This is a genomic window from Kosakonia sp. N21 (genome assembly GCF_050587465.1).
In the GTDB taxonomy this organism is placed as follows: domain Bacteria; phylum Pseudomonadota; class Gammaproteobacteria; order Enterobacterales; family Enterobacteriaceae.
Genome location: NZ_JBOBHR010000003.1, coordinates 285,917 through 512,177 on the forward strand (window position 1 = coordinate 285,917; position 226,261 = coordinate 512,177).

Consider the following 226,261-nt stretch of genomic DNA (forward strand, 5'->3'; position numbering starts at 1 on the left):
TGGTTTCGTGAATCCCGATATAGCCCAGCGAGATGGAGGCGCGACCATTTTTGAAAATAGACGCAATGTCGTCATCCGCTTTCAGACGTACGCCACAGGCGCCTTCCATATAGAGGATGGGCGCCACGCGCGCTTTCACGCCTTCCAGGCGGGCGATACGCGTCATCAGCGCTTTGCGCGCCAACTGCAGACGGCTGTCCAGCAGTTTCCAGAACGCCTCTTCATTGCCTTTCGCTTCCAGCGCAATGCGCGGCAGGTTAAGGCTGATTACGCCCAGGTTATTACGCCCGTCGTGGATCTGCTCGCCGTTCTCTTCATACACGCCGAGGAAGCTGCGGCAGCCCATCGGGGTTTTGAACGAGCCCGTGACTTTGACCACCTGATCGTAGTTCAGGATGTCCGGATACATGCGTTTGCTGGCACACTCCAGCGCGAGCTGTTTGATGTCGTAGTTCGGATCGTCAAACTTGTGGTTCAGGCCATCGCGAATCGCAAAAACCAGTTTCGGGAACACAGCGGTTTTGCGGTTTTTACCCAGACCGGCAATACGATTGCGCAGAATTGATTGCTGGATCAGGCGTGACTCCCAACTGGTGCCAAGACCAAAACCGAAGGTCACGAACGGCGTCTGGCCGTTGGCGGTATGCAGCGTGTTGACTTCGTATTCCAGCGACTGGAAGGCATCGTAGCACTCTTTTTCAGTGCGGCTGTGGGCGTAGCCATCGGCATCCGGAATATTCCATTCGGTCGCCACTTTGCGATGTTTTTCGAAACTGGCGGTCACGAACGGCGCCAGTACTTCATCAATACGGTTAATGGTGGTGCCGCCATAAATGTGACTGGCGACCTGCGCGATGATCTGTGCGGTCACGGCGGTGGCGGTGGAAATTGATTTTGGCGGCTCGATTTCAGCGTTACCCATTTTAAACCCGTGCGTCAGCATGCCTTTCAGATCGATCAGCATGCAGTTAAACATCGGGAAGAATGGGGAGTAATCGAGATCGTGATAGTGGATCTCGCCGCGCTCGTGCGCCAGCACCACATCACGCGGCAGCAGATGCTGACGGGCGTAGTGTTTGGCAACGATACCCGCCAGCAGATCGCGCTGGGTGGGGATCACTTTACTGTCTTTGTTGGCGTTCTCGTTGAGCAGTGCCGAGTTGGTCTGCTCAACCAGACCGCGAATATCCTGGTTCAGGCGACCGCGTTTTTCCCGCGCAATATCGCGGTCATGGCGGTATTCAATATAGGCGCGCGCCAGTTGTTTATGCGGCCCGGACATAAGCTGGTTTTCGACGGCGGTCTGAATCTCGCTGATATCAACCTGCGAGCGGCCCTGCATCTGGTTGCTGATAACTTCTGCGACGGTGGCGCAATAGTCTGCGTCATCGACTCCCGCTGCTTTAGCTGCACGCAAAATCGCTTCTTTGATGCGCTCTGATTTGAAAGGCACTTTACAGCCATCTCGTTTCATCACATGCGGTGTCATGATCACTCCATTTTAGAAAACAGGTTATCCACAATAAAGGACGCGCTGACTGGCGGATTATTCATTACCAAAACCAATAGGTTCGTCCCGTTTCGGCCCGCGTTATCCACAGCATGCATTGCTGTTCAGGCGGTATGCTTGTGTAGATCGTAGTCGATCAATACAACATATAGGGCCGGCGTGCATTCTAATTTCTATATATAGTGATTTGCATCAAACATGTTTACGCTTTTATTGACTCAGAACAAAGTAAAAATCTGATAGCGCAGAGGACGGGCGACCTGGCGGAGTGTAAATTTTCCGATTCTCATTTTGACTAAAAATTCAACAAAAACAGCAGGTTTATGCCCTGCTGTTTTTCTGTGCAAAAGGATGAAAATCAGTCTTGCAGCCACCATACGGCTTCAAATGGCCGCAAGGTCATGTCGACGGGGCGGGAAGCGGTTTCGGCATAGTTGCTCAGCAGCACCTGCCAGTCGCCTGGCAAGGCGCCGGGCCGCCATGGCTGGCATTCGTTGCTGAGGTTGGCGATGACCAGCAGCGTCTGCCCTTGCCACTGGCGGCGATAACACCATAAATGCCCGTGCGCAGGCAGGAGATCCTGATAATCTCCCCATGTTAACAACGGCAGGGTTTTGCGCAGACGGATCAGTGTCTGATAGGTATAAAACACCGAATCCGCATCGCCGACGGCGTTTTCCGCATTAATTTCCCGGTAGTTATCACAAAGCCCGATCCACGGATCGCCGGTGGTGAAGCCGGCGTTTTTGCGGGCCGTCCACTGCATCGGCGTGCGGCTGTTGTCGCGGGATTTACTGGCGAGTATCGCCAGCAATTCATCGGGTTCACGCCCGGCGGTGCGCAGCCCGGCAAACATATTCAGGCTTTCCACATCGCGGTAATCGGTAATACGGGAAAAGTGCGGATTGGTCATGCCAATCTCTTCACCCTGGTAGATATATGGTGTGCCTTGCATACCGTGTAACACCATCGCCAGCATTTTTGCTGAGGGCACGCGCAATGCGCCCTCATCACCAAAGCGCGACACAATGCGCGGCTGATCGTGGTTACACCAGAACAGCGCGTTCCACGCAACGTTATGCATTCCTTGTTGCCAGTGGCGGAACAGGGCTTTCAGCGCGCCATAATCGGGGCGCGCCAGCATCCATTTTTCCCCGTTGGGGTAGTCCACTTTCAGATGATGAAAGTTAAAGGTCATCGACAGTTCACTGCCATCCAGCGCCGCATAACGCTGGCAATGTTCCAGCGATGTGGAGGACATTTCCCCGACCGTCATCAGCGCGCGCGGCTGATAGACCTCCCGGCTCATCTCCTGCAAAAAAGCGTGAGCGCGCGGGCCATCGGTATAAAAACGGCGACCATCGCCATTCTCATCGTCGGGGAAATCCTGCGCTTTGGAGATCAGATTCACCACATCCAGACGTAAACCGTCAACACCGCGATCTGCCCAGAAAGTACAGACTTTTTTCAGTTCATCGCGTACTGCCGGGTTTTCCCAGTTGAGATCTGCCTGTTCCGGTGCAAAAAGGTGCAGGTAGTACTGACCACTTTGGCTGTGCCAGCGCCATGCACCGCCGCCGAACTTAGAGCGCCAGTTATTGGGTGGCGTTTGGGGTTCGCCGTCGCGCCAGATGTAAAAAGAGCGGTAAGGGCTCGCGGGATCCTGCGCCGCCTGAAACCAGGCGTGCTGCGTTGAGGTGTGGTTAAACACCATGTCCAGCACCAGACGAATCCCGCGTTGATGAGCCTGCGCCACCAGTTCGTCAAAATCGTCCAGCGTGCCGTACAGAGGGTCAATGGCGGTGTAATTCGCCACGTCATAACCATTATCCACCTGCGGCGAAATATAGAACGGCGTCAGCCAGATGGCGTCCACACCGAGGGTTTGCAGATAGTCGAGCCGGGTGATGACGCCGCGCAAATCACCGGTGCCGTTGCCGGTCGTGTCCTGAAAGCTTTTGGGGTAGATCTGATAGATAACGCCGTTTTGCCACCAGTGGGGAAGGGTATTCATAACAATGTCCTGCGAAAAGGAAGGGGCGCAACGGCGCCCCAAAAAATTACACAATCTGCAATGTGCCGTGACGGAACTTACGCTGATAAACAAAGGAGGTCAGCGCCATGGGGACCACCACTGCGATAGCCATCGCCAGGGCGAAGATCTGCCAGAATGCCGGCTGAATAGAGAGGATCCCCGGCAAGCCGCCGACACCGATGCCATTGGCCATCACGCCGTTCAGGCCGCACAGCAGCCCGGCGAGGCCGGAGCCGATCATCGCGCACAGCATCGGGAAGCGGTATTTCAGGTTGATGCCGTACATTGCCGGTTCCGTGACTCCCAGATAGGCGGAGATGGCGGCAGGAACGGAAATCTCACGTTCATTCTGTTTACGGCTGGAAATAATGATGCCGACCACCGCCGAGGCCTGCGCAATATTGGAGAGGGCGATCAGCGGCCAGACTGGCGTTCCGCCCATGCTCTGGATCATCTGCATATCGATTGCCAGCGTGGTCTGATGCACACCGGTGATCACCAGCGGCGCATACAGGAAGCCGAACAGCGCCGCGCCGATAGGCGCAAAACTGCCGGTCATCAGATGACGCACGGCAAAGGCTACGCCATCGCCAATCAGGCGACCAAACGGGCCAATAAAGGCGTGCGCCAGGAAGACCGCCAGAATCAGCGAACAGACCGGCACCACCACCAGATAGAGGTAATCCGGCACCAGACGTTTTAAGCGGGTTTCAATCACGCCCAGCGCCAGCCCGGCCAGCAATGCCGGGATCACCTGCGCCTGATAACCCACTTTGGCGATGGTAAACAGGCCGAAGTTCCACACTTCCGGCGCTTGTGAACCCAGCAGGTAGGCGTTCATTAACTGCGGGGAAACCAGCGTTACGCCCAGGACGATGCCGAGGATTGGCGTGCCGCCCATTTTGCGTACCGCCGACCAGCAGATGCCCACGGGCAGATAGAAGAAGATGGCCTCGCCAATCAACCACAGGAAGTCATAAATCGTCTTCAGCGCGGGAGACATCTGCGCCAGCGTTTGCCCGTTGCTCATGGGCACATCGCCGATTACGTTGCGGAAGCCAAGGATCAGACCGCCGCTGATCAGTGCAGGCAACAGCGGAAAGAAGATCTCCGCGAAGTGGGAGATCAGGCGTTCGTGCCACTTCATATTCTGCCGCGCCGCCAGTTTGGCCTGCTCTTTATCTGCGTGGGCCAGCCCGGTGGCGATGCGCAGCGCCTGGTAGTAGTCGCCCACGTCGGTGCCGATCACCACCTGGAATTGCCCGGCGTTGGTGAAGCAACCTTTGACCATCGGTAACTGCTCAATGGCCTTCGGATCGGCTGCCGCCGGGTTGTTCAATACAAAGCGCAACCGCGTAATGCAGTGGCTGACGGTGGCGATGTTTTCCCGTCCGCCGACCAGCGCGATCAGCTGCTCGATGTCCGTTTGATTTACTTTGCTCATCATGGTGCCTCTGGGGGAGAAATGATGCGTAATGACCGGAGCAAAGCGTAACCGCAGGCAAAAAAATAGAAAATGGGAACGTTCCCGAAATTGGGCGAGGATCACAATAAACCGTAGGGCGGTGGGATCAAACCAGGTGGGCGGGGATCACAATCTGCCGCGGATCAACGCGGCCATTCACTTGATCGATCAACTGTGCGGCAGCCTTCCGACCGGCTTCGGCATAGCCGGGATCGACGGTGATAATCTCCGGGTGCAGGAATTTCATGAGCGGCGTATTACCGACGCTGGCGAGTTGCAGGTTGCCTATGCGCTGCTCCTGCAAATATTTGCTGGCGCCGAGCGCCAGGGTATCGGTCGCGCAGAGCAGGGCGCTGGTCTGTGCGGTCAGCACTTGCGCCACATGTTCGTAACCCTGCTTCATGGCAAGGCCTGGCAGCACCGACAGCGGCTCAAGCTGATGCGTTTTACAAAACGCCAGGTAAGCATCGTGGCGGCGTTTGCCGGTGGTGATGTCGCTGTGCGGTACGCCGATAAAGCTGATATGGCGATGCCCCTGCGCATAGAGGTTCTCCATCAATAGCTGAATAGCGCCTTCATCGTCATAACAGACAGAGGAAAAACCCTCGGCATCGCGCGCCAGCAACACCAGCGAAGATTGCCAGGAGGCGAGCAGGGACTCTGTGACGCCGGTAAAACCGAACAGCACCACGCCGTCGATATTGCGGCGGCTGAGCATCTGCAAATGCTCTTCCACCAGTTCCGGGGAGAACTGGCTCTCCATCATGATTGGATCGTACCCCTGCTCGTAGAACGCCGGCAGCATGGTCTGTACCGCAAGGTTTTCTGACAGGGAATCCAGGCGGGAGACGATAATCGCCACCACTTTATCGCTCTGTCCGCGCATGGCGCGCGCCGAACGGGAAGGGGAAAAACCATGCTGATTGACGACGGCTTCAACCCGCTCGCGCGTGCGCTGGCTCACGCCGCTTTCATTATTCAGCACGCGGGAGACGGTGGATTTACCCACCCCGCTTAAGCGCGCGATATCTTTAATGGTCAGCCGGTTTTGCATGCGTTAATCCCTCTCCGTTCTCAGGCGGTTTGCAGAATAAAGGAGTTTCGTCCTGGTTCCAACCGATAGGCAATGAGCAAAGTCTGGTTTACAGGCTGCGGCGCTGCCTTTTAGTCATATGGATTGTTGTATGTATACGTTTCGTTTAATTCGGCTGCGCTATGATACCGCACTGTAATCATTCGCTCTTCACTACCTTACCGGAGGCCAGATGGATCCCGATCCCACCCCTCTCCCGCGACGGAGAAACTACCGGTAAGCCTGCTTTTGCTGCCTTACCGGATGCGTAAGGCAGCGACGTCTTTTTTGTCCCTGCCAACCAGATAACGCCTGCAGGCGCGGTTTTTCGTGTCTGCAACATAAGCACCCGCGTGATGCGGGGGCAAGGACACTGTTATGCTGAAAAACATTACCCGGCAGCTTTTTGCTCGCCTGAACCGCCATTTACCCCGCCGCCTGGTACAGCGCGATCCGCTGCCGGGCGCACAACACATTGCGCATGGCGACATCCCCGCCTCGTTGAGCGAACGCTGTCTGAATGTCGCCACCATGGAACAGGCGCTGCTGTGGCAAACGTTCGCCAGCCACCCGGAAGGGCTGAACCCGCAGGAAGTCGAGCTGGCCCGGCAAACGCACGGCGAAAACCTGATCCCGGCGCAGAAACCGTCGCCCTGGTGGGTGCACCTGTGGGTGTGCTATCGCAACCCGTTTAACCTGCTGCTCACCTGCCTGGGGGTGATCTCCTATGCCTCGGAGGATCTGTTTGCCGCTGGCGTGATTGCATTGATGGTGGCGATATCGACGCTGCTGAATTTCCTGCAAGAGGCGCGCTCCACCAAAGCCGCGGATGCGTTGAAAGCGATGGTGAGCAATACCGCAACGGTATTGCGGGTGGTCAATGAGAAGGGCGAAAACGGCTGGTGCGAGATCCCGATCGATCAACTGGTGCCCGGCGATATCGTAAAACTGGCGGCAGGCGACATGATCCCCGCCGATCTGCGTGTGATTCAGGCACGGGATCTGTTTGTCGCGCAGGCTTCGTTGACCGGCGAATCTCTGCCGGTAGAGAAAGTGGCCGCGACCCGTCAGCAAGGGCAACAGAACCCGCTGGAATGCGACACGCTGTGCTTTATGGGCACTAACGTCGTGAGCGGGACGGCGCAGGCGATGGTGATCGCCACCGGCGGTCACACCTGGTTCGGGCAACTGGCCGGGCGGGTGAGTGAGCAGGAGAGCGAGCCGAACGCTTTCCAGAAAGGCATTGGTCGCGTCAGCATGCTGCTGATCCGCTTTATGATGGTGATGACGCCGATTGTGTTGCTGATCAACGGCTTTACCAAAGGCGACTGGTGGGAAGCCGCGCTGTTTGCCTTGTCCGTTGCCGTGGGTCTGACGCCGGAAATGCTGCCGATGATTGTCACCTCAACGCTGGCGCGCGGCGCGGTGAAACTGTCGAAACAGAAAGTGATCGTCAAACATCTGGATGCGATCCAGAACTTCGGCGCGATGGACATCCTCTGTACCGATAAAACCGGCACGCTGACCCAGGATAAAATCGTGCTGGAAAATCATACGGATATCAGCGGTAAAAGCAGCGAACGGGTGCTGCACAGCGCGTGGCTGAACAGCCATTACCAGACCGGGTTGAAAAATCTGCTGGATACCGCCGTGCTGGAAGGTGTGGACGCGGATGCCGCACAAACGCTGGCCGCCAGCTGGCGTAAAGTGGACGAAATCCCCTTTGATTTCGAACGTCGCCGGATGTCGGTGGTGGTGGCGCAGCAGGCCGATGTGCATCAGTTGATTTGCAAAGGTGCGCTGGCTGAGATCCTCAGCGTCTGCTCCCAGGTGCGCTTTAACGGTGAGATCTTCCCGCTGGATGAGACCATGCTGCGGCGTATTGAACGTGTGACCAGCACTCTGAATCGCCAGGGATTGCGTGTGGTGGCGGTGGCGACGAAATACCTTCCGGCGCGCAGCGGTGATTACCAGCGTGCGGATGAGTCGGATCTGATCCTCGAAGGGTATATCGCTTTCCTTGATCCACCGAAAGAGACCACGGCGCCCGCGCTAAAGGCGCTGAAAGCCAGCGGCATCACTGTCAAAATTCTCACCGGCGACAGCGAGCTGGTGGCGGCGAAAGTGTGCCACGAAGTCGGGCTGGAGGTCGGTGATGCGGTGACCGGCAGTGAGATTGAGCACCTGGATGACGATGCTCTGGCGCAACTGGCGAAACGCACGACGCTGTTCGCCCGTCTGACGCCGATGCACAAAGAGCGTATCGTCACGCTGCTGAAGCGTGAAGGGCATGTGGTGGGCTTTATGGGCGACGGTATTAACGACGCCCCGGCGCTGCGCGCGGCGGATATTGGTATTTCCGTAGATGGCGCGGTGGATATCGCCCGTGAAGCGGCCGATATCATCTTGCTGGAAAAGAGCTTGATGGTGCTGGAAGAGGGCGTCATTGAAGGGCGTCGCACCTTCGCCAATATGCTGAAATACATCAAAATGACGGCCAGTTCTAACTTCGGCAACGTCTTCAGCGTGCTGGTGGCGAGCGCTTTCCTGCCGTTTCTGCCGATGCTGCCGTTACACTTGCTGATCCAGAACCTGCTGTACGATGTGTCACAGGTGGCGATCCCGTTTGATAACGTTGACGACGAACAGATCGAGAAACCCCAACGCTGGAATCCCGCCGATCTTGGGCGTTTTATGATCTTCTTTGGCCCGATCAGCTCGATCTTCGACATTCTGACGTTTTGCCTGATGTGGTGGGTCTTTAAAGCCAATGTGCCGGAAGCGCAAACCCTGTTCCAGTCTGGCTGGTTCGTGGTGGGCCTGCTGTCGCAAACGCTGATTGTGCATATGATCCGCACCCGTCGCGTGCCGTTTATTCAGAGCCGTGCGGCCTGGCCGTTAATTGCGATGACGCTGATGGTGATTTGCGTGGGGATTGCGCTGCCGTTTTCGCCGCTGGCGGGTTACCTGCAATTACAGGCGCTGCCGCTCTCCTACTTCCCGTGGCTGGTGGCGATTCTGGCGGGTTACATGACGCTGACGCAGTGGGTGAAAGGGTTCTACAGCCGCCGCTACGGCTGGCAGTAGTCAAACGTTGTGAGCCTGATGGCGAACCGCCATCAGGCATCTTTGCGGCGCTTACCCAGCCTGATGCAGGCGTTTTACCGGGTAAGCGCGAGTCGCTTAGCGACGTACCGCGATCGCTTCGATCTCGATTTTCACATCTTTCGGCAGACGCGCCACTTCCACGCAGGAGCGGGCCGGGAACGTTGCGTTATGCTCGGTAAAGAACGCTTCGTATGTCGCGTTAACCGTTGCGAAATCATTAAGATCTTTCACAAACACGGTGGTCTTGACGATGTCGCCCACTTTCAGACCTGCCGCTTCCACGATAGCTTTCACGTTGTCCAGCGACTGACGCGCTTGCGCGGCAATGTCGTCCGGAACGCTACCGGTTTTCGGGTCGACCGGGATCTGACCGGAGGTAAGGAGCATATTGCCAAGATCAACAGCCTGTACGTAAGGGCCGATAGCTGCTGGTGCATTTTCCGTCGCGATAACTTTGGTCATAATAGTTCCTGAATGACTACGGTGATGAGGTTCCCCCACATTATAGGGAGGGGGAGAGGCTTTACCAACCGCAATTAGTTCGCCAGCACCACGTGGTGCGAGAACTCTTTCTCACAATATTTGCATTTCAGGGCGATATCGTCTTCGCGCTGTTTCACCGCAAAGCTGGATGACACCGGTTCAGCATGGCTGATGCAGTTGCTGTTCGGGCAGACCAGCACGCCAACAATGTGCTCAGGCAAACTGGGACGTGATTTGCCCACCACTTCGTAGTCGTCAATGCGGTTTACCGTGGCATGCGGGGCATACAATGCCAGTTGGTTGACCTGCTCGGCGGTCAGAAAGGTGTTCTCGATCTTGATCAAATCTTTACGCCCCATCTCGCCGGACGGCAGGTTCAGACCGATGGTGATGCGCTGATCGGTTTCCGTCAGCTTGAACAGCGTCAGCAGTTTAAACCCGACGCGTGCCGGAATATGGTCAATCACGGTGCCGCGTTTGATCGCTTCGACCTGCAGTTTATTATCGTGTGTCATTGTCGTGTTCCCCTTACAGAGCCAAATCGCGATTAAGTACCAGCGCCAGCAGCGCCTGGCGGGCGAAAATGCCGTTACCGGCCTGCTGGAAATACCAGGCGTGCGGCGTTTTATCCACATCGGTGGTGATTTCATCAACGCGCGGCAGCGGGTGCAGCACTTTCATATTGCTGCGTGCACGGGTCAGGTCGCTGGCGCGCAGAACGAATTGCGCTTTAACGTTGGCGTATTCCGAGGGATCGAGGCGCTCTTTCTGTACGCGGGTCATGTACAGAATGTCGACCTCCTCCATCACCTCTTCGATGCTGGCGTGTACGCTCCAGGCCATGCCTTTTTCATCAAGCATATCGAGGATGTACTGCGGCATGGCCAGTGCGTCCGGGGCGATAAAGTAGAAACGGTTACCGCTAAACTTCGCCAGCGCCTGCGCCAGCGAGTGCACCGTGCGGCCATATTTCAGGTCGCCGACCATAGCGATATTGATATTTTCCAGTCGGCCCTGGGTTTCCTGAATGGTGAACAGATCGAGCAGCGTTTGCGTCGGATGCTGGTTAGCGCCGTCGCCGGCATTCAGCACCGGCACACCGCCGGAAAACTCCGTGGCCAGTCGCGCGGCGCCCTCCTGCGGGTGACGCATCACAATCGCATCAACATAGGTGCTGATGACCGAAATGGTGTCGGCCAGCGTTTCGCCTTTTTTCCCCAGCGATGTGTTGCTGCTGTCTGAGAAGCCCACCACGCTCGCGCCAAGTCGATGCATGGAGGTTTCAAACGAGAGACGCGTGCGGGTGGAGGCTTCAAAGAAGCAACTGGCGATCACCTTGTGTTTCAGCAGCTCCGGCTGAGGGGTTGCCTTCAGTCGCGCGGCGGTGGCGAGCACCAGTTCAAGTTCTTCCCGGCTGAGATCGTTTATGGAAATGATATGTTTCTGATATAGCGGATTAGCCATGGTTATCTCCTGACGACTGCGCAAAAAAAAGCCCCTCAATAGAGGGGCTGTGAATAGGATTAGCAACGGGAAAGGAAAACGGCAGGCCTGCGCCCTTTTTCAGACGCGGTAAGACAGTCTGTCGTACACACTGGACCATACTTCCTCCCGGCAAATTGTCCCGGATTATACGCAGCTGTTTTTGCGAATCAAGCGATTGATGCACATTTTACCCATGGCAAACGGTTCTATATGAATAATCATGCGATTTAAGCAAATATTTAATCTGTTTATGCACCAGCGCAGTGCGTGCGACCTCACGCGGTGCCACCCAGACAATACTGCTTCCCGCCACCACGCCAAGTACCCCGGATAATTGGTGATAATCCAGAATACGCGCCACCGCGCGGCCGTACCCGGCGGCAGTGTGGATAAGGATAAATTCGCTGTTATGTTCGACGCTGACCACCATTTCAGAAATGGAACGGGCGGCGTCTGGCGCGGGGCGCGATTGCGGATTTACCGAATAAATTTTTTGTCCTTTGGCGTTGCGAATTTTGATGACGCCGAGCAACTTCAGCAGGCGGGAAACGGTAGACTGGCTGATACTGTCAAAGCCGTGATACTGAAGGTCACGGCGAATTTCCTCCTGGGAAAGGTAGCTTTTCTCGCTAATCAGACGCTGGCACACCTCCAGCTGTAGCTGCTCTTTCGCAGAATAATCTCCATATTCGTTCATGTTATTTTTCCCATTGATGTTGCCGAACCTGCTGTAAGCCGGATAAACAACGCGTTATCCGGCATTTATCCACCCTTACAGCAGGGCTCCAAGGCTCAACGCCGCCATGATCAGAACAGTCAGGATCGCCAGCAGCGGCGCCACCCACTTCAGGTAACGCACATATGGAACATGCGCAATCGCCAGACCGCCCATCACCACCGCGGAGGTGGGCGTGACCAGGTTGACGATGCCGGATGCAGATTGATAGGCCGTCACCACCAGGTCGCGGTTGACGTTAGCGAAATCAGCGAGAGGCGCCATGATCGGCATCGTCAGAACCGCCAGCCCGGATGAAGAAGGCACAAGGAACGACAGCACCACTTCCAGCCAGTACATCACGTTGATAAACGCGACGGTGGATAACCCACTGACCATACCCTCGGCACTGTGCAAAATAGTGTGGGTAATCATCCCCTTATCCATGATCACCACAATACCGCGTGCGATGCCGATAATCAGTGCGACACCCAGCAGATCCCGCGCGCCGTTGATAAAGGTGGAGGTCAGTTCCTCTTCGCTCATTCTGGCGATAAGCCCGATGATAATGGCACTGGCGAGAAACACCGCGGAGATTTCCGCCATCCACCAACCACGCACCGACACGCCATAAATCATGACCGCAAAGGCCACCACAAAGATAAGCAAGATCGCTTTGCGCACCGGGGTAAACGCCAGCGTTTCCGCCGATTTATTGCCGAGAAAATACGCACGATCTTCTTGCTGTTTATCTGCGAGGATCGAGAGCGCCGGGTTGGCCCGCACTTTGCGGGCGTAATGCATCACCCACGCCACGCAAATCATCCAGCCCACCACCAGCATAACCGCGCGCAGAATAATACCGTGGGTAAAGGGGATCCCGGCGGCGTTGGCGGCGATCACCGTGGCGAAAGGGTTGATGGTGGAGCCGAGCGTACCGATCCCCGCGCCGAGCAGGATCGTTGATGCGGCGACCAGCGGATCGAACCCGGCGGCCAGCATTACCGGCACCAGCAAGGTGTAAAACGGCAGAGACTCTTCCGCCATGCCATAAATGGTGCCGCCCGCGGCAAACAGCGCCATCAGGATCGGGATCATCCACTCTTCCCGCCCGCGCAGCCGCGTGGTGACGCGCTCAATACCCGCGTCGATCGCCCCGGTTTTGGTGACGATGCCAAGAAAGCCGCCGATGATCAGAATAAACAGCGCCACATCAATGGCGCCCGCCTGGCCGCTCACCGGATCGTACAGGCCGCTGATGGGGGCCATAATCACCGAAATAAGCCCCTGCGGGTGGGCGGCGACGTGGGCATAGGTGCCAGCTATCGGCACCTCTTTGCCTAAGGCCGGGTTGAGCGTCATTTGATACTGCCCGGCAGGGATCACCCAGCTCAGGGCGGCAACCACGGCGATCAGGAAAAAGAGAATGGTGTAAGCGGAAGGAAATTTGAACTTGCCCATGATGTTCTCCGTTGCCCCGGCGCACCCTCGGCACGCCGGGGGAGTCGTTAGTCGCCGAGTGTCGCCACCATAACCGCCTTAATGGTGTGCATACGGTTTTCTGCTTCGTCAAAGACGATAGAGTTGGCGGATTCGAAGACCTCTTCCGTGACTTCCAGTCCTTTCAGGCCATAGGCCATCTCGATTTCGCTACCGACTTTGGTGTGCTCGTTATGGAAGGCGGGCAGGCAGTGCATGAATTTGACGTTCGGGTTGCCCGTGGCTTTCACCACCGCAGCATTAACCTGATAGGGTTTCATCAGGCTGACGCGTTCGGACCAGGCTTCTTTCGGCTCGCCCATCGACACCCACACGTCGGTGTAGAGGAAATCAACGCCGTGTACGCCTTCGTCCACATCATCGGTGAGCGTGATGCGTGCTCCGGTTTGTTTGGCAATGTCGCGACAGCGGGCAACCAGCGCCTCTTCCGGCCAGAATGATTTTGGTGCGACCAGACGGATATCCATCCCCATTTTCGCCGCGCCCACCATTAGCGAGTTGCCCATGTTATTGCGTGCATCGCCCAGGTAGGCAAAGCTCAGGTCCGGCAGGGTTTTCCCCGGCGCATGCTCCAGCATGGTCATCAAATCCGCAAGGATCTGCGTGGGGTGAAACTCGTTGGTCAGCCCGTTCCAGACCGGAACGCCAGCGTACTGGCCCAGCTCCTCGACGATATCCTGCCCATAACCGCGGTATTCGATGCCGTCATACATACGGCCCAGCACGCGCGCGGTGTCTTTCATCGACTCTTTATGACCAATTTGCGAACCGCTTGGCCCGAGGTATGTCACCTGCGCACCCTGGTCGAAAGCGCCGACTTCAAACGCGCAGCGGGTGCGGGTGGAGGTTTTTTCAAAAATCAACGCGATGTTTTTGCCCACCAGCGTTTTCTTCTCGCGCCCGGCTTTTTTGTCGGCTTTCAGCGTGATGGCCAGATCGATCAGGTGCTGGATTTCTGCCGGGGTGTAGTCCAGCAGTTTGAGAAAATTGCGGTTTTTCAGGTTGATAGTCATTTGGTGATCCTTGTTAAATGAAAGCGTTGTTGCCCCTCACCCTAACCCTCTCCCCAGAGGGGAGAGGGGACCGGTCCCGTTTCCTCTTCTCCATGGGGAGGTGAGACGAGCTCTGTTTTCCTCTTCCTTTTGGCGAGGTGAGGCGAGCTGTGTTTTCCCCCTCTCCCTTAGGGAGAGGGCCGGGGTGAGGGGAAAAATCAGTGACGAATCAGCGTGCCCTTGTCCCCACTGAGGATGGACAACCCATCCGCCAGCGCGCCGATCCCGGCAATACCGTTACAGGCTTCAACAAACTGGCTGCAGGCGGCGACTTTCGGCCCCATAGACCCTGCGTCAAACGACAGCCCTTGCAGGACTTCCGGCGATATCTGCGCCAGCGGGCGCTGGGTCGGTTTGCCCCAGTCGAGGTAGACGGCGTCTGCATCGGTGAGGATCAACAAAGCGTCGGCTTCTATCTGACGGGCCAGCAGCGCAGCGGAGAGATCTTTATCGATGACCGCTTCAACGCCGTGATAGCCGTTGGCGTTTTCCACCACCGGTACACCGCCGCCGCCATTGCAAATCACCAGATGCTCGCGCTGGATCAGCGCGGCAATCGCGTCGCTCTCGACAATGCGTTTGGGCTGCGGAGAAGGGACGACGCGGCGGACGTAGTGGCCATCAGCCTTAAAGACCCAGCCTTTTTCCTGTTGCAGAGCGGCAGCCTGCGCGTCGTTGTAGACCGGGCCGATATACTTGGTCGGATGGCGGAAAGCGGGATCGGCCGCGTCCACTTCCACCTGCGTGAGCAGGACGCTGACTTCGCGCTGGGGTAAGCGGTTTTTCAACGCCTGTTGCAGCATGTAGCCGATCATCCCCTGGCTTTCCGCGCCGAGGATGTCGAGCGGGTAGGGGGCGACTTTGTCGTAGGCGCTGTTCTGCAACGCCAGCAGGCCGACCTGCGGCCCGTTGCCGTGGACCAGCACCACGTTCCACTGTTCCGTGAGCGCGGCAATGGTGCGCGCAGCCAGATCGATATTCTGGCGCTGGATATCAGCTTCCAGCGGTTCGCCGCGTTTGAGCAGGGCATTGCCGCCAAGGGCGACAACCAGTGTGGGTTTCCTTTTCATGTTTGCTCCTTTAAATGCCATCTCGTTCCAGCGGGCAGCTCATGCAGCGCGCACCGCCGCGTCCGCGTCCCAGTTCATCGCCGGGGATCGGCAGCACAGTGATGCCGGCTTTGTCATATTTTTCGTTGGTCCAGGTGTTGCGTTCGTAACCCACCACGACGCCAGGGCGCAGGGTCAGCACGTTATTGGCGTCGTTCCACTGCTCGCGTTCGGCTTCGAAAGCGTCTCCACCGGTGGTGATCAGGCGTACCTGGTCAATGCCGAGCGCTTTTTCAATGGCATGCAGCAGATCCTCTTCCTGAAGGCGTTGCAGCCCGCCGCGCCCGTCCGGCGTCAGCGTCCAGCACTGGGCGTCTTTGCGGACGACTTCGGGATAGACAGAGAAGGTGTCGACATCGATGTGTGTCATCACGGTATCGAGGTGCATGCAGGAGCGGTGTTTCGGCAATTCCACGGCGATAACGCGCTCTGCCTGGCGGTGTTTAAACAGGCTGTTGGCAAGAAACTCGACGCCCTGCGGTGTGGTGCGTTCCGACATGCCAATTAATACCGCGCCGCGACCAATCACTAATACGTCGCCGCCTTCGAGGGTGGCGTGGTCATAATTAATATTCTCGTCGCCGAAGTATTTAATAAATTCTCCGTCGGCAAAGGCCGGGTGCCAGCGATATATTGCCCGCAGATTATTGGTCTCACGCTGGCGGGCAGGTTTGGCCATCGGATTAATCGAAACACCGTTATAAATCCAGCATGATGTGTCGCGGGTAAATAAATGGTTGGGCAACGGCTTCATAATAAAATCATTAGCAGTGTGGGTATCCACAACCATATTTTTAATAAATGCCGGAATTTCACCGTAGGTGAGTCCACCGCTCAACCGGCGCGCCAGTTCGCGGTGCTGCATATCCGCCAGCCAGCCACGTACATCGCTGGCGAAGGTAGGCCCAAGGCGGTAATCGGAGATTTGCATCTCCAGCAGCCAGGTTTTTGCTTCAGCAATATCAAGCGTTTGTGTCAGAAGGTCGGTTAACAGCAGGACTTCCACACCCTGTTCACGCAGGGTGTTTGCGAACACATCATGCTCTGCACCCGCACGTTCAACCGATAACACATCATCAAATAACAACTCCTGACAATTAGAAGGGGTTAAGCGTTTCAGACTTAAATTTGGGCGGTGCAGCATAACGCTACGCAATTGACCAATTTCAGAACCGACGTAATGCTTTTCCATAATTATTCCTTTAACTGTTTTTTAAGAATAAAAAGGGGCGTGCCATGAACATGATTTAATTCATGGCTCGATAAGCTCAATTAATTTTCATGGCTCATAGTAGGTGTCGGGAAAATTAAAAATGTGAGCTGGTTCACGTCGAAATTGATATTGTCGGGAGAGTGTTTGAATACATGATTCGCATCAGAGAACTGTTAATCAGCAATATTATCAGGGTGAATGCCTACGCGTTAACGGCTGTAATTATTCATGGTTGTTATAGATTTGTGTGGAATGATTAATTTTGCATATTTTGTAACGTGTTGAATTTAGTGCATTTGTTTTCTGCTGCGGAATGGGTATGCATAAAAGCAATGAAAATATTTCCTGCAACGGTTTAATTTAAAAATAATGCGTGAATTTATGCGCGCAGAGTGGGGGGAATAAAGTGTGAAGCAACCCCATTTTTTTTAATAAACCATGCTTAATCAGTCACACAGCGCTTGCCGGATACCGCCTCTCGCTGGCTTTATGCATAATCTCTGCATAAATGCCGTCAGCGTCTTAACAGCCATTTAACACCCGTTGCGATAACTATGCGTTGTCGCAAATCTCCTGCAAAAAAGGGTGGTATGGCAGTGGGAATTCTCGTATAACCATGGGAAATGAAACGGTGTTTTATATCGAGGATTGAACCATGATCGTTGGCAATATTCATAATGTACAGTCCTGGCTGCCGGAAGAGCTGCGCCAGGCGATTGAACTGATTAAGCAACATGTCACCGACGCAACGCCGACCGGTAAACATGAGATCGACGGCAGCCGCCTGTTTTATCTGGTATCGGAAGATATGACCCAGCCTTTTGCCGAGCGCCGTGCGGAGTATCACGCACGTTATCTGGATATTCAGATCGTTCTCAAAGGCCAGGAAGGCATGACGTTCAGTACGCAACCAGCGGGCGCGCCGGATACCGACTGGCTGGCGGATAAAGACATCGCCTTTTTACCGGAAGGCGTGCAGGAAAAGACGGTGGTGCTGAACGAAGGGGATTTTGTGGTGTTCTACCCGGGCGAAGTGCATAAACCGTTGTGCGCGGTGAATGCCCCGGCGCAGGTGCGTAAAGTGGTGGTTAAACTGCGGGTGGAATAAGAAAAGGCGCCCGGTCGCACAGCGCTGACCGGGCCGTATCGCGTTATTGACTCAGTGTTGCCACCATCACCGCTTTGATGGTGTGCATGCGGTTTTCCGCCTGATCAAACACAATGCTCGCCGGAGATTCAAACACCTCGTCGGTGACTTCCATACCGCCGTGTAAACCAAACTCTTCCGCCATTTTCTTGCCAAGCGTGGTCTGATCATCATGGAACGCGGGCAGGCAGTGCAGGAATTTCACCTGCGGGTTGCCGGTCAGCGACAGCATTTTGCTGTTAACCTGATACGGGCGCAGCAGGGCGATACGTTCGGCCCACTTCTCTTTGGCTTCGCCCATCGACAACCAGACATCGGTATAGATGAAATCAGCCTCTTTTACGCCTGCGGCGATATCTTCCGTCAGCGTAATGTTTCCGCCGTTTTTCACCGCCAGCGCCCGGCATTCCGCCACCAGGCTGGCATTTGGCCAGCAGGCTTTCGGCGCAACCAGACGCAGGTCGAGGCCAGCAAGCGCGGCGGCTTCCAGCATCGAGTTGCCCATGTTGTTGCGCGCATCGCCTGCATACACCAGCGTCATCTGGCTAAAGGCTTTGCCCGGCAGGTGCTCGCGCATGGTCAGCAGGTCCGCCAGCAGTTGCGTGGGGTGGAATTCGTCGGTTAAGCCGTTCCACACCGGTACGCCTGCGTATTGCGCCAGCGTTTCTACAATCTCCTGACCATAGCCGCGATACTGGATCCCGTCGTACATCCGGCCGAGCACGCGCGCGGTGTCTTTAATTGATTCTTTATGCCCGATTTGGCTGCCGCTGGAGCCGAGGTAAGTGACGCGAGCGCCCTGGTCAAATGCGGCAACTTCGAAAGAGCATCGTGTGCGGGTGGAGTCTTTTTCGAAGATGAGCGCGATGTTTTTGCCGGTAAGTTTCTGGACTTCCTGACCTTTTTTCTTGTCTGCCTTCAGTTGCGAGGCGAGCTGCAGCAGGGTATTGATTTCAGCGGGTGTAAAGTCGAGCAACTTCAAGAAATGTTTCTGATAAAACGTAGACATAATTTCCTCACATGGCTAAGGCCACTTATTGAATTAAAATTCAATTTATATGGATGAATATTCATTTGCAACCCCAGGGGAGAAATCTTTTCGGCAGAGAGTGGAGGCATTGGCGGCGGTGTGTGACAATAAGTGTATCTGCCACATTATGAGGAACGAGCCATGGCGAACCCGGAACACCTGGAAGAACAGCGCGAAGAGACGCGTTTGATTATTGAAGAATTGCTGGAAGATGGTAGCGATCCTGACGCGCTGTACACCATTGAGCATCACCTGTCGGCAGATGATTTCGAAACGCTGGAAAAGGTCGCTGTGGAAGCCTTCAAACTGGGTTACGAAGTGACCGAACCGGAAGAGCTGGAGCTGGAAGAGGGCGATGTGGTGATCTGCTGCGACGTGCTGAGCGAAAGCGCGCTGAATGCCGATCTGATTGACGCGCAGGTCGAGCAACTGCTGAACCTGGCTGAAAAATTTGAGGTTGAATACGACGGCTGGGGCACCTACTACGAAGATCCGAATGGCGAAGAGGGTGACGATGACGAAGATGAAGACTACATCGACGAAGACGACGACGGTGTACGTCACTGAGTGACCGTTGCGGCAGCGCCCGCTGCCGCAAGCAAGGAACAGCCATGGATTACCCGCAAATACTCTCCCCGGTTCTCGATTTTCTCCACTGCCCGACCCCGCCATCCTGGATAGACAAAGCCCGTGATCCGGCCATGTTGCCGCTGCTGCTGACCGATCATATGGTGTGCGAGCTGAAAGCGGCGCAAACCGCAATGCTGCTGGTGCGTAAATACGTGGCGGATAAACGCGGTTCCGATGCGCTGCTGGCGTGGCTCAAACCCTATGAAGAGTTCACTTTTCGTGAAGGACCGGAGCCGGACTTTGTTGCTCTGCACAAGCAGATTGGCAAAAGCGCGATGCCGCAAACGGATGATAGCTGGGGCCAGGCGCTGATTAACAGCATGGTGCTGCTGATTAAAGAGGAGCTGCACCATTTCTGGCAGGTGCGGGAAGCGATGCTGGCGCGCAACATCCCATATGTCAAAATCACCGCCAGCCGCTATGCCAAAGGGATGCTGAAAGAGGTCCGCACGCATGAGCCGCTGACGCTGATTGATAAATTAATCTGCGGCGCTTACATCGAAGCGCGTTCCTGCGAGCGGTTTGCCGCGCTGGCGCCATGGCTGGAAGAGGATTTACAGAAGTTCTATCTGTCACTGTTGCGCTCCGAGGCACGTCACTACCAGGATTATCTGGCGCTGGCGCAACAGGTATCACAGGTGGATATCACGCCGCGCGTGCGTCATTTTGGCGAGGTGGAAGCGGCGCTGATCTCAACGCCGGATACGGAGTTTCGTTTTCACAGCGGCGTACCGGCGTAAAAACGCGCTGTAGCATTACAGCGCTTTCAGCATGCGCACTTCACAGTCTACGTGGCCGGTGCAGCCCAGCGGCCCGTCAATGTGCTCAAAGCCCAGATGCTCATACAGACCAATGGCATCGGTAAGAAAGGCGGTGGTTTCCAGATAACAGCGGGTAAAGCCTTGCGCGCGGGCGTGATCGAGCGCCATGTGCGCCAGCTTTTTCGCCAGACCCTGGCCGCGGGCCGCGGGCAGGAAATACATTTTTTGCAGTTCACAGATATCCGGTTCACTGCATTTTAGCGGCGCTACGCCGCCTCCGCCGACCACGGCGCCGTTTTGTTCCACCACCCAATACGCACAACCCGGGCGGCTGTAGAGCTGGTAAAGCTCATCCAGTTCGGGGTCGGCGACGGTGTAGCCTTTATCGGCGGTGAGGCCATACTCCGCCGAAACCTGGCGGATCACCGATGCGATTGCCGCGTTATCTGCAGCAGCAATCCGGCGCATTTTCACCTCTACCGGAGCGGTCACATTCATTTCTGCACTCTGTTTTTGGGGTTATGACGTGATCCTGCTTAATACCACCACAACGGCGTTCTGGCAAGACCAGGAATATTGGTCGCTATTCTTTCGACTTTAAAGTATCTAGACTTAAGAATGGACTTAACTCAACCGCAATATTGTTATGGTTGACTCTGTTTGTCTTGTTTTTTTTACGATAAGGATTGTTATGACTTCCGAAACTCATGGTTCCGTAACGGCTCCCGTTCGCCATTTTCTCTTTCAGGGCAGCGGCAAAGGCTATTTCGCGGTATGGCTGGTGAATATTCTTCTTACCCTAATAACCGCAGGGTTATATTTGCCCTGGGCATTAGTGCGTGCACGTCGTTATTTCTACGAGAATACTGAACTTGGCGGCGCGCGTTTTTCTTATCATGCTACCGGGCGTTCGATTTTTGTTGGCTGGCTCTGTCTGCTGGTGCTGTATGTGATTTTCCTGATTAACGTGGTGCACCAGAACGTTGGTCTGCAACTGTGCATGATTGGCTTATTCCTGATTTTCTTCCCGTGGCTGATTACTCAGGGGCTGCGTTATCAACTACTGATGACGGAAATAAACGGCGTACGCTTCAATTTCTACGCCAGCCCGCTGCGCGCCTGGTGGGTGATGATGGGGTGCCCGTTGCTGATTATTATCGCTTCAGTGGTGATCTTCTCCCTCTTTGCCTCTTCTGCTGTCAGTAGCGGTTCGTACGGCGCTATTTTCGCTATGATTGGTATCGGTACGCTGGTATTAATGCTGGGGATCGCCATTATGCAGGGTGTATATACTGCACAATGGTTTGGCATGCTGGTTAATAATCTGCAATACGGCAAACTGAAATTCGCCGGTGAATTTTCCGCGAAAAAATGCATCACAATTATTGTATTGTCGATGCTGTTGTTTGTGCCGTTTATCGCCGTTGTATTGTATATCGTTATTCCGGCGTTCTTTATGATGACGCAGTATGCCTATGCGGCTGGCGATGACCCGGAACAGTTAGCGCTGCTGATGGGACCGTTCTACGGCAAATTAATGTTCAGCTATCTGCTGTATATTGCCGGTGCGGTGGTTTGCTATATTTTCGCCTTTGTGAAGCTGCGTAATTACCTCTACAGCCAACTGACGCTGGAAGGGGATATTCGTTTTTCGTCTACGGTGACCATCGGGCGCGTGTTCGTGATCTCTGTGACCAACCTGCTGGTGTGCTGCGTGACGCTGTTCCTGGCGTGGCCGTGGGCGAAAGTGCGCTTTACCCGCTACCTGCTGGAAAATACGCACGTACACGGTGATCTGGAAGCGCTGCCGTTGGAAAAACACGACGTTCAACCGGCAAAAGATCCGGCGAACCTGTTGGCGCGTGGTTTGTCGTTCTATCCGGCGGCATTTTAATGTGACCGCTTTTGCCGGACGGCGCTCAATGCCTTATCCGGCAAGCCAATAAAAAACCGGGCATCATAGCCCGGTTTTTTTATGCGACGTGATTACAGTGCGGCGATAACAGCCTGCTGTTCAATCAGCTTCGCTTTCGCTTCTGCATAGCCTTCCAGCTTCTCACGCTCTTTCGCAATCACCGCTTCTGGTGCGCGTGCGACAAAGCCTTCGTTGCCGAGTTTGCTTTCGATACGCCCAATTTCCTGATCCACTTTAGCGACTTCTTTCGCCAGACGCGCCAGTTCGGCGTCTTTGTCGATAAGCCCCGCCATCGGGATCAGCAACTCTGCGGCGTCAACAATCTTGGTGACCGAAACCGGGCCTTTCTCGTCAGCCGGCAGGATCGTAATGCTATCCAGGCGCGCCAGCGTTTTCAGGAAGCTCAGGTTGTCGTTCACACGACGTTTTGCATCGTCGCTTGCGCTACGCAGCAGCAGCTCCAGCGGTTTACCCGGAGAGATGTTCATTTCCGCACGGATGTTACGTACGGCAATGATCGCCTGCTTCAGCCATTCGGTGTCCGCCAGCGCGTTTTCATCCACCTGAGAGGCGTCGAACGCCGGGAACGGTTGCAGCATGATGGTATCGGCGGTGATGCCTTTCAGCACTTTTACGCGCTGCCAGATAGTCTCGGTGATAAACGGAATGATCGGGTGCGCAAGACGCAGCAGACCTTCCAGCACGGTGACCAGCGTATTACGCGTGCCGCGCAGTTCCGCTTCAGAACCGCCGTTCATGACCGGTTTGGTCAGTTCCAGGTACCAGTCGCAGAACTGGTTCCAGGTGAACTCGTACAGGATGCCTGCCGCAATATCAAAGCGGAAGTTATCCAGCGCGTCGCGGTAAGCCTTAATGGTCTGGTTGAACTCGGCGAGGATCCAGCGGTCCGCCAGCGACAGCACTTTTTCGCCGCCGTTGAAGCCACAATCCTGATCTTCGGTGTTCATCAGCACAAAGCGGCTGGCGTTCCACAGCTTGTTACAGAAGTTACGGTAACCTTCCAGGCGCTTCATATCCCAGTTGATGTCGCGGCCGGTAGAGGCCAGCGCCGCCAGGGTAAAGCGCAGGGCGTCGGTGCCGTGCGGCTCGATGCCGTCCGGGAACTGCTTCTCGGTGCGCTTGCGGATTTTTTCCGCCAGCTGCGGCTGCATCATGTTGCCGGTGCGTTTTTCCAGCAGATCCGCCAGTGAAATCCCGTCCACCATATCCAGCGGGTCAATGACGTTACCCTTGGATTTGGACATCTTCTGGCCTTCGTCATCACGAATCAGACCGGTCATATAGACGGTTTTAAACGGTACCTGCGGCTTGCCATCTTCGTCTTTGATAAAGTGCATGGTCATCATGATCATGCGTGCGATCCAGAAGAAGATAATGTCGAAGCCGCTGACCATCACGCTGGTCGGGTGGAACTGACGCAGCGCGTCGGTGTTTTCCGGCCAGCCGAGGGTAGAGAAAGTCCACAGCGCGGAGGAGAACCAGGTGTCCAGCACGTCTTCGTCCTGACGCAGGGCGACATCGGCGGACAGGTTGTTTTCCTGACGCACTTCCTCTTCGCTGCGACCGACAAATACGTTGCCATCGTTGTCGTACCAGGCCGGAATACGGTGGCCCCACCACAACTGTCGGGAGATACACCAGTCCTGAATGTCGCGCATCCAGGAGAAGTACATGTTTTCGTACTGCTTCGGCACGAACTGGATGTCGCCGTTTTCCACCGCTTCGACTGCCGGTTTTGCCAGCACGTCGGCACGGACGTACCACTGGTCGGTCAGCATCGGTTCAATGACCACGCCGCCGCGATCGCCGTACGGTACGGTCAGATCGTGCGGTTTAATCTCTTCCAGCAGGCCGAGCGCGTCTACCGCGGCGACCATCGCTTTACGCGCGGCAAAACGCTCCAGTTTCTGGAACTCCGCCGGAATGTCTGCCGGGTAAACGTCGGATTCGTTGCCGTTGGTGTCGTACACCTGCGCGCTTTCACGGATGTCGCCGTCAAAGGTCAGGATATTGATCATCGGCAGCTTGTGACGACGACCCACTTCGTAGTCGTTAAAGTCGTGCGCCGGGGTGATTTTCACGCAACCGGTGCCTTTTTCCATGTCGGCGTGTTCATCGCCAACGATCGGAATACGGCGGTTCACCAGCGGCAGCACCACAAATTTGCCGATCAGATCTTTATAACGCGGATCTTCCGGGTTTACCGCTACGCCGGTATCGCCGAGCAGCGTTTCCGGACGGGTGGTGGCGACCACCAGGTAATCTTTACCGTCGGCGGTTTTCGCACCATCGGCCAGCGGATAGCGGATATGCCACATGGAGCCTTTCGACTCGCGGTTTTCCACTTCCAGATCGGAGATCGCCGTGCGCAGTTTCGGATCCCAGTTCACCAGGCGTTTGCCACGGTAGATCAGATCTTCTTTATACAGGCGGACGAACACCTCTTTCACCGCGTTGGAGAGGCCTTCATCCATGGTGAAACGTTCACGATCCCAGTCCACGGAGTTGCCGAGACGGCGCATCTGGCGGGTAATGGTGCCGCCGGATTCGGCTTTCCACTGCCAGATTTTGTCGATAAAGGCGTCGCGGCCGTAGTCGTGGCGGGTTTTCCCTTCTTCCGCGGCAATTTTACGTTCAACCACCATCTGGGTGGCGATACCGGCATGGTCAGTCCCCGCCTGCCACAGGGTGTTTTTGCCCTGCATGCGCTGGTAACGGATCATGGTATCCATAATGGTTTGCTGGAAGGCGTGTCCCATATGCAAACTGCCGGTGACGTTCGGCGGCGGGATCATGATGCAGAAGCTTTCCTGGCTTTCATCACCGTTGGGTTTGAAATAGCCCTGCTTTTCCCACTGCTCGTACAGCGGCTGTTCGATATCTTTGGGGTTGTATGTCTTTTCCATTATTTCCAGGTTGCCGTGTTCAGGTTGAAACCGGCCACGCGATAGGCTTTATAGCGTTCGCGCGCCAGTTGTTTCAGAGAGTCTTCGTAAGGGACGAAGTCTATCACTTCTGTGAAAGCGGTGGCAAAATCTGCAAATTCCACCCGCAGGCTGATTAATACATCGCGTGGGCTGCTGCTGCGCTTTTGCGGCCAGGCCAGCTCAACCGGCGCACCGCCGCGCGGACCTTCGCCCGCCAGGTTGTGCGGCACAAAGCTTTCCGGCGGACGCGCCCACAGCGCTTCATCCAGCCGGATAGCCTGTTGCTCATCGGCACAGGCGATCAACACGCGTTTGCCATTGCGCCAACGTTCTGCGGCAATCTCACACACCAGCTGTTCCACGGCGTTTAAGCCATCAACGGTGTTGTCGTTGTCCAGAAGATAGAACGTTGCAGTCTTCATAATATATGGGGTTTCTTGTGGTGGATTTAAATCTCATACCCTCACCCCGGCCCTCTCCCTAAGGGAGAGGGAGCGGTGATTCCCTCGCCCCTTTGGGGAGAGGGTTAGGGTGAGGGGGGCTTTACATTACTCTTCGCCGTTAAACCCGGCGCGGTTCAGCAGGAACTGCGACAGCATCGCCACCGGGCGACCGGTCGCACCTTTGGCTTTACCGGAGCGCCAGGCGGTACCGGCGATGTCCAGATGAGCCCAGTTGTACTTGCGGGTAAAGCGCGACAGGAAGCACCCGGCAGTGATTGCGCCGCCAGGACGGCCGCCAATGTTCGCCATATCCGCAAAGTTGGACTCCAGTTGCTCCTGGTATTCATCGCCCAACGGTAAACGCCATGCACGGTCGCCTGCCTGCTCGGAAGCGCCAATCAGCTCATGGGCCAACGGGTTGTGGTTCGACAGCAGGCCCGTGATGTGATGACCCAGCGCAATCACGCATGCGCCGGTCAGTGTTGCCACGTCAATCACCGCTTCCGGTTCGAAACGTTCCACGTAGGTCAGCACATCGCACAGCACCAGGCGGCCTTCCGCGTCGGTGTTCAATACTTCCACGGTCTGGCCGGACATGGTGGTCAGCACATCGCCAGGGCGATACGCGCGCCCGCCAGGCATGTTTTCACAGCCCGCCAGCACACCAATCACGTTGATCGGCAGTTGCAACTCGGCCACCATGCGCATCACGCCATAGACCGCCGCCGCGCCGCACATGTCGTATTTCATCTCGTCCATGCCTTCGGCAGGCTTGATAGAGATACCGCCGGAGTCGAAGGTCAGGCCCTTGCCGACCAGCACAATCGGGCGCGCATCTTCAGACGGGTTGCCTTTGTATTCGATCACCGACATCAGCGATTCATTCTGTGAGCCCTGACCTACCGCCAGGTAAGAGTGCATGCCCAGCTCGCGCATCTGCTGCTCGCCAATCACGCGGGTGACCACATTTTTACTGTAGGTGTCCGCCAGTTGGCGCGCCTGAGAAGCCAGATAACCGGCATTACAGATGTTGGGCGGCATATTGCCGAGATCTTTCGCGGCTTTGATGCCGGCCGCAATCGCCAGACCGTGCTGGATAGCGCGCTCGCCGCTGGTCAGCTCACGGCGGGTCGGTACGTTGAACACCATTTTACGCAGCGGGCGACGCGGTTCGCTTTTGTTGGTCTTCAGTTGATCGAAGCTGTACAGCGTTTCTTTTGCTGTCTCTACCGCCTGGCGGACTTTCCAGTAGGTGTTGCGGCCTTTAACATGCAGTTCGGTCAGAAAACAGACCGCTTCCATGGAACCTGTATCATTCAGGGTGTTGATGGTTTTCTGGATCACCTGCTTGTACTGGCGCTCATCCAGTTCACGCTCTTTACCGCAGCCAATCAGCAAAATTCGCTCGGAGAGGACATTCGGTACGTGATGAAGCAACAACGTTTGGCCCGGCTTGCCTTCCAGCTCGCCGCGACGCAGCAGCGCGCTGATGTAGCCGTCGCTGATCTTATCGAGTTGTTCGGCAATCGGAGAGAGTCGGCGCGGCTCAAAGACACCGACAACGATGCAGGCACTCCGCTGTTTCTCCGGGCTACCGCTTTTTACACTGAACTCCATGCACTACGCTCCTGAATCTTAAAGACAACAGCGGCGGCTACGGATAGAATTGCAAGCTTTCGTAACTCATGTCCGCTGTTGCGGTGACTTCGTGTTAATCTTAATGTTACTTCGGTTTCGGCACGTCAGAATCGGGTCTTACGCACGTATCCGCTGAGTATATTAATCTTAGCGATCATTTCGACGACTCAAGAGAATAAATGACGTTTAAGCCATGAAACAAGCGATTTTCCAGGAAAAAGACTGGTTTTTACGGGCGTAATTAAAGTGATAATCATAAGATATCTGGCGCGGGAGACGCTAAAAAGCCAGCTTGCGATCCTATTCATCCTGCTTTTGATTTTCTTTTGTCAAAAACTGGTCAGGATTTTAGGCGCAGCGGCAGACGGTGAGATCCCTACCAACCTCGTGCTCTCACTGCTGGGTTTGGGCGTGCCTGAGATGGCGCAGCTTATCCTGCCATTGAGCCTGTTTCTCGGCCTGCTCATGACGCTGGGCAAACTTTATACTGAAAGCGAAATCACGGTCATGCACGCCTGTGGGCTGAGCCGTGGCGTGCTGGTAAAAGCGGCGATGATTCTGGCGCTGTTTACCGGCGCTATTGCGGCGGTGAACGTGATGTGGGCTGGCCCGTGGTCATCCCGCCATCAGGATCAGGTACTGGCGGACGCCAAAGCCAACCCCGGCATGGCCGCGCTGGCGCAGGGGCAGTTCCAGCAAGCGACGGACGGCAACTCGGTGCTGTTTATTGAAGGCGTGGAAGGCAGTACGTTCCATAACGTGTTCCTCGCGCAAATCCGCCCGAAAGGCAATGCCCGCCCGTCGGTCGTAGTGGCGGACTCCGGCCACATTTCACAGCATAAAGACGGCTCGCAGGTCGTCACGCTCAATTCAGGGACGCGCTTTGAAGGCACGGCGATGCTGCGTGACTTCCGCATTACCGATTTCCAGAACTACCAGGCGATTATCGGCCACCAGACCGTTACGCTGGATCCCTCCGATACCGAACAGATGGACATGCGCACCCTGTTCAGCACAGATAACCCCCGCGCCAGCGCGGAGCTGCACTGGCGTTTAACGCTGGTGTTTACGGTCTTTATGATGGCGCTGATGGTGGTTCCGCTTAGCGTGGTCAACCCGCGTCAGGGGCGCGTGCTCTCCATGCTGCCCGCCATGTTGCTGTACCTGGTTTTCTTCCTGCTGCAAACCTCGCTGCGTTCAAATGGCGCGAAAGGCAAACTGGATCCGATGATCTGGATGTGGGGCGTTAACCTTGCTTATCTGGCGCTGGCGGTGGCGTTAAACATGTGGGATACGGTGCCGATGCGCCGGGTTCGCGCCCGTTTTGCCCGTAGAGGAGCGGTATAATGCAGGCTTTTGGCGTACTTGACCGCTATATCGGTAAAACCATTTTTACCACCATCATGATGACGTTATTCATGCTGGTGTCGCTCTCCGGCATCATCAAGTTTGTCGACCAGCTTAAAAAAGCCGGGCAGGGCAGTTACGACGCGCTGGGCGCGGGGTTATATACCATCCTCAGCGTGCCGAAAGATATTCAGGTCTTCTTCCCGATGGCAGCGCTGCTCGGCGCACTGCTGGGGCTTGGCATGCTGGCACAGCGCAGTGAGCTGGTGGTGATGCAGGCCTCCGGCTTCACCCGTATGCAGGTTGCGCTGTCGGTGATGAAAACCGCCATTCCGCTGGTGTTGCTGACGATGGCGATTGGTGAGTGGGTTGCGCCGCAGGGTGAGCAAATGGCGCGTAACCAACGTGCGCAGTCGATGTATGGCGGCTCACTGCTTTCCACCCAGCAAGGTTTGTGGGCAAAAGACGGTAATGACTTTGTTTATATTGAACGAGTGAAAGGTGACGATGAACTGGGCGGCGTGAGTATTTACGCGTTCAATAATCAGCGCCGTTTACAGTCTGTGCGCTATGCGGCATCGGCAAAGTTCGATACAGAACAGAAAATCTGGCGTTTGTCGCAGGTGGATGAGTCCAACCTCACCAATCCGAAGCAGGTGACCGGTACACAGACCGTGAGCAGCACCTGGAAAACCAACCTCACGCCGGACAAACTGGGCGTTGTGGCGCTGGATCCGGATGCACTGTCGATCAGCGGCCTGCACAACTATGTGAAGTACCTGAAGTCGAGCGGCCAGGACTCCGGGCGCTACCAGCTTAATATGTGGAGCAAAATCTTCCAGCCGCTTTCCGTGGCGGTGATGATGCTGATGGCGCTGTCGTTCATCTTCGGCCCGCTGCGCAGCGTGGCGATGGGCGTGCGTGTGGTGACGGGCATCAGTTTCGGCTTTGTATTCTACGTGCTGGACAAGATTTTCGGCCCGCTGACGCTGGTTTACGGCATTCCCCCTGTGGTGGGCGCATTGTTGCCAAGCGCCACGTTCTTCGTGATCAGCTTGTGGCTGATGATGAAAAAAAGTTAATCAGTACATCAAGAGAGGCTGCGGCCTCTCTTTTTTTTGGGTGCAAGGAGCCGCGCATGTTGCAGTGGGTTACCCGTACGGTTGTTCGTTTCTCTTCTATTTTTCTCTGCGGGATGCTGAGTTCGGTTCTTACGGTGGCGGTGATTGGCGCGCAGTGGTTTGCTTCTCTGGTTGGCGACAGTGTGGTGCTGGCAGTGGAAGTGCTGGTCACGCTGCTGGCGTTGGGGCTTGTAAGCTGGCTGACCCGCCGCGCGGATGCGCTGGCGCGCGCCGTCGGTACTGTCCGGCCTGGCTCGCCAGAAGAGGAACAGGCAGACCGCGTGTTATCCCGCTTTGATACCGCTGAAAAAGCGCAGGAGTTCCAGTGCCTTATATTTCTCCCGCCCGCTATCGCCGGTTTTATCCTGCTGGATGAACGCCTCTCGCTCTATGTGCACGGCGGCCTGCTGATTCTGGCCATCGCCGGGGCGTTCTGGCAGAGCCACCGTCTTGAACACCTACGCCAATTACGCGGTTATACCACCGGCTTTGGGCGTACCGTCCCGTAAGTGCTTCTCAGTAAAATCTGTTCTTTGCGCGCTTCTTCGCACCAGAGACTATGCTTTTGCATACCGTTTACCAATTAGTGGAAGACCATGTCCAGATTCTTTTTCAATGACCGCAAACAACTGGTCAATGACGCCATTGAAGGTTTGGTAATCTCAGCTCCGCACGGCAACCTCGTCCGACTTGATATCGATCCTGCCATTCGCATTGTTGCCCGCGCCGACTGGGATAAAAGCCGCGTGGCGGTGATTTCCGGCGGCGGCTCGGGCCATGAACCGGCGCATGCCGGGTTTGTCGGCAAAGGGATGCTAACGGCCGCCGTCTGCGGCGATGTGTTTGCCTCGCCCAGCGTCGACGCCGTACTGAACGCGATTGTCGCCGTCACCGGCGATCGCGGCTGCCTGCTGATTGTGAAGAACTACACCGGCGACCGGCTGAACTTCGGTCTGGCGGCGGAAAAAGCCAAACGCTACGGCCTGAAAGTGGAGATGGTGATTGTCGCGGACGACATCGCTCTGCCGGACAATAAACAACCGCGCGGCATCGCCGGGACGGCACTGGTGCATAAGATTGCGGGCTACGCCGCTGAGCACGGTAAGTCGCTCAGCGAAGTGCGCGATATCGCCCGCCAGGCTTGCGACAGTGTCTACAGTCTTGGCCTGGCGATGGAGACCTGCAACTTGCCGGGAAGCGACAGCGAAGAAGAGGGGCGCATTCAGCGCGGTAAAGTCGAACTGGGGCTGGGCATTCACGGTGAACCGGGTGCCAGCGTGGTCGATACGCATAACAGCAAGGCGCTGATTGAGACGCTGGTGCAACCGCTCAAAGTGGCGGTGGGCGACGATCGCGTGGCGGTGTTGATCAACAACCTTGGCGGCGTGTCGGCGCTGGAGATGGCGTTGCTGACCAAAGAGCTGGCGCACTCGGCGCTGAAAGATCAGATTGCTTATCTGATCGGCCCCGCGCCGCTGGTCAGCTCGCTGGATATGAAAGGCTTTTCACTGTCATTGCTGCGCCTGAACGATGTGTTTGAACAGGCGATTTGCGCCGAGGTGCAGACGGTTGGCTGGCAGAAGCCGGTACCGTTCGCACCGATGAAAACGCAGCCGCATAGCGCCGTCTATACCGGGCTGGAGAGTGAACCGTCAGAGAACCCGCAGGTGAGGGCGCTGGTCAGCAGCGCGGCGCAGACGCTGATTGGCCTTGAGAACCGCCTTAACGCGCTGGATGCAAAAGTCGGAGATGGCGATACCGGCTCAACCTTCGCCGAAGGGGCGCGGGAGATCGTGCGCCTGCTGGAGAGCAATGCGTTGCCGCTAAATAATACGGCGCAGTTGCTGCAACTGGTTGGCGAACGGCTGGCGACGGTGATGGGTGGCTCCAGTGGCGTGCTGATGTCGATTTTCTTCACGGCCGCAGGCCAGGCGGTGCACAACGGAATAGCGTTGTCGGATGCATTATTGCTCGGGCTGAAGCAGATGAAACATTATGGCGGGGCGGATCTCGGCGATCGGACGCTGATCGATGCGCTGCAACCGGCGTTAGAAGCACTGCGTGACAGCGGGCTGGATGCCGCCGTCGCCGCTGCGAAAAACGGCGCAGCCAGCACCGCCACCATGCAAAAAGCGGGTGCCGGGCGCTCGTCGTACGTCAACCGTGAAAATCTCGACGGCGTGAGCGATCCGGGAGCGGTCGCGATTGCCGAAGTGTTTACCGCCATCGCGTAATAACCCATCCGGATGGCGTTACAGGCCCGGTAAGCGTGAACACCACCGGGCCATGTGCCGGATAACGCGAGCGTATCCGGCCTTGTTACTCTGTTAAAAATCTGCTTTTAATACCACGCGATAACGGGCTTTGCCGTCACGCACGTGCTGCAAGGCGTCATTAATTTGCGACATCGGGAACAGTTCGGTGGTCGGCGCCACTTTGGCGCGCCCGGCAAACTTCATCAGCTTACGCAACTCAAAGGGTGTGCCGGTGGCAGAACCGGAGACGCTGCGATCGCCGGCGATCAGGGTAAACGCCGGGACTTCCAGCGGCTTCAGCACCGCGCCGACGGTGTGAAAATGCCCGCCGTGGGTCAACGCTTCGAAGTAAGGTTGCCAGTTCAGATCCACATTAACGGTGTTGATGATCAGATCAAACTGGCCCGCCAGTGCTTTCAGCGCGTCCGGATCGCGGCTGTTGACCACATTGTCCGCACCCATAATGCGCACTTCCGCCTCTTTCGACGGGTTAGAGCTGAACGCGGTCACCTCGCAACCCATGGCGTGCAGCAGTTTGATGGCGATATGCCCCAGACCGCCAATGCCGATCACCCCGACGCGGCTGGTGGCGGTGATGTGATGCATCAGCAGCGGTTTAAACACGGTGATGCCACCGCACAGCAGCGGCCCGGCGGTTTCGATATCAATGCTGTCCGGCAGGGGGATCACCCATTGCCAGTCGGCCCGGAGCTTATCGGCAAAGCCACCACGATTGAGGATCGTCGGCACTGCGCCTTCTTTACAGTTGATGTGATCGCCGTTGATACAGGCATCGCAGTGCCCGCAGCTTCTGGCCGTCCAGCCGATACCCACGCGCTGACCGACTTTTAAGCCTTTGTTTTGCGCAGCGCTGCCCAGTTCCACGACCCGGCCGATCACTTCATGCCCGGCGACCAGCGGGTATTGGGAGAAGCCCCATTCGTTGTTGATCATCGACAAATCGGAATGGCAGATCCCGCAATAATCCACCTGCACTTCCACATCTTCTGCCGCCAGCGGGCCTGCGTCGTATTCCTGTAGCTCCAGCGCAGCGCCGGCGTGTGGCGCGGCATAACTTTTAATGATGCTCATCACGGATTCCTTCGAGTTAGAGGGGGACGCATGAAGTGTAGGGCATCTGGCGATCCCGTGGCAGCCTGCGCGCGCAGATAGCCCGTTTCGCCAAAGCGATGCCCGCTGACGCACCGCCACCGCCCGCTTTTTAGGATTTTCCATAGGACTATTTCGGCCTGTCGGCTGTGCAACAGAATGTGTCCGTACCATCCTCAAAGAGATGCCGTACACACCCTACAGGAGCAATGAAAAATGGCTGAACAACCGCAAAGCACCGGCGATGCCGGCGTGGCTTTAATCAAGTCTTTTGAAGGGCTCAGGCTTGAGAAATACCGGGATGCTGTGGGTAAATGGACCATCGGATATGGTCATTTGATCCTGCCGAACGAGAGTTTCCCCCGCGCGTTGACTGAGGCGGAGGCCGACGAGTTGCTGCGTGACGACCTGGGCGTCACCGAACGCAGTATTCACCGGCTGGTGACAGTGGATTTAAATCAGAACCAGTTTGATGCGCTGGTGGCCTTTACCTTTAACCTTGGCGCCGGGAATTTGCAGACGTCCACGCTGCTCAAACTGCTGAACCAGGGAGAGTATGCTCAGGCCGCCGATCAGTTTCCGCGCTGGAACAAAGCGGGCGGCAAAGTGCTGGCCGGGCTGACCCGGCGACGTGAAGCGGAGCGGGCGCTGTTTTTGAAAGCGTGAACGCGAACGACGTCTCATATATGCATTGTTCATTATGCGGCCTCATACACCTTATGAGGCCGATTGATTTCCCGGCCGGTTGCCAACAGCCTGAGATGGCGCTGTTTTTTTCAGCACTTAGCGGCTTATGACAAGATCGTGACTTGCATAGCCGCCCGCGGCAGGTATAATCCAACACGTTTCCGCATCCCCTTCAGTGCCGAAGTGGCGAAATCGGTAGACGCAGTTGATTCAAAATCAACCGTAGAAATACGTGCCGGTTCGAGTCCGGCCTTCGGCACCAAGATCTCTTCCAAGACCATCCGAGAAAGTCCACCAAACCTTTTAAAATCAAGGCGTGCAGCGGTTTTTGTATCCATGGCGTCCGCCCATTCGCTCTGAGCGTACAGGCCAAACGCTGTCCGGTGTTCTTCCACGTACTTTTCACCGGAGGCGCAGGCGGCCAGCATTGCGCGGGATTTATCAGTTTCCAGCTCCGCAATCAGGGCGGTGAACTCCTCCGCCAGCTCGCGACCGCAGCGGTGGCGTGTCACGTCGCCGGGTTATCCTGCACTTCCCGGAACAGATTGCCCCGGAGGAGCGCGACCCACACCTGAAGGATAAATTCGCCCGCGAGCTGGCCGTCATTGTGCGCCAGCTTATGCAGCGGTTCAGCGACCGATGACCGCCCGCACGCTGCTCCAGTCGCAGCAGAACTCCGGCGAAGCACTGAGCATCAAGCGCGACGCCGACCCGGCATTTGATTTTTGTGGCTACCTTGAGGCGATGCCGGAAGCGAGCGGAATGTTTATGGGAAATGCGAACATCGTTCCGCGCCAGCCGCGACTCTACCTGTATCACGCCTATCTGGTGTATATGGAAGCCCACGGCTACAAAAATACCCTGAGCTTGACCATGTTCGGGAAGGGCTTGCCAACCATGCTGAAAGAGTACGGACTGAATTACGACAAACGGCGCACAAATCAGGGCATGCAGACTAACCTGACGCTGAAAGAGAAAAGCAACAGCGACTGGCTGCCGAAGTGCAATGAGGCAGTAACGAAATGACCTAACCAGACCGGCGATTGCCGGTCTTTCTTTACCCTAAATAGCCAAAAATGAAGAGCTTACTGTTCACTCTCCACTATGTGTTCGTCATTCATCTACCTGAAAATAAAGTAAAATTATCAAGAGTGAACAGTGTGGCCAGTTAATCTGAAAAAAATTCTCTTAATATGACTTAGTGGCTTTTGTTTAATGCAATTATAATGATCGCTCTAGTTGTAAATTCCCGCCGCCAGTATAAGATGCTAGGCTCTCCAAGTATTAATTATACCCCTAAGTATCTGAAAGCTTTTGGCGAGATGTGGACTTTGTAAGCATCTATGCATAAAGAGTAATAGATATTTGAACGCGATAAATAATCGTTAAAATAACAAATTAAAAATCATATCTATTTATTACATTGCATTATCTTCTCTTTAAAAAGTACCAAAATCAAGAATGCTCATCGTTAAGAATAGAGCTAAAATCGTCACGATAGGATTTATGTGCACCCAATAGTGGATTGTATTCATTTAATCTTTTACTCATTGTGTAAATACTCAGGGAGCAGTAAGCAAGCCAACACCACATAGTAAACGCTACAAAAGAAATTACTAAGGTTATAATAAACTGAGTGGAATCATTTTTTGAGCAATTTTTTACAATCTCTGTACCTATTACCAATAATAAATAAAGCATCATACCTGGTATAGCCCAGTACTGATGTCTGTGAGGGGTTATTTTTCCATTGTCAACATCATACAGACCAGGCCAGCGTAATATCGATTTAAGCGCCGGGATATACGATTGAGGTTGACTGGAATGAAATGCAATTAGCTTACATGATAAATCCCTATCTCTATGAAGACCAAATGATTGAAGACGGAACTGTTGTTCAGCTTTAGCTAATGGGTCTAAAGTTTGATCAGTTTCCTGCCTAAGCCACTTAATTGCTTTCACTTGTTCATCTGGTGATCGTGAAAAAAAATCACGACGACTGAAATGAGTATATTTTTTTGAAATCGCAGCCAAGATAGCAAGAATAATACTTGATATTACCGGGATACTCAGAACTTCTTTTAGCATCATTAACATCAACACCCTCTCTTCACAACTCAAATTAAATGTTTTTTTAACAATTCCTATCAAACTCATAAATAAGCACCAAGAAATCATAATGCTTTACAACTTTTGGAACTATACTGCATATAGAAATATCGCGCTTTGTAAAATAGTATTACATTCCATAACATCCTGAAAACGAAGCAATGCAAACTTATGCAGGAAATCATTCAGGTTATTATATTAGAAGTCCCAAAAGATAACACAGGCCCATCATCTTTAATATCATTAGGATATAATTGCCATACTTTCGATGGGGGAGATAGAAAATATATAGTCTCAAATGGAATGGTTAAGGATTCTAAACGATTACGAATGTACCGAAGAACTGGAGGAGGAACAAATAATGTGTCGTGTGTAATGTAAATAAGCAAAATAACCTCATCACCATAGCATTTATTTTTTTTATTGTTAATCAGGGTTAAAAATGAGGCAATCATATCTTCAGCATTCCATGCAGCAGGTATATTCCCATACTTACCACCGAACTTTTCTAACGGGGCAAATTCTGTTAATTCGAGCCATCTTTGACCTTTTTTCTCTGTTGTGACTTGGAAATCCAAGCTGTTCTCGTGTTGAGGTTCAAGTTTGGTGAAACTACCATAACGTGCAATGTGGGGATTTAGCGCAGGTTTTCCCTCGCAGAATGATTCTGCTATCAGTAACTCAATTTCGTCCTTTGCTGGAGGGTAGTCTATTTTTTTAATGTAAGTTCCTGAGGAAGTGATTTGTACTGATGTACTAGTTCCAGATGGCTTCTTTCGCTTTCCCATCGTTTCATCCCCTTTATCGCCGAAATGTTAAATAATATCTAACCTGAAAATATTATAACAAAACGTCACCTGGTTAGAATGCTTTTTAACCAAAACTGATAATCAAGCGACCATACGCTTTATTTTTAACGGCTAAAGTCCGCATTTAAGTGGTAGATTGCATTCCCTCCTCTCATTATGATGCTTATGTTATTGTTATTTAATAATAAAGATAAGGCGCAAAACTCAATAAGTCAGCTTGTGAATGACATATTACATATAAACATTGGTATACGCTTAGGTATACGAATGCAAGTCCAATTCACTAAAAAACATTTTAATTCAATTAATTAGCGAATTTATTCAGACTCTGCCAACGATTGGCTACGAAGTGCGACGAACCCGCAGTGAAATAACCCACTCAGACCGGCTCCTGCCGGTCTTTTTATTGCCAACTGAAAACCACGTCCTGTGGGCGTGGTCATCAACAGGTTTGGTTCTGCCTTATTGTCTTTGGATTTAAATCTTACAGGGCGGGCAGGAGACTTCTTTTTAAAGGTTTTTAATACGCCCCTATGGGGCGAAATCAATGCCGCCTTCTATGAAGGCGGATTTTAACTCCCACCGACACAAAGGTGAACAATGCACTGTTCACTCTTCACCATGTATTCATTAGTCATATTGTTGAAAATAAAGAAAAACTATCGCTGGTGAACAGTGTGATCAGTTAATCGGAAAAAAACTTTTTTTCTCGTATGATCTGAATAACAGCTTTGATGGACAATTTTTTGATGGATAAGACAAGAGATTATATTCTAACGGGGCTATCACGTCTGGGGCTGGCGAATTTACCGGGTAGACCGTATGACTGTGCTTTTGAACTTCTGGCCGCACCACCTTCCAGAAAACGGCTGGTTATGATGGGCTTCAACGGCTCGTCAGCAGATGCCTGTATGACTAATGCTCAGTCGGTTCTACGGGATCACGCTTACCCTCTTATTTCTGGTGTTCAGCAGGGTATTCAGGGAAAGTGGGGGATAACGCACTTGGCAAAAAGGCTACAGCAAATACCTGGTAGCCTCGGTTATAGCTGGGAGGATGTTATTTATACCAACGCGCTGATGATGTGTTCCCGTAATGCTTCGACGCTTCGGGAGGAAGCGCAGCATTTCAACATGACTGTGAAAGAAATAATCAAAAGCTCAATGGCATTTTTCGAACAAGTAACGATGTCGCTGAGTGAGCCCGAGATCATTGTTGCGTATAGCAATAGTCTTCAAACGCTTTCTGCCGCGAGTTTATTACTTCAACACTTTGGCGATGCTTCCACGCTAAAATATTCTCACCCTAAGGGCTATCACACCACGTTCGCTTTTATAGCCAAACTCAACGGCAGAAACATCCCAGTAATTTGTGTGCGCCATATGTCGAGATTTAAACCAGAGGAAAATTACATCAAAGCGGCACTATCATTAATGGCTGGTTAAATCCGTTCTGGTAAGGATCCGATTGACGGAACCTAACCGAGTTGAGCAAAAAAGTACTATCACGTATTTACTTCAAACAGTTACATGCCTCTGAGGCGAAAAAAAAATTATGGGGGCACAAAAGGGGGCATATCAAGAGTTTGTTTTTATTTATTCTTTTATTTTCATTGATATATGAAATGATTTGAGTCCGGCCTTCGCACCAAGTGATGCAAAAATAAGCTACCTCCGGGTGGCTTTTTTTGTCTGGAATCTGGGGCTATGCGGCTTGCCTCGTTTTTAGCTCTGTGTGATTCGTTTTAGATCACTTTCTTGTTTGGTAAAACCGTGGCGATTCATGGGGCCAGCGGCCCCAGATTTCAAATCCCTTTCAACAGATCGAATACTACGCGGGCAAAGCCTTTCGCCAGTTCAGGGTTGGAGAGGTACTGCATCATCATATCCTGTTGAGCGTCGTTGCTGTCCATTACGGCATCATCAATAGCTTTCGGGAAATCTCCGAGCATCGCCTGTTCGCGCGTATTGTTCGCAATCTGGGTCATCACCGCCTGGTTTTCTGACAGCTTGTCGCGCACCGCGAAGGCATAATTGATCATGTCTTTATCGGTCAGATTATCGGTGACGAATAGCTCATTAAGACGAGCCAGGATATTCGACAGAAACTCCTCTTTCTTGTCCTTCGGCTTGGCCGTACCGATATCATTACCCGGTTTGATTTTGTATTCTTCTGCGTCCTCTTGCAGCTTCAGATGCTGTTCGTGAAGCTTTGACAGACGATAATGGCTCATCTCTACGTTGCTTAAATCAATCTCATCTTCTTCAATGCGCTGTTCATGCAGTAACGGGCGCAGGTGACGGGCAAACAGGCTTAGTTTTTCTAAGCTCTTGTCATCGTAATCGACGATTTGCGACATAAACTCGTAAAAGCGAACAAAGCTGCCGAGATCTTTCTTGAAGATATCCAGCTTACTTTTTTCTTTCTCGCAGTCCTTAAAGGTGTTTTCCGCATTGGTAATCAGCACAACATCGCCGGTTTTTTTGGTGCGTTCAAACATCTCTTTGGCCAGCACATACGCATCAATCGCCGAGGTGTAGCGATGCTTCCAGCGCTCCACCGCAGGTTTGCAGATATTGCTAATGGCCGCGTTGGATTTGTTTTTGCTGAAGAACGCCTCGCAGAACTGCTCTACTTCGTTCCACAGGAAAATACCGCTGGTGCGCAGCTTTTCATAAAGCTCAAAGACCAACTGTGGATCGCTGACATCCGTCAGTTCTGCTGTCTGGTAGTACGGCTGGAAAGCACCCAAAATCTCGTCGGGTTCGTTGTAGAAATCGAGCACAAAGGTTCCGGATTGCGCCTTCCCAGGATAGGTACGGTTCAGGCGCGACAGCGTCTGTACACACTCCACGCCGCCCAGCTTTTTATCCACGTACATGGCGCACAGCTTGGGCTGGTCAAAACCGGTCTGGAATTTGTTGGCCACCAGCATCACCTGGTAGTCATCGGTATCAAACGCTTTGCGCATATCCCGGCCTTTGAGGCCTGGGTTCATATTGATTTCGGTGAACTTCTGGTTAAGCAGCGCAAGGCTGTTGTTGTCATCTGCATGGAATTCCACTTCCCCGGAGAACGCCACCATCGCGCTGATCCTGTCGTACTTTTGCTCTGCAATGTATTTATCGAATGCCAGCTTATAGCGCACCGCCGCTTTACGCGAACTGGTCACCACCATCGCTTTGGCCTGGCCGGACAGTAAGTGCATCACATGCTTGCGGAAGTGCTCAACAATCACCTTCACCTTCTGCGACACGTTATGATCGTGCAGCGAGACCCACTGGTTCAGTTTGATCTTGGCTTTTTTGCTGTCCACTTCCCGGTCAGGATCGTCCAGCTTTTGCAGCAGCTTATACGCCACTTTGTAGTTGGTGTAGTTCTTCAGCACATCAAGAATAAAGCCCTCTTCGATGGCCTGACGCATTGAGTAAACGTGGAACGCTTCCGGTTTGTTAGTTTTAGACGCCGGTTCCTGCGGATTAGGGCGACGGCCAAACAGCTCCAGCGTTTTGGCTTTCGGTGTGGCGGTAAAGGCGTAATAGTTGAGGTTGTTGCTGCCTTTACGCGCGGCGACGGTGGCATCCAGAATATCTTCTGAAGACATCTCCACGTCGTCATCCGTTTCTTCGGTCATCAGCACTTCTTTCAGCTGACGTGCCGTAGAACCACTCTGTGAGGAGTGCGCTTCATCGGCAATCACCGCATATTTACGCTGCTTGAGGCTGACGCTGTTTTCAATCGCCTTCAGGACAAACGGGAAGGTCTGAATGGTGACAATAATAATCGGCTGCGAGTTTTCCAGCGCGCTGGCCAGCTTCTCCGATTTCGAACCGTCGCCTTCTTTGTTATTGATACGCCCGACCACGCCATCCTGATGTTCAAACTGATAGATGGTGTCCTGCAGTTGATCGTCGAGCACGGTACGGTCCGTCACCACAATCACCGAGTGGAACTGCTTCTCGCCATTTTCATCATACAGGCGGGAAAGCTGATGGGCCGTCCAGGCGATAGAGTTCGATTTGCCCGACCCCGCACTGTGCTGAATCAGGTATTTATTGCCGGTCCCTTCCACCGTGGCGGCGGTGATCAGTTTGTTCACCACATCCCACTGGTGATAGCGCGGGAAAATCAGGCTCTCACTTTTGTACTTCAGGCCAATGGCATCTTCTTTTTCGACGATTTGCAGATGCACAAAACTGGCGAGAATTTTCAGCAGGTTGTCCGGCAGCAGCACCTCGTTCCACAGGTAGCTGGTGGCGTAGTCATTGGCATCTTCCGGGATATCGTTCCCCGCGCCGCCGTCATGGGTCCCTTTGTTAAACGGCAGGAAGAAGGTTTTATCGCCATCGAGTTTGGTCGCCATAAACACTTCGTACTGGCTGACGGCAAAGTGCACCAGCGCGCCGCGCTTAAAGGTCAGCAGCGGCTCGGGTTTATTGGTGCCAGGATCTTTTGGCAAACGCGTTTTCTTATATTGCGTGATGGCGTTTTGCACCGTCTGCTTAAATTCAGACTTCAGCTCCAGGGTCGCTATCGGCAGGCCATTGACGAACAACACCAGGTCGATGCGCCATTTCTTCGCCTTCACGCCCGTTTCTTCAAATGCGGCGTTCGACGCATGCGGGCTGTAAACCAGCTCAGGCACGATACGGCAGATATTCTGTTTGTAGCGCGTCAGGGTTTCCGGGTTGAGGTTATGCTCCGGCTTAAACTGACACAGGGAAAATCGCGCATTATGGCTTTTGATACCATGACGCAGCACGCCGAGCGTGCCGTAAGTGCGTGAAAGCATATCGGTGGCGTTGATGTCCGCTTTTTTCAGCTGCGCCACCAGTGCATCGAGGAAATGACGCTCGGTATCCGAAGGATAAATTTTGGCAAACTTCTCCCACTCCTGCGGCTGTGTGGTTTGCACAAAGGTCAGCGCATCCTGCGAGTACAGCGCACGTTCGCGGTCATAGCCGTCCGTTTTTCCACGAATCCAACCTGTTGCTTCCATCTGAGCGATTATCTCATTCTGGAAAATCAGCTCCTTGGTGCTGTCCATGCTCATGCGGTGGCCTCCTGTGGCTCCTCAACGTCCTGCTTCTCAGGGGCAACCCAATCGCGGACGTCGATTTTTCCGGTGACGGCGGCGGAGATCAGGGCGGTGCGGCGTTCTTGTAATAGTGCAATAACCGAATCGGCTCTTTCTAATAGAATTTCTATCTGAGGTAGATTGCAATCTAAATATCTTACAATTTCTCTTTGCTCAGATACTGGTGGTACCAGTATCTTAAATTTCCTAACAATATCTGCATTTAAATTCATTTGGCTTGTTTCATTACCACCGTCACGAATTGCATGGTAACCTGCCATAAAGAACAATCTTAGATATACATTCAACAGTGTTTCATTTGGAGAAATAGCAACGCATGCCTGATTGTAAGTTGCGCTGATATCTAATATTGCAACTCTTCCTCTTGTAATTCCTTGGCCATACATGGCCATTAGCAGTGTTCCGGGAGGGGAAAGGCGAACAGAAGTGTTTTTCACAGCCTCAGATGTTATTTTCTCTTCGGAGGAGGATATGTTGTTGTAATTAACCTCTCCGGTTTTAATCCAAGCAATCTCTCCGTTCCAGTATTTAGAATTTGAACGGTCGGGAGTCGCTCCCGTATTGAGTGAGCTATAGTAACCAAGGCTAGAAACTCTCCAGTGTTCCGGCACCTCCCCCAACCACTCAACACCAGAATCTTTCATCGCCACATCAGGATTTAGCCCTTTGGTTACGGCATGGCTAATCACTGCCTGACGTTTTTCTTTCAATAGTTCAATCAATTGCTGTTGTTTCGCGATCAGGTCATCGATTTTTGCGGTTTCGAGATCTAAAAACTCGGTTATTTTCTTCCGTTCTGACTCAGCCTTTGGTACGGAAAACTTATAATTACTCAAATGCTCCTGAGTCATGCTTGGCAGTGCTGTATTTGTTGAATACCTAGAAAACTGTATCGTGAGCGCAAGATAATGAAGATATTTTGCATCGAAACCTTCATTTAACTCCGTGTAATACATTGTATCAACAGTCCAGAATGGCTCATTTATATATAATGGCTTGTCTATAGTTCCCTTGCGTCCAAGTAATACAGATGGCTTGTCATACATAAATTTAGATGCGAACGTAAATTGCCCACCTGACCCCATAACTGGATAGCCATCATCACTTTGAACAGATTTATAATCCTGGCCGTTTTTTATTGTCGCCAAGTTTTTTAATCTACAAATAGTCCAAGATTTAGGCACTAACCCCAACCACTCAACCCCAGAATCCCTATACTCCGGATACGCCTTATACTTTGCCATCAGGAATGTACCTCCTGCAGCAGCTTCATAATTTCGGCGCTGACCGCATCCAGATCGGCATCAATCTCGGATAGCGGACGCGGCGGCTGATAGACATAGAAATGGCGGTTAAACGGAATCTCGTACCCCACAGTCCCCACTTCACCATCTTTCACATCGCGCTTATCGGCGTTGATCCACGCGTCATTCACATGTGGCAGTACTTCTGCTTTGAAGTAATTTTCAATCAGGTCACTGGTAGACACTGCCGGGTTCAGCGGCACGTTTTCGTTATCGCGCAGCTCGCCGTCCTGTTCGAATTCAACCACTTTACCTTTGTATTCAAACGCACCGTACAGCGGCTGAGCTGCTTCTTTCAGCGCTTTCTTCACCACTGGCTCGGCTTCCGGGCTTTTGGTGGTGATAGCGTCGATAAACTGTTTGTTTTCTTTCGTATCCAGCTTCACGCCAGCGGTTTTAATTGCCCCTTTCAGGGTCAGTTGGAACTGGTTGAAGTCATTGCTCACCCGCGTTTTACCACCTGCCTGCGTAGCCAAAGCCGCCTGAATCTGCTGCGCTTTTTCCATCAATGCGCGCTGCGCCAGCCACAGCTTGCTGTCGAGCAGGTCTTTAATTTGCTTCTCTTTCAATTCAGCGAACTCGGCTTTAATAATGGCGCGCGCTTCTGCTTCCAACCCGGAGAAATCACCGTAATTATTCTCCTGCCACTGCGAAGAGAACTCTTCATACAGGCGTTCCATAGGCGCATTAAATGGCTTCGGCGCAAAGCGCAGAGTCGCAATCGCTTCATCAGTGACCTGAGCGGATAAACGCAGCGGGCGTTCAATGGTCAGGCGACGATAGCCGAAGTCGGTGCTGTTAAAGATTTTGCTGGCGAAGGTTTTGGCGGTGGCAGACTGACGACCACGGTTGGATTTTTGCTCAGCGACTTTTTCCAGACCCAGTTCTTCCAGGGTTGTGGCATCCACCACCTTAAAATCACCGAAGGTCTGTGTAATCAATTTGATATCGTCATCACCCATCAGGTTACGCTTGGAACCCAATGATTTACGCATTTTGCCGCACAAGTTAGTGCCATCAATCAGCTGCACTTTAGCTTTACGCTCAGGCGCTTTCTTGTTGGAGAGGATCCAGACGTAGGTAGCAATACCGGTGTTGTAGAACATGTCTGTTGGCAGCGCGACGATACCTTCCAGCAAATCGGCTTCCAGAATGTAGCGTCGGATTTCACTTTCACCGCTGCCTGCACCGCCGGTAAATAGTGGCGAGCCGTTAAGGATAATCCCGATACGCCCGCCGTTGTTCACGGTACCATCCACATTGTGGGTGTCGCGCATTTTGCTGATCAGATGCAGCAGGAACAACAGCGAACCGTCAGAGACGCGCGGCAGGCCCGGGCCAAATCGACCGTTAAAGCCTTTCTGCGTGTGCTCGTCGTTGATCTCACCTTCAATCTTTTTCCAGTCCACGCCGAACGGCGGGTTAGAAAGCATGTAGTCGAATTGATCCTGCGGTAGCTGGTCGTTAGAAAGGGTGTTACCCAGCTTAATACGGCTGACGTCCTGACCTTTGATCAGCATATCGGCTTTACAGATAGCGTAGGATTCCGGGTTCAGCTCCTGACCGAAGGCACGCATAACCGCGTTAGGGTTCAGTTCGTGCACATATTCCATACCCGCAGAGAGGAAGCCGCCAGTCCCGGCCGTCGGGTCATAAATGGTGCGGATGATACCATCCTGCGTCAGGGCTTCATCATCTTCCATAAACACCAGTGAGGTGGTTAAACGCACAATATCGCGTGGGGTGAAGTGTTCACCGGCTGTCTCGTTAGAACTTTCCGCAAAGCGGCGGATAAGCTCTTCAAACACGAGGCCCATTTCATAGTTGGAAATCGCTTTCGGGCTCAGGTCGGTGGTGGCGAATTTCTTTACCACTTTGAACAGCAGGTTGGCGTCTTCCAGCAGGCTGACAAACTCACTGAATTTGAAGTGTTCGAAGATTTCACGCGCGTCCGGTGAAAACGCCTGCACGTAGCTTTCCAGGTTGGATTTGATGTCGTTCTGCCCCATCTTGCCCAGATCCATCTTCGAAGTGTTGAAGAAGGAAAGGCCGCTGGCGCGCAGCAGGTACTTCTCTTTGGCATCTTCTGGCAGCTTGCTGTTTTTTAATTCATCATATTTCGCCACAACTGCATCTTTGGTATCCGCCAACACGCACTCAAGGCGACGCAGCAGTGTCAAGGGAAGGATCACACGCCCGTACTGAGACTGTTTAAAATCACCGCGCAGCAGATCAGCCACCGACCAGATAAACGCAGCCGTTTGAGAGAAGTTATTGTTAGACATAATGATTCCAAAAAAGCTTTAGTGTGAGCATCTGTCGCAGAAGGGACACTGTCCTGTCAAAAGCCTGCGAACACATGTGCAACAAAATAAGTTGCGGAAAATCATACCGCCAGAACGTACGAGCACAAGCAACAAATTCCTTTTGATAAGGGCACTCTTAATCAGCAACGTATTGCTAGCGCTAATAACTCAGCTATCGCATATCATAAAAGGCAGGTTTTTTATATTTAACATTTTGATTTTAAGTTTGTTTTACTAGTTAACCGGTACAATTGAACTGTAGTGGTCAACTGATTTTGACTATACACGCTGATTATCAAGGGAGCCTTTTTGACTGTTCGCTCTTGACCTGATGCTCCGTACAAGACATATCCGCCTGTTCTGCGATCTGGCCAACGAGTGACTGCATAACGGTACACGAGCACCCTGATAAGGTGTGCTCTCTCTGACAATCTGATGAAGTTGTTACGCTCCGCTTGTCTCCTTACCACTAACGGGGCTTTATGGCTTCTATTGTCTGAAATCAGGGAGAAGGGGAAAGGCTGGATCTCTCCAGCCTTTGGCATTCATCTCACTTTCTTGAAGATGAGCAGGATCAGAGGGACGCAGACAGCGAAACCAACAATAGAGGCTAACGCTGAATCAGAGTGATTTTGCGATAGTTCCTTAACAAACCAAGTGCATTGAGAAGGCGTAAACTCCTCGCCCTGGCTCATTGTCTCGGAGAAGTTAAGGGCGAAGACAAGATCGAAATACAGCACGATAACGTAATACGCTACGCAGATTAGCGCGATACTCACCCACCTGATCCAGAACTTATTATTCATCATCTTATCTTTTTAAAGATAAGCAGAATAAGAGGTACGCAGATCGCAAATCCAAAAAAAGCGACATTAAAAACACCATCAGTGGCTTGCATGATCGAGTCTATCGAAGCATGGTACTCTTTTAATTGGATTGGGCCAGAAAGCCGCATACTTTCACTCTCGCTGAATGCGGAAAAAGAGAAGGTAGAGAGCATCAGTGCGATAAAGTAGCAAAGCGATACAATGACAATCCCACCCCATCGGAAAACGGTTTTAGTTCTATTCGTCATCGCCATAAGATCCCCCTAATATGCCACCTACAGTGCCGCCGGAATACGGAGACAATGAATCGCCAGTGGCTGCACCTTCCGCTGCAACATGTTGAACTACACCACCGAGAGTTTCCTGGAATGGCTGCAAGTTGCCTGAATTAGGGTATTGTTCTTTGAATACTCCCGTCATCTCAACGACAAGCATTGAGGACATGTCTCCACCTTTTGCGATGAGAAATCTTTGCAGCGATACCGGAACGGTGAAATCCTCTTCGGCTTCAATAGGTAGTTGTGTCGTCGTTGATGTGTAACCGTGCTCAAATACCCTTGATCCAGCAAACTTGATCCCCGCAACTGAATGTGTGGTGCAGTTGCTGCCAGTAACGTCATACTCATCAATGGTATGGCCTCTCCTCCTTGTGGTTTCTGGCATTTTTGATGTTTGGATGGCTGGCTTACTGCTGTTCCAAAGGTTTCCGAAGAACGTTCTTGTCTTCACCGGGTCGGCATCGTCTATGTGGAAAACACGAGCACCCATCTCATAGAGTTCAGAACGATAGTAAACCCTTGCGTCTTCATCTTTCAGGAAGTTAAGAATACCATCTCCCGTAAAGCCTCTGCGATTGGTTCTGCCGTAACGACCATAAGTGTAAAGATAGACATTGTTATTCTCGTGCACTGAAACGAAAGCGTGACCTGCGTTTTTGGTTTCAGTCCAGATGTAAACGCCGTTCAGTAGCGGATTATCTTCCGGCTTGCAGGTGTCAGCAAAGCTGTTTTGCTTCTTCGCTACTTGGGCGTGTTGCACTGGCTCTACAGGTGCTGTAGCCCAGGAAGGGGTATTAACCTCAACGGTGCCAGGCGCAATAAGGAAATTTGATCCACTAGGACAGCCGCAGTTGATTTCAGCACCGTCCACGGCAACCGCGACGCCGTTTGTCTGTCGATGATCTCCAGTAACAATTACTCCAACTTTTCCGCATTTCGGGCAAGGGGTGGTCTTATCGCCGATGTAGAGCTTTAGCTTTCCCATGACCGTAAAACCGGTGCGGGTGGCGATGCATTCTGAGCCTGTAGAGGTTTTATCTCCGTGCAGACCAACATTCTTACCGTGAACAGTGCAGCCTCTGTTTACCGATGCCATAGCTAAGTCTCCTTATTTCAGAAAGTTAGCAGGTAACGATTCTCCGGCTCGTACTGCTCTTCTGACACTTCCCTGAGGGCTACTGATAATTTCGTCGCCGTTGTCGAGTGAGCTACCGACAAGAGCTGCTGAGTCCCCAGAGGTATTACCTACTCCAGTGCTGATTTTCGCGGTGGTTCCATCTGGATAACGAACTTCATCACCCACAAGAGAGACATTTAGTCGTTTACCGTCCTCAATTTCGATCTGCTGCCCGTTGTATTCACTGAAAACCGTCCCCCCGTCGCGTGTCAAACTGCCTTCTGTAGCAACCAGATAAGCGGCTGTAACTGGATGAGCGAGGTTGTAGGCGTTTCTTTCAGCGATCAGGCTACGGGCTTCTTCGTTCATTTCCGCGAGCTGTTCGGTTGTGAATGGTGACTGGTCAAAGGCTGCCAGCATTTCGGCGGTAAGTTCATTGGTGTACTGTTTCATAAGTCCCTTTACTTGTTATTGAAATAATCACGGCGGTCATTTTACAAACAATAACCACATACACAACAAGTATTAGACCTAAGTGAAACTGCGTTTCGTAACAACCAGTAAGGGCTGGTTAATCCTCTTCGAATTGAATCGCCACAGATAATCTAGACACTTCCGAGCCGTCCATTCTTCGTTACCTCTTCCAGGGTTAAGACTAATCCTAAACAGTCAACATCCGCTTTCTCCCATTTTCTGCGATGCTAAAGTAACCAAAAAAAGCAGGGTAAATTTATGATGAACTCACGAATTACTGCAGATATTCAAGGACATGAAGGACTTCACTTCTGGAAAATGTCTGGTCGCGAAGCGATCTCCGAATCCTTTACCTGGACGGTAACCCTACTCGGGGAAGAAAGCCGACTCGATCGTAGCCATTTCCTTGGTAAATCTCTCTCTGTCACGATACCGGGACAAAATCTTCTTACTCCTCGTTACCTGAACGGTAAAATTACTCGCGTTAGTGTTAGCCCGCTGGAGCTCTCCGGAACTCGCTATGCTGCTTACATACTTACTGTTGAATCCGATCTCTGGCCAATGAAGCGTGACCGTAATATGCGTATTTTCCAGGGAAAAACGGTACCGGAGATCGTCAAAGAGATTTTTAATGACTTTCGCGTCAATATAGATAATCAACTGACAGAAAATTATCGTGTCTGGGAATATTGTGTTCAGTATCAGGAGTGCAGCCTGGACTTTGTCAGTCGGTTAATGGAGCAAGAGGGGATTTCTTATTATTTCAATCATAGCGCCAGTAACCATACATTGGTATTAACAGATCCTGGCAGTCAGTATCAGCCTATTAATGGTTACGAGGTGATTCCTTACCATCAAACCGGGGCAGGAGGCATTACGGGTGAAGAAGGGATAAGTCAATGGGCTTTGGAGGACAGCATTACTCCCGGGTTATATAGCCTGAATGATTACGATTTTCGCAAACCAAATGCATGGTTGTTCCAGGCGCGTCAAAACGCATCTTCACCAGAACCGGGAACTGTTGATGTCTACGACTGGCCTGGTCGTTATACAGAGCATGGTCACGGCGAAAAATATGCACGTATTCATCAGGAACGTTGGCAGGTTGAGCATCAACAAATTTTTGGCACTGCAACTGCAAGTGGCATTGCACCGGGGCATATTTTCCAGCTGGTAAATGCTCCCTTCTCGAATGAGAACAATACCTACCTGGTTACTGAAGCGAATTACCATTTTGAAGAGAATCAGTACGCCACGTCGGACAGTGGTGAATCGGAGCATCGTACGGATTTTACGGTTATCCCTTCATCCACAGCATATCGCCCGGAACGCAAAACAGCCTGGCCCCGAACTTACGGGCCCCAAACAGCTAAGGTAGTAGGTCCTGCCGGAGAAAGTATCTGGACCGATCGTTATGGCCGCGTAAAAGTAAAATTCCACTGGGATCGTCAGCGTAATGAAGATGATACCAGCTCATGTTGGATACGCGTTTCAAGCGCATGGGCAGGCCAGGGGTTCGGCGGTGTACAGATCCCGCGCGTTGGTGATGAAGTGGTGGTTGATTTTATCAATGGGGAGCCCGATCGGCCCATTATTACTGGCCGCGTTTATAATGAGTCCAGTATGCCGCCGTGGGAGTTACCTGCAGCGGCAACTGTAATGGGTTTTATGACGCGCAGTAAGAATGGTCATAAAGATAACGCCAGTTATCTGTTCTTTGAGGATAATCCTGGCAATGAGCGAATTGACCTGCATTCTGAAAAGGATATGAAAGTCTCGGTAGAGAACGATCAAACGGTTGATATCGATGGTTGCAGAAATACAACCATTAAAAAACAGCAGAACGATGATATTACTGGCGATGCAACATTTTACTATCGCCAGAAAAGAACCACGACAGTTGATAATACTGAGACAAACACATTCAATAATGGTGAATTGACAACCATTAAAAAAGGACGCACGTTAAATATTACTGATGGTGATAAAGTCATTATCAAAGACGGTAGAAGCACAGATGTTACAGGAAACGAAACTCATCATGTTTCTCAAAAATTAACAGAGACGTTTGACCAAGGGCAGGAAACAACTATTGGCAGTGCAGGAAGAAAAGAAACGATTGATGGTGGAGTAACAATCGACGTAAATAGCGGTAACTGGACGCAAAATGTTAATAATGGAACAATAACCCTATACAGCCCGCAACAAATTAATATTACCAGTGATACTGGTATTAATTTGAATTCGCCTAAGGCTTTGATTCAACCTAAATTACATACATTGACCATTACGGCTCTTAACGAAAGTTTCTATGGAAACAATGTCTCTACTGCAGGTGTGACCACAAGCCTTTCATTAATGTCAAATACAGTAGCTTTGGGTTCATCGTCATTTAAATTAAAAGAATGGTCGAAGACGGTCTTTAAAGCTAAAACTAGCACAGTTACTGTTAATATGAACGTAACGAATGTAACTAATACAGTTACAAATATCACTAATAACGCTTTATTTATTATAAGTTGAGTGTTCACAATGTCTTTTAAAAGCTTTTTTGCAAGTCTGTCAACCCTGGAGCTGGTATGTATGATTTTTGGTATCGCAGCACCAATCGTTTGTATTATTTTGATTTTTTTTACGTTTAGGGGCAACTCGACCAGCATCCGCGCAGCGACAATGTATCTGAAGCGCGATAAATGGCCAGGGGAGCTCCACAAATCCAGAGTTGAAGCATGGCAACAGACCAACACCATGTATGGAAATGACTACTTTTTCGACATTTTCTTCCATCTGGATGGTGTGCCGGAGCTTTACTCGGCTAAGGCCCTGATTATGCCTTCGCAAATGCATCTGTTGCAAAAAGGATTACCTATTATTGTGAAAAAAGGGAAAAATAACCGCATCGCTGTAATGCAAATTGGGGAATAGTGAAGTAGTGGCAAATATTGCAATGTGGCTTCTCATTTCACTCTCCATAGCGATAGCGATCCTTGTTATTGTTGCTATTCGTAATACTGTCGTTTCTGAGCGTGATAATGACGAAATAAAAAAGAAGGGTAGCGAGGCTGTGGCTCTTATCACGCATGTCGAGCAAGATAAAAACCAAAATGTTGAAGGGTATCTTTCATTGCGTTTAACCATTTGGTTTATGGCTAATGGGAAGGAAATTAATGCGGAAAAAGATATTGTCGTCAAAATTTCTAATGCGGATGCATATCGGGCCGGAAAAAGAGTCACTATCCGTTACAGTGCTTCTAATCCGGAGAAAATAGTTGTCCTCGGGGATGTCAAAAACTAGAACCGCGCCACACTCCGATCAAACTAGGAAATATATCGGAGTTCTGTTACTGAGTGGCGCAGGGATTTTTGGGCAAGAAAACGGTTAATTTCACTCCCTACTTAGAACTCGAACGGGTGAGAGTCAGGGTGTGGTTCTCCGGATCTCTGAAAATGACGAAGTAGGGCGAAGGTTCTCCATCACGCTCCCACTGTTCTGTTGGTCCCTCTTGCTTCACTCTGATATACCCCAAAGAAGAGAGATAATCTCTGAGTGCTGCGATGCTGGCATTGGGCTCGTAAATGATGCTGCTGTCATTTGGTTGCGTACCCTCCTGGGCCTTGAAGGCGAAGTGGTAATTTTTTGTAAGCTTCGGGGCATTACGTATCTCACGATCAGTATAGAGATAGTATGCCCAGAGATTTGATCGGGTATAGCCTTGATGGCGCTCAGCGACTTTCTGCATACTGCAGTCAATCAATATAAATCCTGTGATGATAACCAGAATTACTGCCGCGGCTCTTTTCATTATTTTCATCGTCCAGTTACTCAATCGCAGTTAGTATGCCAGCAATTTTGTTGAGTGGGCGAGCGATAACATCATCAGGTGCTGATTTGTAAGGTGTAACCATAGTCATAAATTTGGGCAGTTGTCCTTTAAAAGGGGCTCTCTGGCATGTAAATTTATCGCCCGGATCCGGGAATAAAAGGGGCAAAAAGCCCTTATTTTTGTGGCTACCGATTGGCCCGTAATAGTCCCATCTACGCAACGCCGATTCTTTGCTGGCTATCCGGAGATCATGCCAATAAATGCGTGGAAACATAAACTTATAAAACCCGAATAGATCTGACACAAGATCCTCAGCGCTGAAACCGCTGTCGGTGTACCAACTGAACCATGGCATTGATTGCCAGTTCTCAAATGCCACCGCCGTACTCATCATCATAGACAGCGCTATACTTCGGCGCTCTTCAATATTTCTTCCGCGTTTTATTCGCCACATTTTAAAGCGTCCGGTACTGAATCGGTCGATCGCCATTGTCTGTTCATACCGAACGTCATAATAGTCGTTGCCACTTGCTTCACCTATGGCAAAACTGTCCATCAATTTTTTAATGTCATTGCCACGGGCGTGCCCCATATCCAACCAGCCCAGGACTTCAGAGTATAAAAGCCCTTTTTTAATACCCGATTCAGACCAATATTTGGAAGGATCTAATATTTCTTCACGAGTGCTCAAATTAATTACCTCACATATCCTTGTGCAGAGAATCGGTTTATTTTTACTTAAGCGGCGCAGTAAGTAAATTAATCAGCATCCGATGCGGGGTTTTTAAGATTTTTATAATGATGTTCTATATAAGTGATAAATGAATGGCTTACATTCAGGCAAGTTAATCAATGAAAAGCCGTCCTCTTTTTTGTCGCTACCCATTCATTCATCTGGCTTTTTCCTACCAATCACGATATAACAAATATCTATGGATGTTTAGATGTCTACACGTTTAGAAGGGTGATATGCAGACGCAACAGGAACCAGAAAAAGTACAGCTTAAGCGGACGATGAAAACCCGCCATCTGATCATGCTGTCGCTCGGCGGCGTGATTGGTACCGGGCTGTTTTTCAACACCGGTTATATCATTTCGACCACCGGGGCGGCGGGAACGCTGCTCGCCTACCTGATTGGCGCACTGGTGGTCTGGCTGGTGATGCAGTGTCTGGGCGAACTCTCCGTTGCCATGCCGGAAACCGGCGCGTTTCACGTTTATGCCAGCCGTTACCTTGGCCCGGCGACTGGCTACACCGTCGCGTGGCTCTACTGGCTGACCTGGACGGTGGCGCTCGGCTCCAGCTTTACCGCCGCCGGGTTCTGCATGCAGTACTGGTTCCCGCACGTGCCGGTATGGGTATGGTGCGTGGTGTTCTGTGCGGTCATTTTTGGCCTGAATGTGATTTCCACCCGCTTTTTTGCCGAAGGTGAGTTCTGGTTCTCGCTGGTGAAAGTGATCACCATCATCGTCTTTATTGTGCTGGGCGGCGCGGCGATCTTTGGCTTTATCCCCATGCAGGATGGCTCTCCCGCGCCGGGATTATCGAACATTACGGTGGAAGGGTGGTTGCCGCACGGCGCGCTGCCGATCCTGATGACCATGGTCGCCGTTAACTTTGCTTTCTCCGGCACGGAACTGATTGGCATTGCGGCGGGGGAAACGGAAAACCCGCATAAAGCGATCCCGGTTGCCATCCGCAGCACCATTGCGCGGCTGGTGATCTTCTTTATTGGTACCGTGTGTGTGCTGGCGGCGCTGATCCCGATGCAGCAGGCCGGGGTGGAGAAAAGCCCGTTCGTGCTGGTGTTCGAAAAGGTGGGCATCCCGTATGCGGCGGACATCTTCAATTTCGTTATCCTGACGGCGATCCTCTCGGCGGCGAACTCGGGGCTGTATGCCTCCGGCCGTATGCTCTGGTCGCTGTCGAATGAAAACACGCTGCCGCGCTGCTTTGCCCGCGTCACGAAAAACGGCGTCCCGCTGACGGCGCTGTCCGTGTCGATGCTCGGGGGCGTGCTGGCGCTCTTCTCCAGCGTCGTTGCGCCCGATACGGTGTTCGTTGCGCTGTCGGCGATCTCCGGCTTTGCGGTGGTGGCGGTGTGGATCAGCATCTGCGCTGCGCATTTTATGTTCCGCCGTCGCCATCTTCAGGCCGGAAAACCGCTGAGTGACTTGCAGTACCGCGCACCCTGGTATCCGCTGGTGCCGGTGCTGGGCTTTGTGCTGTGCCTGGTCGCCTGCATCGGGCTGGCGTTTGATCCCAGCCAGAGAATCGCCCTCTATTGCGGGTTGCCGTTTGTCGCCCTGTGTTATGGTGCGTACTATCTGACCCGAACCCTGAAAACGCAGGAGCCTGAACATGTCGCAGAATAATCCGCTGAGCCACATCCTCGAAAAACAGCCGTTTATCGTGCTGGATGGGGCCATGGCAACGGAGCTGGAAGCGCGCGGATGCAACCTCGCCGATAGCCTGTGGTCCGCCAAAGTCTTGATGGAAAACCCGGCGCTGATCCGCGAAGTACATCTCGATTATTTTCGTGCCGGGGCGCAGGTGGCGATTACCGCCAGCTACCAGGCCACACCCGCAGGCTTTGCTGCCCGTGGGTTGGATGAGGCGCAGTCGCTGGCGCTGATTGGTAAGAGTGTGGAGCTGGCGCGAAAGGCGCGCGAAGCGTTCCTCGCTGAAAAAACCAACGCGGGCACGTTGCTGGTGGCCGGTTCTGTAGGGCCTTATGGCGCGTATCTGGCGGATGGTTCGGAATACCGTGGCGACTATGTGCGCAGCCATGAGGAGTTTATCGCCTTTCATCGCCCGAGGGTGCAGGCGCTTCTGGATGCCGGTGCCGATCTGCTGGCTTGCGAAACGCAGCCATCTTTTGCCGAAAGCAAAGCGCTGGCGGATTTGCTGAGCGAGTATCCCCGCGCCCGCGCCTGGTTCTCGTTTACCCTGCGCGACAGCGAGCATTTAAGTGACGGTACGCCACTGCGCGAAGTGGTTAGCGTGCTGGCGGCCTATCCGCAGATTGTGGCGCTGGGCATCAACTGTATTGCGCTGAAAGAGACCACCCCGGCGTTGAAACACCTGCAAAGCCTGACCGCGCTGCCGCTGGTGGTTTATCCCAACTCTGGCGAGCACTACGATGCCGTGACAAAAACGTGGTGCAGCCACGGTGACGCGAGCGAGACTCTGGTAGGTTATTTACCGCAATGGCTGGAGGCGGGCGCGAAGCTTATCGGCGGATGCTGCCGCACGACGCCAAAAGATATCGCTGCGTTGAAAGCGAGATGGGAGAGCAAAGCGTAAAATATTAGTCGCGTGAGCTCAATGAACCCGGCGGTAGTGATAGCGCCGGGCATGCTCATGTGTAGGATTTATAATGAAGAGATTATGCTCTGCATTCTCAGCGCGAGTTAATTGTTGTGCCACAAGAGCAACTGCCATGGCATATCATCGGTGTGTTCAAGATAATGTTTGCCATTATCCTGATCTAAGGGCGAAAAATTTCCCGCAGTGATTATATATTGCAATGTTAAATTCGGTCATGAAGTGACTTTATTTATCATTTTGCGCTGAATGTCACAAGGCTGAGTGACGATGGAAAGAGTGACAGGAAAGGACTTCTGGGAAATGAGCGTAAAACTTAATGATATCTCTTTCATTTTATCTTCAGTTGGCGTTGTTCCATCTATCCTTGCCGATTACTGGATAATTTTAGTCTATGGATTACCAACGTGGCTGGCGTTTCAACAACCTCGAGGTGGAGGTAAATATAGGGGAGATGATAATATCTACGACATTCCTGCATTGTATAAAAAGATCATCACCGGAAGAGGATCATGAGCAATGAAACCCTACCTGTTACTGAGCGCTATTTTCTTGTTATCCGGTTGCCCGGGTTATTCTGATCGTATGGCGGATAGGGTGACTGCAAATGTGTCGCTGCGAAACGGGAGCATCTGCATTGCCTATCCCTCACAGTATGGTGATCGCATCATTGCTGCCGAGATATCCAGTGCTTCGGGCGAAACAGTAAACCACGCTTTCTATAAGAATCCTTTTATTCCTGAAGGTGACCGTTGTCTGCCAACGTTGGGTTACGTGTTTAAACCGGGCATAAAGTATTCCGTTAATTACACGTTAGATAACACCCGATTCGATATGTGGAAGATAGTGACGATAACGTTTGAGATCGATCCAAATGTACCGGGAAAAATCAGAATCGAACGATAAACAAAGATGATGATAGTAATAAGACTGAGTGGACTGACCACTCAGAATATTTAAACGTTCCCTCACACCAAAAGAAATCGCTGTGTTGAAAACATGGCGTGAGTCTTAAGAATAACGTACCGATAGCGGTCAATATTGCTGTACGTTGACCGCTATCGTAGCAAACTGAATACGCTCAGTATCTGTCAGTTAAATTTCACACTGTGTAATACCGTATCGATTTCATTTTTGCTGGCCTGGCTCGTGACGTTATAGGTAACGGTCAGCACAGCCGTTTTTTCCGCAAGCGGGAGCTGGTAGCTCTTCACCTCCCAGTCGTCATTGTCCAGGATACCTTTGCGATGAAACTCAGCAAGAAATGCGGGCGTGTTATTGACAGTGGATAATGAGCAGGTGACCTCGCTGGTGAGTGTGCTGTTGATCTTTTCCAGTGACGGCGTTAATGACGACGAGATCACTTCGCAAACATCGTCGATATTACTGCGGGTGAGGTGGAGTAAATCATCTTTTCCAAACGACTTATCCGTGAAAACCACTCTTACCGTCGCGGTGTTTAACTTGCCGTCTTTGTTTGCATTGGCGGAAAGCGAAATGGCTTTATCATCCCGCGAGATACCGGTTACAGACTCGCTGACTTTTTCAAGCTCTTTGGTTTGTTCTGCTGACATCAATACCCATGTTTCTGGCAGTTCAAGGCTCAGCCCGTAACCTGCCTGATGACGCTGGTAACCTTGATGAGGCGCATCAACGGCGGCTGCTGTCTGTGCGTGTGCTGCGTCTGTATTCGATGTTTCTTGTTTTGTTTTCTTGTCATCAGCGGCAAAGAAGAAAATAACGTTAACGACAATAACGAGTACTACCAGGAGCAAAAGCCCTTTTGTTTTGGTCATGACTATTCCATTTAATCATACAGTGTTGTCCTGGCGGCATATCTTATAGGCTTGCAATTTATGCGGCAATAATTGTATTTGAGGCGTGTAAATATATAGGCGCTGCCAATCATAAGGTGTCATTTCCCCTGCACAGGTCTTTCATTTCGTAGCGCTAACTGCAATTAAGTCGATTCTTAATCGAAATTCTTTTCCATTAAGAAACTCAATTCCGGCATGATGAAGGCTACGTCTGAACGGAGGTGATGCTGATGTGAAAATCTCGATTCACCGAAGAACAGATTGTTTCCCCGGAAGCAGACCAAACTAGTTAAGCATATTCTGATGTATCTACCGTTAGGTTCTGCTAGTGTTATTTTTACACAAGTACACGGAGGTGATTAAATGGCAAAACCAAGTTTTTCAATGGCATGGGCTGCCGCCATGAGGATCTATGACCCAGCAAATTCAGGCGGAAAGGTTGCTCAGGTCATCGGCGGGAAAGTCGCGATGAATATCGCGCCTCACGGCACATGGGAGAATACCTGCGCAGTGCGCATGAGCTACATCCTCAATCAAACTGGCGTAGCTATTCCTTTTATTATGGGGAAAACTGTCTCCGGAGCAGATGGGCGATGGTATTTTCATTACGTGGCGGACGTCATTCGTTTTTTACGGCAGCGTTGGGGACAACCTGATATTGTGACCCGTTATCCTCCCGCAGGCGGCGGTGAGTTGGCGGGAAAAAAAGGATTAATACTCTTTGAAATATCCGGTTGGGGAGATGCCACGGGCCACGCAACACTATGGAATGGTGCTCAGTGCTACGATCACTGTTATTTCAATGAACCCGGCGTAAATTATAAAACTGAGCATGCCAACTTCTGGGCTTTACCATGAAAAAACTGTTTGTTGCGCTGCTGACGGTACTGTCGTTCAGCGCTGTTGCCGCTGACGCACAACGTCCTGATGCTGCGAGCCGTACTTATGCGCAAAATTATAAAGACGCTGCGTTAGCACTTTGTGTCGCAAAAGCGTATGCCAGTGAACCGGGAGCCAGTAAAGATGCCGCTGCCAGCGCCAGTGGTCTGGACAACTGGAGCGAATACGATGCGGAAAAAGGTGCGGGTAAGATGGGCGAGTTGGTTGATAAATATCTGGCCCGTGAATATCACTCCCATCAGGGGAACGACGTAAAACTGAACCTGATGAAATGCATCGACATGTATCACAGCACCGGGCTTGAGCAGCAGGTACGGGATTATGTTCCGCATCCGAAACGGAGCTGGATGCAGGACAACCCGAAGTAACGCTTATCTCTCAATGACATAAAGCCGCTTTGCTGCGGCTTTATTTACCTGCCACTTCCCGTCATTTTCCCTACACAGATCTCTCATACAGTAGCGCTATCTGTGATGAGGGGAAGAAGCGATGAAGCTCGTAAAATTAGCGGAAACCTGGATCGATCCGACTGTTCGCCTGCGCGAATGCAGGATCGGCCAACAGTGCGAAGTGCTCGCCAATAGCCTGACGGAGTACAGCTCGCTGGGAGATTTCTCCTACCTGGGGGAGTACTGCACCGTTGCCGACGCGGAGATCGGTAAATTCACGGCAATTGCCAACAACGTACGTATTGGCGCGCCGAATCACCCGATGGAACGCCCGTCACAGCACCGCATTACCTATTGCCCGGAATACTACTCCGCCAGCGCCACGCGCGATCATGACTTCTTTGCCCGCCGTCGCGGCGACAGCGTCATCATTGGCAACGATGTGTGGATCGGCCATGCGGCGATCGTGTTGCCCGGCGTCACCGTGGGGGATGGGGCCGTTATTGCTGCGGGTGCGGTGGTGAGCAAAGATGTCGCGCCGTACACCATTGTCGGCGGTGTACCGGCGAAAACCATCCGTTTGCGATTTTCCCCACAGATTGCCCGCCAGTTGCAGCAAATCGCCTGGTGGGACTGGCCGCTCGATACCATCATCGAGCGGCTGGCGGATTTTCAGGATGAGCACATTGAGGCGTTTTGCGAAAAGTGGGGGAGTCAGTGAACCGTGCGGACGGTTCACTGAAGGTGAGTGATAATCAGATAACCATGCTGGCGAGCAGAATAAACAGCAATCCGGATATGGAGAGCAGTGTAGACATCAGCGTCCAGGAGAGTAATGTCTCTTTGGTGGTCAGCCCGAAGAAATCTTTAATCATCCAGAAGCTGGCATCATTAACATGAGAACAAATGCAGGAACCTGCACCTGTTGCCAGCGTAATCAATGCCAGGTTGGTGTTTGGATGTGCAGCCAGCAGCGGGATGACCAGTCCTGCGGTAGAGATGGCCGCCACCGTTGCTGAACCCAGGCAAATCCTCAGGAATGCGGCAACGCCCCAGGCCATCAGAATCGGGTTGATGTCCATTCCCGATACCAGCGTGGAAATATACTGTCCGACACCCGAGTCGATTAATACCTGTTTGAACGCGCCACCGCCGCCAATGATGAGCAGCAGACCGGCGATGCCGGCAATCGCCTTACCACAGGAATCCATCAGTTCCGGGATGGTTTTTCCCCTGCCTGTGCCCATCGTGTAAATGGCGAACAGCAGTGAAATCAGCATCGCAATGGTGGAGTTGCCTAAAAACAGCAGGATATTAAAGAGCACACCCGGGTCGCCAGCATCTTTCGGGCGAGCCATCTGCATAATGGTCACCAGCGCCATCAAAATAACCGGCAGCATGGCCGTCAGGAAGCTAATGCCAAACCCTGGCATCTCATTTTCGCTAAAGGTGCGGGTTGCGCCAAGGGAAGCAATATTGCCCTCTTTTTTAAACGCCTCCGGGATCAGGCGCTGGCACACTTTATTCAGCAACGGTCCACAGAGAATAAAGCAGGGAATACCGACCACAATGCCATAAAGCAGCACCATGCCCACATCGGCACCATATTCTCTGGCGATCACCGTCGGGCCAGGATGCGGTGGCAGAAAACCGTGTGCCACTAACAGACCAGACAGCATAGGCACGCACATATACATCGGCGAGATTTTGGCTTCACGAGCGATGGCAAATAAAATGGGTACCAGCAGAATCAATCCCACTTCAAAGAACAGCGCAATCCCGACAATAAACGCGGAACAGACGACGGCCCAGTCCAGCTTTTTCGCACCGAAATATTTCAACATCGTTAGCGCAATACGTTGTGCGCCTCCGGCATCGGATAACAATCGGCCAAGCATAACGCCAAAGCCAAAGATCAGGCCGATATGGCCGAGCGTGCCGCCAAGCCCGGACTCAACCGAGGCGACAACTTTACTGAGTTGCATTCCACTGGCGATGGCGACGCCTATCGACACAATAATTAAAGAAACAAAGGTATTTAATTTAATTCTTATGGTTAAAAGCAGGAGTACAGCAATACCTGCCACAACGATAAATAGTGGCATAACGACCTCTCATTATTCAGGTAATGACCCAACATAATTCAGGCTGTCGCGGTATTTTCGCCAACAGTCTGAATTATTTAGGGTGAAGATGTTCTTATCTGTTTATATTTTTCAGGATTTATTTATAGCGCCTCGCAGAGCTTCATTAATTTTATCAACGTCGTAGATACATCCGCGCCAGGTTCCTCCACTCACCGCCTGAAGCATGGCCCAAAGCCTTGTGTCGTCTGGTAGTTCAGGGTCTGGCATAAGATCCGGATGGCTACTTCTGGCATTTAAAATAACGCTGGCTTCCTCCCGTGATGGTAATTTTTCATCGGTGCTGCTCCCTAAGAAATTGACTTCTCCCTGGAGTTGGCGACAGTCAATTTTAATTTCTATCAGATCCCCGGTGCGTAATTTTCCGATTGCTCCTCCAGCCAGCGCTTCTGGCCCAACATGGCCAATACAGGCACCCGTTGAAACCCCGGAGAAACGGGCATCCGTAATCAGTGACACATGTTTACCGTAAGAGAGGTGTTTCAGTGCGCTGGTAACCTGATAGGTCTCCTCCATACCGGTACCGGACGGGCCAACGCCAATGATCACCAGGATATCTCCGGCTTTAATTTTATCGTGCTTGATATCGTAAATGGCTGTTTTTTCAGAAGAGTAAACTTTGGCTACGCCTTTGTGGTAATAGATCCCCTGATCATTAATAACCGAGGCGTCAATGGCCGTGGATTTAATGACCGAACCTTCCGGCGCGATATTCCCCACCGGGAAGGTGATAGTGGAGGTTAAGCCACGTTCGAGCGCCTGTTGCGGCGACATGATCACCTCATCCGGCTCGACCTGTTCCTGCGCGCGTAGCAATGCTTTAAACCGCTGCCGGCGTTCCGAGTGCTCCCACCAGTCGAGGTTTTCTTTCAGTGTACAGCCCGTGACGGTCATGACCTCTTCGTGCAGCAAACCCAGGCTACGCAGGTGCAACATCACTTCCGGTACGCCGCCCGCCATAAAGGCATTCACCGTAGGGTGATAAACCGGGCCATTTGGCAACACGCTCACCAGTCGCGGCACCCGTTTATTAATGCGGGTCCAGTCCTCGACGGTTGGAATACGGCAACCGGCCTGGTGAGCAATTGCCGGGATATGCAACAGCAGGTTGGTGGAACCGCCAAATGCGGCGTGCACAACCATGGCGTTTTCAATCGCTTCATCAGTGAGGATATCTTTGGTGGTGATGCCGCGCTGGCTCAGGTGCAGTGCAGCCCGCGCGGAGGCTCTGGCGATCTCTTGCCAGACAGGTTCGCCGGAAGGGGCGAGCGCGGAGTGGGGAAGCGCGAGCCCAAGGCCTTCCGCCACGACCTGCGATGTTCCTGCTGTACCCAGAAACTGGCAGCCGCCACCGGAAGAGGCGCACGCCTGGCAGCCCGCACGACGAGCGGCCTGTAGCGACAGTTCTCCGTTGGCGAAGCGTGCGCCTATGGTCTGTACTTTACCGTTGTCTTCTCCATGACGTGCAGGCAAGGTCGCGCCGCCGGGGATCAGTACCGTCGCTTTGTCGTGCTGGGACGCCAGCGCCATCATGGTTGCCGGCAGGCCTTTATCGCAGGTTGCCACGCCGATCACCGCTTTTGCGCCGGGCAATGAACGGATCAGGCGGCGCATCACCATGGAAGCATCATTACGGTACGGCAGCGAATCAAACATCCCGGTTGTTCCCTGCGTGCGACCATCACAGGGGTCGGAAACATAGACGGCATAGGGCAGGGCGTTGTGCATTTTGATCACCTCTGCTGCCGCCTTCATCTGTATATCCAGCTCGTAGTGCCCCTGATGAAGTGCCAGCGCAACAGGTTTGCCGTCCGCGCCGCGTAGTCCACCCAGCGTGCTGAGCAGTAAAATACCGTCCCGATCCAGTTCATCGGGTGTCCAACCCATACCCGCATTCATGGTCATGCCAAAAATGTCGCCGCTGGGGCGGTTAATCAACATGTCCGGTGTGAGCGGCAGTTCACCTTGCGGCCCTGCGGCATGGGTTCTGACGCAGTAAATATCCTGGCTGTTGTTATCTAAAATATCGCGAACCGACATATTACCCCCTTATGGTTGTAAAATTCCCTGCGCCATCAATAACGCATGAACTTTCTCTTTTGCCTCTTCCGATGCCTCTAAGATGGGTGGCAGGCAATATGTTTGCACGGGCAACCCTACGCACTGCATTGCGTACTTGATGAGGGAGACGAACGGCGTTTCCAGGGAATAAATCGACGGTAGCTGCAGCAGTTTTTTATTCAGCGTGGCGGCAGTGGCGAGATCGTCATTGCGCCAGGCGTTATAAATGCCAACGGATAATTCCGGCGCAAAATTGGCACTGGCGGTAATCGCACCCGCACCGCCCAATAGCAGCGTATTCAGTAAGTGATCATCGTAGCCGCAGAACACCGCAAACTCAGGACGCACGGCTTTGACGGTGTTGATCATTGTGCGCAAGTGACCCACGCTGTCGATGGTGTCTTTGATGCCGACGATGTTCTCATTTTGCAGCGCCAGCCGTTTGACGGTCTCCGGCGTTAAGTCCTGACCGGTCAGGTCCGGAAAGTTATAAATGATCACTGGCAGGCTGACACTGCGGGCGATTTGCTGGTAATAATCGTCCAGATTGCGCGGGGCGACTTTCCAGTAATAGGGGTTAATCGCAACGATACCGTCGGCGCCACTGGCCTCAGCATGGCGTGCCAGCGTCACGGCTTCGTCCGTCGAAGGGGAGCCAACACCAATTAATACGGGGACCCGCCCGGCAACCACTGCGATAGCGTTTTCGGCGAAAGCCATCCGTTGGCAGGAACTCATCTGGCTGAATTCGCCGCCGGTGCCCAGATAAAAAAGCCCATTCACGCCTTTATTTATCAAAAAATCAGCAACATGTTGCATTGCTGCTTTATCGATTGTCCCGTCGCGATTAAACGTGCTGGAGACCGGCGGAATAATTCCCCTGAATGTTTTCATTACCTCAGTTTCCTTTTCTTAAGTATTCATTGTCATTCCTGTATCCCAGTCCATATGATATTTGTCCGGCGCATTGCCGAAGCAATTCCAGATAACCGTCGACCTTATTACCCGAATAAACAATCGGGTCACCCGATAAGGAGATCGCATAGTTAACCCGGTTATACATATTAAATACCGGCATACTTAAACAGACGGCACCATAAGTTGACTCTTCATTGTCGATGGCCCATCCTCGTAGTCGCGTTTTCTGTAACTCCTCCAGAAACAGTTTTTTATCGGTAAACGTATTACTGGTGTGTTTTTTCAGCGTTAACGCATTTAAAAAATAATCAATCTCTTCGCGGGATCTCCATGCTAATAATGCCTTGCCCAGCGCGGTGATATGTAATTCCAGTTTTTTACCAATCCAGCTTTTGCGTGTGGGCACGGAACTCGGGCTTTCGACTTTGTCGAGGTAGATGGCTGAATAGCTCTCCATCGCGCCTAAATGGCACACCAGTCCGCTTTTCAGCGACAGTTCCTGCATGGGACGTTTGGTCACTTCGAAAATATTTTTTCGGTGTAATGCCTGACAACCCAGTTCATAATTTTTAATTCCCAGCGCATACTGATTGCTCTCGTTTTTAACCAAAAAGCCACAATCCACCATCACATTTAATAAATTAAGCAGGCTACTTTTCGGGAGCTGAAATTCCTTTAACAGCTCCATATAGCTCGCCACGCCAACATAGGCGATGTGAGTTAATATTTTTTCTGCGCGAATCAGAGAATTACATCCTTTTCCCGCCATCGTTTTCCCTCTTGCTGTTGATATAAAGTTTATCCATCCGGGAGGGTGGAGAATATATAGAGTTCAACAGGCTGAACCGGGATGAAGGAATGAAACGTGATCTAATACGCAGTTTGACAAATAGAGGGATTAATGAGGTTGTGCGCAAAGAGGAACTAACATATCGGCAAGTACCGCACCACACAACAGGACAAAAACGGAGGACCATTGCACGAGATCCGGCTGTGTGGCGGGCAGTTCCGGGATGATGGCAAACATCGTCGTGACTGATGACTATGAGCGCGCTGTCGCAAAAACGGTTGCGTATTGCCTTACCGGATAAACTGCCCGCAGGGAATGACGACTTCGTCAGCCGTCAAAAAAAGCGAAACGACAAGCCGTGCAGCAATGTAAACCGTGGCTGACGCAGGAATTTTCTACGCCGAATCATAAAAATCACGAGTGATAACAATGAAAACGAAGTGGTTGGCCTTTGGCTGAATTCACAACATTTTTTATGAGTTTAATGAATTCTGATAAGAAAATACTGATGATCGATGCTGATGTGTCACCTGCGAACAGGTTGCCGATTGATCGCATTTCTGCTGCTGGTGTTAAGCCCGTGTTGTTAAAATAAATAAAGCCAGGTCTCCCCGGCCTTATCTTATTCAAACCCGGCAGACTCAGTTAAAGCGACGGGTAATATCCGCAATGCGTTGACCGAATTTCACTGCGGTATCCAGGTCGCCGGAGGCGATTTTGTCGGCACCCGCGTCGGACGGAGACTGCACCAGCAGGCCGACAGAACCACCGAGGTTGTTGATGTCCTGGCGAGTCGCGGCCAGCGTGTTAGCGGGCAGCAGGCCGAGGCTGACCCAGATGCCGCCATGCTGTGACGCGAGGGTTTGCAGGTATTGCAGCGAAACCTGTTTGTCACCGTTGAGGCTGGCGCTGTTGCTGAAACCGGCAAACACTTTATCCTGCCAGGCGCGAGTGAACCAGGCTTTGGAACTGGCATCGGCAAACTTTTTAAACTGCCACGGCACGCCGCCCATATAGGTTGGGGCACCAAAAATGATCGCCTTCGCGTCATTCAGCGCCTGCCAGTCGCTCTCCTGAATATCGCCATTATTATCCACTGCGATAAGCTGTGCATTCGCGCCTTCGGCCACTTTCTCCGCCACTGCTTTGGTGTGCCCATAACCAGAATAATAAACCACAACAATTGACATATTTTTCTCCTGTTAATGAGAGATAACTAACGCCATTCTTTTTCTTTATCGGCAGACAGGGCATATTTCCCCGCGCCCAAAAACATAATGCTCAGGCCACCCAGGAAGTAGAGCGCCTCACTTTCCAGACCCCACGCGCCAACGTCGGTCAGGGTAAAGAATTTACCCATGCCCACCAGCAATGTGGCGACCAGAATATTAAATGCATAAATAAATGCCGCCTGGCGGGTAAACAGCCCAATAATAATTAACACCGGAGTGATGATTTCACCAATAAATACGCCGTAAGCGATAAACCCCGGTAATCCCTTCGCCGCCAGCATACCGGCGATCCAGCCCACGCCATGTTGTACTTTGGCAACGCCGTGGAACAGCATCAGCACGCCAAAGGTCAGGCGCAGCAGCAGCTTGCCGAAATCCGGGTGCGAAGTGAGGTTAATAAATGCCTGATTTAACCGCGTAATCATCCTTTTTCCTTTCAATCCTGTAGGAGAATTTTTGCCATTTCTGGCGCCTTAGTATCAAATAGAAACTTAGGTCTGAGTTATACACACCCCGCTGCGGTTGCGGAAGAAGGCACCCAAAGGTCACTACGTTTCCTTGAGGAAACCTACTACGAGAATTTGTCGTTATGATTAAGCCGTCCATTCCTTACGATATTTATGATAACCGCTGCCCAACGCGCGACATGCTGTCGCGTCTGGCGGATAAATGGGCGCTGTTAGTGCTGGCGCGCCTGGAGAACGGGCCGATGCGTTTTAACGGCCTGAAACGGGATATCCGGTTGATCACGCAAAAGGTGCTCACCCAGACGCTGCGCAAGCTGGAGCGCGACGGCATTATTGCCCGCGAAGTGTTTTACACCGTGCCGGTATCGGTCGAGTACAGCCTCACACCGCTCGGGCGTACGCTGACGGAAACCGTCTCGGTGCTGGCTCACTGGGTGGAACACAATATGGATGCCGTGCTGGCTGCGCAGGTGGCGTATGACGAGGCCAATGCGCCAAAAATAAAGGAACCCACGGTGTAACGTGGGTTCCGCAGCCTTGCTGTATTTAAGCCCGATCGGCCCAGGCGGGCATCGACGTCAGATAACGAACGGCGCGTTTACGCGCTTCTTCGTTGCCCACATTTTGCCAGGAATCGAGATACTGCGCGAGACCGGATACGGCCTCTTCCCAGGACTTCAGGTTACCTTCGCTGTCGGTGCAGTAAGCACAATAGTGGTCACTCGGGCCACGGGCATCCGGTGCGGAAAGTGGCATTCCGCAGGAGTGGCAGTACTGTTCTGGGTGTGGCATGGTGCGCTCCTTGTCTGTGGATTGGATAATAAATATACAACTCCTGCGGGCAGTGAATTGCCCCGCCGATCAAATAACCGGATTATTTTTATGGTTATAGCCAATGGCTGTTGCCGTACACTTTCCCCTCACCTCGCAAGGAGAACGCAATGACAGAGTACTGGTGGAAGGATCTTCGCGATCGCAACGACAGCTGGCAAGGGCTGGAGCTGAGGGTGCGCGCGGGCGACGGTCAGGCGATGGAGATGCAGAGTGGGCACAACGGGCGCATGGCGTTGCAGGTGAACGGCGCAACATTGTTCTGGGCAACGATGCTGAAAGATCACTCGGGTGTCTGGCTGGTGTTTAACGGGGAGCATCCCGCTCAGGCGTTGTTGCTGCCCGCGGTGAGCTCTGCGGAGGTGGAGAACGCGAAACGGGCCGGCGAAGCGAACTGGCAAAGCCACTGGTGCCGTTATTTTGCCCGGCAGTTGATGGAAGCCCCTACGCCGCTGTTACCGCCAGGACGCTGGTTGCTGCGGCCGATGGAGTCGGTAAAGCCGACAGCGCCCTATATCGTCAATAAACCCCTGCCATTTGAGCAGTGGCGCTTTCAGACGCCTGCCAGCAGTGCGCAGATCAGCGTCAACTGGGCGCTTTACAGCGAAGATTTTCCCGATCTGCAAAACCCGGAAAAAGTCACCTTTGTCGACTGGTGGTGGGGCGGTCATCTGCTGCTTGCCCGCTATCCGGTAGACGCAAACAGCGGGCGCGTAAAATGGTGGCGCAAGAAGTGCCGTGAGAACGCGCTGCCGCCGGTTCTGGTGTGGTTTATCGCCGGGCTGGCGTCGTTTGTCATCCTCGATGGGCACGATCGCCTGCAAGCGGCAATACTTGAAGGCACGCAACCGCAATTTCTCGTACTCAGTGAACTGAGCGAGCAGGTCTATACCCCGAATGAAGAGACGCGGGAGCGTGTTTTACACTCGCTGGCTATTCAGCAGGAGAAGTGTCAAAAAACCGGCGCAAATATTGATGCCATGAACCAGTCGCTGCTGAATTTGTACGATACCCGTTATCTTTATGCGCAAGCCCATAGCCGGGCAGTGCTGGGGGACGGGAAAGGCTGGGAACGCGCGGTGACCGCTTATTTGCAGCGCCACCAGCTCGACAACTGTCTGGCGAAGATCCTCGCGCGGGAGGAATAATGCCATTTGCCATTAAAAATGGTCATTAACGGGGTCAGGTTCGTTTAAAAGGGCGGCAACATTCAAGGATGAAAAGGAACAGCTCATGCGCAATATCAGTCAACCCGCTGCGTTAATGTTTAGCGTGCTGAAGTGGGGGATATTATTTGTCGTCTCATTGGGTCTCGTGCTGTTTTTTTTGCTTTGGTTGATGCTTTCCAGCCTTGGCGAAACCACGGTGTATACCGAACAAAATTTATGGAATTACCACTCACTGACGCAGGATGCGATTGCGCAAGCCCCACGAATCACCGCGAATTATCACTTTGAATTCCACAATGGTGATGGTTACCCATCAATGAATAGCATCATTTTTGAGAATGCCCGTAACGTTGAGGCATTGCGGGACTACTTGAAAAGTATGGGTTACCAGCGGGACCAGAGCCTGATATACGGTGCGGAAGAATGGCACAAACCGGGCGTGCCGGAGGCAAACACGTTTTCGATAGACTATGACCCTAAAACCCGGCAAGCGACGCTCAGTATGACCTTGTGAAGTTGGTAAGTGCTCACTGGAGTAGTAGCGTCTGCATATCATCTACCTTTTTCAGTACGATGCGACGTACCCCGCTTCCCTGCGGGGTAACGCGGCGTTTTATTTCACGGCCTGCAGCGCCGTTTTCTCCACGTATGGTTTCATCAGCGTGTCGGCTTCTTTCTGCGCCGCCTCGGCGGCAGCTTCCGGGGTGACTTTCTCGTCGTTCACCACGGCCGCAAGCTGGTTTTCCATCGCTTTACGTACTGCCACCGTTTCATAGGTCGAATACCACGGGTGCGCATACTGCAACTGTTCCAGCGCGATAGCGGCGCGCGGATCCTGCTTCAGGTACGCCTTCATCTCCGGCGTATCGTACGAGGCTTTGCGCGGTGAGAAGTAGCCGGTGAAGCGGCTCCAGGAGCCGTTTACTTCCGGGCTCACCAGATAGGTCAGGAACTGATAAGCCGCTTTTTTCTGCGCATCGGAAATGCCCTTAAAGCTCACCAGGCTGGCGCCGCCGATCGGCACGGCGCGTTGCTCCTGCGCGGGCATCATCGCCACGCCCAGTTCGAAATCCTTGGTGTTCTCACGCATAAAGCCCAGCGCGCCGGTGCTCAGCATTGCCATACCCAGCTTGCCGGAGAAGAACGCGGCGCTGATCTGTTTGGAGTTCAGCACGCCGGACGGCATCACCTTATCTTTGTAGATCATGTCCTGCCAGAAGCGCAGCGCACCGATGGTGGTCGGAGCGTTGTAATACACTTCGCCAGGGTAATTCTCGTTGAAGTAGTTGCCGCCGTTGGCGCGAACCAGCGAAGAGAAGATCCAGCCGCCGTAATCGTCGTTGGTGGAGGGCAGCATAATGCCCCACTGGCCTTTGCTCTGGTCGGTCAGTTTTTTTGCGTCCTCGAGCAGCTCTTTCCAGTTCTGCGGCGGCTGTTTGATACCCGCCTGATCGAACATCGTTTTGTTGTAATACAGAATCGGCGTCGAGTTGTGGAACGGAATGGCGTAAGTCACGCCCATCACCTGCGCGTTTTTGTGCATGGCTGGCCAGAACTCATTTTGCAGGAAATCGCCTGCTTTTTTGTCGCCGAATTTGAATAACTCGTCCATCGGCAGGATCTCATCTTTCAGCGCCAGGTCGGTGGTGAAGTTGGCGGACATGATCACCAGCGCGGGTGGCTGGCCCGCTTTCTGCGCGGATTCGGCTTTCATTTTAGTGGTGTCATAGTTGCCGGTAAAAATCCCGCGGACTTCCACCTCTTTTTGCGAGTCGTTAAAGGCGTTAATGACCCGCGTCATCTCCATCGTCAGTTTACCGTCCACCGGGGCGGGAAACATAAAGTCGATTTTTTCCTGCGCCAGCGCGGTACCGCTTATCGCAAGGGTGATGCTGTAAGTAAGCGCTCGCAACGTCTTTGTCAGAGGCTTAGGCATGGTCTCTCTCCTGGTGTAAGTTAAGCCGCGTTTCGGCATTAAAAAGATGACAATCAAGGGGTGAAAAACCGACGCTGAGTGTGTCCCCTTTGTTGGGAACATCGCCCCGGTGTCGGCGGATATAGCGCAGGTTGCCGATCGGCGTGCTGACGTGAAGCTGATAGTCAGCGCCCATCAGCTCCCGCTGGATGACGGTAGCGGGCAATACTAACTGGCCTTCTTCCGGCGCATCGGTAATGTGCTCCGGGCGGATGCCCAGCCAAACGTCATGTAAATCATGGGCATGCGCGGGAAGCGGCAGACTCTGCTCGCACAGCAGCACCTCACCGTTTGCACACGGCAGCGACAGCAGGTTCATCGCCGGTGAGCCAATAAACCCGGCAACAAACAGGTTCGCCGGGTGGGCATACAGGTGTTCCGGGCGGCCAACTTGCTGCACGTGACCACCGTTCATCACCACAATGCGATCGGCCATCGACATCGCTTCCGTCTGATCGTGCGTCACGTAAATGGTGCTGGTCTTTAGCTGCTGGTGCATCGCCATAATGCTGTCGCGCACCTCCGTACGCAGGCGCGCATCGAGGTTGGAAAGCGGTTCATCCATTAAGAACAACTTCGGGTTGCGCACGATGGCGCGCGCCATGGCCACGCGCTGACGCTGGCCGCCGGAGAGTTTCGCCGGTTTGCGATCCAGCAGGCTGTCGAGCTGGAGCATCTGCGCCACGCGATCCAGCCGCGGCTGCCAGCTGGCTTTCTCTTCGTTGCGCACTTTCATACCGAAGGTGATGTTGTCGCGCACGGAAAGGTGCGGAAACAGTGCGTAGTTCTGAAAGATCATCGCAAAGTTACGCTCACGGGGTGAGCGCGCAGTGATCTCTTCGTCGCCCAGCCAGATAGCGCCTTCGCTGACGCTCTCCAGCCCGGCGATCAGGCGTAGCAGGGTGCTTTTACCGCAGCCGGAGGGGCCAACCAGTACCACAAACTCCCCGTCGTGGATATCCAGCGACAGCGCGCTCAGCGCGGCTTTGCCCTCGAACTGTTTACTGACGTTTTGCAGTTTTAACATGTACTTAGCGCTCATCTACCGGGCAACTGATGTTCTCGTCATACAGCCACGGGCCTGCGTAGTGCGACAGGGGATGCTGGTAGCTGACCCATTGATCGCCGATCTGGCGGTGCATCAGGCATGAAGCGGGCGACAGATCGTAATACGGGCGGGTATCTTCATGGCAATAAGGCACCTGGTGCACGGTCGCCGGAACGGTGGCGATCGTTGCCTGGCGGTACTGGGTCAGGGTCAGGCTGTGGTTATGACCGCAGAAAATGCGGATCAGCGACGGGAAGCGCTCCACCAGCTTCAGCAGCAGATGGCCGTTTTCACAGGCGATGCGATCCATCTGCGCGTTGCCCAGCGGCAGCGGCGGGTGGTGCATAAACACCGCGGTGGGTTTGTCGCCGCCCGCGATTAACTGCGCTTCCAGCCAGTTCAGCGTCTCACTTGTCAGCCAGCCTTTTGACTCCCCGGCGAGGCTGGAATCAATAAACAGCAGGCGGGTGGCAAAATCATCAATGGCATAGCGCATATTCTGTGGGTCGGTACCAAGCTGCGGGCACAGCGGGCGCAGGTACTCCAGAAAGTGGGCTTTGTCATCGTGATTACCCGGGATCACAAACAGCGGGTAGTCGAGCCCGCCGAGGATCTGGCGCGCCACGCGGTACTCTTCCGGGCGACCACAGTTCACGATATCGCCGCTGACGATCACCGCATCCGGGCGTTCGCGCAGGGCATTAAGCTGGCAGACCACGTCGGCATTGCCTGCGTTAATGTCGATAAAGCCATACAGCTTCTCGTTCTGACTGCGAAAATGGGTGTCGGAAATTTGCGCTAAAAACATCACTGCACTCCTTATTTAATGCCGGAGAAGCCAAAGCTCCGGAGAAACTGTTTCTGAAAAGCAATAAACGCCACCATCAGCGGCAGGCAGACCATTAACGTTCCGGCGCTGATCATGCCCCACTGACCGCCGGACTCGGCGCCCATGGCGAAAGAGACCAGCCCTACCGTCAGCACTTGTTTGTCCGGATCGTTGAGCATCATTAGCGGCCATAAATACTCGTTCCAGTGGTAGGTAATGCTGACGGTGGCGAAGGCCAGTACCGATGGCCACGACATAGGCAACATCACGCGGAACAGCACCTGCCACCAGCGACATCCCTCCATCAGCGCCGCTTCTTCAATCTCTTTCGGGATAGCGAGAAACGCCTGGCGCATCAGGAAGACGCCAAATGCGGAAGCGAAGTAGGGCATCATCACGCCGGTCAGGGTGTTGAGCAGGCCGAAGGTTTTCAGCGTCAGCATGTTGGGGATCATCATCACCACTGGCATGATCATCAGTTGCACCAGAAACAGAACGAACAGGGTCTGCTTGCCGCGAAATTCATGGCAGGCAAAAACGTACCCGGCGGTGGTAATGGTGATGAGCTGCACGGCGAAGGTGCCGAAGGCGAAAATCAGCGTATTGGCGTACAGGCTTAGCCAGTTGGCGCTGTCCCACGCATCGCGGAAGTTATCCAGCGTCAGCGGGAAGCGCGGCAGAATCGATGCCATCTCCTCGCCAAAGGTGGTGGCGCTGAAGGCGGAAGAGAGCATCCAGATAAACGGGCTAATCCACAGCAGTGCGAGACAGATCATTAACGCCGCGAGGGTGATCGGGCGTGAGTGGCGCAGACGCAGCCACAATGGGCGAGTCACGGACGGTGCGTGCGGGATGGCGGGTGAAACCTCAACGCTCATAATGCGCTCCTCTCTCAAGCAGTTTCAGGTTAACCAGCGAAAAGATGAACAGGCCTGCCAGCGTCAGGAAGGTCGCGGCGGAGGCTTTGCCAAGATCGTGGGTGTCCCAGGCGAGGTTCTGGATGTAATAGAGCAGCACGGTGGTGGCGTTATCCGGCCCACCGCGCGTCATCACGGCTACGTGGTCAATCTGAGTGATGGAGTAGATCAGCGCCGTGGTGATCACAAAACTGATGGTCGGGCGCAGCAGCGGTAGGGTGACTTTGAAGAACACTTGCGTGGCGGTTGCGCCCTCCATCACTGCCGCTTCCCGGGTAGACGCCGGGATGCTTTGTAACCCGGCAAGGAAAAACAGCATGTAGTAACCGGCAAACTTCCAGACGCCAATCAGCGCCAGGGCAAATAGCGCACTGTTACTGCGCCCGAGCCAGTTATTGTTCATCGGGCCGAAGATCTGTGCCAGGTAGTGATCGAGCATGCCGAGGCCGGGCATAAAAATGAACAGCCACAGCGCCGCGGCGCTGACCATCGGGATAATCATCGGGAAGAAGAACGCGGTGCGCAGCCAGCGGTTAATGCGGTGGTTTTCCCACAACGCCACCGCCAGCAGCAGTGCCAGCGTCACGCCCGGAATAACGGTCAGCAGGATGTAAACCAGGTTGTTAAACAGGGATTGCCAGAAAACGGTGTCTTCCAGCAGGCGGGCGAAATTGCCCAGTCCGACATAGGGGGCGTTGTCGCTTGCCATGCGGGTATCGAACAGGCTGTCGTACACCGAACGTAGCAGCGGGAACCAGGTGAACAGCGCCAGGAACAGCAGCGACGGCGACAGGATCAACCACGGAAGCCAGTATTTTCTCATAAGCGTTTCAAAGCGAATTTACGGGTTTTGAAAGCCAGAGAGTCTGTGAAAGTAATGCTGCAAAAGGATGGCGTAAAGGTGACTGTTTAATGAACCGGTGTTCATGGGGGCGTGCGTAGGGACTGATAAGAGAAGCTGCCATCGGGCAATCCGGCGCGCAGATAAAAAAAAGCCCCGCATCATGCGGGGCAAATCTCTAACACCATTCTTGTCGTGACATCAGAAATCCATCTTCACCGTAAACTGCACTTCGCGCGGGTCGCCAATCTGGTTACCCAGGTTATTGGTGGCGATAGACGAGGTGTAATAGGTCTTATCGAAGATGTTTTTCAGGTTTACCTGTAAGGTTACCGGGTATTGCAGCTTCATTTTATAAGCGGCAAACGCATCGGCAACAAAGTAGCCCGGCAGATAGTAATCTGCGCCGTTGGTGGCTGAACGGCGGCTTACACCGTGGCCGCCGCCGCCAAGGGTCAGTGTATTCCCGGCAAACACATTATGAATGTCGTACGTCAGGAACAGGGAACCGGTGTGGCGCGGAACGTTCGGCAGCGGTTTACCCGCATAATCCGGGTCTTCCAGCACTTTGGCTGCGGTGTAGCTGTAGCTGGCGATCACATTCATGTTCGGCGTCAGCGAACCGGCCAGATCCATCTCCACGCCCTGCGAGCGTACGCGACCGGCGGTTTTCGCTACCGTTTCATCACCCACGATCTCGCTATACAGCACGTTGCGCTTATGGATATCAAATGCAGTGATATTGGCAGTAACACCGTCGAACAGGTCAAATTTCGCGCCCACTTCGTAAGACGTTGACGTCTCCGGCGGCAGATCGCCAATATAGCTGGCGATAGACGACTGCGGCATAAACGCTTTTGCCACGTTGCCGAACAGCGAAACCGACGGCGTCAGCTTGTACACCAGGCCGAATTTCGGCGTCCATTTCTCGTCGCTGCTGTCGGTGTTGACGTTGAACGGGCGGCCCTTGCCTGCATACTGCGTGTAGTACTGATAACGCATCCCGGCGACGGCGATCCATTTGTCGGTCAGGTACAGCGCGTCCTGCGCATAGGCGGAGTAACTCTCCTGCTTAATGGTCTGATCGCTGTCGGAGGCAGAAACCGATGTACACTTGCTGGCGTTGCCGTAGGTTGGGTTGTAGATATTGAAATCTTTGACGTTTTTACAGCGGATCATGTCAGTACGCAGCAGATCGTAATATTCATACGACACACCCGTCAGGATCTCATTGTAGAAGCCGCCGATATCCACATTCCCTTGCAGATCCGCCCGCGTGCTGTGCATGCGCTGGGTCGAACCTTGGGTTGCGTCGACGCGGCGGGTCAGGTTGCCGGTTTTCGCATCGTAGGCCATCACGCGCGACTGGTTGTCGCTGTACTTATCCTGGCTGTAACCGTACTCGACTTTTCCGGTCCATGCGCTGTTGAAGCGGTACTCGGCATTTAATTGCGCGATATCGGATTCGCCATCGGTGATGTTAAACGGTTCATCAAAACGGGTTTTTCTGTCGACGTTCACCGCCTGTTTGGTGGTGAGATCGAAGATGGTGCCACGATCGAACGGTGTCTGATAATCGCGATGTGAATACATCACGTTGACGGTGGCGTTATCACCAAACCAGGTCAACGACGGGGCGATAAAGGTGCTTTTTTCTTTGCCGAAACTGCGCCAGTAATCTTCATTCTGGTACTCGCCAATCAGGCGATACGCCAGCCGCGTTCCTTCAATCGGACCGGTGACGTCAAACTGCCCGGTGCCGCCGCCGAAACTGGAAGAGGTGGCCGAGATCGAGCCGCCAAAAGTGGTTTCCGGGCGTTTAGTGACAACATTGATAAGCCCGCCGGGATCGAGGATCCCGTACAGCGTGGAAGCCGGGCCTTTCAGTACTTCCACGCGCGACGTGGCGGCATTAAAGCTGCGTGGCACTACGGTGCGCAGGCCGTTGGTCATGATGGAACCATCGCGGTTGGCGCCAAATCCCCGGCGGACAAACGCATCCTGCGTACCGCCCAGTGTGTTGGTCTGCACCACGTTACTAACGTTATACAGCGCTTCGTCGAGGCTGGTGGCGTGCTGATCTTCCAGCACTTCATCACTCACGGTGTTGACTACCTGCGGGATATCCAGCATCGGCATTGAGGTCAGCGTAGCGGTGGAGGTATTCAGTGGTTGATAGCCGGATGTCGCCTGTTTATCGGCGGAGGAGGCGTCTGCCAGCACCGTAAGGGTATCGCCGTCGCTGGTCTGATCAGTTTTGGTCGCCGCGTGCGTAAATGGAGTGAAGACCGATCCCAAAAAGATCGCGGAGAACAGCGCGCGACCTTTCAGCCCGGTAATACAACGAGTTAACTCAGCCATGTAATCTACTTTCCCGAAAGGATCCTGCGAGCCATGCAGGAGTGAACGTTTTTTTAGTAATTGCTCTTTTGCATCAATCTATCCGTTAACCGCTACTGTGGTTTCAGATATGTAATTGAGAATCATTCAATCATGGCGTTTTGTAGTAGTAAATGGAAAAAGAAAGAATTTCGCTACAGCGCTTCTCCGCGCCAAATAAGCCGGTTGAGATTCGAACTTTCAATGTCTAATTAATTGAATATAAAAAGATAAATTTAAAAATGTTTGATGGGTTTCTGTTGTAGTGACAGCCCTGAAAACGTTGCGGGTTTATCTCATCATCAGGCTTGACTACTACAGTGGCAAACGGCAATATCGAAAAGAGAATGATATTTATTTTTATTTGTAAGGGTAGCGCGCGTCATGCCACAGTCAGTGGAAAATCTAACTGCAGAACAAGGAATCGTACTGGAGGCGTTATCCGCGGGCTATCACCAACAGGTTATCGTCGACAATATCAACCTGACCATCCCCGCCGGGAAGATGACTGTGCTGGTGGGGGCGAACGGTTCAGGCAAATCCACGCTGCTTGGCACCATTGCCCGCATGCTGAAACCGCTTGGCGGCAGCGTGCTGCTTGATGGCAAAGCCATTCACCAACAGCCGACCAAAGCCGTCTCCCGCCAGTTAGGCATTCTGCCGCAGTCGCCGATTGTACCGGAAGGGCTCACCGTGTTTGAGCTGGTGTCGCGCGGGCGTTTTCCGTGGCAGAGCTTTATGCGCCAGTGGTCGGAAGACGATGAACTGGCGGTACTGGAAGCGCTCAATCTTACCGGGACCGCCGGGTTTGCCCATCAGCCCGTCGACAGCCTCTCCGGCGGGCAACGCCAGCGCTGCTGGATCGCAATGGCACTGGCGCAGCAAACGCCGGTGATCCTGCTGGATGAACCCACCACCTTTCTCGATCTGCGCTACCAGGTGGAGATCCTCGAACTGCTGCATTCGCTGACGCGCCATCATCAACGGACAGTCGTGGTGGTGTTGCATGATCTTAACTTTGCGGTGAACTACGCCGACACGCTGGTGTTTCTCAAACAAGGGCGCTTACAGGGCGTGCTCCACGAAGGGGATAACTGCACACCAGAGCTGATCAAAAGCGTCTTCGATGTTGACGTGCAGATGTCGGTGAACCCGCTAACCGGAAAACCCTTCTTTATGCCCTTCCGTAAACCTTACGGAGACGGCGCGTGAGCGCTGTGCCGCTTGCCGCCCGCCGCCGTTCCTGGCGTACAGGGATGACGTTTGTTGTGTTACTGCTGCTGTTGCTGGCAGCGGGTATTGCGCATCTGGGGCTGGGCGCGCGTTATATTGCGCCGCCTGCGGTTATCCGGGCGCTGGTGGATTTTGATGCCCGCAATTTCGATCATCGCGTGATCGTCAGCCTGCGCCTGCTACGTCTGGTTGCGGCGCTGTTTACCGGTGCGGCGCTGGGTGTTGCCGGGGCGCTGTTGCAGTCGGTGATCCGCAACCCATTAGGCGAACCGCATATTCTGGGCCTCAATGCCGGCGCGGCACTGGCCGTGGTAGCGACCACTGCACTTGGCGTCAGCCTTGGGGATTCCCCTTTCAGCCGCCCGCTGATTGCCGCAGGCGGCGCTGCGGCGCTCTTCTCGCTGGTGATGGCACTCTCTGCGGCGGGGCGTGCGGGGTTTACGCCGATGAAAGTAACGCTCTGCGGCGTGGCGCTGTCGACATTCGCCTCCTCCATTACGGCGGCGATCCTGATCCTTGATGAACAAACGCTGTTGAGCATGCGCACCTGGCTGGCGGGGGATCTCGCCGGGCTGAACTGGGCGTTGATTCAGCATGCGGCTTTCGCCGCGCTGGCCGGGTTTGTGCTGGCGCTCTGGTTGTCGCCATCGCTGAATATGCTGGCGCTGGGTGACAATATGGCGCGTGGCCTGGGGGTGTCGCTGGCGCGCACCCGCGTGCTGTCGCTGCTGGCTATTGCGTTGCTGTGCGGCGCGGCGGTGTCGGTAGCCGGACCCATTGGTTTTATCGGCTTGGTGGTGCCGCATATGGTGCGTCGGTTCGCCGGGGACGATTTGCGCGCCGTGGTGCCGCTGTCGGCGCTGAGTGGCGCGTTACTGTTATTACTGGCGGATATCGCCGCCCGGATGTTGCTGTCGCCGCAGGAACTGGCGACGGGTGTGATGACCGCGCTGGTCGGCGCGCCGCTGTTTATTGCGCTGGTGGCGAGGTTCTTTAAATGAAGGGAAGGCTTCACCACACCGGGTTGTGTGGCGTGCGCATCGGCAGTTTTTCCCGTTTGTTACGCCCGCAAGCACTGTTCTGGCTTACCGGGCTTGGCGTGCTGGCGCTGGTGCTGCTGCTCTGTGGCGTCACGCAAGGTTCGTTACCCGTGCCGGCATCGGCAATAGGTCGCGCGCTGTTTTACCCCGCAACGCTTAGCGCAGAGCAACAGTATGTGGTGTGGGATATTCGTTTTCCCCGGGTACTGATGGCGCTGTTGTGCGGCGCGATGCTCGGTATGGCGGGGGCGGCGATGCAGTCGATAACCCGTAACGGGCTGGCGGATCCGGGGTTGATTGGCGTGAAAGAGGGGGCCAGCGTGGTGGTATTAACGCTGGTACTTGCTTTCCCTGCGGTGGGGGTGGTGTGGCGTCCGCTGGCGGGTATGGCGGGCGGTCTGCTGGCGGCAGGGCTGGTTATGGGACTGGCGCGGGATGTTTCGCGCCCGCGTTTTGTCTTGCTGGGGATTGGCGTCTCCTGGACCTTTGCCGCCGGTATCGGCGTGTTTATGACCACCGCTGATGTGCGCGATGTGCAAACCGCGATGATGTGGCTGGCGGGAAGTCTGCATGCCGCCACCTGGCCGCTGCTGGTGGTCGCGCTGTGCTGGGCGCTGCCTGCAACGCTGATCCTGCTGTTAACGGCGCGCGCTGCCGATGTGGCGTTGCTGGGAAAGCAGGCCGCAACCGGCCTCGGCGTCCGCCTGGCGCGACTTGAACTGCTGCGCATTATCGCCCCGGTGTTGCTGACCGCCGCCACGGTCTCCTGCGTCGGCAGCATGGGATTTGTTGGTCTGATTGCCCCGCATATGGCGCGCTTTCTGCTACGCGGCGGACAGCGCGCGTTGCTGTGGGGCAGCGCCATGCTGGGCGGCTTGCTGGTATTGCTGGCGGATTCGCTCGGTCGGCTGGCCTTTGCACCGTTGCAAATTCCCGCCGGGATTGTGATTTCGCTGGTCGGCGGGCCATTTTTCCTGTTGCTGCTGTGGCAGCGGCGGGATCGTTTATAGATCCTGAGGAGCAGTATGCGCTTACTTCTTTCACTTTTGCTGCTGGTGGGGCTAAGCGTCAGCGCCGCACAACCGACGCAGGCTTTTACCGACGATCTGGGCCGTGTGGTCACCGTGCCACTGCACCCAACACGGATCGTTTCTCTGCACGATCTTGACATCACCATCCCGCTGATCGAACTCGGCGTCCCGCCGGTGGCCAGTCACGGGCGTACCCGCCCGGACGGAACGCATACGCTGCGCTCCAGCGCCATGTTGACCGGGGTCGACTTTGATAACGCGGACATAAAATTTATCGGCTCGGCGGATATTGATATTGAAGCGGTTGCTGCGGCAAAGCCGGATTTGATCATTACCGAACCCAGCCGTAATACGCCGGTTGAGCAACTGGAGAAGATCGCCCCGACGGTGAGCATCGATCATCTGGACGGCGGCGCGCCGCAGATTTACCGCAAACTGGCGCAACTGACCGGCACGCAGGCCAGGCTGGCGATCCTTGAGCGGCGTTACCAGGCGCAGATCGCGGCGCTGAAACAGACCATCGACACGCGTAATATTACCGTGTCGGTTATCCAGGCGAATAACGGCAAAATCAACGCCATGCACAGTTACCACTCTCTGGGGCGCGTATTGCGCGATGCCGGTTTCCGTTTCCCACCGCTTATTGAGAGCATCCCTGACGGCGGGCGCATTGACGTCAGTGCGGAGCGACTGCCGGAGCTGGACGCGGATTTTGTCTTTGCTACCTGGCGCGGCGATACCGGCGGTAAGCCGCAGGATGAGATAGCGGCGATGGATGCCGTGATGCCGGGCTGGTGCGATTTTCTTAATGCCTGTCGTAGCGGGCGCTATGTGCTGATCTCGCGTGAAGAGGCGATCTCCAACTCCTTTGCCTCGCTGAGCCTGATGGTGGCGCAGGTGCAATCGCAGATTGCCGGGCGGCCGTTGCCAGTGACGAAATAAGGGCAATAAGCATGCTGAACACCAAAAAAGCCAAAGGTCGCGTGGATGTCTACGGTGAGCGCTTTCGGGCGCGGGCGCATACGCTGTCGCCGCGCTTGCAGGCCGTTGCACGTTATATCAATGAAAACCGGGAAGGGGTGCTGGAGCATACCGCCATTGAAATCGCGGCGGCGACGCAGACCTCCGACGCGACGGTGGTGCGCGCGATTCAGGCGCTGGGTTTTGCCGGGCTGCGGGATTTAAAGCAGACGCTGGAGCACTGGTTTGGCCCGGCTATCTCATCCGCCGAGAAGATGACCACCACGGTGAATGCGCTCTCCTGTGATGTGAATTCCGGGATCGATTTTGTGCTGGAAGGGCATCAACACACGTGTGACATCCTCTCCGCGCCGGATAACCGCTACGCCATTGCTCAGGCTGTCGCCTTGCTGGTGGAGGCGCGACAGGTGGCGATTTTCGGTATTGGCGCATCGGGCATTCTGGCGGAGTACACCGCCCGGTTGTTCAGCCGCATCGGGTTGCCTGCCACGCCGCTCAACCGTACGGGGATCGCCTTGTCGGAGCAGCTCATCAACCTGCAACGCGGTGATGTGATGATCATGATGGCGCAGAAATCCGCGCATCGTGAAGGGCTGACCACTTTGAAAGAGACGCGACGGCTGGGCATTCCGGTTATTTTACTGACCAATGCCGTGGATTCGCGCTTTAGCCAGGAGGCGGATGTGGTGATCCACGTGCCGCGTGGCGGCGAGAAGGGCAAAATTCCGCTGCACGGCACGGTATTACTGTGCCTGGAGATGATTATCCTGTCGGTGGCGTCCGCCACCTCGCAACGGGCCATTAAAACGGTGAAACGCATTAATGAGTTTCACCGTGGGTTAAAACCGGGCGGAAAGAAGGGCTAGGTTCAGGAAATAAACATCAGCGGCGACAGGCCAAAACGTACAGCTAATTTCTTGATGTGATTGATGTTGAGCTGTCGCTCGCCGTTCAGCACTCTTGAGACCATGGATTTGCCACCAATTTCATCCTGAAAATCAGATGTCGTGAGTTTGTACTGATCCATTAACGTTCTGAGTACCGCGAGACCGGCAGGGATGGATGCCATTTCTTCACGTAAGGCAATAATCTCAGGCTGATTATTCTCGTAGGCACTGATCTTTGCACAAACGATGTCCAGCAGAGGACTACCGGGATTGTCTATTAACAGATGTTCCACCAGTTCTAATGCATCCTGATAGTCTTTCTCACTCGGATGTTCTCCCAACAGGGGAACGGCAGCAATCAACGCATCGGTTGCTTTCAGGGCGTCAGCGACAATCATTTTTTCTTCCCCTTCGTACGATGTTGTTCGGTAAAGCGGTCGTATTCTTTGTGTGTGAAGATGTGGCGAACATAGAACTTTTGGCTTTCGAAGAATATCAGGGCCACCAGTCTGAGGTTATTGTTTGCGATATCAATGACATAATATTTACTGAGGTATTTAAAGTTATCCAGCGTTGGGTACAATTTTTTCAGCTCGTCCGGTGTGGGACAGTTCGCTTGTTCAATTGTTTTCGCCAGCGTAAGGAGCTCGCCTCTGTACTGAGGAAAACGATGTATCGCTTCCTGAATGGCTTTCATTGATATTAAATGCATCCCTGCTTGTCCTCTGAGTCCGTTGCCAATAAGTCAACACTATTCTCTGGTTGCCATTTTGTCAACTTATCATTGTCTCTGGCTACGCTGTCGCCCGCAAATATGGATCACCATTGCAGCGCTGTAAGCCAGCACAATGGCGATACTCATTTTCCACATGGCTTCGCCGCCAAGGCCGGAAAGCGGTGTGGCGATGCCGCCAAAAACAAACATCAACATCCCCAGCAGTGCCGAGGCGGTACCGGAATGGCGTGCGTCGACGCTGTTCATCGCCGCCGATCCGGCAATGGTCGAAATACCGCTATTGACCGCAACGGTGAAAAACAGCCCCACCAGTGCCGGCACCGCCATATTGAGCCAGGCAAAAACGGCGGTCATCAGCGCCAGCAGCACCGCCAGCGCCAGACCGTTTTTTAACAGCGTCGCACCACTGATGCGCCGCGCCAGGCGGGCGAAAATCAACGCGGAAATAATCATTCCCACGCCGTTAACGCCAAACACCAGGCTGAACTGGATTGGCGTCAGACCGTATTCGTTTTGCAGGACAAACGACGAGGAACCGATATATGAGAACAACCCGGCCAGCATAAACGCCTGAATAAAGCAGAAGGTGGAAAACTGCCTGTTTTTCAGCACGATCAGCGACGTTTTCAGCAAACTTTCACCGCTGCTTTTTTCCTGTAATGTCTCTTTTAACAGCAGCGTGGCGCAGAGCACCAGTACCACGCCGATGACCGCCATGGTCCAGAACAACGCGCGCCAGTGCAGTAACGAAGTGATATACCCGCCGAGTATGGGGGAGACAATAGGGGCGATGCCGGTAATGGTCATCAGCAGGGCGAAAAACTGCGTTAACAGCGTGCCTTGATACTTATCACGGGCAATGGCGCGGGAGAGGACGGAGCCGCCCGCGCCAGCAATCCCCTGAACAAAGCGCCAGAAGATCAGCCAGTGGATATCCTGCGTGCTGGCGCACAGTACCGACGACACGATAAACAGCAGTAACGACAGCAACAACGGGCGCTTGCGCCCCATTCTGTCGCTTAGCGGGCCGAAAAAGAGCTGCCCAAGGCCCAGTCCAATCAATGACGCCGTCAGTGAGAGCTGGGTTAAGGTGTTGGTGGTGTCCATTTGCCGGGTGATGTCCGGCAGGGCGGGCAGATAAAGGTCGGTACAAATTGGCCCGATGGCCGTCAGCATGCCAAGTACGATGGCATACGCAGGGGATATCCGTGACATAACAAACTCCGAAAAGAGTGCGCCGGAAAAACCCGGCGCAAAACCATTAACGCACGCCGCCGCCCAGTGATTGCCAGAGGGTCACGCGGTTTTCCAGGTCGGTTTGCTGGAGTGAAATCAGTGACTCCTGCGCCGTCCACAATGCGCGCTGTGCGGTCAGCACGGACAGGTAATCGCCGGTGCCGGCATTGTACTGACGCTGGGCGATATCCAGCGATTTCTGCTCTGCCGCTGCGTACTGGCGCTGCGCATCGAGCTGTTCATTCAGCGTTTCACGACGGGCCAGCGCATCGGCGACATCTTTAAACGCGCTCTGAATGGTTTTCTCGTAAGTGGCGATCAGCCCTTTCTTCTCCGCTTCAGCATAGCGCAGCTCCGCCGTATTTTTGCCGCCGGTAAACAGCGGCAGGGAGATGGACGGCGCAAATGACCATACCTTCATGCCGTGGCTAAACAGGGAGGAGAGCGAATCGCTGCCCACGCCTGCGCTGGCGGTCAGTGAGATGGTCGGGAAGAAGTTTGCCCGTGCCGCGCCAATGTTGGCATTGGCGCTCAGCAGATTATGTTCCGCTTCCTGAATATCCGGGCGGCGCAGCAGGACGGAAGACGAGACGCCAGCAGGCGTCAGGGTGATGCTGTTATCCGCCAGGCTTTCCAGCGTTCCCGGCAGCAGGGAATCTGCCACGGTGTCGCCTGCCAGCAGATTGAGGGCGTTTTTATCCTGCACCACTTGCGTCTGATAGCTGGCGACGCTGGCGCGCGCCTGTTGGAATACCGCCATGGCATCGGCAATATCGCTCGCCGCTGCCACGCCAACCTGCTGTTTTCGTTTGACGATATTCAGCGAGTTTTGCGCGCTTTCCATCGTCTGTTTGGCCAGCGCAAGATTACTGTTATCCGCCGCCAGCGTTATCCAGGCGGTGGTGATTTCCGCCACCAGACTGAGACGGGTGTTCTGCGCGGTATATTCACTGGCAAGCCAGGTTTCACGCTCAGCACGGGTCAGACTCTGGTTACGGCCGAACAGGTCCAGCTCAAAACTGGACACCGCGCCATCCGCTTCGGCGCTATTGGTCAGGCCGCTGGCAACAGTCCGGCTGCGGGTATTGCTCAGCTCGGCATTGACCGTCGGGAACAATGCTGAGCGGTCTTCCGCATACAGGGCGCGTGCTGCATCAATATCCGCAATCGCTTTTTGCACATCGCGGTTTTTGGTCAGCGAGTCGCTAACCACCTGTTTAAGGCGCTTATCGTTAACAATTTGCTGCCAGTCGGTGGCCACGGCTTGCGCCTGGCCGCTGGTCCCCGGTAGCGTCGCCGGGATTGGCGCCTGCGGGCGCTCATAGGTTGGGTCTAACGAGACGCAACCGGCGCTGAGCAGGGCCAGAAAAAGAACACTGATACGCAACATAATTACTCCTGACGTGCGCGTTTACCGGCGAACAATTTTTTCACCAGTACAAAGAACAGAGGAACAAAGAAGATGGCCAGCAGCGTTGCCGTTAACGTCCCGCCGATAATGCCGGTACCGATGGCGACGCGACTGTTCGCCCCGGCGCCTGTCGCAACCGCCAGCGGCATCACCCCGGCGATAAACGCCAGCGAGGTCATCATGATCGGGCGCAGACGGGTACGGGCGGCGCGCAGGGCGGCACGCGACAAGGAACTGCCTTGCTGTACCGCGGCTTCGGCGAACTCCACAATCAGGATGGCGTTTTTCGACGACAGGCCGATAGTCGTCAGCAGCGCCACCTGGAAGTACACGTCGTTACTCAGTCCGCGCATCCAGGCGGCAAGCGCAGCACCCAGCACACCCAGCGGGATCACCAGAATCACCGAAATCGGCACCGACCAGCTTTCATACAGCGCCGCCAGGCAGAGGAAGACCACCATAATTGAGATGGCGTACAGGCTCATGGCCTGGCCGCTGGCGAGTTTTTCCTGCAATGAAAGACCGCTCCATGCCCAGGTTGTCCCCGCTGGCAAGCTGTCGGCCAGGTTTTCCATTTTGGTCATCGCCACGCCGGAGCTGAAGCCCGTGGCGTTTTCGCCCTGGATCTCATAGGCCGCTGAACCGTTGTAACGCACCAGGCGTTCCGGGCCGTACTCCCAGTGCGTGGTGGCGAAAGCAGAGAACGGCGTCATGTCGCTGTTGCTGCCGCGCACATACCATTTGTTGAGGTCGGACGGTGCGGATCGCGAGTCGCTATCGCCCTGGATATAGACCTTTTTCACACGGCCACGGTCAGTAAAGTCATTCACGTAGGTGCCGCCCCAGGCGCTGGAGAGCGTATCGCTGACATCGCTCAGCGACAGGCCTAATGCCACGGCTTTATTGCTGTCGATATCCACCTGCAACTGCGGCATCTGCGGCAGGTCGTTAGCGCGCACGGCATGCAGTTCCGCGCTCTGGTTCGCGCTGCCCAGCAACTGGTTACGGTATTTCAGCAACTGGTCGCGATCGGTGCCGCCGCTGGCCAGCAGTTCAAAGGTGAAACCGTTACTTTGACCCAGACCATCCACAGACGGCGGCGTCATGGCGAAGATGCTGGCATCGCGGATGCTGCTCAACTCGCGGCTGGCGCGTAATGCAATGGCCTGTGCGGTGTTTTCCGATCCCACGCGCTGGGACCAGTTTTTCAGTGAGACGAAGGCCATCCCGGCGTTCTGCCCGCTACCGCTGAAGCTAAAGCCGGTAACGGTAAAGATCGCTTCGGTGTTGGCTTTCTCTTTATTCAGGAACCAGTCGGTTACCTGGTTGGCGACCTCTTCAGTGCGGTTTGCCGTTGCGCCCGCAGGCAGAGTGAACTGCACCATGATTTCGCCCTGATCTTCCGTGGGCAGGAAGCTGCCAGGCAGTCGCCACATGACAAACGCCATTGCTGCGCAGAGCACCGCGTAAGTGCCAATGACCGTCACTGCGCGACGCAAAACGTGCATAACACCGTGCTGGTATTTGTGCTCGGTATTGTTGTAGAAGCGGTTGAAGCCGCCAAAGAAACCTTTTTTATGCGGTACGCTGTGTTGCATCACCGCGCCGCACAGCGCGGGTGTCAGCGTCAGCGCCACCACCACTGACAGCGCCATCGCCGAGATGATGGTGACCGAGAACTGACGGTAAATCACCCCGGTTGAGCCGCCAAAGAAAGCCATCGGCAGGAAGACGGCGGAGAGCACCAGCGCAATCGCAATCAGCGCGCCGGAGATTTCACCCATCGACTTGATGGTTGCTTCGCGGGCGGGCAGGCCTTCGTCGCGCATAATACGCTCGACGTTTTCCACTACCACGATGGCGTCATCCACCAGTAGCCCTATCGCCAGCACCATCGCAAAAAGCGTCAGGGTGTTAATGGAGTAACCAAACAGCGCCAGCACGCCAAACGTACCCAGCAGCACCACCGGCACCGCCAGCGCCGGAATCAGCGTAGCGCGGATATTTTGCAGGAACAGGTACATCACGCAGACCACCAGTACGATGGCTTCAATCAGCGTCTTAACCACGTCCTCGATGGAGATTTTGATGAATTCTGTGCTGTCTTTCGGGTACGCCACGTCATAGCCCTGCGGCATGCTATGGCGATACTCGGCGATTTTATCTTTCACCAGCGTGGCGGTATCCAGCGCGTTTGCGCCCGGTGCCAGCATCACCGCCAGACCGGCCGCCGGGTGACCGTTCAGTTTGGCGATGGCGTTGTAGTCTTCGCTGCCCATTTCGACGCGGGCGACATCTTTCACACGCACCACCGCGCCGCTGCTTTCGCTCTTGATGATGATGTCCTGGAACTGCGCTACCGTTTGCAGGCGCGACTGGGCGCGTACGGTGGCGGTTAACTGCTGGCTGTTGGACGATGGCAGCGCACCAATTTTACCGGCGGAGACCTGCACGTTCTGCGCTTCAATGGCGGACTCGACATCCGACGGCATCAGCGAGTAGGAGGCCAGTTTGTTCGGATCCATCCAGATGCGCATCGCGTATTCCGCGCCGAACACTTGCAGGCTACCGACGCCGTTCACACGGGCCAGCGGATCCTGCATGTTACTGACCAACCAGTCGGCGATGTCGGAACTGGTGGCACGATCGGTTTTATCGTACAACCCCATGATCAACAGGAAGTTGCTCTGGGATTTCACGACCGTCACCCCGGACTGGGTCACTTCGGTCGGCAAACGGGATTCCGCCTGCTGCACTTTGTTCTGCACCTGAACCTGGGCGGTATCCGGGTCGGTTCCCTGCTCAAAGGTTACGGTGATATTCACTTCACCATCTGAACTGCTGGTTGAGGAGAAGTAGAGCAGGTTATCCAGCCCGGTGAGTTGCTGCTCGATAACCTGGGTGACGCTGTTTTCCAGCGTTTGCGCCGACGCACCGGTATAGGTGGCGCTGATTTTGACCGCCGGTGGCGCAACATCCGGATACTGCGCTACGGGCAGCGTGCGGATCGCCAGAATACCGGCCATCATGATCAGAATGGCGATCACCCAGGCAAAAACCGGGCGTCGCACAAAGAAGCTGGAGAACATCAGGCTTTTCCTCCGTTCGCTTCCTGGACCTCAACGGCCTTAACCGCTGAGCCCGCGGCGACTTTATCGGTGCCTTCCACGATCAGCTTGTCGCCGCTTTGCAGGCCTTTCACCACCAGCCATTTATTGCCGTAGGCGTCGCTGGTTTCGAGGGTGCGTTGTTCCACTTTGTTCTGTGCGTTGACCACCAGCGCGGTGGCGTTACCTTTGGCGTCGCGGGTTATCCCTTGCTGCGGTGCGAGGATCGCGTTGTCCATCACCCCTTCTTCCACACGGGCGCGAACAAACATCCCCGGCAGCAGTTGATGATGCGGGTTCGGGAACACGGCGCGCAGGGTGACGGAACCGGTCGCTTCATCAACGGCGACTTCGGTCAGCGCTAAACGCCCTTTTTCACTGTAGGTGCTGCCATCTTCCAGCGTCAGCGTGACGCTCAGGGTATTGCTGTCGCTGGCGAGCGCTTGCCGACGTAAACGCAGAAGATCAACGCTTGAGCGGGTGAGATCGACGTACATGCTGTCCAGCCCGCGCACGGTTGCCAGCGCCGTGGTTTGCTCTGCCGTTACCAGCGCGCCAGGCGTCACGGAAGAGATGCCAATACGCCCGGCAATCGGCGAGGTGACGGTAGTCCAGTTCAGATTGATGCGTGCGGTTTCCAGCGCGGCTTTTTTCGAGGCCACGCTGGCGCGGTCCTGCGCGCAGGTGGATTGCGCATCGTCGGCATCCTGGCGTGATACGCCATCCTCTTTCACCAATTGCGCATAGCGGGTTGCTTTCTGGCAGTCAGACGTCACCAGCGCTTGCGCTTGCTTCAGCGCAGCGTCGGCCTCATCAAACGCCGCGCGGTAGCTGGAAGGATCGATCTGGTAAAGTGCCTGCCCGGCCTTTACCGTATCGCCTTCCGTAAACAGGCGTTTCTGGATGATGCCGCCAACCTGCGGACGGACTTCAGCCGACAACAAAGCGGACGTGCGGCCTGTCAACTGGCTGGCGATGGCGAGCGGCTGGCTTTTTAAGGTCACCACGCCGACTTCCTGGGCCGGTTGTTGTGCAGGTGGGGTGGCATTATCGCAACCAACAAGGGCGAGGGCGGCCACTAACGTTGTTTTTATTAACTTCATTTCTCTTTTTCCTGGCATGAGCGAAGCCTGCCCGTTTTTTTAAACAGGATAAGGCGCAGGCGGATGTGCTATATATTGGATATAGCAATATGTAGGTTAAGGTTTATATTCCCTTATTTTTTTGAGTTATTTATTTGTCTGCAAAAAGCATCGTGGTGATTTCCTGATACAACAGTTGTAATTGCGTTGGGTCGCATTTTTGCGGTGTTAAACGGCGCAAGGTGGTGCCTTCCATCAGTGCCGCCAGTAACTCCACGCAACAGCGGACACGCTCCGCGCTCAGATGCGGGTGTCGGCTTTGCATATGGTTGCAGGCGTTCTCAAACATACGGGCGTCGGCTTCGATCATCATGGCCTGGACTTGCGGATTGCGGGTCGCTTCTGCGGCCATCTCCAGCATCAGCGCATCATCATCCGGGCTCAAAGACTGGCGCCAGGCCAGCGTTTCTGGCAGGTGGCTGGTCTCGGTCTTGTTTTCCATCTCCGCAATGCGGTAGTCAATGATGCGGCGGATCATCTCTTCAATGATCGCGTCTTTACTCACGAAGTAACGGTAGATCTGCCCTACGCTGAGCTGCGCTTCGAGGGCGATTTGCGACATGCTGGCGGCATGAAAACCGCTGGCACGAAAACGCCTGCGGGCAGCGGCAATGATCTCATCTTTGCGCTGCTGATGGCGTTGTTCCTGCGATGTTTTCGGCTGCATGTCTGACCCTCGTGAATTCGATTTGAGAATGATCGTTCTCATCTGCGAGTAGAGTAAACGAATTTATGTTTTACGGGTAAGTATTTTCTGCGCAAATAATGGCAATTTACAAAAAATGACATTATGAAGAAATAATGAAGAAGTATGGAAAATTGCGCAGGGAAATAATAGCGGAAAGCTGTGCAGTTAATTTGAAGGCATTATGAGTTATTGCAAATTAAATAAACCGGCGCAAGCTTATTACGCCAGTTTATTTATGGATGTCACGCTTTAATGCGTTGATGAATCGCCAGACCTTGCTCGCCCGGCAAAATGTCTTCACGCAGGGTTAACGCCGGGATGTTGTAATCGCCGCCGTTTTGCTGGCGAAACGGCAGCGGCGGCGTTTGCCATAGCGTATCCAGGCGCTCAGCCAGTTCGGCACAGTGTGTGGCATAACGCGCTTCATCAATGCGGCTGCTGTGGTAAATCACCAGCGGTGGCAGCACCGTGAAGCCGGGGTAAAACAAGATGCCATGCTGGATCGGAAACAGAATATCGTTAATCGGGCCATTGATGCCGCGCGGGCTGTAATGCGACGCCCAGCCGCCGGTGGTTACCAGCAACATTGCGCGTTTACCCGCAAGGCGACCTTCGCCGTAGCGATCGCCCCAATGGCTGTCGCTGTGTTCACCCACGCCGTAGGCAAAACCGCAGGCGTAAACGCGATCCACCCACCCTTTCATAATGGCGGGCATGGAGAACCACCACAGCGGGAACTGAAAAATCACCGCATCGGCGCGGTGTAATTTCGCCTGTTCAGCGGCGATGTCCTCTGACTGCGTGCCCTGTTCAAAGGCGTGTTTTGAATCCACAGACGGGTGAAACATGTCGCCAACCGGGGCGCTGCTGCTGTCGTTTGCGTCGAGTTGCGACTTCCATTGCATGGCATACAGGTCAGAAACCTCCACGCGGTGACCCGCGCTCTCCAGATGCTGCACGGCAAACTCTTTCAGCGCGCCATTCAGGGAATGGGGCTGTGGATGGGCATAAACAATCAATACGTTCATAACAACTCCCGGCAATGAGATTGAAGCTGCAGGGTAGGTGAGGCGGCGATATAGTAGAAATTAATTACCGATATCACAGGTATAGTTATGGTTAATCTGCACCGGCTGGATCTCAACCTGTTGCTGACGCTGGATGTGTTGCTCAGCGAGCATAATGTCACGCGTGCGGCGCAGCGTTTGAACCTCTCTCAGCCCTCTGTCAGCGTACAGCTTGCGCGGCTGCGGGAGATTTTTGACGATCCGTTGCTGTTGCCCGGACCGCGCGGCATGCAACCCACGGCCAGAGCCGATGGTCTGCGCGAGCCGTTACGTCAGGCGCTGGAGGCGCTGCAACGCGCCGTTTCACCGGTCAGTGAGTTCAACCCCGCTCAGGCGCAGGTGACCTGGCGCGTGGCGGCCACCGATTACACTGAAACGGCCGTGCTGCTCCCGTTACTTGGCAGGCTGCGCGCTGCGGCTCCGGCCAGCCGCCTGGCTATCTTTGAACTCAATCCCGGGCAGATCCAGCGCCAGGCGGAGCAGGGTGACATCGACCTCTTTTTCCACCTGCGCGATGGCTCGCCGCCCGCTTTACACCAGCGATTGTTGTTCAGCGAACGCTATGTGCTGGCGGGGCGCGTAAACCATCCGGCGTTACAACGTCGGCCCACGCTTGAGCAGTTTTGCTCGCTCGAACATGTGATTGTGTCGCCGGAGGGCGGCGGGTTTAGCGCTGCGACCGATCTGGCGCTGGCGCAGCGCGGACTGACGCGCAATGTGGTGCTGTCAGTGCCGCATTTCCTGTTTATGCTGGATGCGCTGGCACGAACTGATCTGGTGGCGGTGTTGCCGGAGCGACTGGTGGCAAAGTCCGGCGTATTAAGCGTGGTTGAACCCCCGGTTGAGCTGGCGGGCTTCGACATGCTGATGCTGTGGCATGAAAGGTTGCACCGCGATCCGGGGCACAAATGGCTGCGCCAGCAGATCCTGACCTCACTGGCCACTGGCTGAGTGTTAAAATCCTGTAATTTGTATGTGAGAATAATTCTCAATATTATTGAAGCGCTCCGACGCCAATGGTAAGGTGTAAGCCATTTCGTCCCGCCCGGGACAAGGGATGCGACAGGATCGCGACGGCTGCCGGCTATGCAAAAAACACACTTTTCGGTTGAAGACTTTATCGGCTTTGGCGAGCGCTATGGCATCGATTATCGCTTCCCGGCGTTGTCGGGCGACTGCACCTTCAATAAAGCGCAGCGGATTGTGATCCGTGGGGATGTGGAAGAGATGACGCTCTTTTCCGGCCTCAATCTGACCCGTTCCGATATTCGCGTTCTTCAACCTTATGAAACCACATCGCTGCACAGTTGCCCGCTCTATATGCTGGTGGTGCTGGAAGGTTGTGTGATGTTGCGTCTTAACGGGCAGGAATTTGTGGTGCGTGCTGGCATGGCGTTTACCTCGCGCCTCAGCGAGCATCAGGTGATGAATGCCCGTCATCTGGCGGATTACCATCTGCGTACGCTGTCGTTGGGCGTCGATCCCGCCCGTTGCCGGCAGTCACCGTTGCTGATGGCGTTGTTGCAGCAATGGGAAGCGGGCGGTGCGCCGACCTTTTTATGGCAGGTTCCGGCGTTTTTACTTTCGGGGCTGCATGCCGCGCAGCAGAGCGCCGGGCCTGGCCTGTCGCGTCAGTTGATGATGGAAGGGCTGATGTTGCAACTGCTGGGGCAGGCGTTGTCTTGCCGCATGCAGGGCAGCGAAAAGCGCAGCGTTGCACCGTGTGGCGAGCAGCACCGGCTGGAAAATGTGCGACGCCTGCTTGAGCAAGAACCGGAAAAAGCCTACACCCTCGATGCCCTGGCGCAGCTTGCAGCCATGAGCTCCAGCAGTTTGCGGGTGAAATTCCGTCAGGCTTACGGACAGCCGGTGTTCGACTATCTGCGTGACTGTCGCCTTGAGCTGGCGCGCAGCTATCTGGCGCAGGGGTATAGCGTGCAGCAAGCCGCATGGATGTCGGGCTATCAACATGCCACCAATTTTTCAACCGCCTTTCGCCGCCGTTACGGCGTCGCACCCAGCGAAGTGCGCGTTTCCTGATCCTCCCCGCTTTACGGGCGTAGACCCTCTTTTCTCTCCTGCAATACGTTTTGTCACCGCGCATATGTGACTCGTCATTGCGCATAGCGAGAGTGGAATCCAAAAAGGTAATAATTCTTATTTACAATAATAACCGCTTCTGGAGATTTTCATGTTCGCAAAAACGCGACTGGCGTTGATGATTGGCTGTATCACAGGTGGAATGAGCGGATTGGCGGCGGCGCAGGAAACCGCAACTGCCAATGATACCGTAGTGGTGACTTCGCAAATGCAGAGCGGCGCAACCAAACTGGAAACGCCGGATATCGAAACGCCGCAGGCGGTCTCGATCGTGACGCGCCAGCAGTACGAAGAGCAGGGGGCAATCAGCGTTCGCCAGGCGGTGAGTTACACGCCGGGCGTGTACAGCAACCAGATTGGCGCGTCGAACCGTTTTGACTACATTGTGCTGCGCGGTTTCTCGGATGGCAGTCTGGATAATATCTATCTCGACGGTCTGAAGATGATGGGTGACAGCAATTCGCACAGTTCTCTGGTCATTGATCCCTGGTTCCTCGACAGCGTTGAAGTGGTGCGCGGCCCGGCATCGGTGCTTTACGGGCGCTCTTCACCGGGCGGCATTGTGGCGCTGAACTCCCGTAAACCGTCGTTTGATCCTGGCGGCGAAGTGAAACTGTTTGCCGGTAACAATAACCAGCGTGGCGCGGCGTTTGATGTGACAGGCCCGGTGGATGATAACGACCGCGTGGCGGTGCGTTTAACCGGCATGACGCGCTATGCGGACTCCCAGTTTGATCACCTGAAAGAGCAGCGTTACGCCATTGCGCCCAGCCTGACGTGGCGTATTACCGACAACACGCGTCTTGAACTGATGGCCTATCTGCACCGCGATCCCGAGGGCGGCAGCCACTCCGGCCTGCCCTATGAAGGTACCGTGGTTTCCCATGCCGGGCAGAAAGTTTCCAACACCTTCTTCGAAGGCGAAGACAAATACGATAAGTACGATCGCCGGGAAAATATGGTTGGTTACAACCTTGAACATGCGTTCGATAGCGGCTGGTCAGTACGCCAGAAACTGCGTTACTTACGCACCAAAGTCGACCTGAACCAGGTGTATGCCGCAGGCTGGCTAAACGACAGCGAGCTGAACCGCGGCTATTCCGGCTCTGATGAATCGCTTTCGGCCATCACCATGGATAACCAGATCGATGGCAGCATCGACACCGGCATTATCAACCACCGCGTGCTTGTGGGCGTCGATTATCAGCGCCGTAGTAATGATGTTACGGCCTCTTACGGCAGCTTCCCGGCGATCGATGCTTTCAACCCGGTCTATGGCACCGATCCCTTGTCGATCACGGTCTACAGTCGCGAAAAGCATAAGCTGGAGCAGACCGGGATCTACGTGCAGGATCAAATGTCGCTGGACAGATGGCGCCTGACGCTGGGTGGTCGTCACGATCAGGTGAAGATCACCAACGTCAATAAGATCAATGACACCAGCGATACGTTGGATCAAAATCACTTCAGCAGCCGTGCCGCGCTGATGTATCTGTTCGATAGCGGTTTTGCGCCGTACGTCAGCTACTCCACTGCATTTACGCCAACCAGCTTTACCGATGAGTACGGCAAGATCCTCAAGCCGATGAAAGGGAAGCAGTGGGAGGCGGGGCTGAAATTCCAGCCGGAAGGATCGCAGACGATGTACAGCGCGTCGGTGTATCGGATCAACCAGGAAAATATTGCCACCAAAGTGGAGCCGACCGATCCGTATCGCTCGATTGGTGAAATTGAGTCGGAAGGCCTTGAGCTGGAAGCGGTGGGGCAGTTGACGGATAACCTGCGTTTGCAGGCGTCTTATACCTACAACGATATCCGCTACACGAAGAGCAGCGCGGAAGAGCAGGGTAAACGCGCCGTTTACGCGCCGCGCAATCAGGCCAGCGCCTGGCTGAGTTACGATGTGAAAAGCGGCCCGCTGAATGGCCTGACGGTGGGTTCCGGCGTGCGTTATGTGAATGGCATTACGTCCGATCGCCAGAATACGCATACGCTGCCTTCCTATACGCTGGTCGACATGGCGGTGGGTTACGATCTTACGCAGGTTGGTCTGAAAGGATTGAGTGCGCAGGTAACGGTCAATAACCTGACGGACAAACGCTATATTGCCGCCTGTAATTCTCTCTCTTACTGCTATTTTGGCGCTGAGCGCAACATTGTTGGCAGTCTCTCCTACGCGTTTTGATGCTTCCGCGGCCCGGTTTGATGCCGGGCTTTTTTGCGGTCCATTATTTTCTGCAGCCAGGCTGATTTTTTTTGTAATATCCATTTTGGACGCTGGTTCGTGATTAAAAAAATAAAATAAGAATATAAGCGACACAAATTACGGCCGACTTAACGACTTTAATTTATTAATTTGCTTCACGATTTCTTAGTAAAAATCATCTATAATTCCCACACTGCGAATCGCTAACCTTGAAGAATATTTGCCATGGTTAATCGCCTTTTTTTAGGTGGCCTTTTTATTTTATTAAACCTGTATGCCTGCAGCGCATGGGCGGTGAACTGCAGGCGTGCGGCAACACCACTGGAAAATACGATTTGCAAGAATGACAATCTGCGCTGGCTTGACCAAACGCTGGATACTATCTATCGCTCAAGGTTGGATCAGGACGACACCCGCTCGATACGCCAGCAATATGCTGCGTGGGAAGCCTCCCTGCAGACCTGCACGACGGATAACTGTATCCGCCGCGCTTATTACAAAGGCATCAATATGGTGTCGGACGTGAAAACGGATTTTACGTGGCAAGGGCAGTGGTGGAATATGCTCGCGCCCCATATGAGCGGCAGCGTGCTGCAGTTTAGTCGCAGCAGTGAATGGAGTATCGACACGGACATCCGCGTATGGGCCGGGGTTAACCGGGAAGAATTTACCGCGGAGGCCCGTAAAGTCTATGGCATGGTGCTGGTTGAAAATATCCGCGATGTCAGCGACTGCTTAATCTTGATCATTCCCAGGCAGGATGGCTCCCTGCAGGTCCACAGCAATGCGGAGTGGGGGTGTCGTCTTATTATGCCCAACGGCGCGTTTATTGATGGCTTGTACCAGCCTGCGGAGAAGGATCCGCGTCCATCCGCCACGTTGTACTCATTGGGCGTGCTTCCCACGAACGCACTGGACCAAAAATTCCGTGCGCTGGTGGGCGATGATTATCAGCAGTTTGTGGATACAGCCAATGTGTTTATCTACGAAAACGACCGGGACAATATGGGCGCGACGGTTGTTTCGATGTGGCTGCGCGGTGCGGCCAACCGGCAAACCGCCATGATTATCTATACGCCGCAGGGTGACATCTGGGCTGCACGCTTATTTCCTCCCGCGCGGCCGGGCGGAAAATTGCAGATGCATTACTTCACCACGCGGGATGATAAAACCCGGCTACCGCGTACGCTGGATATCTGGAAAGAACGCTATCAGGATCAGTAAAACGCAGGGCGGCGCACCGCCCTGTCGATCAGCTCAAGTCCACCGCTTTGTGACCAAAAAACCAGGTGACGATAAAACCGCACAGATATGAGACTGCCACGCCTGCTGCGTAGACCGCCATACCGGCGTAGATCCCCTGAGCCGACGTCATTAGCGGCAGGGCGACCAGCCCGGACGGGCCAAACACGGTATTGAGGCCCACCGGCAACCCCAGCCATGCCACCAGACCAATAAAGAAACCGCCGCACGCGCCGCCAATACAGGCGGTAATGAATGGCTTAACGCGCGGTAGCGTGACGGCGTAAATCAGCGGTTCGCCAACTCCCAGAATGCCGGGAATGATCGCACCACGGATCTGGTTGCGGATAACCGAGTGCTGCGGTGAACGGAAATAGAGCGCAAGCGCTGCGCCGACCTGACCACCGCCCGCCATGGCCAGAATCGGGAACAATGCGTTAAAGCCTTGCGCATCCATCAGCGCAAAATAGACCGGAATAAAGCCCTGGTGCACGCCAAAAACCACGGCAATCAGGAACAGACCGGCCAGCACCGCACAGCCAAACGGGTTACCGTTCAGGTGCAGGAACAGCCATGACATACCTTTAAACAACTCACCGCCAATCGGCATTATCACCGTAAAGGCCAGCGCCCCGGTAATCAGCAGTGTCAGCAATGAGGTGAGGATCATGTCGAGGTTATCCGGCACAATTTTGCGGATTTGTCGTTCAATCCACGCACCGAGAATGGCGGCGATTAAAACGCCAATAATGTTGCCGCGCGGATCGATGCTCATGCCGAAGAAGTTATCGATACCGGAGAAATACCCGCTGGTGGCCTGCGGGTTGTAACCGAGTACAAACAGCGCGGCGATGATCGCGCCGTTAACACCGCTGCCGCCAAAGGCTTTTTGCGCGTTATAACCAATCAGGATCGGCAAAAACGTGAACAACCCCTTGCCGAATATTTTCATGTATCCCACCAGATGGGTGATGGTCGCGCTCTTTTGCGCCGCGCCGCTCAGCAGGCTTTGCTCGATTAATGTCGCAAAGCCGAGCAACATCCCGGCGGCGATAAATCCGGGGATCAGCGGGGTGAAAATCGTGGCGAATTTCGACAGGAACTGATGCACCGCGCTGGTCTGTTTCGCTTTCATCTGCTGTTTGGTGTCGCGCGCCACGCTTTGCAGCGTTGCGGCTTCAGCCGGGGCGTGTTCATGTCCAAGCAGCCTATTCATGGCGTCTGCGGCGGTTTGTGCTTTCCCCGGACCGACAATAATTTGTAATTGATCATCACTGTTCACTACACCCAACACACCCGGCAGGGCTTTGAGACGTTCATAATCAACCTGTGCTTCATTGTTTAATGTCAGACGCAACCGCGTCATGCAGTTACCGCAGGTTTTAACGTTGTCTCTGCCGCCGACCAACTGCACGATGCTCGCAATAACCTGTTCCGTGATTTTCGCCATCACTTTATCCCCGCATTAACCAGCGCCTGGCGGATAAAACCGCCGTTATCCTGAAGCAATTGTGTTGCCTGCGTGGCACTGAGCTGACCCAGCACCATCACGATCGCCGTTTTACAGTGGCCCTCACACGCTTTCAGCGCCAGCGCCGCTGTTTCTGCATCGCAGTCCGTGGCTTCCACCACAATATTGATTTGCCGTTGCACCAGCTTCAGGTTGGTGGCTTCCACATCGACCATCAGATTGCCGTAGACTTTACCGCTGCGGATCATGGCGCCGGTGGTCAGCATATTGAGCACCAGTTTTTGCGCGGTGCCGGCTTTCATGCGCGAAGAGCCTGTGACGACTTCAGGGCCGACAACGGGCGCGATGGCAATGTCGGCGATGCGGGCCATTTCGCTGCCGTCATTACAGGTCAGGGCGACAGTGGTTGCCGCAAGGCTTTTCGCATAATGCATGGCGGCGATCACATACGGCGTGCGGCCACTGGCGGCAATGCCTACCAGCACGTCATTCGCGTTGAAATTAAGTGCTTTCAGGTCATCGACGCCCAGCGTCAGGCTGTCTTCGGCATTTTCCACCGCCTGTAAAATGGCGCGATGCCCCCCGGCAATTAACCCCACCACTTGTTCACGCGGGGTACCGTAGGTGGGCGGGCATTCGCTGGCATCTAGGATCCCCAGCCGACCGGAGGTGCCTGCGCCACAGTAGATTAAGCGCCCGCCTTTGCGGAATGCCGCGACAATGGCATCGACCGCCCGGGTAATCGCCGGGATCACCTTTTCCACCGCCAGCGCCACTTTCTGGTCTTCAGCATTGATCACTTTCAGCATCTCGTCGGTGGAGAGCATGTCAATATTGGCGCTCGCGGCATTGCGGCCTTCAGTGGTCAGTTTGGATAGATCAATGTTCATCAACGTCTCGCTTAACTCTTCAGTGTGTGCTTTGCCTGCCGCGCAACGGCGGCGCTGTATAAGGAATAATATATTATTAATAAGGATAAAAATAAGAATAATTTATTCATCTAAGCGGGTCTGCGCGCTAAGTGTGATGTTGCTCAAAGCACGGCGATGAAAGGCGCCGACAAAGCCGCGCGGGAGGCCTTGGTGGCAGTGTGGGTATTTCATTCTGAGCCGTCGGAATGCGCAGATAAGAAATTTATTAAATGATTATGCATAGTGGCTGCTTTTTGGGTTATCCATATGTTTTGTATGGATTAATATTTTAATATTTAAGATGATTAAGACATTTTTTTTACCAGCGGTATAATTCGTGTTGCTGAGATATAAGTCTTTTTTGCCCTATTCTGACTGACGGATAAAACGTTTGGGATGATAGGGCCTTTTTTTATATTTAATGATTTCCTTGGTAAGCGCTAATGACGCAGTTTATTGATTGTGGCGGAAGTAAAGGGAAGATATTTATTACTCACTCGGTTGCCAGCGAAAATGTTTTCTCATTAGCCCGCCGTCTTGCTAAATATCCTGTTCCGGTACTGATTAGCGGTGAAACGGGAACCGGCAAAGAGTGCGTAGCCCGGTATATTCACGACAATGCGTATGCGCACGACGCACCTTATGTTGGCGTCAATTGTGCTGCGATCCCGGAAAACTTGCTGGAGGCGATGCTCTTCGGCTATGAAAAAGGCGCTTTTACCGGGGCCGTGACCAGTCTTCCGGGAAAGTTTGAGCAAGCAAATGGCGGCACGTTACTGCTCGATGAAATTGGCGACATGTCACTGGCGATGCAGGCGAAACTGCTGCGTGTCTTGCAGGAACAGGAGGTGGAGCGTCTCGGGAGTCGCCAGTGCCTGCCGCTGAATATCCGCCTGATTGCAGCGACGAATAAAGATCTTGAGCGGGAAGTGGCCGCAGGGCGTTTTCGCCAGGATCTGTTTTACCGCATTGCTGTGGTACCGATCCTCATTCCCCCGTTGCGGGATCGCCGGCAGGATATCCTGCCGATAGCCCGGTTTCTGCTGGACAAGTATCAGTCCTGTTTCTTGCGCAGGGTATATCTGAGTGATGAAGCTTGTCAGGCATTGCTGAATCATGACTGGCCCGGCAATATCCGCGAGCTGGAAAACGTGGTGCAGCGCGGTGTGATCCTCGCTGAAGGCGACGAGATCAAGGCCGCCGATCTGGGTCTGCCGACGCCTCACGTGCAGGCGAAGCCGGGTGACGCCATGATTTCAGACGTACGCCGGCACGGGCGCAACGCGGAGTGTGACTACATCCGTGAAGTACTCAGGCAGCATCAGGGGAACAAAACCAAAACGGCCGCCTTCCTTGGCATTACGCCCCGTGCTCTGCGTTATCGCCTGGCGTCAATGCGTGAAAAAGGCTCAGATATGTCGGGCCGGTAACCCGTCACAACATGCTTTCCGGAAACCTGCCCGGCCCTTTATTTGCTCTCCGGCAGGCTGCTTACTCTGTCGTGTCCGCCGAATATCTCTGTTGTTCTGTGGGTTTGTTTCCCGAGGAATTTGATGCCTGCCAGCGTGATCAGCCATGCGATGCATCCCATCACCAGATAGGTAGCGGCAAAACCGTATGTATCGTAATAGTGCCCGGCAATGGGGTTGATGGCCGTGATGCCCAGGTAATTAAAACAGCCCAGCACCATGTAGATCGTGCCGGTCAGGCGTTTGTCGAAATGTTCTGCAAGGAACTTAAATATCGACACCAGCAGTAGCGCCATCTCGAGGCCATAAAGGGGTTTAATCACGATGATCATCCACGGATGCGTGGCCAGTGCAGACAGCACCAGACGCAGACCAATCACAAAACCGGCGACCAGCAGTCCATTGCGTGCGCCAATACGGTTGATCAAAAAGGGAACCGAAAACATCAGCACGAATTCACAGGCTGACTGTACAAATCCCATGTAACCCAGTACGGCATTCCCGGTTTGATGATCGGCAAAGAAGGTAACAAAGTAGCGCGGAAACTGCTGTTCGGCGCTTTGCATCATCCAGATAATGCCGCCGTAAAACAGCATCAACACCCAGAAGCTGGCATGGTGAAACAGCATCCGCACGTCTTTTCGGTTCACCACCTCTTTTCGCGACGCATTAACCGCCTGCCAGTCAATGCCTTCACCTTGTGTTCTGAGCGTGGTGAGCATAGCCAGTACGGCGATCGCGCCGCAGGAGGTGATCATAAAGTTGATATGCGGGTTAATGTTGAATAACTGACCGGCAAAAATTGAGGCGACAGCCCAGCCCAGCGATCCCCACATTCTCACCCGGCCAAACTCAAAACCAAACGCGCGACTGTAGCGGTCGGCATAGGTTTCAAACACCAACACGCCTGCAAGGTAGGCGGTGCCCAGATACATACCGCCAGCGAGCATGCCCAGTACTCGGTGAGTGGTCAGCAGGTACTGGTAAATATAGATAAAGAACGGCGCGGCAAAAATGGACGCGATAGCCACCGCGATCAACAGCGGTTTTTTCAGGCCCAGCTTATCCATGATAAAGCCGAAGATGGGTTTGATCGCGAGCGCAAACAGGGCATTGATCGAGAGCGTGTAGCCAATCTGCGTGCTGGTAAACCCGATGCTGTCACCCAGCCAAATCGCTAAAAATGACCAACTGGTGGACCATGAAAAATAAAACAGGAATAAACACAAACTGATTCGTATGTAGGCACTTTTCGAGGCAGCGGAGAGCATGTTTTTATCCTCTTCTCAGGGGGACTAAGCGTTGATGCTGATGAGTGTCAGTTTTCCAGGTCCTGTTGCCTTACCGGACGGAACATCCCGCTGGATGGGCAGTGCTTGCCAGCGTAAAAAATGCCGGGGTTCAGGCTGATAAAGTTCGCTGACAATGTTCACTTCAGCCCCAGGTGCGGCGTCGTCATCAGGTTGATAAAACGCATCGGGAAGGGGAGTGACGGGACCCTCGTCGACACGGCTGACATCCAGCGTTTCTTCATCCAGATACCAGCGACCGCACGTTCCGTCGTGAAGCTGGAACGTCACGCTCAGTGTGTGGGCTTTGCACTGTGGCGCAGAGAGGATGACATCCGGGGGAATCGACCCCATGCCCCGGAAATCCCAGCGAAAATCCCAGTTGCTGATTTGCCGGGTGCGCCAGCCGTTATGGTCAGCACGGGCGATCCATGCCTGAGAAAACCCGTTAGCATCGTAGCGGTGCCAGGTGATGAGCACGCGGCCCTGGCTGTCAAAGCCGATGTTCTGGCTCATGTTGATCAGGCCTTGCTGTACCTGCGCGGGGTCAACAATGTCGCCGCGCTCGAGGGTGATCGGCAGCAGGCACGGTTGCCCGGTATGTGTGAACCAGTTGATCATATCGGGGCTGCGGGCATAAGAGAGATCGTGGCAGGTTTCGCAGTGAGGCGTATCGCGCCACATCCAGATCATGTGCCAGTGCTTATCCGGGCCGATAATCGGTAAACGGGCGTAGGCGTTGCGTAACCCGCTGCCGCTTAACAGCGGCTGTTCCAGTAATCTTTCCCAGCGCTGTTTAGCCGCGTTCCAGCGGTTATAAATATCATCGCCGTTGCCGCTCTCTCCGTCGCGATAGCGGAAAAGTAATTCGCCGTTCGCACCCTGAAAAAAAAGCGGGTAGGTGGCGCTCTCTTCACGTATTCCGGTCATGGTTCCCTGCGCAAGCGAGTGAATGTCGTAGGGGCGGGTTGACCGGAACCAGACCATTTTATCTTTATGCATATTGCCGGAGAGATGGAGATGCCCCTGATTATCCATCGCCAGCGTCAGATAATTGTGACTGTCAAACTCAGTCTGATGCATGTACCTGTTTTTATCGGCCAGCCACTCACCGGTGGGATAGCTGATTTGCCACGTGGTCTCTTCCTCTGCGCGGCTGGCGACGGTAATGCAATGGTGTTCGTTGTAATACGCGACGTAGAATTTATCTTTTACCAGTAAGGCGTATTCGACGGTAAAATCTGCGCAGCAAGGACCAATCCCGGAAATATCGACTTGTTTTGCCTGAAACATTCTCTTCTTCCTGTTTGTTTCCGCCAGAAATAATGGCGCAGCATACGGTGCAAAGTTCGGAAAGAATAAAGAATGTCTCCATCTGTAATTTGTTATCCCTGTCACAGAAGGGATGCGAGATTGAGACGCAGGTAGTGAAAATTTAAAAAGGTGTTTTGCGATTGTTCCAGAGGGGGGATTTATTTAAATTTATTGTACCAGGAATAACCACCACGGACGTAAAAGAACGGGAAAGTCGCTCCATCTGTTCAACGGAGGTACGCTATCTGGCATCCAGTGGGTAGAGAAAAATGAGGCCGTTTTGCATACTCACCAGCGGGACGTTATCCGCCTCATATTGCTGTATCCAGAATCCGGTGTGAGTCAGTAAATCCACATTCCCATTAATCATGCGGCTATTCTGTGATGACATAAAATAGATGGGCGAGTAGCTGAAATAATAGGTTTTACCCTGCTGTCGGGTTTGCACAAAATTCCCTTTGAGGACGAACTGATTGTCATCAGGGCTGGTGATATTGCTCTGTATGGTATTTCCCTTCGTGGTCATGTGCGAGTCGTATAACTCTTTTTGGCGCAGCATCAGGTCATAGAAGCCAAACTGCGTAACTTCATCAACATTTTGCTGCATGACGGCATTGGCGCGGTGTAATTGCGCGCCTGCCAGGGTGGCGAGAAGGGCTGTCAGCATCAGCGCAACAGACTGTTTACGGCGTTTTGCAGGGGGCCATTTCATTGAGCTTTCTCCGGGTTTCGCTGAGAATTAAGTTATTAAGCAGGGTGGCATTGGAGCGCGAGTGGTAGATCTGCATTGCCAGCACTTTCTGCTGACAGACGTTATACAGGCGCAGGGTGTAATTCAGCGTCTGGTTTTCATCGTTATAATACACACTCATTTGCATTGATTTCGATTTAAGTTGTTGATTTATATTGTAGTAAGTCTCCCTTAGCCGCTGGAAGGTTGTCTGTTGGAGGGCCTGATCGCTCTCGCGCCCGGGGACGGTAAAGATGCGGATATTGCTGTAAATATTTTGCGCGATTTCCCTCACTTCCGGCGTTTCTCTGCGCGGAATGAAGGAGTAACCCAGCGCAGCGCTACCCAAAGCAATAACAAGAAAAACCAGTGCGATTTTCCACCGTTGACCGCGAGATGGAAGCGCCTGCTCTTCGCGTTGCAGCGCGGGAGACATCGCGTCAGGCAGCAGGGAATACGTATCCGCGGGTTCATGTTCTGTCGTATCAAAAGCCTCGTCGAACAGCACCTCTTCATCGTCCTGCGCTGGCAGCACACTGGTGAGATTGATCTCCTCTTCGTCTTTTTCCACCATCCGGCAGTATTCCGCTTCCAGAACATATCCATGTTTCGGGATCGTGCGAATGATCCGTTGCTGCTTACCGTCGTCCTCAAGAGCGGCGCGCAGCGCGTGAATAGCGTTTGGCAGACTGTTATTGCCAATCACCCGGCGTTCCCAGACCAGCGTGGTCAGTTCCTCGCGCGTTAAAATTTTCCCGGCATTCTGTTGCAGGACATCAAGCAGTTTGAGCTGATAGGCGCCCAGGCGTTTTCGTTCTCCGGTCACTAAATGAAGAATAGATCCTGACGGGACATCAATCAGCCAGTTATTTATTGCACAATAATTTTTATTCATAAAATTGCATGGTGTTTTAACTGTCAGTCAGGGTTCGTAAGTACGATTGATGGTGGCGACCCGCCGGCATAAATAATGATTAATGCCTGAAGACGAATGGTTTTATTTCTCAATGCACTCAAGTGCTGTGTAACGAAACGCCGGCACATGGCAAGCGGTTTAGTTTTTTCTTACTGTACATTTTTGCTCTCATTTCTTCCATAGCATGATTTGCAAAATATTATCCCGGTAAACGTAGCGGCATTTTTGTTTCCGCAGAAATTTCCTTTTTGCGAATTTATCGGAATTAAAATTTCCTCTTTTTTTCTTAATCTTTTGATTTCTAATATTTAAAAATCTGGCATGTCTGTTGCTTATTTACAGCGTGAATTAAAATGAAGGCTGCTTGAATCAACAGGGAATTGATGAAGTATACAGATACAAACATTTTAACCCCAACCGACGAAACGCGTTATCTCCGCGATTATTTACCGCTGGTGGGTAAAGTCGTCAGGCAGTTTGCCTGGCAAACAAGTACTGTGCTGGATAAGGACGATATGCGGCAAATTGCGCTAATGGGGCTGCTCTCCTCTTTACGGCGCTATGGGCACCCGGACGATGGTTTTGCCGGTTATGCCGTGCAGCGTATACGCGGCGCCGTACTGGATGAGCTGCGCAAACTGGACTGGCGCCCGAGGCGTTTGCGGCAACAAACACACAAACTCAACGATGCGATACGGCAGCTGGTGAGTGAGCCAGGGAAACCCCCCTGTTTTACAGACATTAGCACGCGACTCTCAATGACATTCGAATCCTGGCAGGCGTATTTGCAACTCTGTTCCGCTGGCGAGCTGGAGAGTCTTGAGAGCCTGCAAGAAAAGGAACCGTTCCCCTCTTCGCTTGTCAGTCGCCCACTGGAAGAGGAGATGCTGGTGGGGCATATGCTGGGTAGTGCGCTGGCGCAACTTGCTCCCCGCGAGCAAACGATCTTCATCCTCTACTATCAGCATGAAATGAACCTGAAAGAGATTGGCCATTTTTTTGGGCTGACGGAGGCCAGGCTGTGCCAGCTTAATAAAGCGATCTCCCGGAAGATCTACGCCTTTTTTACCCAGGACACATCACCAAATGGCAAAGTATTACGCCTCTAAGGCGTTATGGATCGCCACGCCCAGGTGTTTGATGGTTTCCCGGTTGGCTTCCGTCAGCGGCAGCGCACAGTTAAGCCGCAGGCAGTTACGATACTTACCGGAAGCAGAAAACAGTGAGCCTGGCGCAATCTGGATTTTTAACCGGCACAGGGCGCGGGAAACGCACACCATATCGACGGTCTCCGGTAGTTCAACCCACAGCAGATAGCCCCCTTGCGGACGGGTCACACAGATACCGCACGGGAAATACTGGCGCACCCAACAGGTATAGGTTTCCAGCTGATGCTGGTAGATCTGGCGCATGCGGCGCACATGGCGGTGATAATGGCCATCACGAATAAATGCCGCCACGGCCAGCTGTGTGCCGGGGACGTTTGTGCCGATGGCGGCATATTTTTTATGCAATACCCGATCGAGATAACGCCCAGGTGCGATCCAGCCGACCCGTAGCCCCGGTGCAACGGTTTTGGTCACTGAGCTGCAGAGCAGCACACGACCATCGATATCATAGGATTTGATGGTTGACGGTCGTGGATAATCAGTAGCCAGTTCGCCATAAATATCGTCTTCGAAAATCACAATGTCGTGGCGTTGCGCCAGCGACAGCACCGCCTTTTTGCGTGCTTCCGGCATGATAAAGCCGAGCGGGTTATTGCAGTTGGGCACAAGGATCACGCCTTTGATCGGCCACTGCTCCAGTGCCAGTTCCAGTGCTTCAATGCTGATCCCTGCATCGGGATCGGTCGGGATCTCAATCGCTTTTATGTCTAACCCGCGCAGTAATTGCATGGTGCCGTAATAGCAGGGGGACTCGACTGCCACAATGTCTCCTGGCTGGCAAACCGCCAGTAACGCCAGCGTGAGGGCCGCGTGGCAACCGCTGGCGATCACAATATCGTCGGCGCTAAGTGACGTGCCGCCATCAAGCATCAGCCGGGCGATCTGTTCACGCAGCTCGCGGCGGCCGGGCAGCGTGTCGTAACTCAGGACATCATGCAACTGGTGCTGTATGACGCGGTTCATTTCGCGCCACAGGGGTTTTAGTGTTGGCTGTGTAATATCAGGCGCGCCGCCGCCAAAAGGAATGATGGCCTTATCGGTACGGGCATCAAGCAGCGTGAGCACTTCATCCCACTGGGTCACATCGACCGGGCGCTGCACCGGGCGGGACATCGCCGGTACGGGCGGTTGCGCCTTGCGCGGCGCGACGAAATAGCCAGAACGCGGCTGTGGCGTGATCAGTTGCAGGTTTTCCAGCACCTGGTAAGACTGCTGTACGGTGCTGATACTCACGCCGTGTTCCTGGCTAAGGCTTCGTACCGAAGGAAGTTTTTCTCCCGGGCGATAGAGCCCCTGCTCAATACGTTCCGCCAGCAGCGTGGCCAGATGTTGGTAGCGTGTCATGCTGTATCCTTTGAGTTCACCATACAGATGTAAAAACCAGTACAGATCTGCCTGTTTTTCGCGATTCAGAGACTGTTTTAAGCGATCTGTATGTTAAAGAAAAGTAATTTCTGAATCTGTATTGTCACAGCCTTTCGCGGCGATGATAACGCTCTGTTCTGGTGAGGAGAGCGATAATGGAATTCTTTGAAAATCGACCGACGCGCCCGTGGATCGGGTTTGTTTTACTCTGGCGTAAATGGCAACACATCCGGGAGCGCAGGCGCACGGCCAGGCTGTTGCGGGCGCTCAGCGATGAGCAGTTAAAAGACCTGGGTTTACGGCGTGAGGAGCTGTGGTAATGGCGCTCATGGGCGGAGATAACATCTTGTTATTTCCGCTCAACCTGCGTTGGGCTATGCTTAGCTCCATAACCTGAAGGGGAGAAAGCACATGCACGTTATGAATGGCAAAGACGAAGACGATAAAAAAGAGAACGAAACTGGCAACGCAACCCAGCTGATGCAGCAAAAACTGCTGGATTCCCGCTCTATTATCATCTCCGGTGAAATTAACCAGGCGCTGACGGAAAAAGTCGTCACCCAACTGTTGCTGTTGCAGGGCATCAGCGATGCGCCGATCAAAATTTACCTCAATAGCCAGGGTGGTCATGTCGAAGCGGCTGACACCATCCATGACATGATCAAATTTATCACCCCGGAAGTGCATATTATTGGCACCGGTTGGGTGGCCAGCGCCGGGATCACCATCCTGCTGGCGGCGAAAAAAGAGCATCGTTATTCGCTGCCGAATACCCGTTTTATGATCCATCAGCCATTGGGTGGCGTGCGCGGTCAGGCGAGCGATATTGAGATTGAAGCCAAAGAGATCATCCGTACTCTGGAACGCGTTAACCGCATGATCGCCGATGCAACCGGCCAGCCGGTTGATAAAGTGAAACAGGATACGGATCGTAACTACTGGATGAACACCAAAGAAGCCATTGATTACGGCATCGTTTCCCGCGTGGTGAAAACCTACGGTGAACTGAACCTCGATTAATCAGGCGCTGACGGAAAATAAAACCGACGTCCAGCCAGCATAAGTTGGCTGGACGTTTTTATTTATTACAGTACCTTAGAATTAATGTCATCGGGGAACCCGCCACCCTATGTTGCAGGTTTCCTCTCATTTGCCCGTGATATGTGGGCACGATCATCCTCCTGGCGCGCAGGCAAAAAATACACTTCTCCCTGACACATAATTTCTGCACACTGTTTCCATTTCTCATTACGGAGTGATGGCATGAACAGCAGTATTAAGGCGACGCTGGTGATGGCAGCGGCGCTCAGTCTTCCCGCAATGGCGGAACACAGCGGCGTCTCCTTTGATCATAAAGATTGGGAAGTGGTGTGTGACAACACGCTGACCTGCCGTGCAGCAGGCTATAGCGCAGAAGAAGAAGCCAGCGGATCGGTGCTGATCACCCGCAAAGCCGGGCCGGATACGCCTGTTACGGTCGATGTGGTGCTGGCGGAGATGGAAACCGATGATGCAACGCAGCAGGCAAAACTGACGCTGTGGATCGACGGCAAATCACAAGGCGATGTTGCAGCGGAAGACAGCGACACCTGGCGGTTATCGGATGAGCAGGCCAGCAGCATGATTGCCGCCGTGAAAGGCAGTAGCAAGGTTGAGTTTAAGGGCGGTGCGAAGCCGTTTGTACTGTCTGGCGAGGGTGCATCCGCTGTGTTGTTGAAATTCGACGATGTACAAGGACGCGTCGGGACGCCCGGCGCACTGAGTAAAAAAGGGGATAAAGCAGAAAATAGCGTTGCAGCACCTGTCGCTGCGCCCGTCATCCAGGCGGTTGCGGTGGATGATGGCGAAGATCGCACCCTGAACGAGGCGGAAGTGAAAGCGCTGAAACCGCGCCTGCTGGCAACGTTATCTGGCGATAATGGATGCGATCGCCTGTCATCGCCGCAGGAAGCGACGGTCGAAGGCGACAACGATATTACCCTGACCCCGCTGGACAGTCAGCATGCGCTGATTTCCACCCTCTGCTGGCGCGCCGCGTATAACGAAGGCTATGGCTATTGGGTTATCGACAAAGCGTTGAAAGGCAACCCGCAGTTGATCACCAACTCGGCATCGGACTATGCCGATGGCGCGATCTCGCTGGGCCAACGTGGTCGCGGGATTGGCGACTGCTGGGCGTCGGCGGAGTGGGTGTGGGACGGAGCAACGTTCCGTAAAAGCGGTGAGTCCACAACGGGCATGTGTCGCTATGTACGCGCAGGCGGCACCTGGGATCTGCCGGAGTTTGTTGCTGAGGTCAAAGAAGCCAACCCGGCCAAATGAGCCAGATGTACTGAATTGAACACGGTAGTGACCAAAAGCCCCGGTTTGGTCGCTGCGTGTTCATCTCCCCCTCCCCATATTTACACCGGGAAAATCGATGCTAAACAGCCTCAATCACCTTACGCTGGCCGTCAGTGATCTGAACCGCAGCGTGGCGTTCTACCACGCGTTGCTTGGCCTGAAACTGCATGCGCGATGGGATAACGGCGCTTATCTCACCTGCGGTGAACTGTGGTTATGCCTCTCCGTGGACACGCAGCGCACACCGGTTTTGCCGCAGCACAGCGACTATACCCATTATGCGTTCAGCATCGACGAGCGTGATTTCGCTGCCTTCGTTGCGCGCCTTGAGCAGGCTGGCGTGGTGAGCTGGAAAGTGAATAAAAGTGAAGGCGACTCCTGGTACTTTCTCGATCCGGACGGGCATAAACTGGAAGTGCATGTCGGTAATCTGGCGCAGCGGCTGGCAGCCTGCCGCGAGAAACCGTACAAAGGGATGGTGTTTTTTGATTGAAGAAAAGCGCGAATGACTTTCACAATCCATGCTCTTTGCTCTGTCGTTTCTTGATACTTACCCTGATAACTATTACCTTACCCCTCCGTTGAATTGAGGGGGCTTCTATGACTGAAGATGAACTGTTTGCCCGCCGACCGTTAGGGATGCGCATGGCGATGGTAGTGCGTCAGTGGCGCGCGACGATCGATCGTGCGCTGACCGACACGGGCATGACGCAGTCGAGCTGGACGGTGCTGATGCAACTGCACCAGTTGGGCGACAATGTTTCGGTCAGTGAACTGGCGGAAGTGCAGGGCATCGAACTGCCGCCGCTGATGCGCACCCTCACACAACTGGAAAAACAGGGGCTGATTGCGCGTACGACATCGCCGTACGACAAGCGCATTCGCCTGTTGGCGCTCACCGCCGACGGGCAACGCCTGCTGGAACGGATCTCGCAAGTGATCGATGCCTGCCAGGCGCGCGCCTCGGACAATATCCCCGCCGCGGATCTGGCGGTGTTTAGTGCGACCCTGAATCAAATCGCCTGTAATTTGCGCGTGATGCGCGAAGAAGACACTCAAACCGAATAAGAAAATGATGACGCCAGAACAAAAGTTTGCCCGCTGGGTAAGGGTCAGTATTGCCTCTTTCCTGCTGATGTTTGTCTATTTTATCGTTGCGGATATCTGGATCCCGCTGACGCCAGACTCGACAGTGATGCGGGTCGTCACGCCGGTTTCCGCCCGGGTTTCCGGCTATGTGGCGCAGGTGTATGTGCAAAACAATAGCCAGGTAAAGAAGGGCGACCTGCTGTTTGAGCTGGATCCCACGCCATTCCGTAATCAGGTTGAAGCCAGTGAGATCGCGCTGGCGCAGGCGCGGCTGACCAACCAGCAACTGGATGCGCAGATCGTTGCCGCCCAGGCCAGCCTGAAGACCGCGCAGATCACCGCCCAGAACGATCGCGTCACCTTTGAGCGTTATCAGAACCTGGGCGCAATGCACAACGTTTCGCAATCCGATCTGGATAAAGTCCGCACGACCTGGCAGAGCAGCGTCCAGTCGGTGAATTCGCTCAATGCCAGCATTGATGAACTGACCATTGAGCGTGGCGATCGTGACGATGCCCGCAACGTCACGTTGCAAAAATACCGTAATGCACTGCAACAGTCGCAGCTCAACCTGAGCTGGACGCAGGTGCGGGCGCAAGCGGATGGCACAGTCAGTAACCTGCAACTCACCCCGGGGTTCTATGCCTCTGCCGGCAGCGCAGCATTGGCGCTGGTGCATGATAAAACGGACATTGTGGCGGACTTTCGCGAGAAGAGCCTGCGCCATACCCATGTCGGCACCGACGCGGCAGTGGTGTTTGATGCGCTGCCGGGTCATGTGTTTAAGGCACATGTGACCAGCAGTGATGCCGGGGTTCTCGCAGGCCAGGAAGCGGTGAACGGTGAGCTGTCCGAACCGCAAACCTCCAACCGCTGGGTACGCGACGCGCAGCGTATGCGCATCCACGTAGCGCTGGACGAACCGTTGCCGAAGACGCTGCCGACCGGCGCACGCGCTACCGTGCAGTTGTATAACAGCGAGGGCTTTTTCGCGCGGATCTTCTCTGGTTTGCAAATCCATCTGGTGAGCCTGCTGCACTATGTCTATTAATACGCTGGCGCGGGTTTTTACGCCGCACGGCAACATCGTTTACACCCCCAATGACTTCCGGCAGACGTTGCGTATTGTGTTTGCCGGGATGATCGCCCTGAGCGTGTCGAGTTTTTACAACACCCAGTACGGCGTGTTCTATGTGGTGTACCCGGTGATGCTGTTATCACTGGTGCCGGTATTTAACCGCCATGTGGCAAAGCAGTTTATCTTCAGTGCAGTGCTCAACTGCATCGAAATGGTGTTTATTATCGGCTATTTGTCGCGTTGGCCGGTGATCATGACGCTGGTGGTATTCGCACTGTATGTGATGCGTTTTCGCTTTATGAGTAAAGGCGCGCTGTTCCTGTTCGGTTCGGCAGGCGTGGTGTGCCAGAGCACGATGCTCAACTTTATGAGCTACCCCTCCAGCGACTGGCATACGCTGCTGTTTTCTAATATCGAAGCCAGTGTGATGGCGGTGGCGCTGAGTGCGCTGATGAATTACCTGATCCCGGATGTGGAGCCGCGCACCCGCCCGCCGTTGATCGAGAAAAACGCCGCCCGTGTGCGCCACGAATCCCTGCTTTCCGGGACGGTGGCGACGATGATTTTTGTCGTCTTCCAGTTAAGCGATCTGAGTGATTCACTTTCTGCGCTGATGGCGGGGATCCTGATCCTCTTCCCCATGCATTATCGCGGTTCGGTGCTCAGCTCGGTGTGGCGCGTGGTGGGGGTGGTGATTGCCTGTCTCTATATACTGCTGGTGCAGTTGATCCTCTATAACCACAGCAGCCATATGCTGCTGATGATGCCGCTGATCGGCCTCGGGCTGGCGTTTAGCGCGCGCTTGCACGTGATGGAGAAAGTCGGCGCAGGTGTCGGGTTCGCCAGTGTCACGACGATTGGCATTATGTTTGGCCAGAATCTGCACCCGGACACTGACCTGGTGTTCAGCGATTTATACCGCATCGTGTCCGTTACCGTGGCGTTGGTGGCGACGCTAACCATGGTGTGGCTGGTGCATTTGATGTTGAACTGCTTTGAAGCCACGCGGTTTGTGATCGAGGAGCAGTAGACCGAAACAGCCCGATGGCGCAGCGCTTAGCGGGCTTCTGTTCGGACCTACGAAACCTGTACGAAATGCTCACCTTCACAGCGATAAATTGCCTGTGTGACGTCGGGGATCATCCACTGGCTCACTTCGCTTGCGGCACTGTGAAAACGGATGCACAAACCGCAGCCGCCGCGCAGCGTGCGGGGGATATCCTGCACGCGAAAGGTGATACCGGCGGCCTGTAACGCCTTGCGGGTTTGCAGCACTCCGGGGGTGTTGTGGAACAGCAACAGGTATTCAGTCATGGCGTTTTCTCTGCCGCTGGCCGATCAGCGCCGCCCCCACCGCGCCAGCATACTGGGCGTCGGCATGGGTAAACACCTCACTGTTCAGGTGCGCAGCCAGCATCCGGCGGAAGGTGGTGCAGTGGCTGACACCGCCGGTAAACAGCAGCGGCCCTTGAGTGGACAAGCGGGCAATAAAATGCGCGCTGCGTCGCGCCATCGCATTGATCACCCCGGCGAGGATCGCCTCCGGTGCGATGCCCGCCGATCGCAGGCTGATCACTTCCGATTCGGCAAACACCGTGCACATGCTGGTGAGTGGATGTGGTTCGACGCCTTCGGTAATGTCATCAAGATGCTCAACCTGCGTACCCAGCGTGCGGGAGATGACATCGAGAAAACGTCCGGTACCGGCGGCGCACTTATCATTCATCAGGAAGTCGGTGAGATTGCCTTGTTCATCAAGCTGGATCACTTTGCTGTCCTGACCACCGATGTCAATGACCGTGCGCGCCTCGGGCAATAACAGCCGTGCACCCAGCCCATGGCAGGAGATTTCGGTCACCTGCTTGTCGGCGAAATCCACCAGTTGCCGTCCGTAGCCGGTGAGCGTCAGAAACGGGGGTTCAACAAGCCCTTCGCGCAATGTCTCCCACGCTTCACCGATCGATGCGGCGGGGCGAAACGAGGTCGGGCAAAGGAAACGCCGTACGACGGTGTTGCCCTCCAGCAGAATGCCTTTGGTGGTGGTCGAGCCGGAATCAATGCCTACGGTAAACGCCACGGCCACTCCTTATAACATCTCGATAAACGCGGCAACGCGGGTGCTCAGTTGCCCGATGTCCGACGTCGAGTAATCCGTCTCAATAGCCATATACGGAATGTTGTGTTGCTGGCGCACATGGCGTTTGATGGCCAGAGACTCAACGGCGTAGGTGTGGCACGCCTGTAAAATCACATCGATTACGCCATCGGCCTGGTACTCTTCTACCATCTGGCTGAGCAGTTTCAGGCGCTCATCGTTAGGCGAGATGCAGGAGCAACCAATCGCCAGATACTTGTCGGTCAGCGCATCGTACACATCTCCGCTCTCGTCAACGCAGCGTTCAGTGGCTTTCGCGCCAGTGCAGTTTTCATAACCCACCACCCAGCCGCCGTTTTCTTCAATGGCGCGCACGACTTTTTCCGCTGCGCCGCCAATCGGACAACCGGTGATCAAAATACGTGGGCGGGGATCCAGGCGTTTTCCGGCCTGCCATTCGTTGCGGATCCGTTCGGCCATGGCATTCAGCTCGTCGATCAGCGCTGCTTTATCAAAGCGGAAAGTCGCCCCGTACACCACTTTCAGGATATCTGTACCGCTCAGCGCGGGCGGGTTGAGCTGCCCCACGCGGTAGAAGTTTGCCAGCGCCTGGCGTTCACGGTTTTTCAGCGCAATGGCATCGCGCAGCGCTGCTTCGCTGATCGGCTGACCAAAACGGTGTTCGATGGTCTGTTGCAAGCGCAGGATCTCGGCTTTCCACAACGCGCGGGAAGCCGCATCCGCTGCGCTGTTCGGCAGTTGCATCACATGCACGGCTTTGAACTCCGCCATGTATTCGTACATTTTCTTTTTGCCATCGCAGGTGGTTTCACCCACCACCAGATCGGAAAAGTAGAAGTAGGGGCACTTGTCGGTTTTGCCAAAGCCGTAGCTGCTTTTGATCAGCGGGCAGAGGTTGCGCGGCAGATCTTTTTCCGCTTCTTCGATGGTTTCGTCGTTAGTGGAGCAAAGCGAGACCACCACGGCACCAGCGGCCATCGCGATCTCTTGCGGCATAAAAGTACAGTAAGTACCTACCAGTGGGATGCCCTGTTCTTTCAGATCCATCACGGTGAGAAAACCTTTCTGGCGGGCTTCGGAGAATTGTTCAAAGACGTCCGGGAGTGCGGTGATAAGCGACATGATTTTCCTTCCCCGTGACACGGGAGATGATAAAAAAGACGCCGCATTATAGGCATGCAAAAGGAAGGGGAATATTGATCTCCAACTGATGAAGAGCAGAAACGCGATGAGTGAAACAGGTTCAGAGGATCTTTTTCAGATCCATCTCTTCCTGGATCCGTTCGCTGTAGAGCGCATGTGTGCGGATGGCTTCCTCTATGCCGGCATTGTAAAAGGCGGGGCCAATCTGTTCGGCGATAAAGTCGATAAAAAATTCCGCGTCAAACTGCTCCAGCTCCAGTTCGAAATGCGTTTCGCAGTACGCTTGCAATTTGTTGCGTAACTGCTCGCGTTCGCTGTGGGTGAGGGTAATGTCGGCCATGGCGTCTCCTTACACAATAATCAAAAAACGGTAACGTGCAGTAGCACGGGGAGCTGCGAGAGCAAATAGAGGATCAGGCCAATCGATCCGCCGACCAGCGTGCCGTTGATGCGGATAAACTGCAGATCTTTGCCGATATTCAGCTCGACCTGGCGTGACATATCGTGTGCGTCCCAGCTTTTCACCGTGTCGCTAATATGCCCGGTCAGAAAAGCGGCGAAACCCGGTGCGACACGATGTGCGGCCTGTTCCAGATGCTCATTCAGCGAGGCGCGCAGCGCGCCGTCCGCCAGCAGTGTTTCGCCAAACCATAAACCCGCGTCGGTAATGCGTTTTTTCATGCGCGAATCGTCAGACTGCACGTCGGCTTTCATCCAGTTGCGCAAGTCACCCCACATCTCGCCCAGATAGCGATTAAAAGCTTCGTCGTTTTTCAGATAGTCTTTGATGTTTTCTGCCCGTTCGGCCATTTCCGGATCGGTTTTCAGGCTGGCGATCAGTTTTAGCGTTGCGCGATCGAAGGCCTGGCGGATCTGGTGCGTGCGGTCGGCGTTGATGTCATCCAGCAGCGAGTTCACCGCGTCGGAAACCAGTTCCGCGCTTTGCTCACCCAGCCATTCGGTTGGCAGGATCTTCGCTTTTAACGGGTGATCGGTCTCCAGCCAGTGCACCACCTGGCGGGCAATAAAGGCGCGTGAGCTTTCACGCTGCAACAAGGCAATTAACTGGGCTATCAGGCTGTCCAGCAGCTTCTGGTGGCGATTGTTGCGCGTCAGGCTTTCCAGCAACAGCGCGCTGGTTTCCGTTAGATCGACTTTGTCGATGGCTTTATGTACCGCCCGGCGTAACAAGCGCTGGATGCGGGTATCGTCGGCCATTTCCAGAAAGCCGCTCATCACTTGCAGCAAGTGTTGACCCACGCGTTGTGCGTTTTCCGGCTGGCTGAACCAGACACCGATCAGTTGAGCAGGCTGGTGGCGATGGATCAACGCCACGAGTGACTGCGTATCAAGGAATTTCTCCTGCACGAACTGACCAAGATTGTCGCCGATCCGGTCTTTATTGCGCGGGATAATCGCGGTATGGCTGGAAATAAACGGGATCGGCACGCGGCGAAACAGCGCCACCACTGCAAACCAGTCCGCCAGCGCGCCGACCATCGCCGCTTCGGCAATGGCTTTGACCCCGCTCACCCAGAAGTTGGGCGACAGGAACAGCGTGGTGACAAACGTTGCCGCTGCAACCAGCAGCAGTGAGAGCGCCAGACGCTTGGCGCGCTTGAGTTCAGCTAATTTTTCCATGAGTTAAGCATAGAGCGAGACGAGGGGATGGTGCAAAGGTTGAATTTTGTAGCTACAATGTGGCTACAAAAATAAAGGAGGTTCTATGGATTCCGTTATCCGATCGCGTATCGACAGCGAACTGAAAGCGCGCGCCGGGCTGGTACTTGAGAGCTGTGGGCTCAACTGGAGCACGGCAATACGGCTGTTTGCTGAGCAAATCGTCAAAAGTGAGGGTATCCCGTTTGAGGTTACCCGCAAACCAACGGCACGCTTACGCAACGCGATGAGCGAAGCCAATGAGATCACCACACACCAGCATGGACGCTTTAACGGTGTTGAGCAGCTAATGGATAGCTTAAATGATGGGAAAGAGTAAACGCGCGCCACTTCCTTACCGTTCCGATTACACGAAAACATTTGTTAAGGCCTGGGCGCGTTACAACAAAGCGGGTCGCAGAGATATGCATGAAACGGCAGCAATTATGTCGATGGTGCTTTCTGGCGACCCGCTTCCGGCTCAATATAGCGATCATGCCTTAACCGGAAATATGCATGGATTTCGCGAACTTCATCTTGGTGGTGACTACTTATTGGTTTATTGCGTGGATGAGGCCAAACATCTGGTGGTGTTTACGGATTTGGGTACCCACGCTGAGCTCTTTGAATAATTGCCTTAGATGAATTTGCATAAAATCCACAGCCCAAACCCCATCAACACCACGCCCGCGGTACGCTCTATCCAGTAAACGCTACGGCGCAAACGGTTCTGCACAGCAGGCAGGCCGATAAGCGAGACGACGGTTAAATCCCACAGCAGCACCACCATTACCATACAGATGCCGCTGGCGGATTGCTGGAGTAATGTCACGTCCGGCCCGAGCAGGGCAGTCATCAGCGCCAAATAAAACAACGCATTTTTCGGATTGAGCAAGGCGGAACCGAGGCCGATCAGACACTGTTTGCCGATGGACGGGCAGCGTTGCTGCGTTTCATCAAGCGTAAGAGTTTGTGGGCGGCTGCGTACTAAATGACACCCCATCCACAGCAGGTAAAGCGCACCGAGCAGCTCAATGGCGGTGAAGAGCATGGTGAAATGGCGTAACGCGCTCGCGCCGATAATCACCAGCAAAATATAGAGCGCGTTGCCGGAGGCAATACCCACGCAAAGTCCGGCGCTGCCGCGCAGACGATAGCGAATGGCATAGCCCACCAGCAGGAAGAAATCCGGGCCCGGGCTGAGCAGGGCGACAAAATGCGCCAGCGCCAGTGAGGGAAAAGCGGGAGGAAAAATGTCCATAGTGACCTCGGCAGTAAAAAACTGCGGTCACCTTAGCGGCATCGCGGCGCTATTTATTGTCTGATATTGATCGGCCCGTCGCGTACTGGCGCGGCGTGGCGGCGGTATAACTGACAAAGGTTCTGTGAAAATGGCTCTGATCGGCAAACCCGCTCTGATACCCCACATCTGCCAAATTATCTCCGGCGCGCAGGCGACTTTTGGCAAACTCCACGCGGGCGCTATTTAAAAAACAGCCTGGCGTTAGCCCGGTGTCCTGTTTAAAGGTGCGGATCAGCGTCTCTTTGCGCAGCGAAAAGGCGTGCGCCAGTTCATCCAGCGTTGGCGGTTGCTGCAAGTTGCCGAGCAGCGCATCCTGCAACTGCTGACTGGTCGGGCGAAGCGGTGCCGGGTGCCGTGGTGGGCAGGCGAGGGTGGTGAGCAAACGGGCGATAGCCGCGGGCAATGGGCCGGTTTGCCCGTTTTCGATTAACGAGACAATGTGCAGATAGTGCTGGAACAGTTGCGGGCTGCGGATCACCTGCTGCGCACTGGTTGTCTGCGGCAGATAAAGCATATGGTAGCTGCGCGACTGGCCAGGCAACGGGTTACAGCTATGGGGCATCAGTGGCGGAATCACGATCACATCGCCAGGCATCAGCAGGTATTCCTGTCCGTTGCAGATGCAGCGGGTTTGCCCCTCAACAATCGCGCCAATCGACAGTTCCGCATGGCGGTGGCGCTTATAGGCTTGCTGGCTGCGCCAGGTACTACGCAGTTCGACGCCCGGCAAGGTTTCGGGGCGGCAAAATGATTGCTCTATATCGCGCGTTATCGACATGGTTTGCCTCGTTAAGGTCGGTTTTCTGGTATATCACACCCCGCTATTTATCGCGAAAGGCATTATGCAACAGCCGCCACATATGGTGGGCCGCAGGCGTAAAGCGTCGATCGGAGTTGCGCAGCAAATGGCACTGAGCGCTGCTGGCAATCGGGTGATCGAGCGGCACCGCCACCAGCGTGCCCTGGCGAATCGGATCGGCGGCGGCGTACGCGGTCATAAATGAAATCCCCAGTCCTGCCTGGCTTAGCCCCATGGCAGTGGAGAACTGGTTGCAGCGATACGCCGGGTGAAATTGCAAACCCTGGCTTTTAAACATCGCATTCATATGGCGTTGCAGGCCGAAGTTTTCCGTCAGCGCAATGAGCTGGTGCTCAGTCAGTTCTTCAATGGTAATACTTTGCCGCCGGGCGATAGGGTGTTGCGGCGAGACCACTGCGCATATTGGCCCCCACTGAAAGCTGTGGCGTTTAAGTTCCGGGGTGCCAATCGGGCCGAAAGCTAGCGCCATATCCGCGTCGCCGCTGACGATGTCGTTGAGCATCTCCTGCATGCTACCTACCACAATGTCGACAAAAACCTGCGGGTACGACTGCGCAAACTCGCGCATCACGCCTTCGATAAACGCGGTGATAAGCCCGCCGCCAATACGAACCGATATCGTGCCGCCGCGCATATGGCGCAGATCTTTCAGTTGGTTTTCCAGCTTTTCGCGCCGCTGGCGGCTGGCGAAGTAATCCTCTGCCAGCAGACGCCCGGCTTCGGTAAGCACCACGTTACGCCCGCGCCGCTCCAGTAACGGTAGCTGTAACGCGCGCTCCAGTTGCGCGATCTGGCGGCTCACCACCGACGGGTTAACGCCAAGGATATCCGCCGCGCGGCGGATGCCGCCCTGGTTGCCCACTTCATACAGATAACCGACCTGTTTGTCCTGAAACATCCGCCACATTCCTTCATCACTGTTGACCTGAGAGCAACAATAACATCTTAAAGCGGATATTTATCATCCGGATTGAATAGTGATAATCAAATTAATCGCCAGGTTTTGTGGGGAAACAGAAACGAAAAATTGAGAGGGGCTTTTTGCACCAAAAGGGTGCCCAATAACGGTGAGAGGTTATTTTATTAGGGTGATTTCAGGGCTTAATTAAATAATTTTTCAGTAACTTTGCTTTTTATTCTCTGTATTTCGCGGGAAGGTTTTTTATTGCGTATAAATTCGCAGTAAAAGGTTTTAATTTTAGCGCTGGGCTATTCAGGCATGGATCCTGCTTAGTAATAGAACATTGTCATCTGATTATTTTAAAGAGAGATGTTATGAGCGAATCGAAAACGCTGGAGCAACCCGCGAAAGAGCACGCGGATGAGTGGAAAGTCGGGCCTGGCGCCTGGATCTCCCTGGTTATTGTTCTGCTGGTTTTTTCCGGCTTCTTTTTCAAAGTCGACGGTATGGCGTGGCTGGGGGCGTTTGACTTCACCACGCTGGGAGGCGCATTCGGTACCATGAAGTCGCCGGAGACCAGCACCTTTATCGGCAGCGGCGGCATTAGCGCCAAAGCCGGCTTTCTGTTTGCGCTGTCGCTGGTGCCAACGGTGATGCTGGCGCTGGGGCTGCTGGAGATTTTTACCCACTATGGTGCTATCCGCGCAGCGCACAAACTGCTGACGCCGTTGCTTAAACCATTGCTGGGTATTCCGGGTTATACCGGGCTGGCGCTGATCACCGATTTGCAAAGCACCGATGCCGGTGCGGCATTAACCAAAGAGTTGTACGACAGCGAGAAAATTACTCGTAAAGATGTGGTGATTATGGGGGCGTGGCAATATTCCGGCGCCGGGTTAATCAATAACTATTTCTCTATTGGTTCGGCGATGTTCGCCTCGCTGACCATCCCGATTATTATTCCGCTGGTGTTGATGTTTGTACTGAAATTTGTTGGCGCAGCCGTGGTTCGCCTGGCATTAAATACTGTCTATAAGAGGGATTTCGACCATGAGTAATACCGCCAAAGTCTCCGGCAATCCGTTCGATATTTTCGTTATCGGCGCGCGTAAAGGTTTTAATATCGCCATCAATAACCTGATGCCGAATGTGTTAATGGCCTATGTGATCGCCGAAATGCTCAATTTATTGGGCGTGATGCAGATTATTGGTCATATTTGCGCGCCGGTTATGGGGCTGTTCGGCCTGCCGGGCGAAGCCATCACCGTGTTGCTCACTGCCTGGCTCTCCTCCTCCGCAGGGACCGGCGTGGCGGTCAGCCTGCTAAGCAAAGGCCAGCTTGATGTCGGGCAAATAACCATTCTGGCACCCGCCATCTTTTTAATGGGTTCGCAGCTACAGTATATGGGCCGCCTGCTGGGCGTGGCCGATGTACCGAAGAAGTACTGGCCGTTACTGATGGCCGTCAGCATTCTCAACGCGGTTATTTCTATGCTGATAATGCGCGTTATTGCCTGAGAGAAGCACACCAAGGAGTAAGACGTGTCACGTACACTAGAGCACTTTCATTACCTGCATCAGATCCCGGAACTCGGGTTCGAAGAGTATAAAACCTCCGCTTATATCGCTGGGGTACTGGAGGCGGCGGGCTACCAAGTCACGCGCCAGATCAATAACACCACCGGCATCGTCGCCGTGCTGGACAGCGGCAAACCCGGACCGACCCTGGCGCTGCGCGCTGATATGGATGCGCTCGGACACATCATTGATGGCGAGCACGTTGCGCGCCACACCTGTGGTCACGATGGGCATTCCTCTGTGGTACTGACCACGGCGCAGGAAGTGATGGCTGAAGGCGTGGTGAAAAAGGGCAAACTGAAGTTTATCTTCCAGCCCGCCGAAGAGCTAGGCACCGGGGCGATTGCCCTGACCGAAGGCGGCGTGCTGGACGATGTGGACATGCTGCTTGGCTTCCACCTGCGCCCGCTGGAAGAGTGCCCGATGGGCCAGGCCGTTCCGGCGATGTACTATTCGGCGTCCGCCACCGTCGAGGTGATGTTCCACGGCAAAGCGGCGCACGCTGCGCGCCCGCATTTGGGGGTGAATGCGCTGGATGCTGCTGCACATGCGGTGCAGGCGGTGAACGGCATTCACCTTGCGCCATCGCTCACCTGGAGCGCGAAAGCCACGCGTTTCCTTTGCGATGCCGGGGTCACCAACTCCATTCCGGACAAAGCGCAGGTGTGCTGGGATCTGCGTGCGGCAGAAAACGAAGCCATGGATGCGCTGAAACCGCAGGTACTGCGCGCTATTGAAAGCAGTGCTGCGGCCTACGGCGCGCGTGCTGAAATCCGTATTCTTAAGGAGATGCCTGCGGCGATCATTGATGATGAGGCAACTGAAGTGGTTTCCCGCGCGATCCGCAGCGTGTTTGGCGATGCCGGACTGACCGCTCCGAAATCGACGCCGGGCAGTGAGGATTTCTTCCACTACCTGCGCCTGCGCCCACAGGTGAAAGGTGGTTTCTGGGGGCTGGGCGCGAACCTGACGCCGGGGCTGCATCACCCGGAAATGCACTTCGACCGCGAAGCGTTAGCGCTCGGCGTGAAAGTGTTTAAAGCCTGCGTGCAGGATGTGCTGGGCTGATTTTACGGCTTCCAGTTGCTGCGGGGTTTCGTGTTCGTATGGCATCGGCGAGGGGTGAGAAATAAACTCGACAATGCTGCCCCACGGCGTGCACCCGTAGCAAAAGCAATTACCTTCGCCTTTTTCCATGGAGAAACCGAGCGGCTGTGGCGGGGTTAATGCCTCGCCGGCCGCCTTCGCAAAGCGTTGCAGACCAAAATCGTTCGCCCGTTGCGGCTCACGTTGTTCTGGCCCGTGCATTTCAAACAGTTCAATTCCGGGACCGTATTGCATTTTCAGCATTCTGACCGATATTGCCGCAGAACTGCCGTCTGGTGGGCTGAAATGCTCCGGTTTTGGTCGTGAGCTTTCTGATTTAGGCATTAAAGAGTTTGTGAACCAGAAGTTGGTGGCGGTGCGTCGTTAGATTTCCCTTATCTCCTTTTCTCTTGTCCTCTCTTCGCTGAGGAGAGGACACCCTTCCCATCACCTAAAGTTGGATGAAAAATAAGCGTGCGACGATAATTTTGTATATACTTTTTTGTATATACATTCAGGGTTTTGGTGGCGCATACCATCCGTTTCGAAAGTGGGCACGAAGTCGTGCGTATTATCAGTGCGCGTAAGGCTGACAAAAAGGAGAGGAGTCGTTATGAGCATGGTTAAACATAAGCAGGGCGAGATGTCTGCGATCAATAAGCAGCGTGAAGCCGAGCTCAAAGCTCTGGCCGATAAACCCGATGATGAGATTGATTACAGCGATATTCCGCCGACAGAAGATGCGCTTTGGACGGACGCGGTTCGCGGTAAATTTTTCCGCCCTTTAAAAACCCAGGCATCGGTGCGTATTGACGCGGATGTAATGGAATGGCTGAAGCGGCCGGGCAAAGGGTACCAGACCCGGCTCAACGCTATTTTACGCGAAGCAATGATGCGTGATTTGCAAAGCAAAAAGTGATGACAGTGAATGACCGGATGGCGATTGCCAGGTTGACACTTTGTTCTCCCCTCACCCTAACCCTCTCCCCATCGGGGAGAAGGGATCTTACGGTTCAGCATTATCACCGCGGTCTGGTTATTTCCGTAGATCCGCAAACGCTGCTCTGATTTCCTCTTCCGGCAGTTGCACACCGATAAATACCAGCGTGCTGTGTGGGGTTTCATCGCCCCACGGGCGATCCCAGTCGGCGCTGTACAGGCGCTGAACGCCCTGGAATAACAGACGGTTGGGCTCACCGTCGATCCAGAGCATCCCTTTGTAGCGCAACAGTTTTTCCGCAAAGCTCAGCAGCAGGCTCTCCATCACGCGGGAGGCCTCGCTGATGTCCACCGGGTAGTCCAGCTCGACGACGATCGAATTAATATCGTTCTGCTTGTCGGCGATAAAATGGAAGCGCGGTTTGGCCGCCACCACGTTCTCTTCCAGCATAAAACCGTTGGTATTAAACAGCTGCGCCAGTTCGATATCGCCGTGAGTGACGGTGTAAATCGGTGCGCGGGCGTTAATACGGCTCAGCCGTTCGCGCAATTTTTCGCTCTCGCCAGCAACATCGGTTTTGGTCAATAGAATGCGATCGGCATAACCGACCTGCGACTGCGCCAGTGTGAACTGGTTCATCTGCTCATCGGCATGCACGGCGTCAACCAGCGCAATCACGCCGTCCAGCAGATAGCGCTGGCAGAGGATTTCATGGGAGAAGAAGGTCTGAATGATCGGACCAGGATCGGCCATACCGGTGCATTCGATCACCAGCCTGTCAAAGGCGATATCGCCACGATCGAGGCTATCGAGCAGGTCCAGCAGCGCATCTTCCAGCTCATTGGAACGACTACAGCAGATACAGCCGTTAGTCAGGGTTTTGATTTGTGTGGCGCGATCGCCAATCAGCTGATCGTCGACGGAGACTTCACCGAATTCGTTTTCGATAACGGCGATTTTGTAGCCGTGTTGCTCATTGAGAATATGGCGTAAGAGGGTGGTTTTGCCTGCACCGAGAAAGCCGGTCAGCAGGGTCACTGCAATCGGGGTCATACATTCTCCTTTAGCAACAGCGGACTCCGCCCTTGCCGTCGCCGCCATAACGCGCCTGCTGGCGTTCGCGGAAAAATTCTTCGTAGGTCATGTACGGCTTGTCCGGATGGTTGGTCTGCATATGTTCAACATAGTTGTCATAGTCCGGGATGCCAATCAGCATCTTTGCCGCCTGACCGAGGTACTTTTTTGCTTCGCCTAAGTTACCAAACATTATTTGCCCCGGATATATGTGGGGGCCGGACGGCTCCCTCCTCAGGGGGAGCCGTCCGGCCTGGTGACATTAATGATGAGAGGAGGTTTTCACGCCACCTTCCGGCACCGGCACATACGGTGTCTCTTTGTCGGTACGTACCTTGTTGTTACGTACGTTCAGCCAGGTTTTGATGCCGTAGAAGATGATGCTGTAAACCACCACCAGGAACAGAATACTCAAACCGGCGTTGGTGTAGTTGTTCACCACGATATGGTTCATGTTGGCAATCTGTTGCGCTGTCAGCTCACTGCCGCCCGCGGCAATCTTCTCTTTGTACTGGTTAGCCATATACAGGAAGCCTTCCAGTTGCGGGTTGGTACTGAACAGTTTCAGGCCCAGTGCCCAGGTGGTGCACAGCAGTAGCCACATGGCCGGAACCACGGTGACCCAGATGTATTTGGTGCGCTGCATTTTCACCAGGATAACCGTGCCGAGCAGCAGGGCAACGGCAGCCAGCATCTGGTTAGAGATGCCGAACAGCGGCCACAGGCTCTTCACGCCGCCCAGCGGATCAACCACGCCCTGATACAGCAGGTAACCCCACAGACCCACGCAGCCCGCAGTACCAATAACGCCGGCAACCAGCGAGTCGGTTTTCTTCAGGAACGGCACGAAGTTACCCAGCAGATCCTGCAACATAAAGCGGCCTGCACGGGTACCCGCATCCAGCGCGGTGAGGATAAACAGCGCTTCAAACAGAATACCGAAGTGGTACCAGAAGCCCATATCCGCCATTGGCATGATTTTGTGGAACACATGAGCAATACCCACGGCCAGCGTCGGCGCACCACCCGCACGGTTCAGCACCGACGGTTCGCCGATGTCTTTTGCGGTTTGCAGGATCTGCTCCGGCGAAATCACAAAGCCCCAGGAGCTGACCGTCGCCGCCGCATGTGCGGTGACATCTTTCAACTGCGCCAGAATCATCGGCGCGTTATCGCCACCCAGTTCATGCAGGTTTGGCATGGTAATACCGAGGCCTGCCGGCGGGGTGTTCATCGCAAAGTAAAGACCCGGTTCGATAATGGACGCGGCAACCAGCGCCATCACCGCCACAAAGGATTCCATCAACATTGCGCCGTAACCGATAAAGCGGGCGTCGGTTTCGTTCGCCAGCAGTTTCGGCGTGGTGCCGGAGGCAATCAGCGCATGGAAGCCAGAAACGGCGCCACAAGCGATGGTGATAAACAGGAACGGGAACAGCGCGCCTTTCCACAGCGGGCCGGTTCCGTCGATGTACTGCGTTACCGCAGGCATTTTCAGTTCCGGGTTGAGGATAACGATGCCCAGCGCCAGACCGACGATCACGCCGATTTTCAGGAAGGTCGCCAGATAGTCGCGCGGGGCGAGGATCAGCCATACCGGCAGCAGCGCAGAGATAAAGGCATAACCAATCAGCGCGAAGGTGATGGTGGTGTCTTTAAAGGTCAGCGCCGGGCCCCAGTACGGATCGTGAGCGATAATGCCGCCGAACCAGATGGAGGCCACCAGCAGCACAATCCCGATAACCGACACTTCACCCACACGGCCAGGGCGCAGGAAGCGCATGTAAATACCCATAAACAGGGCAATCGGTACGGTAGAGCAGACGGTGAACACGCCCCACGGACTTTCCGCCAGCGCTTTCACCACGATCAGCGCCAGCACCGCGAGGATGATGATCATAATCAGGAAGCAGCCGAACAGCGCAATGGTCCCCGGTACGCGGCCCATCTCCTCTTTGACCATCTCGCCAAGCGAGGCGCCGTTACGGCGGGAAGAGATAAACAGCACCATAAAGTCCTGCACGGCGCCAGCCAGCACCACGCCCGCCAGCAGCCACAGCGTGCCCGGCAGGTAGCCCATTTGCGCGGCCAGTACCGGCCCGACCAGCGGGCCTGCGCCCGCGATAGCGGCAAAGTGGTGGCCAAACAGCACGTAGCGGTTGGTTGGCACATAGTTAAGGCCATCGTTATTGATCACCGCCGGCGTGGCGCGGGTCGGATCGAGCTTCATCACCTTTTGGGCGATGTAGAGGCTGTAGTAGCGGTACGCCACCAGATAAACGGAGACGGACGCGACCACGATCCACAGGGCGCTTACGTGCTCGCCCCGCCGTAACGCGATAACCGAGAGACAGAAAGCGCCGATAATCCCGAGGATCACCCAGGGCACGTGCTTGAAGAGTTTTTTAGTATCCATATCAGACCTGGCTTTTAGCAGAAAAAGAGAATCGGATGTGAGGTGTTGTAAAGGCTGTATGCTGGCCACGATCATGACAAATTACGCGCGCGAAACGGCGACGATTTGGTTGAGTGGTTAGAAATGGACGCTAAGCGGTAACGGAATCGCGGTGAGCGGTTTTTGCACGGGAAAAGTGGCGGAAAATGTGTGATGGCGATCACTCGGAACCCTTGACGGGCGCGGGTCGGGGAGGTTTCAGACTGGCTGCATTATGACTATTGTTTTGGTGAATATTAGCACGATGAGCCATAAAGTTTTCTTATTCCAGGCCGAAAATCTTACATCTGTCTATATGGAAAGAGAAAACATGTTAAATCGCATTAAACTTGTGACCAGTTTGTTACTGGTATTAGGATTATTTGGCCTTTTACAGCTCACCTCCGGCGGCTTGTTCTTCAACGCGCTAAAGCAGGACAAAGAAAACTTCACCGTATTGCAAACCATTCGCCAGCAACAATCTACGCTGAACGCCAGCTGGGTAGCCCTGCTGCAAACCCGTAATACCCTGAACCGCGCGGGTATTCGCTACATGATGGATCAGAACAATATCGGTAGCGGCGCGACCGTGACGGATCTGATGCAGATTGCCAGCACCTCGCTGAAACAGGCGGAAGTGAACTGGACCGCCTACCAGGCGCTGCCGCGCGATCCGCGCCAGAGCGATGAAGCCGCAGCAGAGATCAAACGTAACTACGATATTTACCACAATGCGCTGGCGGAGCTGATTCAATTGCTGGGCGCTGGCAAGATCAATGACTTCTTTGACCAGCCGACACAGCGTTACCAGGACGGTTTCGAGAAACAATACGTCAACTACTTGCAGCAGAACGATTCCCTGTATGAAACCGCCGTCAATGCGAGCGAAAGCTCATATGGTTCTGCGGTATGGATCATTATTACCGTCCTGATCGTGGTGCTGGCGGTGATCGTCGGCGTATGGGCAGGGATCAAACGTGCATTGATCGCGCCGCTGAACCACCTGATCGACAACATTCGCCATATTGCCGGTGGCGATCTGGTGCAGCGTATTGAAGTGCAGGGCTCTAACGAAATGGGCGTACTGGCAGACAGCCTGCGTCATATGCAGAGCGAGCTGGTGCGTACCGTCAGCGATGTGCGTAACGGTGCGAACGCCATTTACAGCGGCGCGAGCGAAATTTCGGTTGGCAACAACGATCTCTCTTCCCGTACCGAGCAGCAGGCCGCATCGCTGGAAGAAACAGCAGCCAGCATGGAAGAGCTGACCGCCACGGTTAAACAGAACGCCGAAAACGCCCGTCAGGCCAGCCATCTGGCGCTGAGCGCATCTGAAACGGCGCAAAAAGGCGGGAAAGTGGTGGACAACGTGGTGCAGACCATGCGAGACATCGCTGCCAGTTCGCAGAAAATTGCTGACATTATCAGCGTGATCGACGGCATTGCTTTCCAGACCAACATCCTGGCGCTGAACGCCGCAGTAGAAGCAGCGCGTGCAGGTGAGCAGGGGCGTGGTTTTGCGGTAGTTGCGGGCGAAGTGCGTAACCTCGCGCAGCGTAGCGCCCAGGCAGCCCGTGAAATCAAGAGCCTGATTGAAGACTCTGTTGGTCGCGTTGAACTGGGCTCCACGCTGGTGGAAAGCGCCGGTGAGACGATGGATGAAATCGTCAATGCGGTCACCCGCGTGACCGATATTATGGGCGAAATCGCGTCTGCCTCTGATGAGCAGAGCCGCGGTATCGACCAGGTGGGTCTGGCGGTTGCCGAGATGGATCGTGTGACTCAGCAGAACGCCTCGCTGGTGGAAGAGTCCGCCGCCGCTGCTGCTGCGCTGGAAGAACAGGCCAGCCGTCTGACGCAGGCGGTTGCCGTGTTCCGCATTATGCAGGAACAGCGTAAAGCGGGAGCCGCCGCTTTCGCCAAAGCCGCGCCGGTTGCCGCCCAACCGCGTAAAGTGGCCGCGACGGATACCGGCGACAACTGGGAAACGTTCTAATTGTCCTCTGCGCCCTGTTGCTCAGGGCGCATTTCCTCGCGGCTTCGCCATGCTATTCTCAGGAAAAGTATTCTGCGGAGAAGCCTTATGCACCTCATTGCCGTTCCTGCCCTTCACTACAGTTGCGAGCAACTGGCCGCGATTGTCGGCGACTGCTTTGAAGGCTACAGCATGCCGTTTTCGCTGCCACCTGCGGTCTTCGCCCAGCGCTTTATTGCTGAAGGATTAAGTCTGGTGGATTCTTGCGTCTGGCTGGCGGGTGAAACGCCTGCCGCCGTGGCGCTGATCACCCGGCGCGGCGTCTCCGCCCGCTTAGCAGCATTTGCCATTCGCCCCGCGTACCGGGCGAAAGGGCAGGGGAAACGCCTTCTTGCACCGCTAATGGCAGCGTTGCGCGAGCGGGGCGTTGTGAAAATGCAACTCGAAGTGATTCAGGACAATCATCCTGCCGTGGCGCTCTATCGCAGCCTGGGTTTTGTGATTACTCAGGAACTTTATGGTTTTCAGGGCATTGCGGATGCGCTTGTGCAAACGGTGGCGTTACAGGCGCTTGATCCGCTGGAGGTGGTGCGCAAGGCGACGGGCGAGAGTAATGCCATGCTACCGTGGCTGGTGGATCCCCTTTCTTCGGTGTCGCTACCTGCGCTGGCCTTTGAGCACCGCAAGCATGCGTATGCGGTACTGGCTACCCATATGGAGAAGCCGCAACTGCGGTTTATTTATGTTGAGCCGGAGTACCGGCGTAAGGGATTTGCCAGCGAATTGCTGCACGCGTTAAATCAGCGTTTCCCCGGACTGAGCACGTCGGTGGTGGTGCCCGCTCATTTTTCGCCGCTATTTACGCGCGCGGGCTATCTTCCTCTGACGATCAGTCAGTATGAGATGAAGGCCGACCTGTAGCGGTCAGCCTTCACGATTAACGACTTTGATTTCAACAAGGCCGATGCCCAGCCTGCGCGGTGAGTGGCCAAGAATATTGCCCTCATTGCTGGATTGCGGCGCAGGCGGCGCAATCACCAGTGTGTTGCTGCGCGATGGGTTGCTGAAACTCAGGGTTGTGGTGCTCAGCTCGCTTCCCAGGGTTAATGTTTGCTCTTCAGAACCTACGCGCACCGGGATGGGGCGGTTAGCGTTAGGGCCAAAAGCTTTAGCGGTGATCACCAGCGCGAATTTTTCTGGCAGCGGATGGTCGTACTCAATCTTCACTTCGTCGGCAAGATTTGCATTGGACCAGCGTCCCCAGCTCTCCGGGCGGGAGATGCCGCTGAAGTGTTTGACTTCCTCCGGCGCGCCGGCGACGTTAAACACAAAACTGTCCGCTTTATAACGGATGCTATCGTCGACGATCTTCAGAGTATCCACGTTATTTTGGTAGCGTTCAGCGCTGATCACCGTCTCTTGAAAATCGGTTTTCCCTTTCCATTGCGCTTTATCCACCCGCTGGACGCGCTGCTTACCGCCAAGCTGCCCTTGTGAAACGCACCAGTCGGTAGAGAGCGCCAGCTCCGGCGACCACAAGCGTGCCATCTTGTAGCACTGATCGATCCAGACAAAGTTGTCGCGCGGGGCGAAATCCGCCAACTGGAAGCGAAGCGGTGCGGAATATTCGCTTTCCGGCAGGGGTTCAATACGTTTATCCCCGACGCGCACCAGCAACGGCAACCGGAACTGACTCCCGGAGAACGAGACCATCTGTTTATTCTGGTCGATGGTGAATGCTTTCATCTCGTTCGGGAAGTTCCACAGACGGATGATATCCGGCTTCCAGGCCAGCACTTTCTCTTTCATATTCAGGAACACGCCGGACAGTGACTGCCCGGAGAGGCTGCTACGCCCAAGGCCAAGGAAGTTATCCCCGCCAAGCATATCCAGCACCGTGGCGCCGTTATCCAGCGTGCTGCGTTTGATGCCGGAGATATCCTGCTGAGGGTCATCGCCGCGGATCACAAAAAAGAGGTTACTGCGATCTTCTTTATTCAGATATTTCCATGCGGTGTTGTTCATCGCCAGGTGATCTGACGACACGACAATCACCGTATTTTTAAACCATGGCGATGCCTTGATCTTGTTAATCAGCGCGGCAATATGCTGCTGGCTGCAGGTGACAGCGCTGAAGGACTGATTCGGTTTGCCGTCGTAACTGTAGCTTTTGCGGGCGCAGGTGCGGGAAATAAACCCGTCCGGGTGGTGAGTGTCCACCGTCAGTGCAAACAGAGAGAAGCGCTTACCGGCGCGGGAAAGTTCCTCATATTGCCGCCATACCGCGTCCAGCACGGTGTCGTCATAGAAGCCCCAGTCATTGCGGTAGTTCGGGTCGTCAACCTGCTTTTTAAGCTCTTCTGCGCCGGTGAGATAGTCAAAGCCGTGCGATTTCAGGAACACATCTTTACCGGCAAAACGCAGGTTTGCCCCCTGAATAAAGTGGTTTTCGTAGCCGGAGTTTTTCAGGATGTCGCCAAGGCACAGATTTTGCGGAAAGAAGGTGGAAACGGACGCGGAGGCGTTGCCTTCAAAGGGCGCGAACAGCGGAATGCCGCACTGAGACGACACCATGCCTGCGATAGTGTAATCTGTACCGGGCAATTGCTGGGTGTGACTGAAGTCGATGCTGTCCTCTTTCAATGCGCCCAGTTCCGGCGTAAGACCCGGAAATGCCTCATCATTAAAGTAGGTGCGCTCCAGGCTTTCACCATAGATATAGACCAGGTTCAGTTGCGGGGACGGAATCGACTTTGCCGGTTCTTTGTAGTAGGTCAGAAAATCCGGATCGCCGCCACGGGTCTGGGATTTCACCAGTTCAGTGATTTGGCGAAACGCCGGGCTGGCGTCCACGGAACCGAGCGCCAGCACCAGTGCAAGCACGCTGTAGCCCACATGATGCGGGTGATGGCGGCGACGGCGCAGCACCCAACCGAGTGCACAAAACACGGCGAACAGCGCCAGCGCAAGGCCCGCGCCGGGAAGCAGGTATTTGCTTACGCCAGCCCCGGTCAGGCTGCTGGTCAGCGTGTAGAACACCGCATCGTTAATGCCGTCACCGGTAAAATAATTGCTGGCATACAGGGTGATATTTAACAGAATAAAGAAACCGAGGACCAACAACGTAGCGGTGAACCACCAGGTGTTACGACCCGCTTTCCAGGCGTAAGTCGCCACGGAGGCGAGAAACAGAGCAACAGAAAGCAATTCAGACAACCGTCATCCCTCATCAATGCCAGACATGTTGCTGGCTATTAATCTTTGTAACAGGACGTACAATTTAATATTCATGTCACACGGCTGCAATTGTAGCGTCACTTTATTCCGGGTTTATTCAGAATTGGTTTAGAAACGCGTCAGGGTGATCGCCGTCGCTTTGGCAACGAAAGATTTGGATGAGGGGAGAAAAACGCCGCGTTGGGAGCAACGCGGCGAAGGATCAGGAGAGGAAGTTGACACCCTGTTTCAGGACGATATCGCAGGCTTTCGATTTTACTTTTTCCGCCAGCGGCGTGTTGCCAATGTTGCTCAGATTCAGTTGCTCACCGTTTTTGGTGTTCAGCATCCCCTGAATCCCTTCCAGATAGTTGGTGTCCTGCTTTTGTTCCGTTGTTCCCAGGCCCAGTTTATCCAGCACCTGATTTTTCACGTTCTCGGTGTTGGTGAGCGAGGAGAGTTTGTTTTTGGCGCACCAGGTCATGATACCTGCGGCGTTGTTCATGGTTCCGGCGCTGAGTGACTGGTTGCCGCCGTTAAGCAGGCCGGTCAGGGAGGAGAGCGACAGACCACCTTGTTGCGAGGCAGAATTATTCTGGCTGAGCTGGCCGGCGGCGCTGGAGAGCGTGTCCTGCCAGGACGCCGCATGGGCAAAACCGGTAAACAGAGTGCTGCCGATAACAGCGGTGCAAAGCAGGCGTTTGGCGAGTTTCATGTCGTGCAGATCCTGATGTATGACGAAAGCGCCCAGTATACACCCGGGCGCGGGAAGCCTACGGAGAGGAAAATTCTCAATACTCTTTGCCGGTGACGCGGCTACGATAACTCTCCCAGTTGAAGATCACCCACAGGCTATTGCCCAGGCGCATCCTGTCCATGACGCGTTCGCCCAAGAGCTTGTTCATCTCATCAAGATTGCTGTTGGTCAGCATGCCGGTTGGGCGTTTGGATGATGAGCGGCGGTCGACAATCTGATTAATGATCACTTTTTCGTAGCGGGACTCGGTTTGCATACCGATCTCGTCGATCACCAGCAGATCAACCGAACTTAAATCGTTCAGTAACTGCTCTTCACTGCTTTCACGGTTGCCGAATGTCTCTTTCATGGCGGACATAATGTCCGCAACGGTGATGATCAGCACCGATTTGCCACGTAATAACAACTCGTTGCAGATGGCCGCTGCGAGGTGATTTTTACCGGTTCCGGGCTTGCCAGAAAAGATAAAGCTGGCGATATTGCCCTCAAACTCTTCGACATATTGTCGCGCCTGGCTCAGGGCGCGCATTTGACCTTCGGTTTCAATGCGGTAGTTGTCGAAGGAGCAGTTCTGATGAAGCGGACGAATGCCGGAACGGTTAAAGGTGCGCTGCATTTTCATGGCGCGGTTTTCACGCTCCAGCGCCGCCGAACGGATTTCGCCCTGTTGTTTCTGCCAGGCCATTAACTCTTCGCCTGTTTTAAATGCAGGTTCGGTATTGGCGGGCATCATTTTTTGCAGACGTTTCATCAATTCGCCGACGTTTTTCATCGTTATCCTCTAAAGCCTGGTGGGATTTGACTGTCCGGTTCTGAGAGCGTGTTGATATCACGCTTTGCTGCGCCATTCTGACTGGCACGTCCTATTTGCAGGCTGCGCGCCAGTTTTTGCTGCCATTGTACATGGTGGAAGACTTTGCCCTCTGCCTGCCAGTAAGCGACGAAAGAAGCCAGTTCTTCCGGCGTGACCGGTTGCGTCAGCGCGATGCCCCATAGCGCGGCCAGACGCTGGAAATCGGCATCGGGTCGCCAGCCGGCATACATGGCGAATTTCCCCATTGGCACGTTTACCGGCGCGGCGCTGGGTTCTTCGTAGAACTGCGCATCCAGTGCGATATCGCTGGCCGGGCGCGCAAGCTGCGCCTCCAGCGCCAGCAACTGCTCGAGTCGCTGTGGCGTAATGGCGTAAAACGCGGGACTGTTATTGGCAAAAACGGCGATTGCGCCGCCTTCCGTGCGGGCCAGTACGCTGGCATGATCGCGCATAAACTCATCAATGCCGATGACATTTGACGTCAGAATTCTGGAAGACATAACGCGTTCTCAAACTGGATACAACGGATACGGTGCACTGCGTTTTTCACGCAGAGATAATGACACATAGTAACACAGGGAACGGAAAGGACAGTACAGCAGGAAAAAGCCGGGTTGCCCCGGCTCTGAAGAGATTACGCGATAATGTTCAGGGTCACATCAATGTTACCGCGGGTCGCGTTGGAGTACGGGCAGACGATGTGCGCCGCGTCGACCAGTTTTTTCGCTTCTGCCGCGTCCATCCCCGGCAGGTGAATGTTCAGTTTGGCTTCGATACCAAAACCGGTTGGCAACGGACCGATACCCACTTCGCCTTCGATAAAGGCTTCTTTAGGCATGGCGATTTTGTCGCGACCGGCAACAAATTTCATGGCGCCGAGGAAGCAGGCGGAGTAGCCCGCCGCAAACAGCTGTTCCGGGTTGGTCACTTCACCGCCCGCGCCGCCCATCTCTTTTGGTACGCCCAGCTTGACGTCCAGTACGCCGTCTGAAGAGATTGCGCGGCCATCACGGCCTCCGGTGGCTTTGGCTTTGGCGGTATAAACGACTTTTTCTAAAGACATGACAGGTTCCTTATTATCTTGAGTGTTTGCTATAAAATAGCGTGCTATTTATTTGCTGGCAAAAACGCCCGTAAGGGCGCTTAAGCCTGATGAAACCGCTGACGAAGCTGTTCCAGTTGCTGCTTAATGTCGCGCAGGGTTGCGTTGTCACACGCCATCGCACAACTGATCGATTCCGGAATAGAGGCGGCCTGTTGCTGTAGCGCCCGCCCGCTTTCGCTTAATGTGATCACCACCTGACGCTCATCCTGGCGCGAACGCTGACGTGAAATCAGCCCGGCGCTTTCGAGGCGCTTTAACAGCGGTGTTAGCGTGGCGGAATCAAGAAACAGGCGCTCGCCAATGTCCGACACGGTCACATCGTCTTTCTCCCACAACACCAGCATGACCAGATATTGCGGATAAGTCAGGTTCATCGGCGCCAGTAGTTGCCGGTAAAGCTTATTCAGAGCCAGGTTTGTTGAGTAAAGCGCAAAGCAAAACTGGTTATCTAACGCGAGTTGCGCGTTCGGTGTCGATTTCGTCTTCATGATATGAATTTATATAGTGCACGATTTAATTGCAAGTTATTTTTTATGGGCAGGTATAACGCAGCACAACCTGCACCGCCATGTCCCGGTAGTACTGACGCTGCGCTGCAGGATCCTCGTTCTCTTCAAACAGCATTGAAAAAGAGTAGCTGTTTGCCACGTAATGAAAGCTGAAGCTGCTCATCAGGCGGTGAACATCGCGGGCGTTGACCTGTTTACTGAACAGCTGCTTTTGCTGGCCGCGATGGAGGATATCCTCCAGCAATGTCAGGGCGCTGCGGTTGACATCCCGCAGCAGCGCCGATTGCTGGATAAAACGCCCGCGCTGCATGTTTTCCATACAGATAATACGGATAAAGTCAGGATGATCGGCATGGTAATCGAAGGTGCTTTCCACCAACTGCACCATGGCTTCTACCGGGGGAATGTCGGCCAGATTGAGCTGTCTTTCACTGTGGCGGATCATGGTGTAAACGTACTCAATGATCTGCAAGTAGAGGTTTTCTTTGGTTTTGAAGTGATACACCACCATCCGTTTTGTGGTGCCCGCCCGTTCGGCAATCTGTTCCATACGTGCGCCATTCAAACCATATTCCGCAAACAGGGCGATGGCGCTGATAAAGATTTTATCTTTCAGATTGGACTCGTCAAAACGTGGGGGAAAACTGCTGCCGTGGTATGCCACATCCACTCCTTACTGACCATCATGTGTTTGGCGATTATCACCACGGCAGCGGTAGAAAACAAATCTCAAACGCGTGGGCGTTTGCGGTAGATCCACAATCCGGGGATCGACAAGCCTATAGAAAGTGCCCCCACAATTGATGATGCCTTAAGGAAGTTGGTCAACAGCAGGATCATTAACTCTTCGCTGTAGCCGAAATGGCCTATTTTCACCGCTGAAATCATTGCGGTGTACGCAGAGATCCCCGGGAACATCGGGATTACCGCTGCCACGGTAAAGACTTTCGGGTGCGCCAGATACCAGCGCGACCAGCGAATACCGATACTGCCCACCAGCATAGACGCCACGAACGTTGACCACTCAATGTTAAAACCCCAGTGCATCATGGCAAAGCGCGAACCGTGACCAATGGCTCCCAGTAGCGCGCACCAACGCAGGGCGCGATGGGGAACATTAAATACCATTGCAAACCCAACGGCGGGGATTGCCGCCAGCGCCATATCTTGCGCCAGTGCCAGAAAAAACAGGATCACATCCATCCGCGCAGCCCCCATAACGTCATCGCCATCACCACGCCAATGCAGGTCGCAAGCGTTAATAAGCTGGCGATGGCCCAACGCGCCAGCCCGGTATTGATATGGCCTTTAAACATATCGGCGACGGAATTGATAAGCGGGAATCCAGGCACCAGTAACAAAACACTGGCGGCCATGGCTACCGTTGAGGAGTGGAGAAAGTCCGGCAGTGTGAGCATCAAGCCAGAAACTGTCGTTGCGACAAACGCGGTAACACAGAAGTTAATTTGTGGATGCATGTGCCGACTCGCCAGCACCAGTCGTACATACATCGCAACGCTGCTGGCGCAAAAGGTAATAAATGCACCGTCCCAGCCGCCATTGTTGAGCTTGCAGAAGCAGGCGCAAGAAAGACCCACCATCAGGGTGACCAGCCAGCGCGGGTAACGCAACGGCTTTACCTGGGAAAACCGCTTTTCAACACCTTTGAAATCCAGCAGTTTGTGTTCCGTCAGGATCACGATGTGTTGCACCTCCGTCACGACGTGCATATTGATTCCGCGGTCGCTGTTCTTACGCGTGGAGGTCAGGCATTGCCCATCTTTGATGGTCGTCAGAACGATGGCATTGGATGAAATTAAGCTCTCTACGCTGTCCATGCCCAGCGCCAGTCCCAGACGCGTTGACAACTCTTCCACCAGCGCGCTCTCTGCGCCGTGCTGTAACAAAAAAAGGCCGCACTGAATACACAGGCGCGTTATTGCCCGCTGCGATGACTGGTCTGTTTGCATGGTTACCCTGGTACTGTTTGCAACGACGCTCACAAGAAGGGGAGCGAAAAGTCTATTTTTAGCACAGAATATGGGCAGGATGGCGCTAAAGTAGATCAAGAACTGTGCATTAAATCACGATGAAGGCGTTTTATGATGCATTCCTGTTGTGTGTTAAGACCAGTTCAGGTCTGCTGGTGTATTAATGTCCTCATCGTGGAAAAACACGATTAATGAGCAGGTTAGACAGAAATTAATCTTAATTATTTATTAAATTTATGGGTTTTATCTTAATTATCCGCGTATTGATTGGTTTAATTTCTTATTTTATTTTTTAATAATATCCGGAGTGTTTGAAAGGACGTTGTGTTATGTTGACACAGGAGTGGGCAATACTATAATTTTACAACGTTATATTTAATTGCTAATCATGCATTTCACTAATTTTTCGCCGCGTCATTCTGACGAGATGTGGGGTTATTTCGCATTAATTTCATCAGTTAAGTAAATATTAATAACGAGAATTGATAGAGCTCGCGAATGGAAGCGGAGGTTTTATGCTATCACTAAGTGGTAAACATGGGGTTATTATTAGTCGAATGCCCGTATTCAGCGCCGGGATAGAGGGCATACTCGCCCGGCATTTTACCGAATACGAGTTGACCTATTATTCATCCATAGAGGCGATAGCGCTGCAAAAAATACAGTGCGCCAGTATTGTTATTGTCGACTTGACAGGTGAACAGCGGTATGCGCGCAGAAATTGCCAGCAATACTATTCACTGCTCTCGCAATGCGATAATGCGCACTGGATTTTCTTTGTCTCCGGTAGCCTCTATCCGGTTGCGGAACAGCTTCTGTTACGTCCTTACACAACATTGCTTTCTGATGAGGAGTCGATTGCGGAAATTGTCACGACTATTCATACGAGTCATGAGAAAACGGGAAAAATCAGCAAGACGCTTTTGATGCCTGCAGAAGATTTCCCTGAAGAGAATAGCGCGATGGGTGATGCGCTCACGTTTTCCGAGCGGAAAGTATTACGTCTGTTAGGTAAAGGGTGGGGAATAAATCAAATCGCAACACTGCTAAAAAAGAGTAATAAAACTATCAGTGCGCAAAAAAATAGTGCAATGCGGCGATTGTTGTTGCGCAGTAATGCGGATCTGTACACATGGATTAATAGTTCACGGGGAATGAAAGAGCTCAATTTAGGAACGGCTTTCGGAGAGCGGAAAGAATGGGAAATAATTGCACAAAAAGAAACGTAGCCATCATCGAAAAATGCATAATGAGTGAGGTCGGATTGCAGAACTTATTTAACGATCCGGCATATTGTCAATACTCTTTTCATTTTTTTAAAAATTTTGCCGCGTTCCGTCAGGCACTCAAACAGACGTCGTTTTTTTCTGTCATTTATTCTCTTTTTGGACTGCGGGAAGAACGGCGTGAGTGTTTAATGGGGCTGCATTTGCTTTCATACTCTCATCCTGGCGTCCAGCGTATTGTCCTGGTTGAGGACGATCGCGAAGCGCAACTGGTCGGACTTTTTTCATCTTTGCGGTTGCATGGCATTTTGAGTAAATCGGCTTCGTTGCCGCTCTTATTGGAGCAGCTTGTCACGCTCTTCGGTGAAACCCGGCATATCAATGACAATATTCTGAATCACTGGTATGTGAGCCAGTGCCGTACGCTCAGCCCGACAGAGCGGGCAATATTGAACTGTATGACGCGCGGTCTCTCCATGGCTGAAATCGCTTCACAGCTGGATCGCAATGTTAAAACCATACGCGCGCACAAATTCAACGCGATGACAAAGCTGGGTGTAACGTCTGATGTTAGTTTGCTTAATGCGGCGGATATTCTGACATGGATGCCACACGCATATGGCCAGTATCCCAATTAGCCTTTTGCTTCCGGTGCGCCAGGCATCAAACCTGGCGCTGGTGCAACGAGACTACAGGCACACATCTATCCATTTTGCACGGGTGAGTTCCGCCATTCTTTCAGGCGAGATACGTACGGCGCTATGGATTGCTCCGGCAGCCGGCAGGACTTCCTGATACTGTTTTAACGACACATCACAATATATCGCCACGGGGTTTTCCAGGCCGAATGGGCAGACGCCGCCAACAGGATGGCCGGTAATCGTGACCACTTCATCACTGCTTAACATCCGCGCTTTTGCACCGAAGGTACTTTTTAGTTTTTTATTATCCAGGCGCGCGTCGCCTTTGGCGACCACCAGAATGACTTCATTTTTTACTTTTAACGACAGTGTCTTGGCGATTTGCCCCGGCTCTACATGATGTGCCGCAGCGGCCAGCGCCACGGTTGCCGTGCTTTGGCTCAGTTCGATGATATCGATGTCGGGGGCATTGTCGGCAAAAAATTGCCGCACAGACTGCAAACTCATGATGTTCTCCTGCGTAAGACCGCTATTAATCTGTCACAAGCATGTTATTGCTGTAAATATCCCTGCTTAACAAACGCCTTACAACCAGATTATCGATCGCCTTCACAATCGCGGAAACCGGTTACAGTAACCGGTTGCAGTGTCACCAACCCGGGTTAATACTCATTTTGTCACTTCCCTCTGCCCAGAAAATTAAATAAAGAGCCGTCTATGAACGTATCCTGTTTCGTTGTAATGCTGGTTCCAAAAACCACGTGGTTTCACAGAGAAAAAATGGATCGCGACGCGGCAGAATATTCGCTGGTGCGCTTACTTTGTTAGTCTGACAGGAGATCTGCTATGTCTGCCAACCATGCTGCGTTTAACCTCATTTTCCGGTTTATAGAAAACTACGTCAGCCCGATTGCCGGGCGAATCTCTTCCCAACGTCATGTTATGGCCATCCGCGACGGTTTTATTTCCGCAATGCCGTTTATGATTGTGGGCTCGTTCCTGCTGGTCTTTGCTTATCCGCCATTTTCGCCGGACACCACCTGGGGTTTCGCCCGTGGTTGGCTCGATCTGGCGAAACAGTATGAAGGGCGGATCCTCACGCCTTTCGATATGACGATGGGCATTATGTCTATCTATATCTGCGCGGCCATTGCTTACAATCTCGGTAAGCATTATGTGAAGTCGCATCAGTTGGATCCGTTTATGTGCGCCATGCTATCGCTGATGGCATTCTTACTGGTGGCTGCGCCTAAAACCAACGGCACGTTGCCGGTAGATAGCCTGGGTGGCACCGGTATTTTCACCGCGATCCTGGTGGCGATTTATTGTGTGGAAATGATGCGTTTTCTGAAAGCGCATAACATTGGTATTCGCCTGCCCGATCAGGTGCCACCGATGATAAAAAACTCGTTTGATTTGCTCATTCCTGTGCTGGTGGTCGTGCTGACGCTTTATCCACTGAGTCTGCTGATCCAGACGCAGTTCAATATGCTGATCCCGCAAGCCATTATGGCGCTGTTTAAACCCCTGGTGGCGGCAGCGGATTCATTACCGGCCATTCTGCTGGCGGTGATCATTGGTCATTTACTGTGGTTTGCGGGCATTCATGGTGCCGCGATCGTTTCCGGTATGCTGCAAATGTTCTGGTTAACGAACCTTGGGCTGAACCAGACCGCGCTGGCGCAGGGCGCGCCGTTGCCGCATATCTTTATGGAAGCGTTCTGGACTTTCTTTATCGTGATTGGTGGCTCCGGGGCGACGATGGGGCTGGTGTTTTGCTACCTGCGCAGCCGCTCGGTACATTTACGTTCCATCGGGCGTTTAAGCGTCGTGCCGAGTATTTTCAACATCAATGAACCGGTCATTTTTGGCACGCCCATCGTAATGAATCCGGTATTCTTTATTCCCTTCCTGCTGGCCCCGACGATCAACGCCATCATTGCCTGGGCGGCGATGAAACTGGATCTTATTGGCAGAGTGATTTCCGTTGTACCATGGACCGCTCCTGCACCTATTGGCGGCGCGTGGGCGCTGGGTTGGGATTTCCGGGCAGCCATTCTGGTGGTCTTACTCGCTTGTGTGTCTGCGGTTATCTACTATCCGTTCTTTAAAGTGTACGAAAAACAGTTGCTGGAACAGGAAGCAGAAGAAGCACAGCGCGCAGAAAACGATAAACAGGTTGCGTGAATGCGCAAAGAAAGCAAAGGGGCGGAATAACCGCCCCTTTTGTTTATGTTAACGTGCAGTCCCCGCACTGCTGGACATCCGGCAGGCGATAGCGCTGGCAGCAAGTGCGGCGCACCAGCACACCGTCCCGCAGCACAACGGTGCGCCACAGCGGGTTGTCGCTACCATCGGCAAGTTGTTTTTCAAAGAAGCAGGTCTGGCGCAGCGCTGCGACGCGTGCTTCGCCAAGCACGGGGATCATATCCCCCAGGCACCAGTTAATCAGATAGCCCGTATTACTCCAGATAAGCTTACCGTTGATCTCTCCGGTGGCTTCCAGCGCCTGTACAACCGGGAGCATGGCGTGTGTGGTCAGCGCTGAAATTCGTTGGGCATCGTTGCACGACGTTAATACGCGATCGGGATGAACATCAATCCAGAAGCACGCGGCACGGCCGGTTTCGTGGAACTCGACGTGGAAATGTTCAGGCGCAATATCGATTGTGCTTTTCTGCGTCAACAGCGCCAGTAGCAACGGCGGAACCATCAGCCCGAGATACCACTGTGCCCACAGCGAGAGCAACGGTTTGTTTTCCCGCGGCTGCGTTAATTGGTTGCGATAAATATGATCGGAATAGGTCGCAATAAGCGTCTGTAACGCGCTTCCTTGTGACCATTCCGCCAGCGTCATGGCCTGGTAAGGTGCTGGTTCATCGAGACGAATAAAATCAAGCAGATATTCGCGATGGCTGGCGAGAGTTTCCCGTACGGCATTAGCCAGCGAATCGCGCTCATTGTTGAGGCCCCCTCGCCAGATAACATTTTCAGCGTTCGTTGCGGTACGTGAAGTCATGGCAGTCGCAGGATGATAAATCTAAATGATAATGATTTTTAATCCTAACCACGGATAAAATCGATAGCAAGGTGTTTATCGTAAAGTTAGCGCGGGCGCGCCTCAGACGGGCTGTAATTCTTCACTCACCAGGATGTTATTGCGTCCCATATGTTTGGCTTCATACAGGGCTTTATCGGCACGGGAAAGAGACGCGTCGATGTCATTACCGAGCAATGGCGCAATCCCAATACTGACGGTGACGTTTGTGGCGACGCTTTCATTGAACATATGCGGAATTTTCAGATCATACACTTGCTGGCGAATACGCTCGGCGGTACGACGGGCATCTTCCTGTTCTGCGTTATTAATCAGGATCATAAATTCTTCACCACCGAAGCGGGCAACAATATCGCGTGAGCGTACGGCATTGCGCAAGGCGGCAGACACGCGGATGAGCGCCTGATCCCCCATCATGTGGCCGTAATGATCGTTATAGGCTTTAAAGTGATCAATATCGAGAAGCAGCACATAGCGGGGGCTATCATCTACCGCCAGCAAATTGTCGAGTTTATGCTGTAAACCCCGGCGGTTGTACAAGCCGGTCAGCGGATCCAGCATGCTTAAATCATTGAGCGTTTTGCGCTCCTGCATCAGGCGATTCATTAATGCCTGGGCAAAATGATCATTACGCTTTTGAATTGCATGCTGAATAGAGATGCCCAATACCGGCAGTGCAAAGGAGTAGACCATTCTTAATTCGCTCTCCCCGCTGCTTAGCCACAAACAACTGATGAATACCGGTAACGAGTGAAATAAAAAGGCAAGGATATGATTTGAAAAAGCAATGGTGCCAATAAACAGAATGCTCAATAACGCAATCAGCAGAAAGGCATCAGCATTATCATTTATTAATCTGACTTTAGTGATTACATGCCACGCCCACAGGCAGCCAAATATCAGTGAAATAAGGGTGATATTAATTTTTCGGCCAGGGAAATAGTGGTGTAGTGCTGGCAACACCAGGCTCGCCGCGAAGATGATGCATACGGGGATCGTCAAGATACGCAAGTTATAGAGCGGCAGAGCTATGGAGAACAGCGCTGAGATCGCATTGAGTAACAGAAATAGACGCAGGGACAATCGATATTTCTTGTTACAGAGAGATTGCCAGGTTTGTAATGTCATACCTAAAAATCGTTGTTTATCCGTAATCTAACGGCGTGCTGATAGTCAAAAAAAGAAAATGTAACGCGATGAAACAGTTATCGCGAAAAATTAGTGATTTGGATTTTCATTTAAGTGGCGCTTAATTTATCACCTTACTGAATGCCTGTCATTAGAAGATGAGTAATCTTCATACTGGCGTTTCGTATCGGGCTGACAAATGAGAAAACATATCATATGATATTGGTTATCATTATCGCTTTGAGAGATGAAAGCATGTTGCAACGCGCGCTGGGGAGTGGATGGGGGATTGTATTACCAGGCATGGTTGTTGCCATTCTGGCGCTTGCCGATCTGTCAGTTAACGCCTGGCGGGGAGTCATTGTACTTGGGCTGTTGCTCACGCCAGCAATGCTGTACCACAAACGTTTACGGCACTTTGTGCTGTTGCCTTCAGGCGTTGCGCTGGTCGGTGGAATGATGCTGCTGATGATGAACTTGAAAATGATATTGTAACGGGAGAGTCATACAGGGAGTGTATAAGATATCTGGTGCGAGGGGGGGGACTTGAACCCCCACGTCCGTAAGGACACTAACACCTGAAGCTAGCGCGTCTACCAATTCCGCCACCTTCGCACAGTCATCTTACTTTTTGATATTGCCTCGTTGGTGCGAGGGGGGGGACTTGAACCCCCACGTCCGTAAGAACACTAACACCTGAAGCTAGCGCGTCTACCAATTCCGCCACCTTCGCACAGTGCGAGCAATATCAGCGTGGTTTATGGTGCGAGGGGGGGGACTTGAACCCCCACGTCCGTAAGGACACTAACACCTGAAGCTAGCGCGTCTACCAATTCCGCCACCTTCGCATACCATCGATACTCTTGAAGTATCGCTACCACGGAGGCGCATTCTAGATGTTTTCAACTTTTCGTCAACAGTTAATTAAGCCAACGGAAGCTGATTGCTGTAAAAATGGGCGCTGAGACGCAGAGGAAGTGGAACCCGGTGAGTCGTCCCCACCGGGAAAAACGATTATTTTATCGCCTGGCGTGTCATCACCGTACGGTAGACTTTAAAACGGCCGGTTTGTGCAATAACTTCATGGAAACCAAACGTCTGATCTAATACATCCGGATAGGGCAGGAAGGCGTTAGCAACAATACGCAGCTCGCCGCCGCTGTTCAGGTGGCGCACGGCACCGCGAATCAGTGTCTGTGCAGCTTCCTGGCTGGTCTGCAAACCATCATGGAACGGCGGGTTGGAGATGATCATATCGAAACGGCCGGTCACTTCCGAAAAGACGTTGCTGGCAAACACATCGCCTTCGAAACCGTTAGCCGCCAGCGTCGCGCGGCTGGCCTCTACCGCCGGAGCCGATACGTCGCACAGCGTCAGACGCACTTTCGGCGAGTGGCTCGCCAGTACCGCCGCCAGTACACCTGCGCCGCAACCCACATCCAGCACTTTGCCCTTAGTATGCGGGGTCAGGGTTGACAACAGCAGCTGGCTGCCGACATCCAGACCGTCGCGGCTGAATACGCCCGGTAGCGTTTTAATCGTCAAATCGTTCAGCGCATATTCACCCCAGAATCCGTCCGGGTTGAACGCGGGCGTTTTTTCCAGGCGGCCATGATACAAACCGCAGCGGCGGGCACTGTCGACCTTGTTCAGCGCGCAATACTCCGCCAACATCTGCTCAGCACTGCGTACACCGCTACGGTTCTCGCCGACCACGAAAATGTCGGTTCCCACAGGCAGCAAGGAAAGCAGATTCATCAACTGAAACTGCGCTTCCGGTTTGTTTTTCGGCCAGTAATAAACCAGCGTATCGCAATCACCAACCGTTGCGCTGTCGGCAACCAGGCTATAGTGAGCGCGCTCGCCCATTTGCTGGCTTAAGGTTTGCCATTGGTGAAACTGTTGAGTCCAGGCGCGGCTTTCCGCGGTGTCCAGACGTGCGGGCAGGTCATCCTGCAAATCACCGGCAAAAAGAATGCGGCTGGGTTCGAAATCGTCACTGTGGCGCAGCAAGACTTCACTTGCCGGGGTAAAAGCGGACATGGGGGGTTCCTCGTTAAATTCTGGCGGCGATTATACACGTTATCCTTCACGCTGCCTCTTTGTTGGCATCGTCTTCGGACCCCAGTCACTTACTGGTGTAAGCTCCCGGGGATCCTCATCCTTGCCGCCTCGACGCATCGCGAATGATGGTGTGTACAGGGTGAGTATCCTTCACGCTGCCTCTTTGTTGGCTGCGTCTTAATGGCGAACAGGCGCTGAGTTTGTTATATTTGCGCGCCTGACACACAGGAGTGTTTTGCTATGACTTCCCGACGCGACTGGCAATTACAGCAACTGGGCATTACCCAGTGGACCTTGCGCCACCCCGCGGTGCTGCAGGGTGAGATCGCCATCTCGTTGCCTGCGCATATCCGGCTGGTGATGGTCGCACCCACGCTGCCAGCGCTGACTGAGCCGCTGGTGAGTGATGTGTTGCGCGCGCTGACCATCACGGCGGATCAGGTCTTGCAACTGACGCCGGATCGCGTCGCGATGTTACCCCCCGGCAGTCAGTGTAATAGTTGGTTGCTGGGCGTTGATGGACCGCTGGCGCTGGCCGGAGCACAAGTCTCAACGGCTCCGTACGATGAATTACGCGGCAACCCTGCGGCATGCGCCGCGTTATGGCAACAAATCTGCGAACATGAACACGATTTCTTCCCTCAGCACGACTGATTTAGCCCGCGCCTACGCGATTGAAACCCGGGCGCACGCCTTCCCCTGGAGTGAAAAGACGCTCGCCAGTAATCAGGGTGAACGCTACCTCAACTATCGACTGATGGTGGGGGACGAAATGGCGGCATTTGCCATCACTCAGGTGGTGCTGGATGAAGCCACGCTGTTCAACATTGCCGTCGATCCGGCCTGGCAACGTAAAGGGTTTGGCCGACAACTGTTGGAGCATCTTATCCGCGAACTGGAATCCCGCGGCGTACTGACGCTGTGGCTGGAAGTGCGGGCCTCCAACACCGGCGCGATTGCGCTGTACGAAAGTTTAGGATTTAACGAGGCGACGATCCGTCGTAATTATTACCCCACGGCCAACGGGCGTGAGGATGCGATTATTATGGCGCTGCCTCTCTGATAATAAAGGTGATGTAATGAAATGGGACTGGATACTCTTTGATGCCGACGAAACGCTGTTTACGTTTGACGCGTTCGGTGGCTTACAACGGATGTTTCTTGACTATAGCGTGACATTTACCGATCAGGATTTTGCCGAATACCAGGCGGTCAATAAACCGCTCTGGGTGGATTACCAGAACGGCGCGATTAGCGCACTGCAACTGCAGCATCAGCGTTTTCAAAGCTGGTCTGAGCGTTTGAATGTGCCTGCGGGCTCGCTTAATGATGCGTTTCTCAACGCGATGGCCGAAATCTGCGCGCCATTGCCTGGCGCGGTATCGCTGCTTGATAGCCTGCGAGGCAGAGCGAAGCTTGGCATCATCACCAACGGATTTACCGCGTTGCAGCAAATTCGCCTGGAACGAACCGGCCTTCGCGACTATTTTGATTTATTAGTGATTTCCGAACAGGTGGGCGTCGCCAAACCCGATCCTAAAATCTTTGATTACGCCCTGCAGCAGGCCGGCAACCCGGATCGCGCGCGCGTATTGATGGTGGGCGACACGGCGGAATCCGACATTCTGGGCGGTATCAACGCCGGGCTGTCGACCTGCTGGCTGAATGCGCACGATCGCGCATTACCGGAAGGCATTAACCCAACCTGGACCGTGACCTCCCTAACCGAACTGGAGCAACTCCTGTGTAAACATTGATTGTCTGCACTCAGCCGTTGAGTACAATAGCCGCATTTTTCGTATTTCATCGCGTGGCCTGAGGCCGCGCAATTACACAGAAGATTTTCATTATGACGTTGTCTCCTTATTTTCAAGAGGTGGCGAAGCGCCGTACGTTCGCTATCATCTCGCACCCCGATGCCGGTAAAACCACCATCACTGAAAAGGTGCTGCTGTTCGGACAGGCGATCCAGACTGCCGGTACGGTAAAAGGCCGCGGTTCCAGCCAGCATGCAAAATCCGACTGGATGGAGATGGAAAAACAGCGTGGTATTTCCATTACCACCTCCGTAATGCAGTTCCCGTATAAAACCAGCCTCGTTAACCTGCTGGACACCCCCGGGCACGAAGACTTCTCCGAAGATACCTACCGTACACTGACGGCGGTGGACTGCTGTCTGATGGTGATTGATGCCGCAAAAGGCGTTGAAGACAGGACGCGTAAGCTGATGGAAGTCACCCGTCTGCGCGATACGCCGATCCTGACTTTTATGAACAAACTTGACCGTGACATCCGCGATCCGATGGAACTGCTGGATGAAGTGGAAAATGAGCTGAAGATCGCGTGTGCGCCGATCACCTGGCCAATTGGCTGCGGCAAACTGTTCAAGGGCGTTTACCACCTTTATAAAGACGAAACCTACCTTTATCAGACCGGTAAAGGGCACACCATCCAGGAAGTCCGCATTGTTAAAGGGCTGAATAACCCGGAGCTCGACAGCGCGGTGGGTGAAGATCTGGCGAAACAGCTGCGTGATGAGCTGGAACTGGTGCAGGGCGCTTCCAACGAGTTCGATAAAGAACTGTTCCTGAGCGGCGAAATTACCCCGGTATTTTTTGGTACTGCGCTGGGTAACTTTGGCGTGGATCACATGCTTGATGGTCTGGTGGAGTGGGCGCCAGCGCCGATGCCGCGTAAAACCGATACCCGTGAAGTCACTGCCAGTGATGAAAAATTCACCGGCTTTGTGTTTAAAATCCAGGCCAATATGGATCCGAAACACCGTGACCGCGTGGCGTTTATGCGTGTGGTGTCCGGGCGTTATGAAAAGGGCATGAAGCTGCGTCAGGTGCGTACCGGTAAAGATGTGGTGATCTCAGACGCGTTAACCTTTATGGCGGGCGATCGCTCTCATGTGGAAGAGGCCTATCCGGGCGATATTATCGGTCTGCATAACCACGGTACCATTCAGATTGGCGATACCTTCACCCAGGGCGAAATGATGAAGTTCACCGGTATTCCGAACTTTGCCCCGGAACTGTTCCGCCGTATCCGTCTGCGCGATCCGCTGAAACAGAAACAGCTGCTAAAAGGCCTTGTCCAACTTTCTGAAGAAGGTGCTGTACAGGTGTTCCGCCCGATTTCCAATAACGACCTGATTGTCGGTGCGGTCGGTGTGCTGCAGTTTGATGTGGTCGTGTCACGTCTGAAGAGCGAGTACAACGTGGAAGCGGTGTACGAATCGGTCAACGTCGCCACTGCGCGTTGGGTTGAAGGCACCGACGTGAAGAAATTTGAAGAGTTCAAGCGTAAAAACGAAATCCAGTTGGCGCTTGATGGCGGCGATAACCTGACCTATATCGCACCAACCATGGTCAACTTGAACCTCACTCAGGAACGTTATCCTGACGTCACCTTCCATAAAACCCGCGAGCACTAATCCTTGCGCGGAGCACGGCGTACGCCGTGCTCCATCACTTTTCCTGTCTTATTAGCCCGTTGCGGAAAGTTCTTAAAACCTGCCGTTTTTCCCTCTATCGCTCACTTTTTAACCACTTGTCCGGGTTTTTTGGCAAGCGTGATCTATATTTAACAAAGTGATGACATGTTGGTTGGATAAAAGTCCTGTTCATTGCGTGTTTAATGGTCTTTTATTCAATCTTATCATTGCAAGTTGATATTAATAACTGCTTCAGGGCGATGTGTGACGGTGTTGTGACCGAAGCCATTGATTTCTGAACTGGGTGAGATTCACCAGGCAGTAGAGCAGCCAACGTTGCTGCTTGTAGCCCAAATTGTGGGCAAACCAACAGGAATGACATCGATGACTATGACAAGACTGAAGATTTCAAAAACTCTGCTGGCTGTCATGCTGGGTTCGGCTTTGGCGAGTGGTTCCGCCCTCGCGGCAGACACCACCACTGACCAAGCGCAAAACGCGGCCTCCAGTGCAGGCGAAAAAATCGATAGCTCTATGAATAAAGTCGGTGGCTTCATGGATGACAGCACCATCACCGCGAAAGTAAAAGCGGCGCTGGTGGATCATGAGAGCATTAAGAGCACCGATATTTCCGTCAAAACCGAGAAAAAGGTGGTTACGCTGAGCGGCTTTGTTGAGAGCCAGGCGCAGGCCGAACAGGCTGTTTCCGTGGCCAAAGGCGTGCAAGGCGTAGCGTCCGTCAGCGATAAGCTGCACGTTCGCGACGGTAAAAATCAGTCAGTAAAAGGTTACGCGGGGGATACCGCAACAACCAGTGAAATCAAAGCCAAACTGCTGGCAGACGACGTTGTACCTTCCCGTAAGGTGAAAGTCGAAACCACTGATGGAGTGGTGCAGTTATCCGGTACGGTAGATTCACAAGCCCAAAGTGAACGCGCGGAAAGTATCGCCAAAGCAATAGATGGCGTTAAAAGCGTGAAAAACGACCTCAAAGTTAAGTAACGATTCCTGAAAATGTCACAGCCCGGCGCTTGCCGGGTATGACAAACACGTACCCGGAAAATCGCGGGTGAGCATCCTGAGCGCTCACTTTTAGCGGTCGACATTAACTATGGTAAAGGAGAGTCTTATGTTTCGTTGGGGCATTATATTTCTGGTTATCGCGTTAATTGCCGCCGCCCTGGGTTTTGGTGGTCTTGCAGGTACGGCAGCAGGCGCAGCGAAAATCGTCTTTATCGTCGGTATTATCCTGTTCCTGGTCAGCCTGTTCATGGGTCGCCGGCGTCCATAGCGCATTACACGCTTAAATTTCGGTTACATTAAAGCCAGTCCCTGTGACTGGCTTTGCTGTATCGGCAGGAGAATAATTGCGTTACTTTGTGAGATAACGCATCAGAAAGGAAAGCAGAGTGGGGCAGCATATTCCCGTAACGCTCGGCAACATCGCGCCGCTGGCGTTAAAACCATTTCGTCCCGGTCGCCTCGCACTGGTGTGTGAAGGCGGCGGTCAGCGTGGCATTTTCACCGCCGGGGTGCTGGATGAGTTTATGCGCGCGGAATTTAACCCTTTCGATCTCTACTTTGGCACGTCTGCCGGTGCGCAAAACCTCTCAGCCTATGTTTGTAACCAGCCTGGCTATGCGCGCAAAGTCATTATGCGCTATACCACCAAACGGGACTTTTTTGATCCGGTGCGGTTTGTCCGCGGCGGTAATCTTATTGATCTCGACTGGCTGGTCGAGTCCACCTCAAGCCAGATGCCGTTGGCGATGGATCATGCCGCCCGCGCCTTTGATACAGGCAAGGCCTTTTATATGTGCGCCTGCCGCCAGGATGACTATACGGCAGAGTATTTCGCCCCGACGCATCAGACATGGCTGGATTTGATTCGCGCCTCCAGCGCTATTCCCGGCTTTTACCGCCCGGGCGTCATGCTGGAAGGGGTGAACTATCTGGACGGCGGCGTCAGCGATGCCATCCCGGTGCAGGAAGCGGCGAAACGCGGTGCAAAAACGATCGTGGTGATCCGCACGGTACCTTCGCAGATGTACTATACGCCGCAGTGGTTTAAGCGTATGGAACGCTGGCTGGGAGAGAGCAGTCTTCAGTCGCTGGTCAATCTGGTGCAGCATCATGAGAAAAGCTATTTAGCGATTCAGAAATTTATCGAAACCCCGCCGGGTAAGCTGCGTATTTTTGAGATCTATCCCCCCAAACTGTTGCATAGCATGGCGTTAGGCAGCCGTTTACCGGCGCTGCGCGACGACTACAAACTCGGCCGATTGTGCGGGCGCTATTTCCTCGCCACGGTGGGTAAACTGCTGGCGGAGACACCGCCGCTCATGCGCCATCCGCCCGTGCCTGCGACCCGCGTGGTGCCGCCTGCACCGGTGGCTAACGATGCTATTGATACACCACTGGTTATTGCGCCGCAGGCCAATGATTTCCCCATTAATAAAGAGGATACGGCGTGAGTTTTCGCTTTATCGACACGCATTGCCATTTTGATTTTCCGCCCTTTACCGGTGATGAAGCTGCCAGCATTGCTCGCGCAGCGGAGGTGGGCGTTGAGCGCATTATTGTTCCGGCCATCAGTGCTGACTATTTTGCCCGCGTTTGCGATTTGGCCTCTCAGCACACCGCGCTGTACGCCGCGCTGGGGCTGCATCCGATTGTGATTGAAGCGCATACGTCGGAAAGCCTGGAAAAACTGGCGCATTACCTTGCCACAGAACCGGAGAAGGTGGTGGCGATAGGGGAGATTGGCCTCGATCTGTACCGTGATGATCCGCAGTTTAGTCGTCAGCAGCAGTTTCTGGATGCGCAATTACAACTGGCGAAGAGCTTCGATTTACCGGTGATCCTTCACTCCCGTCGCACCCATGACAAACTGGCAATGCATCTGAAAAAACAGGATCTGCCGCGCCGGGGCGTGGTGCACGGCTTTGCCGGAAGTTTGCAGCAGGCGCAACGCTTTATTGAGCTGGGCTACTGCATTGGCGTGGGCGGCACCATAACCTATCCGCGCGCCAGTAAAACCCGCGATGTTATGGCCCGTTTACCGTTGTCTGCGCTGTTGCTGGAAACCGATGCCCCGGATATGCCGCTCAATGGTTTTCAGGGACAACCTAATCGCCCGGAACAGGCGGCGCGGGTCTTTGACACGCTCTGCGAGCTGCGCCCGGAAGCACCCGACGTCATCGCCCAGGCGTTGCTGGAGAATACGCGCCAGCTCTTTGCATTACAGGTATAGCGCCGGGCGCAGTACCGTTGTGATGCCACGCGCCAGCAGCGCATCGGCCAGGGGTTCAATATCGTCGGCAGTAGCGCTGCGCCATGTCGCTGCCGCGCCGTAAACGCCGTGACCATGAAACGCATTCAGACGTACGGGCACATTCCCTAACTGGTGGATAAACGCGGTAAGTGCATCAATGTGCGTCAGATAATCGCAGTGCTCCGGGATCAGCAGCAGGCGCAATTCCACAAGCTTATTTTCCGCTGCCAGCAGACGCAGGCTGGCTTTCACCGGCGCATTATCTCGCCCGGTAAGAAAATGGTGATGATCATTGCTCCAGGCTTTCAGATCGATCATCGCGCCATCACACACCGGCAACAGCTTACGCCAGCCGGTTTCACTGAGCAGGCCATTGCTGTCCACCAGGTTTTTCAGATGGCGTAATGACGGATCCGCGCGCAGTGCGGTAAACAGCGCATGCAGAAACGGTAGCTGCAATGTGGCTTCGCCGCCGCTCACCGTGATGCCTTCAATAAACAGCGCGGCGCTACGGATGTGCGCCAGTACGGCGTCCACGCTCATCAACTGCGCCATCGGCGTGGCCTGTTGTGGGCACATATGCAGACAGGTGTCGCACTGCTGGCAAATAGGCGCATGCCAGTGAACCTGGCCGCCCGCCAGCGTTAATGCCTGATGCGGGCAAGCGGGCACACATTCACCACAGTGATTACAGCGCCCGATTGTCCACGGATTATGGCAGTTCTTACAGCGCATATTGCAGCCCTGTAAGAACAACGCCAGACGGCTTCCCGGACCATCGACGCAGGAAAACGGGATGATCTTACTGACGAAAGCGCATCTGCTGTTCATGGCTTATCACGCGGGGTTGTCGTTCAAGGATGTGCGTGTTGCGCGCGGCTTCTTCACCCAGCCAGGTGGTGTTGGTTCGCGAGCCCCCGGCGCGGTATTTTTCCAGATCCGAGAGACGAACCATATAACCAGTGACCCGTACCAGGTCGTTGCCCTGCACGTTAGCGGTGAACTCGCGCATCCCCGCCTTGAATGCGCCAAGGCATAGTTGCACCAGCGCGTGTGGGTTACGTTTGATGGTTTCGTCGAGGGTCAAAATGTCGCTGATACCGGCCTTGTACCATGCGTGGTGCGGTGCGACGGTCAGTAAATGCGTGATTGGATCCGGCTCATCGCCATAGGGCAGACGCGCTCCCGGCGTGGTGCCAATATCGGAGCTGATGCCGGACTGCGCATGTAACATCGCGCGTTGTCGCCAGCCATGCTTCACCGGCGTGTTTTCTACAAAGTCCGCCAGCTGTTCGCTAATGCGGTAGCCAATGGCATTAGCTGGTTCATCTTTGCCGTAGCGCGTACCTGGCAGGCTTTTCTCACACAGAATGTTGACCGCTTCTGCTAACCCATACATGCCAAACATGGGCACAAAACGATCGGCGTCGATCAGACCCTCCCGCACCAGGAAGCTATGCTCAAAGAAACCGGATTGCTGGTAGAGAAAGTCGCAGCGGGCATCAATGATGGCGATTTGTTGCTGGCAGTAGTGGGGGAGCTGGCGGCTGAAAAAATCCTCCAGCGAGTCACTGCGTTCGGCGATGACTTTCAGATTGAGTCGCACCAGTGTGCTACCGCCGCCGCCCAGAGGCAGAGAATTGTAACAACTGACGATGCCATAACCGCCTTTTGTGAAAATATTATCATTCACCGGGCCATTCGCAATGTGCGGTTTGCTGCAGGTACAGATATTTTTCGCGACATTCAGCAACAGATCATCAGGGGTGATTTGCGGATCATAAATAAAGGTGAGATTCGGCGAAACCTGCTGTAATTCGGCATCCGCGCGCAAAATAGCGCGGGTGATGGGCGTGTCATTCGGGCCAATATTGGCGTGCATAAACGCATCTGGCAGGGTTCTGTCGAGATAGCGCCAGAAACGTTTTATTCGAATATCGATTTCTTCTTGTGTTAGAATTCTAACATATGGTTGCAGCAGTGCGTCCAGTTGCCCGAGGTAAACCGGCATGGAGGTGACTGACGGAACATGATGATAAAGGATGGTCAGCAACGAGAGGGCGTCATCCAGATCCTGAGCGCCTTCCAGTTCCAGCCAGGCGGATCCGTTGGCAAGGAATTTGGCGTAATCGGGCAGAACGTAGCGTGGTTTGTACGGGGCATGTCCCTCAAACATATCGCAGATCGCACCCTCATCAAGCGCGGCGCGCGCGGCTTCCGGCAGCGCCGGGTAGGGCAGGCTGTTCTCCGCCTCGAGGGCGAGAAAATGGCGCTTTTGTTCCACCGTGAGCGTTGAGCTGGTGACAATCTGCTGGCAACGCGACAGTGATAAAGGATCAACAGACTCGGACATCATCGTTCCTCTCCTTCCTTAAGTGGTGCAGAGAGTCTAAGAAAACCGCTGTCTGTCGCTTTTGATCCCAGCGTACAGAAACGCAATCATCGTCGTTTTGAGCTTAAAAGTTTGATGAATGTCTCATTATGGTTTTGCAAAACTGCATTTGGTTTTCATTAACTGTGATGGGTGTCGAAGTGTAATGGTGGGTTAATGTTAGAATATTAACAGACCCGAACAAGAAATCGGCATTACGCCGTCGGAGAGAATATGACTGATTTAACTGCAAGCAGCCTGCGTGCGTTGAAACTGATGGACCTGACAACCCTGAACGATGATGACACCAATGAAAAAGTCATCGCGCTGTGCCATCAGGCGAAAACAGCGGTAGGCAACACGGCCGCAGTCTGCATTTACCCGCGTTTTATCCCGATTGCGCGCAAAACGCTGAACGCGCAAGGTACGCCGGATGTGCGCATCGCGACGGTCACGAACTTTCCACACGGTAATGATGATCTTGATATCGCACTGGCGGAAACCCGTGCCGCCATTGCTTATGGCGCGGATGAAGTTGACGTGGTGTTTCCGTACCGCGCGCTGATTGCCGGGAACGAACAGATTGGGTTTGACCTGGTTAAAGCCTGTAAAGAGGCATGCGCCGCGGCGAACGTGTTGCTGAAAGTGATCATTGAAACCGGTGAATTGAAAGAGGAAGCGCTAATCCGTAAAGCCTCTGAAATCGCTATCAAAGCGGGTGCGGATTTCATCAAGACTTCGACCGGTAAAGTGCCGGTGAATGCCACCCCGGAAAGTGCGCGCATTATGCTGGAAGTGATCCGCGATATGGGCGTTGAGAAAACCGTCGGTTTTAAACCCGCAGGCGGCGTGCGTACGGCAGAAGATGCGCAACAGTATCTGGCGATTGCCGACGAGCTGTTTGGCGCAGATTGGGCCGATGCTCGCCACTACCGTTTTGGCGCGTCCAGCCTGCTGGCAAGCTTGCTGAAAGCGCTGGGCCACGGCGACGGTAAAAGCGCCAGTAGCTACTGATGATGGCCTGATGGCGCTTCGCTTATCAGGCTGAACAAACCTGTATTTCGCCGGGCCGTTCTGTGGCCCGGCCCTCTCATTCCTCAGGGGGTACCATGTTTCTCGCTCAAGAAATTATTCGAAAAAAACGCGATGGTCTCGCGCTGAGTGATGAAGAAATCCGTTTCTTTATCAACGGAATTCGCGATAACACCGTTTCCGAGGGGCAGATTGCGGCCCTCGCCATGACCATTTTCTTCCACGATATGACCATGCCGGAACGCGTGTCGCTGACCATGGCGATGCGGGATTCGGGCACTGTTCTGGATTGGAAACAGCTTGATCTCAACGGCCCGGTGGTCGACAAGCACTCCACCGGCGGCGTTGGCGACGTGACATCGTTAATGCTCGGCCCCATGGTGGCGGCCTGCGGCGGCTATATTCCGATGATCTCCGGGCGCGGCCTGGGCCACACAGGCGGCACACTCGACAAACTGGAAGCCATTCCTGGGTTTGACATCTTCCCGGACGACCAGCGTTTCCGGGACATTATCAAAGAGGTTGGCGTGGCGATTATCGGCCAGACCAACTCCCTTGCGCCGGCGGATAAACGTTTTTACGCCACCCGCGACATTACCGCGACGGTGGACTCTATTCCGTTGATCACGGCATCGATTCTGGCCAAAAAACTGGCAGAAGGCCTGGATGCGCTGGTCATGGATGTGAAAGTCGGCAGCGGCGCATTTATGCCCACCTATGCCCTTTCCGAACAACTGGCGGAAGCGATCGTGGGCGTGGCCAATGGCGCTGGCGTGCGAACGACTGCGCTGCTGACCGATATGAATCAGGTGCTGGCTTCCAGTGCGGGTAACGCAGTGGAAGTGCGCGAAGCCGTGCAGTTCCTGACCGGTGAATACCGCAATCCACGACTGTTTGATGTGACGATGGCGCTGTGTGTGGAGATGCTGATCTCCGGCAAACTGGCGAAAGACGATGCCGACGCGCGGGTGAAGTTGCAGACGGTGCTGGATAACGGCAAAGCCGCGGAGGTCTTTGGTCGTATGGTCGCTGCGCAGAAAGGTCCGGTCGATTTCGTGGAAAATTACGCCAAATACCTGCCAACCGCGATGCTGAGCAAAGCGGTTTATGCCGATGACGAAGGGTTTATCAGCGCCATGGATACCCGTGCGCTGGGCATGGCGGTGGTGTCGATGGGCGGCGGCCGTCGTCAGGCTACAGACAGCATCGATTACAGCGTTGGCTTTACTGATATGGCCCGTTTGGGCGAGCGCGTGGATGGTCAGCGTCCGCTGGCGGTGATCCATGCAAAAGACGAAGCAAGCTGGCAGGATGCGGCGCAGGCCGTCAAAGCCGCGATTGTGATTGGCGACAGTGCGCCAAAAGAGACACCGACGGTCTATCGCCGCATCACCGAATAGCGATATACTGATCTGATCGCTTTTTTACAAAGCACAAGGTACGGAGAACATATGAAACGTGCATTTATTATGGTGCTGGACTCATTCGGCATCGGCGCGACTGAAGACGCGGATCGCTTTGGCGACGTGGGTTCCGATACCCTCGGTCATATTGCTGAAGTCTGTGCTAAAGGGGAAGCCGACACCGGGCGTAAAGGTCCGTTGAACTTACCCAATCTTACCCGCCTGGGCCTGGCAAAGGCGCATGAAGGGGCCACGGGTTTTATCCCTGCGGGGATGGACGCCAATGCGGAAATCGCCGGGGCGTATGCCTGGGCGCACGAGCTCTCTTCCGGTAAAGATACGCCGTCTGGCCACTGGGAAATCGCCGGTGTGCCGGTGCTGTTTGACTGGGGCTACTTTAGCGACACCGAAAACAGCTTCCCGCAGGAACTGCTGGATAAACTGGTGGCGCGCGCTAATCTGCCGGGTTACCTCGGTAACTGCCACTCTTCCGGTACGGTGATCCTCGATCAACTGGGCGAAGAGCACATGAAGACCGGCAAACCGATTTTCTACACCTCGGCGGACTCGGTGTTCCAGATCGCTTGTCATGAAGAGACCTTTGGTCTCGATAAGCTGTATGAACTGTGTGAAATCGCCCGTGAAGAGCTGACCGAAGGCGGCTATAACATTGGTCGTGTGATTGCGCGTCCGTTTGTTGGTGATAAAGCCGGCAACTTCCAGCGCACCGGTAACCGTCATGATCTCGCGGTGGAACCACCGTCAGCCACCGTGTTGCAAAAACTGGTGGATGAGAAAGCGGGCCATGTGGTTTCCGTGGGTAAAATCGCCGATATCTATGCTAACTGCGGCATCACGAAAAAAGTGAAAGCCACCGGGCTGGATGCACTGTTCGACGCAACCGTGAAAGAGATGAAAGAAGCGGGTGATAAGACAATCGTCTTTACTAACTTCGTTGATTTTGACTCATCATGGGGCCATCGTCGCGATGTTGCCGGTTATGCTGGCGGTCTGGAGCTGTTCGACCGTCGTCTGCCGGAACTGATGGAACTGGTTGGCGAAGACGATATCCTGATCCTGACGGCGGACCACGGTTGCGATCCGACCTGGAAAGGTACCGATCATACCCGTGAGCACATTCCGGTACTGGTTTACGGCCCGAAAGTGAAACCTGGCTCGCTGGGTCACCGCGAAACCTTTGCGGATATTGGCCAGACGCTGGCGAAATACTTCGGCGTGTCTGATATGGAATATGGCAAGGCCATGTTCTGATGATTTTGGGCGGGATATTCCCGCCCTTGCTGTTTTAACGACAACGACATAAAGGAATTGACGATGGCTACCCCACATATTAATGCAGAAATGGGCGATTTCGCTGACGTAGTGTTGATGCCGGGCGACCCGCTGCGCGCAAAACACATTGCCGAGACGTTCCTCGAAGACTACCGCGAAGTGAATAACGTGCGCGGCATGCTGGGTTATACCGGTACCTATAAAGGCCGCAAAATCTCCGTGATGGGCCACGGTATGGGCATTCCGTCCTGCTCCATTTACACCAAAGAGTTGATCACCGATTTCGGCGTGAAGAAAATCATCCGCGTGGGTTCCTGCGGTGCGGTGCGTATGGATGTGAAACTGCGCGATGTGGTGATCGGTATGGGGGCATGCACGGATTCCAAAGTGAACCGCATGCGTTTCAAAGATCATGACTTCGCTGCTATCGCTGATTTCGACATGGTGCGTAACGCCGTCGATGCAGCAAAAGCGCTGGGCGTGGACGCGCGTGTGGGCAACCTGTTCTCCGCCGATCTGTTCTACTCGCCGGACGGTGAAATGTTTGATGTGATGGAAAAATATGGCGTGCTCGGCGTGGAAATGGAAGCGGCGGGTATTTACGGTGTGGCGGCGGAGTTCGGTGCGAAAGCGCTGACCATCTGCACCGTTTCCGATCATATCCGTACCCATGAGCAGACCTCTTCTGCTGAGCGTCAGACGACCTTCAACGACATGATCAAAATTGCGCTGGAATCTGTCCTGCTGGGCGACAAGGCGTAAGTTTCTCTTCTAAGGGCAGGTTCTCTGCCCTTTTTTATCTATTCACTTCAATACTTCTTCTTTTCTTCTTTTCGTTACGATTCATAAAAATAGTGCTATAAATTTATTCAACTATCTATTCATGTATCTATTCATAATGAGCAAGCTTACCGATCTTCTTTTACAAGGACCGCAATCCGCGACGGAACTGCGTACGGCATTAAATATCAGCCAGGCGACATTTTCACGGCTGGTTGCGGCAGAGCCTCAAGTGCTGCAATTTGGCAAAGCACGTGCTACGCGTTACGCCTTATTACGTCCAGTACGCGGTATTGATCGGTTTACGTTACGCCGCATTGATGAGCAAGGGCGGGTACGCAATTGGGGTGAACTCCGCCCATGCTGGCCACAAGGGAGTTGCCTGGTGGCATTAGAAGAGGGGGGATGGCAGTGGTTTGACGGGCTGCCATGGTATCTCTCGGATCTCCGCCCTCAGGGGTTTTTAGGGCGAGCATGGGGCCGGAACATTGCGCGTCAGTTTGCACTGCCGGAAGATATTCATCTGTGGCAGGAAGAGGATGTACTGTTCGCCCTCTCGGTCTTTGCCGGGGAGGGCACAGGAGGTTGGCTGGTCGGTGATGCCAGCTATCAACGTTGGGTGCATGCGACACCGCCTGTTGCTATTACGGAGAGTGAAAAACGTCATGATTATGCCAGGCTTGCACGTCATGCACTGGAAGGCGAAATTGTCGGTTCATCTGCGGGGGGCGAGCAGCCTAAATTTACCTGTTTTGCGCAGACGGCAACCGGGCAGGCTCATGTGCTGGTCAAATTTAGCGCGCAGCAGGCATCGGCTTCTTCTCAGCGCTGGGGAGATTTACTGATCGCGGAATCCATTGCTCTGGCTATGCTGAAGGCAGCGGGCATTCCGGCGAGTGCTACCCGAGTGATGTGCAACGAAAGCGGCCAGATTTTCCTGGAAAGTGTGCGTTTTGATTGTGTTGGCACGGAGGGACGGCGCGCCATCGTTTCGCTTGAGGCATTGAAAAGTGAGTATGCGCCTGCGCCAGGTGCATGGCCGAAAAGTGTGGCTGAGCTGGCCAGACAACAGCGTGTTAATGAGGATACCGTGATGCTAACGGAGCAGATCTGGGCGTTTGGACGCCTGATCGCCAATAGCGATATGCATGCGGGTAATTTGTCGTTTTACTTTTCTGCGCCGCCGATGGCGCTAACGCCAGTCTATGATATGTTGCCGATGGCATTTGCCCCCGCCAGTTCGGGGGCGATGCGTACCGAGGCTATCGATCTCTCGCTGGATATGTCGGTCAGCAAGGCGGTCTGGGATTTCGCTATTCCACTGGCTCAGACGTTCTGGTGCACCGTGTCCACAGATGCGCGCATCAGTGACGCGTTTCGTCACATCGCCAGTGGAATGGTCGATAAACTCTCTGAACTGGAAAGGATAGCCCAGCGATTGGCGTAGTGGGCCTAACGCACCGCGCCAGCAATCCACGCCGAAAGCTCGCGCAACTCCTGTTCCTGTTCCGGGAAATCCACTAACAGCGCATCACACGCCTGTGAGAGCATATCCGCCCGGTACAGGCAGCCCTGTAGCCGCGCTGCCAGCGCTTCAAGCGGTGCCGGGTTCAGGCTGTCGGTAAACACCTGCGTGCGGGTGATATGGCCTTTTTCAACGTCGAAATGCAGCTCGACGCCGCCCCAGCTAAAGCGCTCATCCAGCAGATGGCTGAAGGCGGGAGCCTGGCCAAAGTTCCACTCCCAACTGCTCTGGCGCGCGAAGGTTTCGGCGAAATTGGGCAGATCCGGCGTTTTGTCCGGTGAGATGATCTCCGCGTCTACACGCTCACCGTAGTAAGCAAAGAAAGCCTCAGTCACCGCGTCGCAAATTTGCGCGTGGGTAATACCCGGCAGCAGATCCACCAGGTTCGCCACACGCCCGCGAACAGAGGTGATGCCTTTGGCTTGCAGCTTTTTTTTGTCCGGATTCAGGTAGTTAGCCAGACGGCTGAGATCGGCGTTTAACAGCAGGGTGCCGTGATGGAAACCCCTGTCTTTGGTTTCGCGGTATGCGGATCCGGAGACCTTGCGGTCGCCTTCCGCGGTTTTTACTATCAGATCGTTGCGCCCGGAGGCCTCTGCCACGATGCCTAGTGCATTCAGCGCATTGAGCACGATCGCCGTAGAGATGGTTTTATCGTATTCCGGTTTCCCCGCCATAAAGGTAAAGCAGGTATTCCCCAAATCGTGGAACACCGCACCGCCGCCGCTGCTGCGACGCGCCAGGCGCACGTTATCTTCTTCCATGCGCCGGGTATTGCACTCCTTCCACGGGTTTTGCGCCCGCCCGATCACCACCGTATCGGCATTACGCCACAAGAACAGCACCCGCTGTGTGGCAGGCATCTGGCGGAAGATGCACTCTTCGACCGCCAGGTTGAACCAGGGATCATAAGAGTCTGAGATAAGCAGGCGAAGCGTCGACATAGCAGATTTCCTTTCTGTAACATTCAGTTATCTTACCGGAGGCGGACAATTACTCTTTCTTTTCGGGTTCTTCTTCTTCCGGTACGGATTTGTTGGCTGTCAGCAAGAACGGCGATTGCTGCCAGCGGGTGCGTTTACCTTGTAGCAGGGTGCGGGCCAGAATCACGCCAATCGCCAGCGAGAGCAGTAACATCAGGCGCAAAATATTGGTGGTGTTATCCACCTGTTTGGCCTCGGTCGCCAGCGTATGCGTATCCAGCGTCAGGCGCAGGTAGCCCAGTGGACCGCTTTTACCCTGAATGGGTTCGACGATCTGCTGATTAAAGTAACCGCCCGCTTTTTTGCCATCCAGCGCCAGCCGGTCTCGGACATCAATGCTTTCGCCGGAACGCGCCACCAGATCGCCTTCGGCATCGTATACGCCCGCATCAAGGATGCGGCTCTCTTCGGTTAACTGACGCAGCACGATGTCGATGCGTTTTTCATCCGGGGTTTCGGTGCGCATCAGCGGCGCGAGATTGAGCGTCACCTGGCGCGCCAGCGTTCTGGCCAGCTCTTCAAGCTGCGGGTTACGCTGGCGTTGGTGGTTTTGACTGAACCAGGACGCGCCCTGCATGAGCGCCACCAGTAACGCCAGACAGATAAGCACTGTCACTGCGCGGTGCAGTCGAAATTTAAGTTTTGCGCGAGCCATATTCCACCTGTTGAAAATTTGAGGCTTAATGTTGCCAGAAGCGCTGGTTACAAGGTAGCCTCATGCGTTATTTTCCCCTCCGATGCTTTCTGGCGCGAACGTTTTTACAGGAGCTTTAATGCCGAACAGTTTGACCTGGTGCGATCTGCCCGATGATGTTTCTCAGTGGCCAGGATTGCCGCTCTCTTTAAGTGGTGATGAGGTGATGCCTCTGGACTACCACGCTGGTCGTAGCGGCTGGCTTCTGTACGGGCGTCATCTGGACAAACAACGCCTGACAACCTACCAGCGTAAACTGGGCGCCGCCATGGTGATTGTCGCTGCCTGGGATGTGGAAGACTACCAGGTGATCCGTCTGGCGGGATCGTTAACGCCGCGTGCTTCCCGACTGGCGCATGATGAAGGCATGGACGTTGCGCCGCTGGGGAAAATCCCGCATTTGCGCTCGCCTGGGCTGCTGGTGATGGATATGGATTCCACCGCGATCCAGATTGAGTGCATTGATGAAATCGCCAAACTGGCCGGCACGGGTGAGATGGTGGCGGAAGTCACCGAACGCGCGATGCGCGGCGAACTGGATTTTACCGCCAGCCTGCGCAGTCGCGTGGCGACGCTGAAAGGCGCGGACGCCAATATTCTGCTGCAGGTGCGCGAAAAACTGCCGCTGATGCCGGGTCTGGTACAACTGGTGTTGAAGCTGGAAACGCTGGGCTGGAAAGTGGCGATTGCCTCCGGCGGTTTTACTTTTTTTGCGGATTACCTGCGCGACAAACTGCGCCTGACGGCGGCAGTGGCGAACGAACTGGAGATCATGGACGGCAAATTTACCGGCCAGGTGCTGGGGGATATCGTCGATGCGCAATACAAAGCCCGTACTCTGAAACGCCTGGCGGAAGAGCACGAGATCCCGACAGCGCAGACAGTCGCGATCGGTGATGGGGCGAACGATCTGCCGATGATCAAAGCCGCCGGGTTGGGCATTGCTTTCCATGCCAAGCCAAAGGTGAATGAAAAGGCGGAAATTACCATCCGGCACGCGGATCTGATGGGCGTATTCTGTATTCTTTCCGGCAGTATTAATAAGAAGTAGAGGTGAGTGTGGCGAAAGCTCCGAAACGCGCGTTTGTCTGTAATGAATGCGGTGCGGATTACCCGCGCTGGCAGGGGCAGTGCAGCGCCTGCCATGCCTGGAACACCATTACGGAAATTCGTGTTGCTGCGTCGCCCACCGTGGCACGCAATGAGCGTCTCGCTGGCTATGCCGGCAGCGCGGGCGTATCGAAAGTGCAAAAACTTGCCGATATCAGCCTTGAAGAGCTGCCGCGCTTCTCTACCGGTTTTAAAGAGTTTGACCGTGTGCTTGGCGGCGGCGTTGTGCCCGGCAGCGCTATCCTGATTGGCGGCAACCCTGGCGCGGGCAAATCCACGCTGCTGTTGCAGACGTTGTGCAAACTCGCCGAACAGATGAAAACGCTGTACGTCACGGGGGAAGAGTCGCTGCAACAGGTGGCGATGCGTGCTCACCGGCTTGGGTTGCCGACGGCCAACCTGAATATGTTGTCGGAAACCAGTATTGAGCAAATCTGCATGATCGCGGAGGAAGAGCAGCCGAAGCTGATGGTGATCGACTCCATCCAGGTCATGCATATGGCGGATATCCAGTCTTCGCCGGGCAGTGTCGCGCAGGTGCGCGAAACGGCGGCTTACCTGACGCGGTTCGCGAAAACACGCGGCGTGGCGATTGTGATGGTCGGCCATGTGACGAAAGACGGTTCCCTGGCCGGGCCGAAAGTGCTGGAGCACTGTATCGACTGTTCGGTGCTGCTGGACGGTGACGCAGACTCCCGTTTCCGCACGTTGCGTAGCCACAAAAACCGTTTTGGTGCGGTCAATGAACTGGGCGTGTTCGCCATGACCGAGCAGGGGCTGCGTGAAGTCAGCAATCCCTCGGCCATTTTCCTCAGCCGCGGCGATGAAGTGACTTCCGGCAGCTCGGTGATGGTGGTGTGGGAAGGTACGCGTCCGCTGTTAGTCGAAATTCAGGCGCTGGTAGATCACTCGATGATGTCGAACCCCCGGCGGGTTGCGGTGGGCCTGGAACAAAACCGTCTGGCGATCCTGCTGGCGGTGCTGCACCGTCACGGTGGGTTGCAGATGGCGGATCAGGACGTGTTTGTGAACGTTGTTGGCGGGGTGAAGGTCACCGAAACCAGCGCCGACCTTGCGCTGTTGCTGGCGATGGTTTCCAGCTTGCGCGACAGACCGTTGCCGCAGGATTTGGTGGTGTTTGGCGAAGTGGGGCTGGCCGGTGAGATCCGCCCGGTGCCAAGTGGCCAGGAGCGTATTTCGGAAGCCGCCAAGCATGGTTTCCGCCGCGCCATTGTTCCGGCGGCGAATGTGCCGAAAAAAGTGCCGGAAGGGATGCAGATTTTCGGTGTGAAGAAGCTTGCGGATGCGTTAAGCGTCTTTGACGACTTATAATTGGCTAATGATTTTTGCAGGAGGCAACAATGTCGTCATTTGACTACTTAAAAAACGCCATTCGTCAGAAAGGCTGCACGTTACAACAGGTGGCGGATGCCAGCGGCATGACTAAAGGCTATTTGAGCCAGTTGCTGAACGCCAAGATTAAAAGCCCCAGCGCGCAAAAGCTGGAGGCATTACACCGCTTTCTCGACCTCGAATTTCCCCGTCGGGAGAAGAATATCGGTGTGGTGTTCGGCAAGTTTTATCCGCTGCATACCGGGCACATCTACTTGATCCAGCGCGCCTGCAGCCAGGTCGATGAGTTACATATCATCCTCGGCTACGATGACACCCGCGATCGCGAGTTGTTTGAAGACAGCGCCATGTCGCAACAGCCGACGGTAAGCGATCGTCTGCGCTGGTTATTACAGACCTTTAAATACCAGAAAAACATCCGTATTCATGCCTTTAATGAAGAGGGCATGGAGCCGTATCCGCACGGCTGGGATGTCTGGAGTAAGGGCATTAAGGCGTTTATGGCCGGGAAAGGGATTACGCCGAACTGGATCTACACCTCGGAAGAGTCGGATGCGCCGCAGTACTTGCAGCATTTGGGCATTGAAGCGGTGCTGGTGGATCCCAAGCGTACCTTTATGAATATCAGCGGCTCGCTGATCCGCGAGAACCCGTTCCGCTACTGGGAATATATCCCGACGGAGGTGAAGCCGTTCTTTGTGCGTACGGTGGCGATCCTCGGGGGTGAGTCCAGCGGGAAATCGACGCTGGTCAATAAGCTCGCCAATATTTTCAACACCACCAGCGCGTGGGAATTTGGCCGCGATTATGTGTTCTCGCATCTCGGCGGCGATGAAATCGCTTTACAGTATTCCGATTATGACAAGATTGCGCTGGGGCACGCGCAGTACATTGATTTTGCGGTGAAATATGCGAATAAAGTGGCGTTTATCGACACCGATTTCGTCACCACGCAGGCGTTCTGCAAAAAATATGAAGGGCGCGAGCATCCGTTTGTTCAGGCGCTGATTGATGAATACCGTTTCGACCTGGTGATCCTGCTGGAGAACAATACGCCGTGGGTGAATGATGGGCTACGCAGCCTTGGCAGTTCGGTGGATCGTAAAGAGTTCCAGGACATGCTGGTCTCGATGCTGCGGGAAAACAACATTGAGTTTGTGCGGGTAGAGGCGGCGGACTACGATTCGCGCTTCCTGCAATGCGTTGAACTGGTGAAAGAGTTGATGGGGCCGTAGCCCCATCAGATTTATTTCGCGATACGTTTGTACTTAATACGTTTCGGCTCCAGCGCGTCTGCGCCCAGCGTACGTTTCTTGTACTCTTCGTATTCGGTGAAGTTACCTTCAAAGAACTCCACTTTACCCTCATCCTGATAATCCAGAATATGGGTCGCAATGCGGTCGAGGAACCAGCGGTCATGCGAGATAACCATCGCACAGCCCGGGAACTCGAGCAGGGCGTTTTCCAGCGCGCGCAGGGTTTCGATATCCAGGTCGTTGGTCGGTTCATCGAGCAGCAACATGTTGCCGCCAACCTGCAGCAGCTTGGCCAGATGCAGACGACCACGCTCACCACCAGACAACTCACCAACGCGTTTGCCCTGATCGGTGCCTTTGAAGTTAAAGCGACCAACATAGGCGCGGCTTGGCATTTCGGTGTTGCCGATACGCATGATATCCAGCCCGCCGGAGACTTCTTCCCACACGGTTTTGCTGTTATCCATCGCGTCGCGGAACTGATCCACCGACGCCAGTTTCACCGTCTCACCCAGGGTGATGGTGCCGCCGTTCGGCTGCTCCTGACCTGACATCATACGGAACAGCGTCGATTTACCCGCGCCGTTCGGACCGATAATGCCGACAATCGCCCCTTTGGGTACGGAGAACGACAGATTATCAATCAGCTGGCGATCGCCGTAGGATTTGCTGAGGTTGCTGACTTCCACCACTTTATCGCCCAGACGCGGTCCAGGTGGAATAAACAGTTCGTTGGTTTCGTTACGTTTCTGGTATTCGGTATTATTAAGCTCTTCAAAGCGCGCCAGACGGGCTTTGCCCTTCGACTGACGGCCTTTCGCGCCCTGACGCACCCACTCCAGCTCTTTCTCAATGGATTTGCGGCGCGCCGCTTCCTGAGAGGCTTCCTGCGCCAGACGCTGATCTTTTTGCTCCAGCCAGGAAGAGTAGTTGCCTTCCCACGGAATCCCTTCGCCGCGGTCCAGCTCAAGGATCCAGCCTGCAACGTTATCAAGGAAGTAACGGTCGTGGGTGATCGCCACCACGGTGCCTTCGAAGTCGTGCAGGAAGCGTTCCAGCCAGGCCACAGATTCCGCATCCAGGTGGTTGGTTGGTTCGTCGAGCAGCAGCATGTCCGGCTTTTCCAGCAGCAGGCGGCACAGTGCCACGCGGCGGCGTTCACCCCCGGAGAGGTTGGCGATTTTCGCATCCCAGTCTGGCAGACGCAGCGCGTCTGCGGCGCGTTCAAGCTGCACATTCAGGTTATGCCCGTCGTGCGCCTGGATAATCTCTTCAAATTTGCCTTGCTGTGCGGCCAGCTTATCGAAGTCAGCATCCGGCTCAGCGTATTTGGCATACACCTCATCCAGACCTTTCAGCGCGTTAACCACTTCCGCGACGGCTTCTTCCACCGATTCGCGCACGGTCTGTTCCGGATTAAGCTGCGGCTCCTGCGGCAAATAGCCGATCTTGATGCCCGGTTGCGGGCGGGCTTCGCCTTCAATGTCTGTGTCGATGCCGGCCATGATGCGCAGCAGGGTAGACTTACCGGCGCCGTTAAGACCCAGCACGCCGATTTTTGCGCCAGGGAAGAAGCTTAGCGAGATATTTTTCAGAATATGACGTTTCGGCGGGACAACTTTGCCGACACGATGCATGGTATATACGAATTGAGCCACGTTGGACTTCGCCTCTTTTATCGTCATAGAAGGAGTATTCAACAGCGGAGTGTAGCCGTTTTCGACGCTTAAGCCCAGCCAGCTAAGCCCGGAGTGTTAAATCCCGTGAGAAAGGTAAAAAAGTGTTCGGAACATGGCGCGTTAAGGCCTGCCCGGTTAGCATTACGTTATGACGCGGCATGACGCTGCCACGAAGAGAGAATAAGAGGAAAGAGCTGTGCAGAGAGCTAAACATACCGCCTGGCGATTTGCGGCGGCCTGCGTTTGTTTGCTGTCCCTCAGCAATGCGGCGCGTGCGGATTCACTGGATGAACAACGTAATCGTTACGCGCAAGTCAAAACTGCGTGGGATAACAAACAAATGGATGTGGTGCAGCAACTGCTGCCGACGCTGAAGACATATCCGTTGTACCCCTATCTTGAATATCGCCAGATCACTGACGATCTGATGAATCAGCCCGCGATCACCGTCTCCAATTTTGTGCAGGCTAACCCCACTTTACCGGCGGCGCGTGCGCTGACGTCCCGCTTTGTCAATGAACTGGCTCGCCGCCAGGACTGGCGAGGCCTGCTGGCGTTCAGCCCGGAAAAACCGACCACCACCGAGGCACAGTGTAACTACTACTTTGCTAAGTGGAGCACCGGGCAGGCGGAAGAGGCCTGGGCCGGAGCAAAAGAGTTGTGGCTGACCGGCAAAAGCCAGCCGAATGCCTGTGACTCGCTTTTTGGCGCGTGGCGGGCCTCGGGTGCTCAGGATCCGCTGGCGTTTCTGGAACGCATTCGTCTGGCGATGAAAGCGGGCAATACTAAACTGGTTACGCTGTTGGCCGGGCAGATGCCGGCGGACTATCAGACCATCTCAACGGCGATCATTAATCTTGCCAACGATCCGGGTACGGTGATGGATTTTGCCCGTACGACCGGCGCGACCGATTTTACGCGGCAGATGGCGGCGGAAGCCTTTGAAAGCGTGGCGCGCCAGGATGTGGAGAATGCCCGGTTGATGATCCCGTCGCTGGTGCAGGCGCAACAGTTAAACGACGATCAAACCCAGACTCTGCGCGATATTGTCGCCTGGCGTTTAATGGGTAATGACGTCACCAGCGATCAGGCGCGCTGGCGTGATGATGCGATCATGCGTTCGCAATCCGTTTCGCTGCTCGAACGGCGCGTGCGTATGGCGATTGGCGATGGCGATCGCCGTGGGCTCAATACCTGGCTTTCCCGTTTGCCGATGGAGGCGAAAGAGAAAGATGAATGGCGATACTGGCAGGCGGATCTGCTGCTTGAACGTGGGCGAGACACCGAAGCCAAAGAGATCCTGCACGCGCTAATACAGCAGCGTGGCTTCTACCCGATGGCCGCCGCTCAGCGTCTGGGCGAGGATTATCCGTTGCAGATTGATAAGGCACCGGGCAACCCCGATCCTGCTCTGATCCAGGGCGCGGAAATGGCGCGCGTGCGCGAGCTGATGTACTGGGGGCTGGATAATACCGCCCGTAGCGAGTGGGCAAACCTGGTGACCAGCCGCAACCAGCAGGAGCAGGCGCAACTGGCGCGTTACGCGTTTAATCAGCACTGGTGGGATCTCAGCGTGCAGGCCACCATCGCTGGCAAGCTGTGGGATCATCTGGAAGAGCGTTTCCCGCTGGCCTACAACGATCTTTATGCCCGCTACACCCGCGGCAAAGGGATCACCCAGAGCTATGCGATGGCGATTTCGCGCCAGGAAAGCGCGTGGAACCCTGCCGCGCGTTCGCCAGTCGGCGCCAGCGGGCTGATGCAACTCATGCCTGGCACCGCAACGCACACGGTGAAGATGTTCGGCATTCCGGGTTACAGTAATGCCGGTCAGCTTTTTGATCCGGAAACCAATATCAATATCGGCACCAGCTATCTGCAATACGTTTATCAGCAGTTTGGTAATAACCGTATTTTCTCCTCTGCGGCGTATAACGCCGGGCCAGGTCGGGTGCGTAACTGGTTGAACAGCAGTGGCGGGAAATTGGATGCGGTGGCGTTTGTTGAAAGCATTCCGTTTTCTGAAACCCGTAGCTATGTGAAAAACGTACTCGCCTATGATGCGTACTATCGCTTCTTCATGGGAGAGAGTAAGCCCGCCGTGTTCAGTGATGCTGAATGGCAGCGCCGTTACTGATTTCTGTGGTTTATGCTATGCTGTGTACTCGCTTAAGAGTACACAGCACTGAACCCTGAGAGTGGCGGTAAATTATGACTCAGCAATCCCCTTATTCAGCAGCAATGGCCGAGCAACGCAACCAGGAGTGGCTGCGTTTTGTTGAACTGGTCCGGCAGTCTTACGAGAAGGAGCTGCATATTCCGTTGCTTAACCTGATGCTCACACCGGATGAGCGGGAAGCACTGGGCACCCGGGTACGGATTATCGAAGAGCTGCTGCGCGGTGAGATGAGCCAGCGCGAGCTGAAATCCGAACTTGGCGCGGGCATTGCGACAATTACACGCGGATCGAACAGCCTGAAGTCCGCGCCTGCGGACTTACGTTTGTGGCTGGAAGAGATCTTACTGAACGGTCAACGGTAAATCGCATTGTGAAACGGGCTGAGCGCGAGGATCACCGCCTGGTGATAAACGCTCGCGCGGGTCAGTTTCCCGGCAGTGAACACGCCGATCGCGCCCTCCTTACGACCAATTTCATCAATGCCGGTGTGGTGTGACATCACCGGCCCCAGCGCTTCCCCCGCACGCACTTTCTCCAGGATCACCGCCGGTAGCGGAAGTGTGGCCGAACGGGCTTCTCCGCGCTGGTGATGATTTTCAATCACCACCCAGCTAAAGGTGCTGTCGCCGTCTATACCGGCTTCAATGGCGACCCAAAAATCCGCATCGGGTCGGATTTGCCGCGCGTTGGCAACGCGATTTCGTGCGCCAGCCCGCGTTTCGTCACTGCCAAACGGCTGTTCAGGGACGCCGCTATCGACGGATACGGACTCGATATGGCAGGATCCCTCCCCGAAGATCTCGTTAAAAGCGTGCAGAATCGCCCGAATTTTCGCGGGATTGGTGGTAGCTGAGACAACATGGTGCATAATCTATACTTGGCTTGTCCGAAACGAGACGCGTTCTTTATTCCGGGCAGAGGCCTTCCTCAGATAATAAATTCATCGCAGTATAATGGATAAAAAAGCATGTTACAGGTATACCTTGTTCGCCACGGTGAAACGCAGTGGAACGCCGAGCGTCGTATTCAAGGCCAGTCTGACAGTCCGTTAACCGACAAAGGGGAGCAGCAGGCACGGCAGGTGGCTGAACGCGCCAAAGCGTTAGGCATCACCCACATCATCGCCAGCGACCTGGGTCGCACGCGCCGTACGGCTGAAATTATCGCTGATGTTTGTGGCTGCGGCGTCACGCTCGAGCCGCGCTTACGCGAGCTGGATATGGGCGTGCTGGAACGTCGCCACATCGAATCCCTGACGGAAGAAGAAGAGAGCTGGCGTCGCCAACTGGTGAATGGCACAGCGGATGGTCGTATTCCCGATGGCGAGTCTATGCAGGAGTTGAGTGACCGCATGCATGCGGCATTGGCGAACTGCCTCGAACTGCCTGAGGGCAGCCGCCCGATGCTGGTCAGTCACGGTATGGCGCTGGGCTGTCTGGTGAGTACGATCCTTGGGCTTCCTGCCTGGGCTGAACGCCGTTTGCGTCTGCGCAACTGTTCCATTTCCCGTATCGATTATCAGCAAAGCCCGTGGCTGGCATCCGGATGGGTGGTGGAAACCGCAGGAGACGTCTCGCATCTGGACGCTCCCGCGCTGGACGAGCTGCAGCGTTAGTGGCGAATAGGCACCAGGAACTCGCAGCGGATGTGCGCTGGCGGCTCGCGGTCGTTTTCGCTGCCATCATGCTGCGGGTAGAAATGCTCGATATCCTGCCCTTTGCGGCGCGTAAGGTTGAGCATTGGCATACAGGTGCCATACACCGTCAGGATAAACGCCTGCACGCCGTCTGGTGAGCCTTCGTAAGAAAACGCGACATAATCGCCGCCTTCCAGCAGCACCGGCTGGGCGTTATTCAAATGTCCGTTCGCCATCTCCGGCGTGAGCGCTGTCGTGTAAAACACTTCCTGTTCGTCATCTTTTTCCAGGCTCGGACGCGGCTCATGCAGGCCGTACAGCTCCGACGGGATGGTCGGCGAGTTACTTAAAAAGTCACGCCAGAACTGAATACGCATCTGATTACGGAAATCGGATATCTCTTCCAGTGAACAGGTATAACTCTGCGTTGTGCCAATCAGGTGCATCGGCGGCAGCGTTACGAATTCATGCTTCGGCAGGATAATTTCCCCCAGGCGCATTGGCGGGCGGATGCCAAAAGCACTCCAGTCTGGCGAACGGCGGTAAAGCGCCGGCGTAACGGCAAATTGTTTCTTGAATGCGCGGGTAAAAGTTTGTTGTGAATCAAAGCGATACTGTAGAGCTATATCCAGGATTGGGCGGGCGGTAAGACGCAGCGCAACAGCGGACTTCGACAAACGACGTGCGCGGATATACGCACCGATGGCATGGCCCGTTACGTCTTTGAACATCCTTTGCAAATGCCACTTGGAATAACCTGCTTTTGCCGCCACATTGTCTAAAGACAAGGGCTGATCCAGGTGGCCTTCTAGCCAGGCAAGTAAGTCGCGAATGATCCCAGCCTGATCCATATAATATCCTCTTCCTTAAAACAGCGGTTAACGCTTGATACAGGGGACGGATGATAGCGGGTTTTTTTGGCTTTAGCATTCAGTGTTTTTTTTGTGCACTGATGCGCATTGTGACTGATTTTCATCATAAATTTTGTAAATTGGTGATCTTCAAACGAATTCTCATCATAAAGATGAATAGTTACGTAACGTAATATTCAAAAATGGTAACAATATGAAATACGCAAAGTTAATAGTTCCTGCATTGTTGTTGGCAACGCTGAGTGGCGCGCACGCAGAACAGATTGGTTCTGTGGATACCGTTTTCAAAATGTTTGGCCCTGATCATAAGATCGTGGTTGAGGCGTTTGATGATCCGGATGTGAAAAACGTGACCTGTTATATCAGCCGGGCGAAAACCGGCGGCATCAAAGGAGGCCTGGGTCTGGCGGAAGATACCTCTGACGCCGCCATCTCTTGCCAGCAGGTGGGGCCGGTTGAGTTAACGGATAAAATCAAGAGCGGCAAGGCGCAGGGCGATGTGGTTTTCCAGAAACGTACGTCGCTGGTGTTCAAGAAATTGCAGGTTGTACGCTTCTATGATGAGAAACGTAACACGCTGGCCTATTTAGCTTATTCCGATAAAGTCGTGGAAGGTTCGCCGAAAAATGCATTGAGTGCAGTACCGATCATGCCCTGGAGTAAGTAACAGAATGCCTGGACTGCAACCGCTAATCTGGCTGGTGGAAGATGAAAGCAGCATCGCTGAAACGCTGATTTACATGTTGCAACAAGATGGGTTTAGCGTCACCGCTTTTGAGCGTGGATTACCGGTTCTTGATGCCGCAGCGCAGCGGTTACCGGATCTGGTCATTCTGGATGTTGGACTGCCGGATATCAGCGGTTTCGAATTGTGTCGGCGGCTTCTGGCGCATGCGCCAGCGCTGCCGGTGCTGTTTTTGACTGCCCGCAGTGATGAGGTGGATAAACTGCTGGGGCTGGAGATGGGCGCGGATGATTACATCGCGAAACCTTTTTCTCCACGCGAGGTCTGCGCCAGGGTGCGCACCGTACTGCGCAGGCTGCAAAAGTCGACGTTGCACAGCGATATGTTGCGGGTCGGGCAGTTTGAACTCGATGAAGCCGCTGCTCTGATTCGCTGGTGTGGTGAACCTTTGCTGCTGACGCGCTATGAGTTTCTGTTGCTAAAAACGTTGCTGCTGGCGCCCGGGCGCGTTTTCTCCCGCCAGCAGTTAATGGATCAAGTATGGAGCGACGCGCAGGAGAGTTTTGACCGCACCGTCGATACCCATATCAAGACATTGCGCGCCAAGTTGCGCGCTATCAATCCGGAAGGTAATCCGATCAATACGCATCGCGGCATGGGCTATAGCCTGGGGATCCGCTAATGCGTATTGGCATGCGTTTGCTGCTGGGCTACTTTCTGATTGTTGCGGTTGCGGCGTGGTTCGTGCTGTCGATCTTTGTTCAGGAGATCAAACCTGGTGTGCGTCGCGCAACGGAAGGCACGCTCATTGATACCGCTACGCTGCTGGCGGAACTTGCCCGTGAGGATCTGCGTACCGGCCATGCGCAGGATGGCAGACTGGCGCAGGCGTTCTCAACCCTCAATCACCATCCGATCAATGCCCATATCAGCGGCATTCATAAAGTCCGCAATGAGTATCACGTTTATATGACCGATGCTGCAGGGCGCGTGGTGTTTGATTCGGCCGGGAAAGCATTGGGCGAGGATTATTCCCGCTGGAATGATGTCTGGCTTACGCTGCGTGGGCAATATGGCGCGCGCAGTTCGCTGGCGATTGCTGGCGAGCCGCAAAGTACGGTGATGTATGTTGCCGCACCGGTGAGTGATGGGGGGCGGATTATCGGTGTCGTTAGCGTCGGCAAGCCTAACAGTGCGATGGATCCGGTGATCAAACGCAGTGAGCGGCGGATCTTATGGGCTGGCGGCGCGCTGCTGGGGATTGCATTGCTGATTGGCGCAGTGATGGTGTGGTGGATCAATCGCTCCATTGGCAAGCTGGCGCGCTATGCTGATTCCGTAACGGAGGATCGCCCGGTTCCACTGCCGGAGCTGGGGAGCAGAGAGCTACGCAAGCTGGCGCAGGCGCTGGAGAGCATGCGTGTGAAGCTGGAAGGCAAAAATTACATTGAACAGTATGTTTATGCTCTGACGCACGAACTCAAAAGTCCGTTGGCGGCCATTCGTGGTGCGGCAGAGATTCTGCGTGAAGGGCCACCGCCTGATGTCGCGGCACGTTTTACCGATAATATCCTGCGGCAAAACGCACGAATGCAGAGCCTGGTGGAAAAACTACTGCATCAGGCAAAGCTGGAAAATCGCCTGGAAATTGCGTTTATGCCTGTTGATGTGGACACGTTATTCCGCCAGTTACAGGAGCAGCGCAGTGTAGCGCTCGCCGCGAAAGGATTGACGCTTCACTGCGAGCCGGGAAATGTGCAGGTGGCAGGAGATAGCGAATTACTGGCGCAGGCGTTGGGTAATTTGCTGGATAACGCCATTGACTTCACGCCTGCTGGCGGCGTCGTGACGCTACGCGCCAGCAATGAAAACGAGGCGCTGGTGCTCTCGGTTAGCGACAGTGGTTCCGGGATCCCTGAGTATGCGCTGGCGCGCGTGTTTGAGCGCTTTTATTCATTGCCGCGGGAAAATGGGCAGAAAAGCAGCGGCCTCGGGCTGGCATTTGTTCGGGAAGTCGCGCGTTTGCATCACGGTGAGATTGTTGTGTCGAATCGTGCACAAGGTGGTTGCGAAGCCCGGTTGACGCTTCACCCTCACTTCACATAACTTCAAATCCTTCACACATAGCCTCGCTACTCTGCGCGCATCACAAAGGAGAAGGCTATGTTGAAATCCCCCCTGTTCTTGAAAATGTTCACCCTCGCGGGTTGTCTCTGCGTCTTGTTGGTTCCGCTGACAATGCTCAGCAGCCTGATTGGCGAGCGCGCGAATTACCGTAATGACGTGACGGATACGTTGCGTCAAAGCAGCGCCGGCGCGCAGAAATTGATTGGCCCATTGATTGCGGTTCCGGTAACGGAAACGGTGATCTCAATGGAAAGCGCGGGCGATAAAGATGCACCAAAAGAGGTGCGCCGTAAGCACAGTTATATACGCATGTGGTTGCCGGAGTCGCTGATGGTCAACGGCACGCAGCAGGTCGAAACACGCAAAATTGGCATCTACGATGGGCAAATCTGGCATAACGAGATAGAGATCAAAGCCGAATTTGACCCAAAGCGGTTGGATATCAAACCCGGCGAGAACATCACACTGGGTGAGCCGTTTATGGTATTAGCCGTGAGCGATTCCCGGGGGATTGGTCAGATACATACCACTCGCCTGAACGGCGAGGCGCTGAGCGTGGAACCCGGAACCGGGCTGATGAGTGAGTTGCAGGGGATCCATATGCTGCTTGCGGCGGAGAGTTTGAATAAACCGCTGCAACTGTCAATGTCCCTTAATCTGAGCGGCACCGGCGCATTCTCGGTAGTGCCATTAGGCCGTAACAGTGAAATGACGCTCAATAGCGACTGGCCTCACCCGGGGTTTATGGGCGATTTCCTGCCTGAAAAACGGGAAGTGAGCGCCACTGGTTTTCAGGCTCACTGGCAAAGTAGTTGGTTTGCCAACAACCTGGACAGTAAAGTGCGCGATAGCATCAGGCTTGCCGCCAGCAATGACTGGGTCCTGCCTGCATTCAGCGTCAATATCGCCACGCCTGCGGATCAATACCAGTTAACTGACCGGGCCGTGAAGTATGCCGTGTTGTTGATTGTACTCACGTTTCTTGCGTTCTTTGTTTTTGAAAGCTTAACCGCACGGCAGATGCACCCTATGCAGTACATGCTGGTTGGTTTGTCGCTGGTGATGTTCTATCTGGTGCTGCTGGCCTTGTCTGAACATACCGGATTTACGCTTGCCTGGATCATTGCCAGCCTGCTCGGCGCATTGCTGAATGGGATCTACCTGCAGGGCGTGATGAGAAGCTGGCGCGCCAGTTTACTGTTTACCGCTGCATTACTCTTGCTGGATGGTGTGATGTGGGGGCTACTGAATTCAGAAGATAACGCGCTGTTACTTGGCACCGGCGTCTTGTTTGTGGCGCTAAGCGCGGTGATGTTCCTGACGCGTAAACTCGACTGGTACAGGTTATCTACGGGCAGAAAAAAGACGAATGAGCCTGTCGCGGATGCTGAAGAGGCATTGCGGGTCTGGAAATAAAAAAAGCGGCGCTGAGCGCCGCTTTTTCGTCTGTATTCACTTATTCCTGCAAATCGCCGCAGAAACGGTAACCTTCGCCGTGGATAGTGGCGATGATTTCCGGCGTATCCGGAGTCGATTCAAAATGCTTGCGAATGCGGCGAATGGTCACATCCACAGTACGGTCGTGCGGTTTCAGCTCGCGACCGGTCATTTTTTTCAGCAGTTCAGCACGGGACTGAATTTTGCCAGGATTTTCGCAGAAGTGCAGCATCGCGCGGAATTCGCTGCGCGGCAGCTTATACTGCTCACCGTTCGGGCTGACCAGCGAGCGGCTGTTGATATCCAGTTCCCAGCCATTAAATTTGTAGCTATCAACGCTGCGGCGTTCTTCGCTGACCGTGCCCAGGTTCATGGTACGGGACAGCAGATTGCGCGCACGGATAGTCAGTTCGCGTGGGTTGAACGGTTTGGTGATGTAGTCGTCCGCGCCGATTTCGAGGCCCAGAATTTTATCGACTTCGTTATCACGCCCTGTCAGGAACATCAGCGCCACATCCGCTTGCTCGCGTAATTCACGCGCCAGCAGCAGGCCGTTTTTGCCTGGCAGGTTGATATCCATAATCACCAGATTGATATCATTGTCCGAAAGGATCTGATGCATTTCAGCGCCATCAGTCGCTTCAAAGACATCGTAGCCTTCTGCTTCGAAAATGCTTTTTAACGTGTTGCGTGTTACCAACTCGTCTTCAACAATAAGAATGTGCGGGGTCTGCATGTTTGCTACCTAAATTGCCAACTAAATCGAAACAGGAAGTACAAAAGTCCCTGACCAGCCTGGTGCATGTAGAAAATTAACATGACGGCGTAACATGACTAAAGTACGTATTGCGTTCTTGATGCACTTTCCATCAACGTCAACAACATCATTAGCTTGGTCGTGGGTACTATCCCTCTGAACCCGACAGTGTCAAAAACGGCTGTCATCCTAACCATTTTAACAGCAACATAACAGGCTAAGACGTAAATGACACCCAATAAAACTACGCTTCGTTGACATATATCAAGTTCAATTGTAGCACGTTAACAGTTTAGCGAAATCCTGATAGCTAATTGCTAGCGTTTATTACAATTCTACAATAAACCAACTAGTTGCGAATATTAATTGATAAACACGACGAATCCAACACTATGGCAAGAACCTGTATTAAAATGCCATGAATAAACATAGGGATAAGTCCCTTCTGTTAACATATTAACAGGTAATATCACTGATAAACAGTTTAGCTTTTTTTAACCGTTGTCAGGGGCTAAATCAGTGATTTCTGTTACATAATTGTAAATTCGTGACGCGTAATATGCTGACATTGGTCATCTATTGACGCGTGACTTCAGTAAAACAGAGAAGGTCAAATGAAGCTGGCAGTTGTGCTTGTTTCCCCCGCCAGAGCCGAAAACGTCGGTGCGGCGGCCCGGGCAATGAAAACCATGGGTTTTAGCGATTTACGTATTGTCGACAGCGATGTACACACCCAGGAAGGCGCGCGCCGCGTTGCGCATGGTTCGGGTGATATCCTTGATAATGCTAAAACTTATCCGACGCTGGCCGATGCGCTGGCCGATGTTTCGTTTACGATTGCGACCACCGCACGCAGCAGAGCGAAGTTCCATTACTACGCGACGCCTGTGGAACTGGTTTCGCTTTTGGAAGAAAAAAGCACCTGGCTCAGTACGGCAGCGCTGGTTTTCGGGCGGGAAGATTCTGGTCTGACGAATGAAGAGCTGGCGTTGGCGGATATTTTAACCGGTGTTCCGATGGTGGCAGACTATCCTTCCCTTAATCTGGGGCAGGCGGTGATGGTTTTCTGCTATCAATTAGCATCATTAATGCAACATGCTCCTGAAGGAGTAACCCAGGTTGATGATAATCAACTGCGGGCACTGCGATTACGGGTACATGCATTGCTGGAAAAATTAGCGGTTGCGGACGATATCAAAATGGCGGACTGGCTGGATCAACGTCTGGGTCTGCTGGCGCAACGCGACACAGCAATGTTGCATCGATTGCTCCATGACATTGAAAAAAAATTGTCCGATTAAGCTGCTGTGATAAGTTTATTTTATGGTTAAAGTCACTGCACAAGAGCCCTGGGTTGGTCTGAATACGCGGTTTGGTTGTCCAGTTTTAGCGTAGTTGCCACTGTTCAAAAAGCGACCAAAATGAAAAATAAATTGACTTAAGCAGGCAGATACTTTAACCAATAGAGGGATACAGCACAGACAGATAATGATTACAGAGCACACAACATCCATGACACGCATCAGCACGATTATCACCATTACAACCATCACCATTACCACAGGTAACGGTGCGGGCTGACGCGTACAGGAAACACAGAAAAAAGCCCGCACCTGAACAGTGCGGGCTTTTTTTTCGACCAAAGATCAAGGGGTAAAACCATGCGAGTCTTGAAGTTCGGCGGTACATCAGTGGCAAATGCGGAACGGTTTCTGCGTGTTGCCGACATCCTGGAAAGCAATGCCAGGCAGGGGCAGGTAGCAACCGTACTCTCTGCCCCGGCGAAAATCACCAATCACCTGGTGGCGATGATCGAAAAAACGATCGGCGGCCAGGATGCTTTACCGAATATCAGCGACGCTGAACGTATTTTTGCTGAACTTCTGCAAGGACTGGCGGATGCGCAACCTGGTTTCCCCCTCGCACAGTTAAAAACCTTTGTTGAACAAGAGTTCGCGCAGATCAAACACGTTCTGCACGGTATTAGTTTGCTGGGACAGTGCCCGGACAGCATCAACGCCGCGCTTATCTGTCGCGGTGAGAAATTATCCATCGCCATCATGGCCGGTCTGCTCGAAGCGCGCGGACATAAAGTGAGCGTGATCGATCCGGTCGAGAAATTACTCGCTGTTGGCCACTACCTTGAATCGACCGTTGACATTGCTGAGTCCACTCGTCGTATCGCCGCCAGCCGTATTCCGCAGGATCATATGGTGCTGATGGCCGGTTTTACTGCCGGTAACGAGAAAGGCGAACTGGTCGTGTTGGGCCGTAATGGTTCTGATTACTCTGCCGCCGTGCTGGCGGCCTGCCTGCGTGCTGATTGTTGTGAGATCTGGACGGATGTTGACGGGGTTTATACTTGCGATCCGCGACAGGTGCCGGACGCCAGGTTACTGAAGTCGATGTCGTACCAGGAGGCCATGGAGCTCTCTTACTTCGGCGCTAAAGTTCTTCACCCCCGCACTATCACCCCTATCGCCCAGTTCCAAATCCCTTGCCTGATTAAAAACACCGGAAACCCGCAAGCGCCTGGCACGCTGATTGGCGCGACGTCGGATGAAGACGGTCTGCCGGTAAAAGGGATCTCCAACCTGAATAACATGGCGATGTTCAGTGTTTCCGGTCCGGGTATGAAAGGTATGGTCGGCATGGCTGCGCGCGTATTTGCAGCGATGTCGCGCTCAGGCATTTCGGTGGTGCTGATCACGCAGTCCTCTTCTGAGTACAGCATCAGTTTCTGCGTGCCGCAGTCGGATTGCGTTCGCGCACAGCGCGCCATGAACGATGAATTTTACCTGGAGCTGAAAGAAGGCCTGCTGGAGCCGCTGGCGGTAATGGAGCGTCTGGCGATCATCTCTGTGGTCGGCGACGGTATGCGTACATTACGCGGCATCTCTGCCAAATTCTTCGCGGCGCTGGCTCGCGCCAATATCAATATCGTCGCGATTGCGCAGGGCTCTTCCGAGCGTTCTATTTCTGTTGTGGTCAGCAACGATGATGCCACCACCGGCGTGCGCGTGACGCATCAAATGTTGTTTAACACCGATCAGGTGATTGAAGTGTTTGTCATCGGCGTCGGGGGCGTGGGTGGTGCGCTGCTGGAGCAGCTTAAACGCCAGCAGAACTGGCTGAAGAACAAGCATATCGACTTACGCGTCTGCGGCGTGGCGAACTCCAGGGCGTTACTGACTAACGTACACGGTCTGGATCTGGATAACTGGCGTGAAGAGCTGGCTGCCGCGAAAGAGCCTTTCAATCTGGGCCGCTTGATCCGCCTGGTGAAAGAGTATCATCTGCTTAACCCGGTCATTGTGGATTGTACCTCGCATCAGGCGGTGGCCGATCAGTATGCCGACTTCCTGCGTGAAGGTTTCCATGTGGTTACGCCGAACAAAAAGGCCAACACCTCGTCGATGGATTACTATCATCAGCTGCGCCGCGCAGCGGAGAAATCCCGTCGTAAATTCCTGTATGACACCAACGTCGGTGCGGGTCTGCCGGTGATTGAAAACCTGCAAAACCTGCTCAATGCCGGTGACGAATTACAGCATTTCTCCGGCATTCTCTCCGGTTCCCTGTCGTTTATCTTCGGCAAGCTGGATGAGGGAATGAGCCTGTCGGCAGCGACTAACATGGCGCGCGAGATGGGCTATACCGAACCGGATCCGCGTGACGATCTCTCCGGTCAGGACGTGGCGCGTAAGCTCTTGATTCTGGCGCGTGAAACGGGTCGTGAGCTGGAACTGTCGGATATTGTGATTGAACCGGTATTACCGGCCACGTTCGATGATTCAGGCGATGTGGAGAGTTTTATGGGGCGTCTGCCGCAGCTTGATGATGCGTTTGCGGCGCGCGTGGCAAAAGCCCGTGATGCAGGCAAAGTTCTGCGTTATGTTGGCATTATTGAGGAAGACGGTACCTGCCGGGTGAAGATTGCCGAAGTTGATGGTAACGATCCGCTGTTCAAAGTGAAAAATGGCGAGAATGCGCTGGCATTCTACAGCCACTACTATCAACCGCTTCCGCTGGTATTACGCGGTTACGGTGCGGGTAATGATGTGACGGCGGCGGGTGTGTTCGCCGATCTGCTCCGCACCCTGTCATGGAAGTTAGGAGTCTGAGATGGTAAAGGTTTATGCTCCGGCCTCCAGTGCCAATATGAGCGTGGGTTTTGATGTACTTGGTGCGGCGGTGACGCCGGTTGATGGCACCTTGTTGGGCGACACCGTTTCGGTGGACGCGGCGGACCATTTTAGTCTGCAAAATATCGGTCGCTTTGCCAGCAAATTGCCGAATGAGCCCCGGGAAAATATTGTTTATCAATGCTGGGAGTTGTTCTGCCGGGAGATAGGTAAGCAGGTTCCGGTGACGATGACGCTGGAAAAAAATATGCCGATCGGCTCCGGTCTGGGCTCCAGCGCGTGTTCAGTCGTTGCCGCACTGGTGGCAATGAACGAGTTTTGCGGGAAACCGCTCGGTGACACCCGGATGCTGGCGCTGATGGGCGAACTGGAAGGGCGCATTTCCGGCAGCGTGCATTACGATAACGTCGCGCCCTGTTTCCTCGGCGGTATGCAACTGATGATCGAGGAAAGCGGCATTATCAGTCAGCAAGTGCCAGGCTTTGATGAGTGGTTATGGGTGCTTGCCTATCCGGGCATCAAAGTCTCGACGGCAGAAGCCCGGGCAATTTTGCCGGCACAGTATCGTCGCCAGGACTGTATTGCGCACGGGCGTCATCTGGCAGGTTTTATTCACGCCTGCTACAGCCGTCAGCCTGGTCTGGCGGCAAAACTAATGAAAGATGTGATTGCCGAACCGTACCGCATGAAATTGCTGCCGGGGTTTGGCCAAGCGCGCCAGGCCGTGGCGGATATCGGCGCTGTGGCGTGCGGGATTTCCGGTTCCGGCCCAACATTATTTGCACTGTGTGACAAACCGGATACGGCCCAACGCGTGGCAGACTGGCTCGGTAAACACTATCTGCAAAATCAGGAAGGCTTCGTTCATATTTGCCGGCTGGATACGGCGGGCGCACGAGTAGTGGGATAACCAATGAAACTCTACAATTTAAAAGATCACAACGAGCAGGTCAGCTTTGCGCAGGCCGTCACCCAGGGGCTTGGCAAAAATCAGGGGCTGTTTTTCCCTCACGATTTACCGGAATTCAACCTGACGGAAATTGACGAGATGCTGGATCAGGATTTCGTCACCCGTAGCGCGAAAATCCTTGCTGCCTATATCGGTGATGAAATCCCTCAGGATGCGCTGGAAGCACGCGTCCGTGCGGCTTTTGCCTTCCCGGCGCCGGTGCGTTCGGTTGAAAGCGACGTGGGCTGCCTGGAACTGTTCCACGGGCCGACCCTGGCGTTTAAAGACTTTGGCGGGCGTTTTATGGCGCAGATGCTGAGCGCCATCAGCGGCGACAAACCGGTCACCATTTTGACCGCAACGTCGGGGGATACCGGAGCGGCAGTGGCGCATGCATTCTATGGCATGAAAAACGTCCGCGTTGTTATCCTCTATCCGCAGGGCAAAATCAGCCCACTGCAGGAGAAACTGTTCTGCACGCTGGGCGGCAATATCGAAACGGTTGCCATTGATGCGGACTTTGATGCCTGCCAGGCCCTGGTAAAACAGGCTTTTGACGATGAAGAGTTAAAAGCGGCGCTGGGGCTGAACTCAGCCAACTCGATCAACATTAGCCGTTTGCTGGCGCAGATTTGCTACTACTTTGAAGCGGTTGCACAGCTGCCTCAGGAAGCGCGCAACCAACTGGTGGTCTCAGTGCCTAGCGGTAACTTCGGTGATTTGACCGCCGGCCTGCTGGCAAAATCCCTCGGTCTGCCGATCAAGCGCTTTATTGCAGCGACCAATACCAACGACACGGTTCCACGCTTCCTGAAAGAGGGCGAGTGGAAGCCAAAAGCGACCCAGGCCACGTTGTCTAACGCGATGGATGTCAGCCAGCCCAATAACTGGCCGCGCGTCGAAGAGTTGTTCCGCCGTAAAATCTGGCGTCTGAATGAGCTGGGCTATGCCGCGGTGGATGATGAAACCACCAAAGCCACGATGCGTGAGCTGCAAGGCAAAGGCTATATTTCCGAGCCACATGCGGCTATCGCCTACCGTGCGCTGCGCGATCAACTGAATCCGGGAGAATATGGTCTGTTCCTGGGCACCGCGCACCCGGCGAAGTTTAAAGAGAGCGTAGAAGAGATCCTGGGTGAACCGTTAGCGCTGCCAAAAGAGCTGGCGGATCGTGCGGATCTGCCGCTGCTGTCCCATCAGTTGCCTGCGGATTTTGCGGCATTACGTCAGTTAATGATGCGTAACGCGTAATTTCTCTGTTTCCCCTGCCGGCCTGTTGGTGGGGGAAATGGGGAGAAATTATGCAGAAATCCGGCAGGGAAAAAGCAGAAATTCCCAATAAATGCGCAGGGTTAGAGAATAGGATTGCGCCAATAACAACTCAGGCAGGCGTTGCGTAATCTCCTCACGTCGGCCCACTACGGGCTGGATGATGCAAAGGAGTAACCTATGTTGAAACCTGTAATGTTAGCGCTTTCCATGATGTTGGTGGCTCCCCTGGCGGTTCAGGCCGCAGAAATCACCCTTGTGCCGGCAGTGAAACTGCAAATTGGCGACCGCGACAATAGCGGTCACTACTGGGACGGCGACCACTGGCGCGATCACGGCTGGTGGAAAAAACACTACGAATGGCGTGAAAACCGCTGGCAACCGCACGGTCACTTTGACGATCGTCGTGATGATCCCCGCGATCATCACGATGACCGCCGTGACGGACCGGATCAGGAGTGGCAGCGCCACCCATAACCTTTATCACCCTCTCCCGACCGGGAGGGGGTAACCTTTACTGTTCGTGACGCTTAAACACCATTTCGCCTGTGGCCGAGGCCTCTTCATCAAAGAAATAACCTTCGCTGTTGAACCCGGTTAACTGCTCGGGCTTCGTTAAACGATGCTCAATGATGTAACGGCTCATCAGGCCGCGCGCTTTCTTGGCATAGAAACTGATCACCTTGAATTTACCGTTCTTCTCATCAAGGAATACGGGCTTAATCAGCTGCGCATTCAGCTTCTGTGTTTTAACGGAACGGAAGTACTCGTCAGAAGCCAGATTCACCACGATGTCATCGCCTTGTGCCGCAACGGCTTCGTTGAGTTTATCGGTGATCACATTGCCCCAGAATGCGTACAGATCTTTGCCTTTGGCGTTCTCAAGACGGATGCCCATTTCCAGGCGATAAGGTTGCATGAGATCCAGCGGCCGCAGCACGCCATATAAGCCAGACAGCATCCGCAGATGCTGCTGCGCGAAGTCGAAATCCGCGTCGCTGAAGGTTTCAGCCTGAAGCCCGGTGTAGACATCGCCTTTAAAAGCCAGGATCGCCTGGCGAGCGTTATCCGGTGTGAAGTCGGGCTGCCAGTCATGAAAGCGGGTGGCGTTCAGGTCAGCCAGTTTATCGCTGATGCCCATCAACGCTTTGATTTGCGACGCAGAGAGTTTGCGCGCGATCTTAATCAGTTGCTGCGAATAATCCAGCAGCTCCGGCTGCGTATAACGCGTGGTCGCCAGCGGGCTTTGGTAGTCGAGTGTTTTAGCAGGTGAAATCAAAATCAGCATACTCAGTCCTTGCTGTGCGAGAAATTTCCGCTGACTTTAGCAAAAAAAAGAACAAACTTGATCGATAGTTGCGATTAGCGCTACGAACGGGGAATGTCATCCCAGGCGCCGGGCGCCAGTTGCCGGTTAATATCCGGGTAGCGTTTGGGATCAAACACCGGCATGACCCCCAGTTTGCGCTGACGCATATAGTCGCGAGCCAGCAGCCTCACCACCGGGGAGAGCAGCAGAATCGCGGTCAGATTGATCATCGCCATCAGCGCCATCACCACATCTGCAACGTGCCAGATCAGCGGCACACTGATCACCGATCCCAGTAACACCATCGCCATGACGCAGGTACGTAACAGCCAGATATTTCGTCGGCTGTTGCGCCGCAAGAAGACGAGATTATTTTCCGCGTAGATATAATTGGCGACAATGGAGGTCAGGGCAAACAGGATCACGATTAGCGCGACAAAACCGGCTCCCCAGCCACCGGTGAGCGATACCATGGCCTGTTGCATTAACTGAATACCGCCGTACGTGTCAGTGGCTGGGGTGACGCCTGCCAGTAATAGCACCAGTGCGCTGGCGGTGCACACCAGGAAGGTATCCGTTAATACGCCAATCATCTGTACTATGCCTTGCGCAGCAGGGTGCGGCGGCCATGATGCAGCGGCTGCGGCAGCATTGGGTGACGATCCCATACCCGCCTCATTAGCAAACATACTGCGCTGAAAACCACTGGTGACGGCCTGGCTCAGGGTGTATGCCATTGTGCCTGTTGCAGCCTCTTGCCAGCCAAAAGCGCTTTTAATGATGGTGGTAAAGACCCCTGGCAGCAGGTTGGCGTGCCAGAGACTGACGCCGAAGCCCATAATGATCCATGTAAATGCCATTACCGGCACCATCCATTGCGTTAACCGGGCTACGCCTCTCAGACCTTTAACGATAAACAGGAAAGAGAATGCGGCCAGCAACGGACCGGTAATAAATCCCGGCACCTGCCAGGCATAGTGTATGGCGCGTGCGACAGCGTTGGATTGGATGGTATTAAACACCAATCCATAGGTAAGCAGCAGAAAAAGAGAGAACAGCACGCCCATCCAGCGCATGCCCAACCCTCGTTCCATGTACCACGCTGGCCCGCCGCGTAGCTGGTGGTTGGCATCCCGCTCCTTGTAGAGCTGCGCCAGCGAGCATTCAGCAAAACTGGTTGCCATGCCGATGATGGCGGAAACCCACATCCAAAAAATCGCACCAGGGCCACCTGTGGTAAGGGCAAACGCGACGCCAGCAAGGTTGCCGCTGCCCAGCCGTGTCGCCAGACTGAGGCATAACGCCTGATACGAAGAGAGCGTACCGGGTTGCCGTAAGCGGCTGCTTTTCAGACTTAGGCCAAAGTCCGTGATAAAGCGCAAAGGAACAAACCGGGTGCGAAGCAAAAACCAGATACCCGCTGCAGCCAGCAGGTAAACCATTAAGGAGCCCCAGAGTATTTCACTGATAAATGAGAAAAATTCTGGCATTAACGTCCCTCTTGTTGATGCCGGTAGTCTGGCCCTGCAACCTGTCGCAGGCAATGAATCCACTGAGTTTACCATACAATAATCACAGCATTGTCTGCGGTTGCGCTGACAGTGCGTCGTGATATCATCGGGGCAGACCGGTTACATCCCCCTAACTAGTATACTCGTCATACTTCTCGTTCAGGTGCGCTGGCTGCGTTTGAGATTCCGGGTTTCCAGATGACGAACGCGCTGTTGGTCTTAACGTGATTTATTCAGGGTATCGTTTAAAGAGAAACATTATCATGACGGATAAATTGACCTCCCTGCGTCAGTACACAACAGTCGTGGCTGATACCGGAGACATCGCGGCAATGAAGCTTTACCAGCCGCAGGATGCAACAACCAACCCTTCTCTGATCCTTGGCGCTGCCCAAATCCCGGAATACCGCAAACTGATCGACGACGCGGTAGCATGGGCGCGTGGCCAGAGCAGCGATCGTGCGCAGCAGGTGGTTGACGCAACGGATAAGCTGGCGGTGAACATTGGTCTGGAAATCCTGAAACTGATCCCTGGTCGTATTTCTACTGAAGTTGACGCCCGTCTTTCCTATGACACCGACGCCTCTATCGCGAAAGCGAAACGTCTGATCAAAATGTACAACGATGCTGGCATCAGCAACGACCGCATTCTGATCAAACTGGCCTCCACCTGGCAGGGTATTCGCGCGGCTGAGCAACTGGAAAAAGAAGGCATCAACTGTAACCTGACGCTGCTGTTCTCCTTCGCCCAGGCGCGTGCCTGTGCCGAAGCGGGCGTGTTCCTGATTTCTCCGTTCGTTGGCCGTATTCTCGACTGGTACAAAGCCAATACCGATAAGAAAGAGTATGCGCCGGCGGAAGATCCGGGCGTGGTTTCCGTAACCGAAATTTACCAGTACTACAAACAGCACGGTTATGAAACCGTGGTGATGGGCGCAAGCTTCCGTAATACTGGTGAAATCATTGAGCTGGCTGGCTGTGACCGCCTGACCATTGCTCCGGCGCTGCTGAAAGAGCTGTCTGAAAGCGCGGGTGCGCTTGAGCGTAAACTGGCGTACACCGGCGACGTGAAAGCACGTCCGGAACGCATTACCGAAGCGGAATTCCTGTGGCAGCATAACCAGGATCCGATGGCGGTAGACAAACTGGCGGACGGTATCCGCAAGTTTGCCGTTGACCAGGAAAAACTGGAAAAAATGGTTGGCGACCTGCTGTAATCCTCAAGCGTGACCGGGTCCCGGTCACGCTTACTTTTCTCCGCTCTGTTTGACTCTCCCCTCAGCGTGTATCATTTCCGTATATCTCGGTTTTTTTGAACGGAATGAATATGGACACACTACGCATTGGTTTGGTTTCTGTTTCCGATCGCGCCTCCAGCGGCGTTTATCAGGACAAAGGTATCCCCGCTCTGGAAGCATGGCTGGCGAGCGCATTAACCACACCTTTTGAAATTGAAACCCGGCTGATCCCCGATGAGCAGAGCATCATCGAACAAACCCTGTGTGAACTGGTTGATGAAATGAGCTGTCATCTGGTGCTGACCACGGGGGGAACCGGGCCTGCGCGTCGTGATGTGACGCCGGATGCGACGCTGGCGATTGCCGATCGCGAAATGCCGGGATTCGGTGAACAGATGCGGCAGATCAGCCTTAATTTTGTGCCGACAGCGATTCTTTCCCGCCAGGTTGGGGTTATCCGTAAACAGGCGCTGATTCTCAATTTACCCGGTCAGCCAAAATCCATCAAAGAGACGCTGGAAGGCGTCAAAGCAGAAAACGGCGAAGTGAAGGTGCCCGGTATTTTTGCCAGTGTACCGTATTGTGTACAGCTGCTTGACGGGCCTTATGTGGAGACCGATGCGCAAGTCGTAGCATCTTTCCGTCCTAAAAGCGCAAGTCGTGAAACATTATCCTAAAAAACAGGCTTGTATGACATAAGCGATGCCAGTGCTGGAGTGTTGATTTATTTACGGTATAGTAATTTTTAATTTACATCATGCGTAATAATTAAATCAGCACCTCCTCTTTACAAATGGTTGGCTATGTCAAATTACACTCGCCCTCTGAACAGACAGGACTACAAAACTCTGACCCTTGCCGCACTTGGCGGCGCGCTGGAGTTTTACGACTTCATTATCTTCGTCTTCTTCGCCGCTGTGGTCGGCGAGCTCTTCTTTCCTGCTGATATACCGGAATGGCTACGCCAGGTACAAACCTTCGGTATTTTTGCCGCAGGTTACCTGGCGCGTCCGCTCGGTGGCATTGTGATGGCGCACTTTGGTGATTTGGTGGGGCGCAAGAAGATGTTCACTCTGAGCATTCTACTGATGGCGCTGCCGACGCTGGCGATTGGTTTACTGCCAACTTATGCCTCTGTGGGGATCATCGCGCCATTATTACTGCTGTTGATGCGCGTTTTGCAGGGCGCGGCCATTGGCGGTGAAGTGCCAGGCGCGTGGGTGTTTGTTGCCGAACATGTTCCGGCGCGGCGCATTGGCATTGCCTGTGGGACATTGACTGCGGGTTTGACGGTGGGGATCCTGCTGGGTTCGGTCGTGGCGACGCTGGTGAACACCAGCATGACGCCGCAGGGCATCCATGATGGTGGCTGGCGTATTCCTTTCCTGCTCGGTGGGGCGTTTGGCCTGGTGGCAATGTACCTGCGCCGCTGGTTGCAGGAGACGCCGATTTTCCTTGAGATGCAACAGCGCAAAGCGCTGGCGCAGGAACTACCGGTGAAATCCGTCGTGCTGAAGCATAGGAAAGCGGTAGTGATCAGCATGTTGTTGACCTGGCTGCTATCCGCCGGGATTGTGGTGGTGATCCTGATGTCGCCGGTGTGGCTGCAAAAACAGTACGGGCTTGCTCCGGCGCTGACCTTACAAGCGAACAGCATCGCTACCGTTATGCTGTGTTTCGGCTGCCTTGCCGCCGGACTGCTGGTGGATCGTGTGGGCGCCAGCCGCACCTTTATTGTCGGGAGCATTCTGCTCGCCTGCTCCAGCTGGTTTTTCTACCATCTGGTTGGCCCTCATCCTGAATATCTGTTTATGCTTTACGGGCTGGTAGGGCTGTGTGTCGGCGTGGTGGGCGCGGTGCCTTTCGTGATGGTGCGCGCTTTCCCGGCGGAGGTCCGTTTCACCGGCATTTCCTTCTCTTACAATGTTTCCTACGCCATTTTTGGCGGGCTGACGCCGATTGCGGTAACCATGTTGATGGGCGTCTCGCCAATGGCTCCTGCCTGGTATGTGCTGGCGCTCTCGCTGATGGGGCTGGCGCTGGGGATCTGGTTGCGACAGGATCTCTACCATGAAGACCGTATTGCAGAGCCTACAGTACAACAGTCATAAAAAAACGGAGCCGCAGGGCTCCGTTCTTATTCATACGATTGCATGACGAATCAGTGTTTTTCACCAATCGGCAATACGGTGCGGTCGAACTGTTCGTTGAGCACTTCGCCCATTGCCAGATAAATGGCGCTGGCGCCACATACCAGACCGATCCAGCCAGCCACGTGTACGATGCTTTCGTTATCAGCCAGGTGACCCACAGCCAGCAGAGCAAACAGTACGGTCAGGCTCAGGAACACGAACTGCAGCATGCGAGCGCCTTTCAGGGTGCCGAAGAACATAAACAGCGTGAACACACCCCAAATGCCCAGGTAAACGCCCAGGAAGTGGCCGTTCGCCGCATCCGCCAGCCCCATTTTCGGCAGCAGCAGGATAGCAACCAGCGTCAGCCAGAAAGAACCGTAAGAGGTAAACGCGGTTAAACCAAAGGTGTTGCCTTTTTTGAACTCAAGAAGGCCAGCGAAAATTTGTGCAATACCACCATAGAAAATGCCCATAGCCAGGATAATGCCATCCAGCGGGAACATGCCAATATTGTGCAGGTTAAGCAGAATAGTGGTCATGCCGAAGCCCATTAAGCCCAGCGGAGCCGGATTAGCCAACTTAGTGTTGCCCATAATTCCTCAAAATAAATCAATTTGAATGGTGAAATGAAAAGTCCCCGCATCACTATTGAGGAGGCGGGGCGCGGCATCATAATTAGCGCCAATCAGCCTGTCTATGATCTGAACAGGTGGAAATTAAAAAATTTTTTATCCTGCCCCCCTTGATGCGTGACGTTACGACCCCATCTTGTAGTCAACCGCAGTATGTGAGCCTGAAAAAAAACGATACTGGGCAGTTGAAACCGCACGTTTCGCCCTTATTACAGGTTCACAACCACATGTTGACCGAATTTTTAGTGGAGACGTTTAGATGGGTAAAATTATTGGTATCGACCTGGGTACTACCAACTCTTGTGTAGCGATTATGGATGGCACTCAGGCACGTGTGCTGGAGAACGCAGAGGGCGATCGCACCACGCCTTCTATCATTGCCTACACACAGGATGGCGAAACTCTGGTGGGTCAGCCGGCTAAACGTCAGGCAGTGACGAACCCGCAAAACACCCTGTTTGCGATCAAACGCCTGATTGGCCGTCGCTTCCAGGACGAAGAAGTTCAGCGTGATGAATCCATCATGCCGTACAAAATCATTGCGGCCGACAACGGCGACGCATGGATCGATGTAAAAGGCACCAAAATGGCGCCGCCGCAGATCTCTGCGGAAGTCCTGAAAAAAATGAAGAAAACCGCGGAAGATTACCTGGGTGAGCCGGTAACTGAAGCTGTTATCACCGTTCCGGCTTACTTTAACGATGCGCAGCGTCAGGCGACCAAAGACGCCGGTCGTATCGCAGGCCTGGAAGTCAAACGTATCATTAACGAACCGACCGCGGCGGCACTGGCTTACGGTCTGGATAAAGAAACCGGTAACCGTACCATTGCGGTATACGACCTGGGCGGCGGTACGTTCGATATCTCCATCATCGAAATCGATGAAGTTGACGGCGAAAAAACCTTCGAAGTTCTGGCAACCAACGGTGATACCCACCTGGGTGGTGAAGACTTCGACAGCCGTCTGATTAACTACCTGGTGGAAGAGTTCAAGAAAGATCAGGGTATCGATCTGCGTAACGATCCGCTGGCGATGCAGCGTCTGAAAGAAGCGGCTGAAAAAGCGAAAATCGAACTCTCTTCTGCACAGCAGACCGACGTGAACCTGCCGTACATCACTGCAGATGCGACCGGTCCGAAACACATGAACATCAAAGTGACCCGTGCGAAACTGGAAAGCCTGGTAGAAGACCTGGTTAACCGTTCTATCGAGCCGCTGAAAGTTGCACTGCAGGATGCTGGTCTGTCTGTTTCCGATGTTCAGGACGTGATCCTGGTCGGTGGTCAGACGCGTATGCCGATGGTGCAGAAAAAAGTTGCGGAGTTCTTCGGTAAAGAACCGCGTAAAGACGTGAACCCGGACGAAGCTGTTGCTATCGGTGCTGCGGTTCAGGGCGGTGTTCTGACAGGTGAAGTGAAAGACGTTCTGCTGCTGGACGTTACCCCGCTGTCGCTGGGTATCGAAACCATGGGCGGCGTAATGACTGCGCTGATCAACAAAAACACCACCATCCCGACCAAGCACAGCCAGGTGTTCTCTACTGCGGAAGACAACCAGTCTGCGGTAACCATCCATGTGCTGCAGGGTGAGCGTAAACGTGCGTCTGATAACAAATCGCTGGGTCAGTTCAACCTCGATGGCATCAACCCGTCTCCGCGCGGTATGCCGCAGATTGAAGTCACCTTCGATATCGACGCCGATGGTATTCTGCATGTCTCTGCAAAAGACAAGAATACCAACCGCGAACAGAAGATCACCATCAAAGCCTCTTCTGGTCTGAACGAAGAAGAGATCGCGAAAATGGTGCGTGAAGCAGAAGCTAACGCTGAGTCCGATCGTAAGTTCGAAGAGCTGGTGCAAACCCGTAACCAGGGTGACCATCTGCTGCACAGCACCCGTAAGCAGGTTGAAGAAGCGGGCGACAAACTGCCGGCAGAAGACAAGACTGCTATCGAGTCTGCACTGAGCGCGCTGGAAACGGCACTGAAAGGCGAAGACAAAGCCGATATCGAAGCGAAAATGCAGGCGCTGGCGCAGGTTTCCCAGAAACTGCTGGAAATCGCACAGCAGCAGCACGCACAGCAGCAGGCGGGCGCTGATGCTTCCGCGAACAACGCGAAAGACGACGATGTTGTTGACGCCGAGTTCGAAGAAGTAAAAGACAAAAAATAATCGCCCTTATGCAGGGTAGATAACCAGCACGGGCGTCGGAGTTCTCTCCACGCCCGTGCTCGTATGTTAAGGGGCAGATAAACCGATGGCGAAGCAAGATTATTACGAGATTTTAGGCGTTCCGAAAACAGCGGAAGAGCGTGAAATCAAAAAGGCGTACAAACGCCTGGCCATGAAATATCACCCGGACCGCAATCAGGGCGATAAAGAGGCCGAAGCCAAATTTAAAGAGATCAAAGAAGCCTACGAAATCCTGACCGATGCCCAAAAACGTGCGGCTTACGATCAGTATGGCCATGCGGCATTTGAGCAGGGCGGTGGCGGCGGTGGATTCGGCGGCGGCGGTTTTGGCGGCGGCGCGGATTTCAGCGATATTTTCGGTGATGTGTTCGGCGACATCTTCGGTGGTGGCCGTGGTCGCCAGCGCGCGGCACGTGGTGCTGACCTGCGCTATAACATGGACTTAACGCTGGAAGAAGCGGTTCGCGGCGTCACTAAAGAGATCCGCATTCCGACGCTGGAAGAGTGCGATGTTTGTCATGGTAGCGGCGCCAAAGCAGGTACGCAGCCGCAGACCTGCCCGACCTGTCATGGTTCCGGTCAGGTGCAGATGCGTCAGGGCTTCTTTGCTGTGCAGCAAACCTGTCCGCATTGCCAGGGGCGCGGTACGCTGATCAAAGATCCGTGCAACAAGTGCCACGGTCATGGTCGCGTAGAAAAATCCAAAACCCTGTCCGTTAAAATCCCGGCAGGTGTTGATACCGGCGATCGCATCCGTTTGAGCGGTGAAGGCGAAGCGGGTGAGCACGGTGCGCCAGCAGGTGACTTGTACGTTCAGGTGCAGGTGAAACAGCACCCGATTTTCGAGCGTGAAGGTAACAACCTGTACTGCGAAGTGCCGATCAATTTTGCGATGGCGGCGCTGGGCGGCGAGATTGAGGTTCCGACGCTGGACGGTCGCGTGAAGCTGAAAGTGCCAAGCGAAACCCAAACGGGCAAACTGTTCCGTATGCGTGCCAAAGGCGTGAAGTCTGTACGCGGCGGCGCGCAGGGCGATTTACTGTGTCGTGTCGTTGTAGAAACGCCAGTCGGTCTGAATGAGAAACAGAAACAACTGTTGAAAGATCTGCAAGATAGCTTTGGCGGTCCGACGGGTGAACATAATAGCCCGCGTTCTAAAAGCTTCTTCGACGGTGTGAAAAAATTCTTTGATGATTTGACGCGTTAAGCCGATCTCACCAGACATCATCAGGCCCGGCTTTTGCCGGGCTTTTTTTTGTGCTTTCTCATTGCTCGGAAAAAAGGAATCTATAAGCAATAATAATCTGTTTTTAGCGAAGAGTTGACGAGCGTAAGATAGCCGCCACGACGTTACAGGGATCGGGAGAATAAGATGAAGTTATTACAACGTTTTTTTAACAGTGACGCCTCCGGCGGCATTGTTCTTATCATTGCGGCTGCGCTGGCGATGTTGTGCGCCAACCTCGGGGTGACGCAGGATTTATACGGTTCTTTTTTGCAAACGCCTGTCGAGCTGAAAGTCGGATCGCTGGAGATCAAAAAAGACATGCTGCTGTGGATCAACGACGCGTTGATGGCGGTCTTTTTCCTGATGGTCGGCCTGGAAGTGAAATACGAGCTGGTTGAAGGCACACTTGCCAGCCGTCAGCAGGCGGTTTTCCCCGTTATCGCCGCACTTGGCGGCATGGTTGCACCCGCGCTGATCTTTTTGCTGTTTAATTTTCACAATCCGCTGGCGAGCCACGGCTGGGCAATTCCTACAGCCACAGACATTGCATTTGCCCTCGGCGTGCTTGCCCTGTTGGGGAACCGTGTTCCGCCCGTGCTGAAAGTGTTTCTGATGGCGCTGGCCATCATCGATGACCTCGGGGCAATTATCATCATTGCGCTGTTCTACACCAGCGATCTCTCCACCATGGCGCTGGGAGTGGCCGCCGCCGCGATCGTCGTGCTGGCCATCATGAATGCCCTGAATGTCCGGCGTATTGGTCTCTACATGCTGGTCGGTGTTGTACTGTGGACGGCGGTATTGAAATCCGGTGTGCATGCAACCCTCGCGGGTGTTGTCGTCGGCTTTTTTGTTCCTCTGCGCGAAGAGAATGGCGTTTCGCCGTTACATCAACTGGTGGACGCGATTAACCCGTGGGTGGCCTGGCTGATTCTGCCGTTGTTTGCCTTCGCCAATGCCGGTGTATCCATGAACGGCATGTCGCTCTCCGGGCTGGCTGATGTGTTGCCTCTGGGGATTATCGCTGGTCTGGTTATCGGTAAGCCGCTCGGTATCTCTATTTTCTGCTGGCTGGCGCTACGCGCAAAACTGGCGAGGCTGCCGCAAGGCGCGGTATTCAAACAAATTATGGCCGTGGGCGTGCTGTGCGGTATCGGCTTTACCATGTCTATCTTTATCTCTTCACTGGCCTTCGGAGATGCACATGCAGAGATGATTGCCTGGAGTAAACTGGGCATCCTCACCGGTTCGGTCATCTCGGCAATACTCGGTTATTGCTTGTTGCGTACGCGTATTGCCCGCCCTTAATGCCTGGCATCGGCAGGGAGTGAATCATTGATGTCTTATATTAATTACAATCACTTGTATTATTTCTGGCATGTTTATCGTGAAGGCTCCGTCGTTGGCGCGGCGGAGACGCTCTGGCTGACGCCGCAAACCATCACCGGACAGATCAAAGCGCTGGAAGAGCGGTTACAAGGCAAGCTCTTTAAACGTAAGGGCCGGGGACTGGAGCCGACGGAGCTGGGTGAATTGGTGTTTCGCTATGCGGATAAAATGTTCACCCTGAGTCAGGAAATGCTGGATACCATTAACTACCGCAAAGAGTCCAACCTGCTCTTTGATGTGGGGGTCGCCGATGCGCTCTCCAAACGGCTGGTAAGTGGGGTGCTGGACGCCGCAGTGCAGGAGGGGGAACAAATCCATCTGCGCTGTTTTGAGTCCACCCACGAGCTGCTGCTTGAGCAATTAAGCCAGCACAAGCTTGATATGATCATCTCTGACTGCCCGATTGATTCCACACAACAAGAGGGATTGTTTTCCGTGAAGATTGGCGAATGCAGCGTCAGTTTTTGGTGCTGTAACCCGCCGCCGCAAAAACCGTTTCCGGCTTGCCTGGAAGAGCGTCGTTTATTGATACCTGGCCGACGCTCCATGCTCGGACGCAAATTGTTGAACTGGTTTAACGTTCAGGGGCTACAGGTAGAGATCCTCGGAGAGTTTGACGATGCCGCGTTAATGAAGGCGTTCGGCGCGGCGCATAATGCCATTTTTGTTGCACCATCGCTGTATGTTCACGACTTTTACGCGGACGAGCGCATGGTGGAGATAGGGCGGGTGGATAACGTGATGGAGGAGTATCACGCGATTTTCGCTGAACGGATGATCCAGCATCCGGCGGTGCAGCGCATTTGTAACCGTGATTACTCAGGGCTTTTCTCACCACCGTTACAGCAATAAAAAAACCCGCCAGAGGCGGGTTTTTTCACAAAGCCAACAAGCGGGCGATTAAGCCAGTTTGCTGATCTGCGCGGCCAGGTTAGCCTTATGACGCGCTGCTTTGTTTTTGTGGATCAGACCTTTAGCGGCCTGACGATCCACGATCGGTTGCATTTCGTTAAATGCATTCTGCGCAGCGGCTTTGTCGCCAGCTTCAATTGCAGCGTACACTTTCTTGATGAAAGTACGCATCATTGAGCGACGGCTAGCGTTGTGCTTGCGAGCCTTTTCAGACTGAACGGCGCGCTTCTTAGCTGATTTGATATTAGCCAAGGTCCAACTCCCAAATATGATCTATATGGACAATTCAAAGGCCGGGGAATATGCCCTTTTAGCCTTCTTTTGTCAATGGATTTGTGCAAATAAGCGCCGTTAATGCACGACGCTACGTTACGTAGTGATGGCGCAGGATTCTAACAGCTTGCGTGTCGCGAATACAGCTTTTCCACCAGAAAAATCGCTATCAAGGCCAGATTTTCATACCTGCAGGACACAGCCTGATGAAATCCTTCTCCTTTCTGCTTTGTTAAGGCAATCGTCGGTTAACGTCGCACGCTGTACAAGGTATAATCCGACGATTTTCACTGTTTTGAGCCAGACATGAAGCTGATACGCGGCATACATAATCTCAGCCAGGCACCGCACGGGTGTGTGCTGACTATTGGTAATTTCGATGGCGTACACCGTGGCCATCAGGCGTTATTACAAGGGCTTGGCGAAGAAGGCCGCGCTCGTGGGCTACCGGTGGTGGTGATGATTTTTGAACCCCAACCGCTGGAACTGTTCGCCGGAGAAAAAGCGCCTGCACGCTTAACGCGTTTGCGGGAAAAGCTGCGCTGGCTGGCTGAATGCGGCGTGGAATATGTGCTGTGTGTGCGTTTCGATCGGCGTTTTGCGGCGCTGACCGCACAAACGTTTGTCAGCAATCTGCTTGTCGATCGTCTTGGCGTGAAATTTCTCGCTGTCGGTGATGATTTCCGTTTTGGCGCTGGTCGCCAGGGGGATTTCTTGTTATTACAGAAAGCGGGCGAGAAGTACGGCTTTGACGTCATCAGCACACAAACCTTTTGTGAAGGCGGCGCTCGCGTAAGCAGCACGGCGGTGCGCCAGGCGCTGGCCGACGATAACCTCGAACAAGCTGAAAAGTTACTGGGCCATCCCTTTAGCATCTCCGGGCGTGTGGTGCACGGCGATGAGTTGGGGCGGACGATAGGTTTTCCGACGGCGAATTTACCGCTGCGTCGTCAGGTCTCCCCGGTTAAAGGGGTGTATGCGGTGGAAGTGGCTGGACTGGGCGATACTGTCCTTCCCGGCGTTGCCAATATCGGCACTCGCCCGACAGTCTCTGGTGTACGTCAGCAACTGGAAGTGCATTTGCTGAATGTTGTAATGGACCTCTACGGGCGCCATATAGATGTAGTACTGCGTAAAAAAATACGCAATGAGCAGCGATTTGCCTCCCTCGATGAACTGAAAGCGCAAATCGCCCGAGATGAGGTAGCGGCCCGCGAGTTTTTTGGGCTATCTAAACCGGCTTCTTAAGGCCTGGTGGTATTAATCAAACCGAAATACGGAACCGAGAATCTGATGAGTGACTATAAATCTACCCTGAATTTGCCGGAAACAGGGTTCCCGATGCGTGGCGATCTCGCCAAACGCGAACCGGGGATGCTGGCGCGTTGGACTGATGATGACCTGTACGGCATCATCCGTGCAGCGAAAAAAGGCAAAAAAACCTTCATTCTGCATGATGGCCCTCCTTATGCGAATGGCAGCATTCATATTGGTCACTCGGTTAACAAGATTCTGAAAGACATTATTGTGAAGTCCAAAGGACTCACAGGCTATGACTCGCCTTACGTTCCGGGCTGGGACTGCCACGGTCTGCCGATCGAGCTGAAAGTGGAGCAGGAGTTCGGGAAACCGGGCGAGAAGTTCACCGCTGCTGAGTTCCGCGCCAAATGTCGCGAATATGCGGCCACGCAGGTTGACGGTCAACGCGCTGACTTTATCCGTCTTGGCGTGCTGGGCGACTGGTCGCACCCGTACCTGACCATGGATTTCAAAACCGAAGCCAACATCATCCGTGCGCTGGGTAAAATCATCGGTAATGGTCACCTGCATAAAGGTGCCAAGCCGGTGCACTGGTGTGTGGACTGCCGCTCTGCGCTGGCGGAAGCGGAAGTGGAGTATTACGACAAAACCTCCCCGTCCATTGATGTCGCATTCCACGCGGTCGATCAGGCTGCGGTAAAAGCCAAATTCGGCGTATCGTCGGTAAATGGCCCGGTTTCACTGGTTATCTGGACCACCACCCCATGGACGCTTCCGGCCAACCGTGCAATTTCCGTTTCTCCGGAGTTTGACTATGCGCTGGTGCAGATTGACGGTCAGGCGCTGATCCTGGCGAAAGATCTGGTTGAGAGCGTCGCAAAACGCATCGGCGCTGCAGACTACGCTGTTCTGGGCACCGTGAAAGGTTCTGAACTGGAACTGATGCGCTTTAAACATCCGTTCCTCGATTTTGACGTACCGGCAATCCTCGGCGATCACGTTACGCTGGATGCGGGTACCGGTGCGGTGCATACCGCCGGTGGCCATGGCCCGGATGACTACACTATCAGCCTGAAATACGGTCTGGAAATCGCTAACCCGGTCGGCCCGGATGGCGCATATCTGGCCGGGACTTATCCTGGGCTGGATGGCATCAACGTCTTTAAAGCCAACGACATCATCGTCAATATGCTGCGTGACAGCGGCGCACTGCTGCATGTCGAAAAATTGCAGCACAGCTATCCGTGCTGCTGGCGTCACAAGTCGCCGATCATCTTCCGCGCGACGCCGCAGTGGTTCGTCAGCATGGATCAGAAAGGCCTGCGTGCGCAGTCTCTCAAAGAGATCAAAGGTGTACAGTGGATCCCGGACTGGGGCCAGGCGCGTATCGAATCCATGGTCGCTAACCGCCCTGACTGGTGTATTTCGCGTCAGCGTACCTGGGGCGTGCCGATGTCGCTGTTTGTTCACAAAGACACCGAAGAGCTGCATCCGCGTACTGAAGAGCTGATTGAAGCCGTCGCTAAACGCGTTGAAGCGGACGGTATCCAGGCATGGTGGGATCTCGATCCTCGTGACATCCTGGGTGACGATGCCGACAATTATGTGAAAGTGCCGGACACGCTGGACGTCTGGTTTGACTCCGGTTCAACCCATGCTTCTGTTGTGGATGTGCGCCCGGAATTCGCCGGTCATGCTGCGGATATGTATCTTGAAGGGTCGGATCAGCATCGCGGCTGGTTTATGTCTTCACTGATGATCTCCACGGCGATGAAAGGCAAAGCGCCATACCGCCAGGTGCTGACCCACGGCTTCACCGTTGATGGCCAGGGCCGCAAAATGTCCAAGTCCATCGGCAACACCGTGTCGCCGCAGGATGTGATGAACAAGCTGGGTGCAGATATTTTACGTCTGTGGGTGGCGTCGACCGACTATACCGGCGAAATGGCGGTGTCGGACGAAATCCTCAAACGTGCTGCCGACAGCTATCGTCGTATCCGTAACACCGCACGCTTCCTGCTGGCGAACCTGAACGGTTTCGATCCGGTGAAAGATATGGTGCAACCGGAAGAGATGGTGGTTCTGGATCGTTGGGCCGTTGGCTGCGCGCAAGCGGCGCAGGAAGATATCCTGAAAGCCTACGAATCCTACGACTTCCATGAAGTGGTACAGCGTCTGATGCGCTTCTGCTCCATCGAGATGGGCTCGTTCTACCTCGACATCATCAAAGACCGTCAGTACACCGCAAAAGCAGACAGCGTTGCGCGTCGTAGCTGCCAGACTGCGCTGTATCATATCAGCGAGGCACTGGTGCGCTGGATGGCGCCGATCATGTCCTTCACCGCAGATGAAATCTGGGGTTACCTGCCGGGCGATCGTGAGAAGTATGTTTTCACTGGTGAGTGGTACGAAGGCCTGTTTGGTCTTGCTGAAACCGAAACCATGAACGATACCTTCTGGGACGAGCTGCTGAAAGTCCGCGGTGAAGTGAACAAGGTGATTGAACAGGCGCGTGCAGACAAGAAAGTCGGTGGTTCTCTGGAAGCGGCGGTAACGCTGTTTGCCGAACCTGAGCTGGCGGCGAAGCTGACGGCGCTGGGGGATGAATTGCGATTTGTCCTGTTGACCTCGGGGGCGAAAGTTGCGGATTATGCAACGGCTTCTGCGGACGCCTGGCAGAGCGATGTGCTCAAAGGGCTGAAGGTCGAGTTAAGCAAAGCCGAAGGTGAGAAATGCCCGCGTTGCTGGCATTACACTACCGATGTCGGTCAGGTGGCGGAACACGCAGATATCTGTGGACGCTGTGTCAGCAACGTCGCCGGTAACGGCGAAAAACGTAAGTTTGCCTGATGAGTAAACCGATCCTTTCAACAGGGCTGCGCTGGCTGTGGCTGGTCGTGGTTGTGCTGATTATCGATCTGGGCAGTAAGTACCTGATCCTCCAGAACTTTGCTCTGGGGGATACGGTTTCTCTGTTCCCGTCGCTTAATCTGCACTATGCGCGTAATTATGGCGCCGCATTCAGTTTTCTGGCGGACAGCGGTGGCTGGCAGCGCTGGTTCTTTGCGGGTATCGCTATAGGTATCTGTGTGGTGCTGGCAGTGCTGATGTACCGGGCGAAAGCCTCGCAGAAACTGAATAACATCGCTTATGCGCTGATTATCGGTGGTGCGCTGGGTAACCTGTTCGACCGTCTGTGGCATGGTTTTGTCGTCGATATGATCGATTTCTATATGGGCGACTGGCATTTTGCTACGTTTAACCTTGCTGATACCGCTATTTGTATCGGTGCGGCGTTGATTGTGCTGGAAGGTTTCTTACCTTCTGCGGCAACGAAGAAACAGGCGTAAGCCGTCAAAGTCGTGTAGGCCCGGTTGTGGGCCGGATAAGCGTCGCGCCATCCGGCTATCAAAATGCAACCGGGCAGTACCACGGCTAAAAATATAAGAGCAACCTGCATGTCTAAATCCGTACAAAGCGATAGCGCAGTGCTGGTGCACTTTACGCTGAAGCTTGAAGATGGCTCTCTTGCCGAGTCAACCCGCAATAACGGTAAACCGGCGCTGTTTCGCCTTGGCGACGGTTCACTATCCGAAGGACTGGAACAACATCTGCTGGGTCTGAAAGCCGGGGAGAAAAAAGAGTTTTCTCTCGAGCCAGACGCCGCATTCGGTACGCCGAGCCCGGACCTGATCCAGTACTTCTCCCGTCGCGAGTTTATGGACGCCGGAGAACCTGAAGTCGGTGCGATTATGCTTTTTACTGCGATGGACGGAAGTGAAATGCCCGGCGTGATCCGTGAAGTCAACGGCGACTCCATTACCGTTGATTTTAACCACCCGCTGGCGGGCAGAACCGTCCATTTTGATATCGATGTGCTGGAAGTCGATCCAGCGCTGGAGGCATAAATGCAGATCCTGTTGGCTAACCCGCGCGGTTTTTGCGCCGGAGTTGACCGCGCTATCAGCATTGTTGAAAACGCGCTGGCCATCTACGGCGCGCCGATTTACGTGCGCCATGAAGTGGTGCATAACCGCTATGTCGTTGATAGCCTGCGCGAGCGTGGCGCTATTTTTATTGAGCAGATCAGCGAAGTGCCGGATGGCGCGATCCTCATTTTCTCCGCCCATGGGGTTTCCCAGGCGGTGCGTAATGAAGCCAAAAGTCGCGATCTGACCGTCTTCGATGCAACCTGTCCACTGGTCACCAAAGTGCATATGGAAGTTGCCCGCGCCAGCCGACGCGGCGAAGAGGCGATTCTGATTGGCCACGCGGGGCATCCGGAAGTGGAAGGCACCATGGGCCAGTACAGTAACCCTGAAGGGGGCATGTATCTGGTGGAATCGCCGGAAGATGTCGGAACGCTGAACATCAAAGACGCGGGTAAGCTGTCGTTTATGACGCAGACCACGCTTTCAGTCGATGACACTTCCGATGTGATTGATGCGCTGCGTGAGCGTTTCCCGCAGATTGTCGGCCCGCGTAAAGACGATATCTGCTATGCCACCACCAACCGTCAGGAAGCCGTGCGTGCGCTGGCTGAGCGGGCGGAAGTGGTGCTGGTTGTCGGCTCGAAAAACTCCTCCAACTCTAACCGCCTTGCTGAACTGGCGCAGCGTATGGGCAAAAAAGCCTATCTGATCGATGATGCGTCAGATATTCAGGAAGCCTGGGTGAAAGAGATCACCTGCGTTGGCGTCACCGCCGGGGCATCTGCACCGGACATTCTGGTACAGAACGTGATTGCCCGCTTGCAGGAGCTGGGCGGTGGCGAGGCCATTCCGCTGGAAGGGCGTGAAGAGAATATTGTTTTCGAAGTGCCAAAAGAGCTGCGCGTGGATGTTCGCGAAGTCGAATAACGTTTTTACCCGTGCCTTATGCGAAGATGCCAGACTCAGTCTGGCATTTTTTTTGATAATTTTGTGGAGGTGTTATGCGTCAGCCGATCATTCTCGACACCGATCCCGGTATTGATGATGCTGTTGCCCTTGCCGCGGCTTTGTTTGCGCCACAGTGCGATCTCAGGTTAATCACCACCGTTGCCGGTAACGTTTCTCTGGAGAAAACCACCCGCAATGCGCTGCAACTACTGAATTTCTGGCAGGCCGACATTCCGCTGGCGCAGGGGGCTGCAACACCTTTACTGCGACCTCTTCACAGTGCAGCCGATGTCCACGGCGAGTCCGGAATGGATGGCTACGACTTTGTGGAACACCAGCGTCAGCCGCTGGCGAAACCGGCGTTTCAGGCGATCCGCGACGTGCTACTGGCATCGCCGGAACCGGTAACGCTGGTCACCATCGGCCCGCTGACCAACATTGCCTTGTTGTTGTCGCACTACCCGGAGTGCCAGTTCAATATCCGCCGACTGGTGATGATGGGCGGTTCCGCCGGGCGCGGCAATTTTACCCCGAACGCTGAATTTAATATTGCTGTCGATCCGGAAGCCGCCGCCCGCGTGTTTAATAGCGGTCTGGATATTGTGATGTGTGGGCTGGACGTTACCAACCGGGCGACATTAACCCCCGAGTTTCTGGCGACGCTGCCCACGCTAAACCGCACGGGTAACATGCTGCACGCGCTGTTTAGCCACTACCGCAGCGGCAGCATGACAACCGGGTTGCGGATGCATGATCTCTGTGCGATTGCCTGCCTGGTTCGGCCTGAGTTGTTTACGCTGAAATCCTGCTTTGTGGCAGTCGAAACCCAGGGGAGTTATACCGCAGGGACCACCGTGGTGGATCTCGACGGCAAGCTTAAGCAACCGCCAAACGCACGGGTAGCGCTGGATATCGACATAAACGGTTTTCGCCACTGGGTGGCGGAAGTGCTGGCGCTGGCACCCTAAGAGGCCATTTTTTCACTCAGGTAATCGATCATTGCCCGCATGCGGGCGGGCATATGTTTGTTACGTGTCCACAGTAGCCAGAGTTCTCCGGTATAGCTGCTGATGAATTCCCATTCCGGCAGGAGTTGCACAATCTCGCCGCTATCGAGTGATTCGCGGGCGGTAAACAGCGGCAGGCTGCCAATACCAAGATGCTGCTTAACGGCATCCAGTCGCACGCCGGTGTGATTTGCGGCATAACGTCCCCGGGTCTGGATTGTTTCTATATTGTCGCCGCGACAGAATTTCCAGCGTGAATCCGCCGGCGTCTCGCCAAGGCTGATACAGCTATGTTCGCGCAATGCCTGCGGGTGGGTTGGCGTACCATGCTGGCGCAAGTATTCCGGTGTCGCGCAGATAATGTGCGTCACCGGCATCAGCGTTCTGCCATAAAGTCCGGGGGAGGGGGAATGGGTTATGCGCAGCGCCAGATCGACGCCGTCATCGATCAGATCCATATAGCGGTCCTCAAGCCGCAAACAGATATCCACTTGCGGGTAGCGCTGGAGAAATTCAGGCATCAACGGGTGAATAACAAAACGGCCAATGGCTTTGGGAACGCTGACGGTCAACTTACCCTGCGCGATGCTCTGCATACTGCTGCCAGAATCTATGGCCTGGCGTGCGGCATCCATCATCTCCACGGCATGGTCATACACCATTTTTCCTGTGGCGCTGAGCGCCAGTTTGCGGGTGGTGCGGTGCAACAGCTTATTGCCTAACTCACGTTCCAGTCGCGTAACGCTACGGCTGATTGCCGAGGGTGTCGCGCCAGACAGGCGAGCCGCCGCGGAAAAACTGCCCTGATCAACGATGCAGACAAACGTCGCAAGATCCGGAAGCAGACTCAGATTCAGATTCATTTGTGCGTACCAGGCAAAGGTGCATTGAATGGCGATGCAATTATCGCTATCGGTGAATTGAATATACTCTGCCTCTTTAGAGGAGGACACCCCATGACTGAACGTCTTTATTACACCAGCGATATGCTGGAGTGCACCGCACTGGTGCTACGCTGCGATCAACAGGCCGATGGGCGCTATGCGATTGTGCTCGATAAAACGGTTTTTCATCCACAGGGCGGCGGTCAGCCCGCTGATAAGGGATGGATCGCCGGGATCCCGGTTGAGTCTGTTTTGCAACAAGGCGACGATGTTGTGCATATTCTGGCGCAGCCTTTGGCGGCAAATGAGGTCAGACTACAAGTCGATGCTGTGTGTCGTGCACTGCATGCGCGTCTGCATTCCGCCGGGCATGTGATGGGTTATGCCGGAGAGCAGTATGGCTGGCGGCCGGTAAAAGCGCACCATTGGCCGGGGGAAGGGCGCATCACCTTCGCTGCCGGGGAGAATGCCCGCGAACCGGAGATCCCAATGCTGGATGCACTCATTGCGGGTTGGCAGTCTGCGGCATTGCCCCGTCATATTGCCTTTGAGGATGGGCGTCGCAAGGTGCGCTTTGGCGATCTCCCGGCCTATGGTTGCGGCGGTACGCATGTCTCTTCGCTGGCTGAACTGGGTTCGGTAGTGATCGGTAGCGTCAAAATGAAAAAAGGTCAGCTTATCGTCAGTTACACGGTGCAATAAGCCATAACGTCTGAGTCTGCTTCGTCGTATCATGCCTTTTACTGATATTTCTGGCTGTATATCATTAATTTCTAATTATCGGCGTTTTCGGCTGGTGGCTCCGTCGCGGGCTGGTTAATCTGGAAACGATTCTCACGCATTTTTTTAACAAAAGAGTACAACTATGCATGATGCACCAATCCGCGTAGCCATCGCGGGCGCTGGCGGGCGTATGGGCCGTCAGCTGATTCAGGCGGCACTGGGAATGGAAGGCGTGGAGCTTGGCGCTGCGCTGGAGCGCGAGGGATCGTCCCTGTTAGGCAGCGACGCTGGCGAACTGGCCGGTGTGGCGAAAACAGGCGTAGCCGTGCAGAGCAGCCTTGAGGCGGTAAAAGATCATTTTGATGTGTTTATCGACTTTACTCGCCCGGAAGGAACGCTGAACCATCTGGCTTTCTGCCGTCAGCATGGCAAAGGTATGGTCATTGGCACCACCGGGTTTGATGATGCAGGCAAACAGGCGATTGCTGATGCCGCGCAGGAGATAGGGATTGTTTTTGCCGCGAATTTCAGCGTAGGCGTAAACGTCATGCTGAAGCTGCTGGAGAAAGCGGCAAAAGTGATGGGCGACTACACCGATATCGAAATCGTTGAAGCGCATCATCGATATAAAGTCGATGCTCCGTCGGGTACCGCGCTGGCAATGGGCGAAGCGATTGCCCAGGCACTGAATAAAGATTTAAAAGAGTGCGCCGTGTATGCGCGTGAAGGCCACACGGGTGAGCGCGTTCCGGGCACAATTGGTTTTGCGACCGTACGTGCAGGGGACATCGTCGGCGAACATACAGCGATGTTCGCCGATATTGGCGAACGTGTTGAGATTACGCATAAAGCGTCAAGCCGCATGACCTTCGCTAACGGCGCAGTTCGCTCCGCTTCGTGGCTGAAAGGAAAAAATAAGGGCCTTTTTGATATGCGGGATGTGCTTGATCTCAATAATTTGTAAGTTTATTACCCATCGTGATGTGGTTGTTGCAGTCGTAGTGAGTTGATTGCAAAGGGCAATATTTTATTGCCCTTTTATTTTCTCTCTTTCAAGGTGATTTTATCCAGAATCATCTAAAATTATCACTCTTCCTCATATTTTCTGTTTCAGAATTGTAAATTTTGACCATCTGGTCCACTTTTTATCTTATGGTGCAACCCGTAAGCAATTTTCTAACCGCGCAAGCGTTTTCCTGGGCAGTTTATTTGATCTTTTTATCTGTTAAACCCAGCAAACAAAGGCAGTGGCGTAAAAGAACAAGAAAAATATGCGAGATAAGTTGACTTTTAACCGACATCTCTCCAGAATGCCGCCGTTTGCCAAAAATCCACGGCCAGCAAATTTGCATTGATTCATCATCTGTATTTGAATTAATATGCAAATAAAGTGAGTGAATATTCTCTGGAGGATGTTTTGATTAAGTCAGCGCTATTGGTTCTGGAAGACGGAACCCAGTTTCACGGTCGGGCCATAGGGGCAACGGGCACGGCGGTTGGGGAAGTCGTTTTCAATACTTCAATGACCGGTTATCAAGAAATCCTCACTGATCCTTCCTATTCCCGCCAAATCGTCACTCTTACTTATCCCCATATCGGCAATGTCGGCACCAATTCCGCTGACGAAGAATCCTCTCAGGTACATGCGCAAGGCCTCGTCATTCGTGACCTGCCGCTGATTGCCAGTAACTTCCGCAATACCGAAGATCTCTCTTCTTACCTGAAGCGCCATAACATCGTGGCGATTGCTGATATCGATACCCGTAAGCTGACCCGTTTGCTGCGCGAAAAAGGTGCGCAAAACGGCTGCATTATCGCAGGCGACAATGTCGATGCCGCTGTGGCGCTGGAGAAAGCGAAAGCCTTCCCGGGCCTGAACGGTATGGATCTGGCGAAAGAAGTGACCACCGCAGAAACCTACAGCTGGACACAGGGCAGCTGGACACTGGCGGGCGACCTGCCGCAGGCAAAGAAAGAGAGTGAGCTGCCGTTCCATGTTGTGGCTTACGACTACGGCGCGAAACGCAACATTCTGCGCATGCTGGTGGACAGAGGCTGCCGCCTGACGGTGGTACCGGCGAAAACGCCTGCCGCAGATGTCCTGAAACTCAATCCGGATGGTGTTTTCCTGTCTAACGGTCCTGGCGACCCGGCACCGTGTGACTACGCTATCGACGCGATTAAAACGTTCCTTGAAACGGAGATTCCGGTGTTCGGCATCTGTCTCGGCCATCAGTTGCTGGCGCTGGCGAGCGGTGCGAAAACCGTGAAAATGAAATTTGGTCACCACGGCGGTAACCATCCGGTAAAAGATATCGATAACAACACGGTGATGATTACCGCGCAGAACCACGGTTTTGCCGTCGATGAAGCCTCCATGCCTGCTAACCTGCGCGTCACGCATAAGTCGCTGTTCGATGGCACGCTGCAGGGGATTCATCGCACCGACAAACCGGCATTCAGTTTCCAGGGGCATCCGGAAGCAAGCCCGGGGCCGCACGATGCCGCGCCGCTGTTCGACCATTTTATCGAGTTAATTGAGCAATACCGCAACACCGCCAAATAATCAGGAGAACAAGAGCCATGCCAAAACGTACAGACATAAAAAGCATCCTGATCCTTGGCGCAGGTCCGATTGTTATCGGCCAGGCGTGTGAGTTCGACTACTCAGGCGCACAGGCCTGTAAAGCCCTGCGTGAAGAGGGCTACCGCGTTATCCTGGTGAACTCCAACCCGGCGACCATTATGACGGACCCGGAGATGGCGGACGCCACCTATATTGAGCCTATCCACTGGGAAGTGGTGCGCAAAATCATTGAAAAAGAGCGTCCGGACGCCGTACTGCCGACCATGGGCGGCCAGACTGCGCTGAACTGCGCGTTAGAGCTGGAGCGCCAGGGTGTACTGGAAGAGTTTGGCGTGACCATGATTGGCGCGACCGCAGATGCAATTGATAAAGCAGAAGATCGCCGTCGCTTTGATATTGCGATGAAGAAAATCGGCCTCGATACTGCCCGTTCCGGCATTGCGCACACCATGGATGAAGCGCTGGCGGTGGCGGCGGATGTTGGCTATCCGTGCATTATCCGTCCTTCCTTTACCATGGGCGGCACCGGCGGCGGTATCGCTTATAACCGCGAAGAGTTTGAAGAAATTTGCGCCCGCGGTCTGGATCTCTCCCCGACCAATGAGCTGCTGATTGACGAGTCGCTGATCGGCTGGAAAGAGTACGAGATGGAAGTGGTGCGTGATAAGAACGACAACTGCATCATCGTCTGCTCGATTGAAAACTTCGACGCCATGGGGATCCATACCGGCGACTCCATCACCGTTGCGCCAGCACAAACGCTCACCGATAAAGAGTACCAAATCATGCGTAACGCCTCGATGGCGGTACTGCGTGAAATCGGCGTAGAGACAGGCGGTTCCAACGTACAGTTTGCGGTGAACCCGAAAAACGGCCGTCTGATTGTTATCGAAATGAACCCGCGTGTGTCCCGCTCCTCGGCGCTGGCGTCAAAAGCCACCGGCTTCCCGATTGCCAAAGTCGCGGCGAAACTGGCAGTGGGCTACACGCTGGACGAGCTGATGAACGACATCACCGGCGGCCGTACCCCGGCATCGTTCGAACCTTCTATCGACTACGTCGTGACCAAGATCCCGCGCTTCAACTTCGAGAAGTTTGTTGGCGCCAATGACCGTCTGACCACCCAGATGAAGTCTGTGGGGGAAGTGATGGCCATTGGCCGCACGCAGCAGGAATCGATGCAGAAAGCGCTGCGCGGTCTGGAAGTGGGCGCGACGGGCTTCGACCCGAAAGTGAGCCTCGACGATCCGGAAGCGCTGACCAAAATTCGCCGCGAGCTGAAAGACGCTGGCGCAGAGCGTATTTGGTACATCGCTGACGCATTCCGTGCCGGCCTCTCCGTGGACGGCGTGTTCAACCTGACCAATATCGACCGCTGGTTCCTGGTGCAAATTGAAGAGCTGGTGCGTCTGGAAGAGCAGGTTGCGAATGTCGGCATCAACGGCCTTGATGCGGACTTCCTGCGCCAGTTGAAACGCAAAGGCTTTGCCGATGCGCGTCTGGCGAAACTGGCTGGTGTGCGTGAGGCGGAAATCCGCAAGCTGCGCGATCAGTTCGACCTGCACCCGGTTTACAAACGCGTGGATACCTGTGCTGCCGAATTCGCCACCGACACTGCGTACATGTATTCCACCTATGAAGAAGAGTGCGAAGCCAACCCGAATCAGGATCGTGAAAAAATCATGGTGCTGGGCGGTGGTCCAAACCGTATCGGTCAGGGTATTGAGTTCGACTATTGCTGCGTACACGCCTCGCTGGCGCTGCGCGAAGATGGTTACGAGACCATTATGGTCAACTGTAACCCGGAAACCGTGTCGACCGACTATGACACCTCCGATCGCCTCTACTTTGAACCGGTTACCTTCGAAGATGTGCTGGAAATCGTGCGCATCGAGAAACCGAAAGGCGTGATTGTGCAGTACGGTGGTCAGACGCCGCTGAAACTGGCGCGTGCGCTGGAAGCTGCTGGCGTGCCGGTGATTGGTACCAGCCCGGATGCCATTGACCGTGCGGAAGACCGTGAGCGTTTCCAGCATGCGGTTGAACGCCTGAAGCTGAAACAGCCGGCTAACGCCACGGTCACGGCGCTGGAGCAGGCGGTTGAGAAAGCGAAAGAGATTACCTACCCGCTGGTGGTGCGTCCTTCTTATGTGCTGGGCGGCCGCGCGATGGAAATCGTCTACGACGAAATTGACCTGCGCCGCTACTTTATGACAGCAGTCAGTGTCTCCAACGATGCGCCGGTGCTGCTGGATAAATTCCTCGACGATGCAGTGGAAGTCGACGTCGATGCCGTGTGCGATGGCGAAAATGTGCTGATTGGCGGCATCATGGAGCATATCGAGCAGGCTGGCGTACACTCCGGCGACTCCGCCTGTTCTCTGCCGGCTTATACCCTGAGCCAGGAAATTCAGGATGTGATGCGTCAGCAGGTGCAGAAACTCGCATTCGAATTGCAGGTGCGCGGTCTGATGAACGTGCAGTTTGCGGTGAAAGATAACGAAGTTTACCTGATCGAAGTGAACCCGCGCGCTGCGCGTACCGTACCGTTTGTCTCCAAGGCGACTGGCCTGCCGCTGGCAAAAGTCGCTGCGCGCGTGATGACCGGTAAAACGCTGGTGCAGCAGGGCCACACCAAAGAGATTATCCCGCCGTACTACTCGGTGAAAGAAGTGGTGCTGCCGTTCAATAAATTCCCGGGCGTCGACCCGCTGTTAGGCCCAGAAATGCGCTCGACCGGTGAAGTGATGGGCGTGGGGCGTACGTTCGCGGAAGCTTTTGCCAAAGCGCAGCTTGGCAGCAATTCCACGATGAAGAAACACGGTCGTGCGCTGCTCTCTGTGCGCGAAGGTGATAAAGAGCGTGTGGTGGATCTGGCGGCGAAACTGCTGAAACAGGGCTTCGAGCTGGATGCGACTCACGGGACGGCGATTGTGCTGGGTGAAGCGGGCATTAATCCGCGTCTGGTGAACAAAGTGCATGAAGGGCGTCCGCACATTCAGGATCGTATCAAGAATGGCGAATACACCTACATCATCAACACCACGGCGGGTCGCCAGGCGATTGAAGACTCCAAACTGATTCGCCGCAGCGCACTGCAGTACAAAGTGCATTATGACACCACACTGAACGGTGGCTTCGCGACGACCATGGCGCTGAACGCAGATGCGACTGAGAAAGTGATTTCGGTGCAGGAAATGCACGCGCTGATCGGTAAGTAATCGACCTCCGGCCCGCTTCCCGGGCCGGATTTACCGATCCTGATTCACAGGCCTGATGGCCAGGCCTGTGATACCTTACTCCTGCCATTCCCTTCAGAGTGTTCTGTATTTTCCCCGTTACTCAGTGAGTTAACCTAAAATGGGTTAACAGATGAATGAAATCCACTGAAAAGCAGGGAGATAACCATGCGAACTAAACTTCTTATGACTTCAGTCTTTACTGCCGCTGCACTGTTTACCGTTGCCGGGTGTTCTTCGAATCAGGCCGTACGTACGACCGACGGTCGCACCATCGTCACTGACGGGAAACCGAAAGTGGATGATGATACCGGGCTGGTTTCCTATAAAAATGCCGAAACCGGTAAAACCGAGCAGATTAACCGCGATCAGGTGAAAAACATGAGCGAGCTGGATAACTGATCCGCGAGTGTGGTGCGGTGGCGGTTGCCATCGCACGCCTTTCCCCTTATTCCCGCACAGATTGTCGCTTTTAGCCGGACGATTAACTGTCTACACTCAAAGAAAAATAAGGCAGTGAAAACAGGCTAATCAATGATTCTGATTATTTATGCACATCCCTATCCGCAGCACTCCCATGCGAATAAGCGGATGATTGAACTGGCACGGACGCTGGAAAATGTCGAAGTGCGTTCCCTCTATGAGCTCTATCCCGATTTTAATATCGACATCGCCGCCGAGCAGGAGGCCGTTTCCCGCGCCGATCTGATTATCTGGCAACACCCAATGCAATGGTACGGCATCACGCCGCTGCTCAAATTGTGGATCGATAAAGTGTTGTCGCACGGCTGGGCTTATGGCCACGGCGGCACGGCGTTACACGGTAAGAGTGTGATGTGGGCAGTTACCACCGGCGGAGGGGAAAACCATTTCAACATTGGTTCTCACCCGGGATTTGACGTGCTGTGCCAACCGCTGCAGGCCACTGCGCTTTATTGTGGGTTGAACTGGCTGCCGCCCTGCGCAGTGCATTACACCTTTGTCTGCGATGATGAAACCTTGCAGGCGCAGGCGCGTCATTATAAACAACGTTTGCTGGAGTGGCAGGAGGCGCAACATGGATAGTCATTCCTTAATTCAGGCGCTGATCTACCTTGGTTCGGCGGCACTGATCGTGCCTATTGCCGTCAGGCTGGGACTGGGTTCTGTACTCGGTTATCTGATTGCCGGCGGCGTGATTGGTCCGTGGGGATTACGCCTGGTCACCGACGCGGAATCTATCCTGCATTTCGCCGAAATCGGCGTTGTGCTGATGCTGTTTGTGATCGGCCTGGAGTTGGATCCGCAGCGGTTATGGAAGCTGAGAGCCTCGGTGTTTGGCGGCGGCGCGTTGCAAATGGCCAGCTGTGGGATCCTGCTGGGTCTGTTTTGCGCGCTGTTAGGTTTGCCCTGGCCAGTAGCGTTGTTGATTGGCCTGACGCTGGCGCTCTCCTCAACCGCTATTGCGATGCAGGCGATGAATGAACGTAACCTGACAGTGTCGCAAATGGGACGCAGCGCTTTTTCGGTGTTGCTCTTCCAGGATATCGCCGCCATTCCGCTGGTGGCGATGATCCCCCTGCTGGCGGCGAGCGGTGCCTCCACCACGCTGGGGGCATTCACGCTTTCGGCGTTGAAAGTGGTTGGTGCACTGGTGCTGGTTGTTTTGCTGGGACGCTATGTTGCCCGTCCGGCATTGCGCTTTGTTGCGCGTTCTGGGCTAAGGGAAGTGTTCTGCGCTGTAGCGCTCTTTCTGGTCTTCGGCTTTGGTTTATTGCTGGAAGAAGCAGGCTTGTCGATGGCGATGGGAGCGTTTCTGGCTGGCGTATTGCTTGCCAGCTCCGAATACCGGCATGCGCTGGAAAGCGATATTGAACCGTTCAAAGGTTTGCTGCTCGGGTTGTTCTTTATCGGCGTCGGTATGTCTATCGACTTTGGCACACTGGTCACACACCCCTTGCACATTTTGTTGCTGCTGGTGGGCTTCCTGGTCATTAAAAGTGCGGTGCTGTGGCTGATTGCCCGCCCGCTGAAAGTGCCCGGTAAGCAGCGCCTATGGTTCGCGGCATTGTTGGGGCAGGGGAGCGAATTCGCCTTTGTGGTGTTTGGCGCGGCACAAACGGCGCAGGTGCTGGATAGCGAGTGGGCAAAAGCGTTAACGCTTACCGTCGCGCTGTCGATGGCAGCAACGCCACTGCTGTTGGTGCTGTTAACCCGTCTGGAAACATCGGGCTCGCAGCAGGAGCGCGAAGCCGACGAAATTGATGAAGAAGAAGCACGGGTGATTATTGCCGGTTTCGGGCGTTTTGGTCAGATTGCCGGGCGTCTGTTGCTCTCCAGCGGCGTGAAAATGGTGGTGCTCGATCACGATCCGGATCATATCGAAACGCTGCGCAAGTTCGGCATGAAGGTCTTTTACGGTGACGCCACGCGGGTGGATCTGTTGGAGTCTGCCGGAGCAGGGCGGGCGGAAGTCTTGATCAATGCGATTGACGATCCGCAGGCCAGCCTGTTGCTGACAGAACTGGCGAAAGAGCACTTCCCCGATCTGCAGGTGATTGCCCGTGCGCGCGATGTTGATCACTATATTCGCCTGCGCCAGGCCGGGGTTGATAAACCGGAGCGTGAAACCTTTGAGGCGGCGCTCAAGGTTGGGCGCATCGCACTGGAAGGATTAGGTCTTGGTTCGTATGAAGCCCGCGAGCGTGCCGATCACTTCCGCCGTTTCAACACCCAAATGGTGGAGGAGATGGCGCAGGTTGAAAACGATGCGCTGGCACGGGCGGCGGTATTCAAACGCACCAGCGCGATGCTGACGGAAATCATTGCGGAAGATCGCGCGCATCTGTCGCTGATTCAGCAACATGGTTGGCAGGGAACGGATGAAGGGCGGCATACCGGCGATCCCGGTGATGAGCCCGCCGTGAAACCGCAGGCCTGACGGCATTATCGGGTAATCGTTTGATTCAAAAACGGTGGAACGCTGGCGATACAGTACTGTGCTGTGGTGTCGCCAGCAGAATGAAAAATTTTCTCATTCTTTACCTTGCCCACCGTCGACGAAAGATTGCGCTTTCCGTATAGTGGCGACAATTTTTTTGCATCCAGGAATGAATGAATGATCAGTTTGATTGCGGCGTTAGCGGTGGATCGCGTCATTGGCATGGAAAACGCGATGCCGTGGAATTTACCTGCCGATCTCGCCTGGTTTAAGCGCAATACCTTAAACAAACCGGTTGTGATGGGCCGCCTGACATGGGAATCCATTGGTCGTCCGCTGCCAGGCCGTAAGAACATTGTTATCAGTAGCCAGACAGGCACAGACGAACGTGTGGTGTGGGTTAAATCCGTCGATGAAGCGATTGCCGCCTGCGGTGATGTGGAAGAGATCATGGTGATCGGTGGTGGTCGCGTTTACGAGCAGTTCCTGCCGAAAGCGCAACGTCTCTACCTGACGCATATCGACGCAGAAGTGGAAGGCGATACCCATTTCCCGGACTACGATCCGGACGACTGGGAATCGGTGTTTAGTGAGTTTAACGACGCAGATGCGCAGAACTCGCACAGTTACTGCTTTGAGATTCTGGACCGCAGATAATACATGTCCCCGGCGCGATGCCGGGGACTGTTTTTCAGGAGGCGATCGCCTCGTCTTCACCCAGATCCATCTGGCGGTTAGAAGGTTGCACAAAGTAAGCTTTGTCTTCCCAGCGCAGACAGGTTAATACGCCGCCCCAGCAACATCCCGTATCCAGTCCGTAGATCCCTTCCGGTGTACCTTCACCCTCCAGCGAAGCCCAGTGACCAAAGACAATGCTGTACTCCTGAGACACAGGGCCTGGAATGGAAAACCACGGTTTTAACGGCGCGGGAGCATGGGCAGGAATGTCTTTGCAGTACATATCAAGCTGCCCGTTCGGGAAGCAGTAGCGCATGCGCGTTAACGCGTTGGTGATAAAGCGCAGACGAGCAAGACCGCTCAGTTCCGTTGACCAGTGGTTGGGCAGATCGCCATACATGGCGTCGAGAAACAGAGGATAGGAGTCGCTCGACAGCACGGCTTCGATATCGTGCGCGCAATGTTTGGCCGTCTCGAGATCCCACTGAGGCGTGATCCCGGCATGAGCCATCACCAGTTTTTTCTCTTCGTCGACCTGGAGTAGCGGCTGGCGGCGCAGCCAGTTAATCAGTTCATCGGCGTCAGCAGCTTCCAGTAGCGGAGTCAGCCGGTCTTTTGGCTTATTGCGGCTGATGCCGGCAAAGACGGCCAGCAGATGCAGGTCGTGATTTCCCAGTACGATACGCACGCTGTCGCCAAGTGATTTGACAAAACGCAGCACATCCAGCGAGCCAGGCCCACGGGCAACCAGATCGCCGGTCAACCATAAGGTATCCTGGCCAGGGGTAAAGTCGACCTGTTTTAACAATGCGATCAGTTCATCATAGCAACCATGAACGTCGCCAATAAGATATGTAGACATTGTGTATTAATGGATCAGTGTAGGAACGGCGAGCCGGAAGACCGGGATGGAAATGCGGAAGGCTTCCCCTTGCGCATCGATCATTTCGTAGTGGCCTTGCATGGTGCCCAGCGGCGTTTCGATAACCGCGCCGCTGGTGTACTGGTATTCGCCGCCGGGCTCAATGTGCGGCTGTACGCCGACCACACCTTCACCCTGAACTTCCGTTTCGCGGCCATTTCCATTCGTGATCAACCAGTAGCGTTTCAGCAACTGGACAGGGGTTCGCCCCAGGTTCCGGATAGTAATGGTGTAAGCAAAGACATAGCGTTCATCGTCGGGAGTGGACTGAGACTCAATATAGACGCTTTGCACCTGAATACAGACTCGGGGCGAATTGATCATACGTTAACTCTCCTTCGGCGGCGCATTATCAACCAGGTAGTTCGCCAACTGGCAATATTGCGCAACAGAGATATTTTCTGCACGCATCGCCGGATCGATACCCAGCGATGTCAACACATCGACGGTAAACACGTTACCGAGGCTGTTGCGGATCGTCTTACGGCGCTGGTTAAAGGCTTCCGTGGTGATGCGGCTCAGCACACGAATCTCTTTTACCGGATGCGGCAGCGTCGCGTGCGGAACCAGACGAACCACGGCTGAATCCACTTTTGGCGGCGGCGCAAACGCCGTCGGCGGTACTTCCAGCACCGGAATGATCTGGCAATAGTACTGCGCCATGACGCTTAATCGACCATACGCTTTACTGTTTGGTCCTGCAACCAGGCGATTGACCACCTCTTTCTGCAACATAAAATGCATGTCGGCGATGGCATCAGTATAGCTAAACAGATGGAACATCAGCGGCGTCGAGATGTTATACGGCAGGTTGCCGAAGACGCGCAGTGGCTGACCGAGTGTCTGAGACAGCTCGCCAAAGTTCATGGTCATTGCATCTTGCTGATAGATAGTCAGTTTTGGCGCAAGGAATGGGTGCGTCTGCAGGCGCGCAGCCAAATCGCGGTCAAGTTCGATGACCGTCATTTTATCCAGGCGTTCACCGACGGGCTCCGTCAGCGCGCCAAGGCCAGGGCCGATTTCGACCATGGCCTGACCTTTTTGCGGGTTGATCGCCGAAACGATGCTGTCGATCACGAACTGGTCGTGGAGAAAGTTTTGCCCGAAGCGTTTGCGGGCTAAGTGGCCCTGATGGACGCGATTATTCATTGAGTATTAACAATCATTTTGATGGCGAGATTAAGCGCCGTAATAAAACTGCCGACATCCGCAGTTCCCTGGCCTGCGAGTTCAAGCGCGGTGCCATGGTCGACGGATGTGCGAATAAAAGGTAAACCGAGGGTGATATTCACACCGCGGCCAAATCCCTGGTATTTTAGCACGGGCAGGCCCTGATCGTGGTACATCGCCAGCACTGCATCGGCATTATCGAGGTATTTAGGCTGAAACAGCGTATCGGCGGGCAGTGGGCCGCTTAAGTTCATGCCTTGCGCCCGCATTTCATTTAGCACCGGAATGAGGGTATCAATCTCTTCGGTGCCCATATGACCGCCTTCGCCCGCATGCGGGTTAAGGCCGCAAACCAAAATATGCGGCTGACGGATGCCGAACTTTTGCTGCAGGTCGCCGTGCAGGATGCCGATCACTTCACGAAGCAGTTCCGGCGTGATCGCGTCGGCTACCGCTTTGAGCGGCAAATGGGTTGTGGCCAGCGCTACGCGTAGCTCTTCGGTCGCCAGCATCATCACCACTTTGGCGGCGTGCGAGCGCTCTTCGAAAAACTCCGTATGCCCGGTAAAGGGCGTTCCGGCATCGTTAATCACGCCTTTATGCACCGGACCGGTGATCAACGCGGCAAATTCGCCGTTCAGGCAGCCATCGCAAGCGCGAGCCAGCGTTTCGACGACGTAAGGACCGTTTTGCGTATTCAACACGCCGGGGGTAACCGTCGCGCGCAGGGAAATGGGCAACAGGGTCAGTGTCCCGGCCTGTTGCGGCGCAGCGGGCGTGGCGGGAGCGTACTCCCGCAACACCAGCGGCAGACCGAGCAGGGCTGCCCGGTCAGTTAGCAGCGTCGCATCTGCACAGATAACCAGTTCAACCGGCCAGTCGCGCTGGGCGAGTTGCACCACCAAATCCGGGCCAATCCCGGCGGGTTCGCCGGGAGTGATAACGACACGCGCTGTTTTCATTAGTTGCTCAGAATTTTCACGTAGGCGCTGGCGCGTTGTTCCTGCATCCAGGTTGCCGCTTCTTCAGAGAACTTACGGTTCATCAGCATACGGTAGGCTCTGTCTTTCTGCGCCGCGTCGGTTTTATCAACGTTGCGGGTATCAAGCATTTCGATCAGATGCCAGCCGAAGGAGGAGTGAACCGGGCCGCTCATTTGGCCGCGTTTCAGTTTCATCAACGCGTCACGGAAGGCAGGATCGTAAATGTCTGCAGCCGCCCAACCAAGATCGCCGCCCTGGTTTGCTGAGCCCGGATCCTGGGAGAACTCTTTTGCCGCATTAGCAAAGGTGGTTTTGCCACTTTTGATATCGGCAGCGATCTCTTGCAGTTTCACACGAGCCTGATCGTCGCTCATGATCGGCGACGGTTTCAGCAGGATGTGGCGTGCGTGCACTTCGGTGACGGAAATGCTCTGGCTCTGACCACGCAGATCGTTCACTTTCAGAATGTGGAAACCTACGCCGGAACGGATCGGCCCGATCACATCGCCTTTTTTCGCCGTGCTTAATGCCTGGGCGAAAATACTTGGCAGTTCCTGGATACGTCCCCAGCCCATCTGACCGCCTTTCAGCGCTTGCTGGTCGGCAGAGTAGGTGATGGCCAGTTTACCGAAGTCATTGCCGCTACGGGCTTGTTCAACAATGGAACGCGCCTGGCTTTCCGCTTCGTTAACCTGATCGGAGGTTGGGTTTTCCGGCAGCGGGATCAGGATGTGGCTCAGATTCAGCTCGGTGCTGGCATCGTTCTGGTTGCCCACTTGCTTCGCCAGCGTTTCAACTTCCTGCGGCAGCACGGTGACGCGACGGCGAACTTCGCTGTTGCGCACTTCGGAAATGATCATCTCTTTGCGGATCTGGGTACGGTAGGTGCTGAAATTCACCCCGTCGTAAGCCAGGCGGCTGCGCATCTGATCCATCGTCATATTGTTTTGTTTCGCAATATCGGCGATGGCGGCGTCAAGCTGTTCGTCAGTCACTTTGACGCCCATTTTGGTGCCCATCTGCAGAATGATTTGATCCATGATCAGGCGTTCAAGGATCTGATGGCGCAGTGTGGCGTCATCAGGTAACTGCTGACCTGCCTGTCCTGCGTTAGCCTTCACGGATTGCATCAAACCATCAACGTCACTTTCAAGCACCACGCCGTTATTCACGACAGCAGCGACTTTATCTACAACCTGAGGCGCAGCAAAACTGGTATTCGCAACCATAGCGATACCGAGAAGCAGCGTTTTCCAGTTCTTCATACCTTTTCCATTTCAATTAACCGCAATGCGGATTACGTTGCAAATCAAACAGATCACATTGAACTACGGTACGGCAGGATGTTTGAACGCAGCATTTGTTGCGTGCCCAAACCGTAGTTGGAACTCAAGCCGCGCAGTTCAATGTTGAAACCGATGGCGTTGTCATACTTGCTTTGGTCATTTTGCCAGCCGTTAATTTTGCGTTCATAGCCAACGCGAATGGCATAACAGCAGGAGTTATACTGTAAACCTAACATCTGATCGGCTGGTTTACGGGTATTGGTATCGAAGTAGTAAGCGCCGACGACAGACCAACGGTCTACGATCGGCCAGCTTGCCACCGCACCTACCTGCGAAATCCCATTTTTATACTGCTCTGCAGTGGCATAGTTCGGCAGTGTCGCCTGGATATACTCCGGGCTGGCGTAGCGATAGCTCAGTTGCATCATACGGTCTTCATCGCGACGGTATTCCAGCGACGTGCTGCTGTTCGCGATGTTGTTCAGGCGAGTGTCATACTGCACCCCGCCGCGCAGACCCCAGCGATCGGAGATGCGCCAGTACGTGTCTCCCGCCCACACCAGCGAACCCGTTTTGTTGTCTTTCTCCCAGTTAATGTTGTCATCACCGGTACGGGACTCGGTGAAATAGTAGATTTGACCAACAGAAACGTTAAAACGTTCAACTGCCGCATCATCATAAATGCGGGATGTGACGCCGGTAGTGACCTGGTTCGCGGATGCGATACGGTCGAGGCCGCCGTAAGTACGGTCGCGGAACAGACCGCTATAGTCGGATTGCAGCAGCGTCGAGTCGTAGTTGTTGATATGGCTCTGATCGCGATACGGAACGTAGAGATACTGGGCGCGCGGCTCCAGCGTTTGAGTATAGCCTTCCGCCCAGTTCATATCGCGTTCGAAAACCAGTTTGCCGTCCATTTTGAACTGCGGCATAACGCGGTTAGCGGAGTCTTTTAGCTTATTAGCTGACTCCAGCGTTGTCAGGTTTGAACTGCTGGCATCATTGCTGTACAGCTGCTGAGCATATGAACGATAGGAATCAAGATTGCTCTGCTGGTAGTGAGTGGCCAGCATTTTGACTTCGGTATTCAGGCTGCTCCACTCATTCGATACCGGCAGGCTTAATGTTGGTTCCAGGTGAACACGCGTCGCTTCAGGACGGTCGGAGTTGGTGCTGACGAAGTTAACGGCCTGGCCATAAACATGGGCATCGAATGGCCCCAGATCGTTGTGGTACCAGTTCACATCCAACTGCGGTTCTGCAGCATAGGAGTTACTGTTACTGCGGTTAAAGACCTGGAACTGTTTGGTGGAAACCGTGGCGTCAAAATTTTCCACCGCGTAGCCGACGCTGAACTTCTGCGTGGCGTAACCGTCGGTGCTGGAACCGTATTTGGACGAGAAGTCGTTAAAATAGCTGGCATCGCTGACTTTGGTGTAGTCAACGTTAAAACGCCATACCTGATCCATTACCCCGGCATGTTGCCAGTAGAATAGCCAGCGATGGCGATCGCCTTCGGTAGGGTACTCATCCTGGTACACTTTATCTGACGGCAGGTAGTCAAATTCGATCAGACCTGAACCGGCTTGCGTCAGATAACGGAATTCGTTCTGCCACTGTACGCCGCCGCGTTTATGCATATAGTGCGGGGTAAGGGTGGCATCGAAGTTTGGCGCAATGTTCCAGTAGTACGGCAGATAAAACTCGAAGGAGTTGTTGGTGCTGTACTTGGCGTTCGGGATCAGGAAACCTGAACGGCGTTTATCGCCGACCGGCAATTGCAGATAAGGGCTGTAGAACACCGGAACCGGCCCCAGCTTAAAGCGCGCATTCCAGATTTCAGCGACCTGTTCTTCGCGGTCATGGATGACTTCGGTACCCACTACGCTCCAGGTATTGGAACCCGGCAGACAGGAGGTAAAAGAACCATTATCCAGAATGGTGTAGCGGTTTTCCCCGCGCTGTTTCATCAGGTCGGCGGTGCCGCGCCCCTGACGTCCCACCATCTGGTAGTCGCCTTCCCAGACGTTGGTATCTTTCGTATTCAAATTTGACCAGGCTTTAGGACCTTTCAGGATGACCTGGTTGTCGTCATAGTGCACATTACCCAGTGCATCCACTGTGCGTACCGGATCCGCCTGACCTTCCGCCTGCTGTTGATGAAGCTGAACTTCATCCGCCTGTAAGCGGCTATTACCCTGATTCACATCCACATTGCCGCTGAAAACGGCATTGTCCGGGTAGTTGCCCTTCGCATCATCAGCGTTGATGGTCACCGGTAAGTTGTTGGTATCGCCCTGCACCAGTGGGCGGTTGTAGCTGGGAACGCCAAGCATACACTGCGAGGCAAGATCGGCTGCCAACCCCTGCTGGCTATAGAGAGCAGAGCCAATCATGGTGGCCAGGAGGGTGGGGATACGTTTTTTCATACGTTGTATTTGTTGTTCCGTCATCTGTGGCTTTACGCTGGCAAACGGTCAGAGACTAACTTACTCACCTTTGCAACGCTAGTGTTAATCCTGCCCGCGTTCGAGCCAGGTCAGAGAAGACTGTGCCTGTGCACGGCATAGAATGACGGGTATGATAAAGCAAATTTTAGCCGACGGCATGACGATTTGGGGAGTATATGCAGTATTGGGGAAAAGTGGTTGGTGTGGTCATTGCCCTTTTCGTGGGCGGCGGCTTTTGGGGCGCGATTCTGGGACTCATTATCGGGCATATGTTTGATAAAGCCCGCAGCCGGAAAATGGCGTGGTTTGCCAATCAACGTGAACGTCAGTCGCTCTTTTTTGCCACTACCTTTGAAGTGATGGGGCATCTGACCAAATCGAAAGGCCGTGTCACCGAAGCTGACATCCAGGTTGCCAGCCTGTTTATGGATCGGATGAACCTGCATGGCGAGTCGCGCACGGCGGCGCAGCACGCTTTTCGCGTCGGCAAAACGGATAATTACCCTCTGCGGGACAAGATGCGGCAGTTCCGCAGCATCTGTTTCGGGCGCTTTGATTTGATTAGGATGTTTCTGGAAATTCAAATCCAGGCCGCCTTCGCCGATGGCTCGTTGCACCCCAGCGAACGGGAAGTGCTGTACGTGATCGCTGAGGAACTTGGCATCTCGCGCATGCAGTTCGACCAGTTCCTGCGCATGATGCAGGGCGGGGCGCAGTTTGGCGGCGGTTACCATCATCAGCAACAGCAGGCGGGCGGCGGTTGGCAGCAGGCGCAGCGCGGGCCTACGCTGGAAGATGCCTGTAACGTGCTGGGGGTTAAAGCGTCCGATGACGCCACCACCATCAAGCGTGCTTACCGTAAGTTGATGGGCGAGCACCATCCGGACAAACTGGTGGCGAAAGGCTTACCGCCGGAGATGATGGAGATGGCGAAGCAAAAAGCGCAGGAAATACAGAAAGCTTACGAGCTTATCCGCGAGCAGAAGGGCTTCCGGTAATCGTGAGATCCCCCGACCGTCAGGCCGGGGGGAAGGTTCAGAAATCGACCGGGGCTTTAAAGGTCATGCTGTTGCCGAACGCCGGGTGGGTGATGGTCAGTGTTTCTGCATGCAGCAGCAAACGCGGCGCCATCGCCAGCGCTTCCGGTGGAGCGTAAAAACGATCGCCAAGGATAGGGTGCCCCAGCGCCAGCATATGCACACGCAACTGATGTGAACGACCGGTAATCGGCTTCAGACGCACGCGTGCCGTTCCATCCTCATCCGCACTCAGTACTTCATATTCAGTCTGCGCCGCTTTGCCGGTTTCATAACACACTTTCTGTTTCGGGCGATTTGGCCAGTCGCAAATCAGCGGCAGATCCACCAGACCTTCAGCGTTTTCCGGATGGCCCCAGACACGCGCCAGATACTGTTTTTTCGGCTCGCGTTCGCGGAACTGACGTTTTAACTCGCGTTCTGCGGCTTTGGTGAGCGCCACCACAATCACACCGCTGGTCGCCATATCCAGGCGATGCACGGATTCAGCCTGCGGGAAGTCGCGCTGAATACGCGTCATCACGCTGTCTTTATGCTCGTCCAGACGCCCCGGGACCGACAACAAGCCGCTGGGCTTGTTGACGACCATAATATGCTCATCCTGATAGAGAATGACCAGCCAGGGCTCTTGCGGCGGATTGTAGGGCTCCATCATCATGGTCGGCTCCGTTACTGATGCGTCACAACGATTAATCGCAGCGCATCCAGGCGCCATCCCGCTTGCGACAGGCTTTCCATAACCTGCTGGCGGTTGCTTTCAATGGCAGCCAGTTCGTCATCGCGAATGTTCGGGTTGACCGCTTTCAGCGCTTCCAGGCGTGAAAGCTCCGCAGACAATTTCTCGTCGGCTTCGCTGCGGGCCGCGTCGATCAGCTCACGCGCGGCGACTTCCACCTGCGCTTCACCTTTTTGCAGGATGGTATGCACGTCCTGCTGTACAGCATTGATCAGTTTGCTGGCCGTATGGCGGTTAACCGCGCTGAGTTGACGGTTAAAGCTTTCGAATTCCACCTGCGCCGCCAGGTTAGTACCGTTTTTGTCCACCAGCAGGCGGATAGGCGTTGGCGGCAGGAAGCGGTTAAGCTGCAACTGCTTCGGCGCTTGCGCTTCCACAACATAAATCAGTTCCAGCAGCAGCGTACCGACCGGCAGGGCTTTGTTTTTCAACAGCGACAGGGTGCTGCTACCGGTATCGCCGGAGAGGATCAGATCCAGACCGTTGCGGATAAGCGGGTGCTCCCAGGTAATAAACTGCGCATCTTCGCGCGAGAGGGCGACATCACGCTCAAACGTGATGGTGCAGCCATCTTCCGGCAGACCCGGGAAATCCGGCACCAGCATATGGTCCGACGGCGTCAGGACGATCATGTTTTCACCGCGATCGTCCTGGTTGATGCCGATGATATCGAACAGGTTCATCGCAAAGCTTATCAGCGCGGTGTCATCGTCCTGCTCGGCGATGCTCTCCGCCAGCGCTTGTGCTTTTTCGCCGCCGTTAGAGTGGATCTCCAGCAGGCGGTCGCGGCCCTGTTCCAACTGGGCTTTCAACGTATCGTGCTGCTCGCGGCAGGATTTGATCAGCTCTTCAAAGCCGTCGGTATTCTCCGGCGCAGCAAGGTAATTAATGAGCTGACTGTGCACGCTATCATAGATGGCGCGGCCAGTCGGGCAGGTGTGCTCGAACGCATCCAACCCTTCGTGATACCAGCGCACCAGCACGGACTGTGCGGTTTTTTCCAGATAAGGAACGTGGATCTGAATGTCATGCGCCTGACCAATACGATCCAGACGACCGATACGCTGCTCCAGCAGATCCGGGTTAAATGGCAGATCGAACATCACGAGATGGCTGGCAAACTGGAAGTTACGGCCTTCCGAGCCGATTTCGGAACAGAGCAGCACCTGTGCGCCGCTGTCTTCTTCACCAAACCAGGCCGCTGCGCGGTCGCGTTCGATAATGGACATCCCTTCATGGAACACCGCCGCACGGATGCCTTCGCGCTCGCGCAGAACCTGCTCCAGTTGCAGGGCGGTGGCCGCTTTGGCGCAGATCACCAGCACTTTCTGCGAGCGGTGACTGGTTAAATAACCCATCAACCACTCGACACGCGGATCGAAGTTCCACCAGGTACCGCTATCGCCTTCAAATTCCTGATAAATCTGCTCCGGGTAGAGCATATCGCGAGCGCGCTCTTCCTGACTTTTACGCGCCCCCATAATGCCGGAGACCTTAATGGCAGTCTGGTACTGCGTTGGCAACGGCAGTTTCACCGTGTGCAGTTCGCGTTTCGGGAAACCTTTTACGCCATTACGGGTGTTACGGAACAGCACACGGCTGGTGCCATGGCGATCCATCAACATGGTGATCAATTCCTGACGAGCGGCGGCTGCGCCATCACGATCGCTATTGGCGGTTTGCAGTAACGGTTCGATATCCTGTTCGCCAATCAGATCGCCGAGCGTATTGAGTTCATCATTATTCAGGTGATTACCTGCCAGCAGCAGCGCGACGGCATCGGCGACCGGGCGGTAATTTTTTTGCTCTTCAACAAACTGGGCAAAGTCATGAAAACGGTTTGGATCTAGCAGGCGCAGACGCGCGAAGTGGCTTTCCATCCCCAGTTGTTCCGGCGTGGCGGTCAGCAGCAGGATGCCCGGTACGCGTTCAGCCAGTTGCTCAATCGCCAGATATTCACGGCCCGGCTCGTTTTCACTCCACACCAGATGGTGGGCTTCGTCGACCACTAACAGGTCCCACTCGGCATCGCACAGATGCTCCAGGCGCTGTTTGTTGCGGCGTACGAAATCCAGCGAGCAGATCACCAACTGTTCAGTTTCAAACGGGTTGTCCGCATCGTGCTGCGCTTCGGCGTAACGCTCATCGTCAAACAGTGAGAAACGCAGGTTAAAGCGGCGCAGCATTTCCACCAGCCACTGATGTTGCAGGGTTTCCGGCACCACGATCAACACGCGCTCAGCCGCACCGGAGAGCAACTGTTGATGCAGGATCATCCCGGCTTCGATGGTTTTCCCAAGACCCACTTCATCCGCCAGCAGCACGCGCGGCGCATGACGGCGGCCAACGTCGTGGGCGATATGTAACTGATGTGGGATCAGGTTGGTACGCTGACCACGCAGGCCGCTCCACGGCATGCGGTACTGTTCACTTTGGTATTTACGGGCGCGAAAACGTAAAGCAAAACGATCCATGCGATCGACTTGCCCGGCAAACAGGCGATCCTGCGGTTTGCTAAACACCAGTTTACTGTCGAGCAGCACTTCGCGCAGGGTGATGTTGTTCTCTTGCGTATCCAGGCGGGTACCGGTGTAGGCGAGCAGACCGTTTTCTTCTTTTACGTCTTCAACCGTGAGCTGCCAGCCTTCGTGACTGGTTACCGTATCGCCGGGGTTAAACATTACGCGGGTAACCGGTGAGTCGCTGCGCGCATACAAACGGTTCTCACCCGTGGCAGGGAACAGCAGAGTAACCGTGCGCGCATCCATTGCGACGACCGTACCAAGTCCGAGTTCGCTTTCCGTGTCGCTAATCCAGCGTTGACCAAGTGTAAAGGGCATAAATGAACTCTATATCTCAAATTTCAGGCAATAGTTCGTCACCGCCTTAGGGCAGGCGGGCATAAATTTGGGGCCAGGAACAGGAAGGGCGCTATGGTACTGGATGACACCACGTTCGTATAGACTGAATTGTGTGGCTTTAAAATAATCCCAGTTGCCCTGTCAGTAGTGTAGCAAAATCATCGTCAATGAAAGGGAGAATTCCTTCCGCAACCGGCTGAAGTTGTTTACTCAGATAGTGATCGTAATCCAGTGGCGAATGCTGGTAGTCCACTGGCTCAGGGCCGCTGGTGGTCCAGACATAGTGGATGGTGCCGCGGTTCTGATACTGCGCAGGGCGGCCGCGTTTACGGTTTTCTTCATCCGCCAGCCTGGCGGCGCGAACGTGCGGCGGTACATTGCGTTCATAATCCTTCAGCGCTCTACGCAGGCGTTTGCGATAGACCAGTTGCTCATCCAGTTCGCCCGCCATCAGGCTGGCGATGGTTTCGCGCACATAATCCTGATAGGGCTCATTACGAAAAATGCGCAGGTAAAGGCTTTGCTGGAACTGTTGCGCCAGCGGCGTCCAGTCAGTGCGAACGGTTTCCAGCCCTTTAAACACCATGCGCTGGTTGCCGCCTTCCTGAATCAACCCGGCGTAACGCTTTTTACTGCCCAGCTCCGTGCCGCGAATCGTTGGCATTAAAAAACGGCAAAAGTGGGTTTCAAACTCCAGCTCCAACGCACTCTCCAGTCCCTGCGCCCGCAGATGCGCAGACCACCACGCGTTTACCTGTTCGACCAGCGCGTTGCCAATACGCGCAGCCTCTTCCTCGCTGTGCGGTTTTTTGAGCCAGAC

Annotated in this window: 214 protein-coding genes, 4 tRNA genes, 5 pseudogenes and 1 other annotated feature (2 of these 224 cut by a window edge); of the genes and pseudogenes, 112 read left to right on the plus strand and 111 right to left on the minus strand. The window is 54.1% G+C overall.

From position 1 onward, the window contains the following. The 5 genes from nrdD to ACQ3G7_RS08505 form a co-directional block, all read right to left on the minus strand. Positions 1 to 1,489: the 5' portion of an anaerobic ribonucleoside-triphosphate reductase gene (gene nrdD / locus ACQ3G7_RS08485; protein ID WP_263098269.1), read on the minus strand. The gene continues 647 nt to the left of window position 1, outside the view; the window shows 1,489 of its 2,136 coding nt (coding positions 1-1,489); the start codon lies at positions 1,487 to 1,489; its stop codon lies off the left edge, out of view. A gap of 379 nt (positions 1,490 to 1,868) precedes the next feature. Beyond that, positions 1,869 to 3,524 carry an alpha,alpha-phosphotrehalase gene (gene treC, locus ACQ3G7_RS08490; RefSeq protein ID WP_430889510.1) on the minus strand — a complete coding sequence of 552 codons (1,656 nt, stop codon included), beginning with the start codon at positions 3,522 to 3,524 and terminating at the stop codon, positions 1,869 to 1,871. Between the two features lie 46 nt (positions 3,525 to 3,570). Continuing rightward, the gene (gene treB / locus ACQ3G7_RS08495; RefSeq protein ID WP_430889734.1) at positions 3,571 to 4,989 is read right to left on the minus strand and encodes a PTS trehalose transporter subunit IIBC; all 1,419 of its coding nucleotides are present in this window, start codon (positions 4,987 to 4,989) and stop codon (positions 3,571 to 3,573) included. A 127-nt stretch (positions 4,990 to 5,116) separates the two neighbouring features. Beyond that, the gene (gene treR, locus ACQ3G7_RS08500; RefSeq protein WP_430889511.1) at positions 5,117 to 6,064 is read right to left on the minus strand and encodes a trehalose operon repressor TreR; all 948 of its coding nucleotides are present in this window, start codon (positions 6,062 to 6,064) and stop codon (positions 5,117 to 5,119) included. Positions 6,065 to 6,242: 178 nt separating this feature from the next. After that, positions 6,243 to 6,425 (minus strand): hypothetical protein, encoded by a 183-nt coding sequence (locus tag ACQ3G7_RS08505; protein ID WP_430889512.1) that lies wholly within the window; start codon positions 6,423 to 6,425, stop codon positions 6,243 to 6,245. Positions 6,426 to 6,460: 35 nt separating this feature from the next. Here ACQ3G7_RS08505 and mgtA point away from each other — a divergent pair, with 35 nt between their 5' ends. Beyond that, entirely contained in the window at positions 6,461 to 9,169 is a 2,709-nt protein-coding gene (gene mgtA / locus ACQ3G7_RS08510; RefSeq protein WP_430889513.1) for a magnesium-translocating P-type ATPase, read from the plus strand. A gap of 96 nt (positions 9,170 to 9,265) precedes the next feature. Here the strand turns inward: mgtA and ridA are convergent, their stop codons facing one another. The 4 genes from ridA to ACQ3G7_RS08530 form a co-directional block, all read right to left on the minus strand. After that, positions 9,266 to 9,652 carry a 2-iminobutanoate/2-iminopropanoate deaminase gene (gene ridA / locus ACQ3G7_RS08515; protein WP_061498224.1) on the minus strand — a complete coding sequence of 129 codons (387 nt, stop codon included), beginning with the start codon at positions 9,650 to 9,652 and terminating at the stop codon, positions 9,266 to 9,268. Positions 9,653 to 9,726: 74 nt separating this feature from the next. Beyond that, positions 9,727 to 10,188 carry an aspartate carbamoyltransferase regulatory subunit gene (pyrI, locus tag ACQ3G7_RS08520; RefSeq protein ID WP_263098265.1) on the minus strand — a complete coding sequence of 154 codons (462 nt, stop codon included), beginning with the start codon at positions 10,186 to 10,188 and terminating at the stop codon, positions 9,727 to 9,729. A gap of 13 nt (positions 10,189 to 10,201) precedes the next feature. Continuing rightward, positions 10,202 to 11,137 carry an aspartate carbamoyltransferase gene (gene pyrB, locus ACQ3G7_RS08525; protein WP_430889514.1) on the minus strand — a complete coding sequence of 312 codons (936 nt, stop codon included), beginning with the start codon at positions 11,135 to 11,137 and terminating at the stop codon, positions 10,202 to 10,204. After that, entirely contained in the window at positions 11,130 to 11,276 is a 147-nt protein-coding gene (locus ACQ3G7_RS08530; RefSeq protein WP_263098263.1) for a pyrBI operon leader peptide, read from the minus strand. The genes pyrB and ACQ3G7_RS08530 overlap by 8 nt, the downstream gene beginning before the upstream one ends. On the opposite strand from ACQ3G7_RS08530, the gene ACQ3G7_RS08535 reads away from it, so the two are divergent. Continuing rightward, positions 11,256 to 11,372 carry a hypothetical protein gene (locus tag ACQ3G7_RS08535; protein ID WP_088237430.1) on the plus strand — a complete coding sequence of 39 codons (117 nt, stop codon included), beginning with the start codon at positions 11,256 to 11,258 and terminating at the stop codon, positions 11,370 to 11,372. The genes ACQ3G7_RS08530 and ACQ3G7_RS08535 overlap by 21 nt on opposite strands. Here ACQ3G7_RS08535 and ACQ3G7_RS08540 read toward each other — a convergent pair. The 5 genes from ACQ3G7_RS08540 to arcA (ACQ3G7_RS08560) form a co-directional block, all read right to left on the minus strand. Continuing rightward, a complete protein-coding gene (locus tag ACQ3G7_RS08540; protein ID WP_061498215.1) occupies positions 11,346 to 11,855 on the minus strand; it encodes an arginine repressor in 510 nt (169 codons plus the stop codon). The genes ACQ3G7_RS08535 and ACQ3G7_RS08540 overlap by 27 nt on opposite strands. A gap of 75 nt (positions 11,856 to 11,930) precedes the next feature. Then, positions 11,931 to 13,334: a YfcC family protein gene (locus tag ACQ3G7_RS08545; RefSeq protein WP_263098262.1), complete on the minus strand. Its 1,404-nt coding sequence runs from the start codon at positions 13,332 to 13,334 to the stop codon at positions 11,931 to 11,933. A 47-nt stretch (positions 13,335 to 13,381) separates the two neighbouring features. After that, positions 13,382 to 14,386 (minus strand): ornithine carbamoyltransferase, encoded by a 1,005-nt coding sequence (gene argF, locus ACQ3G7_RS08550; protein WP_263098261.1) that lies wholly within the window; start codon positions 14,384 to 14,386, stop codon positions 13,382 to 13,384. Positions 14,387 to 14,583: 197 nt separating this feature from the next. Then, positions 14,584 to 15,495: a carbamate kinase gene (gene arcC, locus ACQ3G7_RS08555; protein WP_263098260.1), complete on the minus strand. Its 912-nt coding sequence runs from the start codon at positions 15,493 to 15,495 to the stop codon at positions 14,584 to 14,586. Between the two features lie 10 nt (positions 15,496 to 15,505). Further along, positions 15,506 to 16,726, minus strand: a complete 1,221-nt coding sequence (arcA, locus tag ACQ3G7_RS08560; protein WP_430889515.1) for an arginine deiminase — start codon at positions 16,724 to 16,726, stop codon at positions 15,506 to 15,508. A gap of 676 nt (positions 16,727 to 17,402) precedes the next feature. Here arcA (ACQ3G7_RS08560) and ACQ3G7_RS08565 point away from each other — a divergent pair. Beyond that, positions 17,403 to 17,855, plus strand: a complete 453-nt coding sequence (locus ACQ3G7_RS08565) for a YhcH/YjgK/YiaL family protein (protein WP_430889516.1) — start codon at positions 17,403 to 17,405, stop codon at positions 17,853 to 17,855. A 43-nt stretch (positions 17,856 to 17,898) separates the two neighbouring features. On the opposite strand, the gene argF (ACQ3G7_RS08570) is transcribed toward ACQ3G7_RS08565, so the two are convergent. Continuing rightward, on the minus strand, positions 17,899 to 18,903 hold the full coding sequence (gene argF / locus ACQ3G7_RS08570) for an ornithine carbamoyltransferase (protein ID WP_430889517.1): 1,005 nt from the start codon (positions 18,901 to 18,903) through the stop codon (positions 17,899 to 17,901). Further along, positions 18,873 to 19,013: a putative translational regulatory protein ArgL gene (argL, locus tag ACQ3G7_RS08575; protein ID WP_430889518.1), complete on the minus strand. Its 141-nt coding sequence runs from the start codon at positions 19,011 to 19,013 to the stop codon at positions 18,873 to 18,875. The genes argF (ACQ3G7_RS08570) and argL overlap by 31 nt, the downstream gene beginning before the upstream one ends. Positions 19,014 to 19,065: 52 nt before the next feature. On the opposite strand from argL, the gene rraB reads away from it, so the two are divergent. Together rraB and miaE are read left to right on the plus strand one after the other, a co-directional pair. Next, positions 19,066 to 19,491 (plus strand): ribonuclease E inhibitor RraB, encoded by a 426-nt coding sequence (gene rraB, locus ACQ3G7_RS08580; RefSeq protein WP_061498191.1) that lies wholly within the window; start codon positions 19,066 to 19,068, stop codon positions 19,489 to 19,491. A 44-nt stretch (positions 19,492 to 19,535) separates the two neighbouring features. Continuing rightward, positions 19,536 to 20,294, plus strand: a complete 759-nt coding sequence (gene miaE / locus ACQ3G7_RS08585) for a tRNA isopentenyl-2-thiomethyl-A-37 hydroxylase MiaE (RefSeq protein WP_430889519.1) — start codon at positions 19,536 to 19,538, stop codon at positions 20,292 to 20,294. A gap of 15 nt (positions 20,295 to 20,309) precedes the next feature. On the opposite strand, the gene ACQ3G7_RS08590 is transcribed toward miaE, so the two are convergent. Continuing rightward, on the minus strand, positions 20,310 to 20,813 hold the full coding sequence (locus ACQ3G7_RS08590) for a GNAT family N-acetyltransferase (protein ID WP_430889520.1): 504 nt from the start codon (positions 20,811 to 20,813) through the stop codon (positions 20,310 to 20,312). 193 nt (positions 20,814 to 21,006) lie between these two features. Here ACQ3G7_RS08590 and ACQ3G7_RS08595 point away from each other — a divergent pair, with 193 nt between their 5' ends. After that, positions 21,007 to 22,209 carry a YjgN family protein gene (locus ACQ3G7_RS08595; RefSeq protein ID WP_430889521.1) on the plus strand — a complete coding sequence of 401 codons (1,203 nt, stop codon included), beginning with the start codon at positions 21,007 to 21,009 and terminating at the stop codon, positions 22,207 to 22,209. 92 nt (positions 22,210 to 22,301) lie between these two features. Here the strand turns inward: ACQ3G7_RS08595 and ACQ3G7_RS08600 are convergent, their stop codons facing one another. The 3 genes from ACQ3G7_RS08600 to pepA all read right to left on the minus strand — a co-directional run bounded on the left by ACQ3G7_RS08600 (position 22,302) and on the right by pepA (position 27,238). Next, on the minus strand, positions 22,302 to 25,157 hold the full coding sequence (locus ACQ3G7_RS08600) for a valine--tRNA ligase (protein ID WP_430889522.1): 2,856 nt from the start codon (positions 25,155 to 25,157) through the stop codon (positions 22,302 to 22,304). Further along, a complete protein-coding gene (gene holC / locus ACQ3G7_RS08605; protein ID WP_263098252.1) occupies positions 25,157 to 25,600 on the minus strand; it encodes a DNA polymerase III subunit chi in 444 nt (147 codons plus the stop codon). The genes ACQ3G7_RS08600 and holC overlap by 1 nt, the downstream gene beginning before the upstream one ends. Positions 25,601 to 25,726: 126 nt before the next feature. Next, a complete protein-coding gene (gene pepA / locus ACQ3G7_RS08610) occupies positions 25,727 to 27,238 on the minus strand; it encodes a leucyl aminopeptidase (protein ID WP_263098251.1) in 1,512 nt (503 codons plus the stop codon). 153 nt (positions 27,239 to 27,391) lie between these two features. Here pepA and ACQ3G7_RS08615 point away from each other — a divergent pair, with 153 nt between their 5' ends. The 5 genes from ACQ3G7_RS08615 to ACQ3G7_RS08635 all read left to right on the plus strand — a co-directional run bounded on the left by ACQ3G7_RS08615 (position 27,392) and on the right by ACQ3G7_RS08635 (position 31,961). Then, positions 27,392 to 27,442, plus strand: a complete 51-nt coding sequence (locus tag ACQ3G7_RS08615) for a hypothetical protein (RefSeq protein ID WP_216848985.1) — start codon at positions 27,392 to 27,394, stop codon at positions 27,440 to 27,442. A gap of 63 nt (positions 27,443 to 27,505) precedes the next feature. Continuing rightward, on the plus strand, positions 27,506 to 28,606 hold the full coding sequence (gene lptF / locus ACQ3G7_RS08620; protein ID WP_263098250.1) for an LPS export ABC transporter permease LptF: 1,101 nt from the start codon (positions 27,506 to 27,508) through the stop codon (positions 28,604 to 28,606). Continuing rightward, positions 28,606 to 29,688 carry an LPS export ABC transporter permease LptG gene (gene lptG / locus ACQ3G7_RS08625; protein ID WP_263098249.1) on the plus strand — a complete coding sequence of 361 codons (1,083 nt, stop codon included), beginning with the start codon at positions 28,606 to 28,608 and terminating at the stop codon, positions 29,686 to 29,688. The genes lptF and lptG overlap by 1 nt, the downstream gene beginning before the upstream one ends. 56 nt (positions 29,689 to 29,744) lie before the next feature. Beyond that, on the plus strand, positions 29,745 to 30,236 hold the full coding sequence (locus ACQ3G7_RS08630) for a hypothetical protein (RefSeq protein ID WP_430889523.1): 492 nt from the start codon (positions 29,745 to 29,747) through the stop codon (positions 30,234 to 30,236). 87 nt (positions 30,237 to 30,323) lie between these two features. Further along, positions 30,324 to 31,961 carry a dihydroxyacetone kinase subunit DhaK gene (locus ACQ3G7_RS08635; RefSeq protein ID WP_430889524.1) on the plus strand — a complete coding sequence of 546 codons (1,638 nt, stop codon included), beginning with the start codon at positions 30,324 to 30,326 and terminating at the stop codon, positions 31,959 to 31,961. A gap of 93 nt (positions 31,962 to 32,054) precedes the next feature. Here the strand turns inward: ACQ3G7_RS08635 and ahr are convergent, their stop codons facing one another. Next, positions 32,055 to 33,074, minus strand: coding sequence for an NADPH-dependent aldehyde reductase Ahr (gene ahr / locus ACQ3G7_RS08640; RefSeq protein WP_430889525.1), 1,020 nt, complete (start codon positions 33,072 to 33,074; stop codon positions 32,055 to 32,057). A 234-nt stretch (positions 33,075 to 33,308) separates the two neighbouring features. On the opposite strand from ahr, the gene ACQ3G7_RS08645 reads away from it, so the two are divergent. The 3 genes and pseudogenes from ACQ3G7_RS08645 to ACQ3G7_RS08655 form a co-directional block, all read left to right on the plus strand. Then, complete coding sequence (locus ACQ3G7_RS08645) at positions 33,309 to 33,758, plus strand: lysozyme (protein ID WP_430889526.1); 450 nt, start codon at positions 33,309 to 33,311, stop codon at positions 33,756 to 33,758. Between the two features lie 198 nt (positions 33,759 to 33,956). Then, a tRNA-Leu gene (locus tag ACQ3G7_RS08650) sits at positions 33,957 to 34,041 on the plus strand. A 228-nt stretch (positions 34,042 to 34,269) separates the two neighbouring features. Then, positions 34,270 to 34,805: pseudogene (locus ACQ3G7_RS08655) on the plus strand (primase-like DNA-binding domain-containing protein); the annotation flags it as partial. A 429-nt stretch (positions 34,806 to 35,234) separates the two neighbouring features. On the opposite strand, the gene ACQ3G7_RS08660 reads toward ACQ3G7_RS08655, so the two are convergent. Next, entirely contained in the window at positions 35,235 to 35,936 is a 702-nt protein-coding gene (locus ACQ3G7_RS08660) for a hypothetical protein (RefSeq protein WP_430889527.1), read from the minus strand. Between the two features lie 137 nt (positions 35,937 to 36,073). Further along, positions 36,074 to 36,676, minus strand: a complete 603-nt coding sequence (locus ACQ3G7_RS08665) for a hypothetical protein (RefSeq protein WP_430889528.1) — start codon at positions 36,674 to 36,676, stop codon at positions 36,074 to 36,076. Positions 36,677 to 37,446: 770 nt separating this feature from the next. Here ACQ3G7_RS08665 and ACQ3G7_RS08670 point away from each other — a divergent pair. Then, positions 37,447 to 38,142 carry a hypothetical protein gene (locus tag ACQ3G7_RS08670; protein WP_430889529.1) on the plus strand — a complete coding sequence of 232 codons (696 nt, stop codon included), beginning with the start codon at positions 37,447 to 37,449 and terminating at the stop codon, positions 38,140 to 38,142. 359 nt (positions 38,143 to 38,501) lie between these two features. On the opposite strand, the gene ACQ3G7_RS08675 is transcribed toward ACQ3G7_RS08670, so the two are convergent. The 7 genes from ACQ3G7_RS08675 to ACQ3G7_RS08705 all read right to left on the minus strand — a co-directional run bounded on the left by ACQ3G7_RS08675 (position 38,502) and on the right by ACQ3G7_RS08705 (position 48,080). Beyond that, the gene (locus ACQ3G7_RS08675; protein WP_430889530.1) at positions 38,502 to 41,750 is read right to left on the minus strand and encodes a type I restriction endonuclease subunit R; all 3,249 of its coding nucleotides are present in this window, start codon (positions 41,748 to 41,750) and stop codon (positions 38,502 to 38,504) included. Next, positions 41,747 to 43,039: a restriction endonuclease subunit S gene (locus ACQ3G7_RS08680; RefSeq protein ID WP_430889531.1), complete on the minus strand. Its 1,293-nt coding sequence runs from the start codon at positions 43,037 to 43,039 to the stop codon at positions 41,747 to 41,749. Before ACQ3G7_RS08680 ends, ACQ3G7_RS08675 begins: the two co-directional genes overlap by 4 nt. After that, complete coding sequence (locus ACQ3G7_RS08685; protein ID WP_430889532.1) at positions 43,039 to 45,384, minus strand: type I restriction-modification system subunit M; 2,346 nt, start codon at positions 45,382 to 45,384, stop codon at positions 43,039 to 43,041. The genes ACQ3G7_RS08680 and ACQ3G7_RS08685 overlap by 1 nt, the downstream gene beginning before the upstream one ends. A 566-nt stretch (positions 45,385 to 45,950) precedes the next feature. Beyond that, a complete protein-coding gene (locus ACQ3G7_RS08690; RefSeq protein WP_430889533.1) occupies positions 45,951 to 46,214 on the minus strand; it encodes a hypothetical protein in 264 nt (87 codons plus the stop codon). Beyond that, complete coding sequence (locus ACQ3G7_RS08695; RefSeq protein ID WP_430889534.1) at positions 46,211 to 46,486, minus strand: hypothetical protein; 276 nt, start codon at positions 46,484 to 46,486, stop codon at positions 46,211 to 46,213. The genes ACQ3G7_RS08690 and ACQ3G7_RS08695 overlap by 4 nt, the downstream gene beginning before the upstream one ends. Continuing rightward, positions 46,470 to 47,606, minus strand: a complete 1,137-nt coding sequence (locus ACQ3G7_RS08700; RefSeq protein ID WP_430889535.1) for a PAAR domain-containing protein — start codon at positions 47,604 to 47,606, stop codon at positions 46,470 to 46,472. The genes ACQ3G7_RS08695 and ACQ3G7_RS08700 overlap by 17 nt, the downstream gene beginning before the upstream one ends. A gap of 12 nt (positions 47,607 to 47,618) precedes the next feature. Beyond that, on the minus strand, positions 47,619 to 48,080 hold the full coding sequence (locus tag ACQ3G7_RS08705; RefSeq protein WP_430889536.1) for a hypothetical protein: 462 nt from the start codon (positions 48,078 to 48,080) through the stop codon (positions 47,619 to 47,621). 282 nt (positions 48,081 to 48,362) lie between these two features. Between ACQ3G7_RS08705 and ACQ3G7_RS08710 the strand changes: the two genes are divergently transcribed. The 3 genes from ACQ3G7_RS08710 to ACQ3G7_RS08720 are packed head-to-tail and all read left to right on the plus strand — an operon-like array spanning position 48,363 to position 51,396. Beyond that, complete coding sequence (locus tag ACQ3G7_RS08710) at positions 48,363 to 50,624, plus strand: type VI secretion system Vgr family protein (RefSeq protein ID WP_430889735.1); 2,262 nt, start codon at positions 48,363 to 48,365, stop codon at positions 50,622 to 50,624. A 60-nt stretch (positions 50,625 to 50,684) separates the two neighbouring features. After that, positions 50,685 to 51,026, plus strand: a complete 342-nt coding sequence (locus ACQ3G7_RS08715; protein WP_430889537.1) for a hypothetical protein — start codon at positions 50,685 to 50,687, stop codon at positions 51,024 to 51,026. 7 nt (positions 51,027 to 51,033) lie between these two features. After that, positions 51,034 to 51,396 (plus strand): hypothetical protein, encoded by a 363-nt coding sequence (locus ACQ3G7_RS08720; protein ID WP_430889538.1) that lies wholly within the window; start codon positions 51,034 to 51,036, stop codon positions 51,394 to 51,396. Between the two features lie 97 nt (positions 51,397 to 51,493). Here the strand turns inward: ACQ3G7_RS08720 and ACQ3G7_RS08725 are convergent, their stop codons facing one another. After that, entirely contained in the window at positions 51,494 to 51,904 is a 411-nt protein-coding gene (locus tag ACQ3G7_RS08725; RefSeq protein ID WP_430889539.1) for a hypothetical protein, read from the minus strand. A 16-nt stretch (positions 51,905 to 51,920) separates the two neighbouring features. Then, complete coding sequence (locus ACQ3G7_RS08730; protein WP_430889540.1) at positions 51,921 to 52,616, minus strand: hypothetical protein; 696 nt, start codon at positions 52,614 to 52,616, stop codon at positions 51,921 to 51,923. Positions 52,617 to 52,894: 278 nt separating this feature from the next. On the opposite strand from ACQ3G7_RS08730, the gene mmuP reads away from it, so the two are divergent. From mmuP to ACQ3G7_RS08750, 4 genes are all read left to right on the plus strand, one after another. Then, positions 52,895 to 54,301 (plus strand): S-methylmethionine permease, encoded by a 1,407-nt coding sequence (mmuP, locus tag ACQ3G7_RS08735; protein WP_430889541.1) that lies wholly within the window; start codon positions 52,895 to 52,897, stop codon positions 54,299 to 54,301. Further along, on the plus strand, positions 54,288 to 55,232 hold the full coding sequence (gene mmuM, locus ACQ3G7_RS08740) for a homocysteine S-methyltransferase (protein WP_430889542.1): 945 nt from the start codon (positions 54,288 to 54,290) through the stop codon (positions 55,230 to 55,232). Before mmuP ends, mmuM begins: the two co-directional genes overlap by 14 nt. Before the next feature lie 291 nt (positions 55,233 to 55,523). Further along, positions 55,524 to 55,769: a hypothetical protein gene (locus ACQ3G7_RS08745; protein WP_430889543.1), complete on the plus strand. Its 246-nt coding sequence runs from the start codon at positions 55,524 to 55,526 to the stop codon at positions 55,767 to 55,769. A 3-nt stretch (positions 55,770 to 55,772) separates the two neighbouring features. Further along, on the plus strand, positions 55,773 to 56,159 hold the full coding sequence (locus ACQ3G7_RS08750) for a putative T6SS immunity periplasmic lipoprotein (protein ID WP_430889544.1): 387 nt from the start codon (positions 55,773 to 55,775) through the stop codon (positions 56,157 to 56,159). A 185-nt stretch (positions 56,160 to 56,344) separates the two neighbouring features. Here the strand turns inward: ACQ3G7_RS08750 and ACQ3G7_RS08755 are convergent, their stop codons facing one another. Then, the gene (locus ACQ3G7_RS08755) at positions 56,345 to 57,049 is read right to left on the minus strand and encodes a hypothetical protein (protein ID WP_430889545.1); all 705 of its coding nucleotides are present in this window, start codon (positions 57,047 to 57,049) and stop codon (positions 56,345 to 56,347) included. A gap of 384 nt (positions 57,050 to 57,433) precedes the next feature. Between ACQ3G7_RS08755 and ACQ3G7_RS08760 the strand changes: the two genes are divergently transcribed. The 3 genes from ACQ3G7_RS08760 (at position 57,434) to ACQ3G7_RS08770 (ending at position 59,080) form a co-directional block, all read left to right on the plus strand. Next, positions 57,434 to 57,928 carry a type VI secretion system amidase effector protein Tae4 gene (locus ACQ3G7_RS08760; protein ID WP_430889546.1) on the plus strand — a complete coding sequence of 165 codons (495 nt, stop codon included), beginning with the start codon at positions 57,434 to 57,436 and terminating at the stop codon, positions 57,926 to 57,928. Then, on the plus strand, positions 57,925 to 58,338 hold the full coding sequence (locus ACQ3G7_RS08765) for a T6SS amidase immunity protein Tai4 family protein (protein WP_430889547.1): 414 nt from the start codon (positions 57,925 to 57,927) through the stop codon (positions 58,336 to 58,338). Before ACQ3G7_RS08760 ends, ACQ3G7_RS08765 begins: the two co-directional genes overlap by 4 nt. 121 nt (positions 58,339 to 58,459) lie before the next feature. Continuing rightward, complete coding sequence (locus tag ACQ3G7_RS08770) at positions 58,460 to 59,080, plus strand: DapH/DapD/GlmU-related protein (RefSeq protein ID WP_430889548.1); 621 nt, start codon at positions 58,460 to 58,462, stop codon at positions 59,078 to 59,080. 34 nt (positions 59,081 to 59,114) lie between these two features. Here ACQ3G7_RS08770 and ACQ3G7_RS08775 read toward each other — a convergent pair whose 3' ends face one another. The 6 genes from ACQ3G7_RS08775 to ACQ3G7_RS08800 all read right to left on the minus strand — a co-directional run bounded on the left by ACQ3G7_RS08775 (position 59,115) and on the right by ACQ3G7_RS08800 (position 65,929). Next, a complete protein-coding gene (locus ACQ3G7_RS08775) occupies positions 59,115 to 60,464 on the minus strand; it encodes a GntP family permease (protein WP_430889549.1) in 1,350 nt (449 codons plus the stop codon). Positions 60,465 to 60,575: 111 nt separating this feature from the next. Further along, a complete protein-coding gene (locus tag ACQ3G7_RS08780; protein WP_430889550.1) occupies positions 60,576 to 62,543 on the minus strand; it encodes a YjhG/YagF family D-xylonate dehydratase in 1,968 nt (655 codons plus the stop codon). A 9-nt stretch (positions 62,544 to 62,552) separates the two neighbouring features. Then, complete coding sequence (locus tag ACQ3G7_RS08785) at positions 62,553 to 63,458, minus strand: dihydrodipicolinate synthase family protein (protein WP_430889551.1); 906 nt, start codon at positions 63,456 to 63,458, stop codon at positions 62,553 to 62,555. A gap of 4 nt (positions 63,459 to 63,462) precedes the next feature. Beyond that, positions 63,463 to 64,251 (minus strand): IclR family transcriptional regulator, encoded by a 789-nt coding sequence (locus ACQ3G7_RS08790; protein WP_430889552.1) that lies wholly within the window; start codon positions 64,249 to 64,251, stop codon positions 63,463 to 63,465. Between the two features lie 662 nt (positions 64,252 to 64,913). Further along, complete coding sequence (locus tag ACQ3G7_RS08795) at positions 64,914 to 65,462, minus strand: flavodoxin family protein (RefSeq protein ID WP_430889553.1); 549 nt, start codon at positions 65,460 to 65,462, stop codon at positions 64,914 to 64,916. Between the two features lie 26 nt (positions 65,463 to 65,488). Further along, a complete protein-coding gene (locus ACQ3G7_RS08800) occupies positions 65,489 to 65,929 on the minus strand; it encodes a DoxX family protein (protein ID WP_430889554.1) in 441 nt (146 codons plus the stop codon). A gap of 164 nt (positions 65,930 to 66,093) precedes the next feature. On the opposite strand from ACQ3G7_RS08800, the gene ACQ3G7_RS08805 reads away from it, so the two are divergent. Further along, complete coding sequence (locus tag ACQ3G7_RS08805; RefSeq protein ID WP_263098224.1) at positions 66,094 to 66,492, plus strand: winged helix-turn-helix transcriptional regulator; 399 nt, start codon at positions 66,094 to 66,096, stop codon at positions 66,490 to 66,492. Between the two features lie 25 nt (positions 66,493 to 66,517). Here ACQ3G7_RS08805 and ACQ3G7_RS08810 read toward each other — a convergent pair whose 3' ends face one another. Continuing rightward, positions 66,518 to 66,763 carry a zinc ribbon domain-containing protein gene (locus tag ACQ3G7_RS08810; protein WP_430889555.1) on the minus strand — a complete coding sequence of 82 codons (246 nt, stop codon included), beginning with the start codon at positions 66,761 to 66,763 and terminating at the stop codon, positions 66,518 to 66,520. Between the two features lie 149 nt (positions 66,764 to 66,912). Between ACQ3G7_RS08810 and ACQ3G7_RS08815 the strand changes: the two genes are divergently transcribed. Beyond that, a complete protein-coding gene (locus ACQ3G7_RS08815) occupies positions 66,913 to 67,950 on the plus strand; it encodes a hypothetical protein (protein WP_430889556.1) in 1,038 nt (345 codons plus the stop codon). 85 nt (positions 67,951 to 68,035) lie between these two features. Then, entirely contained in the window at positions 68,036 to 68,485 is a 450-nt protein-coding gene (locus ACQ3G7_RS08820) for a hypothetical protein (protein WP_430889557.1), read from the plus strand. A 99-nt stretch (positions 68,486 to 68,584) separates the two neighbouring features. Here the strand turns inward: ACQ3G7_RS08820 and ACQ3G7_RS08825 are convergent, their stop codons facing one another. From ACQ3G7_RS08825 to ACQ3G7_RS08850, 6 genes are all read right to left on the minus strand, one after another. Then, the gene (locus ACQ3G7_RS08825; protein ID WP_430889558.1) at positions 68,585 to 69,907 is read right to left on the minus strand and encodes an ABC transporter substrate-binding protein; all 1,323 of its coding nucleotides are present in this window, start codon (positions 69,905 to 69,907) and stop codon (positions 68,585 to 68,587) included. Continuing rightward, positions 69,900 to 70,973, minus strand: coding sequence for an ABC transporter ATP-binding protein (locus ACQ3G7_RS08830; RefSeq protein ID WP_430889559.1), 1,074 nt, complete (start codon positions 70,971 to 70,973; stop codon positions 69,900 to 69,902). Before ACQ3G7_RS08830 ends, ACQ3G7_RS08825 begins: the two co-directional genes overlap by 8 nt. 4 nt (positions 70,974 to 70,977) lie before the next feature. Further along, positions 70,978 to 71,802 (minus strand): glycerophosphodiester phosphodiesterase GpdQ, encoded by an 825-nt coding sequence (locus ACQ3G7_RS08835; RefSeq protein ID WP_430889560.1) that lies wholly within the window; start codon positions 71,800 to 71,802, stop codon positions 70,978 to 70,980. Positions 71,803 to 71,813: 11 nt separating this feature from the next. Continuing rightward, positions 71,814 to 72,701 carry a carbohydrate ABC transporter permease gene (locus tag ACQ3G7_RS08840; RefSeq protein WP_430889561.1) on the minus strand — a complete coding sequence of 296 codons (888 nt, stop codon included), beginning with the start codon at positions 72,699 to 72,701 and terminating at the stop codon, positions 71,814 to 71,816. Beyond that, positions 72,691 to 73,563: a carbohydrate ABC transporter permease gene (locus tag ACQ3G7_RS08845; RefSeq protein WP_263098216.1), complete on the minus strand. Its 873-nt coding sequence runs from the start codon at positions 73,561 to 73,563 to the stop codon at positions 72,691 to 72,693. The genes ACQ3G7_RS08840 and ACQ3G7_RS08845 overlap by 11 nt, the downstream gene beginning before the upstream one ends. A 219-nt stretch (positions 73,564 to 73,782) precedes the next feature. Beyond that, positions 73,783 to 75,942, minus strand: coding sequence for a TonB-dependent siderophore receptor (locus ACQ3G7_RS08850; RefSeq protein ID WP_430889562.1), 2,160 nt, complete (start codon positions 75,940 to 75,942; stop codon positions 73,783 to 73,785). A 402-nt stretch (positions 75,943 to 76,344) separates the two neighbouring features. On the opposite strand from ACQ3G7_RS08850, the gene ACQ3G7_RS08855 reads away from it, so the two are divergent. From ACQ3G7_RS08855 to ACQ3G7_RS08875, 5 genes are read left to right on the plus strand one after another with little or no spacing between them, the layout of a single operon-like run. Continuing rightward, positions 76,345 to 77,172 (plus strand): ABC transporter ATP-binding protein, encoded by an 828-nt coding sequence (locus tag ACQ3G7_RS08855; RefSeq protein ID WP_430889563.1) that lies wholly within the window; start codon positions 76,345 to 76,347, stop codon positions 77,170 to 77,172. After that, positions 77,169 to 78,194: a FecCD family ABC transporter permease gene (locus tag ACQ3G7_RS08860; RefSeq protein WP_430889564.1), complete on the plus strand. Its 1,026-nt coding sequence runs from the start codon at positions 77,169 to 77,171 to the stop codon at positions 78,192 to 78,194. Before ACQ3G7_RS08855 ends, ACQ3G7_RS08860 begins: the two co-directional genes overlap by 4 nt. Then, positions 78,191 to 79,243: a FecCD family ABC transporter permease gene (locus ACQ3G7_RS08865; protein WP_430889565.1), complete on the plus strand. Its 1,053-nt coding sequence runs from the start codon at positions 78,191 to 78,193 to the stop codon at positions 79,241 to 79,243. Before ACQ3G7_RS08860 ends, ACQ3G7_RS08865 begins: the two co-directional genes overlap by 4 nt. 15 nt (positions 79,244 to 79,258) lie before the next feature. Next, positions 79,259 to 80,206, plus strand: coding sequence for an iron-siderophore ABC transporter substrate-binding protein (locus ACQ3G7_RS08870; protein ID WP_430889566.1), 948 nt, complete (start codon positions 79,259 to 79,261; stop codon positions 80,204 to 80,206). A gap of 11 nt (positions 80,207 to 80,217) precedes the next feature. Continuing rightward, the gene (locus ACQ3G7_RS08875; protein ID WP_263098201.1) at positions 80,218 to 81,111 is read left to right on the plus strand and encodes a MurR/RpiR family transcriptional regulator; all 894 of its coding nucleotides are present in this window, start codon (positions 80,218 to 80,220) and stop codon (positions 81,109 to 81,111) included. A 2-nt stretch (positions 81,112 to 81,113) separates the two neighbouring features. Here the strand turns inward: ACQ3G7_RS08875 and ACQ3G7_RS08880 are convergent, their stop codons facing one another. The 8 genes from ACQ3G7_RS08880 to ACQ3G7_RS08915 form a co-directional block, all read right to left on the minus strand. Beyond that, entirely contained in the window at positions 81,114 to 81,530 is a 417-nt protein-coding gene (locus ACQ3G7_RS08880; protein ID WP_430889567.1) for a helix-turn-helix domain-containing protein, read from the minus strand. Next, positions 81,527 to 81,844 (minus strand): type II toxin-antitoxin system HigB family toxin, encoded by a 318-nt coding sequence (locus tag ACQ3G7_RS08885; protein ID WP_430889568.1) that lies wholly within the window; start codon positions 81,842 to 81,844, stop codon positions 81,527 to 81,529. Before ACQ3G7_RS08885 ends, ACQ3G7_RS08880 begins: the two co-directional genes overlap by 4 nt. 69 nt (positions 81,845 to 81,913) lie before the next feature. Further along, the gene (locus tag ACQ3G7_RS08890) at positions 81,914 to 83,083 is read right to left on the minus strand and encodes a multidrug effflux MFS transporter (RefSeq protein ID WP_430889569.1); all 1,170 of its coding nucleotides are present in this window, start codon (positions 83,081 to 83,083) and stop codon (positions 81,914 to 81,916) included. 46 nt (positions 83,084 to 83,129) lie between these two features. Beyond that, the gene (locus ACQ3G7_RS08895; protein ID WP_430889570.1) at positions 83,130 to 84,494 is read right to left on the minus strand and encodes an efflux transporter outer membrane subunit; all 1,365 of its coding nucleotides are present in this window, start codon (positions 84,492 to 84,494) and stop codon (positions 83,130 to 83,132) included. A 2-nt stretch (positions 84,495 to 84,496) separates the two neighbouring features. Next, positions 84,497 to 87,604, minus strand: a complete 3,108-nt coding sequence (locus tag ACQ3G7_RS08900; protein WP_430889571.1) for an efflux RND transporter permease subunit — start codon at positions 87,602 to 87,604, stop codon at positions 84,497 to 84,499. Beyond that, entirely contained in the window at positions 87,604 to 88,725 is a 1,122-nt protein-coding gene (locus tag ACQ3G7_RS08905; protein WP_430889572.1) for an efflux RND transporter periplasmic adaptor subunit, read from the minus strand. Before ACQ3G7_RS08905 ends, ACQ3G7_RS08900 begins: the two co-directional genes overlap by 1 nt. A gap of 130 nt (positions 88,726 to 88,855) precedes the next feature. Then, a complete protein-coding gene (locus ACQ3G7_RS08910) occupies positions 88,856 to 89,431 on the minus strand; it encodes a TetR/AcrR family transcriptional regulator (protein ID WP_430889573.1) in 576 nt (191 codons plus the stop codon). Between the two features lie 263 nt (positions 89,432 to 89,694). Then, positions 89,695 to 90,480 (minus strand): NAD(P)H-dependent oxidoreductase, encoded by a 786-nt coding sequence (locus ACQ3G7_RS08915; protein WP_430889574.1) that lies wholly within the window; start codon positions 90,478 to 90,480, stop codon positions 89,695 to 89,697. An 87-nt stretch (positions 90,481 to 90,567) separates the two neighbouring features. Between ACQ3G7_RS08915 and ACQ3G7_RS08920 the strand changes: the two genes are divergently transcribed. The 4 genes from ACQ3G7_RS08920 (at position 90,568) to ACQ3G7_RS08935 (ending at position 96,049) form a co-directional block, all read left to right on the plus strand. Next, a complete protein-coding gene (locus tag ACQ3G7_RS08920) occupies positions 90,568 to 91,470 on the plus strand; it encodes a LysR family transcriptional regulator (protein ID WP_430889575.1) in 903 nt (300 codons plus the stop codon). A 135-nt stretch (positions 91,471 to 91,605) separates the two neighbouring features. Further along, positions 91,606 to 92,559 (plus strand): helix-turn-helix transcriptional regulator, encoded by a 954-nt coding sequence (locus tag ACQ3G7_RS08925; protein WP_430889576.1) that lies wholly within the window; start codon positions 91,606 to 91,608, stop codon positions 92,557 to 92,559. Between the two features lie 151 nt (positions 92,560 to 92,710). Beyond that, a complete protein-coding gene (gene foxA / locus ACQ3G7_RS08930; protein ID WP_430889577.1) occupies positions 92,711 to 94,804 on the plus strand; it encodes a ferrioxamine B receptor FoxA in 2,094 nt (697 codons plus the stop codon). 315 nt (positions 94,805 to 95,119) lie between these two features. Then, entirely contained in the window at positions 95,120 to 96,049 is a 930-nt protein-coding gene (locus tag ACQ3G7_RS08935; RefSeq protein ID WP_430889578.1) for a lysozyme inhibitor LprI family protein, read from the plus strand. Between the two features lie 28 nt (positions 96,050 to 96,077). Here the strand turns inward: ACQ3G7_RS08935 and murP are convergent, their stop codons facing one another. Beyond that, complete coding sequence (murP, locus tag ACQ3G7_RS08940; protein WP_430889579.1) at positions 96,078 to 97,517, minus strand: PTS N-acetylmuramic acid transporter subunit IIBC; 1,440 nt, start codon at positions 97,515 to 97,517, stop codon at positions 96,078 to 96,080. Continuing rightward, positions 97,517 to 98,428, minus strand: a complete 912-nt coding sequence (gene murQ, locus ACQ3G7_RS08945; protein WP_263098187.1) for an N-acetylmuramic acid 6-phosphate etherase — start codon at positions 98,426 to 98,428, stop codon at positions 97,517 to 97,519. The genes murP and murQ overlap by 1 nt, the downstream gene beginning before the upstream one ends. Before the next feature lie 464 nt (positions 98,429 to 98,892). Between murQ and ACQ3G7_RS08950 the strand changes: the two genes are divergently transcribed. Beyond that, complete coding sequence (locus ACQ3G7_RS08950; RefSeq protein ID WP_430889580.1) at positions 98,893 to 99,879, plus strand: sigma-54 interaction domain-containing protein; 987 nt, start codon at positions 98,893 to 98,895, stop codon at positions 99,877 to 99,879. A 38-nt stretch (positions 99,880 to 99,917) separates the two neighbouring features. On the opposite strand, the gene ACQ3G7_RS08955 is transcribed toward ACQ3G7_RS08950, so the two are convergent. The 4 genes from ACQ3G7_RS08955 to ACQ3G7_RS08970 all read right to left on the minus strand — a co-directional run bounded on the left by ACQ3G7_RS08955 (position 99,918) and on the right by ACQ3G7_RS08970 (position 104,146). Beyond that, positions 99,918 to 101,189, minus strand: coding sequence for an oligosaccharide MFS transporter (locus ACQ3G7_RS08955; protein ID WP_430889581.1), 1,272 nt, complete (start codon positions 101,187 to 101,189; stop codon positions 99,918 to 99,920). A 24-nt stretch (positions 101,190 to 101,213) separates the two neighbouring features. Continuing rightward, positions 101,214 to 102,500, minus strand: a complete 1,287-nt coding sequence (locus ACQ3G7_RS08960) for a BNR repeat-containing protein (protein ID WP_430889582.1) — start codon at positions 102,498 to 102,500, stop codon at positions 101,214 to 101,216. 262 nt (positions 102,501 to 102,762) lie between these two features. Next, positions 102,763 to 103,233, minus strand: coding sequence for a hypothetical protein (locus ACQ3G7_RS08965; protein ID WP_430889583.1), 471 nt, complete (start codon positions 103,231 to 103,233; stop codon positions 102,763 to 102,765). Next, positions 103,205 to 104,146 carry a winged helix-turn-helix domain-containing protein gene (locus ACQ3G7_RS08970; protein ID WP_430889584.1) on the minus strand — a complete coding sequence of 314 codons (942 nt, stop codon included), beginning with the start codon at positions 104,144 to 104,146 and terminating at the stop codon, positions 103,205 to 103,207. Before ACQ3G7_RS08970 ends, ACQ3G7_RS08965 begins: the two co-directional genes overlap by 29 nt. Positions 104,147 to 104,550: 404 nt before the next feature. Here ACQ3G7_RS08970 and ACQ3G7_RS08975 point away from each other — a divergent pair, with 404 nt between their 5' ends. Beyond that, positions 104,551 to 105,276, plus strand: a complete 726-nt coding sequence (locus tag ACQ3G7_RS08975; RefSeq protein ID WP_430889585.1) for a sigma-70 family RNA polymerase sigma factor — start codon at positions 104,551 to 104,553, stop codon at positions 105,274 to 105,276. Here ACQ3G7_RS08975 and ACQ3G7_RS08980 read toward each other — a convergent pair. Next, positions 105,265 to 106,680, minus strand: coding sequence for an aminotransferase-like domain-containing protein (locus ACQ3G7_RS08980; RefSeq protein ID WP_263098180.1), 1,416 nt, complete (start codon positions 106,678 to 106,680; stop codon positions 105,265 to 105,267). The two genes, ACQ3G7_RS08975 and ACQ3G7_RS08980, sit on opposite strands and share 12 nt — an antisense overlap. A 176-nt stretch (positions 106,681 to 106,856) precedes the next feature. Between ACQ3G7_RS08980 and ACQ3G7_RS08985 the strand changes: the two genes are divergently transcribed. The 7 genes from ACQ3G7_RS08985 (at position 106,857) to ACQ3G7_RS09015 (ending at position 112,241) form a co-directional block, all read left to right on the plus strand. Then, positions 106,857 to 107,021 (plus strand): YjiS-like domain-containing protein, encoded by a 165-nt coding sequence (locus ACQ3G7_RS08985; protein WP_430889586.1) that lies wholly within the window; start codon positions 106,857 to 106,859, stop codon positions 107,019 to 107,021. Between the two features lie 100 nt (positions 107,022 to 107,121). Beyond that, positions 107,122 to 107,721, plus strand: a complete 600-nt coding sequence (locus tag ACQ3G7_RS08990; RefSeq protein WP_263100973.1) for an ATP-dependent Clp protease proteolytic subunit — start codon at positions 107,122 to 107,124, stop codon at positions 107,719 to 107,721. A 243-nt stretch (positions 107,722 to 107,964) separates the two neighbouring features. Beyond that, positions 107,965 to 109,023, plus strand: coding sequence for a DUF1176 domain-containing protein (locus ACQ3G7_RS08995; protein WP_430889587.1), 1,059 nt, complete (start codon positions 107,965 to 107,967; stop codon positions 109,021 to 109,023). Between the two features lie 97 nt (positions 109,024 to 109,120). Then, positions 109,121 to 109,537: a FosA family fosfomycin resistance glutathione transferase gene (locus ACQ3G7_RS09000; RefSeq protein WP_430889588.1), complete on the plus strand. Its 417-nt coding sequence runs from the start codon at positions 109,121 to 109,123 to the stop codon at positions 109,535 to 109,537. Between the two features lie 107 nt (positions 109,538 to 109,644). After that, a complete protein-coding gene (locus ACQ3G7_RS09005; protein WP_430889589.1) occupies positions 109,645 to 110,112 on the plus strand; it encodes a MarR family winged helix-turn-helix transcriptional regulator in 468 nt (155 codons plus the stop codon). Positions 110,113 to 110,116: 4 nt separating this feature from the next. Continuing rightward, positions 110,117 to 111,184 (plus strand): HlyD family secretion protein, encoded by a 1,068-nt coding sequence (locus ACQ3G7_RS09010; RefSeq protein ID WP_430889590.1) that lies wholly within the window; start codon positions 110,117 to 110,119, stop codon positions 111,182 to 111,184. Continuing rightward, positions 111,174 to 112,241, plus strand: coding sequence for a DUF2955 domain-containing protein (locus ACQ3G7_RS09015; RefSeq protein ID WP_263098174.1), 1,068 nt, complete (start codon positions 111,174 to 111,176; stop codon positions 112,239 to 112,241). Before ACQ3G7_RS09010 ends, ACQ3G7_RS09015 begins: the two co-directional genes overlap by 11 nt. Positions 112,242 to 112,288: 47 nt before the next feature. Here the strand turns inward: ACQ3G7_RS09015 and ACQ3G7_RS09020 are convergent, their stop codons facing one another. The 5 genes from ACQ3G7_RS09020 to ACQ3G7_RS09040 form a co-directional block, all read right to left on the minus strand. Further along, on the minus strand, positions 112,289 to 112,525 hold the full coding sequence (locus ACQ3G7_RS09020) for a putative Se/S carrier protein (RefSeq protein ID WP_430889591.1): 237 nt from the start codon (positions 112,523 to 112,525) through the stop codon (positions 112,289 to 112,291). After that, a complete protein-coding gene (gene yjiL, locus ACQ3G7_RS09025; RefSeq protein WP_430889592.1) occupies positions 112,518 to 113,288 on the minus strand; it encodes a putative 2-hydroxyacyl-CoA dehydratase activator YjiL in 771 nt (256 codons plus the stop codon). The genes ACQ3G7_RS09020 and yjiL overlap by 8 nt, the downstream gene beginning before the upstream one ends. A 9-nt stretch (positions 113,289 to 113,297) precedes the next feature. Then, positions 113,298 to 114,449: a double-cubane-cluster-containing anaerobic reductase gene (locus ACQ3G7_RS09030; RefSeq protein ID WP_430889593.1), complete on the minus strand. Its 1,152-nt coding sequence runs from the start codon at positions 114,447 to 114,449 to the stop codon at positions 113,298 to 113,300. A gap of 121 nt (positions 114,450 to 114,570) precedes the next feature. Then, positions 114,571 to 114,810 carry a DUF2164 domain-containing protein gene (locus ACQ3G7_RS09035; protein WP_263098170.1) on the minus strand — a complete coding sequence of 80 codons (240 nt, stop codon included), beginning with the start codon at positions 114,808 to 114,810 and terminating at the stop codon, positions 114,571 to 114,573. Positions 114,811 to 114,830: 20 nt separating this feature from the next. Then, the gene (locus tag ACQ3G7_RS09040) at positions 114,831 to 116,111 is read right to left on the minus strand and encodes a DUF445 domain-containing protein (protein WP_430889594.1); all 1,281 of its coding nucleotides are present in this window, start codon (positions 116,109 to 116,111) and stop codon (positions 114,831 to 114,833) included. An 85-nt stretch (positions 116,112 to 116,196) separates the two neighbouring features. Between ACQ3G7_RS09040 and ACQ3G7_RS09045 the strand changes: the two genes are divergently transcribed. After that, complete coding sequence (locus ACQ3G7_RS09045) at positions 116,197 to 116,469, plus strand: type II toxin-antitoxin system RelB/DinJ family antitoxin (protein WP_061497949.1); 273 nt, start codon at positions 116,197 to 116,199, stop codon at positions 116,467 to 116,469. Beyond that, positions 116,453 to 116,761 (plus strand): type II toxin-antitoxin system YafQ family toxin, encoded by a 309-nt coding sequence (locus ACQ3G7_RS09050; protein WP_430889595.1) that lies wholly within the window; start codon positions 116,453 to 116,455, stop codon positions 116,759 to 116,761. The genes ACQ3G7_RS09045 and ACQ3G7_RS09050 overlap by 17 nt, the downstream gene beginning before the upstream one ends. 5 nt (positions 116,762 to 116,766) lie before the next feature. On the opposite strand, the gene ACQ3G7_RS09055 is transcribed toward ACQ3G7_RS09050, so the two are convergent. From ACQ3G7_RS09055 to ACQ3G7_RS09065, 3 genes are read right to left on the minus strand one after another with little or no spacing between them, the layout of a single operon-like run. After that, positions 116,767 to 117,390, minus strand: coding sequence for a LysE family translocator (locus ACQ3G7_RS09055; protein WP_430889596.1), 624 nt, complete (start codon positions 117,388 to 117,390; stop codon positions 116,767 to 116,769). A 49-nt stretch (positions 117,391 to 117,439) separates the two neighbouring features. Further along, positions 117,440 to 118,210 carry an AraC family ligand binding domain-containing protein gene (locus tag ACQ3G7_RS09060; RefSeq protein WP_430889597.1) on the minus strand — a complete coding sequence of 257 codons (771 nt, stop codon included), beginning with the start codon at positions 118,208 to 118,210 and terminating at the stop codon, positions 117,440 to 117,442. A gap of 43 nt (positions 118,211 to 118,253) precedes the next feature. Then, positions 118,254 to 119,150 (minus strand): LysR family transcriptional regulator, encoded by an 897-nt coding sequence (locus tag ACQ3G7_RS09065; RefSeq protein ID WP_430889598.1) that lies wholly within the window; start codon positions 119,148 to 119,150, stop codon positions 118,254 to 118,256. Between the two features lie 377 nt (positions 119,151 to 119,527). Between ACQ3G7_RS09065 and ACQ3G7_RS09070 the strand changes: the two genes are divergently transcribed. From ACQ3G7_RS09070 to ACQ3G7_RS09080, 3 genes are read left to right on the plus strand one after another with little or no spacing between them, the layout of a single operon-like run. Further along, positions 119,528 to 120,211: a nucleoside recognition domain-containing protein gene (locus ACQ3G7_RS09070; protein ID WP_430889599.1), complete on the plus strand. Its 684-nt coding sequence runs from the start codon at positions 119,528 to 119,530 to the stop codon at positions 120,209 to 120,211. After that, positions 120,204 to 120,671 (plus strand): YjiG family protein, encoded by a 468-nt coding sequence (locus ACQ3G7_RS09075; protein WP_061497942.1) that lies wholly within the window; start codon positions 120,204 to 120,206, stop codon positions 120,669 to 120,671. Before ACQ3G7_RS09070 ends, ACQ3G7_RS09075 begins: the two co-directional genes overlap by 8 nt. A gap of 24 nt (positions 120,672 to 120,695) precedes the next feature. Then, positions 120,696 to 121,799 carry a M20 peptidase aminoacylase family protein gene (locus tag ACQ3G7_RS09080; RefSeq protein WP_430889600.1) on the plus strand — a complete coding sequence of 368 codons (1,104 nt, stop codon included), beginning with the start codon at positions 120,696 to 120,698 and terminating at the stop codon, positions 121,797 to 121,799. Positions 121,800 to 121,801: 2 nt separating this feature from the next. On the opposite strand, the pseudogene ACQ3G7_RS09085 reads toward ACQ3G7_RS09080, so the two are convergent. Further along, positions 121,802 to 122,090 (minus strand): annotated as a pseudogene (locus tag ACQ3G7_RS09085) (VOC family protein); the annotation flags it as partial. Between ACQ3G7_RS09085 and ACQ3G7_RS09090 the strand changes: the two are divergent. The 3 genes and pseudogenes from ACQ3G7_RS09090 to ACQ3G7_RS09100 all read left to right on the plus strand — a co-directional run. Next, a pseudogene (locus ACQ3G7_RS09090) lies at positions 122,083 to 122,205 on the plus strand (hypothetical protein); the annotation flags it as partial. The pseudogenes ACQ3G7_RS09085 and ACQ3G7_RS09090 overlap by 8 nt on opposite strands. 131 nt (positions 122,206 to 122,336) lie before the next feature. Further along, positions 122,337 to 122,444, plus strand: a pseudogene (locus ACQ3G7_RS09095) (BrnT family toxin); the annotation flags it as partial. Beyond that, a complete protein-coding gene (locus tag ACQ3G7_RS09100) occupies positions 122,431 to 122,736 on the plus strand; it encodes a BrnA antitoxin family protein (protein ID WP_430889601.1) in 306 nt (101 codons plus the stop codon). The pseudogene ACQ3G7_RS09095 and the gene ACQ3G7_RS09100, both read left to right, overlap by 14 nt. A 117-nt stretch (positions 122,737 to 122,853) precedes the next feature. Here the strand turns inward: ACQ3G7_RS09100 and yjiA are convergent, their stop codons facing one another. From yjiA to ACQ3G7_RS09115, 3 genes are all read right to left on the minus strand, one after another. After that, a complete protein-coding gene (gene yjiA, locus ACQ3G7_RS09105) occupies positions 122,854 to 123,810 on the minus strand; it encodes a GTPase (RefSeq protein ID WP_430889602.1) in 957 nt (318 codons plus the stop codon). 10 nt (positions 123,811 to 123,820) lie between these two features. Then, complete coding sequence (locus tag ACQ3G7_RS09110) at positions 123,821 to 124,024, minus strand: YbdD/YjiX family protein (RefSeq protein ID WP_088237340.1); 204 nt, start codon at positions 124,022 to 124,024, stop codon at positions 123,821 to 123,823. A gap of 69 nt (positions 124,025 to 124,093) precedes the next feature. Next, positions 124,094 to 126,247, minus strand: a complete 2,154-nt coding sequence (locus ACQ3G7_RS09115) for a carbon starvation CstA family protein (RefSeq protein ID WP_263098161.1) — start codon at positions 126,245 to 126,247, stop codon at positions 124,094 to 124,096. Positions 126,248 to 126,596: 349 nt separating this feature from the next. On the opposite strand from ACQ3G7_RS09115, the gene tsr reads away from it, so the two are divergent. Next, entirely contained in the window at positions 126,597 to 128,261 is a 1,665-nt protein-coding gene (tsr, locus tag ACQ3G7_RS09120) for a methyl-accepting chemotaxis protein (RefSeq protein ID WP_430889603.1), read from the plus strand. 87 nt (positions 128,262 to 128,348) lie between these two features. Next, positions 128,349 to 129,161, plus strand: a complete 813-nt coding sequence (locus ACQ3G7_RS09125) for a GNAT family N-acetyltransferase (protein ID WP_430889604.1) — start codon at positions 128,349 to 128,351, stop codon at positions 129,159 to 129,161. A gap of 3 nt (positions 129,162 to 129,164) precedes the next feature. Here the strand turns inward: ACQ3G7_RS09125 and opgB are convergent, their stop codons facing one another. The 9 genes from opgB to ACQ3G7_RS09170 form a co-directional block, all read right to left on the minus strand. Continuing rightward, on the minus strand, positions 129,165 to 131,456 hold the full coding sequence (gene opgB / locus ACQ3G7_RS09130; RefSeq protein WP_430889605.1) for a phosphatidylglycerol--membrane-oligosaccharide glycerophosphotransferase: 2,292 nt from the start codon (positions 131,454 to 131,456) through the stop codon (positions 129,165 to 129,167). 223 nt (positions 131,457 to 131,679) lie between these two features. Beyond that, positions 131,680 to 132,171, minus strand: coding sequence for a YjjA family protein (locus tag ACQ3G7_RS09135; protein ID WP_430889606.1), 492 nt, complete (start codon positions 132,169 to 132,171; stop codon positions 131,680 to 131,682). Between the two features lie 76 nt (positions 132,172 to 132,247). Beyond that, on the minus strand, positions 132,248 to 132,985 hold the full coding sequence (gene dnaC / locus ACQ3G7_RS09140) for a replicative helicase loader DnaC (RefSeq protein WP_263098156.1): 738 nt from the start codon (positions 132,983 to 132,985) through the stop codon (positions 132,248 to 132,250). Positions 132,986 to 132,987: 2 nt separating this feature from the next. Further along, on the minus strand, positions 132,988 to 133,527 hold the full coding sequence (gene dnaT / locus ACQ3G7_RS09145; protein WP_430889607.1) for a primosomal protein DnaT: 540 nt from the start codon (positions 133,525 to 133,527) through the stop codon (positions 132,988 to 132,990). A gap of 134 nt (positions 133,528 to 133,661) precedes the next feature. Continuing rightward, entirely contained in the window at positions 133,662 to 134,090 is a 429-nt protein-coding gene (locus ACQ3G7_RS09150) for an organic hydroperoxide resistance protein (protein ID WP_263098154.1), read from the minus strand. 80 nt (positions 134,091 to 134,170) lie between these two features. Continuing rightward, positions 134,171 to 134,620 carry a MarR family winged helix-turn-helix transcriptional regulator gene (locus ACQ3G7_RS09155; RefSeq protein WP_263098153.1) on the minus strand — a complete coding sequence of 150 codons (450 nt, stop codon included), beginning with the start codon at positions 134,618 to 134,620 and terminating at the stop codon, positions 134,171 to 134,173. Between the two features lie 43 nt (positions 134,621 to 134,663). Beyond that, positions 134,664 to 135,305, minus strand: coding sequence for a TetR/AcrR family transcriptional regulator (locus ACQ3G7_RS09160; RefSeq protein ID WP_430889608.1), 642 nt, complete (start codon positions 135,303 to 135,305; stop codon positions 134,664 to 134,666). A gap of 65 nt (positions 135,306 to 135,370) precedes the next feature. Next, positions 135,371 to 135,844 carry a threonine/serine exporter gene (locus ACQ3G7_RS09165; RefSeq protein WP_263100972.1) on the minus strand — a complete coding sequence of 158 codons (474 nt, stop codon included), beginning with the start codon at positions 135,842 to 135,844 and terminating at the stop codon, positions 135,371 to 135,373. Further along, positions 135,835 to 136,611, minus strand: coding sequence for a threonine/serine exporter family protein (locus ACQ3G7_RS09170; protein WP_263098151.1), 777 nt, complete (start codon positions 136,609 to 136,611; stop codon positions 135,835 to 135,837). The genes ACQ3G7_RS09165 and ACQ3G7_RS09170 overlap by 10 nt, the downstream gene beginning before the upstream one ends. 536 nt (positions 136,612 to 137,147) lie before the next feature. Between ACQ3G7_RS09170 and ACQ3G7_RS09175 the strand changes: the two genes are divergently transcribed. Together ACQ3G7_RS09175 and bglJ are read left to right on the plus strand one after the other, a co-directional pair. Further along, on the plus strand, positions 137,148 to 137,861 hold the full coding sequence (locus tag ACQ3G7_RS09175) for a LuxR C-terminal-related transcriptional regulator (RefSeq protein WP_430889609.1): 714 nt from the start codon (positions 137,148 to 137,150) through the stop codon (positions 137,859 to 137,861). 20 nt (positions 137,862 to 137,881) lie between these two features. Further along, positions 137,882 to 138,496 (plus strand): DNA-binding transcriptional activator BglJ, encoded by a 615-nt coding sequence (gene bglJ, locus ACQ3G7_RS09180; RefSeq protein ID WP_430889610.1) that lies wholly within the window; start codon positions 137,882 to 137,884, stop codon positions 138,494 to 138,496. 51 nt (positions 138,497 to 138,547) lie between these two features. Here bglJ and ACQ3G7_RS09185 read toward each other — a convergent pair whose 3' ends face one another. Then, positions 138,548 to 139,006 carry a YbaK/EbsC family protein gene (locus ACQ3G7_RS09185; protein ID WP_430889611.1) on the minus strand — a complete coding sequence of 153 codons (459 nt, stop codon included), beginning with the start codon at positions 139,004 to 139,006 and terminating at the stop codon, positions 138,548 to 138,550. A 339-nt stretch (positions 139,007 to 139,345) separates the two neighbouring features. On the opposite strand from ACQ3G7_RS09185, the gene ACQ3G7_RS09190 reads away from it, so the two are divergent. Beyond that, the gene (locus ACQ3G7_RS09190; RefSeq protein WP_263098147.1) at positions 139,346 to 140,686 is read left to right on the plus strand and encodes a PTS sugar transporter subunit IIC; all 1,341 of its coding nucleotides are present in this window, start codon (positions 139,346 to 139,348) and stop codon (positions 140,684 to 140,686) included. Positions 140,687 to 140,729: 43 nt separating this feature from the next. Here the strand turns inward: ACQ3G7_RS09190 and fhuF are convergent, their stop codons facing one another. Both fhuF and ACQ3G7_RS09200 read right to left on the minus strand, forming a co-directional pair. After that, positions 140,730 to 141,518, minus strand: a complete 789-nt coding sequence (fhuF, locus tag ACQ3G7_RS09195) for a siderophore-iron reductase FhuF (RefSeq protein ID WP_430889612.1) — start codon at positions 141,516 to 141,518, stop codon at positions 140,730 to 140,732. Between the two features lie 102 nt (positions 141,519 to 141,620). Beyond that, complete coding sequence (locus tag ACQ3G7_RS09200; RefSeq protein WP_430889613.1) at positions 141,621 to 142,685, minus strand: GGDEF domain-containing protein; 1,065 nt, start codon at positions 142,683 to 142,685, stop codon at positions 141,621 to 141,623. A gap of 216 nt (positions 142,686 to 142,901) precedes the next feature. Between ACQ3G7_RS09200 and ACQ3G7_RS09205 the strand changes: the two genes are divergently transcribed. Beyond that, complete coding sequence (locus tag ACQ3G7_RS09205; RefSeq protein WP_430889614.1) at positions 142,902 to 143,180, plus strand: DUF1435 domain-containing protein; 279 nt, start codon at positions 142,902 to 142,904, stop codon at positions 143,178 to 143,180. Between the two features lie 33 nt (positions 143,181 to 143,213). On the opposite strand, the gene ACQ3G7_RS09210 is transcribed toward ACQ3G7_RS09205, so the two are convergent. The 4 genes from ACQ3G7_RS09210 to rsmC form a co-directional block, all read right to left on the minus strand. After that, positions 143,214 to 143,300: transfer RNA gene (locus tag ACQ3G7_RS09210), tRNA-Leu, on the minus strand. Positions 143,301 to 143,331: 31 nt separating this feature from the next. Continuing rightward, positions 143,332 to 143,418, minus strand: a tRNA-Leu gene (locus tag ACQ3G7_RS09215). A 28-nt stretch (positions 143,419 to 143,446) separates the two neighbouring features. Then, positions 143,447 to 143,533, minus strand: a tRNA-Leu gene (locus tag ACQ3G7_RS09220). 166 nt (positions 143,534 to 143,699) lie between these two features. Beyond that, complete coding sequence (rsmC, locus tag ACQ3G7_RS09225) at positions 143,700 to 144,728, minus strand: 16S rRNA (guanine(1207)-N(2))-methyltransferase RsmC (protein WP_263098143.1); 1,029 nt, start codon at positions 144,726 to 144,728, stop codon at positions 143,700 to 143,702. 261 nt (positions 144,729 to 144,989) lie between these two features. Between rsmC and ACQ3G7_RS09230 the strand changes: the two genes are divergently transcribed. From ACQ3G7_RS09230 to ACQ3G7_RS09265, 8 genes are all read left to right on the plus strand, one after another. Next, positions 144,990 to 145,403, plus strand: coding sequence for a DNA polymerase III subunit psi (locus ACQ3G7_RS09230; RefSeq protein ID WP_430889615.1), 414 nt, complete (start codon positions 144,990 to 144,992; stop codon positions 145,401 to 145,403). Continuing rightward, positions 145,372 to 145,812, plus strand: coding sequence for a ribosomal protein S18-alanine N-acetyltransferase (rimI, locus tag ACQ3G7_RS09235; protein ID WP_263098141.1), 441 nt, complete (start codon positions 145,372 to 145,374; stop codon positions 145,810 to 145,812). The genes ACQ3G7_RS09230 and rimI overlap by 32 nt, the downstream gene beginning before the upstream one ends. A gap of 16 nt (positions 145,813 to 145,828) precedes the next feature. Then, complete coding sequence (gene yjjG, locus ACQ3G7_RS09240; protein ID WP_263098140.1) at positions 145,829 to 146,506, plus strand: pyrimidine 5'-nucleotidase; 678 nt, start codon at positions 145,829 to 145,831, stop codon at positions 146,504 to 146,506. A 92-nt stretch (positions 146,507 to 146,598) separates the two neighbouring features. Beyond that, a complete protein-coding gene (gene prfC, locus ACQ3G7_RS09245) occupies positions 146,599 to 148,188 on the plus strand; it encodes a peptide chain release factor 3 (protein WP_263098139.1) in 1,590 nt (529 codons plus the stop codon). A gap of 384 nt (positions 148,189 to 148,572) precedes the next feature. Beyond that, positions 148,573 to 149,190 (plus strand): molecular chaperone OsmY, encoded by a 618-nt coding sequence (osmY, locus tag ACQ3G7_RS09250; RefSeq protein WP_430889616.1) that lies wholly within the window; start codon positions 148,573 to 148,575, stop codon positions 149,188 to 149,190. A 127-nt stretch (positions 149,191 to 149,317) separates the two neighbouring features. Further along, a complete protein-coding gene (locus tag ACQ3G7_RS09255) occupies positions 149,318 to 149,479 on the plus strand; it encodes a DUF1328 domain-containing protein (protein ID WP_007373037.1) in 162 nt (53 codons plus the stop codon). Positions 149,480 to 149,597: 118 nt separating this feature from the next. Further along, positions 149,598 to 150,662 (plus strand): patatin-like phospholipase family protein, encoded by a 1,065-nt coding sequence (locus tag ACQ3G7_RS09260; RefSeq protein ID WP_263098137.1) that lies wholly within the window; start codon positions 149,598 to 149,600, stop codon positions 150,660 to 150,662. After that, complete coding sequence (locus tag ACQ3G7_RS09265; protein WP_430889617.1) at positions 150,659 to 151,441, plus strand: TatD family hydrolase; 783 nt, start codon at positions 150,659 to 150,661, stop codon at positions 151,439 to 151,441. The genes ACQ3G7_RS09260 and ACQ3G7_RS09265 overlap by 4 nt, the downstream gene beginning before the upstream one ends. On the opposite strand, the gene ACQ3G7_RS09270 is transcribed toward ACQ3G7_RS09265, so the two are convergent. Further along, a complete protein-coding gene (locus tag ACQ3G7_RS09270; protein WP_430889618.1) occupies positions 151,430 to 152,293 on the minus strand; it encodes a YjjW family glycine radical enzyme activase in 864 nt (287 codons plus the stop codon). The two genes, ACQ3G7_RS09265 and ACQ3G7_RS09270, sit on opposite strands and share 12 nt — an antisense overlap. Next, positions 152,265 to 153,815, minus strand: a complete 1,551-nt coding sequence (locus ACQ3G7_RS09275; RefSeq protein ID WP_430889736.1) for a YjjI family glycine radical enzyme — start codon at positions 153,813 to 153,815, stop codon at positions 152,265 to 152,267. The genes ACQ3G7_RS09270 and ACQ3G7_RS09275 overlap by 29 nt, the downstream gene beginning before the upstream one ends. Before the next feature lie 252 nt (positions 153,816 to 154,067). On the opposite strand from ACQ3G7_RS09275, the gene deoC reads away from it, so the two are divergent. The 5 genes from deoC (at position 154,068) to yjjJ (ending at position 159,788) form a co-directional block, all read left to right on the plus strand. Next, positions 154,068 to 154,847 (plus strand): deoxyribose-phosphate aldolase, encoded by a 780-nt coding sequence (deoC, locus tag ACQ3G7_RS09280; RefSeq protein ID WP_263098134.1) that lies wholly within the window; start codon positions 154,068 to 154,070, stop codon positions 154,845 to 154,847. Positions 154,848 to 154,942: 95 nt separating this feature from the next. Continuing rightward, the gene (gene deoA, locus ACQ3G7_RS09285; protein ID WP_430889619.1) at positions 154,943 to 156,265 is read left to right on the plus strand and encodes a thymidine phosphorylase; all 1,323 of its coding nucleotides are present in this window, start codon (positions 154,943 to 154,945) and stop codon (positions 156,263 to 156,265) included. A gap of 51 nt (positions 156,266 to 156,316) precedes the next feature. Then, a complete protein-coding gene (gene deoB, locus ACQ3G7_RS09290; RefSeq protein WP_430889620.1) occupies positions 156,317 to 157,540 on the plus strand; it encodes a phosphopentomutase in 1,224 nt (407 codons plus the stop codon). Positions 157,541 to 157,603: 63 nt separating this feature from the next. Further along, the gene (gene deoD / locus ACQ3G7_RS09295) at positions 157,604 to 158,323 is read left to right on the plus strand and encodes a purine-nucleoside phosphorylase (RefSeq protein ID WP_263098131.1); all 720 of its coding nucleotides are present in this window, start codon (positions 157,604 to 157,606) and stop codon (positions 158,321 to 158,323) included. 136 nt (positions 158,324 to 158,459) lie between these two features. Then, positions 158,460 to 159,788 carry a type II toxin-antitoxin system HipA family toxin YjjJ gene (gene yjjJ, locus ACQ3G7_RS09300; RefSeq protein ID WP_430889621.1) on the plus strand — a complete coding sequence of 443 codons (1,329 nt, stop codon included), beginning with the start codon at positions 158,460 to 158,462 and terminating at the stop codon, positions 159,786 to 159,788. A 5-nt stretch (positions 159,789 to 159,793) separates the two neighbouring features. Here yjjJ and lplA read toward each other — a convergent pair whose 3' ends face one another. After that, positions 159,794 to 160,810 (minus strand): lipoate--protein ligase, encoded by a 1,017-nt coding sequence (lplA, locus tag ACQ3G7_RS09305; protein WP_430889622.1) that lies wholly within the window; start codon positions 160,808 to 160,810, stop codon positions 159,794 to 159,796. 49 nt (positions 160,811 to 160,859) lie between these two features. Then, positions 160,860 to 161,504 carry a YtjB family periplasmic protein gene (locus tag ACQ3G7_RS09310; RefSeq protein WP_263098129.1) on the minus strand — a complete coding sequence of 215 codons (645 nt, stop codon included), beginning with the start codon at positions 161,502 to 161,504 and terminating at the stop codon, positions 160,860 to 160,862. 118 nt (positions 161,505 to 161,622) lie between these two features. Here ACQ3G7_RS09310 and serB point away from each other — a divergent pair, with 118 nt between their 5' ends. Genes serB through nadR form a run of 3 tightly spaced genes read left to right on the plus strand, consistent with a single transcriptional unit; the run spans position 161,623 to position 165,241 of the window. Further along, entirely contained in the window at positions 161,623 to 162,594 is a 972-nt protein-coding gene (gene serB / locus ACQ3G7_RS09315; RefSeq protein WP_061497870.1) for a phosphoserine phosphatase, read from the plus strand. 8 nt (positions 162,595 to 162,602) lie between these two features. Further along, entirely contained in the window at positions 162,603 to 163,985 is a 1,383-nt protein-coding gene (gene radA, locus ACQ3G7_RS09320) for a DNA repair protein RadA (protein WP_088237431.1), read from the plus strand. Between the two features lie 29 nt (positions 163,986 to 164,014). Next, the gene (gene nadR, locus ACQ3G7_RS09325; RefSeq protein WP_263098128.1) at positions 164,015 to 165,241 is read left to right on the plus strand and encodes a multifunctional transcriptional regulator/nicotinamide-nucleotide adenylyltransferase/ribosylnicotinamide kinase NadR; all 1,227 of its coding nucleotides are present in this window, start codon (positions 164,015 to 164,017) and stop codon (positions 165,239 to 165,241) included. Positions 165,242 to 165,252: 11 nt separating this feature from the next. On the opposite strand, the gene ettA is transcribed toward nadR, so the two are convergent. Continuing rightward, entirely contained in the window at positions 165,253 to 166,920 is a 1,668-nt protein-coding gene (gene ettA, locus ACQ3G7_RS09330) for an energy-dependent translational throttle protein EttA (RefSeq protein WP_263098127.1), read from the minus strand. A 217-nt stretch (positions 166,921 to 167,137) separates the two neighbouring features. On the opposite strand from ettA, the gene sltY reads away from it, so the two are divergent. Beyond that, on the plus strand, positions 167,138 to 169,078 hold the full coding sequence (sltY, locus tag ACQ3G7_RS09335; protein WP_430889623.1) for a murein transglycosylase: 1,941 nt from the start codon (positions 167,138 to 167,140) through the stop codon (positions 169,076 to 169,078). Positions 169,079 to 169,152: 74 nt separating this feature from the next. Then, positions 169,153 to 169,482, plus strand: coding sequence for a trp operon repressor (trpR, locus tag ACQ3G7_RS09340; protein ID WP_430889624.1), 330 nt, complete (start codon positions 169,153 to 169,155; stop codon positions 169,480 to 169,482). On the opposite strand, the gene yjjX is transcribed toward trpR, so the two are convergent. Beyond that, complete coding sequence (gene yjjX, locus ACQ3G7_RS09345; RefSeq protein WP_430889625.1) at positions 169,473 to 169,988, minus strand: inosine/xanthosine triphosphatase; 516 nt, start codon at positions 169,986 to 169,988, stop codon at positions 169,473 to 169,475. The genes trpR and yjjX overlap by 10 nt on opposite strands. 99 nt (positions 169,989 to 170,087) lie before the next feature. On the opposite strand from yjjX, the gene gpmB reads away from it, so the two are divergent. Then, positions 170,088 to 170,735 (plus strand): 2,3-diphosphoglycerate-dependent phosphoglycerate mutase GpmB, encoded by a 648-nt coding sequence (gpmB, locus tag ACQ3G7_RS09350; RefSeq protein ID WP_061497859.1) that lies wholly within the window; start codon positions 170,088 to 170,090, stop codon positions 170,733 to 170,735. On the opposite strand, the gene robA is transcribed toward gpmB, so the two are convergent. Beyond that, positions 170,732 to 171,607 carry an MDR efflux pump AcrAB transcriptional activator RobA gene (gene robA / locus ACQ3G7_RS09355; RefSeq protein ID WP_430889626.1) on the minus strand — a complete coding sequence of 292 codons (876 nt, stop codon included), beginning with the start codon at positions 171,605 to 171,607 and terminating at the stop codon, positions 170,732 to 170,734. The two genes, gpmB and robA, sit on opposite strands and share 4 nt — an antisense overlap. A 214-nt stretch (positions 171,608 to 171,821) precedes the next feature. Here robA and creA point away from each other — a divergent pair, with 214 nt between their 5' ends. The 4 genes from creA to creD are packed head-to-tail and all read left to right on the plus strand — an operon-like array spanning position 171,822 to position 175,856. After that, the gene (gene creA / locus ACQ3G7_RS09360) at positions 171,822 to 172,295 is read left to right on the plus strand and encodes a protein CreA (RefSeq protein ID WP_430889627.1); all 474 of its coding nucleotides are present in this window, start codon (positions 171,822 to 171,824) and stop codon (positions 172,293 to 172,295) included. A gap of 4 nt (positions 172,296 to 172,299) precedes the next feature. Further along, positions 172,300 to 172,995, plus strand: a complete 696-nt coding sequence (gene creB, locus ACQ3G7_RS09365) for a two-component system response regulator CreB (protein ID WP_430889628.1) — start codon at positions 172,300 to 172,302, stop codon at positions 172,993 to 172,995. Then, on the plus strand, positions 172,995 to 174,419 hold the full coding sequence (gene creC, locus ACQ3G7_RS09370) for a two-component system sensor histidine kinase CreC (protein WP_430889629.1): 1,425 nt from the start codon (positions 172,995 to 172,997) through the stop codon (positions 174,417 to 174,419). Before creB ends, creC begins: the two co-directional genes overlap by 1 nt. 57 nt (positions 174,420 to 174,476) lie before the next feature. After that, positions 174,477 to 175,856: a cell envelope integrity protein CreD gene (gene creD, locus ACQ3G7_RS09375; protein WP_430889630.1), complete on the plus strand. Its 1,380-nt coding sequence runs from the start codon at positions 174,477 to 174,479 to the stop codon at positions 175,854 to 175,856. Positions 175,857 to 175,896: 40 nt separating this feature from the next. Here creD and arcA (ACQ3G7_RS09380) read toward each other — a convergent pair whose 3' ends face one another. Continuing rightward, positions 175,897 to 176,613 carry a two-component system response regulator ArcA gene (gene arcA / locus ACQ3G7_RS09380; RefSeq protein WP_061497839.1) on the minus strand — a complete coding sequence of 239 codons (717 nt, stop codon included), beginning with the start codon at positions 176,611 to 176,613 and terminating at the stop codon, positions 175,897 to 175,899. A gap of 94 nt (positions 176,614 to 176,707) precedes the next feature. Here arcA (ACQ3G7_RS09380) and yjjY point away from each other — a divergent pair. The 7 genes and pseudogenes from yjjY to ACQ3G7_RS09415 all read left to right on the plus strand — a co-directional run bounded on the left by yjjY (position 176,708) and on the right by ACQ3G7_RS09415 (position 183,474). Beyond that, positions 176,708 to 176,847 (plus strand): annotated as a pseudogene (gene yjjY / locus ACQ3G7_RS09385) (YjjY family protein). Positions 176,848 to 177,248: 401 nt separating this feature from the next. Beyond that, a complete protein-coding gene (locus ACQ3G7_RS09390) occupies positions 177,249 to 177,935 on the plus strand; it encodes a tRNA/rRNA methyltransferase (protein ID WP_430889631.1) in 687 nt (228 codons plus the stop codon). Positions 177,936 to 178,146: 211 nt separating this feature from the next. After that, a complete protein-coding gene (gene thrL / locus ACQ3G7_RS09395; protein ID WP_134319007.1) occupies positions 178,147 to 178,215 on the plus strand; it encodes a thr operon leader peptide in 69 nt (22 codons plus the stop codon). Further along, positions 178,154 to 178,271: a sequence feature (Thr leader region), on the plus strand. Its footprint overlaps the gene before it by 62 nt. Positions 178,272 to 178,295: 24 nt before the next feature. Further along, on the plus strand, positions 178,296 to 180,758 hold the full coding sequence (gene thrA / locus ACQ3G7_RS09400; protein ID WP_430889632.1) for a bifunctional aspartate kinase/homoserine dehydrogenase I: 2,463 nt from the start codon (positions 178,296 to 178,298) through the stop codon (positions 180,756 to 180,758). A gap of 1 nt (position 180,759) precedes the next feature. Then, the gene (gene thrB / locus ACQ3G7_RS09405; protein ID WP_430889633.1) at positions 180,760 to 181,689 is read left to right on the plus strand and encodes a homoserine kinase; all 930 of its coding nucleotides are present in this window, start codon (positions 180,760 to 180,762) and stop codon (positions 181,687 to 181,689) included. A gap of 3 nt (positions 181,690 to 181,692) precedes the next feature. Continuing rightward, positions 181,693 to 182,979 carry a threonine synthase gene (thrC, locus tag ACQ3G7_RS09410; protein WP_430889634.1) on the plus strand — a complete coding sequence of 429 codons (1,287 nt, stop codon included), beginning with the start codon at positions 181,693 to 181,695 and terminating at the stop codon, positions 182,977 to 182,979. Positions 182,980 to 183,177: 198 nt separating this feature from the next. Further along, positions 183,178 to 183,474, plus strand: a complete 297-nt coding sequence (locus tag ACQ3G7_RS09415; protein ID WP_263098114.1) for a DUF2502 domain-containing protein — start codon at positions 183,178 to 183,180, stop codon at positions 183,472 to 183,474. Positions 183,475 to 183,511: 37 nt separating this feature from the next. On the opposite strand, the gene yaaA is transcribed toward ACQ3G7_RS09415, so the two are convergent. Both yaaA and ACQ3G7_RS09425 read right to left on the minus strand, forming a co-directional pair. Further along, complete coding sequence (yaaA, locus tag ACQ3G7_RS09420) at positions 183,512 to 184,285, minus strand: peroxide stress protein YaaA (protein ID WP_430889635.1); 774 nt, start codon at positions 184,283 to 184,285, stop codon at positions 183,512 to 183,514. An 80-nt stretch (positions 184,286 to 184,365) separates the two neighbouring features. Beyond that, entirely contained in the window at positions 184,366 to 185,796 is a 1,431-nt protein-coding gene (locus tag ACQ3G7_RS09425; RefSeq protein ID WP_430889636.1) for an alanine/glycine:cation symporter family protein, read from the minus strand. A 284-nt stretch (positions 185,797 to 186,080) separates the two neighbouring features. Between ACQ3G7_RS09425 and tal the strand changes: the two genes are divergently transcribed. From tal to ACQ3G7_RS09440, 3 genes are all read left to right on the plus strand, one after another. Then, entirely contained in the window at positions 186,081 to 187,034 is a 954-nt protein-coding gene (tal, locus tag ACQ3G7_RS09430; protein ID WP_430889637.1) for a transaldolase, read from the plus strand. Positions 187,035 to 187,144: 110 nt separating this feature from the next. Further along, positions 187,145 to 187,732 (plus strand): molybdopterin adenylyltransferase, encoded by a 588-nt coding sequence (gene mog / locus ACQ3G7_RS09435; RefSeq protein ID WP_430889638.1) that lies wholly within the window; start codon positions 187,145 to 187,147, stop codon positions 187,730 to 187,732. Between the two features lie 126 nt (positions 187,733 to 187,858). Next, complete coding sequence (locus ACQ3G7_RS09440; protein ID WP_430889639.1) at positions 187,859 to 189,166, plus strand: MFS transporter; 1,308 nt, start codon at positions 187,859 to 187,861, stop codon at positions 189,164 to 189,166. Between the two features lie 50 nt (positions 189,167 to 189,216). Here ACQ3G7_RS09440 and satP read toward each other — a convergent pair whose 3' ends face one another. Then, the gene (gene satP / locus ACQ3G7_RS09445) at positions 189,217 to 189,783 is read right to left on the minus strand and encodes an acetate uptake transporter (protein WP_088237366.1); all 567 of its coding nucleotides are present in this window, start codon (positions 189,781 to 189,783) and stop codon (positions 189,217 to 189,219) included. Between the two features lie 298 nt (positions 189,784 to 190,081). Between satP and dnaK the strand changes: the two genes are divergently transcribed. From dnaK to nhaR, 4 genes are all read left to right on the plus strand, one after another. Continuing rightward, the gene (dnaK, locus tag ACQ3G7_RS09450; protein WP_263098106.1) at positions 190,082 to 191,995 is read left to right on the plus strand and encodes a molecular chaperone DnaK; all 1,914 of its coding nucleotides are present in this window, start codon (positions 190,082 to 190,084) and stop codon (positions 191,993 to 191,995) included. Between the two features lie 85 nt (positions 191,996 to 192,080). Further along, on the plus strand, positions 192,081 to 193,223 hold the full coding sequence (dnaJ, locus tag ACQ3G7_RS09455; RefSeq protein ID WP_061497814.1) for a molecular chaperone DnaJ: 1,143 nt from the start codon (positions 192,081 to 192,083) through the stop codon (positions 193,221 to 193,223). A gap of 165 nt (positions 193,224 to 193,388) precedes the next feature. Then, positions 193,389 to 194,552: a Na+/H+ antiporter NhaA gene (nhaA, locus tag ACQ3G7_RS09460; protein WP_430889640.1), complete on the plus strand. Its 1,164-nt coding sequence runs from the start codon at positions 193,389 to 193,391 to the stop codon at positions 194,550 to 194,552. Positions 194,553 to 194,582: 30 nt separating this feature from the next. Then, complete coding sequence (gene nhaR / locus ACQ3G7_RS09465; RefSeq protein ID WP_430889641.1) at positions 194,583 to 195,485, plus strand: transcriptional activator NhaR; 903 nt, start codon at positions 194,583 to 194,585, stop codon at positions 195,483 to 195,485. Positions 195,486 to 195,533: 48 nt separating this feature from the next. Here the strand turns inward: nhaR and rpsT are convergent, their stop codons facing one another. Continuing rightward, complete coding sequence (gene rpsT / locus ACQ3G7_RS09470) at positions 195,534 to 195,797, minus strand: 30S ribosomal protein S20 (protein ID WP_061497808.1); 264 nt, start codon at positions 195,795 to 195,797, stop codon at positions 195,534 to 195,536. 327 nt (positions 195,798 to 196,124) lie between these two features. Here rpsT and ribF point away from each other — a divergent pair, with 327 nt between their 5' ends. The 6 genes from ribF (at position 196,125) to rihC (ending at position 202,926) form a co-directional block, all read left to right on the plus strand. After that, positions 196,125 to 197,066 carry a bifunctional riboflavin kinase/FAD synthetase gene (gene ribF, locus ACQ3G7_RS09475; protein ID WP_430889642.1) on the plus strand — a complete coding sequence of 314 codons (942 nt, stop codon included), beginning with the start codon at positions 196,125 to 196,127 and terminating at the stop codon, positions 197,064 to 197,066. A gap of 45 nt (positions 197,067 to 197,111) precedes the next feature. Then, entirely contained in the window at positions 197,112 to 199,928 is a 2,817-nt protein-coding gene (ileS, locus tag ACQ3G7_RS09480; protein WP_430889643.1) for an isoleucine--tRNA ligase, read from the plus strand. Beyond that, positions 199,928 to 200,428, plus strand: coding sequence for a signal peptidase II (gene lspA / locus ACQ3G7_RS09485; RefSeq protein WP_061497802.1), 501 nt, complete (start codon positions 199,928 to 199,930; stop codon positions 200,426 to 200,428). The genes ileS and lspA overlap by 1 nt, the downstream gene beginning before the upstream one ends. Positions 200,429 to 200,536: 108 nt before the next feature. Then, positions 200,537 to 200,986 (plus strand): FKBP-type peptidyl-prolyl cis-trans isomerase, encoded by a 450-nt coding sequence (fkpB, locus tag ACQ3G7_RS09490; RefSeq protein ID WP_263098101.1) that lies wholly within the window; start codon positions 200,537 to 200,539, stop codon positions 200,984 to 200,986. Then, positions 200,987 to 201,937 carry a 4-hydroxy-3-methylbut-2-enyl diphosphate reductase gene (gene ispH, locus ACQ3G7_RS09495; RefSeq protein WP_263098100.1) on the plus strand — a complete coding sequence of 317 codons (951 nt, stop codon included), beginning with the start codon at positions 200,987 to 200,989 and terminating at the stop codon, positions 201,935 to 201,937. A gap of 74 nt (positions 201,938 to 202,011) precedes the next feature. Next, positions 202,012 to 202,926: a ribonucleoside hydrolase RihC gene (gene rihC / locus ACQ3G7_RS09500; protein WP_430889644.1), complete on the plus strand. Its 915-nt coding sequence runs from the start codon at positions 202,012 to 202,014 to the stop codon at positions 202,924 to 202,926. On the opposite strand, the gene ACQ3G7_RS09505 is transcribed toward rihC, so the two are convergent. Then, the gene (locus ACQ3G7_RS09505; RefSeq protein WP_430889737.1) at positions 202,923 to 203,822 is read right to left on the minus strand and encodes a LysR family transcriptional regulator; all 900 of its coding nucleotides are present in this window, start codon (positions 203,820 to 203,822) and stop codon (positions 202,923 to 202,925) included. The two genes, rihC and ACQ3G7_RS09505, sit on opposite strands and share 4 nt — an antisense overlap. A gap of 99 nt (positions 203,823 to 203,921) precedes the next feature. Here ACQ3G7_RS09505 and ACQ3G7_RS09510 point away from each other — a divergent pair, with 99 nt between their 5' ends. From ACQ3G7_RS09510 to folA, 8 genes are all read left to right on the plus strand, one after another. Continuing rightward, positions 203,922 to 204,551, plus strand: a complete 630-nt coding sequence (locus tag ACQ3G7_RS09510; protein WP_430889645.1) for an alanyl-tRNA editing protein — start codon at positions 203,922 to 203,924, stop codon at positions 204,549 to 204,551. A 163-nt stretch (positions 204,552 to 204,714) separates the two neighbouring features. Beyond that, positions 204,715 to 205,536, plus strand: a complete 822-nt coding sequence (gene dapB / locus ACQ3G7_RS09515) for a 4-hydroxy-tetrahydrodipicolinate reductase (protein WP_263098097.1) — start codon at positions 204,715 to 204,717, stop codon at positions 205,534 to 205,536. A 453-nt stretch (positions 205,537 to 205,989) separates the two neighbouring features. After that, positions 205,990 to 207,138: a glutamine-hydrolyzing carbamoyl-phosphate synthase small subunit gene (carA, locus tag ACQ3G7_RS09520; protein ID WP_430889646.1), complete on the plus strand. Its 1,149-nt coding sequence runs from the start codon at positions 205,990 to 205,992 to the stop codon at positions 207,136 to 207,138. 17 nt (positions 207,139 to 207,155) lie between these two features. After that, a complete protein-coding gene (carB, locus tag ACQ3G7_RS09525) occupies positions 207,156 to 210,380 on the plus strand; it encodes a carbamoyl-phosphate synthase large subunit (protein WP_263098095.1) in 3,225 nt (1,074 codons plus the stop codon). Positions 210,381 to 210,566: 186 nt separating this feature from the next. Next, positions 210,567 to 210,800 (plus strand): YgdI/YgdR family lipoprotein, encoded by a 234-nt coding sequence (locus ACQ3G7_RS09530; RefSeq protein WP_263098094.1) that lies wholly within the window; start codon positions 210,567 to 210,569, stop codon positions 210,798 to 210,800. Between the two features lie 132 nt (positions 210,801 to 210,932). Then, a complete protein-coding gene (gene kefF / locus ACQ3G7_RS09535; protein ID WP_430889647.1) occupies positions 210,933 to 211,463 on the plus strand; it encodes a glutathione-regulated potassium-efflux system oxidoreductase KefF in 531 nt (176 codons plus the stop codon). Continuing rightward, positions 211,456 to 213,318: a glutathione-regulated potassium-efflux system protein KefC gene (kefC, locus tag ACQ3G7_RS09540; protein WP_430889648.1), complete on the plus strand. Its 1,863-nt coding sequence runs from the start codon at positions 211,456 to 211,458 to the stop codon at positions 213,316 to 213,318. Before kefF ends, kefC begins: the two co-directional genes overlap by 8 nt. A 177-nt stretch (positions 213,319 to 213,495) precedes the next feature. After that, a complete protein-coding gene (folA, locus tag ACQ3G7_RS09545; protein ID WP_430889649.1) occupies positions 213,496 to 213,975 on the plus strand; it encodes a type 3 dihydrofolate reductase in 480 nt (159 codons plus the stop codon). A 34-nt stretch (positions 213,976 to 214,009) separates the two neighbouring features. Here the strand turns inward: folA and apaH are convergent, their stop codons facing one another. Genes apaH through lptD form a run of 6 tightly spaced genes read right to left on the minus strand, consistent with a single transcriptional unit; the run spans position 214,010 to position 220,786 of the window. After that, positions 214,010 to 214,858: a bis(5'-nucleosyl)-tetraphosphatase (symmetrical) ApaH gene (gene apaH, locus ACQ3G7_RS09550; protein ID WP_263098090.1), complete on the minus strand. Its 849-nt coding sequence runs from the start codon at positions 214,856 to 214,858 to the stop codon at positions 214,010 to 214,012. Positions 214,859 to 214,864: 6 nt separating this feature from the next. Then, complete coding sequence (gene apaG, locus ACQ3G7_RS09555; protein ID WP_263098089.1) at positions 214,865 to 215,242, minus strand: Co2+/Mg2+ efflux facilitator ApaG/CorD; 378 nt, start codon at positions 215,240 to 215,242, stop codon at positions 214,865 to 214,867. 3 nt (positions 215,243 to 215,245) lie between these two features. Further along, the gene (rsmA, locus tag ACQ3G7_RS09560; RefSeq protein ID WP_430889650.1) at positions 215,246 to 216,067 is read right to left on the minus strand and encodes a 16S rRNA (adenine(1518)-N(6)/adenine(1519)-N(6))-dimethyltransferase RsmA; all 822 of its coding nucleotides are present in this window, start codon (positions 216,065 to 216,067) and stop codon (positions 215,246 to 215,248) included. Further along, positions 216,064 to 217,050, minus strand: a complete 987-nt coding sequence (gene pdxA / locus ACQ3G7_RS09565) for a 4-hydroxythreonine-4-phosphate dehydrogenase PdxA (protein ID WP_430889651.1) — start codon at positions 217,048 to 217,050, stop codon at positions 216,064 to 216,066. The genes rsmA and pdxA overlap by 4 nt, the downstream gene beginning before the upstream one ends. After that, the gene (gene surA / locus ACQ3G7_RS09570; RefSeq protein WP_263098086.1) at positions 217,050 to 218,336 is read right to left on the minus strand and encodes a peptidylprolyl isomerase SurA; all 1,287 of its coding nucleotides are present in this window, start codon (positions 218,334 to 218,336) and stop codon (positions 217,050 to 217,052) included. Before surA ends, pdxA begins: the two co-directional genes overlap by 1 nt. A gap of 53 nt (positions 218,337 to 218,389) precedes the next feature. Next, the gene (gene lptD, locus ACQ3G7_RS09575) at positions 218,390 to 220,786 is read right to left on the minus strand and encodes an LPS assembly protein LptD (protein ID WP_430889652.1); all 2,397 of its coding nucleotides are present in this window, start codon (positions 220,784 to 220,786) and stop codon (positions 218,390 to 218,392) included. A gap of 197 nt (positions 220,787 to 220,983) precedes the next feature. Here lptD and djlA point away from each other — a divergent pair, with 197 nt between their 5' ends. Continuing rightward, the gene (gene djlA / locus ACQ3G7_RS09580) at positions 220,984 to 221,805 is read left to right on the plus strand and encodes a co-chaperone DjlA (protein WP_263098084.1); all 822 of its coding nucleotides are present in this window, start codon (positions 220,984 to 220,986) and stop codon (positions 221,803 to 221,805) included. Between the two features lie 37 nt (positions 221,806 to 221,842). On the opposite strand, the gene rluA is transcribed toward djlA, so the two are convergent. From rluA to polB, 3 genes are all read right to left on the minus strand, one after another. Next, on the minus strand, positions 221,843 to 222,502 hold the full coding sequence (gene rluA / locus ACQ3G7_RS09585) for a bifunctional tRNA pseudouridine(32) synthase/23S rRNA pseudouridine(746) synthase RluA (RefSeq protein WP_430889653.1): 660 nt from the start codon (positions 222,500 to 222,502) through the stop codon (positions 221,843 to 221,845). Positions 222,503 to 222,513: 11 nt separating this feature from the next. Beyond that, entirely contained in the window at positions 222,514 to 225,420 is a 2,907-nt protein-coding gene (gene rapA, locus ACQ3G7_RS09590) for an RNA polymerase-associated protein RapA (protein WP_430889654.1), read from the minus strand. 139 nt (positions 225,421 to 225,559) lie between these two features. Next, a protein-coding gene (polB, locus tag ACQ3G7_RS09595) for a DNA polymerase II (RefSeq protein ID WP_430889655.1) crosses the window boundary here: on the minus strand, positions 225,560 to 226,261 show its end. Its footprint extends 1,656 nt past the window's final position; 702 of the gene's 2,358 nt are visible here — the last part of the coding sequence; its start codon lies off the right edge, out of view; its stop codon occupies positions 225,560 to 225,562.

What these genes read in the sequence shown, in the direction of transcription:
- ACQ3G7_RS08845 (WP_263098216.1), bottom strand. Translation starts at nt 73,563, where the DNA reads ATGAGAAAATACTGGCTTCCGTGGTTGATCCTGTCGCCGTCGCTGCTG.
- ACQ3G7_RS08810 (WP_430889555.1), bottom strand. Translation starts at nt 66,763, where the DNA reads ATGCCACACCCAGAACAGTACTGCCACTCCTGCGGAATGCCACTTTCC.
- ACQ3G7_RS09125 (WP_430889604.1), top strand. Translation starts at nt 128,349, where the DNA reads ATGCACCTCATTGCCGTTCCTGCCCTTCACTACAGTTGCGAGCAACTG.
- miaE (WP_430889519.1), top strand. Translation starts at nt 19,536, where the DNA reads ATGGATTACCCGCAAATACTCTCCCCGGTTCTCGATTTTCTCCACTGC.
- ACQ3G7_RS09175 (WP_430889609.1), top strand. Translation starts at nt 137,148, where the DNA reads ATGCTATCACTAAGTGGTAAACATGGGGTTATTATTAGTCGAATGCCC.
- bglJ (WP_430889610.1), top strand. Translation starts at nt 137,882, where the DNA reads ATGAGTGAGGTCGGATTGCAGAACTTATTTAACGATCCGGCATATTGT.
- ACQ3G7_RS08830 (WP_430889559.1), bottom strand. Translation starts at nt 70,973, where the DNA reads ATGTTAAAACTGCAAAACGTCAGTAAACAGTTCGAGGGCAAAGCCGCG.
- ACQ3G7_RS08710 (WP_430889735.1), top strand. Translation starts at nt 48,363, where the DNA reads ATGAACTCACGAATTACTGCAGATATTCAAGGACATGAAGGACTTCAC.
- ACQ3G7_RS09205 (WP_430889614.1), top strand. Translation starts at nt 142,902, where the DNA reads ATGATATTGGTTATCATTATCGCTTTGAGAGATGAAAGCATGTTGCAA.
- ACQ3G7_RS08765 (WP_430889547.1), top strand. Translation starts at nt 57,925, where the DNA reads ATGAAAAAACTGTTTGTTGCGCTGCTGACGGTACTGTCGTTCAGCGCT.
- nadR (WP_263098128.1), top strand. Translation starts at nt 164,015, where the DNA reads ATGTCGTCATTTGACTACTTAAAAAACGCCATTCGTCAGAAAGGCTGC.
- ACQ3G7_RS09015 (WP_263098174.1), top strand. Translation starts at nt 111,174, where the DNA reads ATGTCTATTAATACGCTGGCGCGGGTTTTTACGCCGCACGGCAACATC.
- ACQ3G7_RS08975 (WP_430889585.1), top strand. Translation starts at nt 104,551, where the DNA reads ATGAAGTATACAGATACAAACATTTTAACCCCAACCGACGAAACGCGT.
- dnaK (WP_263098106.1), top strand. Translation starts at nt 190,082, where the DNA reads ATGGGTAAAATTATTGGTATCGACCTGGGTACTACCAACTCTTGTGTA.
- ACQ3G7_RS08905 (WP_430889572.1), bottom strand. Translation starts at nt 88,725, where the DNA reads ATGAAGTTAATAAAAACAACGTTAGTGGCCGCCCTCGCCCTTGTTGGT.
- yjjJ (WP_430889621.1), top strand. Translation starts at nt 158,460, where the DNA reads ATGAGCAAGCTTACCGATCTTCTTTTACAAGGACCGCAATCCGCGACG.
- ACQ3G7_RS09275 (WP_430889736.1), bottom strand. Translation starts at nt 153,815, where the DNA reads ATGTCCGAGTCTGTTGATCCTTTATCACTGTCGCGTTGCCAGCAGATT.
- serB (WP_061497870.1), top strand. Translation starts at nt 161,623, where the DNA reads ATGCCGAACAGTTTGACCTGGTGCGATCTGCCCGATGATGTTTCTCAG.
- ACQ3G7_RS08985 (WP_430889586.1), top strand. Translation starts at nt 106,857, where the DNA reads ATGGAATTCTTTGAAAATCGACCGACGCGCCCGTGGATCGGGTTTGTT.
- ACQ3G7_RS08790 (WP_430889552.1), bottom strand. Translation starts at nt 64,251, where the DNA reads ATGGCGGGAAAAGGATGTAATTCTCTGATTCGCGCAGAAAAAATATTA.
- tal (WP_430889637.1), top strand. Translation starts at nt 186,081, where the DNA reads ATGACGGATAAATTGACCTCCCTGCGTCAGTACACAACAGTCGTGGCT.
- ACQ3G7_RS08955 (WP_430889581.1), bottom strand. Translation starts at nt 101,189, where the DNA reads ATGCTCTCCGCTGCCTCGAAAAGTGCCTACATACGAATCAGTTTGTGT.
- mgtA (WP_430889513.1), top strand. Translation starts at nt 6,461, where the DNA reads ATGCTGAAAAACATTACCCGGCAGCTTTTTGCTCGCCTGAACCGCCAT.
- ACQ3G7_RS08660 (WP_430889527.1), bottom strand. Translation starts at nt 35,936, where the DNA reads ATGAGTTTGATAGGAATTGTTAAAAAAACATTTAATTTGAGTTGTGAA.
- ACQ3G7_RS08805 (WP_263098224.1), top strand. Translation starts at nt 66,094, where the DNA reads ATGATTAAGCCGTCCATTCCTTACGATATTTATGATAACCGCTGCCCA.
- robA (WP_430889626.1), bottom strand. Translation starts at nt 171,607, where the DNA reads ATGGATCAGGCTGGGATCATTCGCGACTTACTTGCCTGGCTAGAAGGC.
- lplA (WP_430889622.1), bottom strand. Translation starts at nt 160,810, where the DNA reads ATGTCGACGCTTCGCCTGCTTATCTCAGACTCTTATGATCCCTGGTTC.
- ACQ3G7_RS08775 (WP_430889549.1), bottom strand. Translation starts at nt 60,464, where the DNA reads ATGCCACTATTTATCGTTGTGGCAGGTATTGCTGTACTCCTGCTTTTA.
- ACQ3G7_RS08670 (WP_430889529.1), top strand. Translation starts at nt 37,447, where the DNA reads ATGGATAAGACAAGAGATTATATTCTAACGGGGCTATCACGTCTGGGG.
- yjjX (WP_430889625.1), bottom strand. Translation starts at nt 169,988, where the DNA reads ATGCACCATGTTGTCTCAGCTACCACCAATCCCGCGAAAATTCGGGCG.
- ACQ3G7_RS09150 (WP_263098154.1), bottom strand. Translation starts at nt 134,090, where the DNA reads ATGTCTTTAGAAAAAGTCGTTTATACCGCCAAAGCCAAAGCCACCGGA.
- ACQ3G7_RS08705 (WP_430889536.1), bottom strand. Translation starts at nt 48,080, where the DNA reads ATGAAACAGTACACCAATGAACTTACCGCCGAAATGCTGGCAGCCTTT.
- ACQ3G7_RS08925 (WP_430889576.1), top strand. Translation starts at nt 91,606, where the DNA reads ATGCAAAAAACACACTTTTCGGTTGAAGACTTTATCGGCTTTGGCGAG.
- ACQ3G7_RS08590 (WP_430889520.1), bottom strand. Translation starts at nt 20,813, where the DNA reads ATGAATGTGACCGCTCCGGTAGAGGTGAAAATGCGCCGGATTGCTGCT.
- ACQ3G7_RS09065 (WP_430889598.1), bottom strand. Translation starts at nt 119,150, where the DNA reads ATGTTTCAGGACAAACAGGTCGGTTATCTGTATGAAGTGGGCAACCAG.
- lptD (WP_430889652.1), bottom strand. Translation starts at nt 220,786, where the DNA reads ATGAAAAAACGTATCCCCACCCTCCTGGCCACCATGATTGGCTCTGCT.
- ACQ3G7_RS08835 (WP_430889560.1), bottom strand. Translation starts at nt 71,802, where the DNA reads ATGTTTTTAGCGCAAATTTCCGACACCCATTTTCGCAGTCAGAACGAG.
- ACQ3G7_RS08750 (WP_430889544.1), top strand. Translation starts at nt 55,773, where the DNA reads ATGAAACCCTACCTGTTACTGAGCGCTATTTTCTTGTTATCCGGTTGC.
- yaaA (WP_430889635.1), bottom strand. Translation starts at nt 184,285, where the DNA reads ATGCTGATTTTGATTTCACCTGCTAAAACACTCGACTACCAAAGCCCG.
- deoC (WP_263098134.1), top strand. Translation starts at nt 154,068, where the DNA reads ATGACTGATTTAACTGCAAGCAGCCTGCGTGCGTTGAAACTGATGGAC.
- mog (WP_430889638.1), top strand. Translation starts at nt 187,145, where the DNA reads ATGGACACACTACGCATTGGTTTGGTTTCTGTTTCCGATCGCGCCTCC.
- ACQ3G7_RS08920 (WP_430889575.1), top strand. Translation starts at nt 90,568, where the DNA reads ATGGTTAATCTGCACCGGCTGGATCTCAACCTGTTGCTGACGCTGGAT.
- rraB (WP_061498191.1), top strand. Translation starts at nt 19,066, where the DNA reads ATGGCGAACCCGGAACACCTGGAAGAACAGCGCGAAGAGACGCGTTTG.
- ACQ3G7_RS09010 (WP_430889590.1), top strand. Translation starts at nt 110,117, where the DNA reads ATGATGACGCCAGAACAAAAGTTTGCCCGCTGGGTAAGGGTCAGTATT.
- creC (WP_430889629.1), top strand. Translation starts at nt 172,995, where the DNA reads ATGCGTATTGGCATGCGTTTGCTGCTGGGCTACTTTCTGATTGTTGCG.
- ACQ3G7_RS08825 (WP_430889558.1), bottom strand. Translation starts at nt 69,907, where the DNA reads ATGCCTAAGCCTCTGACAAAGACGTTGCGAGCGCTTACTTACAGCATC.
- mmuP (WP_430889541.1), top strand. Translation starts at nt 52,895, where the DNA reads ATGCAGACGCAACAGGAACCAGAAAAAGTACAGCTTAAGCGGACGATG.
- ACQ3G7_RS08715 (WP_430889537.1), top strand. Translation starts at nt 50,685, where the DNA reads ATGATTTTTGGTATCGCAGCACCAATCGTTTGTATTATTTTGATTTTT.
- ACQ3G7_RS08645 (WP_430889526.1), top strand. Translation starts at nt 33,309, where the DNA reads ATGGCTGAACAACCGCAAAGCACCGGCGATGCCGGCGTGGCTTTAATC.
- ACQ3G7_RS09200 (WP_430889613.1), bottom strand. Translation starts at nt 142,685, where the DNA reads ATGACATTACAAACCTGGCAATCTCTCTGTAACAAGAAATATCGATTG.
- mmuM (WP_430889542.1), top strand. Translation starts at nt 54,288, where the DNA reads ATGTCGCAGAATAATCCGCTGAGCCACATCCTCGAAAAACAGCCGTTT.
- ACQ3G7_RS08950 (WP_430889580.1), top strand. Translation starts at nt 98,893, where the DNA reads ATGACGCAGTTTATTGATTGTGGCGGAAGTAAAGGGAAGATATTTATT.
- ACQ3G7_RS08665 (WP_430889528.1), bottom strand. Translation starts at nt 36,676, where the DNA reads ATGGGAAAGCGAAAGAAGCCATCTGGAACTAGTACATCAGTACAAATC.
- folA (WP_430889649.1), top strand. Translation starts at nt 213,496, where the DNA reads ATGATCAGTTTGATTGCGGCGTTAGCGGTGGATCGCGTCATTGGCATG.
- ACQ3G7_RS09415 (WP_263098114.1), top strand. Translation starts at nt 183,178, where the DNA reads ATGTTGAAACCTGTAATGTTAGCGCTTTCCATGATGTTGGTGGCTCCC.
- treR (WP_430889511.1), bottom strand. Translation starts at nt 6,064, where the DNA reads ATGCAAAACCGGCTGACCATTAAAGATATCGCGCGCTTAAGCGGGGTG.
- dapB (WP_263098097.1), top strand. Translation starts at nt 204,715, where the DNA reads ATGCATGATGCACCAATCCGCGTAGCCATCGCGGGCGCTGGCGGGCGT.
- arcA (WP_430889515.1), bottom strand. Translation starts at nt 16,726, where the DNA reads ATGGAAAAGCATTACGTCGGTTCTGAAATTGGTCAATTGCGTAGCGTT.
- ACQ3G7_RS08595 (WP_430889521.1), top strand. Translation starts at nt 21,007, where the DNA reads ATGACTTCCGAAACTCATGGTTCCGTAACGGCTCCCGTTCGCCATTTT.
- pdxA (WP_430889651.1), bottom strand. Translation starts at nt 217,050, where the DNA reads ATGAAAACAGCGCGTGTCGTTATCACTCCCGGCGAACCCGCCGGGATT.
- yjiA (WP_430889602.1), bottom strand. Translation starts at nt 123,810, where the DNA reads ATGACCCCGATTGCAGTGACCCTGCTGACCGGCTTTCTCGGTGCAGGC.
- ACQ3G7_RS09390 (WP_430889631.1), top strand. Translation starts at nt 177,249, where the DNA reads ATGAAGCTGGCAGTTGTGCTTGTTTCCCCCGCCAGAGCCGAAAACGTC.
- ACQ3G7_RS09440 (WP_430889639.1), top strand. Translation starts at nt 187,859, where the DNA reads ATGTCAAATTACACTCGCCCTCTGAACAGACAGGACTACAAAACTCTG.
- ACQ3G7_RS08965 (WP_430889583.1), bottom strand. Translation starts at nt 103,233, where the DNA reads ATGAAATGGCCCCCTGCAAAACGCCGTAAACAGTCTGTTGCGCTGATG.
- ACQ3G7_RS08505 (WP_430889512.1), bottom strand. Translation starts at nt 6,425, where the DNA reads ATGTTGCAGACACGAAAAACCGCGCCTGCAGGCGTTATCTGGTTGGCA.
- ACQ3G7_RS08880 (WP_430889567.1), bottom strand. Translation starts at nt 81,530, where the DNA reads ATGATTGTCGCTGACGCCCTGAAAGCAACCGATGCGTTGATTGCTGCC.
- dnaC (WP_263098156.1), bottom strand. Translation starts at nt 132,985, where the DNA reads ATGAAAAACGTCGGCGAATTGATGAAACGTCTGCAAAAAATGATGCCC.
- satP (WP_088237366.1), bottom strand. Translation starts at nt 189,783, where the DNA reads ATGGGCAACACTAAGTTGGCTAATCCGGCTCCGCTGGGCTTAATGGGC.
- ACQ3G7_RS08890 (WP_430889569.1), bottom strand. Translation starts at nt 83,083, where the DNA reads ATGTCACGGATATCCCCTGCGTATGCCATCGTACTTGGCATGCTGACG.
- ACQ3G7_RS08745 (WP_430889543.1), top strand. Translation starts at nt 55,524, where the DNA reads ATGGAAAGAGTGACAGGAAAGGACTTCTGGGAAATGAGCGTAAAACTT.
- ACQ3G7_RS08980 (WP_263098180.1), bottom strand. Translation starts at nt 106,680, where the DNA reads ATGACACGCTACCAACATCTGGCCACGCTGCTGGCGGAACGTATTGAG.
- ACQ3G7_RS08995 (WP_430889587.1), top strand. Translation starts at nt 107,965, where the DNA reads ATGAACAGCAGTATTAAGGCGACGCTGGTGATGGCAGCGGCGCTCAGT.
- murP (WP_430889579.1), bottom strand. Translation starts at nt 97,517, where the DNA reads ATGGCGAAAATCACGGAACAGGTTATTGCGAGCATCGTGCAGTTGGTC.
- ACQ3G7_RS08875 (WP_263098201.1), top strand. Translation starts at nt 80,218, where the DNA reads ATGCTGAACACCAAAAAAGCCAAAGGTCGCGTGGATGTCTACGGTGAG.
- dnaJ (WP_061497814.1), top strand. Translation starts at nt 192,081, where the DNA reads ATGGCGAAGCAAGATTATTACGAGATTTTAGGCGTTCCGAAAACAGCG.
- creA (WP_430889627.1), top strand. Translation starts at nt 171,822, where the DNA reads ATGAAATACGCAAAGTTAATAGTTCCTGCATTGTTGTTGGCAACGCTG.
- ACQ3G7_RS08820 (WP_430889557.1), top strand. Translation starts at nt 68,036, where the DNA reads ATGCGCAATATCAGTCAACCCGCTGCGTTAATGTTTAGCGTGCTGAAG.
- ACQ3G7_RS08545 (WP_263098262.1), bottom strand. Translation starts at nt 13,334, where the DNA reads ATGGGCAAGTTCAAATTTCCTTCCGCTTACACCATTCTCTTTTTCCTG.
- arcA (WP_061497839.1), bottom strand. Translation starts at nt 176,613, where the DNA reads ATGCAGACCCCGCACATTCTTATTGTTGAAGACGAGTTGGTAACACGC.
- ACQ3G7_RS08700 (WP_430889535.1), bottom strand. Translation starts at nt 47,606, where the DNA reads ATGGCATCGGTAAACAGAGGCTGCACTGTTCACGGTAAGAATGTTGGT.
- apaH (WP_263098090.1), bottom strand. Translation starts at nt 214,858, where the DNA reads ATGTCTACATATCTTATTGGCGACGTTCATGGTTGCTATGATGAACTG.
- ACQ3G7_RS08855 (WP_430889563.1), top strand. Translation starts at nt 76,345, where the DNA reads ATGCCACAGTCAGTGGAAAATCTAACTGCAGAACAAGGAATCGTACTG.
- ACQ3G7_RS08850 (WP_430889562.1), bottom strand. Translation starts at nt 75,942, where the DNA reads ATGGCTGAGTTAACTCGTTGTATTACCGGGCTGAAAGGTCGCGCGCTG.
- ACQ3G7_RS09040 (WP_430889594.1), bottom strand. Translation starts at nt 116,111, where the DNA reads ATGGAAAAATTAGCTGAACTCAAGCGCGCCAAGCGTCTGGCGCTCTCA.
- treB (WP_430889734.1), bottom strand. Translation starts at nt 4,989, where the DNA reads ATGAGCAAAGTAAATCAAACGGACATCGAGCAGCTGATCGCGCTGGTC.
- ACQ3G7_RS08755 (WP_430889545.1), bottom strand. Translation starts at nt 57,049, where the DNA reads ATGACCAAAACAAAAGGGCTTTTGCTCCTGGTAGTACTCGTTATTGTC.
- ACQ3G7_RS09170 (WP_263098151.1), bottom strand. Translation starts at nt 136,611, where the DNA reads ATGCAAACAGACCAGTCATCGCAGCGGGCAATAACGCGCCTGTGTATT.
- argF (WP_430889517.1), bottom strand. Translation starts at nt 18,903, where the DNA reads ATGTCTACGTTTTATCAGAAACATTTCTTGAAGTTGCTCGACTTTACA.
- thrA (WP_430889632.1), top strand. Translation starts at nt 178,296, where the DNA reads ATGCGAGTCTTGAAGTTCGGCGGTACATCAGTGGCAAATGCGGAACGG.
- ACQ3G7_RS09310 (WP_263098129.1), bottom strand. Translation starts at nt 161,504, where the DNA reads ATGGCTCGCGCAAAACTTAAATTTCGACTGCACCGCGCAGTGACAGTG.
- ACQ3G7_RS09510 (WP_430889645.1), top strand. Translation starts at nt 203,922, where the DNA reads ATGACTGAACGTCTTTATTACACCAGCGATATGCTGGAGTGCACCGCA.
- ACQ3G7_RS08760 (WP_430889546.1), top strand. Translation starts at nt 57,434, where the DNA reads ATGGCAAAACCAAGTTTTTCAATGGCATGGGCTGCCGCCATGAGGATC.
- ACQ3G7_RS08870 (WP_430889566.1), top strand. Translation starts at nt 79,259, where the DNA reads ATGCGCTTACTTCTTTCACTTTTGCTGCTGGTGGGGCTAAGCGTCAGC.
- ACQ3G7_RS08635 (WP_430889524.1), top strand. Translation starts at nt 30,324, where the DNA reads ATGTCCAGATTCTTTTTCAATGACCGCAAACAACTGGTCAATGACGCC.
- ACQ3G7_RS09055 (WP_430889596.1), bottom strand. Translation starts at nt 117,390, where the DNA reads ATGGACATTTTTCCTCCCGCTTTTCCCTCACTGGCGCTGGCGCATTTT.
- ACQ3G7_RS08885 (WP_430889568.1), bottom strand. Translation starts at nt 81,844, where the DNA reads ATGCATTTAATATCAATGAAAGCCATTCAGGAAGCGATACATCGTTTT.
- ACQ3G7_RS08540 (WP_061498215.1), bottom strand. Translation starts at nt 11,855, where the DNA reads ATGAACGAATATGGAGATTATTCTGCGAAAGAGCAGCTACAGCTGGAG.
- ACQ3G7_RS09165 (WP_263100972.1), bottom strand. Translation starts at nt 135,844, where the DNA reads ATGGATGTGATCCTGTTTTTTCTGGCACTGGCGCAAGATATGGCGCTG.
- ACQ3G7_RS08530 (WP_263098263.1), bottom strand. Translation starts at nt 11,276, where the DNA reads ATGGTCCAGTGTGTACGACAGACTGTCTTACCGCGTCTGAAAAAGGGC.
- ACQ3G7_RS08725 (WP_430889539.1), bottom strand. Translation starts at nt 51,904, where the DNA reads ATGAAAAGAGCCGCGGCAGTAATTCTGGTTATCATCACAGGATTTATA.
- ACQ3G7_RS09100 (WP_430889601.1), top strand. Translation starts at nt 122,431, where the DNA reads ATGAGCATGGTTAAACATAAGCAGGGCGAGATGTCTGCGATCAATAAG.
- ACQ3G7_RS08990 (WP_263100973.1), top strand. Translation starts at nt 107,122, where the DNA reads ATGAATGGCAAAGACGAAGACGATAAAAAAGAGAACGAAACTGGCAAC.
- ACQ3G7_RS08675 (WP_430889530.1), bottom strand. Translation starts at nt 41,750, where the DNA reads ATGAGCATGGACAGCACCAAGGAGCTGATTTTCCAGAATGAGATAATC.
- nhaA (WP_430889640.1), top strand. Translation starts at nt 193,389, where the DNA reads ATGAAGTTATTACAACGTTTTTTTAACAGTGACGCCTCCGGCGGCATT.
- ACQ3G7_RS08915 (WP_430889574.1), bottom strand. Translation starts at nt 90,480, where the DNA reads ATGAACGTATTGATTGTTTATGCCCATCCACAGCCCCATTCCCTGAAT.
- ACQ3G7_RS09115 (WP_263098161.1), bottom strand. Translation starts at nt 126,247, where the DNA reads ATGGATACTAAAAAACTCTTCAAGCACGTGCCCTGGGTGATCCTCGGG.
- ACQ3G7_RS09110 (WP_088237340.1), bottom strand. Translation starts at nt 124,024, where the DNA reads ATGTTTGGTAACTTAGGCGAAGCAAAAAAGTACCTCGGTCAGGCGGCA.
- fhuF (WP_430889612.1), bottom strand. Translation starts at nt 141,518, where the DNA reads ATGACTTCACGTACCGCAACGAACGCTGAAAATGTTATCTGGCGAGGG.
- lptG (WP_263098249.1), top strand. Translation starts at nt 28,606, where the DNA reads ATGCAGGCTTTTGGCGTACTTGACCGCTATATCGGTAAAACCATTTTT.
- prfC (WP_263098139.1), top strand. Translation starts at nt 146,599, where the DNA reads ATGACGTTGTCTCCTTATTTTCAAGAGGTGGCGAAGCGCCGTACGTTC.
- ACQ3G7_RS09270 (WP_430889618.1), bottom strand. Translation starts at nt 152,293, where the DNA reads ATGAACAGCAGATGCGCTTTCGTCAGTAAGATCATCCCGTTTTCCTGC.
- ahr (WP_430889525.1), bottom strand. Translation starts at nt 33,074, where the DNA reads ATGAGCATCATTAAAAGTTATGCCGCGCCACACGCCGGCGCTGCGCTG.
- ACQ3G7_RS08685 (WP_430889532.1), bottom strand. Translation starts at nt 45,384, where the DNA reads ATGTCTAACAATAACTTCTCTCAAACGGCTGCGTTTATCTGGTCGGTG.
- ACQ3G7_RS09185 (WP_430889611.1), bottom strand. Translation starts at nt 139,006, where the DNA reads ATGAGTTTGCAGTCTGTGCGGCAATTTTTTGCCGACAATGCCCCCGAC.
- ACQ3G7_RS09045 (WP_061497949.1), top strand. Translation starts at nt 116,197, where the DNA reads ATGGATTCCGTTATCCGATCGCGTATCGACAGCGAACTGAAAGCGCGC.
- rsmC (WP_263098143.1), bottom strand. Translation starts at nt 144,728, where the DNA reads ATGTCCGCTTTTACCCCGGCAAGTGAAGTCTTGCTGCGCCACAGTGAC.
- ACQ3G7_RS08840 (WP_430889561.1), bottom strand. Translation starts at nt 72,701, where the DNA reads ATGAGCGTTGAGGTTTCACCCGCCATCCCGCACGCACCGTCCGTGACT.
- pepA (WP_263098251.1), bottom strand. Translation starts at nt 27,238, where the DNA reads ATGGAGTTCAGTGTAAAAAGCGGTAGCCCGGAGAAACAGCGGAGTGCC.
- ACQ3G7_RS08800 (WP_430889554.1), bottom strand. Translation starts at nt 65,929, where the DNA reads ATGATTACGCGGTTAAATCAGGCATTTATTAACCTCACTTCGCACCCG.
- argL (WP_430889518.1), bottom strand. Translation starts at nt 19,013, where the DNA reads ATGCCTCCACTCTCTGCCGAAAAGATTTCTCCCCTGGGGTTGCAAATG.
- ACQ3G7_RS09530 (WP_263098094.1), top strand. Translation starts at nt 210,567, where the DNA reads ATGCGAACTAAACTTCTTATGACTTCAGTCTTTACTGCCGCTGCACTG.
- ACQ3G7_RS09035 (WP_263098170.1), bottom strand. Translation starts at nt 114,810, where the DNA reads ATGGCCGACATTACCCTCACCCACAGCGAACGCGAGCAGTTACGCAAC.
- ACQ3G7_RS08960 (WP_430889582.1), bottom strand. Translation starts at nt 102,500, where the DNA reads ATGTTTCAGGCAAAACAAGTCGATATTTCCGGGATTGGTCCTTGCTGC.
- lspA (WP_061497802.1), top strand. Translation starts at nt 199,928, where the DNA reads ATGAGTAAACCGATCCTTTCAACAGGGCTGCGCTGGCTGTGGCTGGTC.
- ACQ3G7_RS09155 (WP_263098153.1), bottom strand. Translation starts at nt 134,620, where the DNA reads ATGAAGACGAAATCGACACCGAACGCGCAACTCGCGTTAGATAACCAG.
- murQ (WP_263098187.1), bottom strand. Translation starts at nt 98,428, where the DNA reads ATGAACATTGATCTATCCAAACTGACCACTGAAGGCCGCAATGCCGCG.
- ACQ3G7_RS09230 (WP_430889615.1), top strand. Translation starts at nt 144,990, where the DNA reads ATGACTTCCCGACGCGACTGGCAATTACAGCAACTGGGCATTACCCAG.
- rsmA (WP_430889650.1), bottom strand. Translation starts at nt 216,067, where the DNA reads ATGAATAATCGCGTCCATCAGGGCCACTTAGCCCGCAAACGCTTCGGG.
- carB (WP_263098095.1), top strand. Translation starts at nt 207,156, where the DNA reads ATGCCAAAACGTACAGACATAAAAAGCATCCTGATCCTTGGCGCAGGT.
- ACQ3G7_RS08600 (WP_430889522.1), bottom strand. Translation starts at nt 25,157, where the DNA reads ATGGAAAAGACATACAACCCCAAAGATATCGAACAGCCGCTGTACGAG.
- ACQ3G7_RS08865 (WP_430889565.1), top strand. Translation starts at nt 78,191, where the DNA reads ATGAAGGGAAGGCTTCACCACACCGGGTTGTGTGGCGTGCGCATCGGC.
- ACQ3G7_RS08630 (WP_430889523.1), top strand. Translation starts at nt 29,745, where the DNA reads ATGTTGCAGTGGGTTACCCGTACGGTTGTTCGTTTCTCTTCTATTTTT.
- ileS (WP_430889643.1), top strand. Translation starts at nt 197,112, where the DNA reads ATGAGTGACTATAAATCTACCCTGAATTTGCCGGAAACAGGGTTCCCG.
- ACQ3G7_RS08680 (WP_430889531.1), bottom strand. Translation starts at nt 43,039, where the DNA reads ATGGCAAAGTATAAGGCGTATCCGGAGTATAGGGATTCTGGGGTTGAG.
- ACQ3G7_RS08910 (WP_430889573.1), bottom strand. Translation starts at nt 89,431, where the DNA reads ATGCAGCCGAAAACATCGCAGGAACAACGCCATCAGCAGCGCAAAGAT.
- kefF (WP_430889647.1), top strand. Translation starts at nt 210,933, where the DNA reads ATGATTCTGATTATTTATGCACATCCCTATCCGCAGCACTCCCATGCG.
- ACQ3G7_RS09000 (WP_430889588.1), top strand. Translation starts at nt 109,121, where the DNA reads ATGCTAAACAGCCTCAATCACCTTACGCTGGCCGTCAGTGATCTGAAC.
- ACQ3G7_RS08970 (WP_430889584.1), bottom strand. Translation starts at nt 104,146, where the DNA reads ATGAATAAAAATTATTGTGCAATAAATAACTGGCTGATTGATGTCCCG.
- argF (WP_263098261.1), bottom strand. Translation starts at nt 14,386, where the DNA reads ATGACTATCAACCTGAAAAACCGCAATTTTCTCAAACTGCTGGACTAC.
- ACQ3G7_RS09255 (WP_007373037.1), top strand. Translation starts at nt 149,318, where the DNA reads ATGTTTCGTTGGGGCATTATATTTCTGGTTATCGCGTTAATTGCCGCC.
- ispH (WP_263098100.1), top strand. Translation starts at nt 200,987, where the DNA reads ATGCAGATCCTGTTGGCTAACCCGCGCGGTTTTTGCGCCGGAGTTGAC.
- ACQ3G7_RS08900 (WP_430889571.1), bottom strand. Translation starts at nt 87,604, where the DNA reads ATGTTCTCCAGCTTCTTTGTGCGACGCCCGGTTTTTGCCTGGGTGATC.
- ribF (WP_430889642.1), top strand. Translation starts at nt 196,125, where the DNA reads ATGAAGCTGATACGCGGCATACATAATCTCAGCCAGGCACCGCACGGG.
- ACQ3G7_RS09135 (WP_430889606.1), bottom strand. Translation starts at nt 132,171, where the DNA reads ATGAAACTCGCCAAACGCCTGCTTTGCACCGCTGTTATCGGCAGCACT.
- kefC (WP_430889648.1), top strand. Translation starts at nt 211,456, where the DNA reads ATGGATAGTCATTCCTTAATTCAGGCGCTGATCTACCTTGGTTCGGCG.
- thrB (WP_430889633.1), top strand. Translation starts at nt 180,760, where the DNA reads ATGGTAAAGGTTTATGCTCCGGCCTCCAGTGCCAATATGAGCGTGGGT.
- creD (WP_430889630.1), top strand. Translation starts at nt 174,477, where the DNA reads ATGTTGAAATCCCCCCTGTTCTTGAAAATGTTCACCCTCGCGGGTTGT.
- ACQ3G7_RS09425 (WP_430889636.1), bottom strand. Translation starts at nt 185,796, where the DNA reads ATGCCAGAATTTTTCTCATTTATCAGTGAAATACTCTGGGGCTCCTTA.
- holC (WP_263098252.1), bottom strand. Translation starts at nt 25,600, where the DNA reads ATGAAGACTGCAACGTTCTATCTTCTGGACAACGACAACACCGTTGAT.
- ACQ3G7_RS09030 (WP_430889593.1), bottom strand. Translation starts at nt 114,449, where the DNA reads ATGTCGCTTATCACCGCACTCCCGGACGTCTTTGAACAATTCTCCGAA.
- pyrI (WP_263098265.1), bottom strand. Translation starts at nt 10,188, where the DNA reads ATGACACACGATAATAAACTGCAGGTCGAAGCGATCAAACGCGGCACC.
- ACQ3G7_RS09050 (WP_430889595.1), top strand. Translation starts at nt 116,453, where the DNA reads ATGATGGGAAAGAGTAAACGCGCGCCACTTCCTTACCGTTCCGATTAC.
- deoA (WP_430889619.1), top strand. Translation starts at nt 154,943, where the DNA reads ATGTTTCTCGCTCAAGAAATTATTCGAAAAAAACGCGATGGTCTCGCG.
- apaG (WP_263098089.1), bottom strand. Translation starts at nt 215,242, where the DNA reads ATGATCAATTCGCCCCGAGTCTGTATTCAGGTGCAAAGCGTCTATATT.
- ACQ3G7_RS08785 (WP_430889551.1), bottom strand. Translation starts at nt 63,458, where the DNA reads ATGAAAACATTCAGGGGAATTATTCCGCCGGTCTCCAGCACGTTTAAT.
- arcC (WP_263098260.1), bottom strand. Translation starts at nt 15,495, where the DNA reads ATGAAAAGGAAACCCACACTGGTTGTCGCCCTTGGCGGCAATGCCCTG.
- deoB (WP_430889620.1), top strand. Translation starts at nt 156,317, where the DNA reads ATGAAACGTGCATTTATTATGGTGCTGGACTCATTCGGCATCGGCGCG.
- rimI (WP_263098141.1), top strand. Translation starts at nt 145,372, where the DNA reads ATGAACACGATTTCTTCCCTCAGCACGACTGATTTAGCCCGCGCCTAC.
- tsr (WP_430889603.1), top strand. Translation starts at nt 126,597, where the DNA reads ATGTTAAATCGCATTAAACTTGTGACCAGTTTGTTACTGGTATTAGGA.
- surA (WP_263098086.1), bottom strand. Translation starts at nt 218,336, where the DNA reads ATGAAGAACTGGAAAACGCTGCTTCTCGGTATCGCTATGGTTGCGAAT.
- ACQ3G7_RS08690 (WP_430889533.1), bottom strand. Translation starts at nt 46,214, where the DNA reads ATGATGAATAATAAGTTCTGGATCAGGTGGGTGAGTATCGCGCTAATC.
- rihC (WP_430889644.1), top strand. Translation starts at nt 202,012, where the DNA reads ATGCGTCAGCCGATCATTCTCGACACCGATCCCGGTATTGATGATGCT.
- ACQ3G7_RS09005 (WP_430889589.1), top strand. Translation starts at nt 109,645, where the DNA reads ATGACTGAAGATGAACTGTTTGCCCGCCGACCGTTAGGGATGCGCATG.
- dnaT (WP_430889607.1), bottom strand. Translation starts at nt 133,527, where the DNA reads ATGTCTTCCAGAATTCTGACGTCAAATGTCATCGGCATTGATGAGTTT.
- ACQ3G7_RS08795 (WP_430889553.1), bottom strand. Translation starts at nt 65,462, where the DNA reads ATGTCAATTGTTGTGGTTTATTATTCTGGTTATGGGCACACCAAAGCA.
- ACQ3G7_RS09020 (WP_430889591.1), bottom strand. Translation starts at nt 112,525, where the DNA reads ATGACTGAATACCTGTTGCTGTTCCACAACACCCCCGGAGTGCTGCAA.
- djlA (WP_263098084.1), top strand. Translation starts at nt 220,984, where the DNA reads ATGCAGTATTGGGGAAAAGTGGTTGGTGTGGTCATTGCCCTTTTCGTG.
- ACQ3G7_RS09190 (WP_263098147.1), top strand. Translation starts at nt 139,346, where the DNA reads ATGTCTGCCAACCATGCTGCGTTTAACCTCATTTTCCGGTTTATAGAA.
- ACQ3G7_RS08695 (WP_430889534.1), bottom strand. Translation starts at nt 46,486, where the DNA reads ATGGCGATGACGAATAGAACTAAAACCGTTTTCCGATGGGGTGGGATT.
- deoD (WP_263098131.1), top strand. Translation starts at nt 157,604, where the DNA reads ATGGCTACCCCACATATTAATGCAGAAATGGGCGATTTCGCTGACGTA.
- nhaR (WP_430889641.1), top strand. Translation starts at nt 194,583, where the DNA reads ATGTCTTATATTAATTACAATCACTTGTATTATTTCTGGCATGTTTAT.
- gpmB (WP_061497859.1), top strand. Translation starts at nt 170,088, where the DNA reads ATGTTACAGGTATACCTTGTTCGCCACGGTGAAACGCAGTGGAACGCC.
- rapA (WP_430889654.1), bottom strand. Translation starts at nt 225,420, where the DNA reads ATGCCCTTTACACTTGGTCAACGCTGGATTAGCGACACGGAAAGCGAA.
- ACQ3G7_RS09075 (WP_061497942.1), top strand. Translation starts at nt 120,204, where the DNA reads ATGAGTAATACCGCCAAAGTCTCCGGCAATCCGTTCGATATTTTCGTT.
- yjjG (WP_263098140.1), top strand. Translation starts at nt 145,829, where the DNA reads ATGAAATGGGACTGGATACTCTTTGATGCCGACGAAACGCTGTTTACG.
- treC (WP_430889510.1), bottom strand. Translation starts at nt 3,524, where the DNA reads ATGAATACCCTTCCCCACTGGTGGCAAAACGGCGTTATCTATCAGATC.
- osmY (WP_430889616.1), top strand. Translation starts at nt 148,573, where the DNA reads ATGACTATGACAAGACTGAAGATTTCAAAAACTCTGCTGGCTGTCATG.
- rluA (WP_430889653.1), bottom strand. Translation starts at nt 222,502, where the DNA reads ATGATGATGGAGCCCTACAATCCGCCGCAAGAGCCCTGGCTGGTCATT.
- ACQ3G7_RS09070 (WP_430889599.1), top strand. Translation starts at nt 119,528, where the DNA reads ATGAGCGAATCGAAAACGCTGGAGCAACCCGCGAAAGAGCACGCGGAT.
- ridA (WP_061498224.1), bottom strand. Translation starts at nt 9,652, where the DNA reads ATGACCAAAGTTATCGCGACGGAAAATGCACCAGCAGCTATCGGCCCT.
- fkpB (WP_263098101.1), top strand. Translation starts at nt 200,537, where the DNA reads ATGTCTAAATCCGTACAAAGCGATAGCGCAGTGCTGGTGCACTTTACG.
- trpR (WP_430889624.1), top strand. Translation starts at nt 169,153, where the DNA reads ATGACTCAGCAATCCCCTTATTCAGCAGCAATGGCCGAGCAACGCAAC.
- ACQ3G7_RS09060 (WP_430889597.1), bottom strand. Translation starts at nt 118,210, where the DNA reads ATGTCGATAACGCGCGATATAGAGCAATCATTTTGCCGCCCCGAAACC.
- thrC (WP_430889634.1), top strand. Translation starts at nt 181,693, where the DNA reads ATGAAACTCTACAATTTAAAAGATCACAACGAGCAGGTCAGCTTTGCG.
- ACQ3G7_RS08565 (WP_430889516.1), top strand. Translation starts at nt 17,403, where the DNA reads ATGATCGTTGGCAATATTCATAATGTACAGTCCTGGCTGCCGGAAGAG.
- creB (WP_430889628.1), top strand. Translation starts at nt 172,300, where the DNA reads ATGCCTGGACTGCAACCGCTAATCTGGCTGGTGGAAGATGAAAGCAGC.
- foxA (WP_430889577.1), top strand. Translation starts at nt 92,711, where the DNA reads ATGTTCGCAAAAACGCGACTGGCGTTGATGATTGGCTGTATCACAGGT.
- ACQ3G7_RS08780 (WP_430889550.1), bottom strand. Translation starts at nt 62,543, where the DNA reads ATGTCGGTTCGCGATATTTTAGATAACAACAGCCAGGATATTTACTGC.
- ACQ3G7_RS08815 (WP_430889556.1), top strand. Translation starts at nt 66,913, where the DNA reads ATGACAGAGTACTGGTGGAAGGATCTTCGCGATCGCAACGACAGCTGG.
- ACQ3G7_RS08770 (WP_430889548.1), top strand. Translation starts at nt 58,460, where the DNA reads ATGAAGCTCGTAAAATTAGCGGAAACCTGGATCGATCCGACTGTTCGC.
- pyrB (WP_430889514.1), bottom strand. Translation starts at nt 11,137, where the DNA reads ATGGCTAATCCGCTATATCAGAAACATATCATTTCCATAAACGATCTC.
- ACQ3G7_RS08895 (WP_430889570.1), bottom strand. Translation starts at nt 84,494, where the DNA reads ATGTTGCGTATCAGTGTTCTTTTTCTGGCCCTGCTCAGCGCCGGTTGC.